This window comes from Mesobacillus sp. ABV4_180 (assembly GCF_056158485.1).
This window is the reverse complement of sequence record NZ_JBSWTJ010000001.1, coordinates 1,416,339-1,647,024: the sequence shown is the minus strand read 5'-3', so window position 1 is coordinate 1,647,024 and position 230,686 is coordinate 1,416,339. Positions and strand designations below refer to the sequence as shown.

237 protein-coding genes, 1 tRNA gene, 1 other RNA gene, 1 riboswitch and 5 other annotated features (1 of these 245 running past the window's edge) are annotated in these 230,686 nt (G+C 42.9%); of the genes, 37 read left to right on the top strand and 202 right to left on the bottom strand.

Annotation, left to right across the window (positions count from 1 at the left end):
- Both gcvPA and gcvT read right to left on the bottom strand, forming a co-directional pair.
- Nucleotides 1–42: the beginning of an aminomethyl-transferring glycine dehydrogenase subunit GcvPA gene (gcvPA, locus tag ACXAEA_RS08225; RefSeq protein ID WP_475095411.1), read on the bottom strand. Its footprint begins 1,305 nt before the window's first position; the window shows 42 of its 1,347 coding nt (coding positions 1–42); its start codon is at nucleotides 40–42; the stop codon falls past the left edge of the window.
- A 22-nt stretch (nucleotides 43–64) separates the two neighbouring features.
- On the bottom strand, nucleotides 65–1,171 hold the full coding sequence (gene gcvT, locus ACXAEA_RS08220; protein ID WP_475095410.1) for a glycine cleavage system aminomethyltransferase GcvT: 1,107 nt from the start codon (nucleotides 1,169–1,171) through the stop codon (nucleotides 65–67).
- A gap of 217 nt (nucleotides 1,172–1,388) precedes the next feature.
- A riboswitch (glycine riboswitch) is annotated at nucleotides 1,389–1,477 on the bottom strand.
- Nucleotides 1,478–1,650: 173 nt separating this feature from the next.
- On the opposite strand from gcvT, the gene ACXAEA_RS08215 reads away from it, so the two are divergent.
- Nucleotides 1,651–3,339 (top strand): DEAD/DEAH box helicase, encoded by a 1,689-nt coding sequence (locus ACXAEA_RS08215; RefSeq protein ID WP_475095409.1) that lies wholly within the window; start codon nucleotides 1,651–1,653, stop codon nucleotides 3,337–3,339.
- Nucleotides 3,317–4,105, top strand: a complete 789-nt coding sequence (locus ACXAEA_RS08210) for a YqhG family protein (RefSeq protein WP_475095408.1) — start codon at nucleotides 3,317–3,319, stop codon at nucleotides 4,103–4,105. Before ACXAEA_RS08215 ends, ACXAEA_RS08210 begins: the two co-directional genes overlap by 23 nt.
- 43 nt (nucleotides 4,106–4,148) lie before the next feature.
- Here the strand turns inward: ACXAEA_RS08210 and ACXAEA_RS08205 are convergent, their stop codons facing one another.
- From ACXAEA_RS08205 to comGA, 9 genes are read right to left on the bottom strand one after another with little or no spacing between them, the layout of a single operon-like run.
- The gene (locus ACXAEA_RS08205; protein ID WP_475095407.1) at nucleotides 4,149–4,328 is read right to left on the bottom strand and encodes a YqzE family protein; all 180 of its coding nucleotides are present in this window, start codon (nucleotides 4,326–4,328) and stop codon (nucleotides 4,149–4,151) included.
- Between the two features lie 44 nt (nucleotides 4,329–4,372).
- A complete protein-coding gene (locus ACXAEA_RS08200; protein ID WP_475095406.1) occupies nucleotides 4,373–4,870 on the bottom strand; it encodes a shikimate kinase in 498 nt (165 codons plus the stop codon).
- 16 nt (nucleotides 4,871–4,886) lie between these two features.
- Nucleotides 4,887–5,198: a competence type IV pilus minor pilin ComGG gene (comGG, locus tag ACXAEA_RS08195; RefSeq protein ID WP_475095405.1), complete on the bottom strand. Its 312-nt coding sequence runs from the start codon at nucleotides 5,196–5,198 to the stop codon at nucleotides 4,887–4,889.
- Between the two features lie 59 nt (nucleotides 5,199–5,257).
- Nucleotides 5,258–5,734, bottom strand: coding sequence for a competence type IV pilus minor pilin ComGF (comGF, locus tag ACXAEA_RS08190; protein ID WP_475095404.1), 477 nt, complete (start codon nucleotides 5,732–5,734; stop codon nucleotides 5,258–5,260).
- Complete coding sequence (locus tag ACXAEA_RS08185) at nucleotides 5,685–6,020, bottom strand: hypothetical protein (protein WP_475095403.1); 336 nt, start codon at nucleotides 6,018–6,020, stop codon at nucleotides 5,685–5,687. The genes comGF and ACXAEA_RS08185 overlap by 50 nt, the downstream gene beginning before the upstream one ends.
- Entirely contained in the window at nucleotides 6,004–6,447 is a 444-nt protein-coding gene (gene comGD / locus ACXAEA_RS08180; protein WP_475095402.1) for a competence type IV pilus minor pilin ComGD, read from the bottom strand. Before comGD ends, ACXAEA_RS08185 begins: the two co-directional genes overlap by 17 nt.
- 1 nt (nucleotide 6,448) lies before the next feature.
- Nucleotides 6,449–6,760, bottom strand: coding sequence for a competence type IV pilus major pilin ComGC (comGC, locus tag ACXAEA_RS08175; RefSeq protein ID WP_475098080.1), 312 nt, complete (start codon nucleotides 6,758–6,760; stop codon nucleotides 6,449–6,451).
- An 18-nt stretch (nucleotides 6,761–6,778) separates the two neighbouring features.
- A complete protein-coding gene (comGB, locus tag ACXAEA_RS08170; protein ID WP_475095401.1) occupies nucleotides 6,779–7,810 on the bottom strand; it encodes a competence type IV pilus assembly protein ComGB in 1,032 nt (343 codons plus the stop codon).
- Nucleotides 7,797–8,867, bottom strand: a complete 1,071-nt coding sequence (comGA, locus tag ACXAEA_RS08165) for a competence type IV pilus ATPase ComGA (protein WP_475098079.1) — start codon at nucleotides 8,865–8,867, stop codon at nucleotides 7,797–7,799. The genes comGB and comGA overlap by 14 nt, the downstream gene beginning before the upstream one ends.
- A 137-nt stretch (nucleotides 8,868–9,004) precedes the next feature.
- Between comGA and ACXAEA_RS08160 the strand changes: the two genes are divergently transcribed.
- Nucleotides 9,005–9,076 (top strand) — tRNA-Gln (locus ACXAEA_RS08160).
- 87 nt (nucleotides 9,077–9,163) lie between these two features.
- Here the strand turns inward: ACXAEA_RS08160 and ACXAEA_RS08155 are convergent.
- Nucleotides 9,164–9,517, bottom strand: coding sequence for a Spx/MgsR family RNA polymerase-binding regulatory protein (locus ACXAEA_RS08155; RefSeq protein ID WP_475095400.1), 354 nt, complete (start codon nucleotides 9,515–9,517; stop codon nucleotides 9,164–9,166).
- A gap of 194 nt (nucleotides 9,518–9,711) precedes the next feature.
- Between ACXAEA_RS08155 and ACXAEA_RS08150 the strand changes: the two genes are divergently transcribed.
- Nucleotides 9,712–10,413, top strand: a complete 702-nt coding sequence (locus ACXAEA_RS08150; RefSeq protein WP_475095399.1) for a helix-turn-helix transcriptional regulator — start codon at nucleotides 9,712–9,714, stop codon at nucleotides 10,411–10,413.
- A gap of 79 nt (nucleotides 10,414–10,492) precedes the next feature.
- Entirely contained in the window at nucleotides 10,493–10,741 is a 249-nt protein-coding gene (locus tag ACXAEA_RS08145; protein ID WP_475095398.1) for a DUF2626 domain-containing protein, read from the top strand.
- Nucleotides 10,742–10,800: 59 nt separating this feature from the next.
- Here ACXAEA_RS08145 and ACXAEA_RS08140 read toward each other — a convergent pair whose 3' ends face one another.
- Both ACXAEA_RS08140 and ACXAEA_RS08135 read right to left on the bottom strand, forming a co-directional pair.
- Nucleotides 10,801–11,892 (bottom strand): class I SAM-dependent methyltransferase, encoded by a 1,092-nt coding sequence (locus ACXAEA_RS08140; protein ID WP_475095397.1) that lies wholly within the window; start codon nucleotides 11,890–11,892, stop codon nucleotides 10,801–10,803.
- A gap of 163 nt (nucleotides 11,893–12,055) precedes the next feature.
- Nucleotides 12,056–12,691 carry an MBL fold metallo-hydrolase gene (locus ACXAEA_RS08135; protein ID WP_475095396.1) on the bottom strand — a complete coding sequence of 212 codons (636 nt, stop codon included), beginning with the start codon at nucleotides 12,689–12,691 and terminating at the stop codon, nucleotides 12,056–12,058.
- Between the two features lie 105 nt (nucleotides 12,692–12,796).
- Between ACXAEA_RS08135 and ACXAEA_RS08130 the strand changes: the two genes are divergently transcribed.
- A complete protein-coding gene (locus ACXAEA_RS08130) occupies nucleotides 12,797–13,261 on the top strand; it encodes a hypothetical protein (RefSeq protein WP_475095395.1) in 465 nt (154 codons plus the stop codon).
- 117 nt (nucleotides 13,262–13,378) lie between these two features.
- A complete protein-coding gene (locus tag ACXAEA_RS08125) occupies nucleotides 13,379–13,552 on the top strand; it encodes a DUF2759 domain-containing protein (protein ID WP_475095394.1) in 174 nt (57 codons plus the stop codon).
- A 79-nt stretch (nucleotides 13,553–13,631) separates the two neighbouring features.
- Here the strand turns inward: ACXAEA_RS08125 and ACXAEA_RS08120 are convergent, their stop codons facing one another.
- The 6 genes from ACXAEA_RS08120 to ACXAEA_RS08095 form a co-directional block, all read right to left on the bottom strand.
- Nucleotides 13,632–13,946 (bottom strand): MTH1187 family thiamine-binding protein, encoded by a 315-nt coding sequence (locus ACXAEA_RS08120; RefSeq protein WP_475095393.1) that lies wholly within the window; start codon nucleotides 13,944–13,946, stop codon nucleotides 13,632–13,634.
- Between the two features lie 103 nt (nucleotides 13,947–14,049).
- Nucleotides 14,050–15,207, bottom strand: a complete 1,158-nt coding sequence (locus tag ACXAEA_RS08115; RefSeq protein WP_475095392.1) for a YqgU-like beta propeller domain-containing protein — start codon at nucleotides 15,205–15,207, stop codon at nucleotides 14,050–14,052.
- A 233-nt stretch (nucleotides 15,208–15,440) separates the two neighbouring features.
- The gene (locus ACXAEA_RS08110; protein WP_475095391.1) at nucleotides 15,441–17,327 is read right to left on the bottom strand and encodes an LTA synthase family protein; all 1,887 of its coding nucleotides are present in this window, start codon (nucleotides 17,325–17,327) and stop codon (nucleotides 15,441–15,443) included.
- Between the two features lie 288 nt (nucleotides 17,328–17,615).
- Complete coding sequence (locus ACXAEA_RS08105) at nucleotides 17,616–18,593, bottom strand: ROK family glucokinase (protein WP_475095390.1); 978 nt, start codon at nucleotides 18,591–18,593, stop codon at nucleotides 17,616–17,618.
- A gap of 6 nt (nucleotides 18,594–18,599) precedes the next feature.
- Nucleotides 18,600–18,815: a YqgQ family protein gene (locus tag ACXAEA_RS08100; protein WP_475095389.1), complete on the bottom strand. Its 216-nt coding sequence runs from the start codon at nucleotides 18,813–18,815 to the stop codon at nucleotides 18,600–18,602.
- A 179-nt stretch (nucleotides 18,816–18,994) separates the two neighbouring features.
- The gene (locus ACXAEA_RS08095; RefSeq protein ID WP_475095388.1) at nucleotides 18,995–20,455 is read right to left on the bottom strand and encodes a spore germination protein; all 1,461 of its coding nucleotides are present in this window, start codon (nucleotides 20,453–20,455) and stop codon (nucleotides 18,995–18,997) included.
- A 167-nt stretch (nucleotides 20,456–20,622) separates the two neighbouring features.
- Between ACXAEA_RS08095 and ACXAEA_RS08090 the strand changes: the two genes are divergently transcribed.
- The gene (locus ACXAEA_RS08090) at nucleotides 20,623–21,504 is read left to right on the top strand and encodes a hypothetical protein (protein ID WP_475095387.1); all 882 of its coding nucleotides are present in this window, start codon (nucleotides 20,623–20,625) and stop codon (nucleotides 21,502–21,504) included.
- On the opposite strand, the gene ACXAEA_RS08085 is transcribed toward ACXAEA_RS08090, so the two are convergent.
- The 9 genes from ACXAEA_RS08085 to ACXAEA_RS08045 all read right to left on the bottom strand — a co-directional run bounded on the left by ACXAEA_RS08085 (nucleotide 21,470) and on the right by ACXAEA_RS08045 (nucleotide 28,548).
- The gene (locus tag ACXAEA_RS08085; RefSeq protein WP_475095386.1) at nucleotides 21,470–23,026 is read right to left on the bottom strand and encodes a rhomboid family intramembrane serine protease; all 1,557 of its coding nucleotides are present in this window, start codon (nucleotides 23,024–23,026) and stop codon (nucleotides 21,470–21,472) included. The two genes, ACXAEA_RS08090 and ACXAEA_RS08085, sit on opposite strands and share 35 nt — an antisense overlap.
- 153 nt (nucleotides 23,027–23,179) lie before the next feature.
- Entirely contained in the window at nucleotides 23,180–23,377 is a 198-nt protein-coding gene (locus ACXAEA_RS08080) for a hypothetical protein (RefSeq protein WP_475095385.1), read from the bottom strand.
- Between the two features lie 150 nt (nucleotides 23,378–23,527).
- Nucleotides 23,528–24,478 (bottom strand): L-lactate dehydrogenase, encoded by a 951-nt coding sequence (locus tag ACXAEA_RS08075; protein ID WP_475095384.1) that lies wholly within the window; start codon nucleotides 24,476–24,478, stop codon nucleotides 23,528–23,530.
- Between the two features lie 88 nt (nucleotides 24,479–24,566).
- Nucleotides 24,567–25,355, bottom strand: coding sequence for a DUF92 domain-containing protein (locus tag ACXAEA_RS08070; protein ID WP_475095383.1), 789 nt, complete (start codon nucleotides 25,353–25,355; stop codon nucleotides 24,567–24,569).
- Complete coding sequence (locus ACXAEA_RS08065) at nucleotides 25,345–25,914, bottom strand: 5-formyltetrahydrofolate cyclo-ligase (RefSeq protein ID WP_475095382.1); 570 nt, start codon at nucleotides 25,912–25,914, stop codon at nucleotides 25,345–25,347. Before ACXAEA_RS08065 ends, ACXAEA_RS08070 begins: the two co-directional genes overlap by 11 nt.
- 126 nt (nucleotides 25,915–26,040) lie before the next feature.
- Nucleotides 26,041–26,190 carry a 50S ribosomal protein L33 gene (rpmG, locus tag ACXAEA_RS08060; RefSeq protein ID WP_082686875.1) on the bottom strand — a complete coding sequence of 50 codons (150 nt, stop codon included), beginning with the start codon at nucleotides 26,188–26,190 and terminating at the stop codon, nucleotides 26,041–26,043.
- 56 nt (nucleotides 26,191–26,246) lie between these two features.
- A complete protein-coding gene (locus ACXAEA_RS08055; RefSeq protein ID WP_475095381.1) occupies nucleotides 26,247–26,879 on the bottom strand; it encodes a hypothetical protein in 633 nt (210 codons plus the stop codon).
- Nucleotides 26,876–28,090: a glycosyltransferase family 4 protein gene (locus ACXAEA_RS08050; protein WP_475095380.1), complete on the bottom strand. Its 1,215-nt coding sequence runs from the start codon at nucleotides 28,088–28,090 to the stop codon at nucleotides 26,876–26,878. Before ACXAEA_RS08050 ends, ACXAEA_RS08055 begins: the two co-directional genes overlap by 4 nt.
- Nucleotides 28,087–28,548: a DUF4912 domain-containing protein gene (locus ACXAEA_RS08045; RefSeq protein ID WP_475095379.1), complete on the bottom strand. Its 462-nt coding sequence runs from the start codon at nucleotides 28,546–28,548 to the stop codon at nucleotides 28,087–28,089. Before ACXAEA_RS08045 ends, ACXAEA_RS08050 begins: the two co-directional genes overlap by 4 nt.
- 328 nt (nucleotides 28,549–28,876) lie before the next feature.
- On the opposite strand from ACXAEA_RS08045, the gene ACXAEA_RS08040 reads away from it, so the two are divergent.
- Together ACXAEA_RS08040 and ACXAEA_RS08035 are read left to right on the top strand one after the other, a co-directional pair.
- Complete coding sequence (locus tag ACXAEA_RS08040) at nucleotides 28,877–29,251, top strand: hypothetical protein (protein ID WP_475095378.1); 375 nt, start codon at nucleotides 28,877–28,879, stop codon at nucleotides 29,249–29,251.
- Nucleotides 29,248–29,733: a hypothetical protein gene (locus tag ACXAEA_RS08035; protein WP_475095377.1), complete on the top strand. Its 486-nt coding sequence runs from the start codon at nucleotides 29,248–29,250 to the stop codon at nucleotides 29,731–29,733. The genes ACXAEA_RS08040 and ACXAEA_RS08035 overlap by 4 nt, the downstream gene beginning before the upstream one ends.
- A gap of 418 nt (nucleotides 29,734–30,151) precedes the next feature.
- On the opposite strand, the gene phoU is transcribed toward ACXAEA_RS08035, so the two are convergent.
- The 8 genes from phoU to ACXAEA_RS07995 all read right to left on the bottom strand — a co-directional run bounded on the left by phoU (nucleotide 30,152) and on the right by ACXAEA_RS07995 (nucleotide 39,166).
- Complete coding sequence (gene phoU, locus ACXAEA_RS08030) at nucleotides 30,152–30,811, bottom strand: phosphate signaling complex protein PhoU (RefSeq protein WP_475095376.1); 660 nt, start codon at nucleotides 30,809–30,811, stop codon at nucleotides 30,152–30,154.
- A gap of 36 nt (nucleotides 30,812–30,847) precedes the next feature.
- Complete coding sequence (gene pstB / locus ACXAEA_RS08025; RefSeq protein ID WP_475095375.1) at nucleotides 30,848–31,675, bottom strand: phosphate ABC transporter ATP-binding protein PstB; 828 nt, start codon at nucleotides 31,673–31,675, stop codon at nucleotides 30,848–30,850.
- 18 nt (nucleotides 31,676–31,693) lie between these two features.
- The gene (gene pstA, locus ACXAEA_RS08020; RefSeq protein ID WP_475095374.1) at nucleotides 31,694–32,578 is read right to left on the bottom strand and encodes a phosphate ABC transporter permease PstA; all 885 of its coding nucleotides are present in this window, start codon (nucleotides 32,576–32,578) and stop codon (nucleotides 31,694–31,696) included.
- A gap of 1 nt (nucleotide 32,579) precedes the next feature.
- A complete protein-coding gene (gene pstC, locus ACXAEA_RS08015) occupies nucleotides 32,580–33,554 on the bottom strand; it encodes a phosphate ABC transporter permease subunit PstC (RefSeq protein WP_475095373.1) in 975 nt (324 codons plus the stop codon).
- A 113-nt stretch (nucleotides 33,555–33,667) separates the two neighbouring features.
- Nucleotides 33,668–34,621 (bottom strand): PstS family phosphate ABC transporter substrate-binding protein, encoded by a 954-nt coding sequence (locus ACXAEA_RS08010; protein WP_475095372.1) that lies wholly within the window; start codon nucleotides 34,619–34,621, stop codon nucleotides 33,668–33,670.
- 230 nt (nucleotides 34,622–34,851) lie between these two features.
- Nucleotides 34,852–37,032 carry a peptidoglycan D,D-transpeptidase FtsI family protein gene (locus tag ACXAEA_RS08005; RefSeq protein ID WP_475095371.1) on the bottom strand — a complete coding sequence of 727 codons (2,181 nt, stop codon included), beginning with the start codon at nucleotides 37,030–37,032 and terminating at the stop codon, nucleotides 34,852–34,854.
- 163 nt (nucleotides 37,033–37,195) lie between these two features.
- On the bottom strand, nucleotides 37,196–38,416 hold the full coding sequence (locus tag ACXAEA_RS08000) for an MFS transporter (RefSeq protein ID WP_475095370.1): 1,221 nt from the start codon (nucleotides 38,414–38,416) through the stop codon (nucleotides 37,196–37,198).
- Nucleotides 38,417–38,557: 141 nt separating this feature from the next.
- Nucleotides 38,558–39,166, bottom strand: coding sequence for a superoxide dismutase (locus ACXAEA_RS07995; RefSeq protein ID WP_475095369.1), 609 nt, complete (start codon nucleotides 39,164–39,166; stop codon nucleotides 38,558–38,560).
- Nucleotides 39,167–39,586: 420 nt separating this feature from the next.
- On the opposite strand from ACXAEA_RS07995, the gene ACXAEA_RS07990 reads away from it, so the two are divergent.
- Complete coding sequence (locus ACXAEA_RS07990) at nucleotides 39,587–40,279, top strand: Crp/Fnr family transcriptional regulator (RefSeq protein WP_475095368.1); 693 nt, start codon at nucleotides 39,587–39,589, stop codon at nucleotides 40,277–40,279.
- Nucleotides 40,280–40,319: 40 nt separating this feature from the next.
- On the opposite strand, the gene ACXAEA_RS07985 is transcribed toward ACXAEA_RS07990, so the two are convergent.
- Nucleotides 40,320–40,802 carry a DUF456 domain-containing protein gene (locus tag ACXAEA_RS07985; RefSeq protein ID WP_475095367.1) on the bottom strand — a complete coding sequence of 161 codons (483 nt, stop codon included), beginning with the start codon at nucleotides 40,800–40,802 and terminating at the stop codon, nucleotides 40,320–40,322.
- A gap of 66 nt (nucleotides 40,803–40,868) precedes the next feature.
- Nucleotides 40,869–42,500: a Na/Pi cotransporter family protein gene (locus ACXAEA_RS07980; protein ID WP_475095366.1), complete on the bottom strand. Its 1,632-nt coding sequence runs from the start codon at nucleotides 42,498–42,500 to the stop codon at nucleotides 40,869–40,871.
- 365 nt (nucleotides 42,501–42,865) lie between these two features.
- Here ACXAEA_RS07980 and ACXAEA_RS07975 point away from each other — a divergent pair, with 365 nt between their 5' ends.
- Entirely contained in the window at nucleotides 42,866–43,213 is a 348-nt protein-coding gene (locus ACXAEA_RS07975; protein WP_475095365.1) for a LysM peptidoglycan-binding domain-containing protein, read from the top strand.
- A gap of 126 nt (nucleotides 43,214–43,339) precedes the next feature.
- Nucleotides 43,340–44,428: a flavodoxin-dependent (E)-4-hydroxy-3-methylbut-2-enyl-diphosphate synthase gene (ispG, locus tag ACXAEA_RS07970; RefSeq protein WP_475098078.1), complete on the top strand. Its 1,089-nt coding sequence runs from the start codon at nucleotides 43,340–43,342 to the stop codon at nucleotides 44,426–44,428.
- A gap of 60 nt (nucleotides 44,429–44,488) precedes the next feature.
- Here ispG and ACXAEA_RS07965 read toward each other — a convergent pair whose 3' ends face one another.
- The gene (locus ACXAEA_RS07965; RefSeq protein WP_475098077.1) at nucleotides 44,489–44,842 is read right to left on the bottom strand and encodes a hypothetical protein; all 354 of its coding nucleotides are present in this window, start codon (nucleotides 44,840–44,842) and stop codon (nucleotides 44,489–44,491) included.
- A 430-nt stretch (nucleotides 44,843–45,272) separates the two neighbouring features.
- Between ACXAEA_RS07965 and ACXAEA_RS07960 the strand changes: the two genes are divergently transcribed.
- Nucleotides 45,273–45,857: a hypothetical protein gene (locus tag ACXAEA_RS07960; protein ID WP_475095364.1), complete on the top strand. Its 585-nt coding sequence runs from the start codon at nucleotides 45,273–45,275 to the stop codon at nucleotides 45,855–45,857.
- Nucleotides 45,858–45,950: 93 nt separating this feature from the next.
- Here the strand turns inward: ACXAEA_RS07960 and zur are convergent, their stop codons facing one another.
- The 3 genes from zur to ACXAEA_RS07945 are packed head-to-tail and all read right to left on the bottom strand — an operon-like array spanning nucleotide 45,951 to nucleotide 48,010.
- The gene (zur, locus tag ACXAEA_RS07955) at nucleotides 45,951–46,364 is read right to left on the bottom strand and encodes a zinc uptake transcriptional repressor Zur (protein ID WP_475095363.1); all 414 of its coding nucleotides are present in this window, start codon (nucleotides 46,362–46,364) and stop codon (nucleotides 45,951–45,953) included.
- A gap of 13 nt (nucleotides 46,365–46,377) precedes the next feature.
- Nucleotides 46,378–47,220, bottom strand: a complete 843-nt coding sequence (locus ACXAEA_RS07950) for a metal ABC transporter permease (protein WP_475095362.1) — start codon at nucleotides 47,218–47,220, stop codon at nucleotides 46,378–46,380.
- Nucleotides 47,213–48,010, bottom strand: a complete 798-nt coding sequence (locus ACXAEA_RS07945) for a metal ABC transporter ATP-binding protein (RefSeq protein ID WP_475095361.1) — start codon at nucleotides 48,008–48,010, stop codon at nucleotides 47,213–47,215. The genes ACXAEA_RS07950 and ACXAEA_RS07945 overlap by 8 nt, the downstream gene beginning before the upstream one ends.
- 152 nt (nucleotides 48,011–48,162) lie before the next feature.
- On the opposite strand from ACXAEA_RS07945, the gene ACXAEA_RS07940 reads away from it, so the two are divergent.
- Entirely contained in the window at nucleotides 48,163–48,417 is a 255-nt protein-coding gene (locus ACXAEA_RS07940) for a DUF2624 domain-containing protein (protein WP_475095360.1), read from the top strand.
- A gap of 65 nt (nucleotides 48,418–48,482) precedes the next feature.
- Here the strand turns inward: ACXAEA_RS07940 and ACXAEA_RS07935 are convergent, their stop codons facing one another.
- Complete coding sequence (locus ACXAEA_RS07935) at nucleotides 48,483–49,373, bottom strand: deoxyribonuclease IV (RefSeq protein WP_475095359.1); 891 nt, start codon at nucleotides 49,371–49,373, stop codon at nucleotides 48,483–48,485.
- Nucleotides 49,374–49,395: 22 nt separating this feature from the next.
- Nucleotides 49,396–50,712 (bottom strand): DEAD/DEAH box helicase, encoded by a 1,317-nt coding sequence (locus ACXAEA_RS07930; RefSeq protein WP_475095358.1) that lies wholly within the window; start codon nucleotides 50,710–50,712, stop codon nucleotides 49,396–49,398.
- 244 nt (nucleotides 50,713–50,956) lie between these two features.
- On the opposite strand from ACXAEA_RS07930, the gene vrrA reads away from it, so the two are divergent.
- Both vrrA and ACXAEA_RS07920 read left to right on the top strand, forming a co-directional pair.
- Nucleotides 50,957–51,577 (top strand): VrrA/YqfQ family protein, encoded by a 621-nt coding sequence (gene vrrA / locus ACXAEA_RS07925; protein WP_475095357.1) that lies wholly within the window; start codon nucleotides 50,957–50,959, stop codon nucleotides 51,575–51,577.
- 108 nt (nucleotides 51,578–51,685) lie between these two features.
- Nucleotides 51,686–52,639, top strand: coding sequence for a 4-hydroxy-3-methylbut-2-enyl diphosphate reductase (locus tag ACXAEA_RS07920; RefSeq protein ID WP_475095356.1), 954 nt, complete (start codon nucleotides 51,686–51,688; stop codon nucleotides 52,637–52,639).
- Nucleotides 52,640–52,688: 49 nt separating this feature from the next.
- Here ACXAEA_RS07920 and ACXAEA_RS07915 read toward each other — a convergent pair whose 3' ends face one another.
- The 26 genes from ACXAEA_RS07915 to rpsU form a co-directional block, all read right to left on the bottom strand.
- Nucleotides 52,689–53,804 (bottom strand): Nif3-like dinuclear metal center hexameric protein, encoded by a 1,116-nt coding sequence (locus ACXAEA_RS07915; protein ID WP_475095355.1) that lies wholly within the window; start codon nucleotides 53,802–53,804, stop codon nucleotides 52,689–52,691.
- On the bottom strand, nucleotides 53,801–54,511 hold the full coding sequence (locus tag ACXAEA_RS07910; RefSeq protein ID WP_475095354.1) for a tRNA (adenine(22)-N(1))-methyltransferase: 711 nt from the start codon (nucleotides 54,509–54,511) through the stop codon (nucleotides 53,801–53,803). The genes ACXAEA_RS07915 and ACXAEA_RS07910 overlap by 4 nt, the downstream gene beginning before the upstream one ends.
- A 125-nt stretch (nucleotides 54,512–54,636) precedes the next feature.
- Nucleotides 54,637–54,999: a cytochrome c550 gene (gene cccA, locus ACXAEA_RS07905; RefSeq protein WP_475095353.1), complete on the bottom strand. Its 363-nt coding sequence runs from the start codon at nucleotides 54,997–54,999 to the stop codon at nucleotides 54,637–54,639.
- A 187-nt stretch (nucleotides 55,000–55,186) separates the two neighbouring features.
- Nucleotides 55,187–56,326, bottom strand: a complete 1,140-nt coding sequence (locus tag ACXAEA_RS07900; RefSeq protein ID WP_475095352.1) for an acyl-CoA dehydrogenase — start codon at nucleotides 56,324–56,326, stop codon at nucleotides 55,187–55,189.
- Nucleotides 56,327–56,424: 98 nt separating this feature from the next.
- Nucleotides 56,425–56,961, bottom strand: coding sequence for a hypothetical protein (locus ACXAEA_RS07895; RefSeq protein ID WP_475095351.1), 537 nt, complete (start codon nucleotides 56,959–56,961; stop codon nucleotides 56,425–56,427).
- 137 nt (nucleotides 56,962–57,098) lie between these two features.
- Nucleotides 57,099–58,229, bottom strand: a complete 1,131-nt coding sequence (rpoD, locus tag ACXAEA_RS07890; RefSeq protein ID WP_475095350.1) for an RNA polymerase sigma factor RpoD — start codon at nucleotides 58,227–58,229, stop codon at nucleotides 57,099–57,101.
- A gap of 44 nt (nucleotides 58,230–58,273) precedes the next feature.
- On the bottom strand, nucleotides 58,274–60,079 hold the full coding sequence (gene dnaG, locus ACXAEA_RS07885) for a DNA primase (RefSeq protein ID WP_475095349.1): 1,806 nt from the start codon (nucleotides 60,077–60,079) through the stop codon (nucleotides 58,274–58,276).
- 15 nt (nucleotides 60,080–60,094) lie between these two features.
- Nucleotides 60,095–60,520, bottom strand: coding sequence for a DUF188 domain-containing protein (locus ACXAEA_RS07880; protein ID WP_475098076.1), 426 nt, complete (start codon nucleotides 60,518–60,520; stop codon nucleotides 60,095–60,097).
- Nucleotides 60,521–60,846: 326 nt separating this feature from the next.
- Complete coding sequence (locus ACXAEA_RS07875) at nucleotides 60,847–61,665, bottom strand: pyruvate, water dikinase regulatory protein (RefSeq protein ID WP_475095348.1); 819 nt, start codon at nucleotides 61,663–61,665, stop codon at nucleotides 60,847–60,849.
- Between the two features lie 30 nt (nucleotides 61,666–61,695).
- The gene (gene ccpN, locus ACXAEA_RS07870) at nucleotides 61,696–62,328 is read right to left on the bottom strand and encodes a transcriptional regulator CcpN (protein ID WP_475095347.1); all 633 of its coding nucleotides are present in this window, start codon (nucleotides 62,326–62,328) and stop codon (nucleotides 61,696–61,698) included.
- A 119-nt stretch (nucleotides 62,329–62,447) separates the two neighbouring features.
- The gene (gene glyS / locus ACXAEA_RS07865; RefSeq protein ID WP_475095346.1) at nucleotides 62,448–64,523 is read right to left on the bottom strand and encodes a glycine--tRNA ligase subunit beta; all 2,076 of its coding nucleotides are present in this window, start codon (nucleotides 64,521–64,523) and stop codon (nucleotides 62,448–62,450) included.
- Nucleotides 64,516–65,406: a glycine--tRNA ligase subunit alpha gene (glyQ, locus tag ACXAEA_RS07860; protein ID WP_475095345.1), complete on the bottom strand. Its 891-nt coding sequence runs from the start codon at nucleotides 65,404–65,406 to the stop codon at nucleotides 64,516–64,518. Before glyQ ends, glyS begins: the two co-directional genes overlap by 8 nt.
- Before the next feature lie 89 nt (nucleotides 65,407–65,495).
- Nucleotides 65,496–65,668: a binding site (T-box leader), on the bottom strand.
- A gap of 47 nt (nucleotides 65,669–65,715) precedes the next feature.
- Nucleotides 65,716–66,468 carry a DNA repair protein RecO gene (gene recO / locus ACXAEA_RS07855; RefSeq protein WP_475095344.1) on the bottom strand — a complete coding sequence of 251 codons (753 nt, stop codon included), beginning with the start codon at nucleotides 66,466–66,468 and terminating at the stop codon, nucleotides 65,716–65,718.
- A 31-nt stretch (nucleotides 66,469–66,499) separates the two neighbouring features.
- Nucleotides 66,500–66,643 carry a YqzL family protein gene (locus ACXAEA_RS07850; RefSeq protein ID WP_335431107.1) on the bottom strand — a complete coding sequence of 48 codons (144 nt, stop codon included), beginning with the start codon at nucleotides 66,641–66,643 and terminating at the stop codon, nucleotides 66,500–66,502.
- Between the two features lie 170 nt (nucleotides 66,644–66,813).
- Complete coding sequence (gene era, locus ACXAEA_RS07845; RefSeq protein WP_475095343.1) at nucleotides 66,814–67,737, bottom strand: GTPase Era; 924 nt, start codon at nucleotides 67,735–67,737, stop codon at nucleotides 66,814–66,816.
- A 227-nt stretch (nucleotides 67,738–67,964) separates the two neighbouring features.
- A complete protein-coding gene (locus tag ACXAEA_RS07840) occupies nucleotides 67,965–68,351 on the bottom strand; it encodes a diacylglycerol kinase family protein (protein WP_475098075.1) in 387 nt (128 codons plus the stop codon).
- On the bottom strand, nucleotides 68,335–68,805 hold the full coding sequence (ybeY, locus tag ACXAEA_RS07835; RefSeq protein ID WP_475095342.1) for an rRNA maturation RNase YbeY: 471 nt from the start codon (nucleotides 68,803–68,805) through the stop codon (nucleotides 68,335–68,337). The genes ACXAEA_RS07840 and ybeY overlap by 17 nt, the downstream gene beginning before the upstream one ends.
- Nucleotides 68,802–70,985, bottom strand: a complete 2,184-nt coding sequence (locus ACXAEA_RS07830) for an HD family phosphohydrolase (protein WP_475095341.1) — start codon at nucleotides 70,983–70,985, stop codon at nucleotides 68,802–68,804. Before ACXAEA_RS07830 ends, ybeY begins: the two co-directional genes overlap by 4 nt.
- Nucleotides 70,986–71,169: 184 nt before the next feature.
- On the bottom strand, nucleotides 71,170–72,129 hold the full coding sequence (locus tag ACXAEA_RS07825; protein WP_475095340.1) for a PhoH family protein: 960 nt from the start codon (nucleotides 72,127–72,129) through the stop codon (nucleotides 71,170–71,172).
- A 2-nt stretch (nucleotides 72,130–72,131) separates the two neighbouring features.
- Complete coding sequence (yqfD, locus tag ACXAEA_RS07820; RefSeq protein ID WP_475095339.1) at nucleotides 72,132–73,319, bottom strand: sporulation protein YqfD; 1,188 nt, start codon at nucleotides 73,317–73,319, stop codon at nucleotides 72,132–72,134.
- Nucleotides 73,320–73,335: 16 nt separating this feature from the next.
- Nucleotides 73,336–73,620 carry a sporulation protein YqfC gene (yqfC, locus tag ACXAEA_RS07815; RefSeq protein WP_079509795.1) on the bottom strand — a complete coding sequence of 95 codons (285 nt, stop codon included), beginning with the start codon at nucleotides 73,618–73,620 and terminating at the stop codon, nucleotides 73,336–73,338.
- Between the two features lie 114 nt (nucleotides 73,621–73,734).
- Complete coding sequence (locus ACXAEA_RS07810; RefSeq protein ID WP_475095338.1) at nucleotides 73,735–74,250, bottom strand: hypothetical protein; 516 nt, start codon at nucleotides 74,248–74,250, stop codon at nucleotides 73,735–73,737.
- A gap of 34 nt (nucleotides 74,251–74,284) precedes the next feature.
- Nucleotides 74,285–75,283 (bottom strand): flotillin-like protein FloA, encoded by a 999-nt coding sequence (floA, locus tag ACXAEA_RS07805; protein WP_475095337.1) that lies wholly within the window; start codon nucleotides 75,281–75,283, stop codon nucleotides 74,285–74,287.
- Between the two features lie 93 nt (nucleotides 75,284–75,376).
- Complete coding sequence (locus ACXAEA_RS07800; protein WP_475098074.1) at nucleotides 75,377–76,690, bottom strand: NfeD family protein; 1,314 nt, start codon at nucleotides 76,688–76,690, stop codon at nucleotides 75,377–75,379.
- 192 nt (nucleotides 76,691–76,882) lie between these two features.
- Nucleotides 76,883–77,329, bottom strand: coding sequence for a GatB/YqeY domain-containing protein (locus ACXAEA_RS07795; protein WP_475095336.1), 447 nt, complete (start codon nucleotides 77,327–77,329; stop codon nucleotides 76,883–76,885).
- A gap of 17 nt (nucleotides 77,330–77,346) precedes the next feature.
- On the bottom strand, nucleotides 77,347–77,520 hold the full coding sequence (gene rpsU / locus ACXAEA_RS07790; RefSeq protein WP_015595024.1) for a 30S ribosomal protein S21: 174 nt from the start codon (nucleotides 77,518–77,520) through the stop codon (nucleotides 77,347–77,349).
- 208 nt (nucleotides 77,521–77,728) lie between these two features.
- Between rpsU and ACXAEA_RS07785 the strand changes: the two genes are divergently transcribed.
- Complete coding sequence (locus ACXAEA_RS07785; RefSeq protein ID WP_475095335.1) at nucleotides 77,729–78,667, top strand: Na/Pi symporter; 939 nt, start codon at nucleotides 77,729–77,731, stop codon at nucleotides 78,665–78,667.
- Between the two features lie 109 nt (nucleotides 78,668–78,776).
- Here the strand turns inward: ACXAEA_RS07785 and mtaB are convergent, their stop codons facing one another.
- From mtaB to lepA, 9 genes are all read right to left on the bottom strand, one after another.
- A complete protein-coding gene (gene mtaB / locus ACXAEA_RS07780; protein WP_475095334.1) occupies nucleotides 78,777–80,129 on the bottom strand; it encodes a tRNA (N(6)-L-threonylcarbamoyladenosine(37)-C(2))-methylthiotransferase MtaB in 1,353 nt (450 codons plus the stop codon).
- 5 nt (nucleotides 80,130–80,134) lie between these two features.
- Nucleotides 80,135–80,884, bottom strand: coding sequence for a 16S rRNA (uracil(1498)-N(3))-methyltransferase (locus tag ACXAEA_RS07775; RefSeq protein ID WP_475095333.1), 750 nt, complete (start codon nucleotides 80,882–80,884; stop codon nucleotides 80,135–80,137).
- Between the two features lie 80 nt (nucleotides 80,885–80,964).
- Entirely contained in the window at nucleotides 80,965–81,903 is a 939-nt protein-coding gene (prmA, locus tag ACXAEA_RS07770; RefSeq protein WP_475095332.1) for a 50S ribosomal protein L11 methyltransferase, read from the bottom strand.
- Between the two features lie 19 nt (nucleotides 81,904–81,922).
- Nucleotides 81,923–83,047, bottom strand: a complete 1,125-nt coding sequence (gene dnaJ / locus ACXAEA_RS07765) for a molecular chaperone DnaJ (RefSeq protein ID WP_475095331.1) — start codon at nucleotides 83,045–83,047, stop codon at nucleotides 81,923–81,925.
- A 187-nt stretch (nucleotides 83,048–83,234) separates the two neighbouring features.
- Nucleotides 83,235–85,067 carry a molecular chaperone DnaK gene (gene dnaK, locus ACXAEA_RS07760; RefSeq protein WP_475095330.1) on the bottom strand — a complete coding sequence of 611 codons (1,833 nt, stop codon included), beginning with the start codon at nucleotides 85,065–85,067 and terminating at the stop codon, nucleotides 83,235–83,237.
- A gap of 36 nt (nucleotides 85,068–85,103) precedes the next feature.
- On the bottom strand, nucleotides 85,104–85,688 hold the full coding sequence (gene grpE, locus ACXAEA_RS07755; RefSeq protein WP_475095329.1) for a nucleotide exchange factor GrpE: 585 nt from the start codon (nucleotides 85,686–85,688) through the stop codon (nucleotides 85,104–85,106).
- A gap of 162 nt (nucleotides 85,689–85,850) precedes the next feature.
- Complete coding sequence (gene hrcA, locus ACXAEA_RS07750; RefSeq protein ID WP_475095328.1) at nucleotides 85,851–86,882, bottom strand: heat-inducible transcriptional repressor HrcA; 1,032 nt, start codon at nucleotides 86,880–86,882, stop codon at nucleotides 85,851–85,853.
- A gap of 76 nt (nucleotides 86,883–86,958) precedes the next feature.
- Nucleotides 86,959–88,098: a radical SAM family heme chaperone HemW gene (gene hemW, locus ACXAEA_RS07745; RefSeq protein ID WP_475095327.1), complete on the bottom strand. Its 1,140-nt coding sequence runs from the start codon at nucleotides 88,096–88,098 to the stop codon at nucleotides 86,959–86,961.
- 127 nt (nucleotides 88,099–88,225) lie between these two features.
- Nucleotides 88,226–90,061 (bottom strand): translation elongation factor 4, encoded by a 1,836-nt coding sequence (gene lepA, locus ACXAEA_RS07740; RefSeq protein ID WP_475095326.1) that lies wholly within the window; start codon nucleotides 90,059–90,061, stop codon nucleotides 88,226–88,228.
- Nucleotides 90,062–90,251: 190 nt separating this feature from the next.
- Between lepA and ACXAEA_RS07735 the strand changes: the two genes are divergently transcribed.
- Complete coding sequence (locus ACXAEA_RS07735) at nucleotides 90,252–91,157, top strand: nuclease-related domain-containing protein (RefSeq protein ID WP_475095325.1); 906 nt, start codon at nucleotides 90,252–90,254, stop codon at nucleotides 91,155–91,157.
- A 984-nt stretch (nucleotides 91,158–92,141) separates the two neighbouring features.
- On the opposite strand, the gene ACXAEA_RS07730 is transcribed toward ACXAEA_RS07735, so the two are convergent.
- The 3 genes from ACXAEA_RS07730 to gpr form a co-directional block, all read right to left on the bottom strand.
- Nucleotides 92,142–92,474 carry a YqxA family protein gene (locus ACXAEA_RS07730; RefSeq protein ID WP_475095324.1) on the bottom strand — a complete coding sequence of 111 codons (333 nt, stop codon included), beginning with the start codon at nucleotides 92,472–92,474 and terminating at the stop codon, nucleotides 92,142–92,144.
- A 21-nt stretch (nucleotides 92,475–92,495) separates the two neighbouring features.
- The gene (gene spoIIP / locus ACXAEA_RS07725; RefSeq protein WP_475095323.1) at nucleotides 92,496–93,701 is read right to left on the bottom strand and encodes a stage II sporulation protein P; all 1,206 of its coding nucleotides are present in this window, start codon (nucleotides 93,699–93,701) and stop codon (nucleotides 92,496–92,498) included.
- 117 nt (nucleotides 93,702–93,818) lie between these two features.
- Entirely contained in the window at nucleotides 93,819–94,943 is a 1,125-nt protein-coding gene (gene gpr, locus ACXAEA_RS07720; RefSeq protein ID WP_475095322.1) for a GPR endopeptidase, read from the bottom strand.
- 224 nt (nucleotides 94,944–95,167) lie between these two features.
- On the opposite strand from gpr, the gene rpsT reads away from it, so the two are divergent.
- Nucleotides 95,168–95,428: a 30S ribosomal protein S20 gene (gene rpsT, locus ACXAEA_RS07715; protein ID WP_475095321.1), complete on the top strand. Its 261-nt coding sequence runs from the start codon at nucleotides 95,168–95,170 to the stop codon at nucleotides 95,426–95,428.
- Nucleotides 95,429–95,475: 47 nt separating this feature from the next.
- Here the strand turns inward: rpsT and holA are convergent, their stop codons facing one another.
- Nucleotides 95,476–96,498 (bottom strand): DNA polymerase III subunit delta, encoded by a 1,023-nt coding sequence (gene holA / locus ACXAEA_RS07710; protein ID WP_475095320.1) that lies wholly within the window; start codon nucleotides 96,496–96,498, stop codon nucleotides 95,476–95,478.
- A gap of 351 nt (nucleotides 96,499–96,849) precedes the next feature.
- Between holA and ACXAEA_RS07705 the strand changes: the two genes are divergently transcribed.
- Nucleotides 96,850–96,984 carry a YqzM family protein gene (locus tag ACXAEA_RS07705; RefSeq protein ID WP_023627242.1) on the top strand — a complete coding sequence of 45 codons (135 nt, stop codon included), beginning with the start codon at nucleotides 96,850–96,852 and terminating at the stop codon, nucleotides 96,982–96,984.
- Nucleotides 96,985–97,094: 110 nt separating this feature from the next.
- On the opposite strand, the gene ACXAEA_RS07700 is transcribed toward ACXAEA_RS07705, so the two are convergent.
- The 3 genes from ACXAEA_RS07700 to ACXAEA_RS07690 form a co-directional block, all read right to left on the bottom strand.
- Nucleotides 97,095–99,446: a DNA internalization-related competence protein ComEC/Rec2 gene (locus tag ACXAEA_RS07700; protein ID WP_475095319.1), complete on the bottom strand. Its 2,352-nt coding sequence runs from the start codon at nucleotides 99,444–99,446 to the stop codon at nucleotides 97,095–97,097.
- Nucleotides 99,447–99,464: 18 nt separating this feature from the next.
- Nucleotides 99,465–99,878 carry a deoxycytidylate deaminase gene (locus ACXAEA_RS07695; RefSeq protein ID WP_475095318.1) on the bottom strand — a complete coding sequence of 138 codons (414 nt, stop codon included), beginning with the start codon at nucleotides 99,876–99,878 and terminating at the stop codon, nucleotides 99,465–99,467.
- A gap of 83 nt (nucleotides 99,879–99,961) precedes the next feature.
- Nucleotides 99,962–100,585 (bottom strand): helix-hairpin-helix domain-containing protein, encoded by a 624-nt coding sequence (locus tag ACXAEA_RS07690; RefSeq protein WP_475095317.1) that lies wholly within the window; start codon nucleotides 100,583–100,585, stop codon nucleotides 99,962–99,964.
- A gap of 88 nt (nucleotides 100,586–100,673) precedes the next feature.
- Between ACXAEA_RS07690 and comER the strand changes: the two genes are divergently transcribed.
- Nucleotides 100,674–101,495 (top strand): late competence protein ComER, encoded by an 822-nt coding sequence (gene comER, locus ACXAEA_RS07685; RefSeq protein WP_475095316.1) that lies wholly within the window; start codon nucleotides 100,674–100,676, stop codon nucleotides 101,493–101,495.
- Between the two features lie 98 nt (nucleotides 101,496–101,593).
- Here the strand turns inward: comER and ACXAEA_RS07680 are convergent, their stop codons facing one another.
- Genes ACXAEA_RS07680 through ACXAEA_RS07645 form a run of 8 tightly spaced genes read right to left on the bottom strand, consistent with a single transcriptional unit; the run spans nucleotide 101,594 to nucleotide 106,619 of the window.
- Nucleotides 101,594–102,340: a class I SAM-dependent DNA methyltransferase gene (locus ACXAEA_RS07680; protein ID WP_475095315.1), complete on the bottom strand. Its 747-nt coding sequence runs from the start codon at nucleotides 102,338–102,340 to the stop codon at nucleotides 101,594–101,596.
- Nucleotides 102,340–102,693 (bottom strand): ribosome silencing factor, encoded by a 354-nt coding sequence (gene rsfS / locus ACXAEA_RS07675; RefSeq protein ID WP_475095314.1) that lies wholly within the window; start codon nucleotides 102,691–102,693, stop codon nucleotides 102,340–102,342. Before rsfS ends, ACXAEA_RS07680 begins: the two co-directional genes overlap by 1 nt.
- A gap of 4 nt (nucleotides 102,694–102,697) precedes the next feature.
- Nucleotides 102,698–103,264: a bis(5'-nucleosyl)-tetraphosphatase (symmetrical) YqeK gene (gene yqeK, locus ACXAEA_RS07670; protein WP_475095313.1), complete on the bottom strand. Its 567-nt coding sequence runs from the start codon at nucleotides 103,262–103,264 to the stop codon at nucleotides 102,698–102,700.
- Nucleotides 103,254–103,823 (bottom strand): nicotinate-nucleotide adenylyltransferase, encoded by a 570-nt coding sequence (locus ACXAEA_RS07665; RefSeq protein ID WP_475095312.1) that lies wholly within the window; start codon nucleotides 103,821–103,823, stop codon nucleotides 103,254–103,256. Before ACXAEA_RS07665 ends, yqeK begins: the two co-directional genes overlap by 11 nt.
- Before the next feature lie 18 nt (nucleotides 103,824–103,841).
- A complete protein-coding gene (gene yhbY / locus ACXAEA_RS07660; RefSeq protein ID WP_475095311.1) occupies nucleotides 103,842–104,135 on the bottom strand; it encodes a ribosome assembly RNA-binding protein YhbY in 294 nt (97 codons plus the stop codon).
- Nucleotides 104,129–104,968, bottom strand: a complete 840-nt coding sequence (gene aroE, locus ACXAEA_RS07655) for a shikimate dehydrogenase (RefSeq protein WP_475095310.1) — start codon at nucleotides 104,966–104,968, stop codon at nucleotides 104,129–104,131. The genes yhbY and aroE overlap by 7 nt, the downstream gene beginning before the upstream one ends.
- 28 nt (nucleotides 104,969–104,996) lie before the next feature.
- The gene (gene yqeH / locus ACXAEA_RS07650) at nucleotides 104,997–106,100 is read right to left on the bottom strand and encodes a ribosome biogenesis GTPase YqeH (protein ID WP_475095309.1); all 1,104 of its coding nucleotides are present in this window, start codon (nucleotides 106,098–106,100) and stop codon (nucleotides 104,997–104,999) included.
- 3 nt (nucleotides 106,101–106,103) lie between these two features.
- A complete protein-coding gene (locus tag ACXAEA_RS07645) occupies nucleotides 106,104–106,619 on the bottom strand; it encodes a YqeG family HAD IIIA-type phosphatase (RefSeq protein ID WP_475095308.1) in 516 nt (171 codons plus the stop codon).
- A 436-nt stretch (nucleotides 106,620–107,055) separates the two neighbouring features.
- Between ACXAEA_RS07645 and ACXAEA_RS07640 the strand changes: the two genes are divergently transcribed.
- The gene (locus ACXAEA_RS07640) at nucleotides 107,056–107,196 is read left to right on the top strand and encodes a sporulation histidine kinase inhibitor Sda (RefSeq protein ID WP_079510333.1); all 141 of its coding nucleotides are present in this window, start codon (nucleotides 107,056–107,058) and stop codon (nucleotides 107,194–107,196) included.
- 75 nt (nucleotides 107,197–107,271) lie between these two features.
- Here ACXAEA_RS07640 and ACXAEA_RS07635 read toward each other — a convergent pair whose 3' ends face one another.
- Nucleotides 107,272–108,060 carry a phosphatidylserine decarboxylase gene (locus tag ACXAEA_RS07635; protein WP_475095307.1) on the bottom strand — a complete coding sequence of 263 codons (789 nt, stop codon included), beginning with the start codon at nucleotides 108,058–108,060 and terminating at the stop codon, nucleotides 107,272–107,274.
- Nucleotides 108,061–108,291: 231 nt separating this feature from the next.
- Between ACXAEA_RS07635 and pssA the strand changes: the two genes are divergently transcribed.
- Entirely contained in the window at nucleotides 108,292–108,831 is a 540-nt protein-coding gene (pssA, locus tag ACXAEA_RS07630) for a CDP-diacylglycerol--serine O-phosphatidyltransferase (RefSeq protein ID WP_475095306.1), read from the top strand.
- Nucleotides 108,832–108,900: 69 nt separating this feature from the next.
- Here the strand turns inward: pssA and ACXAEA_RS07625 are convergent, their stop codons facing one another.
- Nucleotides 108,901–110,679 (bottom strand): M3 family oligoendopeptidase, encoded by a 1,779-nt coding sequence (locus tag ACXAEA_RS07625; RefSeq protein ID WP_475095305.1) that lies wholly within the window; start codon nucleotides 110,677–110,679, stop codon nucleotides 108,901–108,903.
- Nucleotides 110,680–110,820: 141 nt separating this feature from the next.
- Entirely contained in the window at nucleotides 110,821–110,964 is a 144-nt protein-coding gene (locus ACXAEA_RS07620) for a hypothetical protein (RefSeq protein ID WP_475095304.1), read from the bottom strand.
- 186 nt (nucleotides 110,965–111,150) lie between these two features.
- Here ACXAEA_RS07620 and ACXAEA_RS07615 point away from each other — a divergent pair, with 186 nt between their 5' ends.
- Both ACXAEA_RS07615 and ACXAEA_RS07610 read left to right on the top strand, forming a co-directional pair.
- The gene (locus tag ACXAEA_RS07615; protein ID WP_475095303.1) at nucleotides 111,151–111,834 is read left to right on the top strand and encodes a response regulator transcription factor; all 684 of its coding nucleotides are present in this window, start codon (nucleotides 111,151–111,153) and stop codon (nucleotides 111,832–111,834) included.
- Nucleotides 111,835–111,914: 80 nt separating this feature from the next.
- Nucleotides 111,915–112,271, top strand: a complete 357-nt coding sequence (locus ACXAEA_RS07610) for a group I truncated hemoglobin (RefSeq protein WP_475095302.1) — start codon at nucleotides 111,915–111,917, stop codon at nucleotides 112,269–112,271.
- 41 nt (nucleotides 112,272–112,312) lie between these two features.
- On the opposite strand, the gene ACXAEA_RS07605 is transcribed toward ACXAEA_RS07610, so the two are convergent.
- The 4 genes from ACXAEA_RS07605 to ACXAEA_RS07590 form a co-directional block, all read right to left on the bottom strand.
- Nucleotides 112,313–112,870 carry a helical membrane plugin domain-containing protein gene (locus ACXAEA_RS07605; RefSeq protein WP_475095301.1) on the bottom strand — a complete coding sequence of 186 codons (558 nt, stop codon included), beginning with the start codon at nucleotides 112,868–112,870 and terminating at the stop codon, nucleotides 112,313–112,315.
- Nucleotides 112,871–112,884: 14 nt separating this feature from the next.
- Entirely contained in the window at nucleotides 112,885–114,021 is a 1,137-nt protein-coding gene (locus ACXAEA_RS07600) for an NAD(P)/FAD-dependent oxidoreductase (protein WP_475095300.1), read from the bottom strand.
- 65 nt (nucleotides 114,022–114,086) lie between these two features.
- A complete protein-coding gene (locus ACXAEA_RS07595; protein ID WP_475095299.1) occupies nucleotides 114,087–114,323 on the bottom strand; it encodes a sulfurtransferase TusA family protein in 237 nt (78 codons plus the stop codon).
- A gap of 119 nt (nucleotides 114,324–114,442) precedes the next feature.
- Entirely contained in the window at nucleotides 114,443–114,844 is a 402-nt protein-coding gene (locus tag ACXAEA_RS07590; protein WP_475095298.1) for a DsrE/DsrF/DrsH-like family protein, read from the bottom strand.
- 267 nt (nucleotides 114,845–115,111) lie between these two features.
- On the opposite strand from ACXAEA_RS07590, the gene sigK reads away from it, so the two are divergent.
- The gene (sigK, locus tag ACXAEA_RS07585; protein WP_475095297.1) at nucleotides 115,112–115,837 is read left to right on the top strand and encodes an RNA polymerase sporulation sigma factor SigK; all 726 of its coding nucleotides are present in this window, start codon (nucleotides 115,112–115,114) and stop codon (nucleotides 115,835–115,837) included.
- 391 nt (nucleotides 115,838–116,228) lie between these two features.
- On the opposite strand, the gene ACXAEA_RS07580 is transcribed toward sigK, so the two are convergent.
- The 4 genes from ACXAEA_RS07580 to ACXAEA_RS07565 form a co-directional block, all read right to left on the bottom strand.
- Complete coding sequence (locus tag ACXAEA_RS07580) at nucleotides 116,229–116,366, bottom strand: YrzI family small protein (protein ID WP_475095296.1); 138 nt, start codon at nucleotides 116,364–116,366, stop codon at nucleotides 116,229–116,231.
- A gap of 616 nt (nucleotides 116,367–116,982) precedes the next feature.
- Nucleotides 116,983–117,237 (bottom strand): YrhC family protein, encoded by a 255-nt coding sequence (locus ACXAEA_RS07575; protein ID WP_475095295.1) that lies wholly within the window; start codon nucleotides 117,235–117,237, stop codon nucleotides 116,983–116,985.
- A 118-nt stretch (nucleotides 117,238–117,355) separates the two neighbouring features.
- The gene (locus ACXAEA_RS07570; protein ID WP_475095294.1) at nucleotides 117,356–118,063 is read right to left on the bottom strand and encodes a 5'-methylthioadenosine/adenosylhomocysteine nucleosidase; all 708 of its coding nucleotides are present in this window, start codon (nucleotides 118,061–118,063) and stop codon (nucleotides 117,356–117,358) included.
- A 19-nt stretch (nucleotides 118,064–118,082) separates the two neighbouring features.
- The gene (locus tag ACXAEA_RS07565) at nucleotides 118,083–119,381 is read right to left on the bottom strand and encodes an amidohydrolase family protein (RefSeq protein WP_475095293.1); all 1,299 of its coding nucleotides are present in this window, start codon (nucleotides 119,379–119,381) and stop codon (nucleotides 118,083–118,085) included.
- A 200-nt stretch (nucleotides 119,382–119,581) separates the two neighbouring features.
- On the opposite strand from ACXAEA_RS07565, the gene ACXAEA_RS07560 reads away from it, so the two are divergent.
- Entirely contained in the window at nucleotides 119,582–119,785 is a 204-nt protein-coding gene (locus ACXAEA_RS07560) for a YrzA family protein (RefSeq protein WP_475095292.1), read from the top strand.
- A gap of 191 nt (nucleotides 119,786–119,976) precedes the next feature.
- On the opposite strand, the gene ACXAEA_RS07555 is transcribed toward ACXAEA_RS07560, so the two are convergent.
- The 16 genes from ACXAEA_RS07555 to ACXAEA_RS07480 all read right to left on the bottom strand — a co-directional run bounded on the left by ACXAEA_RS07555 (nucleotide 119,977) and on the right by ACXAEA_RS07480 (nucleotide 134,570).
- A complete protein-coding gene (locus tag ACXAEA_RS07555) occupies nucleotides 119,977–120,669 on the bottom strand; it encodes a YrrS family protein (protein WP_475095291.1) in 693 nt (230 codons plus the stop codon).
- Between the two features lie 83 nt (nucleotides 120,670–120,752).
- On the bottom strand, nucleotides 120,753–122,525 hold the full coding sequence (locus ACXAEA_RS07550) for a peptidoglycan D,D-transpeptidase FtsI family protein (protein ID WP_475095290.1): 1,773 nt from the start codon (nucleotides 122,523–122,525) through the stop codon (nucleotides 120,753–120,755).
- A 57-nt stretch (nucleotides 122,526–122,582) separates the two neighbouring features.
- Entirely contained in the window at nucleotides 122,583–123,059 is a 477-nt protein-coding gene (gene greA / locus ACXAEA_RS07545; protein ID WP_475095289.1) for a transcription elongation factor GreA, read from the bottom strand.
- A 204-nt stretch (nucleotides 123,060–123,263) separates the two neighbouring features.
- The gene (udk, locus tag ACXAEA_RS07540) at nucleotides 123,264–123,899 is read right to left on the bottom strand and encodes a uridine kinase (protein WP_475095288.1); all 636 of its coding nucleotides are present in this window, start codon (nucleotides 123,897–123,899) and stop codon (nucleotides 123,264–123,266) included.
- Nucleotides 123,900–123,902: 3 nt separating this feature from the next.
- The gene (locus ACXAEA_RS07535; RefSeq protein ID WP_475095287.1) at nucleotides 123,903–125,171 is read right to left on the bottom strand and encodes a peptidase U32 family protein; all 1,269 of its coding nucleotides are present in this window, start codon (nucleotides 125,169–125,171) and stop codon (nucleotides 123,903–123,905) included.
- Nucleotides 125,172–125,198: 27 nt separating this feature from the next.
- Nucleotides 125,199–126,128, bottom strand: a complete 930-nt coding sequence (locus tag ACXAEA_RS07530; protein ID WP_475095286.1) for a peptidase U32 family protein — start codon at nucleotides 126,126–126,128, stop codon at nucleotides 125,199–125,201.
- Between the two features lie 5 nt (nucleotides 126,129–126,133).
- Entirely contained in the window at nucleotides 126,134–126,772 is a 639-nt protein-coding gene (locus ACXAEA_RS07525; RefSeq protein WP_475095285.1) for an O-methyltransferase, read from the bottom strand.
- A gap of 286 nt (nucleotides 126,773–127,058) precedes the next feature.
- Complete coding sequence (gene mltG / locus ACXAEA_RS07520) at nucleotides 127,059–128,210, bottom strand: endolytic transglycosylase MltG (RefSeq protein ID WP_475095284.1); 1,152 nt, start codon at nucleotides 128,208–128,210, stop codon at nucleotides 127,059–127,061.
- 209 nt (nucleotides 128,211–128,419) lie between these two features.
- The gene (locus ACXAEA_RS07515; RefSeq protein ID WP_475095283.1) at nucleotides 128,420–128,707 is read right to left on the bottom strand and encodes a DUF1292 domain-containing protein; all 288 of its coding nucleotides are present in this window, start codon (nucleotides 128,705–128,707) and stop codon (nucleotides 128,420–128,422) included.
- 14 nt (nucleotides 128,708–128,721) lie between these two features.
- The gene (gene ruvX, locus ACXAEA_RS07510) at nucleotides 128,722–129,138 is read right to left on the bottom strand and encodes a Holliday junction resolvase RuvX (RefSeq protein WP_475095282.1); all 417 of its coding nucleotides are present in this window, start codon (nucleotides 129,136–129,138) and stop codon (nucleotides 128,722–128,724) included.
- Nucleotides 129,139–129,408, bottom strand: a complete 270-nt coding sequence (locus ACXAEA_RS07505) for an IreB family regulatory phosphoprotein (RefSeq protein WP_023627198.1) — start codon at nucleotides 129,406–129,408, stop codon at nucleotides 129,139–129,141. It lies immediately after the preceding gene.
- Between the two features lie 78 nt (nucleotides 129,409–129,486).
- A complete protein-coding gene (gene alaS / locus ACXAEA_RS07500; RefSeq protein ID WP_475095281.1) occupies nucleotides 129,487–132,120 on the bottom strand; it encodes an alanine--tRNA ligase in 2,634 nt (877 codons plus the stop codon).
- A gap of 74 nt (nucleotides 132,121–132,194) precedes the next feature.
- Nucleotides 132,195–132,408 (bottom strand) — a binding site (T-box leader).
- 67 nt (nucleotides 132,409–132,475) lie between these two features.
- Nucleotides 132,476–133,555 (bottom strand): AI-2E family transporter, encoded by a 1,080-nt coding sequence (locus ACXAEA_RS07495; RefSeq protein WP_475095280.1) that lies wholly within the window; start codon nucleotides 133,553–133,555, stop codon nucleotides 132,476–132,478.
- Nucleotides 133,556–133,734: 179 nt separating this feature from the next.
- On the bottom strand, nucleotides 133,735–133,869 hold the full coding sequence (locus ACXAEA_RS07490) for a YrzQ family protein (RefSeq protein ID WP_475095279.1): 135 nt from the start codon (nucleotides 133,867–133,869) through the stop codon (nucleotides 133,735–133,737).
- Nucleotides 133,870–133,892: 23 nt separating this feature from the next.
- The gene (locus ACXAEA_RS07485; RefSeq protein ID WP_144476106.1) at nucleotides 133,893–134,084 is read right to left on the bottom strand and encodes a hypothetical protein; all 192 of its coding nucleotides are present in this window, start codon (nucleotides 134,082–134,084) and stop codon (nucleotides 133,893–133,895) included.
- Nucleotides 134,085–134,093: 9 nt separating this feature from the next.
- The gene (locus ACXAEA_RS07480; RefSeq protein ID WP_475095278.1) at nucleotides 134,094–134,570 is read right to left on the bottom strand and encodes a PRC-barrel domain-containing protein; all 477 of its coding nucleotides are present in this window, start codon (nucleotides 134,568–134,570) and stop codon (nucleotides 134,094–134,096) included.
- Nucleotides 134,571–134,761: 191 nt separating this feature from the next.
- Here ACXAEA_RS07480 and ACXAEA_RS07475 point away from each other — a divergent pair, with 191 nt between their 5' ends.
- Nucleotides 134,762–135,772: a peptidoglycan recognition protein family protein gene (locus ACXAEA_RS07475; RefSeq protein ID WP_475095277.1), complete on the top strand. Its 1,011-nt coding sequence runs from the start codon at nucleotides 134,762–134,764 to the stop codon at nucleotides 135,770–135,772.
- 47 nt (nucleotides 135,773–135,819) lie between these two features.
- Here the strand turns inward: ACXAEA_RS07475 and recD2 are convergent, their stop codons facing one another.
- The 5 genes from recD2 to cymR all read right to left on the bottom strand — a co-directional run bounded on the left by recD2 (nucleotide 135,820) and on the right by cymR (nucleotide 141,847).
- Entirely contained in the window at nucleotides 135,820–138,282 is a 2,463-nt protein-coding gene (gene recD2 / locus ACXAEA_RS07470) for an SF1B family DNA helicase RecD2 (RefSeq protein ID WP_475095276.1), read from the bottom strand.
- 34 nt (nucleotides 138,283–138,316) lie between these two features.
- A complete protein-coding gene (locus ACXAEA_RS07465) occupies nucleotides 138,317–138,976 on the bottom strand; it encodes a tetratricopeptide repeat protein (protein ID WP_475095275.1) in 660 nt (219 codons plus the stop codon).
- 102 nt (nucleotides 138,977–139,078) lie between these two features.
- The gene (mnmA, locus tag ACXAEA_RS07460; RefSeq protein WP_475095274.1) at nucleotides 139,079–140,194 is read right to left on the bottom strand and encodes a tRNA 2-thiouridine(34) synthase MnmA; all 1,116 of its coding nucleotides are present in this window, start codon (nucleotides 140,192–140,194) and stop codon (nucleotides 139,079–139,081) included.
- Between the two features lie 44 nt (nucleotides 140,195–140,238).
- Nucleotides 140,239–141,381 (bottom strand): cysteine desulfurase family protein, encoded by a 1,143-nt coding sequence (locus ACXAEA_RS07455; RefSeq protein WP_475095273.1) that lies wholly within the window; start codon nucleotides 141,379–141,381, stop codon nucleotides 140,239–140,241.
- 43 nt (nucleotides 141,382–141,424) lie between these two features.
- A complete protein-coding gene (gene cymR / locus ACXAEA_RS07450; RefSeq protein WP_475095272.1) occupies nucleotides 141,425–141,847 on the bottom strand; it encodes a cysteine metabolism transcriptional regulator CymR in 423 nt (140 codons plus the stop codon).
- A gap of 210 nt (nucleotides 141,848–142,057) precedes the next feature.
- On the opposite strand from cymR, the gene ACXAEA_RS07445 reads away from it, so the two are divergent.
- Complete coding sequence (locus tag ACXAEA_RS07445) at nucleotides 142,058–143,332, top strand: replication-associated recombination protein A (RefSeq protein ID WP_475095271.1); 1,275 nt, start codon at nucleotides 142,058–142,060, stop codon at nucleotides 143,330–143,332.
- A 35-nt stretch (nucleotides 143,333–143,367) separates the two neighbouring features.
- Here the strand turns inward: ACXAEA_RS07445 and ACXAEA_RS07440 are convergent, their stop codons facing one another.
- The 5 genes from ACXAEA_RS07440 to ACXAEA_RS07420 form a co-directional block, all read right to left on the bottom strand.
- Nucleotides 143,368–144,129 carry a tRNA threonylcarbamoyladenosine dehydratase gene (locus ACXAEA_RS07440; RefSeq protein WP_475095270.1) on the bottom strand — a complete coding sequence of 254 codons (762 nt, stop codon included), beginning with the start codon at nucleotides 144,127–144,129 and terminating at the stop codon, nucleotides 143,368–143,370.
- A gap of 725 nt (nucleotides 144,130–144,854) precedes the next feature.
- Nucleotides 144,855–145,042, bottom strand: a non-coding RNA gene (gene ssrS, locus ACXAEA_RS07435) — 6S RNA.
- Nucleotides 145,043–145,104: 62 nt separating this feature from the next.
- Nucleotides 145,105–146,880: an aspartate--tRNA ligase gene (aspS, locus tag ACXAEA_RS07430; protein ID WP_475095269.1), complete on the bottom strand. Its 1,776-nt coding sequence runs from the start codon at nucleotides 146,878–146,880 to the stop codon at nucleotides 145,105–145,107.
- A gap of 13 nt (nucleotides 146,881–146,893) precedes the next feature.
- Nucleotides 146,894–148,171: a histidine--tRNA ligase gene (hisS, locus tag ACXAEA_RS07425; protein ID WP_475095268.1), complete on the bottom strand. Its 1,278-nt coding sequence runs from the start codon at nucleotides 148,169–148,171 to the stop codon at nucleotides 146,894–146,896.
- A gap of 88 nt (nucleotides 148,172–148,259) precedes the next feature.
- Nucleotides 148,260–148,496: a binding site (T-box leader), on the bottom strand.
- Between the two features lie 60 nt (nucleotides 148,497–148,556).
- Nucleotides 148,557–148,733, bottom strand: a complete 177-nt coding sequence (locus ACXAEA_RS07420) for a hypothetical protein (RefSeq protein ID WP_475095267.1) — start codon at nucleotides 148,731–148,733, stop codon at nucleotides 148,557–148,559.
- Between the two features lie 176 nt (nucleotides 148,734–148,909).
- Between ACXAEA_RS07420 and ACXAEA_RS07415 the strand changes: the two genes are divergently transcribed.
- Nucleotides 148,910–150,667, top strand: a complete 1,758-nt coding sequence (locus ACXAEA_RS07415; RefSeq protein ID WP_475095266.1) for an SH3 domain-containing protein — start codon at nucleotides 148,910–148,912, stop codon at nucleotides 150,665–150,667.
- Nucleotides 150,668–150,715: 48 nt separating this feature from the next.
- Here ACXAEA_RS07415 and dtd read toward each other — a convergent pair whose 3' ends face one another.
- The 8 genes from dtd to ACXAEA_RS07375 all read right to left on the bottom strand — a co-directional run bounded on the left by dtd (nucleotide 150,716) and on the right by ACXAEA_RS07375 (nucleotide 160,891).
- Complete coding sequence (dtd, locus tag ACXAEA_RS07410) at nucleotides 150,716–151,156, bottom strand: D-aminoacyl-tRNA deacylase (RefSeq protein ID WP_475095265.1); 441 nt, start codon at nucleotides 151,154–151,156, stop codon at nucleotides 150,716–150,718.
- 52 nt (nucleotides 151,157–151,208) lie between these two features.
- Nucleotides 151,209–153,401: a RelA/SpoT family protein gene (locus tag ACXAEA_RS07405; RefSeq protein ID WP_475095264.1), complete on the bottom strand. Its 2,193-nt coding sequence runs from the start codon at nucleotides 153,399–153,401 to the stop codon at nucleotides 151,209–151,211.
- Nucleotides 153,402–153,713: 312 nt separating this feature from the next.
- Nucleotides 153,714–154,226, bottom strand: a complete 513-nt coding sequence (locus ACXAEA_RS07400; RefSeq protein ID WP_475095263.1) for an adenine phosphoribosyltransferase — start codon at nucleotides 154,224–154,226, stop codon at nucleotides 153,714–153,716.
- Complete coding sequence (recJ, locus tag ACXAEA_RS07395; protein ID WP_475095262.1) at nucleotides 154,217–156,583, bottom strand: single-stranded-DNA-specific exonuclease RecJ; 2,367 nt, start codon at nucleotides 156,581–156,583, stop codon at nucleotides 154,217–154,219. Before recJ ends, ACXAEA_RS07400 begins: the two co-directional genes overlap by 10 nt.
- A 122-nt stretch (nucleotides 156,584–156,705) precedes the next feature.
- Complete coding sequence (locus ACXAEA_RS07390; protein WP_475095261.1) at nucleotides 156,706–157,017, bottom strand: LapA family protein; 312 nt, start codon at nucleotides 157,015–157,017, stop codon at nucleotides 156,706–156,708.
- A 21-nt stretch (nucleotides 157,018–157,038) separates the two neighbouring features.
- A complete protein-coding gene (locus ACXAEA_RS07385) occupies nucleotides 157,039–157,962 on the bottom strand; it encodes a cation diffusion facilitator family transporter (RefSeq protein WP_475095260.1) in 924 nt (307 codons plus the stop codon).
- A 155-nt stretch (nucleotides 157,963–158,117) separates the two neighbouring features.
- A complete protein-coding gene (gene secDF, locus ACXAEA_RS07380; RefSeq protein ID WP_475095259.1) occupies nucleotides 158,118–160,382 on the bottom strand; it encodes a protein translocase subunit SecDF in 2,265 nt (754 codons plus the stop codon).
- Nucleotides 160,383–160,594: 212 nt separating this feature from the next.
- Entirely contained in the window at nucleotides 160,595–160,891 is a 297-nt protein-coding gene (locus ACXAEA_RS07375) for a post-transcriptional regulator (protein WP_475095258.1), read from the bottom strand.
- Between the two features lie 122 nt (nucleotides 160,892–161,013).
- Here ACXAEA_RS07375 and spoVB point away from each other — a divergent pair, with 122 nt between their 5' ends.
- Nucleotides 161,014–162,576 (top strand): stage V sporulation protein B, encoded by a 1,563-nt coding sequence (gene spoVB / locus ACXAEA_RS07370; RefSeq protein WP_475095257.1) that lies wholly within the window; start codon nucleotides 161,014–161,016, stop codon nucleotides 162,574–162,576.
- A 25-nt stretch (nucleotides 162,577–162,601) separates the two neighbouring features.
- On the opposite strand, the gene ACXAEA_RS07365 is transcribed toward spoVB, so the two are convergent.
- Nucleotides 162,602–163,264 (bottom strand): DUF421 domain-containing protein, encoded by a 663-nt coding sequence (locus tag ACXAEA_RS07365; protein WP_475095256.1) that lies wholly within the window; start codon nucleotides 163,262–163,264, stop codon nucleotides 162,602–162,604.
- Nucleotides 163,265–163,450: 186 nt separating this feature from the next.
- Between ACXAEA_RS07365 and ACXAEA_RS07360 the strand changes: the two genes are divergently transcribed.
- Nucleotides 163,451–163,837: a TIGR04086 family membrane protein gene (locus tag ACXAEA_RS07360; RefSeq protein WP_475095255.1), complete on the top strand. Its 387-nt coding sequence runs from the start codon at nucleotides 163,451–163,453 to the stop codon at nucleotides 163,835–163,837.
- 66 nt (nucleotides 163,838–163,903) lie between these two features.
- Here the strand turns inward: ACXAEA_RS07360 and yajC are convergent, their stop codons facing one another.
- The 13 genes from yajC to nadB form a co-directional block, all read right to left on the bottom strand.
- Nucleotides 163,904–164,188 carry a preprotein translocase subunit YajC gene (gene yajC, locus ACXAEA_RS07355; RefSeq protein ID WP_475095254.1) on the bottom strand — a complete coding sequence of 95 codons (285 nt, stop codon included), beginning with the start codon at nucleotides 164,186–164,188 and terminating at the stop codon, nucleotides 163,904–163,906.
- Between the two features lie 71 nt (nucleotides 164,189–164,259).
- A complete protein-coding gene (gene tgt / locus ACXAEA_RS07350; RefSeq protein WP_475095253.1) occupies nucleotides 164,260–165,399 on the bottom strand; it encodes a tRNA guanosine(34) transglycosylase Tgt in 1,140 nt (379 codons plus the stop codon).
- Nucleotides 165,400–165,453: 54 nt separating this feature from the next.
- Complete coding sequence (queA, locus tag ACXAEA_RS07345) at nucleotides 165,454–166,482, bottom strand: tRNA preQ1(34) S-adenosylmethionine ribosyltransferase-isomerase QueA (RefSeq protein WP_475095252.1); 1,029 nt, start codon at nucleotides 166,480–166,482, stop codon at nucleotides 165,454–165,456.
- 54 nt (nucleotides 166,483–166,536) lie between these two features.
- Nucleotides 166,537–166,743 (bottom strand): DUF2905 domain-containing protein, encoded by a 207-nt coding sequence (locus ACXAEA_RS07340; RefSeq protein WP_475095251.1) that lies wholly within the window; start codon nucleotides 166,741–166,743, stop codon nucleotides 166,537–166,539.
- Nucleotides 166,740–167,741: a Holliday junction branch migration DNA helicase RuvB gene (gene ruvB / locus ACXAEA_RS07335; protein WP_475095250.1), complete on the bottom strand. Its 1,002-nt coding sequence runs from the start codon at nucleotides 167,739–167,741 to the stop codon at nucleotides 166,740–166,742. The genes ACXAEA_RS07340 and ruvB overlap by 4 nt, the downstream gene beginning before the upstream one ends.
- Before the next feature lie 284 nt (nucleotides 167,742–168,025).
- Entirely contained in the window at nucleotides 168,026–168,634 is a 609-nt protein-coding gene (gene ruvA, locus ACXAEA_RS07330) for a Holliday junction branch migration protein RuvA (protein WP_475095249.1), read from the bottom strand.
- 156 nt (nucleotides 168,635–168,790) lie between these two features.
- Nucleotides 168,791–169,345: a BofC C-terminal domain-containing protein gene (locus ACXAEA_RS07325; protein ID WP_475095248.1), complete on the bottom strand. Its 555-nt coding sequence runs from the start codon at nucleotides 169,343–169,345 to the stop codon at nucleotides 168,791–168,793.
- A gap of 167 nt (nucleotides 169,346–169,512) precedes the next feature.
- A complete protein-coding gene (locus tag ACXAEA_RS07320) occupies nucleotides 169,513–170,223 on the bottom strand; it encodes a YhcN/YlaJ family sporulation lipoprotein (RefSeq protein WP_475095247.1) in 711 nt (236 codons plus the stop codon).
- 112 nt (nucleotides 170,224–170,335) lie between these two features.
- Nucleotides 170,336–171,349, bottom strand: coding sequence for a phosphotransferase (locus ACXAEA_RS07315; protein WP_475095246.1), 1,014 nt, complete (start codon nucleotides 171,347–171,349; stop codon nucleotides 170,336–170,338).
- Nucleotides 171,303–173,387 carry a SafA/ExsA family spore coat assembly protein gene (gene safA, locus ACXAEA_RS07310; protein WP_475095245.1) on the bottom strand — a complete coding sequence of 695 codons (2,085 nt, stop codon included), beginning with the start codon at nucleotides 173,385–173,387 and terminating at the stop codon, nucleotides 171,303–171,305. Before safA ends, ACXAEA_RS07315 begins: the two co-directional genes overlap by 47 nt.
- Before the next feature lie 167 nt (nucleotides 173,388–173,554).
- Complete coding sequence (gene nadA / locus ACXAEA_RS07305; protein ID WP_475095244.1) at nucleotides 173,555–174,661, bottom strand: quinolinate synthase NadA; 1,107 nt, start codon at nucleotides 174,659–174,661, stop codon at nucleotides 173,555–173,557.
- A complete protein-coding gene (nadC, locus tag ACXAEA_RS07300) occupies nucleotides 174,627–175,514 on the bottom strand; it encodes a carboxylating nicotinate-nucleotide diphosphorylase (RefSeq protein WP_475095243.1) in 888 nt (295 codons plus the stop codon). The genes nadA and nadC overlap by 35 nt, the downstream gene beginning before the upstream one ends.
- Nucleotides 175,483–177,066: an L-aspartate oxidase gene (nadB, locus tag ACXAEA_RS07295; RefSeq protein ID WP_475095242.1), complete on the bottom strand. Its 1,584-nt coding sequence runs from the start codon at nucleotides 177,064–177,066 to the stop codon at nucleotides 175,483–175,485. The genes nadC and nadB overlap by 32 nt, the downstream gene beginning before the upstream one ends.
- A gap of 101 nt (nucleotides 177,067–177,167) precedes the next feature.
- On the opposite strand from nadB, the gene ACXAEA_RS07290 reads away from it, so the two are divergent.
- Both ACXAEA_RS07290 and ACXAEA_RS07285 read left to right on the top strand, forming a co-directional pair.
- Complete coding sequence (locus ACXAEA_RS07290) at nucleotides 177,168–178,307, top strand: IscS subfamily cysteine desulfurase (protein WP_475095241.1); 1,140 nt, start codon at nucleotides 177,168–177,170, stop codon at nucleotides 178,305–178,307.
- 59 nt (nucleotides 178,308–178,366) lie between these two features.
- On the top strand, nucleotides 178,367–178,906 hold the full coding sequence (locus ACXAEA_RS07285) for a 3H domain-containing protein (RefSeq protein WP_475095240.1): 540 nt from the start codon (nucleotides 178,367–178,369) through the stop codon (nucleotides 178,904–178,906).
- An 80-nt stretch (nucleotides 178,907–178,986) separates the two neighbouring features.
- On the opposite strand, the gene pheA is transcribed toward ACXAEA_RS07285, so the two are convergent.
- The 34 genes from pheA to ACXAEA_RS07115 all read right to left on the bottom strand — a co-directional run bounded on the left by pheA (nucleotide 178,987) and on the right by ACXAEA_RS07115 (nucleotide 211,408).
- Nucleotides 178,987–179,829: a prephenate dehydratase gene (gene pheA / locus ACXAEA_RS07280; protein ID WP_475095239.1), complete on the bottom strand. Its 843-nt coding sequence runs from the start codon at nucleotides 179,827–179,829 to the stop codon at nucleotides 178,987–178,989.
- Between the two features lie 40 nt (nucleotides 179,830–179,869).
- Nucleotides 179,870–180,322, bottom strand: a complete 453-nt coding sequence (locus ACXAEA_RS07275; protein WP_475095238.1) for an ACT domain-containing protein — start codon at nucleotides 180,320–180,322, stop codon at nucleotides 179,870–179,872.
- Between the two features lie 103 nt (nucleotides 180,323–180,425).
- Nucleotides 180,426–181,718: a GTPase ObgE gene (obgE, locus tag ACXAEA_RS07270; RefSeq protein ID WP_475095237.1), complete on the bottom strand. Its 1,293-nt coding sequence runs from the start codon at nucleotides 181,716–181,718 to the stop codon at nucleotides 180,426–180,428.
- A gap of 35 nt (nucleotides 181,719–181,753) precedes the next feature.
- Nucleotides 181,754–182,308, bottom strand: coding sequence for a Spo0B C-terminal domain-containing protein (locus tag ACXAEA_RS07265; protein ID WP_475095236.1), 555 nt, complete (start codon nucleotides 182,306–182,308; stop codon nucleotides 181,754–181,756).
- 149 nt (nucleotides 182,309–182,457) lie between these two features.
- Nucleotides 182,458–182,748 carry a 50S ribosomal protein L27 gene (gene rpmA / locus ACXAEA_RS07260; protein ID WP_079509900.1) on the bottom strand — a complete coding sequence of 97 codons (291 nt, stop codon included), beginning with the start codon at nucleotides 182,746–182,748 and terminating at the stop codon, nucleotides 182,458–182,460.
- Nucleotides 182,749–182,760: 12 nt separating this feature from the next.
- Nucleotides 182,761–183,093 carry a ribosomal-processing cysteine protease Prp gene (locus tag ACXAEA_RS07255; protein ID WP_475095235.1) on the bottom strand — a complete coding sequence of 111 codons (333 nt, stop codon included), beginning with the start codon at nucleotides 183,091–183,093 and terminating at the stop codon, nucleotides 182,761–182,763.
- Between the two features lie 16 nt (nucleotides 183,094–183,109).
- The gene (gene rplU, locus ACXAEA_RS07250; RefSeq protein WP_144477733.1) at nucleotides 183,110–183,418 is read right to left on the bottom strand and encodes a 50S ribosomal protein L21; all 309 of its coding nucleotides are present in this window, start codon (nucleotides 183,416–183,418) and stop codon (nucleotides 183,110–183,112) included.
- A gap of 15 nt (nucleotides 183,419–183,433) precedes the next feature.
- Nucleotides 183,434–183,513: a sequence feature (ribosomal protein L21 leader region), on the bottom strand.
- Between the two features lie 88 nt (nucleotides 183,514–183,601).
- Nucleotides 183,602–185,056, bottom strand: a complete 1,455-nt coding sequence (locus ACXAEA_RS07245) for an Rne/Rng family ribonuclease (protein ID WP_475095234.1) — start codon at nucleotides 185,054–185,056, stop codon at nucleotides 183,602–183,604.
- A gap of 66 nt (nucleotides 185,057–185,122) precedes the next feature.
- Nucleotides 185,123–185,989: a M50 family metallopeptidase gene (locus tag ACXAEA_RS07240; protein ID WP_475095233.1), complete on the bottom strand. Its 867-nt coding sequence runs from the start codon at nucleotides 185,987–185,989 to the stop codon at nucleotides 185,123–185,125.
- On the bottom strand, nucleotides 185,982–186,755 hold the full coding sequence (locus ACXAEA_RS07235; protein ID WP_475095232.1) for a peptidoglycan DD-metalloendopeptidase family protein: 774 nt from the start codon (nucleotides 186,753–186,755) through the stop codon (nucleotides 185,982–185,984). The genes ACXAEA_RS07240 and ACXAEA_RS07235 overlap by 8 nt, the downstream gene beginning before the upstream one ends.
- A gap of 152 nt (nucleotides 186,756–186,907) precedes the next feature.
- Nucleotides 186,908–187,711, bottom strand: coding sequence for a septum site-determining protein MinD (gene minD / locus ACXAEA_RS07230; RefSeq protein WP_475095231.1), 804 nt, complete (start codon nucleotides 187,709–187,711; stop codon nucleotides 186,908–186,910).
- Between the two features lies 1 nt (nucleotide 187,712).
- Nucleotides 187,713–188,393, bottom strand: a complete 681-nt coding sequence (gene minC, locus ACXAEA_RS07225; protein WP_475095230.1) for a septum site-determining protein MinC — start codon at nucleotides 188,391–188,393, stop codon at nucleotides 187,713–187,715.
- Between the two features lie 241 nt (nucleotides 188,394–188,634).
- Nucleotides 188,635–189,153: a rod shape-determining protein MreD gene (mreD, locus tag ACXAEA_RS07220; RefSeq protein ID WP_475095229.1), complete on the bottom strand. Its 519-nt coding sequence runs from the start codon at nucleotides 189,151–189,153 to the stop codon at nucleotides 188,635–188,637.
- Nucleotides 189,150–190,043, bottom strand: a complete 894-nt coding sequence (mreC, locus tag ACXAEA_RS07215; RefSeq protein WP_475095228.1) for a rod shape-determining protein MreC — start codon at nucleotides 190,041–190,043, stop codon at nucleotides 189,150–189,152. The genes mreD and mreC overlap by 4 nt, the downstream gene beginning before the upstream one ends.
- A gap of 78 nt (nucleotides 190,044–190,121) precedes the next feature.
- On the bottom strand, nucleotides 190,122–191,144 hold the full coding sequence (locus ACXAEA_RS07210) for a rod shape-determining protein (protein WP_475095227.1): 1,023 nt from the start codon (nucleotides 191,142–191,144) through the stop codon (nucleotides 190,122–190,124).
- A 160-nt stretch (nucleotides 191,145–191,304) separates the two neighbouring features.
- On the bottom strand, nucleotides 191,305–191,976 hold the full coding sequence (gene radC, locus ACXAEA_RS07205; protein ID WP_475098073.1) for a RadC family protein: 672 nt from the start codon (nucleotides 191,974–191,976) through the stop codon (nucleotides 191,305–191,307).
- An 84-nt stretch (nucleotides 191,977–192,060) separates the two neighbouring features.
- Nucleotides 192,061–192,633 carry a Maf family protein gene (locus tag ACXAEA_RS07200; RefSeq protein WP_475095226.1) on the bottom strand — a complete coding sequence of 191 codons (573 nt, stop codon included), beginning with the start codon at nucleotides 192,631–192,633 and terminating at the stop codon, nucleotides 192,061–192,063.
- Between the two features lie 186 nt (nucleotides 192,634–192,819).
- A complete protein-coding gene (locus tag ACXAEA_RS07195) occupies nucleotides 192,820–193,911 on the bottom strand; it encodes an SPOR domain-containing protein (protein WP_475095225.1) in 1,092 nt (363 codons plus the stop codon).
- Between the two features lie 117 nt (nucleotides 193,912–194,028).
- The gene (locus ACXAEA_RS07190; RefSeq protein ID WP_475095224.1) at nucleotides 194,029–194,832 is read right to left on the bottom strand and encodes a hypothetical protein; all 804 of its coding nucleotides are present in this window, start codon (nucleotides 194,830–194,832) and stop codon (nucleotides 194,029–194,031) included.
- The gene (locus ACXAEA_RS07185) at nucleotides 194,829–195,455 is read right to left on the bottom strand and encodes a PilN domain-containing protein (RefSeq protein ID WP_475095223.1); all 627 of its coding nucleotides are present in this window, start codon (nucleotides 195,453–195,455) and stop codon (nucleotides 194,829–194,831) included. The genes ACXAEA_RS07190 and ACXAEA_RS07185 overlap by 4 nt, the downstream gene beginning before the upstream one ends.
- Nucleotides 195,456–195,457: 2 nt before the next feature.
- A complete protein-coding gene (gene pilM / locus ACXAEA_RS07180) occupies nucleotides 195,458–196,441 on the bottom strand; it encodes a type IV pilus biogenesis protein PilM (RefSeq protein WP_475095222.1) in 984 nt (327 codons plus the stop codon).
- 17 nt (nucleotides 196,442–196,458) lie between these two features.
- Complete coding sequence (locus ACXAEA_RS07175; protein ID WP_475095221.1) at nucleotides 196,459–197,214, bottom strand: prepilin peptidase; 756 nt, start codon at nucleotides 197,212–197,214, stop codon at nucleotides 196,459–196,461.
- The gene (locus ACXAEA_RS07170; RefSeq protein WP_475095220.1) at nucleotides 197,211–197,621 is read right to left on the bottom strand and encodes a type II secretion system protein; all 411 of its coding nucleotides are present in this window, start codon (nucleotides 197,619–197,621) and stop codon (nucleotides 197,211–197,213) included. The genes ACXAEA_RS07175 and ACXAEA_RS07170 overlap by 4 nt, the downstream gene beginning before the upstream one ends.
- 124 nt (nucleotides 197,622–197,745) lie before the next feature.
- A complete protein-coding gene (locus ACXAEA_RS07165; protein WP_475095219.1) occupies nucleotides 197,746–198,951 on the bottom strand; it encodes a type II secretion system F family protein in 1,206 nt (401 codons plus the stop codon).
- A 3-nt stretch (nucleotides 198,952–198,954) separates the two neighbouring features.
- Nucleotides 198,955–199,995: a type IV pilus twitching motility protein PilT gene (locus ACXAEA_RS07160; RefSeq protein ID WP_475095218.1), complete on the bottom strand. Its 1,041-nt coding sequence runs from the start codon at nucleotides 199,993–199,995 to the stop codon at nucleotides 198,955–198,957.
- Nucleotides 199,996–200,007: 12 nt separating this feature from the next.
- Nucleotides 200,008–201,669 carry a GspE/PulE family protein gene (locus tag ACXAEA_RS07155; protein WP_475095217.1) on the bottom strand — a complete coding sequence of 554 codons (1,662 nt, stop codon included), beginning with the start codon at nucleotides 201,667–201,669 and terminating at the stop codon, nucleotides 200,008–200,010.
- 15 nt (nucleotides 201,670–201,684) lie between these two features.
- Nucleotides 201,685–203,025, bottom strand: coding sequence for a hypothetical protein (locus tag ACXAEA_RS07150; protein ID WP_475095216.1), 1,341 nt, complete (start codon nucleotides 203,023–203,025; stop codon nucleotides 201,685–201,687).
- Nucleotides 203,026–203,042: 17 nt separating this feature from the next.
- Nucleotides 203,043–203,594, bottom strand: a complete 552-nt coding sequence (locus tag ACXAEA_RS07145) for a hypothetical protein (protein WP_475095215.1) — start codon at nucleotides 203,592–203,594, stop codon at nucleotides 203,043–203,045.
- Between the two features lie 19 nt (nucleotides 203,595–203,613).
- Nucleotides 203,614–204,582 carry a hypothetical protein gene (locus ACXAEA_RS07140; RefSeq protein ID WP_475095214.1) on the bottom strand — a complete coding sequence of 323 codons (969 nt, stop codon included), beginning with the start codon at nucleotides 204,580–204,582 and terminating at the stop codon, nucleotides 203,614–203,616.
- Nucleotides 204,569–204,991, bottom strand: coding sequence for a prepilin-type N-terminal cleavage/methylation domain-containing protein (locus ACXAEA_RS07135; protein WP_475095213.1), 423 nt, complete (start codon nucleotides 204,989–204,991; stop codon nucleotides 204,569–204,571). Before ACXAEA_RS07135 ends, ACXAEA_RS07140 begins: the two co-directional genes overlap by 14 nt.
- A gap of 8 nt (nucleotides 204,992–204,999) precedes the next feature.
- Nucleotides 205,000–205,431 (bottom strand): type IV pilus modification PilV family protein, encoded by a 432-nt coding sequence (locus tag ACXAEA_RS07130; protein ID WP_475095212.1) that lies wholly within the window; start codon nucleotides 205,429–205,431, stop codon nucleotides 205,000–205,002.
- 151 nt (nucleotides 205,432–205,582) lie between these two features.
- Complete coding sequence (locus tag ACXAEA_RS07125) at nucleotides 205,583–207,304, bottom strand: sensor domain-containing diguanylate cyclase (RefSeq protein ID WP_475095211.1); 1,722 nt, start codon at nucleotides 207,302–207,304, stop codon at nucleotides 205,583–205,585.
- Nucleotides 207,305–207,389: 85 nt separating this feature from the next.
- On the bottom strand, nucleotides 207,390–208,697 hold the full coding sequence (locus ACXAEA_RS07120) for a bifunctional folylpolyglutamate synthase/dihydrofolate synthase (RefSeq protein WP_475095210.1): 1,308 nt from the start codon (nucleotides 208,695–208,697) through the stop codon (nucleotides 207,390–207,392).
- A gap of 68 nt (nucleotides 208,698–208,765) precedes the next feature.
- A complete protein-coding gene (locus ACXAEA_RS07115) occupies nucleotides 208,766–211,408 on the bottom strand; it encodes a valine--tRNA ligase (protein WP_475095209.1) in 2,643 nt (880 codons plus the stop codon).
- Nucleotides 211,409–211,463: 55 nt separating this feature from the next.
- Nucleotides 211,464–211,703, bottom strand: a binding site (T-box leader).
- Between the two features lie 178 nt (nucleotides 211,704–211,881).
- On the opposite strand from ACXAEA_RS07115, the gene ACXAEA_RS07110 reads away from it, so the two are divergent.
- Nucleotides 211,882–212,076, top strand: coding sequence for a hypothetical protein (locus tag ACXAEA_RS07110; protein WP_475095208.1), 195 nt, complete (start codon nucleotides 211,882–211,884; stop codon nucleotides 212,074–212,076).
- Nucleotides 212,077–212,093: 17 nt separating this feature from the next.
- Here the strand turns inward: ACXAEA_RS07110 and ysxE are convergent, their stop codons facing one another.
- The 8 genes from ysxE to hemA all read right to left on the bottom strand — a co-directional run bounded on the left by ysxE (nucleotide 212,094) and on the right by hemA (nucleotide 220,810).
- Nucleotides 212,094–213,131 carry a spore coat protein YsxE gene (gene ysxE / locus ACXAEA_RS07105; protein ID WP_475095207.1) on the bottom strand — a complete coding sequence of 346 codons (1,038 nt, stop codon included), beginning with the start codon at nucleotides 213,129–213,131 and terminating at the stop codon, nucleotides 212,094–212,096.
- Between the two features lie 153 nt (nucleotides 213,132–213,284).
- On the bottom strand, nucleotides 213,285–214,433 hold the full coding sequence (gene spoVID / locus ACXAEA_RS07100) for a stage VI sporulation protein D (RefSeq protein ID WP_475095206.1): 1,149 nt from the start codon (nucleotides 214,431–214,433) through the stop codon (nucleotides 213,285–213,287).
- Nucleotides 214,434–214,568: 135 nt separating this feature from the next.
- A complete protein-coding gene (gene hemL, locus ACXAEA_RS07095; RefSeq protein WP_475095205.1) occupies nucleotides 214,569–215,861 on the bottom strand; it encodes a glutamate-1-semialdehyde 2,1-aminomutase in 1,293 nt (430 codons plus the stop codon).
- 48 nt (nucleotides 215,862–215,909) lie between these two features.
- On the bottom strand, nucleotides 215,910–216,890 hold the full coding sequence (hemB, locus tag ACXAEA_RS07090) for a porphobilinogen synthase (RefSeq protein WP_475095204.1): 981 nt from the start codon (nucleotides 216,888–216,890) through the stop codon (nucleotides 215,910–215,912).
- A 3-nt stretch (nucleotides 216,891–216,893) separates the two neighbouring features.
- Complete coding sequence (locus ACXAEA_RS07085; protein ID WP_475098072.1) at nucleotides 216,894–217,634, bottom strand: uroporphyrinogen-III synthase; 741 nt, start codon at nucleotides 217,632–217,634, stop codon at nucleotides 216,894–216,896.
- Nucleotides 217,635–217,666: 32 nt separating this feature from the next.
- Nucleotides 217,667–218,602 carry a hydroxymethylbilane synthase gene (gene hemC, locus ACXAEA_RS07080; protein WP_475095203.1) on the bottom strand — a complete coding sequence of 312 codons (936 nt, stop codon included), beginning with the start codon at nucleotides 218,600–218,602 and terminating at the stop codon, nucleotides 217,667–217,669.
- A gap of 13 nt (nucleotides 218,603–218,615) precedes the next feature.
- Complete coding sequence (locus ACXAEA_RS07075; protein ID WP_475095202.1) at nucleotides 218,616–219,449, bottom strand: cytochrome C assembly family protein; 834 nt, start codon at nucleotides 219,447–219,449, stop codon at nucleotides 218,616–218,618.
- Between the two features lie 14 nt (nucleotides 219,450–219,463).
- Nucleotides 219,464–220,810, bottom strand: a complete 1,347-nt coding sequence (hemA, locus tag ACXAEA_RS07070; protein ID WP_475095201.1) for a glutamyl-tRNA reductase — start codon at nucleotides 220,808–220,810, stop codon at nucleotides 219,464–219,466.
- 238 nt (nucleotides 220,811–221,048) lie between these two features.
- Here hemA and ACXAEA_RS07065 point away from each other — a divergent pair, with 238 nt between their 5' ends.
- Nucleotides 221,049–221,534: a LiaI-LiaF-like domain-containing protein gene (locus tag ACXAEA_RS07065; protein WP_475095200.1), complete on the top strand. Its 486-nt coding sequence runs from the start codon at nucleotides 221,049–221,051 to the stop codon at nucleotides 221,532–221,534.
- An 89-nt stretch (nucleotides 221,535–221,623) separates the two neighbouring features.
- On the opposite strand, the gene yihA is transcribed toward ACXAEA_RS07065, so the two are convergent.
- The 6 genes from yihA to ACXAEA_RS07035 all read right to left on the bottom strand — a co-directional run bounded on the left by yihA (nucleotide 221,624) and on the right by ACXAEA_RS07035 (nucleotide 230,670).
- A complete protein-coding gene (gene yihA / locus ACXAEA_RS07060) occupies nucleotides 221,624–222,208 on the bottom strand; it encodes a ribosome biogenesis GTP-binding protein YihA/YsxC (RefSeq protein WP_475095199.1) in 585 nt (194 codons plus the stop codon).
- Entirely contained in the window at nucleotides 222,205–224,532 is a 2,328-nt protein-coding gene (gene lon / locus ACXAEA_RS07055; RefSeq protein WP_475095198.1) for an endopeptidase La, read from the bottom strand. The genes yihA and lon overlap by 4 nt, the downstream gene beginning before the upstream one ends.
- Before the next feature lie 214 nt (nucleotides 224,533–224,746).
- Nucleotides 224,747–226,414 carry an ATP-dependent protease LonB gene (gene lonB, locus ACXAEA_RS07050; RefSeq protein ID WP_475095197.1) on the bottom strand — a complete coding sequence of 556 codons (1,668 nt, stop codon included), beginning with the start codon at nucleotides 226,412–226,414 and terminating at the stop codon, nucleotides 224,747–224,749.
- Nucleotides 226,415–226,578: 164 nt separating this feature from the next.
- Complete coding sequence (clpX, locus tag ACXAEA_RS07045; RefSeq protein ID WP_475095196.1) at nucleotides 226,579–227,841, bottom strand: ATP-dependent protease ATP-binding subunit ClpX; 1,263 nt, start codon at nucleotides 227,839–227,841, stop codon at nucleotides 226,579–226,581.
- Between the two features lie 346 nt (nucleotides 227,842–228,187).
- Nucleotides 228,188–229,477, bottom strand: a complete 1,290-nt coding sequence (gene tig, locus ACXAEA_RS07040) for a trigger factor (protein WP_475095195.1) — start codon at nucleotides 229,475–229,477, stop codon at nucleotides 228,188–228,190.
- Nucleotides 229,478–229,635: 158 nt separating this feature from the next.
- Nucleotides 229,636–230,670: a tetratricopeptide repeat protein gene (locus tag ACXAEA_RS07035; RefSeq protein WP_475095194.1), complete on the bottom strand. Its 1,035-nt coding sequence runs from the start codon at nucleotides 230,668–230,670 to the stop codon at nucleotides 229,636–229,638.
- Nucleotides 230,671–230,686 lie beyond the last annotated feature (16 nt).

Below are 230,686 nucleotides of genomic sequence, written 5' to 3'. Positions count from 1 at the left end.
GTTTTTATCACTTTCCGTCAGCGGTAAATAGCGATGCTTCATAACATTTTCCCCTCTCCGGCTTTTACTTTTTATCTCTTTTATAAAAAGGTGTAGCTGAAACAGCAGCTTTTAGACGTTTACCGCGGATTTCAACTTCCACTTCATTACCCAACTCAGTTTCCTTGGCATCAATGAGTGCAAGCCCGATGTTTTTCTTAAGTGTCGGGGATTGCGTTCCAGTTGTCACCTCTCCAATCCTGACATCTCCTTTGTAAACAGGATAGCCATGGCGCGGGATGCCGCGGTCAATCATTTCAATGCCAACAAGCTTTCTAGGCAGCCCATTTTCTTTTTGCTGCTTAAGTGCTTCTTTTCCGATAAAATCCGCCTCTTTATTCAGCTTAACTGCAAAGCCAATTCCAGCTTCAAGCGGGCTGATTTCAGGTGACAGCTCCTGTCCGTACAATGCCAGATTCGCCTCAAAGCGCAGTGTATCCCTTGAACCAAGACCGCATGGGATGACACCATCTTGTTTGCCGGCTTCAAGGATTTCTTTCCAGAGGCTTGCGGCATCTTCTGCATTGCAGTAAATTTCGAAACCGTCTTCACCGGTATACCCTGTTCTTGAGATAAGTGCTTTCTTGCCATTCAGGTCAACTTCCTCACTGAACTTGAAAAATCCGATTGAACTTAGGTCATGGTCTTTCACAAGCTTTTGAAGCAATTCTTCAGCAATGGGGCCTTGCAGGGCAAGCTGGGCCATTCCTTCAGACAGATTCTCGATTTTCACGTCTCCTTCAAGATGGTCATGCAGCCAATCAAAGTCTTTCTCAATATTGGATGCATTGACAACAAGAAGGTAATGTTCCTCTTCAAGCTTATAAACTAGTAAATCATCGACTGTGCCGCCATTTTCATAACACATTGCTGTGTATTGGGCACCGCCGTTCTTAAGTTTTGATATATCATTTGTCATCATTTTTTGCAAATAGGCCAGACTATCGGGACCTTTCACTTCGATTTCACCCATATGGGAAACATCGAATAGGCCTGCCTTTGTCCTTACTGCTTCGTGTTCTTCTTTGATGCTGGAAAACTGGACAGGAAGCTCCCAGCCTCCAAAATCAATCGTTTTTCCACCATATTCCCTGTACACTTCGAAAAGCGGTGTTCTTTTTAACTCAGTCATTATGTATCCCCCTTCGTCCTGTGCCTAATGATCCGATACAGCTGTGCAACCCCTAATCAAAGAAAAATCATTACTGGGTAATCCCTCGTAAGCATCAAAAAAGGACAGAGCACCCCCTCTGAATCTGAGAAGGTCTCTGTCCTTTCACCTGAAAGTTTACCTTTGAAGGCTTTCCCCTTTGGTGGCTCCCTTTTTAAGGAAGCGCTCTCCAGAGATGCGTCAAACAAGAGTTCTTTTGCCTGAGAGATTCACAATGATTGCTTGCTCCTTCGGCGCTACTAAAGTAGTCTCTCCCCTTGTTGTCATCCGCGTTTATATATTTTTCCAGATTGGGCATGCTAAACGGTATTACACATGGCTGCAATCAGACATTTTAAAACTATAAAGTGACAAATTTCAAAACATTCAAAGCTATCTTCATCCTACCATTAGACAGCCGGTTTCGGCAATATATTTATACATTAAAAGAGGTGAGCTTAATGACCGTGCAAATTAACTTTGATTCTGCCTGGCAGGACGAAATGGCAGAGCGAATCGAGAAGGATGGACCCTGGGGGAATTGGGAGCTTTACAAGCTTGCAGTCGAAATTGAAAAGCATACGATCATTCCAGAATTTGAAGGACTTCAGGCACCAGTCCATCTGCCTGAGTTGACTCCGCTGCCACACCAGCTAGAAGTCGCAAGGCAAGTTGTCGAAAACATGAACGGGAAAGCGATTCTTGCTGATGAGGTAGGATTGGGCAAGACAATCGAGGCAGGTTTGATTTTGAAAGAATATATGATCAGGGGGCTAGTTAAAAAGGTCCTCATTTTAGTTCCGGCTTCGCTGGTTTCCCAATGGGCAATGGAGCTGAACACTAAATTCCATATCCCGGCGATTGCACAAAAGAAAAGTTATGTATGGGAGCAGTGCGATGTCGTCGTTTCTTCAATAGACACAGCCAAGCGGGCTCCGCACCGGGACATCATCAATAATTTAAATTATGACCTTATCATTATTGACGAAGCTCACAAGCTGAAAAATAACAAAACAAAAAACTATGAATTTGTCCAAAACCTGAAAAAAAGATTTTGCCTGCTCCTTACAGCAACACCGATCCAAAATCGGATTGAAGAAATTTTCAATCTTGTTTCTTTATTGAAACCGGGCCATTTAGGAAGTGAATCTGCTTTTTTTGACAAATATAAAAAAGACTCAAGATCAGTTAATGATGATGAACACCTCCGGGAGCTGGTTAATAAAGTGATGATCCGCAACAGGCGTGCGGATACTGGAATCGAATGGACGAAGAGGCATGTAGAAACGATTGCAATCGAATTTTCACCAGAAGAACGTGCATTATACGATTCGATACAGGCTTTAAGAAGCTCAGAGGGCGGCCTCGCATCCAGCCAGTTCTCTTTAATGACCCTCCAGCGTGAGGCTTGCAGCAGCAGGGAAGCTGTATTTTATACGCTCAAAAACATGCTGCAAAGGCAGGAAAATCCATCTGCTGGATTTCAGAATACAATTGCCCAACTCATCAAAAGAGTCGAGGCCGTTACGAAGAATTCCAAAGCAGAAAAAGCATTGGAATTAATTAAACAGATCAATGACAAGGTCATCATATTCACCGAATACCGGGCAACCCAGCTTTATCTTCAATGGTTCCTGAAGCAGAATGGGATTACTTCTGTACCTTTCCGCGGCGGCTTCAAGCGCGGAAAAAAGGATTGGATGAGAGAATTATTCCAAAAGAACGTTCAGGTGCTCATTGCCACTGAAGCTGGCGGTGAAGGAATCAATCTGCAATTTTGCAGCCATATCATCAATTTTGACCTTCCGTGGAACCCTATGAGGCTTGAACAAAGAATCGGCAGGATCCACCGCCTGGGGCAGGAAAAGGACGTGAAAATTTATAGTTTCGCGACGAAAGATACAGTCGAAGAGCATGTACTGAAGCTTCTTTACGAGAAAATCAACCTGTTCGAAAAAGTCATTGGTGAGCTGGATGATATTTTAACAAAATTGGAATTCGGCAATATTGAAGATCATTTAATTGATATATTCGGAAAATCCTCTTCAGAGGGTGAAATGAAGATCAAGATGGAGAATCTGACATCAATGATCCAGTTCGCTGAAGAAATGAAGGAGGGAAAACAGCGTGCAGCAACAGGAAATCCATAACTTTCTGGAAAGTTTTTTCACAGCCAATAACTGCGAAATGTTAGAGAACAACCAGGGATACATGTCTGTACAGCTAACGGTTGATTTGGACAAGGAACTGATGAACCGCCCGTTTTATTGGCATTATCTCGAGAAAACAGGCGGAATTCCTAATCCAATGAAGCTGACCTTCATCACTAATAAACAAAAAGCACCTGATCACATTAAGGGTGAAGTCATCCACTTCGGTTCACCCCGCCTTCATCAGATTTTCCAATCGACAAAAAATCTTGCAGGCTTTATCAGGCTATATGAAAATAATCAATTTCGAATGCAAACTCCATTGATTCCCTGGATTGGCCTGAACATGAAGATTTCTTACCAATGTGACAGAAAACGAGATGTGTTCCATTCGATCGGCTTGCAGCTGATCAACGGAAGGATGGTGGAAGATTTCCACGACAAGATTTTACAACTGCCAATGAATTCGAAGATTCCAGACTATGCCTATACACTGTCACCCCTGATCAAGCCAAAAAGCGGCGTGAACAGGATTCAGTCCATTTTAACGACGAGGATTGAACAGGAGGATCATTCATGGGCAGATGAAGCAAGAAAGCGCTGGAAGAAGGACCTTGACCTGCTACACCATTTCTATGAAGATGATGAAGAAAAAGCAGAAAGCTTTGAAACTGAAAAATCCGCATTAAAGGAACAATATGAGCCTAAAATCAATGTATCAATCGTGAATGGAGGTTTGTTTTATTTGACTGAAAGAGCGTTATAGAAACAAAACGGACCAGGCCGGTAATGCCGCCTGGTCCATTTTTTTATTTTTTCTTTTTCACACTCGACATTAACAGAAACGGCAGGATTCCGAACCACCTGAATAAAAAGGTCGCCTCTGCTTCTTTTTTAGCCTGTTTCAATTTCCTTCGTTCTTCTTTTGGCTGGTCAATGTATTTTACAACGGTCTGCGTAAGGTATTTGACATAATCATTTGTCTTCATGGTTACACCTTCCTTCATACGTTATCAAGTATAACCACGCCTGATTATTTCATACGCTCTATAATTTCATCAACGATCATGGAAATGGACTTAGGTGAAGTATCAATCTCCATATTGGCTATCATACGGTACAACGGGAGCCTGCTTTTGTATAACGATTCTGCTGCAGCAAGTTTGTCTTTATGCAGCAGCGGCCTCGTTTCGTCCCCTTCGAGCCTTTTCATAACTTCACTGAAGTCTGTATATAAAAATACCGTATTGGTTTTATCCATAAAATAGTCCCTATTTTCTTCCGAAACAACGATTCCTCCACCTGTTGCGACAACTGCATCCTCTGCAGGCATTGCACGCAAAACATCAGATTCCATTTGCCGGAACCTGGCCTCCCCATCTGCTGCGAAGATCTCATTGATGGACTTACCACTCGCTTTTACGATTTCTTTGTCAGTGTCGTACACAGTGAGTGATAATTTCTGGGCAAGCTGCCGGGAAATGGTCGTTTTCCCTGCACCCATGAATCCGATTAAATAGATAGTTTCCATCTTCCTTGATCACCTGTCAATTCTTTTCTATCCATTTTATCATTGTTTCCTTTTCCTTGTCATATTGTGCACTTCCGGTAATTTCCTCTCCACTGTCCAGCTTTATCAAGAACGTGACCACTTCAAGATTTGGCGATAAACTCTCTCTTTGAAATGAGACTTCACCTTTCTTAAAGCTTATTATTCCTGTTCCTGGCAACTCATCTTTCCTCAGCATTGTCTCTGCTTGTTTGACTGAACATAACATATAGTATTCTTCCAGCCTGATTTTTTCTGTTTCTCTGACGAACTTTTTCTCAGTAATATACTGTCCTGTCAAGATCAGCAAAAAGGAAGACATCAACAATAAAAACATAAAAGATAGTGGATAAATAAAACCTTGTTCATCTATGGCGTTACCCCTCCTTTATAAAAATAGTAGTGTGCTCTCGCGGAAAGATGCATCCCATTCTGCCCTGTTGCTATTACCTCGACTCCGTCTGCGATTTTTATAAAACTAAAGCTTGAAAGGTTTTGGACCAAAATCTCATGTCCAACATAATTCACCCGCCTGCGTATACTCGCAGCATACCTTTCATATATGATTACATTGCCGTCCACTTTTAACAGAAGTTTATCGGGCTGGACTGTGATTTGGTCTGCAGATCGAATCTCTTTTTTCACCTGGCTGCTGAACACTTCCCACTCCATCCTCCAGATTCCCGCTTCTCCCACACTGTTATTTAAAACCGTTTTCATTCCTAATGGAAACATAGAGACAATCAGCACAAACACTGTTATGGCCAGTAGCATTTCAAGCATCGTGAAGCCCTGATTATTCAGATAAACTGCATTTTTTGTAAGTTTGCTGTTGCATCCCCTCATAATAAATACAAACCTCCCATGATGACATTCCGTCACCCTGATACACGTCCAATCGATAACTTGTCCCGTTTTGAGAAATAGTTGCCCTTCCTGAATCTGTCCCCATAATCTTTATATACATTAGTTCATCAAACAAAATATGGTCCGCTTCAGCCGCCCTTCTCAGCTCAATCGTCTGGCTGATGACATGTATTGCGATCGGCAGCATAATGGTGACGGCCATGATAAAGGCCGCAAGCGAAAGCAGCATTTCTGCAAGGAAGTACCCTTCACACCTCCGTAACATAGAACCTTCCCTTTCCGATTTGGATCATGAATTTATAAGTCCGGCTTCCAACAGTGACAAAAATCGACCCAAAACTGTTGATATTGCCATCAGGCATATAATGAAACATCAAATCCATCGTTCCTTTTTTCACTTTGATATCGGGAGAGTAATGCCTTTTGACCAAAAAGGTTCCTGATGCATAATCATATGCGCGGATATAATAATAGTTATTTTCCGGCATGATATGAACGGTAATCTGTTCCTGGTGGGAGATTGCATATAGCTGGCTGTAGAGGAGGTCTGATTGGAGCTGGGAAAAAAACAGGTCTTTCTCTAATTTTTCATTTTGGGGAGTATACAGGAAAGCGGCAATGAGGGAAAGCATGAAAAAGGCTGAAAGTACAATCAGCATTTCGACCATTGTAAAACCGTCAGAACCATTCATTTCAGCTTCCAGAAGCCGACTTCTGGACTTCACCTTCAGTCGTAATTTCAATCGGTGTTCCGTCAGGACATTTTTCTTCAGCAGACTTCAAATAGCCGCCATCATAAAGCTGAGTAAAAGTCGGGAAAATATTTTTATCGATTTTGTATGCCTGTACCTGTGCCTCCACCATCTGCATATATGCCTGGCAGCCCTTAGAATTGATGCTCGAATTATGGGTGGATATATTCGGAATGGTAATGATCAATAATACAGAAATCACTAATAACACAATCATCATCTCGATCAGGGTAAATCCTTTTTCATTTTTCATCATAAGAGTCTCCTTTAATTAGATTCCTTTCATCATTCGGAACATCGGCAGAAGGATGGCGAGATATAATGACACGATCAGAAGACCAATAAAGCTGTATAGGAGCGGCTGAATCGTCTTCATTGCCTTATCGGTTCTTTCTTCCAGCTGCTTCAGGCAATGTCTGCTGTAAAAATACAATTCCTGATCCAGCTTTGCGTTCTTTTGCCCATGCTTGATAATCCCTGGCAATTCGTCATCCAAAAAAGGATATGAAGCAACTGCCCTGTCTAAGTCCAGTCCTGCAACAAGCTTCAAAATCATTTCTTTACCTATCTCCATATAAAATGGCTGATGGCGATTATGTTCAAATACCTTCAAAGCATCAAGTACCGATAATCCTCCTGAGAATAAATAGCTCAACTGAATTGAAAAAAAATGTGAGTAAAGCAGCTTAATCAGTTTTCCTGCAACAGGGATTTTCACAAGCATATTTTTTTGCTGAATCGGTGTGAGATGCCTGAATCTGAATACATAGTAGAGAATAAGCATAGAAGCAATGCTCAGCAGAATATAAAAAAGGATTGGAAGGAAATTTCCGGCTGAACTGATGATTTTCATGAAAAGATTAGGCTGTAGGTTCATGTCATCAAAAAGCGAAGTGAATTTCGGGAGCAGGATTCTGTTGACGAAGAAAAATAATATAAATGTAAGCATCATAAGGAAAATTGGATATGACATCAGCTTCCTGAGCCGCAGGTAATCAGCCTCCCGTTTCAGGACCATCTCGCTGCCTTCCGAAACTGCACGCGCCAGGCCACCATGCTGCTCGGCAAAATATACATAGCTGACCAAATCCTTATTAAATTTAAGGTCTGCAAGAATCAAGTATAAGGGAAAACCCTCACGCAACTGATTAAGGCTCCTTCTGATATCTTCCTTTCTCTTTTTTTCGAGATAAAAGCTGACTGACTCAATGGCTTCGGCCAGTGGGTATCCTTGTGACAATAATTCCCCAGCTCTTTTCATGAATCGTGCCTGTTCAGCGACTGGCCATTTACTGTCCATCATTGAGAATCCACCTCTGATATTCGGATTCCTTAATATAGCCAAGTGCAATCCCTTTCTTGATGGCATCTTTCAAAGTCTTGTAGTGATAGGATTGATGCTCTCCTCTCGATTCCTTAAGAACTGCTGAAAGATCCTTTCCAGTGAGGATTTCAAAAACATTCCCCCGCTTGCCGCTTCCAGATGAATAACAGAACGGAGAGCACCCCCCGTCACAGTAAGGGCAAGTCAATTCGACCAGCCTTTGAGCTGTCACTGCAATCAGTGTCTGTTCGATTTCCAGCCAATTGACTCCAAATTCAATCAGCCTGTAAATCGCTCCTCTTGCATCCCTTGTATGCATTGTAGTCAGCACCAAATGTCCCGTTAAGGCAGCTCTGACCGCCGTTTCAGCCGTTTCCTTATCCCTTATTTCCCCCACCATGATAATGTCCGGGTCATGTCTTAGAATAGCCTTCAAACCGGCAGCATAGGAGATTCCTGCCCTTTCATTTACCTGGACCTGGAGTACAGCGTCACTCGGTTTCTCAATTGGATCCTCAAGAGTAATGACGTTTCGACTGATCATTTCCGCTGATTCTGACAGCATCGAATAAAGGGTAGTCGTTTTACCGCTGCCTGTCGGTCCCGTAAAAATGATTAATCCGTGCGCATGTTTTAAAAGGGATATCAGTTTTTTGGAAGTGGAAGGAAAAAGTGAAATCTGATAGGAAGGAATCTGGTTTTGTTCGGGAAGGAGCCGAATGACCATGCTCTCGCTCTGATAGGCAGGAAGCGTGGAAATCCTCAAGCCAATTTTCATGCCATTATACAGGTAGGTGAATGCACCGCTTTGCGGCCGTCTCTTTTCACCTATATCCATTGAAGCCATAAATTTGAAATGGGATATCAGCCTGTCACAATCTTCTTGTTCAAGCGTATAACGAGGAAGCAGTTGGTTGCCAAGCCTGAACTTAATCAGTGTGTCTTTTTCACGGGGAATGATATGGATATCAGATGACCCGCTTCTCAATGCATCTTTAAGTACATTCTCTGCCAGCTGTTCAATTGACTTTACAATAGAAATACACCACCCTTTTTTGTTATAAAAAATATTTCGCTAACTACATCTCATATCCTGCGAGATTTTTTAATCAAATGTGTATAAAAAATGACAAATCTATTTATACTAACTATCGTTGACATCAAGTTATATTTTGGGCTATAGCCAAGCGGTAAGGCAACGGACTTTGACTCCGTCATGCGTTGGTTCGAATCCAGCTAGCCCAGTAAGAAAAGCGCAAGCGCCCTGGCCCGCGCGCTGGAACTGGACAATTACCAAAGAAAGAAGGAAGCGAAGCTGCTTCCTTCTTTCTTTTATTTAGCAATGCCTTTTAGGGCATCCGGGTTAAAACCAACTATAAGTTTTTGTCCATCTGTCAAAATTGGCCTCCTGAGCAATTTCGGTTCATTGATCATGAGATTTATGACTTCCGACAGCGTGAGGTCATCTACATCCATGCCCAGCTTTTTATATGTTTCTCCTCTTGTCGCGAGCAGCTCATCAAGACCGTCAGTCGTCAATGATAAAATTTGCATCAGTTCCGTTTTTGTTGGAGTATCTTTGAACAAATGACGTTCATTGAATTTCACGCTGTTTGTAACAAGCCATTTTTTTGTCTTCCGGCATGAAGTACAGCTTGGATAGGAATAAAACATCAATTCTTTCATTTTTGTATACCTCCTGGCAAATAAATATCTCCTCAGAAACCATTGTATAACTTTTGTATAACTTTTGTACAGTGTATTGTCATCAATTCGCCATTTAGTTGTGAACATTTTCTAAACATATAGTGTAAACAGTGTAAACCTTATTTTCTTCTGTATTATAATGAAGGCAAATTCGTGGCCTGAGGTGAAATAAGGTGGAACAAACATTAAAAATTACAAGTGTATTGTCTGACCCAACTCGTTATTATATTTATCAATACATTACAAAAAGGCATAAAGATGTAACTGTCCAGGAAATCGCCGACAATTTCGATATCCATCCAAACGTGGCAAGGCTGCACTTATCCAAGCTCGAAGATGTGAACATGCTGATCTCCGAAACAAAAAAGACCGGCAAGGGAGGCCGTCCAAGCAGATTGTACCGTTTATCGGATGATGTAATTCAGCTGCATTTCCCATTCCGCGATTATCAGCTTCTGTCGAAGATCGCGATGTCAACGATGATGTCTCTTGGAGAAACAGGAAAGAAAGCTTTGTATATGACAGGCAAACGTTTTGGCGCTGAGCTGATTGACCAGGAAGTTTCACGCCATCCACACATTGCAGAGGAAATGACTTTTGATCAAAAGTTAAACGCGATAAAAAATGCAGCGACTTTGGCTGGCTTTTATCCAGAGTTTGAGCCCAACAGTGAACGGACAAAAATTTACTTTCAAATTTACAACTGTCCCTTCAAAGAGGTTGCGATGGAGCATACTGAAACGGTTTGTAATATGCATTACGAATTCCTGAGGGGGATGTTCGAATCACTATTCGATGATATGGAGTTAATTGAGAAGGAAAATATGTTTAACGGCTGCGACTCATGTGCATATCAGGCTATTATTGCACAATAATCAATCCTTGTTTACTTTTCACTCCACTTTACTTTATAATATGATAGTGATGGACTTGTAGGGTAAAGGAGGGATATCTTTGGATCGTATGTACAGAGTTTTAGGATTCTGGACGGGAATCTTTGCTGTGATGTTTTTCTTAGGTCACATGTATACGACGTCCTTGATTTTCTTTGGTCAAACTGGATTTTTCTTGCTTTTAAGTTATTTGAAACTTTCCGAGCGCATGTATATTTACGTCTTCGGAGCATACTTAACGATTTTCTTTGCAGGATTTACTTATTGGTCAACTTTCATGATGCCATTAGGTGGCGGAGCTGGACATTAATATCTGGCCAAGGAAAAAAGCGATGGATTCCATCGCTTTTTTTTATGTTTTCAAATATTTTATAATAATTTTTTCGCTGATCCTTCCAACCCTTTCCCCTGAATGATTACATCAAAGGACTGGCTTATGCTTCCTGGCATGATCAGGCTCCGGATTGCCCGATTCCGTTTGCTCGCTTCAGAAAAAGGATTTGGATCATGGTGTTCTGCCAGCTCTTCCAATATCCCAATGGACATCAGAAATTCATCCTGTCTCTTTTTTTGGAGCAATTGCAAGCCATACTTTTCTCCTTGAAAAATAAGCGCATCGAAATGCACATGGCTGGTAATATCCATTTCACCTGGATGCTCCAGTACGTTATGATGCAATTTATGCTGATAATAGCCTCTTAAGCTTCCTTTTTTTCGTGATGGCTGCATCCAGTCCTCCTTTGTATATCCATAATCAACAGTCACAATAATGCCCCGGGACAAGTTCTCAGAAATGGACTTGATGAAAGGATCCATCTCCAGAGGGATTTCAATTCGTTGCCCCTCGGCAAGTTCAAGTTTCTGATGTTCTAAAAATGAACTAATATGTTCATTTTTTAACGGGTGCATAATCTCATAAAATTGATCCATCTCATAGCCTATAAAAACTTCTTTAACTACACCCTCGTTTTTTTCAACTACATGTACCGGAAATGCATCAAATAATTCATTCGAAAAAACTAGTCCTTGTTTCATGCCTGAATCAGCAAACGAACTTGCATACTCCAACTGGACATTAGCGAGACCGCTTAGCTCCTTTGCCTGGATACCTCTATGATATGGACTTGCTTCAACGATATAGTATGTAAGCAAATCATTCTTCAATTCATTCCAGCCCTTTATGAAAGCACTGGCAAAACGGCCATTCCCGGCACCTATCTCACAAATGGAAGGCAAAAGGCCCAGATCTTCAAAGTTTCTTGCAAACCATTTCCCGATCAATTTGCCATATACGTCTGAGACATTGCTCGATGTATAGAAATCTCCCTCTTTCCCAATCTTCTGGCGTTCCTTTATGTAATATCCTTCTTCGGGATGGTAGAGGGCCAACTTCATAAATTCAGCATATGAAATCATTTTCTCTGGTGAAGCCTCAATATACTGGCTGATTATCTCTTTCATAATTACTCCTTGATAACAGTTTTCACTATTGACATAGTGTTTTCTTTATTATATTGTTTAAATAGTAGCTTAACTATATCCCCTCCCATGATATGAATAGAACATCCCCCAGAAAAGCCCTTCTCTTAGAGAAGGGCTTTTCTAGTTTCCCGGAAATCTTTAGTTAAAATCCATTCAAATAAGGATTAGAATCCATCTCCAGCCCAATTGTTGTTGCAGGACCATGTCCAGGCAAAACCTCAGTTTCTTCAGGCAATACCAATAGCTTTTCATGGATGCTTCTGATCAGTTGATTATGGTTGCCGCCCGGCAAATCCGTCCTGCCAATGCTTCCATTAAACAAAGCATCACCTGCGATCACAAAATGGTCGTCTGAAAAATAAATGGATATACTTCCTGGTGAATGCCCAGGTGTTTCAAACACTTCGAATACAAAACTTCCGATTGACATTTTGCCCTCATCTTTGATGAAATGATCAGCAGCCCTTGCTGTAATCGGGGCACTAAGCATAAAGTGTTTTGACCCATTCAATGCCGGGTCTTTGAGCCAATCTTTTTCTTTTTCATGGATATATACTTGTATCCCATACTTATCCCTGATCCGATCTACAGCTCCGATGTGGTCAAAATGAGCATGCGTCAGTAAAATTGCAGCTGGCTTCAATTCCAGCTGTTCAATCACTGATGCCAATTTTTTAGGATTATCACCAGGGTCAACGATCAGGCAAGATAGATCGTCATTATATACGATATAGCAATTAGTCTGCAAAGGACCAAGTGGAACTTGTTTCCATTTCATAACAAATGCCTCCAGATTTTATTGGTATTATGGATACATTTATTCTACACTATTGTCATGCATGTTTTAAGAATTTACACATAAGAATTCAAAGGAGCAAGTATAGTGCATAATGCTTTCGGAATTGAGGCCAAACCAATACTGTCAGAAATTCAGGACTTCAGGACTTTTTTACTTTCCATAGTCCCACCGCTGATCATCGAAGACCACATTTTCATTTATGAGAACAGAGAAGAAGCTGAAGAAGCTGCCGATCTATTAAACGAGGCTAAGCTGCTTGAAGAAACACACAGATTAATTAAAACAACTGGCTCAGAAGGAGATATATTTTTCGACTATGGCTTTCATGCTGGAAACTCTACTTTTTTATTTGCCCATGAGCTTGCAGCATTTAGTATTATTGATGGAAATAAGACTCAGATAGAAATGGCTATGATTCAGCTTGAAGAACACCTCGTTTTTAAAGCAGCAGATGAAATTTATTTTACAATCAATCATTATATTGAACTAATAAAGGGTATAGTAAGAGCATATGAAGTGAAAGTTGAGTTTTTAGACCTCGACAAATGATGTAAAAAAATATAAAATAAAAAACGAGTGTATGCTTGTCATTACATAACAGGCTGCCGCCTAAATTTTTTATCCAACAGGCTGATTGTCTGCCTAATATTATAAGGGGGCTTTTCCATGGGTTTTGCTATTATTTGCGCTTTAATTACATTGCTTGCCGGCTATGCAACATTTTCGGCACTTAAAAACAAAAACGTTCTTGGAATCGTATTTGGTGGGGGAACATTCGTAGTCCTTGGCTGGTTCACAATTATGACGATCCTTAACCACGGATTCCCAGTAGCTCATTAATCTTAAATACAAAAAAACCACCTCAGAGGGTGGTTTTTTTGCATTTTCCTTTATGAATCTTTGAGATACCAGTGCAAACTTATTCTTCGAGAAGCTGCTTTACACGGTTTACTTTATCCTCCATTTTCCTTTTTACATCCCGTCTGTCATCGATGCGTATATTTGTCGCAACCCGCTGAATGCCTGCATTAAAAGGTGCTTCATGTATCGCATGAATCACCTCGAATAAAACTGGCAAATCACCTTCAATCAATGTATTCATGGGTGTAAGCTGAAACTGGATTTTCCCCTGTTTTTCATACTCTTTCAGAATCTTTTGGATATCAGCTACATATGCGCTTACGCTTGGGGTCTGTGTTCCGATTGGTATGACTGTTACATCCACTATTGCCACATAAAACATCTCCTATTTCAATGAAATTAATTAATGGTACACAAACGAATTCCTGAATGCTTTAAGAATGAAGATATGCCCTTTCAGCCTATCATTCCTTCATTCATTGAACAAGTTCGACAATTTCCTTCGTCTTTAAATTTAGAACCTTTTCAAACTGGAAGCCATAAAGGCACAGTTCACCAGACGGAGCACAGGAAAGAGGCTCATTTGACAAACCTGAAAAAATTAAATCCTCGGTAAGGGAATCAAGATTTGTTTTAATCAGGTCAAAACCCTCCTCGTAGAGATCTGCTTCTCCCTGATGGACAGCACGCAAGTATAAGAATTCTTTGCCTCCGTCAATTAAATCATAGAAAGGAACCATCCATCCAGAGTAAGAAGTTAACAACTGAGCATCAATACTGGCTGCAGGAGTACGGGCATCCTTAAACAATTTATATTGTCCCAGTCCTGGATTAGCCTCCTCATCAATACCAACAGTCAAAAGATATTTACCAAAGGAATCAAATTGAAACACTTCGTTCATCAATGCAGAGGTTTTGCCATCTTGAATCGAAACCGAGTACAAAGGGGCCTGTAGCGAGATTCCTTCTTCATCCCACTTTTGGTATACAAGTTCATCTTTGGAAATCCAGCGTAAGAATGGTTCTGGCATGGTAAGCTTCTTCAGGTCATTTTTCTGTAAATCCCATAAAAAAGTAGTGAAATCCCATTCCTCAGTAAAGGTTGAAATCACAAGCAGATCTTCATTGAAAGGATTCCATTGAAATGTCAGCTCATATGATTGGATATTTGTTGAAAATAATTCTTTACCTTTAGTATCAATTATTGTTAGCTGACCTTCATTTGAAGCGGAAGTATGAACCAATATCATATTTTTACCGGGACTAGCATCAGCAGATATAATTGGCACATCACTTTCGAACAGGATGTCCGACTTTCCCGATGTGAGGTTATAGGAATAAAGTAAGGAGCGGCCGTCGTTCTTATTTGCGATATAGAGCATTGAAGAATCATTCAGCCAGCTGCTTGCCTTGTAGAATTCCTCACCTGCTGAATATTGAATTGGTAAGATTTCTCCACCAAGGAACCCGATGCCTGGTGATTTTTTCGCAAGATTCAAGCTGTGCTTTGCTTCTCCATGGAAAGACGCTTCAAGGTTAGAGGAGCAGCCTGGAAGGAATAATGCAGAAGTGATGATGAGGAATAACAAAATGGAGTAAAACGCACGATATGTATGTTCTGTTCTATTTTTCATTCCTTCACCCCCTCTATACACTGTATATATCTGTACGTTAAAAACGCCTAAATGTTTCAATCAATTTAGAATAATCCATATTTATTTTAAATACTGTTCAGATATTGATAACATACACCCCTGAATTTAAAAATTCAATTAAAAAATCAGCGTACCAGCCAATTCTTGTATTTTCAAGAGTTTTCAGACCAAATAGAAAAACCCGCGCCATTAAGGCGCAGGTTTTAGCTGCTTTACTCTCCAGATTGCGGATAGGCTTCTTTGCTTCCGTTCGGCTGGCCATAGAATCTCAGCAAGTCTCCATAAATGATTTTATCGGAATATTCGAGTTCATTCTTCGATTTTTCCATGAATGGTTCACATGCAGTTTTGTCAGTTGGCTTGCCTGTAGATTTATCATAGCAAGTATCACGAGTATAGACATAATCTTTGGTGATAAAGCTTCCGTCACGAAGAACAGCATAGTCAAGTCTGTCTTTCGAGAATAAATCTGATCCAAAATTAATGTTATTCTTTGTATCAATACCTAACAAGTGTAGAATTGTCGGCTTAATATCAATTTGTCCGCCAACTGTTGAAATTGTCTTTCCTTCTTCTCCAGGAATGTGGACAATCAATGGCACTCGCTGCAGCTGTGTGCTCTCGAATGGCGTGATTTCTTTACCGAGATATTCACTCATCGCTTTATTATGGTTCTCTGAGATACCGTAATGGTCACCGTATAAAATGATGATTGAGTCTTCGTATAGGCCTTCATCTTTTAATTTTTGTACAAACAGCTTTAATGCTTCATCCTGATAACGAACAGTAGGGAAATAATTATTCACTGTTTTATCGTTTGAAGTATATGGCTGAATATAGCTGTCTTCCTCGCCCAATTCGAATGGGAAGTGGTTTGTCAGCGTAATGAACTTAGAGTAGAAAGGTTTTGGCATAGCCTTCAAGTGATCCACTGACTGCTGGAAGAACTCAATATCCTTCATGCCCCAACCTACTGAGTTTTCTTCTTCAACCTTATAATCAGGAAGGGAGTAGAAACGTTCGTACCCTAATGATTGATACATGATATCACGGTTCCAGAAGCTTTTGTTATTAGCATGCAATGATGCTGTAAAGTATCCTTTTTCATTCAGGATTTCTGGTGTAGCTTTATATTCATTCCCAGAGTGCGTAAAGAAAACAGCACCGCGGCTCAATGGGTATAGTGAGTTTTCCACAAGGAATTCGGAATCCGAAGTTTTCCCCTGGCCGGTCTGGTGATAGAAATTATCAAAGTAATAACTTTCCTTAATGAAATCATTCAGGAATGGTGTGATTTCCTGTCCATTCACAGTTTGATTGATGACAAAGTTCTGCGTAGATTCCATCGAGATGAGGATTATGTTCTTACCTTTGGCAATTCCAAACATCTCATCATTCGGAGGCAAATAATTTGCCCGGACATAGTTGTCAATATCAGCTAACTCGCTGCCATCAGCCATTGCACGCTGTGCGGATGACTTTGACTGTAAGAAGGCATCATATAGATGGTAGTTGTACGTTCCGATATTCTTGACTAGCATTTCTCTGTCAAATGTTCTTGTAAGGAGCTGTGGACGCTCAGTTTCAGCCATTCCCAGGTTGAAGAAAGCAATCGCAATCGCTACAAGGAAAAATGCTCTGCGATCGACCTTTGAGTATTCCCGATATCCCATGAACTTAGGTTTAACTTTTACAAGAATGGCTAAGATGATAAAATCAGCGAAATAAAATAGGTCACTGAAGTTAATCAATTCGGTAACACTGCTTCCCAAATCACTCATATTGCTCGTTTGGAACAGGACTGGAATCGTCAGGAAGTCATTGAAGAAACGGTAGAACACTACATTCGCAAACAGGATTGCTGAAACTATGAAACTTGTAATAAGAACATAGCGTTTTTGATTCCTTTCCTTCATGAACAAACTGATTCCAAATATGAACATCAGGAAGCTTAAAGGATTAATGAACAGGATAATTTCCTGTCTCCAGTTTTCAATTTTAATATCAAAGCTAGTTTTATAGGCAATATACGTTTTCAGCCAAAGCAGGATCGTTGCAATGGCAACAATGGACGCTTTTGACCATTTATTGTTTTTCATTCGATTGCTACCTCCCTGTTATAAAGAAACAGATATGGGAATTTTCAGGTAAAAAGATCAATCCCTCAAGAATCAAACATAATCTTAATACTTTTTTTACGAAAAAGCAAACGTAAATTAACTGCGAAGAAGTATACTTGACAATTGACCTATCACATTGATTTTCCACCATTATAGACGATTGAAACCTTAAAAAGTTTCAGGAATGTCCAAATTCGGAAAATTGAAACTTTAACATGAAATAAAAATAGGGAGTTTTTCTTCTCAGAAAAACTCCCTGCCTTATAACTACGCTTGTGCAATTTTATTTTTCACGAGCCACGCAGCACCAATCACCCCTGCATCATTTCCCAATGTTGCAATGCTGATTTCTGTAGACTGTGCCACACGAGGGAAAGAATTGCGCAAAAATTGCTCTTTTACCGGGTTAAGGAGAACATCGCCTGCTTTTGATACACCTCCGCCCAGAACAATCTTTTCCGGGTTCAATGTGTTGGCAATGTTTGCGAGAGCGATCCCAAGATGCAGCGCCACTGTTTCAATTACTTTCAATGCAGTATCATCTTTTAGTCTGGCAGCATCAAAGACATCCTTTGCCGATACCATTCCTGTTTCCTTATAAATTGATGCTAGTTCTCCTTCAGCTGTGCCATTGTTCAATAAGTCAGCAGCTATTCTGACAATGCCGGTAGCTGAGGCAATTGTTTCGAGGCAGCCTGTTTTGCCGCAGTTACATGGAGCTCCGCCTTCAGCCAAAGAGGTGATATGGCCAATCTCTCCTGCAGCCCCGCTTACTCCATGGACGATATCGCCATTGGTGATTACTCCTCCGCCAACACCAGTTCCGAGGGTTACACATACCAGATCCTTTGCTCCATTTCCTGCGCCCTTCCACATTTCGCCCAGCGCAGCGCAGTTAGCATCGTTATCAACTACTGCAGGCAATGAGGTTTCAACTTCCAGCAGGTCTTTTAACGGGTAAGGCTCCCGCCAACCAAGATTCACTGCCTCGAAAATCACGCCAGTAGCCAGGTCAACTGGACCGGGAGCACCCATTCCAATTCCGATGAGTTCTTTTTTGGAATGCCCTAATTCCTCTAGCTTTGCATCTATCGCTTTTGCAATGTTAAGGGTAATGTTCTTTCCTTCGTTTGATACATCCGTGGGAATTTCCCATTTGTGATGGATTTCTCCATATACATTTATGAATGCCAGTTTAGTTGTTGTTCCCCCTAAATCTACACCAACGAGCCATTTATCAGCCATCTTGCGTCACCTTTTCTTGTTAGCATTTTTGTCTTTTTCCATCCGGATTTCCTGCCTCAACAGCAAAATCGCAGTTTGGTAATCCTTAGTCTCAATCAATTGGGAATTGTTCAGTTCCTTCAGCTCGGATTCCATGAGCTCTAAATCGGCTACCCTGTCACCTATGTAAATAAATGTCCCAAATTTTTTTAGGAACTGCTGGATGTCATATATTGTTTTCAACGTAATCCCCTCAATGTATGTGAAAATAAGAACATGTTTACATTACATAAGTATAATGGATACTTAATGCCTCCTCAAGAGTACTGGACAAGATTTTATATGAAAAAGGAAGCGTTTTTATAAATTCAGCTTTTAATATGCAAAAAAGCAGCAAAGGCTGCTTTTTCGAAATGTTATCCTTACCGGTCTGGATCCTGCGGATGCAGAATTCGCGGCCGGCGGTTTTTTAGTGGTATTGGTGAACGGACGAGCACATCCCGGAAAGCTCTAAGGTTAAATGGAATAAATGGCCATAAGTATGGCACTCCAAAGGATTTCATCCTGGCAAGCATGATAATAAACAAGACAATTCCGATCAGGAATCCGTAAAGCTGGAATGCTGCTGTCATGACAAGCAGGAACAGCCGTACAAGGCGGTTAGCCAGGCTCAGCTCATAACTTGGGGTTGCGAATGTCCCGATTGCTGCGACAGCAAGATAGAGAATGACTTCATTTGTCAGGAGTCCCACCTCAACGGCAACCTGACCGATCATCAATGCGGCAACGAGCCCCAGCGCCGTCGCCAGCGAGGTCGGTGTATGGATCGCTGCCATCCGCAGGACATCTATTCCAATTTCAATGATGAAAAACTGTAAGAACAGCGGGATTTTTCCCGGGTCGTTCGGACCGATATAAGAAAGCTGATCCGGCAGAAGTTCTGGTTTTACCGCAAATAAGTACCAGAGCGGAAGCAGGAACAAGGAAGACCACACCGCGAGGAATCTTACCATTCGCAAATAAGCACCTACAACCGGCTTATTCCTGTACTCTTCTGCATGCTGCAAATGATGCCAGAATGTTGTTGGAGTGATAAGTACGCTTGGAGATCCGTCAACAATTATGCAAACATGACCCTCGTACAAGTGTGTTGCAGCTGTGTCCGGCCTCTCAGTATACCTGACTGTAGGAAATGGATTCCAATGGCGGCCCGAAATAAATTCTTCAATCGTCTTTTCTCCCATCGGAAGACCATCCGTGTCAATTTTATTAATCGAGTCTTTTACCATCTTTACCATATCAGGATCAGCTATATCCTCAATATAGCAGATGACAATATCAGTCTGAGACCTTCTGCCAGCTTGCATGTACTCCATCCTTAAAGTACGGTCCCGGATTCTTCTTCTTGTAAGTGCAGTGTTGAAGACCAAGGTCTCCACGAACCCATCTCTCGATCCCCTGACAACCCTCTCGGTATCTGGTTCCTGTGGACCGCGGACCGGATAAGTCCTTGCATCAATCAGGATAATTTCTGAAACCCCGTCAACCGCAAGTGCTGTCGGACCGGCAAGAACCATATCCACTACCTTGTCAAGATTGTCTGTCGTTTCTACTTCGACGTAAGGTATGTATGTCTTGACCATCTTCTTAAGTGTATCAACATCCAATGTTCCAGGCTCAAGCTTGGCCAGTAATTGCATGATATAGAGCAGGATATCATCCTTCACAAATCCATCAACCAGAAACAGAGCCATATCTCTTCCAGCGTACTCAACATCGAGCTGGATGACATCAAAACTCTTGCCGATCCCTAGTTCTTCTCTTAAAAACTCAATGTTTTCCTTCAGGTTTTCATGTACGGGGTGCTTCTTTTTTTCTTCCATATCCTATTCAAACACCTTTCATTCCAGCGCTGCCCAATTTTTTCCTGTCTTTTTCTTCACCATCATTGCCAAAGAATTGAAAAAAAATACTTCAATGCATTACGCGGGGACAAGACTCATATAGTGTTATATCAAACAACATATGATCGTAAAAAAGGATGGACAAAATGAAAAAATATTTATTTTTAGGAATCAGTGTTCTTGCCATCGCAGTATCCGCATTGATGATTCAACTCCAATTCATAAACACATCGGAGGAAACCATCACATTCTTCCCATTGAGTGATGCAGTCCAATATAAAAGTGCGAACACGACTTTGACATTGCAAAAAGACAAAAAAAATAATCAGCACCAGGTTGATTGGAAGGTAAACTCGATTCTTGACAGCGAAGCTTATTTAAGACAGGATATGGGCCTGATGTTTGTCAACGGGCTTTTAAAAGGGAAAGTTGCAAAGTGGGAACAGGACACAGCCGATTTGTCCCAGGAAGAGATCATTTCAAATGGCGAGAGCGCCCGGTATGATGCAATAACGTTTCATTACTCTGAGCTCCATGGAAATGGGGATGAAATAACTAGTGCACAGAGAATGTCAGATGACCTTCTCTATGTAATTGACTCTCGTTTCAGTCCGCTTCGTTCCTTCAGGGCTGCAAAAAGCAATCAGGAGAAAGAATGGAAGCAAGTTCTTGACCAGAGTACTCTTAACAGGCTGAATAAAACCCTCAATAAGGCTGTAAGGACTTACGGATTCAATGCTGCAGATTATATTGCCATTCCACTGTACGAAATCAGGAAGTATGAAGACCAGCCAATCAATGGTTTTACGCAAGCCGAAACTGCTAATATTCTCGGCAGGCTGTGGGAAGGTTTATATAAAAATTACTATCTAGGCATTAAAAAAAGCAATGGCACTGTCGCAGATCCAGCGGACAGTACCATGCCTTTGATTTTAATATCCAGGGATAAAAGCCATCTACTCGTGGCTACCCAGACGAAAGACGGAGAAAGCATTATCCTGAAGCAGCTTCTTCAAGGTAGTAATTAATTTGTTCCAGTGTTTTTCGATAGCTTTCCTGTCCGGGTTTCAGCTCTACAGCTTTTTCAGCATATCCTTTTGCTTCCTTGAAATTCTTTAGTTCAAAATAAATTAATGCGAGATTATAATATGCTTCATGGAAACCAGGGTCCAGTTCGATCACCTGATGAAGATGTTTTTTCGCATCCTCCAGGCGTCCTTGCTTGATTTCAGTAAAAGATAGCAGGAATAGAGTTTCAGCTGATGGCTGACCTTCAACGGCATAATCGGAAAGTAAATCATAAGCCTGATCATATTCCTCAGCTTTGACATGCTGCTGCGCGAGTACAAGGATGGATCGCTCGTCAACCAGTTCAGCCTTGCCGCTGAACCCATACTGGAGAGAAAAGAAGATCAGTGCACTGGAAGCAGCAAGAAAAACAAGTTGAAGCAGTGGGCGTTTTTTCTTCGGGAGATGGAGAATTCCAGCTGCCGCAAAACCGCCGACAAGTCCACCCAAATGTCCGGCGTTATCAATGCCAGGGACCGTAAAGCCAAAAGCAAGGTTGATGCCCAGAACAATGAAAATATTAAGGCCCAATGTCCTCCAAAAAAGCCTTGGATTGGCTACACCAAAATAAAGCAATGCTCCAAAACAGCCAAAGATCGCTCCGCTCGCACCTGCAGAAAGATTTGGACTGAAGATAAAACTGGCGAGCACACCAATAAATCCTGCCACTATATAAATAAATAAAAATCTCAAGTTGCCATATAGACGCTCGACCATCGTCCCTAAATAGAACAAAGCAAGAGTATTCATGAATAAATGCAGCAATCCGATGTGGAGAAAGATCGGTGTGAAAAATCGCCACCATTCTCCTTCGAGTATAAGCGGGTTGAATTTAGCGCCAAATTTTATCAATGTAGAAGTATCCGTGCTCCCTCCTGCCGCTTCAAGGACGAGAAAGACCAAAATCTGCACTGCGATGAATATATAAGTAAAAAAAGGTTTTCCATAATTAAACACAGATTGTTCAGCTTTTGCCCTGTCTGTTGCCACTGAGAGGGCATTTTTCCTGATGGAATCGATATCCTCAACCGAAACGTCATCTGGAATATTCAATTCTGGCTGGCCTCCAAATTTAGTTGCGATATCCTTAATGGCAACAATCGCATTTGCCCGGTGCACCACTAATGATTCTACCGTCACCTTGCTCTGGTCCGCAGATTGAAATGGCTCAGAAATCCTGAATTCATAATCATCAACAGGTGGATAAGCACTAAAGTACAGATTTAATATCCGCAATTCTCTCTTAGCTAATTTCTTCCGGATTCTCTCACCGTTTTCCGCAGTCAGTTCTATATCGCGCTGCAGCCAGTTGCTCCAGTCAATATTATAATGAAGCAGGCGAACAACCTGCACATGTTTGTTCTCTGTTTTTTCCAGCCAAAGCTCTCCCTGATCCCTTGATAATTGCAGGATCCTGTATTCCTTTTTGACGATCAAATATTCGGTTACCTTCCAAAACAAATACTCTTCCAAAAAAGCCAACTTCTCCCCTACTTTCTTGCCTGATTGCCTTGCCTAAAAAATTCATGAAGGATTATCCTTTATTTTTTCCTCTATAAAAATATTATAAACGAAAGATACTCAAGCAAGATATCAAGAGCCCTCACAAACAGAAAAAGACCCGATAAGGTCTTTTTACTGGAAATCTGAAGGTCCTGAGAATACAGATTGCATCATCCTGTTTCTTATCCCAGGCAGTCCCATGATCGAACCCACAGCTACTCGACGTAAAAACCTGTTTCCCAGCAGCATATTCATGACACGGTACCTGTTTTCAAAAACAAAGTATCCTGCAAGGCCCAGCATGAAAATTGAAACCAGTTTCCTTACCATATATATCCCTCCCTTTTTATTTTGGGAAAAAGCAGATATTTTTATCCACTTCAGTAAAAAAAAACATCCATAAAAGTGGTATATATAATAGAAGAAAACGGTTTCATTTTATGCAAAAAGCGAACTGCCTCATCGGCAGCCCGCGCTTTCTTACCCTTTAAGGACTGGCTCCATCACTTTTCTTAATACGTCCACAGAATGGTCAAATTTCTTTTGTTCATCTTCGTTAAGTGACAACTCGACGATTTCCCTGATTCCGCCACGGTTGACAACAGCAGGAACTCCGATATAGATATCCTGATGCCCATATTCACCGTTCAAGTGCGCTGATATCGTAAGGATGGAGTTTTCATCATGGAGGATGGCTTTCGTCAAACGTACCAGCCCCATCGCGATTCCATAATAAGTGGCCCCTTTACGCTGGATGATGTGATAGGCTGCGTCACGGACATTCGTGAAGATCTCCTCCAGGTCATCCTGTTTATAGTGTGCCTGGTCCTTCATCATCATGGAAATCGGCTTTCCTCCGATATCCGCATGGCTCCATACAGGCAATTCAGTGTCGCCGTGTTCGCCGATAATATACGCATGTACATTGCGAGTATCCACTTTGAAATAATCACCCAGAAGGAAACGGAATCTTGCAGTATCCAAAATGGTCCCTGATCCTATAACCCTTTCTTTTGGCAGTCCTGAGAATTTCCAGACTGCATATGTCAGGATATCAACAGGATTTGTTGCAACAAGGAAAATTCCGTCAAAACCGCTAGCCATGATTTCGTCCACAATGCTTTTAAAAATCTTTGCATTTTTCTCCACGAGATCCAATCTGGTCTCACCTGGTTTTTGATTCGCACCTGCACAAAGGACGACAAGGTCTGCATGCTCGCAATCTGCATAAGACCCAAACCAGATTTTAGTCTGGGAAGGAGCAAATGCCATGCCATGGTTTAAATCCATTGCATCTCCTTCTGATTTTTCCTTATTCAAATCCACAAGCACTAATTCTTCTGCTACTCCCTGGTTGACCATCGCGAATGCATAACTTGATCCTACAAAACCTGTTCCTACCAGCACTACACGGTTTACACGATTTTTCATACTTCAGCTCCTCCAATTTGACTGATATCATTCCAAATAATTGCCTCAAATAGTATGTATTCTTTTCAAGACAGATAATGTTCGTTTATCATAATGCCATATATAAAATCATTCCCAATATTGCTGCTATAAAACACGATATAAAATTTACAGCATCATTATTGATGATTTTGTATCCTGATATCTTTTCCGTTGGCCTGGAACAGTGCCTGGTCTTTTCTGTGCACAATCCACATTCGGGGCACTTATAGCCTGCCTGGAGGTACGCGCCTAAAAATGTGTCCAGCATTGCACCGGCAACACCCAATACAATAATGGCCACCCCCCATCCTGAGCTTAAGTCAAAAAGGAGATAGGAGGATAATGCAATTAGGCATGCCCCTGCGGCAGAGGCAGCCGTTCCGAACCCTGAGACTGCTCCTGAAGTCCCACGAGGCACTCTTTTTAAGTTTCGTATAGAAACAGGCTGCTGTTTACTTAATACACCCAGTTCAGATGCCCAAGTATCCGCATTGGCACTTGCAAGGGAAGTTGAAAATACAATTAGCCAGACTGGATCTGGATTCAAGAGATTTGCCAAACCAGCCAGTGCAGCTGTACCTCCATTTGCAGCCACCTGGATCCAGTCCCTGGCAGACCCTTTTTCATGTATTTCTCCTAAGATTGCTTTACGTTTCTTTTTATATTTTGACAACATGCTGGATGTAAGGAAAAACACTCCCATAAGGCCGAGCCCTTTAAAACCAAAACCAGACCAAACCAATATACCTGTCAAAACTGCAGCTCCTGCCCCGGACTTGCTTAAAAAGCGGAGATAGCTGGCTGATGCAGCAACGATCACTATGAAACTAATGGCAAAATAAGTTTCAGTCGCCAATCATGATAACTCCTTCATCTGTGATGATTTTGCTTACTGGGATATCATGGGTTTCAACCGGGATATCAGAGACGATTTGATTCCCGAAAGCCAATGAAACCGTACTACCTTGGTAGTTGGCCAGAAAACGGTCGTAGTATCCTCCACCAAAACCAAGTCTAAATCCATTTCTCGAAAAAGCGAGACCAGGAACGATTACCAGATCAATTTCTTCCGGCGATACGCTATTTGTTTCCGTTACAATTGGTTCGAACAGACCATAATAAACACTTTCAAGCTGTGAGAATCTAGTCAACTCCCTGAAATCCAATCCTCTGGACACTGGTTCGCATTTGGGAATGACGATTCTTTTCCCCTCTTCCCATGCTTTCCTGATTAATTGAAAAGTATCCACTTCTGGAGCCTTAGAAATCGTTATAGCAATCGATGAAGCATTTTCCCAGTACTCATCCTGAAAAAGCCGCAGTGCAATCTGGTAGGATAGATCTTCATATTGAGGCATTGTTAAATTCGCTAAATCCGACCTTATCGAGTTTCGAAGTGATTTTTTTGCTTCCATCCTGCTCTCCCCCAAACATCACAAAAATTAATCTATGTATAAACTTTATCATTATTTTGCATCGGCCGGCATTTTTAAATCTCGTTTTTGGGCAAAGAAAAAAGCAGCTGGGAAAATTCCCGCTGCTTATTTTGTTTCGCGATGTACAGTAGAACGCTTTTCTCTTGAGCAATATTTCTTAAGTTCAAGACGATCTGGGTTGTTACGCTTATTTTTTTTAGAAATATAGTTGCGCTCTCCGCATTCTGTGCAAGCTAATGTAATATTTACACGCATGTAATTTCCCTCCAAACTATTCAAGCTAGGTTCGTGCATACGACTTTTCTATAATATCATTTTTTGTCGGGAAATGCTAGTGTGTTTTTTAAAAGCATCTGGTTCAGGTTTATTACGCTGTTTTTTTCTGTTCCTTCTATGATCCAGCAGCTGCTCTTTTGTGTTTCCCGTGCACCCAGTATTAGATCTAGTGAGAAAAGACTTGCCGCAGCCCCTTTTGCCATTGGCTGGTAATTAAGTTTTCCCGTTTCCCGGCAATTCCATAAACGCTCCGTACTGACATTCCAGATAGGCTGGACTGTACTCTGTTTCATCTTCCCACAACTGTTCATGCCGTTCACAAGATAAATCCTTTTGTCTGCAAAATGGAAAATGACATCTTCTGTTGGTGACACAAAACTGAATTGCTCATGTGCACTTTCAGCATGCTGCTGCATCAGGATTAACTTCGCGTCCTTAGTCGCTTTTGAATGGTTCGTTACATAAATATCAAAAAATTCCACCTTAGAATGAACATTTCCCTGTTTGATTTTAATCGATAGTTCATCGAATGGGAGGAGCTTCTCATTAACATTGCCCAGCCAGAATAGTTTGCCGTTAATCCATAAGCCTGGACTAAAGGTCAAAGGTTTTCTGCTGTATTCATAAACGTGTTCATTTTCTGCCTGAAGATAAGCATTTGACTTCATTCCATAACCCCCTTTTGACAAAATTTCATTAATGAACTTTTATAAAGTTGATCTGTTAACTGCGCATTTCTTGTCCAGCTGAATGTTTCTTTGAATAACAATTCACCGGTTTTTGCAATTTGATTTGCGGATGCTTCATGATCGAGAATCCATTCGATCGTCCTAGCCAGGCTGATGCCGTCCCCGGGCTTCATATGGAAACCTGTTCTTAAATGTTCTACGAGTTTTTGCATTCCGCCGATTTCCGAGACAATCGTTGGTATGCCTGAGGAAATTGCCTCTGCTGCCGCAAGTCCGAAGGGTTCGTATATGCTGGGGAATACGGCAACATCCGCTCTATGCATTAAACCTTTTCGGATCTCTTCGTTCACAAATCCGATAAAATAAACATTATCCATTAATGCCTGCTTCTCTACTTTTTGCCTGTATGTATCCAATAACGGACCATTTCCTGCTATCACAAAGCACAACTCCGAGCGATAACGCTTTAACAAAGCCGCGGCATCAATCAACGTTTCAAATCCTTTTTCCTTTACAATCCTTCCTATCGAAAAGACCACTTTCTTATCTTTTAGATAAGGATATATTTCCTCAACATTGAATTCTGGCTGGCCAGCGACCAGAATCTCTGCACCATTTGGGATCACTGTAATCTTTTCTCTCGGTACTTGAAATACAGAGATTACTTCATTCTCCATATAATCACTGCAAACAATTACTTCGTCTGCCGATTGAGCAAGATCTGTTTCCTTTGAAAATACAAATTGCTGAAGTTCTGTATAAATCCCATTATTCCTGCCATATTCCGTCCCATGAATCGTGGCAATTAACGGAATGCCTACAGATTTGCTAATAAATTCAGCAGCAGGCCCTGTAAGCCAATCATGAGTATGGACAACATCCACTTGAATTTCGTTAGAAATAGCAATTGCTTGATTAACTATTGCTAAATTCAAACCGCCTATCCAGGCAAGGAAATCAGGATCCTCGTCATTCAGAGGGGCTACCCTGTGAATATGAATCCCTTCCTTTTTTTCATAGTCTTGTGAGTCAAACACTTTTGCAGTTATGACATGGACTTCATAGTTGTTTTTTACAAGCTCAATCGAGAGAGCGTGAACATGTCTGGCAAGTCCCCCGACTATATGCGGCGGATATTCCCAGGAGAGCATCAGGATGGTTTTCCTTGGGGTTTGTTGTTTCCTGGTCACTTCCTGTTGCTCCCTTCAAGATTTTCGTAATAGGTGTAGGTGCTTACCTGCCCTGTCCAACCAGGAGCTCCCCTGGAACGAAGTTGACTATAAGATCCTGGTGAGTTAACCTTTGTTTTCAATTCATTTGACCTAAGGAGTGGAAAAATACTATTGCCATTCCGCAGGATTCCTATTTCTAAAACATAATCTTGGTCTGGATCAATCCCTTTGAATAACCAGCTTGATACACCTTGGGGCAGAACCACTTCCTGGAGATAAGTTTCACTTGTATAAGGACCATGTTTATAGAGCCGCAAGGTTTTAATGACATGCTCATCCGAATCATTGAAATACTGGCTAATGAACTGCACTTTTTCTTCATGAAGCTCCCAAAAGACAAAAAGCTTTCCGGATGGGAGGACTCGCGCAACCAGATGATCGTGAATCTTGATTTTGCTTATTCTATTGTTCGTCACGCTGTACCCCCAAATTAGTAAATATATTATCGAAATGAGCAATTATTCTATAAATTTATGTTAGCATGTTACCTGCCTTGCCACAATAAACGCAAATTGTCGCAATTTGCACCATGCTGAATAGCCTGTTTGGAAGCGATGAATTATTTTATCATAGTCTATTTGTACGACAATTTTAGTAAGTTTCCGACATCGTTTACAACGTCTGGAAATCACAATAAGACAAAACTATCATTTTTTTTCAGGAAAAAAATATGAATCGAATTTTCTATTTTTGAATGGTAAACTAGTTCTATGTGTACTAATTACAGCTCGGGAGGAATAACAGATGGGCTTTATCATTTCAAGCTTGGTTATTCTTGCCGCACTCCTTTTCGGATTTTCTTTCCTAATGAAAGATCCATACAAGGAATTGCGGGAGGAAATTGATCAGCTGACGATCCAACAAATCCAGGATCTTTATCAGATTAAGAAGAAAATGAAGGTACTTGAGGAAGAATTGCTGGTGAGTGATTCAATCCTGGACAAGCAGACTTCATTTAATACTGGAAAAAAGCAAATTCATGATATCATTAAAAACCAGGTATGGTCTCTTGCTCAGCAGGGGATGGATATTAATCAGATTGCGAAACAATCCTCGCTTACACCACAGGAAGTGCAGGAAATCATTAACGAATTCGTTGATAAAGGACAGATTGTATGAATAAACGAACAGCACAGGCATTCGCATTAGGACTCCTTTTTTCGGCCATTTTCCTATGGGCAGGCAGCAATGTAATCGCTAAAAAAGAACCGGAACAAAAAGTAGCAGTTTCAGATGCCAAGAAAATCCTTGAAACTAAAGGATATAAGGTGTTGAGCAGCAGCGAGTTTGCTGAACTTAACGAGAAGACGCCGGAAACCGTGAAAACAGAACAGCCAAAAGAAGAAGCTCCTGCAAAGGAAGAGCAAGTCAAAGAAGAAGTTAAAGAAGAGAAGAAGTTCACCCTTGTCATTGCAGGAGGCATGTCTCCTGGTGATGTTGCAGTCATGCTGAAAAGCCAGGGAATCATTGATGATGAAAGTAAGTTCGAACGGTTCCTGATTGACCAGGGCTATCATACTAAAGTACAGATTGGTCAATATGAGCTTACTAGCGGACTGGATTACCACCAAATCGCAAAAATCATCACAAAAAATAGATAGAATCTTGAACTGACCCTCATCTGGAGGGTCTTTTTTTATAGTATTGTGTAAAAAAAGGGGGTCACCACAAAGTTTAAAACTTTTGTGCACCCTCTTTTTTTAGGACGGCCTGAAAAAATGGTCCGTTGATTTCCGTTCCAGGCGCTTCGCTTTCCGCGGGGCCGGCGCTGAGCCTCCTCGCCGCCGTTGGCGTCTGCGGGGGTCTCACGTCTCCAGCTGATCCCGCAGGACATTGATTTTGCGTCCTCGAACCTGCCCATGCACGATGGAAATGCGTTAGCATTTTCGGATGAGTCTTTGCGCCTTCCACTCCAATCAACTCAGGTTTCTAAATTCATTTTTATCGCAAAAAAAAACAAGAAAAGAGGCGACTCTCAGATCGAATTTCTTCAACCTTTTTAGTCAGCCTCTTCTTTTACTATTGATTTAGGTCGTATCTCTTTCCTTTTACAAGATAAAATACATTTTCAGCGATATTTGTTACATGGTCAGCAGCTCTTTCGAGGTAACGGCTGATGAATGACAGTTGCGTAATTTGAGCCAGCTGCTCAGGCTTTGATTGTGCAAGGCTTAGCAGTTCCTTGATGGTCTGGCCGTAAAGGTCATCGACCTGATCGTCCATCTGGGCAACCTGCTTGGCTTTGTTCAAATCCTCTTCATTATATGCTTCTAATGATAGCTTGAGCATTTCGACAGATAGCTGGTGCATTTGTTTAATGTGCTCAATTGGTTTTACAAGTGGTTCATTTCCGATTCTGATAGTCGACTTCGCAATATTCACTGCGAAATCAGCCATTCTCTCGATATCTGTTGCAATCTTGATTGCAACAATCAATCTTCTTAAATCGACTGCTACTGGCTGCTGTTTGGCAATCAGTAATATCGCAAAATCATTGATTTCTTCCTCGAGTATGTTCGCTTCAGCGTCATCTTCAAGGATTTTAAGAGCTAGCTCTATATCTTTGTTTTCAAGAGCTGCAAGAGATTGATCAAGTGCATCTACCGCAAAGTTTCCAAGCTCCAGAAGTTTCTCATGCAATGTTTTCAGGTCTTCCTCAAATTTCCCTCTGACTACCATGAATTATCATCCTTCCAATGAATTTATTAGAAAAAATCAACCGAAACGTCCGGTAATATAATCTTCTGTCCTCTTGTCTGATGGATTGGAGAAAATTTTATCCGTCTCAGCAAATTCAATGACTTCTCCATTCAGGAAGAATGCAGTCTTGTCAGAGATACGGGCAGCCTGCTGCATGTTGTGCGTAACGATTATGATACTGAAATCCTTTTTCAATTCCTGGACAAGTTCCTCAACCTTCAATGTTGAAATAGGGTCAAGGGCAGACGTTGGTTCATCCATCAGGATGACATCTGGTTCAATCGCAAGAGCACGGGCAATACAGATACGCTGCTGCTGTCCGCCAGACAGGCCATAGGCATTCTGATTCAAACGGTCTTTGACTTCATCCCAGATTGCCGCTCCCCTTAAACTTTTTTCAACAATTTCATCAAGGATTTTCTTATCGCGGATACCATGGATTTTAGGACCGTAAGCTATATTCTCATATATCGATTTCGGGAATGGATTTGGTTTTTGGAACACCATTCCTACACTTGTTCTTAAATCTTCAACCTGATAGGACTTTTCAAGGATATTTCTTCCCCTGTATAAAATTTCACCAGAAATCTTAACAGTCGGCACCAATTCAACCATCCGGTTCAATGTCTTGATATAAGTGGATTTACCGCAGCCGGATGGCCCGATGATCGCCGTTACTTCATTTTCGTTGATCGCAAGGTTGATATTTTTTAAAGCATGCCCTTCCCCATACCATAGGTTAAGGTCTTTCGTATCATAAACAACCTTTTTAGAGTCTTTTGGAACTGAGTTCTTTGCATTTATATTTACAGTTGCATTTGTTTTATCTGTCACTACTGACATAAGTTAAAACCTCCCAGACTAATATCTTTTTTGGAATTTATTACGAATCAAAATGGCAATTGAGTTCATCACAAACAATACGAGTAAGAGTATCACAATTGTTGCAGCCGCCAGGTTGGCATATTCAGCAACAAGTGCTGAGTCAATTGTCCAGTAATAAATTTGCACTGGCAAAATCGTGAATTTATCAAAAATTCCATCTGGGACAGGGATTAACAATGCAGGAATGCCGATTACTACAAGCGGCGCGGTTTCACCAATCGCACGTGATAGAGCTAGAATGACACCAGTAAGGATTCCGGGCAATGCAGCCGGCAAAACAACATTTTTGATCGTCTGCCATTTTGTAGCACCCATCCCGTAAGAAGCTTCCCGCAGAAATTGCGGCACTGCGCGAATTGCTTCCTGGCTCGCCACTACTACAACCGGAAGAACAAGCAAGGCCATGGTCAAACCACCGGCAAGCACGACAGAACCTAAATCCAGAGCTCTTGCGAACACTGTCAAGCCTAATATACCAAATACTACAGAAGGTACACCTGCAAGATTCGAGATATTTGTTTTTATAAAGGTGGAAATGCGCCCCTTTGTTGCATATTCTTCTAGATATATTGCAGTACCAATCCCCAGGATCATCGTTACTGGTGCGACAACGAGCATCAGCCAGAGGGTACCCATTATCGCTCCCCAGATACCTGCTCTACCTGGATCAGTTGAAAGGCGGTTTGTCAGGAAATCTATGTTGATCCACGGTAATCCGTCCTTTAATACTCGGTAAATCAAAACAACTAATACGATCAGGCCGAAAAGTGTTGCCAGTAAGAAAAGTCCTTTTGCCAGATTGTTTGCAAATAATCTGGAACCCATCTTCTTCTGGACTTGTGTCGAATCTACATATTTCATCTTAATATTCCTCCCTGAACTTGCGAGAGATATACTGAGCTACAAGGTTCATGATCAGTGTGAACACAAACAAAGTCATCGCTACAGCATAAAGACTGTAATATAATGTTGTGCCGGCAGCCGCTTCGCCGCCTGTTACTTCAACAATATAAGCCGTCATTGTCTGCATGGATTGTGTAACATCGAAAGTGAAGTTCTTTGAACTTCCACTGGCAATCGCAACAATCATTGTTTCGCCAATCGCCCTTGAAATTCCAAGTACGAATGACGCGATGATCCCTGAAATCGCAGCAGGAATAACGACCTTCCAAGTTACTTCAAGCTTTGTTGCACCAAGTGCCAATGCACCTTCCCTCATGGCATTCGGCACAGAACTCATCGCATCCTCCGATAATGATGCGACCATCGGAATGATCATGATCCCCATTACAATACCGGGGCTCAAGATATTTGTCGGTTCAAGGCCAGGAATAAAAGATCTCAATAATGGTGTTACAAAAGTAAAAGCAAAGAAACCATATACAATAGTAGGAATGCCCGCCAGAATCTCCAGAATTGGCTTTAACATTCTGCGTGTTTTCTCAGTAGCATATTCGCTCAGGAAAATCGCTGTCATTAACCCAATCGGTATGGCAACAAGCATTGCGATCACTGTAGAAATTAAAGTTCCTGTCAGAAGGGGCAATACGCCAAAGACTGCATTTTCTCCCAATGGCTTTAATTGAGTTCCAGTGAAGAAATCTATGAATGGAACAGCTTTAAAAAAAGAGATTGTTTCTGTTAATAAAGTAAGTACAATACCAATTGTCGTAAAAACTGAGATCGCTGCAATTCCAAATAATATTTTTGGTATTAATTTTTCAGTTGTATTGTTGATGCTTTTCGTCTTTTTCTTTTCCTGTATGATTTCACGTACATTCAACTTTTTGCTGTGATCTTGAACAACGCTTTTTGCCACGCGAAAAACCCCTTTCATCCTTCTCATCCAAGGAAGAACTTTTCCTTATATTACCCAAGGAAACAAAAAATAACATATTCACACGCAAGAAGATGAGAAGGTTAGACCTCTCATCTCCTCGTGGTAAAGGTTTACTTCTTTAAGCCATTTAAGGCATCAAGAGCAGCTTTTACATCCTCGTCAGATAATGGTGCGAAACCAGTCTCTTTCGCAACATCCTGCGCATTGTTCATTGTGTAAATAGCATAATCCAGTACTTGTGGCTTTTCTTTTGCATTATTTACATTCAAATATGTGAACACAGGGCGAGTGAATGGTGCATAATCGCCATCTTCTTTAATTGTGTCCAGTGACGGCTCAACAGGGCCTTTGCCGAAATCAACTTTCACTGCAGAAAGCTTGTCTTTGTTGCTTTCGTAATAACCATAACCGAAGAATCCAATTGCGTTCTTATCTTTAGAAACAAGATCTACTAGAGTTGAGTAGTCTTGCTGCAAATTAATGTCCTCAGGAAGATCTTGCTCTTCAAGGATTGTTTCAAACATGAATTCGTAAGTTCCGTGATTTTCATTAGGGCCGTAAGTCTTGATTTCTTCATCCGGGAAATCAGCACGGACATCAGACCATTTTTTCTTTTCTGCGCTAGCAAGGAAAATATCTTTCACTTCTTGTTCAGTCAGCTCTGAAGCCCAATCATTATCTTTATTAATGACGATTGTGATACCGTCAAGTGCAACCTTCATTTCCTGTACTTCGATGCCAAGCTCTTCTGCTTTGGCTTTTTCCTCGTCCTTGATTGAACGTGAAGCATCGTTGTAGTCAGTACCGTCTTTAGCAAGGAATTTCTTGAAGCCTGCTGAAGTTCCGGAGCGGCTAACTTCTACAGATACATTTTCTTGTTCACCCATATAGTTTTCAGCCATGCGTGCCATGAATGGATAAACTGTACCAGAACCGTCGATGACTACACTGCCTTCCAGTTCTTCACCGTTTCCGCCTTCGTTATCTCCGCCTCCACAAGCTGCAGTGAATACCATGACAGCTGCGAGCATTAAAAACAGACTCATTTTTTTAAGACTCTTCATTCCTTAATTCCCCCTACGAGATGTGGTTGTTTGGTTGTTTTGTCCTACAGTCCAAGAATAAAGCTTTTCTTTTAACGTTGTTTTAACTGAATGTAAAGGTTTTGTAAATTCGGATGCTTCATGTGTAAATATGCAGAGAAATGGTAATACAAACAGGATTGTCGGTTGAAGATAGTATACCCAGCCAAATCAAAAAAAAACTGCCCCAAAAGGGACAGTTCAACTAATTCTTATTGTTCGATTTCTTCTTCAATCTCGTCAAGAAGTTCAGTTCCTTCTTCTTTTCTCTCAATTTCCTGGACGGGCTGTTCGGGATTCATATTCCCTTCCATTCGCTTTTTCTTCAGTTCAAAATAGGTATCCAGTACCCTGCGTCCGATATCGTTATTGGCATGGTGTCCCTGGTTGCCTTCATATGCCCATGGAACCATTACTGCCATGGCAATCTCAGGATTCTCATTAGGAGCATATGCAACCAGGCTCAAGTTCATCACTTCAGGAGGCTTATCATATTTACTTCTTTGAGGCCCATCGTAAAAAGCCTGTGCAGTACCGGTCTTACCTGCGGGTTTATAATCAGCAGTGTAAAATGTTCCATAAGCAGTACCGCCTCTTTCCTGCATCACCCTTCTGAAGCCTTCCTGCACGCGTTCAAACCAACCAGGTTCAGCGTCGACTTTATTAAGGATCACAGGTTCGATTTCACTCATCACTGGGCCAACTTCATTATTCTTCATGACAGGCTCGCGGATTTCTCTGACAATCCTTGGCTGAAGCCTGTTGCCGCCATTGGCGATCGTTGAAACATACTGTGCAAGCTGTAATGGTGTATAAGTATCGTACTGACCAATCGCAAAGTCAAGCAAAAGACCAGGCCGTCTTTCTGAGCCTTTGAATCCAACCATTTCGTTAGGAAGATCGATTCCTGTCCGTGTTCCAAGACCAAATTGGCTAAAGTAATTCCTCATTGTATCAAATGCTTCAGGTTCCAGGTATAACGGCTGATCATACTTATAATTTCCTTTACCGATGTTTATGGCAGTCCTGAACATATAGACGTTTGAGGACACTTTCAGGGCATTGCGGTCATCAAGTGTTCCCAATCCAGCCTTCCAGGATTTTTTCGGATTTGTTCCTTTGATTTTTATCGGTGTATCATAAAACTGAGTTCCTGGACTGATCGCACCTGTTTTGAAGCCAGTCAGGATGGTAGCCCCCTTTACAGCGGAGCCAACGTTATAGGATGTCGTGAAGTTGCCGCTCGCAAAATCCTGCATGACTGCTTTGCCTGTGTCTTCATCTCTTACGATTTGCTTTCCTGCAAGCGTAAGGACTTCACCGGTGTTTGGGTCCATCAGTACAACGAATGCCCTGTCCAGCAAGCCTGTCCTTGGCTGCTGCTTCGCGTTAGATAATTCTTCTTCAATAATTTTCTCAACAGCCAACTGAAGATCCATGTCAATGGTAAGCACAAGATCTTTGCCGCGCTGACCTTCAGTTATTACATTCGTATCAAGAACATTGCCTGCTTTGTCGGTGATGTTTTTCACCTTAGCCTTTTGGCCATGGAGTACATCTTCATATTGCTGCTCAATATAACTTAAGCCTACTCTGTCATTTCGGCTGTACCCACGTGAAAGGTAATACTCAAGTTTTTCTTTCGGCAAACCTTTTTCAGAATCACTTACCTTGCCCAAAATCGATTTAAGCGTTTTGTCAAATGCGTAGTGGCGCTCCCAGTCTGTCGTGGTATCTACACCAGGAAGCATTTCCAGATTTTCACTGACAATCGCGAACTCTTCAGGCGTTACGTCTTTCTTAACAATTTGCGGCGACAACGCATATCCGCTGATCAATTCACGGAATATTGCAAGAATCTCCATATCTTCTTTAGAGAGTTCATCGAGTTCGTTTTTAGTGATACGGTCGAGCTGGAGGTTATAAATTGCTTTGTCGTCCAGCTTTTTTTCGTCATAAAGGGCCCATTCCTCTTCTTTGATTTTTAGTTTGGCGCGCTCTTCGTTTCGTAAGATCCAGTAATCCTTTTTATCACGCTCTCGTACTTTCTTTAAATCTTCCTCTGAATCCTTTGATATCAATTTTGCAAGGCGTTCAGCGATCATCAGCATTTCCTTCGTTTCAGTACTCTGGCTCTTTGTATAAGTAATCGCCTTGCTTGGTGTATTATCAACGATGGTTTTCATATTCCGGTCATACATTTTTCCTCTGGGTACCGGATTATTGACGGTTATATCCTCCGTCCGTTCAATTTCCCTCTTAAAATCCTCACCATATACGATTTGAACAATGCCCAGTCTTAAAATCAGCATTGAGAATAACAAAAACACTGCAAAAAATACCATATTCAGCCTGAATGGCACATGCGTCTTCTTTTTCTTCTTATTATTCAAGCCTCTCCCACCTCTTCAGTCTGTGTCCATGTATAAGCACTAACTTTTATTTTAACGAAATCAGGCACCTTTTTCTATCAATAAAAACTGGCAGAAAATTTTTCCATTATTCTCATTTTAATCACTCTAATTTTCCCCATAGAAAAACCGGGAATGCTCCCGGTCAGGCTGGAACTTTTAATTGAATCTGCCTTATGCAAAAATAAATAAGCGTATGCCCGCTGCCAAGGACTACAAGAAGAATCGGAATAACTCTTTCTTCATTAAATACAGTGATTGAGCCAAGGAACAACAAGATTGAAAAGATCCTTCCGAGATTCAGGAAGATCTCTCTTACTACAATATATTCGATTCTCATTTCAGCAGCTTTCCATCCTCTCCCAATCACATCGTAGGTCATTGAAGCATAAGGGACGAGGAGCAGTGGATAAGCAACTGCGATCAGAGCCGCATATAACAGCAGACGGAAGTAGCTTAGCTCAAAAACAAGCAGGAAGATGGCAAAAAAGAGGATTAATCCACCTGCAAAAATAGCTTTTTTCCTGTTTTCTTTTTTTAGCATGCGTGAAACAAAAAAGTAAGCAAGAAATGAGATTCCCGAGTTGATCAGTCCGTAAGTGCCCAGGGCCATTTCACTGTCAGTGGCGATAAAAACAAAGACAGAAACGATAAAAACAAAAACACCTTCCCTAAGCCCCTGAAAGAAATGAGCATTCGTAATCATCCGCCAATTTTTATCATGCTTTCTTTCGGTAATGATCCTCTGAAACCAGTACCTTCCGTGCGCTGGCCTCCGCTTCAAGAAAAAACTCAGGAAAACAGCCATGGTAAACAATCCTAATGAAAGTCCGAATACAACAGTGTAGCCTGTGAATTTTTCAAGTTTAGATATGATGAATCCTGCTGCAACAGGCCCAATCATCCCTCCTACTGACCCGAGTATCCCTAAAAAACCATTAAAAAAATCACGCGTTTCAGGCTCAGTGATCTCAAATGTAAGGACGTTGAAGGCAAGCCAGTAAAAGCCATATCCAATTCCCAGCAGTCCCCCAAGGATAAACAGGTAATCAGATGCTTTAGTGCCGACCAGCAAGACAGTTACATAAAAGAAAGCCAAAAAAATCACGCCTATGCGAAGCACGATGACTCTATCGACTTTTTTTGCCCATCTTCCTGCAAGGATGAATGTTAATGGCTGGGCAATGACAATTGACAGATTATACATACCCAGGTCTGCCAATTCGCCAGATTGCTTCCATAAATAAATATTGACGAAGGTGTTAGAAAGGGCAATGCTCAATGAGTATAGTCCCCCAATAATCAATAGGAGCATTAAATCCTTTGTCAGCTCGATGTCTCCTAATAATTTCTTTACTTTGCTCATGATCTACTCCCCTTTTCTCTAGGGTAGTTTCTGACAAAGTAAAGGGGGTTATTCAGTTTTCGGTGTGCCATTTCGGATACAGGAGATTCGAACATAAAAAAGAGGCTGCAATCAATTGCAGCCTCAGGCATTTCATCTGGATTATTTTGCAGAAGTATAACGCTTGTTAACTTCATCCCAGTTAACAACGTTCCAGAAAGCACCGATGTATTCTGGTCTTCTGTTCTGGTAATTCAAGTAGTATGCATGCTCCCAAACATCAAGTCCAAGAATCGGTGTCTTGCCTTCCATTAGTGGAGAGTCCTGGTTAGGAGTGCTTGTTACTTCCAGCTCACCGTTGTTGACGACAAGCCATGCCCAGCCTGAACCGAAACGAGTAGTTGCAGCTTTTGAGAACTCTTCTTTGAAGCCTTCGAATCCGCCAAATTTAGAGTTGATTGCTTCTGCCAGTTCTCCAGCAGGCTCACCGCCACCATTTGGAGAAATCACTTCCCAGAATAGTGTGTGGTTAGCATGACCGCCACCATTGTTGCGAACTGCAGTACGCACTGCTTCAGGAACCGCATCAAGGTTTGACACAACTTCCTCTACAGATTTAGAAAGAAGCTCTTCGTTTCCTTCCAAAGCGTTGTTCAGGTTTGTTACGTAAGTGTTGTGATGCTTAGTGTGGTGAATATTCATTGTTTCCTTGTCGATGTGTGGCTCAAGTGCATCATATGCATAAGGTAATTGTGGTAATTCAAATCCCATTTTAACATCCTCCTATGTATCGTGTTTCACTCAAGAACAAATCTATCTAACAATTCAGATATTAGAATCGTTCTAAAAGTGCTTCATGATTAGATTACCAAAGTCCGGTAATCGTTTCAAATAAAATGCTCGTTCCAACGCATTTAAAATTCCCAAATCATTTTAAATATATTCACATGGCATTGCAAATTAGCTATTTCCTATTTTAGCCTGCCTGTTTTTTTGTCCCCCATAAAAAATATCGACTAGCCCTTAATCAAAGTTTCATTAAATCGTCAATATTGCAAGAATGCTTTTCTGTCAACGATTTAAGTCGCATCAACTCGAAACGCCTTCCATTTAATACCAAAACATCATTGACATGGTAACAACAATTCTTTTAAATCAAAGTGTAGAGAGGCATATAAGGAGACGATCCTGATGGACAAAAATATATCATTATATAGTTTATTTTTACAAAATTTCATTGATAAAGAAACGATTCAAAAAATCAAAGCTGACTCTTTGCTTTTTCAGGAAGATGATATTGTGCAGAATGTTTACCTCATCCTGAGCGGCAGTGTATCTGTCGGCAGGGTCCATATGAAGGGAAAGGAATTCATTCTAAAAATCCTGAATGGAGAAGAAATGATCATTGAATATGAACTGTTCAAGCACGCACCGCGCTATCATTTTTCTGCGAAGACACTCACAGATTGTGAAATCCTGATGATTAAGAGGGAGCAATTCGAAGAGTTCATTTTAAATGAAGAGTATGCAATGAATGCTCTTGTCAATTGGCTGAGCACGAGGTACCTGAAAGCTCAGATGAAGTGTCAGGATTTAATCATGAACGGAAAAAAAGGCGGTTTGTATTCAATTCTCATTCGCCTTTGCAACAGTTATGGCGTCATGACAGATGAGGGAATCCTGATTGACCTTCCGCTCACCCACCAGGAGCTTGCCAATCTCACTTACGGCACCCGTGAGGTCATTCAAAGAATGTTAAAAGAATTGCGGGAAAAAGACATTATCGCCTACGACCAGCTAAAATTCACCGTAAAGAACCTCGCATACTTAAAAAGAGAAGTCGACTGCCAGAACTGTTCATTTGAAATTTGCGGATTGAATTAAACAGATAAAAAAATCGTGCCGTATAGCACGATTTTTTTCATTAGAATACAAGCAACAAGAAGTATCCGAGCATAATCGCCATGATGAGCCCTTTCGTCACGACGCTGCTGACAAAGCCAACCACCGAACCAAAGCCAATTTTCATCGAATCATTCAAGCTCTTTTTATTGACCATCAATTCTGCCAGTGCCGCCCCCAGGAATGGGCCTACAAGAATCCCAAAGATCGGAATGACAAAAGGACCTACTAGTAATCCTATCGTACTTCCCCATACGCCAGCCTTACTGCCTCCATATTTTTTGACTCCGATGATGTTGGCGATATAATCCGCTCCAAACAGCAAAGCAACAAACAAACCTTGTACTGTCCAAAATAGCCAGTTAAATGGTTCAAATGTAAAAAATACACCATATAGAATGAATCCTCCTGCTAAAAAAAGCACCCCTGGCAATATCGGAATGACCAAGCTTGCAAACGCACCAAGAAAAAGCACGCCAATAATCGTCCAATAAATGTATTCCATATCATCATCCTTCTTATTCAAGAAATAAAAAATGAAGCAAAGGTTTCCCCTTGCTTCATTTTACCACTATTGTTGATCTCCTAAAACGTATTCCGCGATGTTCACTGCATGGTCACCGATTCGCTCTAGGTTGCTGATGATGTCAACAAAGACGATGCCTGCTTGTCCAGAGCACTCCCCTTCATTCATACGAAGGATATGCTGTTTTCTTAGCGTACGTTCCATGCTGTCAATTTCAGCTTCTTTCTTTACAACAGCTCTTGCAGCATCTAGATTCTTCTGATCCAATGCCTGTAAGGCTTCATCTACTGTGCTGACAGTCAGGTTGAACATTGTTTCCAGATCTTCCATTGCATTATCAGTTATCTTCACTTTATTTGCCTGCTGATATTCAATCAATTCAATGATATTTTCAAAGTGATCGCCAATTCTTTCAATATCACGAACAGTGTCCATTAGCATACTGTGCTCTTCAGACTCATGCTCTGAAAGTGAGCTTGTCGCTAAATCAACTAGATAATCCGTAATTTTACGATCAAGATTATTGATTGCTTCCTCAAGCTGGTAGGCATTCGAAGAATGCTTTGTATTTTTTGTCTTCAAGAATTCATTTGTTTCTTCTAAACCTTTTAATGCAAACTTACCCATGCGAAGAACTTCTTCCTTGGCCTGGCCAAGTGCAATTGATGGTGACTGTTCGATGAAAACTGGATCAAGGTGCTGAGCCTTGTAATCAACGATAGAATCTTCACCAGGAATCAGTTTTGTTACAATCAATGCCAAAACAGCTATAAACGGCAATTGGATCAGTGTATTTGTTGAGTTAAAGATACCGTGTGCAAAAGCAATCGTCATTTCCGGATTCAGTGAAAGATTGTCTCTTAGAATCTCAATAACAGCGGTAAACGGCTTTAATAATATCAAAAAGATTGTTGTACCAATCAAATTGAACAATACATGAGTGGCAGCCGCTCTTTTCGCCGCAACTGAAGTACCGATTGCTGCTAGTACTGCAGTGATGGTTGTGCCAATGTTATCCCCAAACAATACTGGCAAAGCGCCATTGAGGTTAATCAAGTTTTCTGCATGCAAGCCTTGAAGAATTCCAATTGTCGCACTTGAACTTTGAACGATTACAGTAAAGAGTGTCCCAATGGCAACCCCAAGTAACGGATTCGAGCTAAGCTCAATTGTTAATTCATGGAACGATTCAAGATTGCGAAGCGGCTTCATTCCTCCGCTCATCAATTCAAGTCCATAGAATAAGGCACCAAAACCGAACACGATTTGTCCAATATTATGTACCTTTTTATTTTTAAAGAAGAATAAAAGAATAGAACCTAAAGCTATTATTGGCAGAGCATATTCACCAACATCAATACCGATAATAAATGCTGTAATTGTTGTACCGATGTTTGCGCCCATGATAACCCCGATAGCCTGGCGCAGCGTCATGAATCCTGCACTAACAAGTCCTACAGTAATAACAGTGGTAGCAGAACTGCTCTGCACCAATACAGTAACGATCAGACCAGCCAGAACCCCCATTACCGGATTGGTCGTAAATCGATCTAGTACATCACGGAGTCGATCCCCTGCTGACTTCTGAAGACCATCACCCATGAATTTAATGCCGTATAAAAAGATCCCAAGGCCACCAAAGAACTCAAACAGCATTTCTTGTAAATTCAATTCCATTTTTTCAACCCCTAGATTTATTTCGACAATCTTTTACAAACATTGATTATTATGAAGTAAACATTAATGAAAAGTAAACTCTTTACGCTCTAAATTTACAATACCTTAACAATCCCCAGTAATGTTACAGAAATGTTACAAAGAATTATAAATTCCACGTTCCTTCTTTAACTGTTAAATAGAGAATGAACATAATTCTATCAAAGAGCCTGTATATAATAATATCCTTGGCAATTGATAAGTACCATGATTACTGTCCATTCCGAAAACTCTATACTAAATTTCATTTTATCTATTAAATAGGTTCTTAACTCTATTTCTCCTGCATAAATAATGATATAAAGCTGTTTGAGGAGGAAGATCCTATGAAAAAACTGGCAGGTTTGTTCATACTATTGATTGTAGGCTATGCAATATATAATGATATGAGCATTGGGACTCTTCCGGCAGTGACTCAACCAAAGGCTGAAACAGTAGAAATAGAAAAGGTAGAGAAGAAAACGAAAGTAAAAGTTGATATCCCTTATTTTGAGCACGAAGTTAAGCCTGGCGATACCGTCCTTTCGGTACTGGACAGAAATTCAGACAGCCCTATGGACGTACCCGTCTCAAAGGCGGTAGAGGACTTTAAAAAGTTAAACAGCGGGACAGATCCCCAGAACATCAAGTTTGGCAAGACCTATAAATTCCCGGACTATAGCAATCAAAATTAGCAAAGGCTAACAAATGAAGTCTTTCCTTGTCAATATGAACAAAAGATTGATAAAATGGGGTTGTGCATCTTTAGGAACATTTACATGAATTCCATTTTTTAAAGGAGCGAATCACCGTTGAGTGAAATTATACATCGTACTAAAACCCGGCCAATAAAGGTGGGGAACTTAACAATCGGAGGCAACAATGAAGTTGTCATCCAGAGCATGACGACAACCAAGACGCATGATGTGGAAGCGACTGTTGCTGAAATCAAGCGACTTGAAGAAGCGGGATGCCAGATTGTCCGTGTTGCTTGCCCGGATGAAAGAGCAGCAAACGCAATCCCGGAAATAAAGAAGCAAATCAATATTCCGCTGGTTGTTGATATCCATTTTGATTACCGCCTGGCACTTAAGGCAATCGAGGGCGGAGCTGACAAAATCAGGATCAATCCAGGAAATATCGGCAAGCGCGAAAAGGTGGAGGCTGTAGTAAAAGCCGCTAAAGAACGCGGGATTCCAATCAGGATTGGCGTAAATGCTGGTTCCTTGGAAAGACGAATTCTAGAGAAATACGGATACCCAACAGCTGATGGAATGGTAGAAAGCGCGTTGCACCATATTAAGATTCTTGAGGACCTGGATTTCCACAATATTATTGTTTCAATGAAAGCTTCTGATGTAAACCTGGCAATTGAAGCATATGAAAAAGCAGCGAAAGCTTTTGATTATCCGCTTCACCTTGGAATTACAGAATCAGGAACTTTATTTGCAGGCACAGTCAAAAGTGCAGCTGGACTTGGAGCAATTCTTAGCAAAGGAATCGGCAACACAGTCAGGATTTCTCTAAGCGCAGACCCAGTTGAAGAAGTGAAAGTTGCAAGAGAGCTGTTAAAATCATTTGGCCTTGCTGCCAATGCAGCAACGTTAATTTCATGTCCGACATGCGGAAGGATCGAAATTGACTTGATCAGCATTGCCAACGAGGTTGAGGAATACATCTCAAAGATTAAGGCTCCTATCAAGGTTGCCGTACTTGGGTGTGCCGTGAACGGACCGGGCGAAGCACGCGAAGCTGATATCGGCATTGCCGGAGCAAGAGGGGAAGGGCTCCTATTCCGTAAAGGAGAAATTGTCCGCAAGGTTCCTGAGGAAACAATGGTAGAGGAACTTAAAAAAGAAATTGATAAAATTGCTGAGGAAAAGCTTCGTGAAGCTGCACTCCAAAAATAAACAGGAATGCCCGGGAATAAATCCCGGGCATTTTTTTTGGCTTCTTTTTTTTAACGGCCGTTAAAAAAACGGCAGTATGAAGATGCCAACTAGAATGGAAATTACCCCGATTCCAATAGCCCAGCTTCCAAGTGCGGAACCTCGTCGGCGGGCCATGAAGCCAAGCACAATTCCAGCTGCTCCGAAAAGAACTGGTAAAATAAACAGCGACAAGATCGAAAGGGCAAGAGCTGAATATGCAAGCCCTCTTCCTCCAGTTGTACTTTCTTCATCTGACCTTCTTCTTATAGCAGGCACAGGGGCTGCAATTTCGGCCGCCGTTTCCTCACGATAGCGTTCTTCATGAGAAGGTCTGGCAATAGCCGTCATTTCCTGATAGTGATCTTCGCGCCCAGAATCGGCGATCGCCGTCATATTCTGGTAATGATCTTCACGTCCAGCCTCTGCAATGGCAGTCATTTCCTGGTAGTGTTCATCACGCACAGGCGCATAAATTTCCGCTGCCGTTTCTTCCTGATAGATTTCATCACGAGCATCTCGCAACGTAATCACATCCTGCTTAGGTTCAGTAATATATTCGGTACCAATCTGTTTTCGTTCTTGGTCTGCCACTATAATCCCTCGCTTTCTTTAGTGGAGCATTTATTATTGTTTACGACCTTGAGATATTTCATCATGGCAATGTTTGACTAATGAGAAAAAGCGCAAGCGCATTGGCAAGCTGAAACTGGACAATTCTCGAAGTGATATTTTTACTTCCTTATATCATAAAAAAGTTAACCTTTTGCCTGCTTTGAACATTTGGTAAGATTAAGGATAGATACTTTGTTAAGGAGCAGACTGAATGAAAAAACGTTTTGGCATAGATATTGATGGAACAGTCACATGTCCAACTACATTTGTACCCTATCTAAATGAAGCATTTAATCTGAATATTACACTTGAAGACATTAAGCAATACGACTTCATGCCCCTGGTCACCGTTTCTGAAAAAGAATTTGCTGCCTGGTTCAGGAAGATGGAGCCGGTGATTTACTCAAATTCACCTTTGGCTCAAGGAGCAAAGGATGTATTAAAAAAATGGGAAAAAGAACATGAACTATTCTTCATCAGCGCCAGAGGATCGCATTTGCTCGATTTAACAAAAGAATGGTTCACAACAAATGAACTTATCTATAATGATATCCATTTGATTGGGTCGCATGATAAAATCGAAGCCGCAAGGAGATATGGCGTAGATATTTTCTTTGAGGATAAACATGATAATGCTGTCAATCTGCACGAGGAACTAAGCATCCCAGTCATCCTCTTCAATACTCCATATAACCAGGAACCGATTCCTGATGGTGTCATTCGCGTGAATAGCTGGACAGAAGCCAGGAATTGGGTGCAAAATTGGATAAAAAATGATTTAAAACGGCCGTCTTAATGGCCGTTTTTTTTGTTAATCCATCTCAAGGTTGCCAGTTAATATTCCTACTATATAAAAAAAAGACCGGATTAAATTCCGGTCTCGGCAATCTTATTGAACACAATCAGGGCAGCGTCCGTAAATTTCGAATTTATGTCCAGAGATATCGTAGCCTTTGAAGCTTGCTTCAATGTTTCTCATTGGGCAAGTATCAATTTCTTTCGTCTTTCCGCAGTCAAGGCAGATGAAATGATGATGATGCTCTTTGTGAGAGCATGTAAAGCGAAAATGCTTTTCCCCAGACAATTCTGTCATCTCTAGGATACCTAGCTCGACAAACACGCTTAGATTACGATAAATCGTATCAAAACTTAGGCCTGGGTAGTTACCCTTCATCTGTTCCAGCACTTCACGCGCAGTCAAATATTTATCATGTTCAGCAAACAGCTGAAGCATGTCTTCCCGTTTATCGGTATGCTTGTAACCCTGTTCCTTCAAAAGGGTCATCGCTTCATTCACATTCATGGTCTTCACCCCATCAAATAGATCTTGTTGTCGCTCGTTTTTTTAGCCAGATTGTCAGAACAAGAATGAGTACTGCAATCATGACAATCGTTCCACCTGGCGCCAGATCTAAATAGTAAGATAAAAACAAACCACCTAAAACAGAAATCTCTCCGAACAGGATGGAATAGAAAATGGTTTGCTTAAATCCTTTAGCAAATCGAATGCTTGCCGCAACAGGGAGAGTCATCAATGAAGATACAAGCAGGATTCCAACAATCCGCATTGATGCGGCAATCACAAGTGCAACCATGACAATGAAAATGAAATGCAGCGTCTTTGCCGCAATTCCCGTTGCCCTCGCGTATTCTTCATCAAATGACAATAAAAATAGTTCCTTATATAATAAAACAACAATCGCAATCACCAATATACTGATGACAAGGATTGTCCAGAGATCTGCCCGGCTCACAGCACTGACGCTGCCGAACAAATAACTGAAAAGATCTGTATTGAAGCCGTCAGCTAGTGAGATAAAGATCACTCCGAGCCCGATTCCCCCAGATAGAATAATCGGAATCGCCAATTCCTGATAATGCTTATAAACTGTCCGCAGCTTTTCAATAAACAAGGATCCACCAACAGAAAAAGCCATCCCCATATATAGCGGATTCAGTCCGCTGAATAACATGAATTTCTTTTCCAGCAGGAGACTTGCTGCAATACCCGCCAATGTGACATGGCTAAGGGCATCTGCAATGAGAGAAAGGCGCCTGACGACGATAAAAACGCCAAGCAATGGAGCGATCACTCCGATGATCACACCCGTCAGGAAAGCATTCTGCAGGAATTCATACTGCATGAGTCCGCTAATCATGACTGTGTGCCTCCTCATGATGATGATGATGATGATCATGTGTCAATACATGTACATCATGTCCGTAAATTTCGGATACCTCATTTATTTTCAACTGTTCAAACTCCTCAGTGCTGCCGTGGAAATGCATGTTTTTATTTAAACATGCAACATCCGTCACCTTATCAGAAATTGTGCCAATGTCGTGCGTCACAAGAAGCAAGGTAATCCCATTATTTTTATTCAGAGAATCAAGCATCTCATAGAAAGAGTTGACATTCTTGGCGTCAACACCAACGGTTGGTTCATCCAGGATCAGCAGCTCCGGATCGCTTACAAGTGCTCTTGCAATGAATACTCTTTGCTGCTGCCCGCCAGAAAGCTCACCTATATTTCTGTCGAGGAAATCACCCATCCCAACGGATTCAATTGCTTCCTTGATTTTATCGTGGTCGCTCTTCTTTAAAAACTTGAACAGACCAAGCTTCTTTGTCAGGCCGCTGGCAACTACCTCAAAAACTGTTGCCGGAAAGCCTGTATTAAATGAGTTGGCCTTTTGCGACACAAACCCGATTTTATGCTGGTCCCTGAATTTGCTTATATCCTCGCCAAAAAGACGTATCAATCCTTTTTGCGGCTTAATCAGCCCCAGCATTAGCTTAAGCAGAGTTGACTTGCCTGAGCCATTGGGGCCGACAATCGCTAAAAAGCTCCCTTTTTGGATAGACAAATTTATATCTTCTAGTACATTTTCTTTATCGTATCGATAAAATAAATCCTGCACCTCAACGATGCATAAACTCGTGGTCATTTCCATCACCTGCAAAAAATAAGAATCATTCCGATTTACATTTAGTAGTATATCGCTTACCGGGGATATTGTAAATAAAAGAACTCACCTGCCAGAATTTTGTCACGAAATCCAAACCGGGCTCATACCTTACTATGGAGGAGTGATGATCTTTGGCTATTTTTGAAAATATCATTAACCATAAAATAAGTAATATTACGGCTGATGAACTGCTGAAATATGCCTCTCAATTCAACATTGCAATCACCCATTCACAGGCGCAGAAAATCGCCGGGTACTTACGCGGAAAAAAAGTAAACATCTTTAATGATTCAGAGAGAACCGCACTGATCAAGGAAATTGCCAGAATCACCAGCCCTGAAACAGCCAGGGAAGTAAACAAACTGTTCATCAAATTTACGAAATAAGCCTAATTTGAAATTGAAAAGCTGTGGATCCCCATGTCCACAGCTTTTTCATTATGCTATTTAGTCTAGCCATTCATGATGAAATCAAGCAGGTTCTCTTCGAATTTTCTGCTTTTCAACATGTCAATTTCATGCTTATACGGAGCTTTTTTATTGTTCTTATCTTCTCCGACAAAGGGTGTTTCAAGGATTTTAGGTACATGAGTCAATTGTGGATGATGGACAATATAGCTCATTGCCTCAAAACCGATGTGGCCGAAACCGATGTTTTCATGACGGTCCTTCCTCATGCCGACCGCATTTTTGCTGTCATTGATGTGAAGCACCTTCAGCCTGTCCAGACCGATGATTTTATCGAATTCATTCAGTACGCCGTCAAAATCCTCAACGATAGGGTAACCGGCATCATGCGTATGGCAAGTATCAAAGCACACGGATAGCTTGTCATTGTGGATGACACCATCGATGATCATTGCAAGTTCTTCAAAAGACTTGCCGCATTCCGACCCTTTACCTGCCATCGTCTCGAGCGCGATTTGGACATTTTCGTTGCCTGTCAGAACCTCGTTGATTCCCTCAACGATTTTTTCGATGCCTTTTTCCGTTCCAGCTCCGACATGCGCTCCAGGATGAAGAACAATTTGTTTTGCTCCCAGCGCTTCTGTCCTGTCTATTTCGCTTCTTAAAAAGCGTACTCCCAAATCAAATGTGTCTGGATTCTGTGAGTTCCCGATATTGATGATATACGGGGCATGTACCACGATTTCTGTTATTCCATGCTGTTCCATATGCAGGCGCCCTGCCTCAATATTCAGGTCCTCTATTTTTTTTCTTCTTGTATTCTGCGGTGCCCCTGTATAGATCATAAAAGTATTTGCTCCATATGAGACGGCTTCTTCACTAGCTGCCAGCAGCATTTTTTTGCCGCTCATGGAAACATGCGAGCCAATTAACATTGTGATCTCTCCCTGAATGCCTTTATTTATTTTTCTTTTGCAGGCGATTTTGACGCTTTTTGATTTTATCCATTTCTGACTTCATTTTCTTCTTATAGCCAGGCTTTACCTTTTTAGGTTTAGAAACAAGTGATTTTGCTACCGCTTCGCCAGGAGTTTCCTTTTTCTTTCTGTTCTGGCGTCTGTTCCGCTCTTCAATTTCGGTGAATTCTCCTTTTTTCAGATCAATATTTTTAAAGGAGATTCCCATTTTCTCGAGTCTGATCAGTGCATCTTCATCACTTTGCTCATATATGGTAAGCGCTACTCCCGATGATCCGGCACGAGCCGTTCGACCTACCCTGTGGATATAAAAATCAAGGTCAGTTGGCAGCTCATAGTTGATGACATGGCTGATTCCCTGGATATCGATTCCTCTTGCAGCAAGGTCAGTAGCAACAAGATACTGGAATTCGAGGTCCTTAATCTGCTTCATTACGCGTTTGCGTTCTCGTGGGCTCAAGTCCCCATGGATGCGCCCTACCTTCATCCCTTTTTGGATCAGGCCATCAGCAACCTCATCTGCTTTTTTCTTCGTATTCGCAAACACAATCCCGAGGTACGGATTAAAAGCGAGCAAAGCGGAATGGACGAGGCCGATCTTATCCCTGTGTCTAGCCGGAAGCAGAATATGTTCAATCTTCTCTGCGGTAGCTTGTTTTGGATCAACTTGTACATATTTAGGATTTTCCATGTACTTTTTCAGGAACGGCTTGAGCTTCTCTGGAATCGTTGCCGAAAATACAAGCATCTGGAGCTTCTCTGGCATACGGGATGCGAACTGGTCAATATCCTCAATGAAACCCATATCGAGCATCAAGTCGGCTTCATCGACAACCAGCATATTCGCTGTATGCACAAACAGCGCGTTTTCCTGGACAAGATCATTGATCCTGCCTGGCGTTCCGATAACGATTTGCGGCTGAGTCTTGAGTTTTTCAATCGTTCTCTGCTTGTCCGTTCCGCCAATGTAGCAACGGGCTGTTATCTTTTCAGCATCTGGTGCGTTCTCGGCAATTTTAAGAACCTCATGGTAAATCTGGTTGGCTAACTCCCTTGTTGGCGCAGTGATGATAGCTTGTACCTCATTGCGTGAAGCATCCAGCTTGTTCATGATTGGCAGGACATAAGCGTGCGTTTTGCCGGTTCCTGTCTGGGATTGGCCAATTGCGCTATCTCCCTTAAGGATCGTCGGAATCAGACGTTCCTGAATTTCAGTCGGCTCAAAAAAGCCAAGTTTTTTTACAGCATCTATAATAAATGGCTTCAAATCGTATCTTTCAAATTTTGTTTCAGTCATAGTAAATCTCCTTTTTTTCACCCTACTCCCCAGTCAATCGGGGATTTCAGCCTGTTCCGTAAGCTGTTCATTTCAGGTTCATCCTGTAATTATAATAAAGATTGCCCAAAATCTCCAATAGTACTATCTTAACCTTTCCTCATAAAAAAACAAACAAGATTCGGCGATTTCCCTTTTTCTTAACCATTCCTCTGCAAATGCATACTCTAATAGGAAATGATTTATCTAGAAAGGAGGGGTCACGATGCTACAAGGACCCCGTATGAACCCGCGCGGGATGCAATACCCTTACATGGGGCCTGGATATATGGTCAGGCCTATGATGGGACAGCATCAGATGTACTCCCATCCATACGGACAAATGCAGAGGATGCCTCAGGGACAAATCCCGCGAATGATGCGAAGAGGACAACAGTCGTCGAAACAGGGCGGAGGGTTGCTCGCAAAAATTCTTGGAAAAAACAATCGCAGCCAGGGAGGCTTATTAACCGGAGGAACCGGAGGAACCGCCGGGCCAGCGCGTGCTGCCAGTTCAGGAGGAGGAATCCTGAAAACCCTCACTGATCCAGCCGCACTCAATGGCTTCCTGACCAATACACAAAAAGTGTTGAGCACGGCCCAGCAATTTGGACCGATGATTCAGCAATACGGCCCGCTCGTCCGTAATCTGCCATCGATGTGGAAGCTGTATAGAGGGCTTAAAAATATGCCAGATGCTGATGAGCAAAACGAACAAGAATCACAGGAAGTTGAAGAAAAAACGCAAAAAAAAACAAAAAAATCCGTTAATGCTAAACCAGCCGCAAAAAAAAGGGTGAATAGGCAAAGCATGAAAGGATCATCTTCGCCAAAGTTATTTATTTAGATTTCAGTAAGGGTAAATCATTCCTTCTCGGAAGTCGCTTTTGTATTCTTTCTATAAGTCTTATATAATAAAAGAGAGAATTAGAGGTATTCGCAGGAGGATGACTCAATGAATGTAATCAAAATATCACCGCGCGGCTATTGTTACGGCGTTGTTGACGCCATGGTCATTGCGCGCAACGCTGCCCTGGATAAAAGCTTGCCGCGGCCTATATATATACTTGGTATGATTGTTCATAACAAACATGTTACAGATGCGTTTGAAGAAGAAGGGATCATTACACTTGACGGAAATAACCGCAAGGAAATCCTTGAAAAGGTCGAAGGCGGTACCGTTATTTTCACAGCCCACGGAATTTCGCCAGAGGTCAGGGAACTGGCGAAGCAAAAAGGACTTGTTTCAATTGATGCTACGTGCCCGGATGTAACAAACACACATAACTTGATCCGTGCTAAGGAAAAAGAAGGCTTTGATGTCATTTATATTGGAAAGAAAGGCCATCCTGAGCCTGAAGGAGCAGTAGGTGTCGCTCCGGGAATCGTCCATCTTGTGGAGACCGCAGCAGATGTAGAGGCGCTTGATTTACCAGCGAAAAAACTGATCGTTACAAACCAGACAACGATGAGCCAGTGGGATGTAGCAGAAATCATGAAAAAAGTGAAGGAAAAATATCCGCACGCTGAAGTTCATAAAGAAATCTGCATGGCGACACAGGTACGCCAGGAAGCAGTTGCCGAGCAGGCACAAGAAGCCGATGTTCTCATTGTCGTTGGAGATCCAAAGAGCAATAACTCAAACCGTCTTGCACAGGTTTCCGAGGAAATCGCCGGAACAAAAGCATACAGGATCGCAGACATCAGTGAACTGGAAATCGACTGGATCAAGACTGCAAACACAGTCGCTGTCACATCTGGAGCATCAACACCAACTCCTATCACTAAAGAGGTCATCACCTTCCTCGAACAGTTTGATCCAGAAAACGAAGCAACCTGGGTAAAAGTGAAAAAGGTACCACTAAACAAAATACTGCCAAAAGTAAAAAAGACCGAGGCAAATGTATAAACAAAAAGCAGCCATGAATGGCTGCTTTTTTGGTTATTCCCCACCAAACCTAAATAAACGTAAAAGGATCTGTACCTATTTCTGATGGAATAAACTTCACTTCAAATCCTTTATCACCACAGAGCCCTTCCATGACAGCCGCGACTCCTGTTTTCATGATCTTCTCGACATTATGTCCCGGATCAATCATGTTCAGGCCGGCCGTGATGGCGTCATGAGCCGTGTGGTAATAGATATCTCCTGTAATATAAACATCTGCACCGCGGAATTTCGCCTGTGAGTAGTACTTGTTTCCATCGCCACCGAGGACTGCCACTTTTCTGATTTTCGCATTCAAGTTACCGACGACACGCACCTGATCAACTCCAAGGGCTTCTTTTACAAAATGAGCAAATTCCGCAAGCGTCGTTTCTTTGACTTGACCAATCCGTCCCAGGCCAAGCTGTTCACCAGTGTTATCAAGTCTGTACAAATCGTAGGCGACTTCTTCGTAAGGATGAGCTTTGATCATTGCCTGAATGACCTTTTTTTCAATGCTTTGCGGAAAAATTGTTTCTATGCGTACTTCTTTGACTGCTTCAAGTTTACCTTGATGCCCGATATGCGGGGTTGTATTTTCTCCTGGGAGAAAACGTCCCTCTCCCGTGCCTGTAAAAGAACAATGGCTGTAGTTGCCTATTGATCCTGCTCCTGCATTCCCCAATGCTTCACGAAGCCGCTCAGCATCTTCTTCCGGGACGAAAACGACGAGTTTCTTCAGCTGGTCCTCATACGTCGGGACCAGTACTTGAGGGTTATTCAGGCCAAGTGCAGCGGCAAGAAGGTCATTCACGCCACCTTTGGCGACATCAAGGTTCGTGTGGGCTGCATATACAGCAATGTCATGCTTGATCAGTTTTGCAATCATTCTTCCCCCAGGAGTGTCGGTAGCGATTTTTTGCAGCGGACGGAAGATTGGCGGGTGATGGGCAATGATTAATTGAACATTTTTGGAGATTGCCTCTTCCACCACTTCCTCAGTAACATCCAGAGCAACAAGCACATTTTTGACAGTGTGGTTCAACGATCCGATTTGCAGTCCTATCTTGTCGCCTTCCATTGCATATGCTTTTGGTGAAAATTGTTCAAATAGCTGAATCACTTCATGGCCATTCACTTTTTTCACTTCAGCGCCTCCTCTGCCATCTTGATTTTCTCTTTTAGTTCCAGTCTCTTGCGCTCTGTATCGTCATTCTCCATAGCGGCATCCAGTTGTTTTAGGACACGCTCCCAATTCTTCATTTCAGCATTCCACTTTTCCATGAATACTTCGGACTTTTCTTTTAATAAAAATGGCCCGAACAAAATTCCTTCTTCTAGATTTTCCTGTTGATATGGTGTAATAGGTTCACCTTTTTCAGCAACAAGGATTTCATATATTTTCCCATCTTCTTTGAGAATTTCTTCAGCTACCAACTCCCAGCCATTGTCAATCAGCCATTTGCGTACGGCAAAGCTGCCAACATTCGGCTGGAGTACTAGCCTGCTGACTCCTTCGAGTTTCGCTCTACCTTTCTCAAGTATCATAGAAATGAGTGTCCCGCCCATTCCTGCTATAGTAATGCAATCAACCTCTCCAGGTTCAATGACCTCAAGACCGTCACCTTTGCGGACTGAAATCTTATCTGAAAGATTCTCAGACAGAACCTGCTCAAGCGCAGATTGGAATGGGCCTTCGGCAACTTCACCTGCGATGGCTGAAGGTACATTCCCTTTCTTAACAACATTGCATGGAAGGTATGCATGGTCGGATCCGATATCCGCCAGACGCGCTCCTGCAGGAATATTATTCGCAACGGCCTCAAGCCGGTTTGATAGCTTCTCAGCATTCATTCAAGTCACCTACTAAATCTTATTTTGCTTTTATAAGTATATGAAAACCGCCTGCCCCTTGTCCAATCATGGAGAGGGAAAAATAGAAAAGGCTCTCTGCAAAAGCAAAGAGCCCCAAAAAAAGTTTACTTCAATTCATTTACGATCCATTCAGCCATTTGTTCTTCTTTGCCTGCAGCCATTCCAGGAGGCATATTGCCCTTACCGTTAGTCAATATATCCTTGATTTCGTCTTTGGAATACTTGCTTCCAACACCTTTAAGTGCAGGTCCAGAAACACCCTCATACTGGTTTCCATGGCAGCCTGCGCAGGATTGCTGATAGAATTCCTCAGGATTCACTTCAGCAGTTTCCTCTGTTTTTTCTCCGCCTTCTTTTTCCTTGGCAAGATCCTTGGAATCCCCAATACCTTTGAAAGAAAGCAGGAACATCAAGCCGATTCCCATCACCATAATCAATACGAACGGAATAATTGGATTGCGATTCATCATTTACCCTCCTTTATGTATAACATCACACACTTTAAATAATAATTTCACACAGCTATTATTTTACTTGAAAAACGTTTACAGGGAAAGTAAAAAAGCAAACTTTGTCACACTTGTTCACAATTTAGACAAAAAACTTCATCTTTTGATGAAGTTTTTGATTTATAACCATATATAGGTTGCCCTGTTAGCAGCCAATTAATCTCGCAATCACCATTCTTTGTACTTCCGAGGTTCCTTCGCCAATTTCCAGGAGCTTCGCATCTCTCATATAACGCTCTACTTCATATTCACGCATATAGCCATAACCCCCGTGAATCTGGACAGCCTGGTCAGCTACCTCCATTGCAATTTCTGAGGCATACAGCTTGCACATTGACGCTTCCTTTGAAAACGGGCGTCCCTGGTCCTTCAACCAGGCAGCTTTGTAGACCATATTCCGTGCAAGCTCAATCTTCATCGCCATATCAGCAAGTTTAAATTGGATTGCCTGGAATTTGGAAAGTGATTTACCGAATTGGTGTCTTTCCTGGGCGTACTGCAGTGCCTTCTCGTAAGCAGCCTGGGCAACCCCTACCGCCATAGCTCCGATTCCAATCCTGCCCCCGTCCAGCGTAATCAGGAACTGTTTGAACCCCTCACCCTTCTTGCCAAGCAGGTTCTCAACAGGGACGCGGACATTTTCCATTACAAGTTCGGTTGTATTGGAAGCGTTCAAGCCCATTTTCTCATAGTTATCAATGACGGTGAATCCTGGTGCATCAGTAGGTACGATGATTGCACTGATTTCCTTTACACCATTGTTTTCACCAGTGATCGCTGTCATGGCAAGGTGTTTGGCATAACTTGCGTTGGTGATGAAGCATTTACTGCCATTGATGACATATTCGCCATCAACTTCCTTAGCAGTTGTCTGCGTGCCGCCTGCATCCGACCCGGCATTCGGTTCTGTTAATCCAAATGCCCCCATTGATTCACCTGTACATATCGGCGTCAAATATTGCTGCTTCTGCTCTTCGGTACCGAAAAGATTGATTGGGGCACCACCAAGCGAAATATGTGCAGAATAGGTGATTCCTGTTGATGCACAGCCCCTGCTGAGTTCCTCCGTCACAATTGCGAAACTTACCGTATCAGCGCCAGCCCCACCATATTCTTCGGGAAAAGGCAAACCTAGCATGCCCAAATCTCCAAGTTTTTTGAAAATTTCTGTCGGAAACTGTTTTGTTTTATCTCTCTCTATCGCTCCAGGAGCGACTTCTTCTTCCGCGAATTCTCTAATCGTCCTTTTTATCATAGCTTGTTCAGATGTTAAATCAAAGTTCATTTCCATCCCCCTCAAAACATTGAATGCGTTTACATTCTTCATTATAAGGGTGAACAAACAATTTTCTCAACATTTAAAAACTTTAAAATTTTTAATTATTATATGAAAATAGTAATAATCAGGACAATTAATCCTGTAACACCTGATATTTTGAAGGGTACCATTGTCCACTTCATACCAGCGGCAATCCATAATAAGCAGTTTACTGCCGTGACAATGTATAACATGGCTGGCTGATCAGGAAATACTATTTCCGCTGCCTGAACAGAAGTTATTAAAAAAATGAGTGCCGAAGAAAGCAAAGGAATCAATTCAAAAAAGGAATTTTTTATAAGATATGCTCCTGAAACTACTGAACATATTCCAAAAAATGTTATAAGAGCCATTTGCAAAAAGAGAGACAATTCAGTAAAATAAAATAAAAATGCTGCAAGCGTTAACAGCCCAATTAGTATGATGCTTATTAACCCTGTTCTAGATGTCCGCCCTCTACTATTTTCGGGTTCGGATCTGGAGTCTGAACTCCCTTCAGTATATAGATTTAGCAGGTAATCACAATAATGTTCGGGCAGCATCCGGTTTTGTTTCCAATATTTTATTTCATTGGTGATCGTTTTCCTGCGCTGTTCATCCAATTCACTCGCACATCCTGTCTATTTTAAAATAGGCTTGATTTTATAACATATTGTTGTAAACCTTATAGAGGCAAAAAGAGCCTAAAAAAAGGAATAATTTACTTTTATTTTAAAAAGTAAATTATTCCTTGGCAATCCTATTCTAAAAAGTCTTTCAATCGTTTGCTTCTGCTTGGATGCCTTAGCTTGCGAAGGGCCTTTGCTTCGATTTGGCGGATACGTTCACGCGTAACCCCAAATACCTTGCCGACTTCCTCAAGAGTGCGGGTACGTCCATCATCAAGGCCAAAACGCAGTCTCAGGACATTCTCTTCACGGTCTGTAAGAGTATCGAGGACATCTTCGAGCTGTTCCTTCAATAGCTCATATGCAGCATGTTCTGAAGGAGAGGTAGCGTCCTGGTCTTCAATGAAATCTCCTAAGTGCGAGTCGTCTTCTTCACCGATAGGGGTTTCAAGAGAAACCGGTTCCTGTGCAATCTTAAGGATTTCACGTACCTTTTCAGGTGACAGATCCATATCTTCTCCGATTTCTTCAGGTGTTGGTTCGCGGCCTAAATCCTGAAGGAGCTGTCTCTGGACACGGATCAATTTGTTGATGGTTTCGACCATATGAACAGGGATTCGGATGGTACGTGCCTGGTCAGCAATAGCACGTGTAATTGCCTGGCGAATCCACCATGTAGCATAAGTACTGAATTTGAATCCTTTACGGTAATCAAATTTTTCGACGGCCTTAATGAGGCCCATATTTCCTTCCTGGATTAAATCAAGGAAGAGCATGCCACGGCCAACGTAGCGTTTCGCAATGCTTACTACAAGTCGAAGGTTTGCTTCTGCAAGACGCCGCTTAGCTTCTTCATCGCCTTGTTCGATTCTTTCCGCCAGATTGATTTCTTCTTCAGCAGAAAGCAAATCCACCCGGCCGATTTCCTTCAGGTACATTCTAACTGGGTCGTTGATTTTAACTCCCGGAGGTACACTTAAATCATTTAAATCAAACTCTTCATCGTCTTTGGCAAGCTGCTTAAGATCAGGGTCTTCAGCTTCATCGCTTTCCCCAACCAGTTCAATTCCCTGTTCACCAAGGAACTCATAATATTCATCCATTTGATCGGAATCAAGATCAAAGCTTGATAACCTCTCTGCAATATCATCATAAGCTAGGACGCCTGTTTTTTTTCCCAGTGCAGTTAACTGGTCTTTCACTTGTTCAACTGTCACTTCATTTTCTGTGACCTCTTTAGAACGGGCTGACTTTTCAGCCATATGTCCCCCTCCTTCCAAAAATCAAAAACAATCAGCATTAGGATTTATAAGGTCTTGCGCAGTTGGATGATTTCCGAAGCGATTGCCGCTGCACGCAAGAAGTCGTTTTGTCGTTCTGCCTGTTTTTGTTCCGCCATTTTTTCCTTTATTTTTAACATTTTTTGATAATTCAACACCTGCTTGATATAATCAGATAATTCCTGATCGCTGACCTCTTCGTTAAGAGGCATCATTTCTATATCAGCAACGACCCTTTTTAGCTTATTATCCTGAAGATAATTTAAGAACGCACTTGGATCAGGGTCATGTCCTTTTTCATAGTATGCAAATAAGTAAGTAATAATAGCCTGGTGTTCATCAATATTTAATACATTGCCTTCGAGCAAACCCTGAACCTTATAAGCGGTGTCGGCATCTCTCATCATATGATAGATCAACCGTCTTTCCGCGGTATGGTATGCAGGCTTGAGTTCTGCTTTTCTCGTGTACGGAACCGGCTTATGTTCAACTCTTGGCTGATTTTGCTTTTTGGGCTCCGCTGATTGTGCCAATTGGTTCTGTTGCTGCACTAATGCATCGAGTGAAAGCGAGAATTCATTCGCCAGCTGCCTTAAGTACAGATCTTTTTCTACAGCTTTATCAAGAGCACTGATTTCTTTAAGTACTTCTTCGATATACTGGAGGCGATCTCCTTCATGCTGAAGGTTTTTCCCGCGGCGATAATATATTAATTTAAAAGCCATCAAGGTGGAGCTTGAACCGATGATCTCATGTTTGAATCTATCTTCGCCGTGGGTCTTTATGAAATCGTCCGGGTCCATCCCGTCAGGCATTGTGGCTACCCTGACAGTAAAACCAGCTTTCGAGAGCATGCTTGATGCGCGGAAAGCTGCTTCTATCCCTGCTTTATCCGAATCATAACAAATCGTAACGGCCTGCACATTTCTCTTCAGTAAGGAAATATGCTCTTCTGTCAGCAATGTACCCATTGTGGCAACGCCATTTTCCACGCCGGCTCGATTAGCCGAGATCACATCCGCAAAGCCTTCAAAAAGGACAGCTTGCTGCTGTTTGCGGATTGGCCCCCGCGCAAGATGGAAATTATACAATACCTTGCTCTTGTTAAAGATTTGCGTTTCAGGGCTGTTCAGGTATTTGGGTTCGTCGCCCCCTCTTGCTCTCCCTGAGAACGCAATGGTATTCCCTTGATGATCCAGTATCGGGAACATGATTCTGTCCCTGAATCTGTCAAAGAATGTTCCATCCTTTTCCCTTTGGATGACTAAGCCTGCTTTTTCAATGAGGTCCAGCGTAAAGCCTCTTTTTTCGAGCAGTTTAACAGCGAAATCCCACGAAGGCAGTGCATAACCAATTTGAAATCTGTCAATCGATTCCATGGTAAATCCTCTGTTAATGAGGTACTCAAGGGCATCCTGGCCCTCTTTTGTGTTTACAAGCAAATGATGATAAAATTTACGCAATAGTTCATGAGCTTCCATCATTTGCTTTGAGCCTTCGGGCAATCGCTGAGTTTTGCTGGCAGACAGTGCTTCCAGCTTCAATTCAACATTTGCCCTTTCAGCAAGCTTCACTGCTGCTTCCTGGAAAGACAGCCCATCAATATCCATGAGAAATGAAAAAACATTTCCGCCGGCACCACAACCGAAGCAATGATAAATCTGCTTGTCGGGGGACACAGAAAAAGATGGAGAATTCTCCCCATGGAAAGGGCAAAGCCCAAAGTAATTCCGTCCCTGTTTTTTCAATTGGACATAATCACTAATGACATCGACAATTTCAACACTCTGCCGAATCTCATTTACTTTTTCCTCGGCAATCCTCTCTGCCATAAGCATGACCTCTAATTAGTTGTGATTACTTGAACATATCTTAAAATTCGACAAAAGCATGCTCAATTCCTTTATAAATTTCTCCCTGTCTCGTTCGGTAAAGGGTTTTGGCCCTTTTCCAAAGGATCCCTGCCTTCTTGCCTTTGCAGAAAGATGCCTTAGTTCGAGAGCAGTTTGCATCCCTTTTTCTTCATATAAATTTCCCCTTGGAGAGATGGCATAAACCCCTTTCGCCAGAAGGGTAGAAGCAAGACCTATATCTTGCGTAACTGCAAAATCACCTTTCTTAACGTGATTCATTAAATAAAGGTCTACAGCCTCCTTATAAGAATCGACAAACACCCAGTTCTGCCCTTGAAGATCATTCTTCATATGGGCATATGAAGCCACAAAAACAGCCTCGATGGAAAACTTCGAAGCAATTTCGACAATTTCCTTTATGACCGGGCAAGAGTCTGCATCAACAAAAAGAGTCTGACTGTTGATTTTACTAGTATTAATTCTACATCACTCCGCATATTCCTTCTTCAGGACTGTTTTTTTTCAAAGGGAATTTTGTCGAATTTTTTCATGGCCATTATCTTGACAACTGATAATAAATAGTTTATTCGTAATCTGTCAAGTCTAAACCTAAACAGATACATTTTTATCACAATTTTTTATTATAGTATAAGAGTGGCTATTTTTCCATTATTTTTTCTCGGCCAATCTTTCATATATTTAAGAATATTACTTTCAAAAAGAAAAGCACATATAAGCAATATGTGCTATATTTCCATCTTTTTGTTTCGGACCATATTAAGAATGACATTGGCGGTTTCTTCAACCGCTTTATTTGTAACGTCTATGACCGGGCACCCGATCCTCTCGACAATCCCATCGAAAAATTCGATTTCTTCTTTGATCCTCTCGATGTTTGCATAAATTGCCTTGTCGTTCAAACCAAGTGAGATTAATCGCTCCCGTCTGATTTGATTCAACTTATCAGGGGAAATCCTCAAACCAATGCACTTTTCCTTCGGAACGAGGAGTAACTCCTCTGGTGGATCTACCTCTGGTACGATTGGGACATTTGCCACTTTATAGCGTTTATGAGCAAGATATTGTGATAAAGGTGTTTTGGAAGTTCTCGAAACTCCGATCAAAACGATATCAGCCTTTAGAATTCCTCTTGGATCGCGTCCGTCATCATATTTTACAGCGAATTCGATTGCTTCTACTTTCTTAAAGTAATCTTCATCAAGCTTCCGGACCAACCCTGGCTCATATAACGGTGTTTCACCAGTAAGAACCTTAATTTGCTGCATCAGCGGACCTATGATATCACAGGCATAGATGCCTTCTTGCTCAGCAGTTTCTTTTAGGTATTCGCTGATTTCAGGCTTTACCAGTGTGTAGGCGATCATTCCGCCATCATGCTTGGCCATCGCTACCACTTCATCGATATGTACCTTATCCTCGACATACGGAAACCTTTTCAGGGAAACATCCACATGTTCGAATTGGCTGATGGCAGCCTTCGTAACGAGCTCTGCAGTCTCGCCGACAGAGTCAGAAACCACATAAATAATTGGTGTTTTACTCATTCCATTACCAATCCCTTCTCTATTCGCTTCTTATTCCTCTGCCAAGGCCACAAAAGCCTTTGTAATGTTGGTCTTTGTCAATCTTCCTACTATTTCATATCCGCCATCTGTATCTTTGATGATTGGAAGGGCATCAATCTGTTTTTCTATTAATTCCTTTGCGGCATCAATGAGCAGATCTTCCCTGCGGCACACGGTTATATTCGGCATTCTTGTCATAATGATATTGACAGGCAATGTAGCCAACTCCTGTTTGCCTATGCTTGCCCTCAGTAAATCCTTACGCGACAAGACTCCTACCAGTTTTGAACCCTTATCGACTACAAACAAAGTGCCTACATCTTCAAGGAACATCGTAACGATTGCATCGTACACAGATACATTTTCCGGAACTACTACCGGGATAGACTGATAATCTCTGACCAGGATTTTTTTCAGGTTTTCAGAAAGAAGCTGGTTTCCGGATTTTCCTGTATAGAAATAACCAACTCGAGGCCTTGCATCGAGATATCCCGCCATCGTCAGGATGGCAAGATCCGGCCTTAGCGTTGCCCTTGTCAGGTTAAGTTTCTCGGCAATATGCTCCCCAGTGATCGGTCCATTATCTTTTACGATTTGCAGGATCTGCTCCTGCCTTTTATTCAGTTCGATTGTCCTCACCACCCATCGGGAGATTTATTATATAAATATTATATACTACAGGAGGTAAATACAAGGAAGATTTTTCATACCCATTAAAGTGCCCCCCAGCTCAGGAGGCACTGGCCATGAATATGAGTAGTTTACTTTACTACAATATCATTTACTTTTGCCAGTTTCATGATTAAAACGGCCAGTGCAGCCATCTGGTTTAGACGGTTTTCCCGGACTTCTGGTTTATCGGACATGACCATTGTATGTTCGAAATAGTCATTGATTTCAGGCTTCATATCAACAAGCAGCTGATAATAAGAAGCGGCGTCCATTCTGTCCTCCGTCTTCCTTCCAAGCCCCAGATATTTTTCATATAGCTTTTGTTCTTGTTCGTTTTCGAATAGCGCTGGGTCGATGTCGCCCAATACGTCCTTTTTGCTTGCGATGTTCAGCACCCTGCTCAACGCTTCCATACTTTCTTTAAAGCCTTCATCGTTGCTTGCAGCCTGAAGTGCATCTGCTTTCTCGATCAATTCAGATACATTACCAATCTCACCGCCAAGAACCGCATCAATTATATCATAGCGGATTCCTCTTTCCTGCAGCAGATGCTTTACCCGTAATTTAAAGAATTGTATAAGGTCGTGGTAGATTTCCTCGTCAGAACGCTTTGGAATTCCTGCCTGGGAAACAAGATTCAAAGAAAGTCCAGCGAGGTTTTCCACGGAAACATTCCACTTCTTCTCAATCAGCGTTTGGACAATTCCTGTAGCCTGCCTCCTGAGTGCATATGGATCCTGAGAGCCACTTGGTATGATACCAAGGGAGAAGAACGAGATGATTGTATCAAGCTTGTCAGCAATTGCAACTAAAGCGCCTGCTTGTGAAGCTGGAACTGAGTCATCGGCATTCCTTGGCATATAATGTTCATTGATTGCTGCAGCTACTTCAGGACTTTCGCCTTTCTGCAGAGCATATTTTTCACCCATGATACCCTGAAGCTCCGGAAACTCATAAACCATCTGCGATACAAGATCAAATTTGCTGATTTGTGCAGCTCTGTCTGCCGCTTTTATAATATCAGGACCAAATTCCATCCGTTCCGAAATCGAATTGACAAGCTTTCGTACTCGTTCGGATTTATCGGCAATTGTGCCGATTTCTTCGTGATATACAATGGATTTCAGCTTAGCAAGTGCTGTATCGATCTGCTGTTTTTGATCTTCTTTGTAGAAGAATGCAGCATCAGCCAGTCTTGCTCTTAGTACTTTCTCGTTGCCCCGGGCAACTTTTTCGATATGAAGATGGTCACCGTTCCTGACTGTAATGAAATGAGGAAGCAGCTGGCCATCTTTTGACTTTACAGGGAAATACCTCTGGTGTTCCTTCATGGACGTAATCAGGACCTCACCTGGTATTTCCAGAAATTCATCTTCGAATCGTCCGTACAAAGCAGTCGGATATTCAACAAGATTATTAACCTCTTCCAGGAGTTCTTCATCAACAGGTATTACCCAGCCATTCTCTTCTTCAATTTTTTCAAGCTGTGAAATAATTGCATCTTTTCGCTTCTGGGAATCGGCAACTACATATTGTCCTAACATTACTTCTTCATAGTCCTCAGGTGCTGAAATTTTGACTTCATCTGCACCAAGGAATCGATGGCCTCTGGTAACATTGCCTGATTGGACACCGGCAATTTCGAATGGGATGATTTCATTTCCGAACATGGCAACGAGCCACTTGACCGGACGTACATAACGCAGCTCAAGGTCTGCCCAGCGCATGTTTTTCGGGAATGTCAAACCAGTGATGATTGTTTTCAATTCAGTAAGAAGGTCAGATGTTTCCTGTCCTTTTATGAATTTCCTGACGTGAGCATACTCAACGCCATTGATTTCTTTGAAGAAAATATCTTCTACTGTCATTCCCTGGCCGCGAGTAAATCCTATTGCCGCCTTGGACCACTCTCCGTCTGCACCTTGGGCAATTTTTTTGGCAGGGCCTTTTGCTTCTTCCTCACTGTCTTCCTGACGCTCATCGACATTCATGACAAGTAAAGCAAGCCTGCGAGGTGTTGAATAAAGGTTAATGCCCTCAAATCCAATATTGTTACTTTTAAGCCAGTTCTCCACTTTGGAAGCAAGCTGGTTGATGGAGTCAGTAATAAATCTTGCAGGCATTTCTTCCAATCCGATTTCAAGCAATAAATTCCGTTTAGTCATTTTCCACATGCTCCTTCCGTTTAATGATAGGGAAACCTAGTTTTTCTCTTTCATCATAGAACGTTTTCGCTACTTTCTTTGCTAAATTGCGGCATCGCGCAATATATCCAGTTCTCTCTGTAACGGAGATCGCTCCGCGTGCATCAAGAATATTAAAAACATGAGAACACTTAAGGACATAATCATAAGCAGGGTGAACAAGGCCCTCTTCCATTTGGCGGTGCGCTTCCTTTTCATAGATATTGAAAAGATTGAAGAGCATATCCTGGTCAGATGTTTCAAAAGTATATTTAGAGTGCTCATACTCTGGCTGGCCGAAGATATCTCTGACAGTAAATCCGTTCGTCCATTCCAGATCAAAGACATTTTCCATGTCCTGGATGTATGATGCCAGCCTTTCAATGCCGTATGTGATTTCGACTGATACCGGTTTGCAGTCAAGACCGCCTACTTGCTGGAAGTATGTGAACTGAGTGATTTCCATGCCATCAAGCCATACCTCCCACCCAAGGCCGGCACAGCCAAGGGATGGATTCTCCCAGTTATCTTCTACAAAACGAATATCGTGTTCCAGTGGATCGATTCCCAAAGCTTTTAATGACTCCAGATAAATCTCCTGGATATTGTCAGGAGATGGCTTCATGATGACTTGGAACTGATGGTGCTGGTAAAGCCTGTTTGGATTTTCTCCGTATCGTCCATCAGCCGGCCTGCGGGATGGTTCTACATAAGCGACATTCCATGGCTCCGGGCCAATCGCTCTTAAAAATGTGTAAGGGCTCATTGTTCCGGCACCCTTCTCGACATCATAAGCCTGCATAAGAATGCAGCCTTGCTCAGACCAATGTTTTTGCAAAGTTAAAATCATATTTTGGATATTCATCTGTACACCTCCGAATTTTTTAGATCGAGTTTAAAACCAAAATTTTTAAAATCAAAAAACTCCCGCCTCCTATGCATTGATTTCTCATGCATAGGGACGAGAGTTACCCGCGGTTCCACCCTATTTGCCGCTAAACACGGCCTCTTTAAATGTTTGATGTTGCTCCGGAATGCCTTCCTTAATTTCTGCAATCCGGCTCACACCAACCCGGACTCGCTTAATGCAGAGGGACTTAAGTACTCTTTTCCTTCACCGCAACATTATGTAATTAATTTGAATGATAGCGAAAAGGAACAGCAATGTCAATAGCTACAGCCGGTCCCTGAATGAGTCCATTTGATCAAGGAATTTCCTTGTTTTAAGATAGAGGCCAGAGTATTCATCGTAATAGGCAGAAATGACTTTTTTCAACTCAGCTTTTGTTTCCTTCTTTACGGATATATTGCCGAGCCTATTCAGATCCAGCAAATAAAATAAACGAAGCAGCCTGACTGTGCCAGATGAAGTTTTGATCCGGTATGGGTCGATTTCAAAACAGCGGTGGCAAAGCAATCCGCCTTCTTTTATGGAAAAATTGAAATCCCCTTCAGTCCTGCCACAATTTGTGCACTTGTCCAAAACAGGATAAAGCCCCTGTACATTAAGCATCTTCATTTCATAAATATTCGTCAGAATTTCCAGGTCATAGCCTTCGTTCATATAATTGAGCGTCTGTAACAGCAACTCAAATAAGAATGGGTTAGGTTTCCGATCCTCGGTCACTTTATCGGTCAGATCAACGATATAGCTGGCATGGGCTGTCAGGAATATATCCTCGCGAATGGACCTCATCGAAGAGATCATCTCCCCTTGCTGCAGCCCCCCCAGCCCTGAACTGGCCTGGAAAAGATACTGTCCATACGTAAAAAGCTGGGTGACGGCAGAAAGCCTGCTATTCGGCTTTTTTGCTCCTCTTGCCATCACACCAACTTTTCCGAATTCCCTGGTATATAAAGTAACTATTTTATTTGTTTCTCCATAATCTGTCGTTCTAATGACAATGCCTTCACATTTCTGCAGCATCTGCTGTCACCATCCATTACTACAGACAAACCTATGAGATTGGAAAATCCATTTCTGCTAGTTCTTCCTCCTGATAACCGGGTATTTCTTGATTGTCCTTCTCAAGTTCCTTAAAGAGAAGATATGTGTCAATGTTACCTGTTTGCGAGAACACCTTCCAGGTAAAATCCAACATCGAAAACCCCACCTTTCAATTTTTCACTAGCACTTTGTTTATCCCAAATCCTTATGATTATCATAGCCTGTCAATCAGATTTTCATGTTACGAAAAATTTGTAAATCCTGTTCATGAATAAAAGTTGCGAACTGTTAATATGTTAATGTTGGAGCATTTACCCCACATGCTTAATACTCATCTTCCCGGAAACCATAATCACGCAGCTGGGATGCCTTATTTCTCCAGTCTTTCTGAACCTTCACCCATAATTCCAGAAATACCTTTGACCCAAGAAGGTTCTCGATATCATGGCGCGCCCTTTTGCCGATTTCCTTCAGCATGCCACCTTGTTTTCCAATGATGATGCCCTTTTGAGAATCCCTTTCGACAATGACCGTAGCCATGACATGCACTATATCCTTTTCAGGCTGGCGTTCCATTTTTTCGATTACTACAGCAAGCGAATGAGGAATTTCTTCTCTTGTAAGATGAAGCGCTTTTTCCCTGATCAATTCTGAGACAATGAACCTTTCCGGATGATCCGTTACCTGGTCTGCCGGATAAAACTGCGGTCCCTCTGGCATGTTTTCCTTGATCTGTTCAAGCAGCTTTTCAATATTGTTGCCTTCAAGCGCTGATATAGGGACGATTTCTGCAAAACTAAACTTCTCATTGTAAGACTCAATTAATTCTAAAAGCTGGTCCGGGTGGATCAGGTCAATCTTATTGATCACGAGAAAGACTGGAGTTTTTACATTTTGCAGCTTCTCAATGATAAACTCTTCTCCACGTCCATACCCTTCCTGCGCATTAACCATAAAAAGGATTAAGTCTACTCCTTTTAATGTATTTTGTGCTACCTTCATCATGAAATCGCCAAGTCGATGTTTCGGTTTATGAATTCCAGGAGTATCAATAAAAATCAACTGTGAATCCTCAAGAGTTAAGACGCCCTGGACCTTATTTCGAGTCGTTTGCGGCTTATCACTCATAATTGCAATTTTTTGTCCAATTACCCTGTTAAGAAAGGTTGATTTTCCTACATTCGGTCTTCCAATGATTGATATAAAACCAGATTTGTGAGCCTTGTTATCTTGATTGTTAATATTCATACTGTAATTCCCTTCTCCACTTAATTTTACCTTATTTTCACCGAAAATTCATCGTTTGTAGCGAAAATGAAATAAAAATTTTAAATTTTCTAAAAACATCCAGGCACTGTTTGTACACTGTTATGATATTTTACTTAAGTTTGTTCCTGTTTTCAAATTGATTCAAACAAAGATTGTGAATCGAACTATTCATACTGCCAAAAAGAAAAGTTGCCCTTATTGGACAACTAACTAAACCACGCGAATATTCTAGGCAGGAAAATCATCAAACCGAGCGCTACACTGGCAATAGCAAAAAACAGCACAGCGCCAGCAGCGATATCTTTGGCCTGCTTGGCAAGCGGATGGAATTCTTTTGTATACATATCGACTGTGCGTTCGATTGCCGTATTCATCATTTCGAGTGAAATCATCCCTCCAATGGCGAGGATAACCGCAAACCACTCATACTTTGTAATGGAAAAAAAGAAGCCTGCAATGATGACAATAACAGAAATGATTATATGGATCTGTAAATTCCGTTCTCTTGCCGCAGCAAATACTATTCCCTGAAAACCAAACTTGAAGGAGGAAGCCAATGGATGCTTCCTCCGTTTATCAGCGTCCAAGCCCATATTCATCCAAAATTTCTTTCTGCCTGTTGAACATCTTCTTTTCATCCTCTTCATTCATATGGTCGTAGCCTAATAAATGCAGGAATCCATGGACAGCCAGAAAACCCAGTTCCCTCATGAAGGAATGTTCGTATTCTTCTGCCTGCTCTCTGGCCATAGGAACTGAAATGATAATATCCCCCAATAACCGTGGAATATCTCCACCCACTATTTCGAGTTCCCCTTCACCCATCTCTTCCATTGCAAAAGAGATGACATCCGTCGAGCGGTCCTTGTCACGGTATTCACGATTGATTTCCTGAATCCGCTCATTTGAGACGAATGTGATCGATAGCTCGCTCCCAGCCTGGACATTTTCCTTTTCTGCCGCAAAGTTAAGGAGCTTTTCGACTTCGTCTATTTCTTGTGTTGATAATTCGTTGATTTCATCCAAAAAATCGATTTCTAAAATCATGCCTGCTTCACCTTCTGTTTATTCATTTCGGGATATTCAATCCTGGAGTGGAAGATTCCTTTTAAAGTTTCACACAATGTTTCTGCAACAGTTTCAAGTTCTTTCAATGTTATGTCGCATTCACTCAATTGTCCATCCTGTAAACGGTCGTTAATGATATTATGAACAAGATTCTCGATTTGTTCATGTGTTGGATGAGCCATGGAACGTACAGCCGCCTCGACACTGTCGGCAATTCCTATTACGGCAGACTCCTTTGTTTGCGGCTTAGGTCCCGGGTAGCGGAAATCTTCCTCGTTTACCTCATGGCCGTTTTGTTTTGCTTTATAGTAAAAGAATTTCAGAAGTGTAGTTCCGTGATGCTGCTCCGCGATATCGATGATTTCTTTAGGCATCCGATACTTGCGCAGCATCTCAGCTCCATCAGTCGCATGGGCTATGATGATATTCTTGCTTGTTAATGCCGGGAGTTTATCATGCGGATTATCCATATTGATCTGATTTTCAATGAAAAATTGAGGGCGTTTCGTTTTTCCAATATCGTGATAATAACAGCCCACCCTTGCAAGCAGCCCATTTGCACCTATCGCCTCGCATGCCGCTTCAGACAAATTGGCGACCATTACACTATGGTGATATGTGCCTGGTGCCTCCGTAAGGATTTTTCTTAACAATGGATGATTCGGATTCGAAAGCTCGATCAGCCTCAATGTCGACAGAATCCCGAAGCCCGCTTCAAAAAATGGCAGCAAACCAATCGTCAGTACCGCTGACGTGATTCCAGAACCAAATGCGGCAATAACATAAAAACCATATTCCATCCCTGAATATTGACTGTTCCTTAAAAATAACATTGCAAGAATGACAATCAGGTTAATCATTGATACAAATAACCCTGCTTGAAGTATTTTAGATCGCCTGTTTTGTTTTTGCAAAAACAGAATGGCTGCCAGCCCGCTCATCAAAATATAGAGACCGATTGAAACATTCAAGGTGCCTGTAATTCCTTCATTGAAGATAATAGTTCCGCAAATGGCGAGGATTGCCGTCTGGATTAATGCAAGGCGTTCATAAATCAGGATTTTGATGAGCATGGCTCCCATGGCCGCCGGGAATATATAACCAATTTCCGAGTATTCAAACTCATCAAATAGGCTGACCAATTTCATGAGCAGGATGGATGTAATAAAGATAATACTGAAGATTAGAAAATTCTTTTGCTTTTTGTCCGCACTTTCCATTTCATTGAAAATGGTGTATAGCGCAAACAGAATTAATATAACCATCATGGCCAGGCCAATAAACGGCATATATGAATTTTCACTTTCCAGCAAGCCAACCAATTGAAGTTTTTCATAGATATTCCTGCTGATCAGCTGACCTTCATCAACCAGGATTTGCCCCTCAAGAATCCTGACTGGTTCAACACTGTCCATAGCCTGCTGTCGCAATAGCTCTGTAGCTTCAGGATCGTAGAATTCATTCTGGACAATTGCATACCTGCCGATTTCAACAACTGCATCCTTTAGGCTGCCGTTCAGACTGGAATAATTCAATTCTTCCTCTACAATCTTTTTAGCGTTCTCCACTTCATCAGCTGGAATCCTTTTTCCCATCACTTTATTGATGGCTGTTATCGTTAAGTCCTTTGCAATCAATAACTCCTCTTTGGGAGCCTGCAATAATGCTGTGAACACCGGGTCACCCAGATTTCTAGTTTCATTTTCGGTTAATTTTGTTTTCAATGCTGCCAATTTCTCTTCAATTGTTTGTCCTGAGGAAGCAGCAGCTTCTTCATCACTTGCACTTTCTCCCTCATCATTCTTCTGATCAGCCTCTTCTTCCGCATCCTCATTCACATCGGAAACGGATCCGAAAATCGAAGTTACTAAATCCACCCTGTTTTGGGTATACTCTTTCTTTACGTTGTAAACATCTTTTACTTGTTCAACTGCATCCCTGCGGCTTGCCTCCGTGCTTTTTTTATCTTCGATCGTTATAGGAGACCTAATGGTTTGCTCCGCCACAGAAAACAGCTCCAGATTGAGCTTTTCAGGTTTGACATTACTGTACATAGCAAGATACATCACAATGCCGATCAGCAAAAACAATAAAATCCTGAAGATTTTAATATTCAATAAGTTCAAAATGGCAGTTAACTGGACCTGCAGCTTCTCCATTTTCAGTCCCCCTATATGGCAAGATACCGCCAGTTGAGAATTAATGGTAAATACGCCTGACTTTATGTACCATCATATCAGTTTTTCGATTAAGTTTCACCTTCAAATGAAAAAAGCATGTCAGCTTCATTATTTGGGCAAAACAATAGCCCGCCCCGGGATATGCATGAGCGGACTATGATGTCTATTCTATTTTCCCGTATGCCGCGATGATTTTGCCCACCAGCGGATGGCGGACAACATCAGCCTGTTCAAGATGCACAAAGGAAATCCCGGATACATTGGTCAACACATTTTCAGCCTCAACCAGCCCTGACTTTGCCCCCTTCGGCAAATCGACCTGCGAAGTATCTCCGGTTATGACCATTTTCGAACCGAAACCAAGTCGTGTCAGGAACATTTTCATCTGGGCCTGTGTCGTATTTTGTGCTTCATCAAGGATGACGAAAGCATCGTCAAGCGTTCTTCCCCTCATGTACGCAAGCGGTGCGATTTCAATCGTGCCTCTTTCGATCAGGCGCAATGTATGTTCCGCACCAAGGATATCATGGAGGGCATCATATAGTGGTCGAAGGTATGGATCTACCTTTTCCTTTAAGTCTCCTGGCAGGAAACCAAGACTTTCACCCGCTTCAACAGCTGGCCTCGTAAGGATGATTTTTGACACAGTACCGTTCTTAAGGGCAGTGACTGCCATTACAACAGCGAGATATGTTTTACCAGTTCCCGCGGGCCCGATGCCGAACACGAGATCCCGGCTTTTGATTGCATTTATATAATGCCTTTGGCCAAGAGTCTTGACTCTGATCGACTTGCCCTTAACGTTTTTAGCGATTTCTTCTTCGTATAAATCCTTAAAGTATTCCAGTGTACCTTTTTCGGCCATCTGGATGGCATAAACCGCTTCTCTCTGGCTAATGCTTATACCCTTGCGGATGACGGCAAGCAGGTTATTCAGAACAGCTTGTGCAAGCTGAGCTTTGTCTTCTGGACCGGAAATGGCAACTGATTCCCCCCTTGAAACGATCGAAACTCCAAGCTCCTGTTCGATCAGTTTCAGGTTCATATCAGCATTGCCGAATAATGAAATGGCTTCATTTGGATTCGCTAGTTGTATTTCCATCGTTTTCAAATCTTCTGTCATTCTCAGTCTCCTTGGATAATTGGTTGTCCTACTGCTATATCTTCAATGATTGTAAAATGAGTGATTAGTTTTACTTTATCATTCTCGATTGACTGATGTAAAATTTTTTCCCCTTTAATGATAGCATTTTCAGGAAGGTAGTTTTTTATATCCTTTCTTGCCAATTCTTTTGCGCTATCCACTGCTTCTTCCCTTGAATAGATGCGTGTGACCTGTTCACGCTCCCTTAATGTCTTTTTCTCCACGAGCACCGGAAGTTCCCATTTGAAGAATTTCACTGCCTGCTCATTCACTTCCGTTTCGTACTCAGTAAACTCCTGTCTGCCAAATCCCCATACCGGGATCGTCTTCCCTGCTATTTTCAAAGCGTACTTTCTTTTCTCATTTCCATTGAATACCTGGAATGTGCTTTTCAAAGGCAGCTCCACTTTGGTTGAGTACCATGTCTCCCCTAGAATTTCGCCGGACGCAGCCACCGATTTTAAATCGTCTTCTTTACCGTATACCCCAGAAACAAGGAGCTGCCCCGGCATGACGAAATCATTCACTTTAACAACAGGCTCTCCTTTTTCCACGAATATCTTGACTACCGCAGCTTTCCTCTTCGCTACCAAATGCCTTGGACCGACCACATCCGGCTTCTTTGGTTCACTTTTTTCGACTGCCTGGAAATGATAGGTGGTTCCTTTCAATTCAACCCCGATCCAGGTCAGTGCACCGATTTTGTCTGTCAATTCCTTTTGAATCCGCTCAACATTATCAAGCGAAAACTGCAATTTCCCCACATTGATGCCCATCTTGTCCAATTCTTTGCGGATCTGGTGTTCAGTTGCAGGGCTCGCACCTTTAATCTCGATTCCCCAAACCATGTTGGAAAGAAGCACAATCAATCCCATAAACAAGCAAGCACCAAGGAAAAAACCACTGTTTGTCCATAATTTCCTTAAAAAGAAAGGGCCTCCAGCCCTTTCAAGAAACCTGATTTTGCAGTTACTTTCCCTCGCAGGGATTCTCAGCTTCTTTACATCCTGGAGATTGACGTAAAAGGTTACTGCCTCAGAGCCATGCTTTCTCACATTCCATATTGAAACGCCATTTCGTGTCAACTGGTTTAAAAATCTTTCTATTCCCTTTCCAGTCAATTTTACCTTTACCGTTCCCGAAAAGGTGTGAATCCATTGGTTTTTCATCGGTCTCCCCCTCATATCAATCATTTATATATAGAACCTGATCAATTTTCCCTTCAAGTAAAATTTCCTCGGGCAATATCGTCTTGATGACAAACGCCTTGCCCTTTACAAGAAGCTGGCCGCCTTTTATCATCAGCCGCACTTCACCATCGGAAAAGGCAAGAAGCCCTCGGTGATTTTCTATATAAATATGGACTTGCCCAATCATCGTGATTCTAGGGAGATCCATCATGACATCTTGAGGAAGATCCATTTTTTGTGTCATCCATTTACGAACATACTGGCCCCATTTTTTTGCCATAAAAAAAAGAACCCCCTTTCATCTCATATGTATGAGAAAAAAGAAGGTTCTAGCACTATTTTTAACTTTATAGATATGCATTCTTCCTGCACATACTATAAAACTTGTTACTGACTAATCTCTCTTGAACGGGTGGTGTGGCTTTTTTGCCCGTGGCTTACTGAGTACCTCAGCCCAGATCAATCCCTCAACCAGCCGGTCTTTTTCGGGCTTGAAGGCCAGTTCAGGTTCCTGTGATTCTCTTGGCTGCCTCATACGGCCAGCAGACTCTCCTGAAGTCATCCTGCTTCTCTCGGCTGTCCTCTCAGAGGGACCGGATTTTACCGTCTGTTCCTTTCTTTCCTGATACCTCTTTTGAATGTCAGAAAGATTGCCTGTAAGTACCTCGGTTTGTTTTGCCTGTGGTTCAATGGGAACTGTTTTTTGCCTAGGAATCGGCTGTGGACGGCGATTTGAATCGACTGGTATTGCTTCCGCCTCACTTAATCCTCCTGATGGCCTCGCAGGCCTCACAGGGCGCCTCTGCTGTTGCTGGGCATTTCCTTTAGCTTTATTGAAAAGGCTGGAAATCACCCCGATCAGGATGAACAGGGCAATCGGATTGCTGAATAACTCAAATAAGAGTTCCATGATGAGCCCCCCTTTCTTTTAACGGGTTCTCGCATCAGTTATTATTGTTATCATCTTTTTTTCCATTTGAAAGCTTGCCGATTGATCCTCTCATATCGGTATCAGCTGATATGTTCTGGATGTTCATATAATCCATAACACCGATATTGCCTTCACGCAGCGCTTCGGCCATTGCGAGCGGTACAGTCGCTTCCGCTTCGACAACCTTCGCTCTCATTTCCTGTACGCGCGCTTTCATTTCCTGCTCCTGGGCGACAGCCATCGCGCGTCGCTCTTCTGCTTTAGCCTGGGCAATTTTCTTATCCGCTTCTGCCTGCTCAGTTTGAAGCTCGGCACCGATATTTTTGCCGATATCCACGTCAGCAATGTCAATGGATAAGATTTCAAACGCTGTACCCGCATCCAAACCTTTGGAGAGTACCGTTTGAGAAATCATGTCAGGGTTTTCCAAAACTTTTTTATGGTTATCTGACGAACCAATCGTTGAGACAATCCCTTCACCTACACGAGCAACGATTGTCTCTTCGCCAGCACCGCCGACGAGCCTGTCGATATTAGCTCTTACAGTAATCCTTGCCTTAGCTTTGACTTCGATGCCGTCCATTGCAACACCAGCAATGAATGGCGTTTCAATTACCTTAGGATTAACACTCATTTGCACTGCTTCCAAAACGTCACGGCCAGCAAGATCGATTGCTGCCGCCCGCTCAAATGAAAGCTCGATATTGGCACGGTGGGCTGCAATAAGGGCATTTACCACCCTGTCAACATTCCCCCCGGCAAGATAGTGGCTTTCAAGCTGGTTTGTTGTTACATTCAAGCCTGCTTTATGTGCCTTGATCATCGGGTTGATGACCCTGCTTGGTATAACCCTTCTCAATCTCATCCCGACCAGTGTGAAAATGCTAACTCTGACACCTGCCGCCAAAGCGGAAATCCAGAGCATGACCGGAACGAATGTCAACAGCACACCAAGTAATATAATCCCAAGCGCGACTGCGATTAAAACAAATGCGGTTCCTGCTTCAATCATTTAACTGCCTCCTAAAATATATTCCATTCTTTTGATCCTTCACAAGTATCTCTGGCAATTTCCCAGCTGACAGAAAAGGACAAATAGACTTGGTTAATGGTTCGTAATTTCTCTTACTACAATCCTTGATCCTTCTGTTTTTACAATTCTTACTTTTTTATCTTTCTGGATAAAAGCACCCTCACTGACGACATCGATGCGTTCGTCATCAACGATGATCGTTCCTGAAGGACGCAGCGGTGTCAGTGTTATTCCCTCAACACCAATCAGCTCCAGGCGATTCTTGTTGGATACATAACCCTTTTCAGTGCTTGTTGAATCTGTCAAAATGATTCTCTTGAATAGTTTCATCCTTTTTCCAAACACCCTTATCATCAAGATAGATAACAGGATAGACGCAGTCAAGGCGATCAATAGTGAAATCCCCATATGAACCACATTATCCGATGCAACAAAGAAGCTTGCGAATATAGCTATGAAGCCAATGCCACCAGCAATTCCGCCTGGAACGAATAATTCCAGCAGAATCAGCCCGATACCGAGAGCGAACAAAATGAGTGCTTCGAATCCAGCCAGGCCAGCAACCATATGTCCGTAGAAGAATAATAACAACGAAGTAAGTCCAGCAAAACCAGGCAAGCCAAATCCTGGAGAATACAGCTCAAGAACTAGCCCCAGGCTGCCGATTGTCAATAAAATCGGAATGACAACTGGATGAGTCAGGAACCTCGCCAATTTTTCAGCAAATGTCTCATTTACATTCCTGATTTCGGCATTCTCATAGCCTAGCTTTTTTAATAAATCGTCGAGGTTCTTTACTGTTCCCTCGGAATACCCCACCTCGAGTGCCTGCTCATCAGTAAGGGTAAGCAATTTCCCCTTGCCTGCGCCAAGCTCTGGCAGATCAATGCTTTCATCAGCCATCGCCTGAGCATAAATCGGGTCGCGCCCGCTTTCTACCGCAGCGCTCTTCATAGCAGCAAACCAATAGGACTCCGCTTTCTTACCAGCTGTATTTCCCTGCTGGTCAATGATGGCAGCAGATCCCATCGTCGAACCGGGAACCATATAGATTTCATCTGTATTCAGCGAAATATATGCACCTGCCGATAGAGCCTGCTTGTTCACGAAGGCTATCGTTTTGAGCTCTGTTCCTGTCAACAGCTTGCCTATACCGCCAGCAGCATCGACGGCCCCGCCAGGCGTATTAACATCGAATATGATTGCCTCTGCATTTGCTTCCTCCGCTTCCTCCACTGCTCTTTCGAGGAAGGCAAGCAATCCCTTCTCTACCGTTTCCTCGATAGGAACCACAAAGACAATTTTTCCATCCGCATCAGCGGTGAAGGGATTAATCAAAGTGGCAAGGGACAGAATGAGGATCAGGCTGGCAACCACTGATCTTATTTTCAATTCAGCACCTCCATTCAAAAAATCAGGCCATAGTGGTAATACGAAATCAATATTGAAAAGTTTCATTATTTTCTAATTGATTTTTTAAAGAGGTTTTTACCTGCATGTCTACTTAAAAGAATATGTATAACATCATTTAGTATTCGCTAAAAAGGCCGCAAGAATATCCTGCGGCCTTCGAGCTTTTTATGAAAGGTGTTGTTGTACAAGTTTATTAACGAGAGATCCGTCTGCTTTACCTTTTACTTTAGGCATAATGACAGCCATTACTCTACCCATATCGGCTTTCGATGCCGCGCCTGTCTCTGCGATAGCTTCTTTGACGATTGCCGCCACTTCTTCTTCGCTAAGCTGCTGTGGCATGTAAATCTCGACATGCTTTAATTCTGTTTGTATCTTTTCAACGAGGTCTTCACGACCAGCTTTTTCAAATTCCTGGAGGGAATCTTTGCGTTGTTTCACTTCACGAGAAAGTACAGTTAACTCTTCTTCTTCGGATAGCTCCTGCTTGCCGAACTTGATAGCTTCGTTTTGCAGGGATGACTTGATCATCCGAATTGTCGTGAGTCTGTCCTTTTCTTTGTTCTTCATCGCTTGTTTCATATCATTATTTAAACGCTCGAGCAGGCTCAATCTGATTCCACCCTCTCTTAGAACTTGCGTTTTCTAGCAGCTTCAGACTTTTTCTTACGCTTTACACTAGGTTTTTCGTAGAATTCGCGCTTTCTAGCTTCTTGGATAGTACCTGATTTAGATACAGTACGTTTGAAGCGTCGAAGAGCATCTTCAAGCGATTCGTTTTTACGAACGACAGTTTTAGACATTCTCTTTCCCTCCCTCCGAGCACAACACACTAACACCAAAACACATGGAAACCATGTACCTTGCAATTATAATATAACACCGGCATGAGGTCAACTGTAATTAGCCCTTGTTTTAAATTATGTGTTTTTGCCCGATACCATACGCTGATTAATTTAGTATGCATGTCCCACTTCCCTTTTCATACATTTAAATGAAAGGGTGAAAACAATGATCTATCTATTATTTTTTTTATTATTCCTTGCTGTTTTCATCGGCGGCATGACATTGCTCAGGAAAGGATTATTCGAACTGTCCGCCACCAGGATGAAAAATTGGCTTGCAGTCATGACGGATACACCATTGAAAGGCCTGATTGCCGGAACAATAGTGACTGCGCTATTACACAGCAGTTCAGCTGTAATGGTCATTACAATTGGATTAATTTCTGCAGGCTTGCTGAAATTCTCGCAATCGATCGGCATCATACTCGGTTCAAATATCGGGACAACATTCACGCTCGAAATCATCACCTTCAACATCGATGCCTTCATCGTGCCGTTTGCTGTAGTTGGCGCGATATTCATGGTTTCCAGGAATAAGACCTGGCAAAACATTGGCGCGATTTCATTTGGTATTGCGGCCGTTTTTGCTGCGATGAGGGGTTTTTCCTTCCTTGCTGACCCTGTGACAAATATGCCTGCAGTGGAAGCTGCACTTGCAAACTTGAATGGCAGCCATTTGATCAGTATAGCTACAGGGACCATCTTAACGGCTTTAGTTCAATCAAGCACCGCAATGACGGGCATCATTATGGGTTTCCTGTCGGAAGGGACTTTGCGAATGGATTCAGCAGTCGCCGCCATGCTTGGAGCTAATATTGGCACTTGCATCACGGCACTCCTTGCTTCAATTGGTGCGGGGAAAGAAGCGAGGCTGACAGCGTATGCCCATGTGTGGCTCAATGTCGCCGGGGCAGCAGCCTTCTATCCTTTCATAGACCAAATAGCCTCAATCGCTCCACTGACAGCTTCCCGTCCTGAAGTACAGCTAGCGCATATCAGTGTCGTTTACAATATTACCGCTTCTTTATTCGTGCTGCCTTTAGCTGAGAGATTTGGGAGGATGATCGAGCTCCTACATGGAAGGGACATCCGTAGCGGCCGATAAAGCTTGTAGTGTGGTTGATATAGTTAACCGGCTGCGTAAAAGAGCGTTATGTAGCTGAAAACATAAAAAAAAGAGCTGGCTAATTCCGCCAGCTCTTACATTCATTTAGTTAAATTACCGCTTCTTCAATAACAGCTTCGTCTTCAAGCACGCGGACGAATTGACCTTCATTGAACGGGTAACCGGCTTTTTCGATTTTGACCTTAACAATTTTGCCGACCATTTCTTCTGAAGCAGGAAATACGACTTTCAGGTAGTTATCTGTATAACCTACATAAAGTCCGCTTTCTGGTGCTTCTTTATAGATTTCTTCCGGGATTACTTCAAGTACTTCATTTTCGAACTGGGAAGCATATTCTTTTGCAAGCTGGTCTGAAAGTTGGATCAATCTGTGAACACGTTCATTTTTAACGTCTTCCTCCACCTGGTCTTCCATTCTCGCCGCAGGCGTTCCTGTTCGTTTTGAATACGGGAAAACATGAAGCTCAGAGAATTGATGCTTCTTGATGAAATTATAAGTTTCCATGAATTCTTCTTCTGTTTCACCAGGGAAACCGACGATAATATCTGACGTTACTGCAAGTCCTGGCAAAACTTCCTTCAAACGGTCCAGACGCTCTCCGAAAAATTCCATCGTATACTTGCGGCGCATTCTCTTCAATACAGTATCAGAGCCTGATTGAAGCGGAATGTGCAGGTGACGGACGATAATATTTGACTGGTCAATGACTTCAATGACTTCATCCGTAATCTGGCTGGCTTCAATAGAAGAAATACGAAGACGCTTAATGCCCTTGACTTGAGCTTCTAGATCCCTTAGCAGAGCCGCAAGATTGTAATCCTTCATATCTTCGCCATATCCGCCTGTGTGGATGCCTGTAAGGACAATTTCCTTATAGCCGGCATCGACAAGCTGCTGTGCCTGACGGATGACTTCCTGTGGATCACGGGATCTCATAAGGCCACGTGCCCATGGAATGATACAGAATGTACAGAAATTGTTGCAGCCTTCCTGAATCTTTAATGAAGCCCTCGTCCTGTCTGTAAACGCAGGAACGTCAAGTTCTTCATACACACGGTTCTTCATGATATTCCCAACCGCATTGATGGGCTGGCGCTCCTGCTTGTACTGTTCAATGTAATCAAGCATTTTCACACGGTCCTGGGTTCCTACAACAATATCAACGCCAGGGATTGCCATGATTTCTGCAGGAGACGTTTGGGCGTAGCATCCAGTAACACAAATAACACCGTCCGGGTTTTTACGGACAGCACGGCGGATGACCTGCCGGCTCTTTTTATCACCTGTATTCGTCACTGTACATGTATTGATCACATATACATCAGAAGTAGATTCAAACTCTACTCTCTCATATCCTTGCTCTTTAAATAACTGCCAAATGGCTTCTGTTTCGTAATGGTTCACCTTACAACCCAATGTATGAAACGCAACTGTAGGCATTATTTTCACCTCAATAATTCAAAATGATAGGAAACAGCAGACAATGCATATAGGGGAGCTGTTTCAGTACGCAAAATGCGCGGTCCAAGACCACATGCTAAAAATCCATTGTCAGTTAAAAGGGCAACTTCTTCAGAAGTCAGGCCCCCTTCAGGTCCAAATACAATCAGGAGACTGTCACCCTCCTGCAATTTCGAGAGAATAGAAGACAGGGCAGATGCTTCTCCCTCCCTTGCTTGTTCCTCATAGGCAACAAGTTTAAAAGTATACTCACAGCTCACTTTAATAAGTTCTTTAAAGCTGATCGGTTCTTTCACTTCCGGAACCCAGCTGCGATGGGACTGTTCAGCAGCTTCCTTGGCAATCTTCTGCCATCGTTCAACCTTTTTGGCAGCTTTCTTGCCGTCCCATTTAACAATTGAGCGGGATGCAGTAAAAGGGACAAATTCATATGCACCGAGTTCAGTACCCTTCTGAATAATCAATTCGAGCTTATCCCCTTTGGGCAGACCGCTCGCAATCACGACATGGACCGGAAGCTCCGTCGTCCCTTCCTCCCATTTTACAACGTTTGCCACAACGATTTCATTGGTAATTTCTGCAATCTGGCAAACCGCGCTTTTTCCAGTGGGCGTGACACAGATGATTTCTTCCCCAGCCTTCATTCTCATTACACGTACAATGTGATGATAATCATCGCCGTTAATATTGAACTGCTCCACATTCACTTGTTCATCAATAAAATAACGCTGCACCACAGCACCCACTTTCGAATTAAGCTGTTTTTTAAAAAAAGACAGAAAAAAGGGGTTAAGCTGTTCCCCCTTTTTTCACATTATTTCTTTTTGCTGATGATCGCAACCCAGTCTTCCATCGAAATAATCTCTTCTATTTCAAAACCTGCGTTGATCATCGCATCCTTGACGACTTCTTTCTTTTGCTGAATGATACCTGAAGTAATAAAATAACCGCCATTTTTCACAATTTTGCCTGCATCATCTGCGAAACGCACGATCACTTCAGCGAGGATATTCGCGACTACGATATCTGCGCCATCAGCGACGCCATCCAAAAGATTGTTTTGGGTTACTGTCGAGACATCCTGGACTTTATTCAGCTTGATGTTGAGCTTGGCCACCTGGACTGCCACATCATCAAGATCCATTGCTTCGACTTTAGCAGCACCGAGTTTCGCTGCTGCGATGCTGAGCACCCCGGAACCTGTACCGACATCAACAACACGGTCTCCTGGCTTAACAGTTCTTTCAAGGGCCTGAATGCACATCACAGTTGTCGGATGGGTGCCTGTTCCAAAAGCCATCCCTGGATCAAGTTCGATGATCAATTCATCCGTGTTGACTGGTGTGTAATCTTCCCAGGTTGGCACAATTGTGAACTTCTCTGAAATTTTCACTGGGTTATAGTACTTTTTCCAGGCAGTTGCCCATTCTTCCTCATTCACTTCGCTGATCGATACTTTGTTCAAACCGATATCGATATTGTAAATGATCAGGTTATTGATTGCTTCCTTTATTTCATCAACCGTCTCCCCCAGGAAGCTGTTTACAGGGAGATAGGCTTTTATGATGACGCCTTCTTCTGGATAATCGTCTGGATTAAGTTGGTATATTTCTCCGAACTGGTCCTCTCTTTCCTTCTCAAGCTCAAGCGGATCCTCGATGACGACGCCGCTTGCGCCTGCTTCGTGCAAGATATTTGAAATCGGCTCAACCGCTTCATTTGTTGTTAAAATGCTGATTTCAGACCATTTCATTTATACCAACTCCATTCAATTAATCACCTTTAAAGGCACGTTTTACTTTTGAAAAAAAGCTTTCTTCCTGCTCCCCAAGCGGTGATTGCCCACTTACTTCAGCAAATTCGCGCAGCAGCTGCTTTTGTTTTTCAGACAGCTTTGTTGGGGTTACAATCTTTACAATGACATGCTGGTCCCCTGTACCATAACCACGGACATTTGGTACGCCTTTGCCTTTTAAGCGGAATTTCGTTCCTGTTTGCGTTCCGGCAGGGACTTTCAATTTCACCTTGCCGTGAATTGTAGGGACTTCCACTTCATCTCCAAGGGCTGCCTGAACGAATGTGATTGGCATTTCACAATAAATATCATCGCCATCACGCTCGAAAAATTCATGCGACCTTATGTGGAACACAATATAAAGGTCCCCAGAAGGTCCACCATTGATTCCAGGTTCGCCTTTTCCTGCCACTCTTAATTGCTGGCCATCATCAACCCCAGCAGGAATTTTAACATGAATTTTGTTCCTTCTGGTAACTTTCCCTGTTCCGGAACATGTTGTACATTTTTCTTTAATTTCTTTGCCCGTTCCATTACAGTAATGGCAGACACGGCGATTTACAATCCGGCCAAAAGGCGTGTTTTGTTCAACGTTCAGCTGGCCGCTTCCATGGCAGTGTTTACATGTATCCACTTTGGTACCAGGTTTTGCACCTGTTCCGTCACAAGTATCACATTCTTCTTCACGCGGAATTTCAATATCTGTTTCCTTGCCAAATACCGCTTCCTCGAACTTCAGTGTCATTGTATATTGAAGATCGGCACCCTGTCTTGGCGCATTAGGGTCACGACGTCTGCCGCCGCCTCCGCCAAAGAAGGAATTGAAAATATCTTCAAACCCTCCAAAACCGCCTCCGAAGTCTCCTCCGCCAAAACCCTGGTTTGGATCGACATGACCGAACTGGTCATATTGAGCGCGCTTTTGATCATCGCTTAGTACTTCATACGCTTCTTTTACTTCTTTGAACTTTTCATCTGCTCCCGGCTCTTTGTTGATGTCCGGATGGAATTGTTTAGAAAGCTTGCGGTAAGCTTTCTTTAATTCATCCTTCGAAGCCGACTTACTGACTCCGAGGACTTCATAGTAATCCCGTTTACTCATGATTACCACTCCCGAATCTTTTCACATAAAGATAATTTTAACATTCCCGTACATTCATACGCAATATTTAAAACATCTGGATATGCGGTATTTTTTCTCTCTTTTTGATTCATTCCTTTTTAACACTTACAAACAAAAAGCCAAAGCCAAGTATGACCTGACTTTGACTTTTTGGTGTTATGACGATTTATTTATCGTCATTTACTTCTTCGAATTCTGCGTCAACGACATTATCGTCTTTTGCATTTCCTTCTTGTCCGTCTGCGCCTTGCTGTGCCTGTTGTTGCTTGGCAGCTTCTTCATATAGCTTGACGCTCAGGTTTGTAACGATCTCTTGAAGAGCGTCTTTCTTAGCACGGATTTCTTCGATTTCGTTCTTCTCGATTGCAGCCTTCAGCTCATCTTTAGCTTCGGTTGCTTTCTTGACTTCTTCTTCGTCCACTTTGCCTTCAAGATCTTTTAAAGTCTTTTCAGCAGTGAAGACAAGCTGGTCAGCTTCATTTCGAAGTTCCACTTCTTCTTTAAGCTTCTTATCCGCTTCAGCGTTTTCTTCCGCTTCTCTTACCATGCGTTCGATTTCTTCATCAGACAGGCCAGTAGATGACTTGATTGTGATCTGCTGTTCCTTGTTTGTGCCAAGATCCTTCGCGCGAACATTAACAATACCGTTCTTATCGATGTCAAAAGTAACTTCGATTTGTGGAATTCCGCGTGGAGCTGGCGGGATATCAGTCAATTGGAAACGGCCAAGAGTCTTGTTGGCAGCAGCCATTGGACGTTCACCTTGAAGTACGTGGATATCAACAGCAGTCTGGCTGTCTGCAGCTGTTGAGAACACCTGGGATTTAGATGTCGGGATTGTTGTGTTGCGGTCAATAAGCTTAGTGAATACACCGCCCATTGTTTCAATACCAAGTGAAAGCGGAGTGACATCAAGCAGGACTACATCCTTAACATCTCCAGAAATTACGCCGCCCTGGATTGCTGCACCCATGGCAACTACTTCATCAGGGTTAACACCTCGGTGAGGCTCTTTTCCTGTTTCTTTCTTGATTGCTTCCTGTACAGCAGGAATACGAGTAGATCCGCCGACAAGGATTACTTTATCAAGTTCAGAAGGATTTAAGCCAGCATCCTTAAGAGCCTGGCGAGTTGGTCCCATTGTACGCTCTACCAATCCTGCAGAAAGCTCTTCGAATTTAGCACGAGTCATGTTGACTTCAAGGTGAAGCGGTCCTGCTTCTCCTGCTGTGATGAACGGAAGAGAAATCTGTGTGGAAGTTACACCAGAAAGATCCTTCTTTGCTTTCTCTGCAGCATCCTTCAAGCGCTGAAGAGCCATTTTATCTTTTGAAAGGTCAATGCCATTCTCTTTTTTGAATTGATCTACCAAATAGTCAATGATTACCTGGTCGAAGTCATCTCCACCAAGACGGTTATCACCTGCAGTAGCTTTAACTTCGAATACGCCATCGCCAAGTTCAAGGATGGAAACGTCGAAAGTACCGCCGCCAAGGTCATAAACAAGGATCGTCTGGTCTTCATCCATTTTGTCAAGGCCGTAAGCAAGTGCAGCTGCTGTTGGCTCGTTGATGATACGCTCAACTTCAAGGCCAGCAATTCTTCCTGCATCTTTGGTTGCCTGACGCTCAGCATCATTGAAATATGCTGGTACAGTGATGACTGCCTTTGTAACCGGTTCGCCAAGATAGTCTTCTGCGTAAGACTTCAAGTATTGAAGGATGACAGCTGACAATTCCTGCGGAGAATACTCTTTACCCTCTGCCTCTACCTTATGGTCAGTACCCATGTGGCGTTTGATTGAAATGATTGTATTAGGGTTTGTGATTGCCTGGCGCTTTGCTACCTCACCAACCTGGCGTTCGCCGTTTTTGAACGCGATAACAGAAGGAGTTGTTCTGTTTCCTTCCGGATTCGGGATTACCTTTGGTTCGCCGCCTTCAAGCACGGCAACACAAGAATTAGTTGTTCCTAAGTCAATACCAATGATTTTACTCATTTTCAATTACCTCCTGGTTCATTTATGTAACCACTGTTATTGGTTCACTTTTACCATTGCCGGACGAATGATACGGTCCTTTAGCATATAGCCTTTTTGGAATTCTTCAACAACAATGTTAGGTCCGTAATTTTCATCTTCAGCCTGCATGACGGCTTGATGAAGATGCGGGTCAAATTCCTTGCCAACCGCTTCAATCACTTCAACACCCTCATTTTTCAGGGCATCAAGCAAACTGCGATACACCATTTCTACACCCTGCATAAGGGATTTTGCCTGTTCATTATCCACTTCCATTTTCATGGCGCGCTCGAAATTATCGATGGCCGGAAGCAGGTCTGTAATAATGCTTTGTGCTCTATATTTAGCGCTCGCATCAAGTTCAATTCTTGAACGGCGTCTGAAGTTATCAAAGTCAGCCTGCAGGCGCAAGTAACGGTTGTCGGCTTCCTCAAGCTTCCCTTCCAATTCAGCGATTTTTTGCTGCAGTGGATTTTGGTCTTCCTCTTGAGCTGGAATTTCTTCCGTTTCAGAAGCTTCGCTTTCCGCAAAAACTTCTTCAACCGTTTCTTCTTCCAATTGGCTGTTCAATTCTTGCTCAGTGTTTTTCTCTTCTGTCACGTTAACTCACCTCCCTCAAAGTATGGCGGCACCGTTATGAGCCGCGTAGCCAGTGAAAACCTGGTTTATGTTTATATTTCAACGAAGCAGATGCTTCAGTAGAAAACACATGACGATTCGGGATGGAACAGGCTGTTCCACCCTTAATCAATATTTCCATGCCTATTTATTTTGATACAGCTCTGTCAATACCTTTGACAAATCTGTGCTGATCAGCTGCAGCAAGCTAATGACACGCGAATATTCCATTCTTGTGGGGCCTAAAACAGCAATGGTACCCAGTTTTTCAGCACCCATGGAATAAGTCGCGGTTATCAGACTGCAGTTTTCCATAGCCGAGTTATCATTTTCGGTACCTATTTTCACATTGATGCCGGCCGGATTCTTCCTGATCAGCTGATAGAGTCCATCTTCCTGCTCAATCATGTTCATCAGGCTGCGGATTTTATCCACATCGTTGAACTCAGGCTGGCTGAGGATATTTGTCTTTCCGCCAAAAAACACTTTATCATGCGCAGGCATGTTCAGGGTATCCGTAATGGTATTCAGGAGTGTATCATAGCTGCTTATATGGTTGCGCAAGAGCTCAGCAATCTCCTTATAAATCTTAGAATTAAGATTCATTAGCGGTACGCCAGCCAAACGTTCATTCAGGATATTGACCATTTTTTCAACATCAGATGGATCGACGCTGGTCGGAAAATGGAACATCCTGTTTTCCACATGGCCTGTATCCGTAACGATGATGGCAATCGCTGTGTCCTTGTTCAACGGAACAATCTGCAGCCTTTTCAATTTATTGTCCTTTACGGCAGGCCCTAAAACAATCGATGTATAGTTGGTCATTTCAGACAGGATTTTGGCTGATTTTTGTACAATTTTTTCAAGTTCATAAATTCTTTCAGCAAAAATGGACTTAATCGCTGCCATATCTGAATGATTAACTTTTTGCGGCAAAAGCAGATTATCGACATAAAAGCGATAGCCTTTTTCGGAAGGGATTCTTCCGGATGAGGTATGGGTTTTCTCAATGAACCCCATGTCCTCCAGATCTGCCATTTCATTTCGGATTGTCGCCGAACTGAATGTAATTTCCTCTTTTTTCGACAAGCTCCTTGAACCTATCGGCTGAGCTGAACGAATAAAGTCATCAACAATCACCTGCAATATAAGCACCTGACGATCTGTTAACAACATCATCACCTCTGTTAGCACTCTATAATAACGAGTGCTAATTCTAAAAATAATTTATCAATAAAAGCTGAGGATGTCAATGATTTGATACCCCAATAAAAGACTGAAAAACTTCATTTCCGAGCAGCCTTCCTTCCCGGGTAAGAAAGACTCGAACACCATCCGTTTTCAATAGTCCTTTTGCGGTCCAATCTTTGATTTGTTCACCAAAAATTACAGTTGGATCCTGATTGAATTTTTCCTGGAAATGTCGAATCGAGACACCTTCCGTCTTTCTTAGGCCAAGGAACATTTCTTCTTCCATCTGTTCCTCAGGAGTCACTTTATGGGAATCCATGATTGGCAGTTCCCCTTTTGAGATTGGCTCGATGTATTTCTTAAGCGGGCCGTAATTCGACTGTCTCATGCCGTTCACATATCCATGTGCTCCGGCTCCGAATCCATAATATTCCTCATTGTTCCAGTAGGTGATATTATGCCTGCTTTCATATCCGGGAACAGCAAAATTGCTGATCTCATACTGTCTTAAACCATGCTTCTCCATTTGCTCCATGAGAGTCTCGTACATTTCAGCCTCTGCATCCTCACCTGGGAGTGGCAGCTTCCCTTTTTGCATGAGGTTATAGAATACTGTCTTCGGTTCGATGATCAGCGAATACCCCGAATAATGGACAAGCTCCAATGCCAGAGCCGTTCGGATTGATTCGATGAAATCCTTCTTTGTCTGGCCAGGGAGGCTGTAAATAAGATCAATACTTATATTCTCGAAGCCTGCTGCTTTTGCGTTCTCGATGGATTCAAAAACATCCATTGCCCGGTGGCTCCTGCCAATCCTTTTTAGAAGGTCATCGTTGAAGGTCTGGACGCCAAAACTCAGGCGATTGACTCCAGCATTTTTCAGTATGGCCAGCTTCTCTTTTGAAAGATCCCCTGGATTTGCTTCGAATGTATATTCCGTGCTGCTGTCGATTTTCAACTGCCTGTTTATACCCAAAACAAGCTTCTCGAGCTGTTTTTCATTTAGTGCAGTAGGCGTGCCGCCACCGACAAAAACCGTTTCAAGCACATCTTTTTTTCCTTTTACCGTTAGTTCCATTTCCTTCTCGAGCGACTCGAGATATTCATCAACAGGCTGCCCTTTCATGAACACTTTGTTGAAATCACAATAATGGCAAATATGATGGCAAAACGGAATATGGATGTATGCTGCTTTCATATTGGATCACTTCCTAGTGACTTATTCAGACATGATATAGGCTCATTCCGCCAGCGCGAAAACACCTATTGAAAAAAGAGGCCAGAAACACTTGCCTTAACAAGCACATCCAGCCTCCCCTGATATTTTATTTCTTCGTATTAGTGTCGTCCATTTTTAGGACTGCCATGAAGGCTTCCTGCGGCACTTCAACAGAACCAACCTGCTTCATGCGCTTCTTACCTTCTTTTTGTTTCTCAAGGAGCTTACGCTTACGTGAGATGTCCCCACCGTAACATTTAGCCAATACGTTTTTACGCATCGCCTTGATCGTGGAGCGGGCAACGATTTTTTGTCCGATTGCCGCCTGGATAGGCACCTCGAATTGCTGTCGTGGAATAAGGTCTCTCAGCTTATCTACGATGATCTTCCCGCGTTCATAAGCAAAGTCCTTGTGAACGATGAAGCTTAATGCGTCAACTTTTTCAGCGTTTAGCAAGATATCCATCTTTACAAGCTTGGAAGGCTTGTAGCCGATTAATTCATAATCGAACGAAGCATAGCCTTTTGTGCTTGATTTAAGCTGGTCGAAGAAATCATAAACGATTTCAGATAATGGAATTTCATACACGATGCTGACACGCGTTTCATCCATATATTGCATATCGATAAAGATACCGCGCTTTTCCTGGCAAAGCTCCATGATTGCTCCAACATAGTCATTTGGCGCCATCATTGTTGCTTTTACATAAGGCTCTTCAACACGGTCAATTTTCTGTGGATCAGGCATGTTGGATGGGTTATCGACTTTAATTTGAGTTCCATCCGTCATGATGACATCATAAATTACGCTTGGCGCCGTTGTGATCAAATCAATCTTGAATTCACGCTCGATGCGCTCCTGGATGATCTCCATATGAAGAAGTCCCAGGAATCCACAGCGGAAACCGAAGCCTAACGCCTGTGAAGTTTCCGGTTCGAATTGAAGCGCTGAATCGTTCAGCTCCAATTTTTCAAGTGCTTCCCTTAAATCATTGAATTTAGCTGAATCGATTGGATACAGACCGCAATATACCATTGGGTTCAAGCGGCGGTAACCTGGAAGCGGTTCAACAGCGCCGTTTTTCGCATTCGTGATTGTATCACCAACACGTGTGTCGCCAACGTTCTTGATCGCAGCAGTCAGGAATCCTACATCACCGACAGTTAATTCAGGTGCAGGGGTTGCCTTCGGTGTGAATACTCCCACTTCCGTCACTTCAAATTCTTTACCCGTCGCCATCATTTTGATTTTGTCGCCAACCTTTACCGTGCCATCGACGACACGGATATAAGCGACTACGCCGCGGTATGCGTCATACAAAGAGTCGAAGATCAATGCTTTTAAAGGAGCTTCAGGGTCTCCCTCTGGAGCAGGAACCTTCTCGACGATTTGCTCTAAGATGTCTTCAATCCCGATTCCTGCTTTTGCAGATGCAAGAACAGCTTCCGAGGCATCCAGGCCGATCACTTCTTCAATTTCATTTCTTACACGTTCAGGATCTGCACTTGGCAAATCGATTTTATTGATGACTGGTACGATTTCCAGATCATTGTCGATTGCCAGGTAAACGTTCGCAAGCGTCTGTGCCTCGATTCCCTGTGCCGCGTCGACAACAAGAACTGCTCCTTCACATGCAGCAAGGCTTCGGGAAACTTCGTATGTGAAGTCTACGTGTCCCGGCGTATCGATTAGATGGAAGGTGTAGATTTCTCCATCCTTCGCCTGATACTTTAATTGTACTGAATTCAGTTTTATCGTAATTCCGCGTTCACGCTCAAGATCCATTGAATCCAGCAGCTGATCCTTCATTTCACGGGCAGTCAATGCATTCGTCTTTTCAAGGATACGGTCAGCCAGCGTAGACTTACCATGGTCTATATGGGCGATGATCGAAAAATTTCGTATTTTGCTTTGTCTATTAAGTCTATCTTCTCTGTTCATTGCGTTCACTCCTACTATACTCGCGCATGTACACTATTGTTGATTATATCAGCAGGAATATCAAGATTCAATAAATAAAAGAGGAAGTACGCTGGATGATTGATAGAAGCCATGCTGGGCAGCGTCCTCAAAATGTTCACAGAATATTAGGAACTCATTTGTTAAAATGAATGTAGAAAGGATGTGGAATATGTTTTTAAAGAATCGTACTGAGTCAGAGGAATTAAGGATTCTCAGGGTATTGAACACGCGAATGGAACTGGCAGAAAAAGAGAGGAACTATTACTTAAATCTTCAAAAAGGATATGAAGGCGAGATTATGTTTGATGGATACCTGCAGAGATTAAAAAACGAATGTTATGTGCTTAGCGACCTGCTGTTAGAATGGAGTCACTCACACTTCCAGATTGACTCCCTGGTGATTTTGCAAAACTTTGGCTATCTATTTGAGGTTAAGAACTTTGAAGGAGAATATTATTTTGATGATGGCAAATTCAAAAAGATTAACGGAAGTGAAGTGAAAAATCCAATACTACAGCTGGAAAGGAACGTCTCTCTATTAAGACAATTATTGTATAGCATTGGTGTGAAAATCCACATTGAAGCTTATCTCGTTTTTGTCAATCCCGAATTCACCTTATATCAGGCCCCTCTCGACAAGCGGATCATCCTCCCAACCAAGCTTAACCGTTTTATCCACCAGATGGACAATCAGAACTCAACTTTGACTAACTACCATGAAAGACTATCGGAAAAATTACTCTCATTTCATTTAACCAAATCCCCATTCACAAAGATACCCAAGTACGAATATGAACAACTGCGAAAAGGTGTGTTTTGCAAATCCTGTGGTTCGGTTATAGAAGAATATCATACTTTAATTTTAACCTGCAAAAAATGCGGAAAGCATGAGAATACGAAAAACGCTCTATTAAGGAGTATAGAGGACTATCAGATCTTATATCCAACTAATAGGATCTCTACTGGTGCAATCCATGAGTGGAATGCTGGTGTTTTTCCGCAGAAGGCAATCAGGCAAATATTAAAGGAGTCTTTTAAAGTTACAGGATATGGTCAATGGTCATATTATGAATAGATAAAAAATCAGGTCATCACTGGTAAAGTCTTCGGTGACCTGATTCTTTTTATTTTCGTTTCTTAATGCCATTAGCTGAATTGGGGGCAAGACATTTTATCTTCTAGATTTATTAGGTGCAAATCGATCTTATTGGTGACTCACTTTTCCATATTGTGGATTTATCGGATTCCAATTGCTCTTATTAGTGACCTGTTTTTCCATCTTATGGATTTCACGGGTATCAATCACTCTTATTGGTGACCCGTTTATCCATCTTATGGATTTCACGGGTATCAATCACTCTTATTGGTGACCTGTTTTTCCATCTTATGTATTTCACGGGTATCAATCACTCTTATTGATGATTCATTTTCCCATTTTATGGATTAATCAGGCGCCAATCAATCTTATTGGAAACCTGTTTTTCCATATTATGGATTTCACGGGTATTAATCACTCTTATTGATGATCCATTTTCCCATTTTATGGATTTATCGGGCGCCAATCAATCTTATTGGGAACCTGTTTTTCCATCTTATGGATTTCACGGGTATCAATCACTCTTATTGGTGACCCGTTTATCCATCTTATGGATTTCACGGGTATCAATCACTCTTATTGGTGACCCGTTTTTCCATCTTATGGATTTCACGGGTATCAATCACTCTTATTGATGATCCATTTTCCCATTTTATGGATTTATCGGGCACCAATCAACCTTATTGATGACTTATTTTTCTATATTCTGGATTTTGCAGACAGCAATCACTCTCATTTGTGACCGATTTTTCCAAATTCTAGATTTATCGGTCACCAATCACTTTTATTAGCGACCTATTTTTTCATCTTATTTATTTCACGGACCCATTCACTCTTCTGTTTTCCAACATCTGAATTTATCGTGCGCTAATCATCATCACTAGTGACTGTCCTAACCAAGTCAACCATATTTACGCCTATTATATTGATAAAAAACGAAAACAGCGGGACTAAAGCCCGCTGCTACTTTCCAGTGATCAATTTTACGGTTTTCTCGATGACAGTGGAGACGGCTTCTGCCAGGGTTTTGCCGAGTGATGAGAAGAGATTGAATGCTTTCATTTCTTCTAGTTTTTTTCGCTTTTGTTCGAGGTCATGGCTGGAGACATCGTTGCCGAGGATTGCGCTCTTGTAGGAGCCGTCTTCCTCTTCTTTGATGCTGAAAGCACTTTTGAATTCCGGGTCGTCATACCCCTTCATTTTATGGATGCCCTGGTTAGCCTGCTGCATGCCGAACAATACGGATATGAACATAAGAGAAACAAGCACGAAGCTTTTTAGCATGAACATTTTCATCTCAATCACCTTGCCAATTTTTTATTTCTTGTCAGGAGGCTGCTGTTCAGGGGCCCCTACTTTTTCTGCCTGCCAGTACAATTCGCTGAATACATCAGCTAATGCATCGGCTGATCTGTTTAACTCTTCAAATGTATTATCAACACCACCGAACTCTATCAACAACGCATTGCCTGATAGGTCCTGATTGAACTTCCCGTTCGTTGATGCTCCTTTTTTCTCGATGACTCCCCTGCTTAACCCCTTACCGTACTTTTTATCAAGGAGGCTATGCAGTTTTTTCGCCAGTGCGAGGTTTTTCTCGTAATTTGCGTTTTCTCCACCAATGACAAATGCCAGTTTCGCATAGGATTTGCCATTAATTTGGATTGTTGTCTTGTCCTTACGATAACCGTCCCGATGGATATCGATAAAATACTGCAGATTCCTGTCACCGGCCATTGCGGTTTCCACTACCGGGCGTGACTCCTGGTAGGCATCACCAAAACCAAGACCTTTCTTATTCAGAGTAGCCATTACGTCTGTTTTATCGACGGTTGTGCCGATTCCTCGCTTTTCCAGTCCTGCTTTTAAATGGTCACCGACTTTTGTTACGTTCATCTGCGAGTGATAGGCTTTATTGGGATCGGTTACACCCTTCAGGTAAGGAAGATAGGATTCCCGTGTATGCGTAAAATAAATATATACTGCTTTCCGGTCACCGGTGGACAACGGCGGTGCTGCCGTATCGCCCTCTGCAGTACCCGGCAGGTTCTCTGTATTTTGCAGGGCTGCTTCCTGCTCCGCTCTTAATACATCGATGGGTGGAGCTGATTCCATCGGCATATTTGTATAATTCGTTCCTTCTCCGGCCACAAGGATCTTTCCGTCAAATAACGAGAACCCCGGGAGTTCTCTTCCCAGCAAGCTTCTCGGGTCATCCAGATTGATATTTGTAGAAAGCTTGAACATGACATTGGTCAGCTTTGGTGTTTCATACTCTTTAGGCAAAGCCTGCAGAAATTGATGATTTTCCCAACCCATCAAAGAGAACAGCAGCTGGCCGTTCAGATTTGTGGCGGCCTGATTAACAGAATCAGAAGTGATCCGATATTCAGGCCTCAGTGAGGTCAGTGCCCCGCTAATTGAAAAAATCCCAATGAGAAAGAACACAAATGCTAGTGCGGCTTTTACAACCTGAGTCCCCTGGATAGCTACAATAATTCCGGATCGTTTATTAAGTCTCATTGTTCCACCTCTCTCATGCAAGTCTAGTAAATGTTATGACTTTGCTAGAGAAGATAGAACCTGGAATCCATCCGTAATCTATTTGAAATAAAAGCTAATTTGCATACAAAATAAATCCTAATGTGTGTACATGCCAGTATTGCCCTGATCAACATTCGAATGCAGGGCAGAATTGAGGCCGCTGGCAATCAGGTTTGCCATGTCTTCAATAAATACATCTACTTCTTTAGGAGTTACCATAAGATTATGTCCTATTGGCGACAGTACTTCATAAATGAGCTTGCGCTTTTCTTCATCTTCAAGAGTACCGACCATCCCAAGGAAGGTTTGGCGATGCTGATTTTCTGGAAGGTCTTCTTCGGTAAGTTTCTTTCTTTTTCCGAAACTCATCCCCGCTGGAACAAGAGACCTGGAAGGCTTATTGCCTTCTCTCATTTCCTTGCCGAAATGCTTAAGGATAAAATCGATAGTATCGCTCGTGATGGAGACAGCGTCGACTACCGTAGGAACCCCTATTGCGATTACCGGAATACCCAGTGTTTCTTTACTTATCTCTTTCCTTTTATTCCCTACACCTGATCCGGGATGGATGCCTGTATCTGAGATTTGGATTGTCGCATTGACTCTTTCAATCGAGCGGGATGCCAGAGCATCAATCGCAATGACAAAGTCAGGCTTTGTTTTTTCTACGACTCCAAAAATAATGTCAGAGGTTTCGATTCCGGTTAAACCCATAACCCCAGGGGAAAGCGCACTTACCGGACGGTACCCATCATCGACATACTCAGGCTGAAGCTCGAATAAATGCCTTGTCACAAGAAGGTTTTCACATACGAGCGGGCCGAGTGCATCAGGGGTCACATTCCAGTTTCCCAAACCTACGACGAGACAGGATGCATCTTCCTTGATGCCAGCCTGTCTTAAAAAATGGGCGAATTCGTGGGCGAATACATTTTCTACTTTTCCTTGCAGCTCGCTGTCCTGCTGGCGAATGCCGACAACTTCGATTGTCAAATATTGCCCCTGTTTCTTGCCCAGGTTCTTTTCCCCCTCAGCTGTTACCTCAACCAGGGAAATTTTTATATCATTTTCTTCTTTTTCCTTTATGATGACACCCTCAATTTGTGAAAGGTTTTCCTGGCCCTGGACAGTTCCCGCCTGGTCTGCAAGCACCATTTCCCTTGCTTCGACAGCCAGGTCAGTCCTGATTGAATACATGCTCAAGTCTACGGATTCATTCATTGTCGCACTCCTCCAAATACAGTTTGGCTGCTAAACAGCATACTATTGCCTATCTTTTCCTTTTACAGTAAAAAACATTCACGCTCGTCCCGACTTAAATTAAAGCAGAGTATTGCATTATTAACCCCTGTTTGATAAAATATCATTTGTTCTTAATAAATAAGAAATGTACTGGAAATGTCGAGTTCCATAAAATCTCGATGCTTTTTTAGGAGGTGAACGGAATGCCAAACATTAAATCTGCAATCAAACGTGTAAAAACTAGTGAAGCGAGCAAAGCTCAAAACATGACTGTTAAATCTTCTATGCGTACAGCAGTTAAGAAAGCTGAATCAGCAATCGTGAACAACGATACTGAAGCAAAAGCTTCTTTCGCTCAAGCAGCTAGCAAGCTTGATAAAGCAGCAGCTAAAGGTCTTATCCACAAAAACGCAGCTGCCCGCAAAAAAGCCCGTTTAATGAAAAAATTAAATGCTAATGGCTAATTTGCCAAAATAAAAAAACGACCTCGAGGGGTCGTTTTTTTATTTGTTTATTTCCTTCCATTAATCTGGAATAGGATCATCTCGATCAGCATCTCTTTTTTCATGCCGCCTGTTTTCATTTGATAATCAGCATCGGCGAGGAGTTTAATAATTCTCGTCAATTCTTCATCTGAAAATGACCCTGCCTGTCCTGCAGCAAGTTTTACCCTGAACGGATGGATCTTCAAGGTCCCGGCAATCTGCTGCTGGCCGTATCCTTTGCGGGCAAGTTCCTTCACCTGATAGATCAGCCTGAACTGGCCTGTAATGACCGAGAGGATTTTGATAGGTTCTTCATTCTGTTTTAATAAATCATAATAAATCCTTAATGCTGCTTCGACATTCCTGTGCACTACTTTGTCTACCAGTGAGAAAATGTTCTGTTCAAGCGACCGGGCTGTCAGGCGGTCGACGATTTCTTTGCTGATTTTCTGGTTTTCGCCGGCATAGAGCGCCAGTTTGTCAATTTCGGAAGTTAACATGAATAGATTCGTTCCAGCGAGTGACAGCAGCAATTCTATCGCATCCTGTTCAATTACCGCTCCATTTGCCTCGGCTCGTTCTTTTACCCAGGATTTAATTTCAGCTTCAGACAGCTTTTTCGCCTCTACGACTGTTGCTTTCCTTTTCAATTCTTTGGTTACTTTTTTTCGTTCATCCAGTTTTTCATAAGGTGCTGAAAATACTACAATTGAATAGGGTGCAGGCTGTGCGAGATATTCCTCCAGCTTTGCAAGATTATGTTCAACTTTACCTTTTGATTTTTCAGAAGTGAGAAAAACAGGGTTCTGCAGGATGACAAGCCTTTTCTCCCCCATGAAAGGAAACGTTTCCGCATCTTCCAGTGCGGCTTCTATCGGTGTTTCCTCGAGATCATAAACCGAAAAATTAAAATCTTTTTCTTCTTCATCCAATACATGGTCAACCAATAATTGCTTCGTTTCATTTATTAAGAAGGCTTCTGTTCCAAATAATAAATAGACAGGATCAACCTGTTTCTTGCTGATTTTCTTCCAAATGTCCAATACCACTTTCTACCGCTCCGTTCAATCCAGTTTTGCCATAATCCTATCGTAAAGAAGCTTGGACATTTTGACAAGCATTCTAAGGGAATTAGCACCGTCTATACGGGCCAATTCCCCTATTTATATTGAACGCTGTCATATAAGGCCTAGGATACTTATATGGCAGCGGTGCATCGAAGTTAAGATTATTTTTGCCTCAAGAGGGAAAAGTATTTGTGTCAACTCTTGGTACATTGACGCACACATGAAATTACAAGCAAGAAACAGTATTTGCCTAAAACAGAGCTGTGCAGAGAACACTGGATTTTTTATATTGAATCGCTTATACTATTAAAGAAATTATAGGGGGGATTGACTGTGAATCAATTCGAAGAGAATGTCCAAAGCAATCGCAATGACGCTGTTGACTCAGGTGTTGGATTCATCGTTTCTTTTGGATTCTTTGCAACAATGTTCATTATTGCGACAGTCGTGCAGCTAATCGGAAGTTAATCACGACTACATAGGATAAAGTTATGGAGACTGCATTATAATGCAGTCTCTTTTCGTTTTTTAGAAGTTTTTTCATTTCGGGGAGAGACTCGGTTGCTCTTTGCTATATACTATGGAACCTGGGTAGAAAATGTTCCTTTATTGCCTTTAAATCTGTAGATCACAGCACCATGAATATCGGTCCTGTAGATTTGGATAGAACTCGATTCAAGTCTTTCGATTACCTCCTTACCCGGGTGGCCATACCTGTTCTTTGCTCCGACTGAAATTACCGCATACTCAGCATGCATATTTTCTATAAACAATTCTGAGCTTGAGTATTTACTGCCATGATGGCCTACCTTGAGTACGTCTATATCGAATGCCCCATATTTCTTTAACAGATCCCTTTCACCTTCCATACCAAGGTCTCCCGTGAAAAGCCACTTCTTTCCACCCAAAATAACATGTAGGACGATGGACTGTTCGTTTCTGTCATCTTTATTTTCGATTGGGTTAAGTACTGTGAACTCCCCACCATCTGTTTTCCACCTTGTTCCCGCACCAGCGTAGTAAACATCCGTCCTCCCCATAAGCGCTTTTTTGACAATTTCCTTCTCTAATGTAGATCTGTTAGCTCCCTTCGGCAGAATGAGCTGTTTGACATTAATCTCACTTAACAGTGCATCTGCTCCACCGATATGATCTGCATCACCATGGGTCAGTATCAATTTGTCCAGGGTGCCAATTCCTTCACTTTTTAAGAACGGGACAACAATATCCTTACCAGGATCGAATTTTCCATGACTTCGCTGCCAATCATCTTCTTCAAATGGTATGACACCGCCTGTATCAATCAGGTAATTTCCTTTGTTAAATGGCAGTTTGATAAAAACACTGTCACCCTGTCCCACATCCAGAAAGATGATTTTTCCATTGGGATCAAAATTCGGAAGCAGGATTTGGATTACCAGGAGCAGGAATGGCATCATAAGGAACCATGCAGGCAGCTTGGTCTGATTTGCAATAAAACGTTCCCAAAGGATAAAAAACAAAGGAATGATAAAAATTTGCACTAATAATATTGTGATTCCGGGTTTTCCAATAGTCATCGATGAAAACTCGATCTCCGCAAGGTAATTTGCAAGACGATTTATTGTATGCACCAGATTTTCCATGAAACTTAAATAAACGTCGGGCAAACCTCCAGACAAGGTAAAAAGGATATAACTGAAAAGCAAAAAGGGAAGTAAAATAAAGGAGAAAAGCGGTACGAACAGTAAGTTAGCAAAAAGAGAAATGATGGACACTTCATAAAAAACTGAAAGAATGACCGGAAGGCTTGTGAACTGGGCAATAAAGGAAGCAGCCGCTGTTTGTTTAATAAAGGATGAATAGTGTGTGAGAATTTTTGGAGCGGAAATCACAAGGGAGAAGCTGACTGTAAAGGATAGCTGGAAACCAATATCATAAATGATAGAGGGCTGGACCCCAGCCATGGACAGAAACGCAATCGAGACAGCGTCAAGCGGAGTAAGCTTAAGATTTAAGCTTCGCGAGCCAATTAATAACATAAGCATTGCCACAGACCTCATTACCGGCGGGGACAGGCCAGTCAAAACAGCGTATAACGGCAGGAAAATCAATAGTATTCTTTTGCTCATTTCCTTTGTAATGCCAGCCCTTATACTAAGATAAAAAATCATCCCTGCAAGCAAGGCTACATGTAAACCGGATATAGCCAGTAAGTGGACTATCCCGATTTTCTGATAAGAACGTTCTGTTTCAGGATTAAACAGGCTTCGCTCCCCAAAGATCAGCGCTGCAGTTAGCGCTGCAGCCTCACTTGGAAAGCTTGATTCCAGTTTGGTTACTTCCTCCTTCCTGAAGCTTTTTAGTGCAGTAATAACCCATTTGGATTCGTAATGGCATGTGTGCGTCATCAGCTTATCGATTCTGATAATCCAGGTGATTTGCTTTCGTTGAAGGTAGCTTTGGTAGTTGAATGCGTTCGGATTTCTTGCTGGTGAGGGTTTTTCGAGGATGCCGGAAGTTTTACAGGCAGCTCCTGGTTTAAAAAGGGTTTGAAGGAATTTTTTCTCCTTTTCAGTCTTGATTCTGTAACTGACGGCCATTTTTTCATTTGAAGGCAATGTTTTAGCGTAAGCAAAAAGAGAATCTCCATCAATTTGCACTCCATCATCAAATAAGATCAAGAAGTCCTTCTCGCTTCCTTCATAGCGTGTAGTAAAATTCACCTTCTCATAATATCCTGCTGCTATAAAGAGCAAATAACAGCCCGTTAAAAGCACCAGCAAACGTACAGGGAAATGCTTAAATTTTTTTAACAGGAGGATTGCAGCCAGGAACAATCCTCCGTAAACCAGATAATTTTCCATAACGCTAAGCAGTGCCAATAAAGAGACAGCCGCATAGTAGAACAGCTGTCCATTGATGCGCAGTCCTGAATGCTCTGGTAACATATTGATTTTCCTTTGTTTTTATTTTGCCAGGTGAACAACCTCTACATCCCTTAAGAACGTATCGTTATATTTATTTGGATAGGCACTACGATAAACGATCCGCTTAATTCCCGATTGAGCGAGTGTTTTGGAGCATTTTTCACACGGTTCATGGGTAACAAATGCTGTTGCTCCTTTCAATAACCCTCTGTCAGCGTGAAGGACGGCATTTTCTTCGGCATGCAGCGTCCGGATGCATCTTCCCTGTTCATTGATCAGGCACCCTACATCTTCACAATGGTCATGGCCATGGATTGAACCATTATAACCTGTAGAAACAATATGCTTGTCCTTAACGATCACACATCCTACATGCAATCTTGGGCATGTTGAGCGTGTCCCTACCTCGTCTGCTATATCCAAAAAATACTCGTCCCAACTCTTTCTCCCCATGCTGCATCCCCCTTAAGTAAGCATTTTTTTGTCTTATGATATTAATTTTAATGGTTAAAACTTAAGAGTTCAATTTGTTGCTGTTATTTAACCGAAATTAGCTCCTTCAATTTTTCAAAGGTTTTATCTCCAATACCGCTGATCGATTTTAAATCCTCAATTGACTTGAATGGCCCGTTTTCCTCACGATAGGCGATAATTGCCTCGGCCTTCGATGGCCCGATTCCCGGCAGAGCTTCCAAATCGCTTGCTTCGGCCTTATTGAGGTTAACCATTTCTTTTCCTGATTCATGCCCATTATCAATTTGTGCAACAGCTGCAGCTGTCTGATCAACCTGCTCGCCTGCTCTTGGCACATAGATGACCATTTCATCTTCCACATGCATGGCAAAATTGATTGACGCAGCATCAGCGTCTTTAGCAAGACCTCCTGCAAGCTCAATCAGGTCAATTACACGATTCCCCTCCTGGATTTTATAAACACCAGGGCGAGCCACTGCTCCTTTTATATCTGCCATCATCACGACCGGTTCTTCGGCATCTGCTGGCTCCTCCTTACTTTCCGAAAATTCGTCTCCATTCATTGCGGATACTTGCATATTCCCTTCAGCCAACTCATTTTCTTTTGCAGAAGTTGAATAAAGAAAAAACAATGAAGCTGCAATGGCGGCTATGATATAAAACTTGTGTTCCTTGATCCATTCCACGGATAGTCATCACCTTTCAACATGTCATAATCTAAAAATTAATATCATATGGATATAGGAGAATAAATGTATGAAGGAGGGAAGGGTTATGAAAATAGGGATTATTGGCACAGGGAATATGGGGAGAATTCTCGCCGAAGCTCTCATTGATGGGAATGCCGTTTCCCCTTCTTCAATGATCATTACAAATAGAACATTGACAAAAGCTATAGAGATTCAAAAAATATATCCCGAGCTAAAAATTGGAAAGACTGCCTGCGAAGTGGCCAAAGAATCTGATGCCATTTTTATTTGTGTGAAGCCACATAATGTATTGGGAGTACTTGAATACATCAATCCTATTCTTACAAAAGATAAATGCGTCATCTCGATCACAAGTCCGATCAGTGTCGACCAGCTTGAACGGAAAGTGGATTGTTCCGTCATGAGGATCATTCCAAGCATTACGAATCGTGCCCTCGCTGGTATTTCACTTTTCACATATGGCGAAAGCTGTACAGCTGAGTGGAAAAATTCATTAACTGCCCTTTTCAAAAAGGTTTCAGTACCGCTTGAAATAGAAGAAAACATCACTAGAGTGGCTTCGGATATAGTCAGCTGCGGGCCCGCTTTTTTCAGCCATCTGGTACAAAGCTTCATCACAGCTGCTGTAAAAGAAACGGAAATCGACAAGGAAACTGCTACAAAACTTGCAAGCGAAATGCTGATCGGCTTAGGCGAGCTTTTAAATAAAAACCATTATACCTTGCCGACATTACAAGAGAAGGTTTGCGTAAAAGGCGGAATCACCGGGGAAGGAATCAAGGTTTTGGAAAGTGAAACTGGAGACATGTTCGAAAAGATATTTCAGGCAACACATAAAAAATTCGAAGAAGAATTGGAGAAAGTACGAGAACAATTCGGTCCCTAATTAAATTCGCTATTACTCCTGAATTCCCTTCCTGTAAATTGTGACAATCTGAAGAACAAAAAATGAGGCTCCCAACATCAAATTGGGAGCCTTTCCTCTTATGCTTTTATCATTGCGAAAAATAACCGTTCAGCATTTGGTTCTGGTGACTTCATTGAGAAATCACCGGTAAGTTCGATTTCGTTGAAACCGGCTTGCTCAAGCAGTTGTTGATAAACCCCTTCAGGATATGTACGCTGAAGGTGCAATTCATCGACCCTGTCATACTTACCTGCAGGTTCATCAAGAACAAAGAAGGTCAGCTCATGCTCAACGCTAAAAGGTACCTCACCTTTGAAACTGTTCCAAATATAGGTGATTTCTTCATCATCCCAAGTAAAGGTCGCATCTGCAAAAACATGTTCCATTTTATAAACAGAATGGACATCGAACAGGAACAAACCTCCCTTTTTCAATAGGCGATGAACTCCTTCGAATGTCTGCCTGACTGCCTGTTCATCCTCTAAATAATTCAGAGAATCACAAAAGATCCCAACTACGTCAAACTGGCCTAAATCATTAAGATCAGTCATATCCTGCTGGAAAAATTGGATTGGCAGTGCAAGCCCGTCTGCCTTTGCTTTTGCGACTGCTAGCATATCTGAAGATAAATCTGCCCCGATTACTTCATAGCCTTCTTGTGCAAACCGTACAGAAAGTTCGCCTGTACCGCATGCCAAATCAAGCAGTTTCATGCCTTCAATATTATATTTCTTTTTATAAGCCTCTACAAACTCTACCCACTTGTCATACGGTACATCCTGCATGAGCTGGTCATACAAATATGCAAATCGTTCGTAGGACATTAATTGAGCTCACTCTGCACGTTTTCGATTGGTGCATCTCCCCAAAGGCGTTCAAGGTTATAATAGCTTCTTTCTTCTTTGTGGAAGACGTGGACAACCACATCGCCAATATCGATTAAAACCCATCTGGCTTCGTCAAAGCCTTCCATCCTCTTAAGGTCATAGCCCATCTCTAGTGCTTTTTCCCTTATTTCACGGGCAATGGCCTGTACTTGCTTATCCGAATTCCCGTGGCAGATAACAAAGTAATCTGCAATCAGCGAGATTCCCTTCATATTTAAAACCATAATATCTTCTGCCCTTTTATCATCAGCAGCCTTTACTGCTGTCATCAATAATTCGCGTTCACTCATTTAATCATCCTCCTGAATTTTTAACGATGCTGTTGTATGCATTGAATGTATCTGGAAAAACCGGCTGGTTCTTTTTCATTAGGAATTGGATCGTATTTTTCATCGACTGGATCAAAGCTTTGTCCAAATCCTCTTCTGCCATTGCCCTGACATCATCTACTCCGGGAAAATTCCGGCCAGGCTCGATATAGTCAGCCAGGTAAATGATTTTGTCCAGAAGCGTCATCCCTATTCTTCCCGAGGTATGGAAGCGAATTGCGTCAAGGACTTCATTGTCGGTTATTCCCGCTTCTTTTTCGGCAAGATAGGCACCAACTGGGGCATGCCATAGCTCACTGTTATACTCAAGCAAAATGGCAGGCATTTTTTGCTCCTCGATGATTGTCTTCATTTCATCCTTTGGACGAAATTTTGCATAATCATGGAAAATAGCTGCCAGTTCAGCTTTTTTTGTGTCAGCCCCATACTTCTCAGCAAGCTTAATCGCCGTCTCCATTACACCTAAAGTATGTTGATAACGGTGCTCTGTCAGCTGGGGTTTGACTGTCTGAAGTGCTTGTTTACGATCCATATAAACCATGCTCCTCAATATATTCCCTTATTGATTCAGGCAGCAAATAACGAATGCTTTTGCCAGCCTTCACTCTATCCCTGATCATACTGGATGAGATATCCATTTGTGGTGTTTCCGCATAAAGAATACCATAGGGAGATTCGTCTTTGTATGATGGCCTGCTTACACCTATGAATTTGACCATCATCAGCAGCTCATCAATTTTATGCCATTTTGGCAAGTATTCAACCATGTCTCCGCCGATGATAAAGTAAAAATCGTGATCTTTATACATAGCTTTTAATATTTTCATCGTTTCATACGTATAAGATGGACCGGTCCTCTCAAGTTCGGCCTTCTCAACCCTGAAATTGGGGTTATCCGTAATTGCGAGCTCTAGCATGGCGAGCCTGTCTGAATTGCTGATTGGCTCGTCAACCCTTTTGTGCGGCGGAACCTGGTTTGGCATGAACCAAACCTCATCAAGTTCATAAGCATGAAGAACTTCATTCGCTATCACTAAATGTCCGATATGCGGCGGGTTGAACGTACCGCCCAAAATGCCAACTTTTTTCAAACAGGCACCTCCCAGGTTTTATCTTGGAAGAACGATTTGCTTATTTTCTCGAGACTCTTTATATAAAACGATTGTGTTGCCAATTACCTGAACAAGCTCGGCCTTAGCACCTCGGGACAGCTGCTCAGATACTGTATCGCGGTCATCCTCGCAATTCTGGAGGATGCTTACCTTGATCAATTCTCTAGCTTCAAGTACATCTCCTATTTGCTTGACCATATTTTCATTTACCCCGCCTTTTCCGACTTGAAAAATTGGAGTAAGATGGTGGGCCTTCGACCTTAAAAAACGTTTTTGCTTTCCTGTTAACATGTGTATCCTCCTAAATGTCTTAAAACATGAGCTCTCATTCGTTCGGTATCAGGAAAAATTCCTGTCCATTTTTCAAAGGCAAGTGCCCCCTGATACACAAACATATCAATCCCATTTTGTATAGACGCCCCCATTTCGGAAGCTTGTTTTAAAAATTTCGTTTCGAGCGGATTATAGATAATATCGCTGACAAAGGTATCTGGACTTAAGGCTGATACTGACAAAGGAGTTAGATCCGTCTCAGGCAGCATCCCAATTGAAGTTGTCTGGATGATCAACTGATAATCGGCAAGTTTGTTTTCAGCAGCTTCCTCATCAAGGACATTCGACATAACCTTGAATGGACATGAACTGATTAACTCTTTTGCCTTATTTTCCGTCCGATTGTATAGATCAATCTGTTTGATACCTGCCTGTGCCATCGAAAAGTAGATTGCCCGTGCGGCACCGCCTGCGCCAATAATCAAAGCTGATCTTGATTCAAGATCAGCAGCCTTCGATTCAAGCCCCTTCACAAAACCCGGGCCATCGGTATTATAGCCTTTCAGAAGGCCATTTTCATTTTTGACAGTATTGACAGCGCCAATTGACAATGCCAATGGATCGATTTCATCGAGGCAGGACATGATTGCCGTTTTATGCGGGATCGTTACATTGAAACCGCTGGCGCCCAAAGCTTTCAGACCCTTCACAGCAGCCTCCAGATTATCACTGGTTACATGGAACGGAACATAAATGGCATCAATTCCATATAAATCAAATAAATCATTGTGCATGGCAGGAGACATTGAATGTGCGATAGGGTCGCCAATGACACCGAACAATTTTTTCATTTCTCTCCCGCCCTTCTATACCGATTAATTATATTAGAGACCTTCGCAACATCACATGCACACCTTTTGGAACATGTGCAGCAATTTTTGTGCCTGCTTCATTCACTGTCACCCAGCCTAGCCCGGAAAAAACGACATCCGTTTTTGCTTCCTTAATCGTAAACTCATGGCGGACAAGTTCAGGAAACTCGTCCATTTGTTCACGTCGAGGAGGGGTTAGCATTTCACCGGCATGGTTTTTATATAACTCATCAGCATTTTCCAGTTTCGTTCTGTGGATATTGATTTCATTTGGGACGTAGCAGGCAAAGGACCTTCTGCCGCCAGAAATATAATCAAACCTGGCAAGTCCTCCAAAGAACAGAGTCTGGCTTTCATTCAGCTGATAAACCTTAGGTTTGATTTCTTTTTTTGGCGTTATGAACTTCAAATCTCGTTTATCAACATAATGAGCCATCTGATGGTGGTTGATAATACCCGGTGTGTCAACAATCGCCTTGCCGTCTTCCAGAGGTATTTCAATCATATCAAGCGTCGTTCCCGGGAAATGTGAAGTCGTGATGACATCCCCTTCTCCGGTCACTTCTTTGATGATCCTGTTGATAAAAGTTGATTTTCCAACATTAGTACATCCTACAATATATACATCCTTGCCTTTGCGGTATTCATCGATCGCTGCCGCAGCCTCTTTAATATTGAAGCCTTTTGAAGCACTTACCAGGAATACATCGATTGGATTAAGTCCAAGCTCCCTGGATTCTTTTTTCATCCAGTCAATCAGTTTTCGCTGCTTGACTGATTTAGGGACTAGATCCGCCTTGTTTCCAATCAGCAGCACCGGGTTTTTCCCGGCAAAACGATGGATGCCCGGCAGCCAGCTGCCATTGAAGTCAAAGATATCGACGATCTTGACGATCAGGGCATCTCTTTTGCCAAGCTCATTCAAGATTTTCAAGAAGTCATCATCTGTAAGACTTACATCCTGGATTTCATTATAATTCTTTAAACGGAAACATCTTTGGCAGACGACAACCTCTTTTTCCAATGATGAAGGCGGTGCATACCCCAGCTGCTCCTGATGCTCTGTCTGTATTTTCACTCCACAGCCTGTGCAGATATATTGTTCACTCAAATCTTAGTCCTCCCAATTCAGCTTACCTTGTTTCCTGAACCAATCTAAAATCCTTCTTTCTACTTTCCTGTTGAACTTTGTCACGAAACCATCTGTTTTAGCCACTGGCACAACGAGAATCGTATGGAAACCGCTTCTGTTCCCGCCAAGGACATCTGTCAGCAGCTGATCACCGATTACAACCGTTTCTTCCCTGCGGAGCCCCATTTGCTTCAAGGCTTTGTTGAATGCGCGGGTCATAGGCTTTCTCGCCTGGAAAATAAATGGTATCTGCAAAGGGTCGGAAAAAGACTTGACCCTTTTTTCATTATTATTAGAAACAATCGTAACAAGTATTTCATTTCTTCTCATATCGTCAAACCACTCAATCAGTTTTGGGGTCGCGTTTGGACGGTCCCATTCGACGAGTGTATTGTCAAGATCCGTAATAATACCCTTTATGCCTTTTTCTTTCAAGCTTTCCGGATGGATATCAAATATACTTTTTACATGCTGATCAGGCAAAAAATGCTTTAGCAATTTCATTACACCTCATTAATTTAATTCCTGCATACCGTTAACATCATACCCAATTTTATCAACGTATTCAAAACAAACATTTAAATGATGGATAAAAACAGTGAATTATAATGTTTAGATGCGACAAATAACAATAAAAACGGGCTAATTTCGATAAATACTAAAAATTTTTCAGAAAAAGAAAAAAACTTTTCGACAAAATCCAACGATTTCCATATCTGTGGATAACATTATACACAAAATACACATTGATTCTATTACTAATTTCCCATTTATAAACAAATTAATCACAGGTTATCCACCGGTAATTGTGGATAATTAGAACAGTTGTTCTTAAAGTTTCATCATGATAGAGTAGGGGTAGAACAAATTAACTTACAATTATATGCAATTCACAACTGATTTAGAAGTATCCTTTTGGGGGTGAATGACTGGTATGCGTAAACTTTCGGACGAACTATTGATTGAGTCTTATTTCAAAGCAAGAGAATTAAATTTAAGCTATGAGTTTATTCGGTTGATTGAAACGGAAATCCATCGGCGGTCATTATCTAACCGAATTAAAGTTTCCTCCTGAGAGCCCATGAAAAGGGCTTTTTTTTTGCACTTTTTTAAGTTAAAAAGGCACAGATTCAGCCTGTGCCCATGGTTGTTAGTCCTTTTCTTTCAACATGCCGATCTTTTCTCCGTATTTTATGTGATATGGAGTTTTGATTTCTGGCAACAGACTGAAAGTACCTTTCTCAAAAAGCATTACTATTGTTGATCCAAAAGTGAAATAAGCCATTTGTTCACCTTTGGAAAGCATTTCACCATTATGGGTTGTCTCAATTGAGTTGACAAACATCGCCCCGACTTTGACTACTGCAGTCATTCCCGCATTATGCCTGATTTCAGTGATTTTCCGGTAGTTTTTCGAAAGCGGATAATTGCCGTAAGATAATCCCATTTTATTGACCGGATACGACTTCTTCCCCAAAGTCCATTGATTCACTACTTCGCCAGTAACAGGACTGTGGATTTGATGATAGTGACTGGGGCTCAGGTAAAAGATCATATATGTTCCCTCGTCATATTTGGCCATCGATTCATCATTTCCAAGCATTTCGGCGATGGAATATACTTTCCCTTTGACGGTAATCATCCTGTCAGCATCAATATTGCCAATTTCTTCGATGACGGAATCTACAGGGCTCACAACGGAAAGAGGATCCTGATCGATTGTCCTGGCACCTGCCTTTAGGTTCCTGATAAAGAATTCATGGAGGCTGTTATATTCATTAATCGGCTTCTCCATTTCTTCCTGATTGATTTTATACGTTTTTGCAAATGAAGGAATAATCCTCTTACTGCTTTTTGATTGTGCAAATTTATGCAGAATGGCTGAGGTCCATCTTCCATTCGTCAATTCAATCAGCACTCTATAAATACTTTGAAACAATGACAATACCTCCGATATCTATTATAGCTCAAGCTCCATACAGGTTGATTTCGATGCCATTTTCACACGTCCAGAATAATATGCTAAAAGTGTTTTTCCTGAAATGTGCAAACATTTCGAAAAGTATTCAAAAGTAATCTTTACGAAAAAGCATAATCAGCTTAGAATTATATATTATTATATAATAACCCAAGGTGCTAGTTCCCTTTCCTACTATGAGGAGTGAAATGCATGTTTTTACATGATGTACTTGACTCGACTGTCAAGAAATTAAAAGCCCAGACCGCCAATGTCCTGACTCTGGCCAATCTATCATTAGGCGGATTTGCGATCATTGTCGGCATGAACGGCAATCTGAACCTGAGCCTTTTGTTGATTTTCATCGCAGCACTGGCAGACCGATTTGATGGAATGGTCGCCCGTAAGTTCAATATTGAATCCGAGCTCGGTAAACAATTAGATTCCATGAGTGATATTATATCATTCGGCGTTGCACCTGCACTATTATTATATCAGGGAATTTTATTCGAATTTGGCGCGCCTGGCTCATTCTTCGCGGTGTTTTACATTGGCTGCGGTGCTTTCCGTCTGGCAAGATTCAATATCACCGAGAGCAATGGATACTTCACTGGCCTGCCGATCACCGCTGCCGGAGTTCTAGCTACGTTAAGTTTCCTGGCCATTCCATATCTTCCTGCACAAATCTTCTTATTTATCATGATGATCCTCAGCTTCCTGATGGTCAGTCCATTTAAGCTGAAAAAAATATAAATAAACCCCAGCCTGAGGCTGGGGTTTTACTTATTTATTACAGGAATCTTTTTTTAACGTCATTATGGTCTACTCAGTCAAAGCCAAAAATTCCTCTACATCTTCCACGCACATCCGGACTGCCTTTTCCCAGAATTCCTTTTTGGTCAGATCCACGTCAAGATGCTTCATAGCCAGCTCTTCGACTGTCATTGAAGAGGAGTCCTTTAACAAAGCAATATACTTCTCTTCGTAACCTTTTCCTTCTTCCTGGGCCATTGCGTAAATGCCTAGTGAGAACAAATACCCAAATGTGTAAGGGAAGTTATAGAATGGTACTCCAGTAATATAGAAATGTAGTTTTGAAGCCCAGAATAATGGATGGTATTCATCAAGCGCACCTCCATATGCTTTCTCTTGTGCATCCTTCATCATTTGGTTCAGTCTTTCCGCGTTCACGACGCCTTGTTTGCGTTCTTCGTAGAAGTTTGTTTCAAACAGGAATCGCGCATGGATATTCATCAGCAGGGCTACAGATCGCTGGATTTTATCCTCCAGCAAGCTAAGTTTTTCCTCATTGGATGTAGATTTTTTCAAAGATGCATCAGAAACGATCATCTCTGCAAAAGTGGATGCGGTTTCCGCTACATTCATCGCATAATTTCGGTTCAGGAGGTGAAGATCTCTCATCGCATATGTGTGGAAACCATGCCCCAGCTCATGTGCAAGTGTCGAAACATTGGACGGTGTACCTGAGTACGTCATGAAAATACGCGATTGGCTGCTTTCCGGGAAGAAAGTGTGGAATCCTCCCGGGGCCTTACCGGGACGATCTTCAGCTTCAATCCAATTATTTTCAAACGCCATACTGGCAAAATCAGCCATTTCCTTGCCGAATTGAGCAAAGTTCTCGACGATGAAATCCGCGCCTTCCTGGTAGGACATCTTTGATTCTGTGCTGCCGATCGGTGCATCAAGATCGTACCAGCTAAGCTTTTTCAGCCCAAGCAGCTTTGCCTTCCGGTTCAGGAACTGGACAAAAGGCTCCTTGTGATCAGAAATGACCTGCCACATTGCATCTAGAGTTTCCTTCTGCATCCTGTTAATATCAAGCGGCTCTTTTAACACGTCTTCCCATCCGCGCAGCTTGTAGACATTCAAACGGAATCCTGCCAGGTGGTTAAGGGTCTTCGCATAGAAATCTTCTTTCTCACCCCAGGCTTTTTCCCACTCTGTAAAAATTTCCTTACGGACAGAACGATCAGCATCTGAAAGCTTATTGGCTGCCTGGCCGACAGACAGGCTTCCATCTTGATACTTTACTTTCGTACCGCTTACAAGCAGGTCGTACATTTGTCCCCATCCGTGATAACCATCGACACTCAATGCATTGATTGCCGATTCTTCTTTTTCAGAAAGCTTTTCTGCTGCACGCTCACGCCTTTCTGTCAGGACAAAACGCAGTTCATTGAGCAGCCCATCTTGGACCAGCTCCTCCCATACACTTTGAGAAAATCCAGCCAGCTTCTGGTCAAAAACCGTCAAAGCTGTCTGCAGTGATGCACTCAATTGCGTAACTGCCCCTCTTAGTTGGCCAGCTTTTTTATCCTCAGTATTCTGGGCTTGCAAACAGCTTACAAAAGCTCCTGCCTGTCTAACCTTCCTTGCAGCACCGTCGAACAATTCAATAAGGGCTGCAAGATTGGTCCCCTCACTTGATTGATCAGTTGCCTGCCAGCTATCTACTTGCTCTTTAAAGCGGCTGATTTCCTCTTCTGCTGCTTTGAGATGAGCTGCAAATTCCGGCGATTCACTTCCGCCTTCAAAGAACACTTCCAGAGTCCAGACATCAGAGTATGTATTTGACATGATTGGATTCCCCCTTTTTATCTCTATTTATTATTATAATGTTATTTTTTGAAAATTTCTATTTTTTAAAAACACCTTATGAATCTATAAGCCAAAAAGAAAAGCATATCCTTATTTAAAGGGATATGCCTTTCTTTCTTCTTATGAGTTAAAATACCACCATCCGCCAAAGATGAGGACAATGACAAGCAGGATGATGAACAGCGCAAACCATGCACCATTTCCGCCATAGTAACCTGGATAAACTCCATAAGGCGGGTATGGTGGGCAGTACCCGTAAGGCATACTTTCACACTCCTTTTTTTTATCCTATTATCAGGTTATGGGATTCTGTCCATTTTGGTTTGGGCAGAAAGAGAATTTTCTGGGTTATTTTAAAGGAAACCGGGATTAAAATAGCGAAAATGCACAGTTTTTTCAAACTTGTAGTGTAAACTAAACTCAGGTTATTAAACTGTAAGGAGTTCAATAATGGCTACCATTTTATTAGTGGATGATGAAACACGCATGCTGGATTTGCTTTCTCTTTATCTTGCACCATTAGGATATAAGTGTGTAAAGAAAAATTCTGCCCTGGATGCCCTCAGTTTCCTTGAAGAAAATCCGGCAGATTTGGTTTTGCTGGACGTCATGATGCCTGAGATGGATGGATGGGAAACGTGCCAGGAAATACGGAAGCACTGGGATATACCGATCATCATGCTTACGGCGAGAAGCGAAAAGACCGATATTGTGAAAGGCTTGAAATACGGAGCCGATGATTATGTCACCAAGCCTTTTGACGAAGCGGAATTAATTGCGCGCATTGAAGCTGTCCTGAGGCGGACACCAGGAAAAGGTCCACTCCTTTCGTTTAAAGGGCTGAACCTGAATTTGGATTCACATGAATTGCAGTTTAATGGGACATTGATTCCACTGACTCCAAAGGAATTTTCTCTGCTTCATCTCTTCCTGCAGAATCGAAATAAAGTGTTTACGAGAGAACATCTTATTTCAGTTATCTGGGGATATGGAGTGTCGACAGAAGACCGAACGATCGACTCACATGTCAGGAATCTGAGGGATAAATTAAGGAAGGCAGGATTTTCTGCTGATGATTATTTAACCACAGTATGGGGAGTAGGTTATAAGTGGATTGATAAAATGGAAGATTAATGTCTTAAAAAAGTTTCATTCATATTTCCCTGGATATAAAGAAATAATAGTGACGTTACTTTCAGACAGGAGGAATATGGATGGGAAATTTATATGATCGCCTTGGAGGCCAAGGTGCAATCTCAAAAGTGGTAGATGTTTTTTATGATAAGGTTTTGTCTGATGAATCGGTAAATCACTTCTTCAAAGAAACAGACATGGAAAAGCAGCGCCGGCATCAATCATTGTTCATCAGCTGGGCATTGGGGGGGCCGAACCAATATTCCGGACGAAGCATGGAACTTGCCCATAAAGGCATGAACCTGAACGAAGAACACTTTGGCGCGATCGCCAATCACCTTGCAGCCAGCCTTAGGGAGTTCGATGTTTCGGATGAGGACATCAATGAAGTGCTTGAGAAACTATCAGGCATGAAAAATGACATTCTTTATAAGTAATTAGAACTTTATAAAAAGGAGAGGGCGTGCCCTCTCCTTTTCTATTTCAATTGTTTTGACAGGTTTTGCAGGAATGCAATCATTAAGGTCATTCCTTCTCTTGTTTCTTTTTGTGTGACTGCCTTCATCAGCTGCATGGATGATAGCGGAACTTTGTCCTTTGTGTCTTCCTGAGCATTATGGAATGCAGTCAGCATGCCATCGACAAGGTCAATTGCCCCCAGCTGTACAAAGGAATCAGCAAGTTCAACGCCTTTAATTGCCTTTTCTACCATATCGGTCACCATCGGGCCGGTCATGGCACCCTTCATGGCGGCAACCATATCAGCGAGCTGCATTAATGACTTGAGGACGCCCGTTTCTTCCATGCGCTTTACTTCCATTAAAGTCCGTTCCAGATTTTCGGCCACTTCCGGCAAAGCCTTCAGCAGAGAAAGTGTTTCTGGCTGGAGCAGATCATCTGCCATCTCCACCATTTTCACGCCAGTTTCAGCAATCGCAGAAACCATTTCACCTGTCACCGCGTTCATCGCTGCATCGGTGAAGCCTGCGAGTTTATTTTGTTCAGTTTTTTGTGCTTGAGGTGTATCTGTAGCCATCTCAACCAACCCTTCTATAAAATTCCTTTGGCATTTAACCAGTAAAGCTCATTATATACAGCTTTGAACCAGTGCAGCAGGTCAGATGTCTCAGCAGGCTGCGGTGGATTATTGTAATCAAACGTAATCATGCTGGCATCCTCAAGGCTGTTTTCCAGGAAACATGCCACTTTTCCATTATAAACAGCGGTTTCCGGACGGCCTGTCAATCTGCTGATGATATTGGCTACAAGAGATTCGGATTGGTAGTGTGCTGTTGAACCAGCCTTGCTGATTGGCAGATTTGTCGCGTCGCCAATGACATATACATCTTCCTGGCCGATCATCTTCAATGTTGTTCGGTTTGTTGGGATGAAACCTGATTCGTCTCCAATTCCTGAATTGATCATTGCCTTTGCACCCGTATGTGCAGGAATCGTAATCAGCATGTCATATTCATGCTCTGATCCGTCCATTGTGATCGCCACTTTGCGCTTTGGATCCACTTCTTCGAGGTTGAAAAATGTTTCGTATTTAATATCTCTCTTCTCGAATTGCGGAAGCCCCCATTCTGCCACAGGCACTAATGAATGGATCCTGCCAATCGGGTACGTATATTTGATTTCGATATCCTTGCGTTTTCCGTTCTTACGGAAGTAATCATCAAGCATCAACGCAAGCTCAAGCGGTGCAGCAGGACATTTGTGCGGGACATCGATTGTAATTAAAATTTTCCCCTTTTCCATAGATGCCAGGTCATCACGAAGGCGTTCTGCACCCTCTAGTGTATAGAAGTTGTGGGCACCTTCCCGTAAACCGGGAATGCTGTCAAAGTCCGGATGGGAGCCGGTCGCAATTACAAGATAATCATACTGGTATTGCTTTTTGCCATTAATGGTCTTTTTCTCGACATCAATCTTTTCGACATCATCATAAACCAGGTTTACATGTCTGTGAACTAGAGTTTCCTGCTTTCGGATAAAATGCTCCGATGGTTTTTCATTGAAAGCAATAAATAAGTACCCAGGCTGGTAAATATGCTTTTCTGTATTTGAAATCAGGGTGACTTCGACTTCACGCTTTTTTATCTCTTCTCCAAGCTGGCGGGCAAGCTTGTTTGCAACCATTGTGCCAGCACTTCCTGCGCCAAGGACCACAATTCTCTTTGTCATTTGATCCACACCTCTTTACTAGATTCTTTGTTGAAGGCTGTAGTGATTTTTTGTGTTTGCTTAATTTACTTTACTTTTTTGACCGCAATCCTGAATTCATCGCCTTCATTTTCCTGGAAAGCAATTTCGTGGCCCATTTTGTTTACCCATTCAGGGATATCCACTGCTGAACCTTTATCAGTTGAAAGCACTTCAACAATGTCACCGATCTGCGCTGTTTTGATTCCCTTTACCAGCTCCATTAACGGTCCTGGGCAATATGCTCCTCTTGCATCGATTGATTTAGTTACTTGTACGCTCATGATTTTTTCCTCCAGGTAGATATATTTATGTTAAAATATGGTCAGATTTTATTTTTTGCTTGAAGGGGAAAGAAGCTAAAAGGCCTGCACGCCAAATCTCTCTTTCCTCCTTCTGCAGCTTACATTGTTATGACAGTTGCTCCTTGAGTCATTCCAAGGAATTTAGTTACCCCGATCACGCCATCAAATACATCCAGCATGTCTTCTTCTTTCCAATCCATGATGTCCATCGCCAAAGCACAGCCATAAATGTTCAGTTCACCCATATCCTTACCTTCCTGCAGCAATGCATCGAATAACGGGATTTTCTTTGCCAGCATTTCCTTGCCGATTGTACCTGTAATGAAATCTTCCTTTTCAAAGCTTTCTTTACGGAAAGATTTTAATGCGTTCATTGTTACAAAGACATTAACCGTCATTCCAGACATAGAAGCTACTGAACCTACCAGCGCCCCAGCATGAAGCTTTTCAAGATCTTCAGATAATAAAATAACCGCTAAAGATGGTGCATGCTGTTCCATAATTTATTTCCTCCTAAGAAATCGAATGATTGATCTTACACTTAAATTATACATATACCCCCACTCCTATGTCTGTTTCTGTTATGTGAACGTTATTAGTCTAAAAAGTGACAAAACAAGCTGTTCACAGAGATAACTATTGCATTTCACAATATTCTTTTGGTTTAATTTTCCAAAACAAAATATTTACTCGGACAGACACAATATTGGACCTAAAGACATAGGAATTTATTATAGGCGAAAGCCTTATTAAGCGGGGGTGGAAACATGTCTGGCATTCTAACAGCGCTCGGCTATTTAGTTAAAGAAGTGATCCTTCTTGTCTCGTATGTTAAAAACAATGCATTTCCTCAACCGTTATCAGCTTCTGATGAAAGAAAGTATTTAAGGTTGATGGCAAATGGCGATCCACACGCAAGAAACATGCTCATCGAACACAACCTTAGGCTTGTGGCCCATATCGTCAAGAAATTTGAAAATACCGGCGAGGATTCAGAGGATTTGATTTCAATTGGAACCATCGGCCTGATCAAGGCAATTGAGAGCTATTCAGAGGGGAAAGGCACAAAACTGGCAACATATGCGGCCCGCTGTATCGAAAATGAAATCCTTATGCATTTACGTGCCCTGAAAAAGACAAAAAAGGACGTTTCCTTGCACGACCCAATCGGCCAGGACAAAGAAGGCAACGAAATTTCTCTGATTGACGTGCTCAAGTCTGAATCTGAGGATGTAATTGATACGATCCAGCTCAATATGGAGCTTGAGAAAGTAAAGGAATATATCGATGTTCTAGATGAACGAGAGAAAGAAGTCATTGTTGGCCGTTTTGGCCTTGATCTGAAAAAGGAAAAGACACAGCGCGAAATCGCAAAAGAACTCGGCATCTCCAGGAGCTATGTATCAAGGATTGAAAAAAGAGCACTGATGAAGATGTTCCATGAGTTCTACCGTGCAGAGAAGGAAAAGAAAAAGAACAAGGGCAATAATTAAAAAAAGGTATCAGCCTTTGCTTGAAGGCTGATACCTTTTTTTCTATTCTACACTCACTTCAGCAGCTACTATCAGACCAACTGCGCCGCAGATGATCAATCCCATGACGATCATGAACATGCCCATCACCCCTTTAGCATTCACCCATGTTTACACCAAATTTATCATATATTCACGTTGCTAAAAGGGTGGGTATGTGAACATTTTGTTAACGATGAGATTTCTTTTTCCTGAAAACAAGTGTTAAAAGCAAGACATGTAATGACATACTGATTTCCTCCCAACTCAGGTCGTTAGGTGGTGTCCTTCTCCACCCATAAGCTAGCCAGTCTTCTTTGAATTAAGTAAATCATTTTCTTTCCACCTTTCTTTGGTTAATTATTCAAATGAATTAAAACGGGCGCAGCATTGATTGACGATTTCGGTTTTCTTCAACCATTTTTTCTACCATTTCATTATGGCGGATTTCTTCTAGAGACATTTGGCGTTTGTTAATCGTAATCGTGAAAAACAAAATATTTAGGGTCATGATCGATTCACCTCCTTCTAATAATTCTTTTTTAAAGGCTGTGTTAAATTAGACTGTTGATTTCCGTTCCAGGCGCTTCGCTTTCCGCGGGGCTGGCGCTGAGCCTCCTCGTCGCAAGCTCCTGCGGGGTCTCACCTGTCCAGCTGTTCCCGCTGGAGTCTGCGCGCCTTACACTACAATCAACAGGACTTAAAAACAACATTTAGTTTTAACACAGCCATTAATAAAATCGAGCATTTCCCAACTGCTTCTTTTGGATTCCCACCCCAAAAAGCCGCAAGGATACCTCCCCAGCGGCATAAATAGGCATAGAAAAGCCGCAGGGCACGATTCTCCCTGCGGCCATGGATGTATTAGTTAAAAGAGCAGCTTAAACAATCCAGTCCGATCCGGTCGAATGCGTTTTTTGATATGAAGTTTTTGAGTTATTCCAGTATGCAATCATGATCATTTCACTCGACCTCCTTCTGAATTATTCACTCACATTGGTAAGTATATCCACATTGATTTGTTTTGTAAACCTTTTTTGGCCTATTTTTCCAAAAAAACATTCGCCAAGAATCAACATAATCTGCAACTGTTGTGGAACGAGCAAAAAAAAAACGCCCGTGGGCGTTTATTTCTTCATCAGCAATTCCTGGCCTTCATCTGACTGGATTAACTGATTTCTGTATTTTTTTGCAATGGAGAAGAACAAGATTGAACCAGTCAGGAATCCGGTTGATGCTGCCGCTGCAATATATATATCTGTCATCACTTTTGTTTCTGACGGAATGATCGTTCCAAGGTAAAAGAAAACTCCAACAGTAAGCATGACTGTTGCAAACTGTTTATAATCAATCATTTTTTCATAGAGTTGCTTTGCGTTCATTTCTATCACCTGTAATAATTTGACTTAACCACATCCCTACTTTAACATTTTTTAAACCTTAAGACGGGATGTAAATAATGGGAAAAATAAAAGCCCCAATAAGGGGCTAACGTAAAAATTAGTTAATATTCCAGTTCTTGATCATTTCGTTCACGATTTCAAAGGAATTCTTTGATGCCAGTTTCGTAAATTCCAGAAAGTTAACATCTGCCGATCCATCTGCCTGGTCTGACATTGACCTGATGATGACAAACGGGATGCTGTTCATGCTGCATACCTGTCCTACAGCTGCTCCTTCCATTTCAGTACAAAAGCCCTGAAGCTCTTCATGCAGGAATTTGACTTTCTCTCTGTCGGCGATGAATTGGTCACCGGATAGAATTCGTCCGCTGACTATTTTTTTGTCCTGGACGATTTCTTTACTAGCTGAGATGGCAAGGTCGATCAAGCGTGAGTCAGCATTAAATACAGATATTTCTGTGTAAGGGATTTCCCCTAGCTTAAAGCCCAATGCTCGGACATCCATATCATGCTGAACACAGTCTGTCGAAATGACGATATCCCCTATTTTCAATTCGGGATTCACAGCTCCTGCTACCCCGGTAAACACGATATTGGCAGCAGCAAACTCATCAATCAAAATTTGTGTGCAGACACTCGCATTGACTTTCCCTACTCCAGATTTGCAGAGCACGACGTCATAGCCATTGAAAGTGCCGACATAAAAAGTGATTCCGGCTTTATTTTTTTCTTCATAATCCCTCATGGCGTCCAGGATATGCTGGATTTCCTCATCCATTGCACCAATAATACCAATTCTGCTCATTATTTTCCCTCCGAGTATCTTATTGTGATAACAGTTTTGACATTCTATTTGCTTCAAAGAGTATTCTCTCTTCATCGATTGTTACGAACTCGCGGTTATCCAGGATTTGTTTCCCCTGAACATACACATCCCTGACATCCCTTCCAGAGCCAGAATAGACAAGATGGGATATCGGGTTATTTCTTGGATAATAGAATGCCTGATTCGCATCAACAACGATCATATCTGCATCCTTGCCAACTTCAAGTGAGCCGGTTCGATCATCAAGCCATACGGAGGACGCTCCATCAATTGTTGCCATCCTCAATGCCTGTTGGGCAGTAATGGCTGTCGCATCATGGGCGATTCCTTTATGGATGGTCGCCACAGCCTTTAATTCCTCAAACAAATCCAGATTATTATTTGAAGCTGAGCTATCCGTTCCAAGACTGACAGTTACTCCACTTGCCACCATTTTGCTGACAGGAGCGATCCCGCTTCCCAGTTTAAGATTGCTGATGATGTTATGTGAGACTTTTACAGACTTCCTTGCAAGGATTTCTATATCAGCGTCGTTCACATGGACAGCATGGGCAACTAGAGCAGGACGGTCAAAAAAGCCAAGCTTGTCCAGATGTGCTGCAGGTGTTGCACCAAATTCCTCGATATTTTTTTCTACTTCATATTTCGTTTCTGACATATGTGTGTGAAGCGGTACATTCAGTTCCACCGATTTGTCGATGATCTGGGAAATATAATCTGGTGAACAAGTGTAAGGAGAATGCGGAGACAGCATAGTGGTAATCCGTCCGTTGGCTGCATTGTTCCACTCCTTCGCAAATCCTGCAGCTTCTTTAAGCTTGCTCTGGCGAAGTTCTTCAGACCCAAACCCAATCACTCCCCGGCAAAGCACGCCGCGAACGCCGGCTTCCTCAACGGCTTTTGCGACTTCATCCATATTGTCATACATATCTACAAAAGTGGTCGTTCCTGTGCGGATCATTTCAAGGATGGATAATCTTGCACCCCATTTGGCATGATCTACTGTATATTTAGCCTCAAGCGGCCAGATTTTGTCTTCCAGCCATGTTTGCAGATGCAAATCATCAGCAATCCCTCTTAGCAGTGACATCGGTGTGTGTCCATGGGTATTGACCAAACCTGGAAGGACATAATTTCCCTTCAAATCTATTGATTCATCGTATGCAGAAATATCTTCAGGAACATTGCCCACAAAGATGATTTTTCCTTCCTCAAAGCCAATAGCTCCGTTTTCAATCACTTCATCATTCGCGTTACTAGTAATAATGGTCCCATTAAATAATAACTTTCTTGCCATATTAATCTCTCCTATGTAAAAACACTAAGGTTGTATGTACAATACTAGAATTCGGTGAAAGCATTCGAAATATGCCCATCGTTTTAATTTATCAAAAAATGTTTTATTTTTATATAGATTTTGCTATTTTTATTTGGAAAGCATTTCTGTTTATATAAAAAAAATATGAAGCCATTTAATAGAAAATAAGGAGTGGGATCATGGATTTTCAGTTTGATTTGATCGAGGATAAGGTGGAGTTTTTTGAAGCGCTTGATTTAAAAACACTTGAACAGAAAATAAGCAAGCAGATTGAAATCAATAAAGCGATCATGCTGGCTGTCCACCACGTATCACATCAGATGCACATGGATGATAAAGGCCGTTTATTTTATTCAGCGGTTGTTCATTTTAAAGCAAAATAAGAAAAGCGCAAGCGCCTTGGTCAGCCCCGACAAGCGCAGGAGGGCCTGACAGTGAAGTCGTTCTTTGACTTCATTGGCAGGACTGAAGCGTCTCGAGGGGCTAGGCGCTGGAGCTGGACAATTCTCGAAGTGAAATTTACACTTCCCTATCGAAAACAAAGGGGCCCTGTATAAGAGCCCCTGCTTTACCACTATCGTTTATCGTTTTGAATCAATTCTTCGACTTTAACAGGCTTCCAGCCCTCTCCATCTACCCATTGAATGGCTACCCTGTATGCCTGGTCGCTGCCTTTTTCGGAAACTGTCCCTACAGCTGTATTAGGCGCACCGCCATTTTCATTCCACCAGACCGTCATATTGTCCTTGGGGATTCCTGTTGCATACGAGTACGCAAGAACCATCTCCTGCCAATCGGCAGAATTCTCGTCGAACACAGTAGCATGTTCTCCTGATTGTGTAGTACCAACTGGCTTCCACTCAGGATTTTCAATCGTTTGTTTTACATTTGCGTCGCTGCCGCCTTCGGTGACGACTGGCTCGCCTAATTCTTCGCTGTCTTCGGATTCCTCATCTGCATCTGCAGAATCTTCTTCAGCTTGGTCCTTATTTTCCTCTGCTGAACTGCCATTATCATCAGTTCCTTCATTGCCGCCATCTTTGCTGTCATTCTTGCCTGGAGAGGCTGCGGAATCTTCATTCTCTGCTGCAATATCGCTATTATCCGCTGCCCCTTCATCATTGCTGAAAAAAATGTTAAATGATACGATACCAATCAACAAAATAACGACAACAATCAAGCTATTTAAAATAAGGTTTGTCTTTCTTCTCTTTGCCCTCGTTCTAGTGCGGGCCCCCTCATCTAGGTTGTCATAATCGTGCTTCAAGATCTTTCCCTCCCTTATAAGGTTGTCAACATTCTACCATGACTTAAGGCAAACTTGAAGGATTTTATATTTATCTAATTATCTTAAGGACTTTCTGCCGGTGTTCCGTGGTTATATTCATAGACCTCTTTTACCAGATCAGCAAAAAGGAGGTTGACTCCGCCTTCATCCTCCGGAACACCCAGATTGACGGCCACGAGTGCATATTTCGGGTTTTCATATGGAAAATATCCTGCAAACCATTTATTGTGCAATTGTTTTTCCCCATTAAATAACCCAGTTTCAGCCGTTCCGGATTTACCGGCAACTGCATATGGCAAGTCTTTGAACCATCGGCCAGTACCATGTTCATTTACAACCACTTCCCGTAGTAGCTTTTGGAGCTTCATTGCTGTAATAGAAGAGATTTCAGGCCCTGGCAGCTTCTCTTCAGGGAACTCCGTCATTTCCGTTCCGTTTTGATAGCGGATCGACATGACTGCCCTTACCATTTCCTTTTCTCCTCCTCTCGCGATCGTTGCCATCATGTTCGCGACTGAGAGAGGTGAAACCCTTACTTCATGCTGCCCTATTCCTGACAACGCAGAAAAATTGCGATCCTTCCTGGCGTCTTCCGAAAGGAACACACGTCCTTTTTCCTCATCCTGAAGCTGGCTGAAATCCTCAAGATGGAATATATCTCCGCTCCAGCCTACACCGCCTGTTATCGATAACATTTCAGCATATTTTTCCAGCATCAGCGGATCCTTCTCCTGCAGCTCCTTCGCCACTTCTCCAAAAGTACGGTTGCAGCTGCGGGCAAAACTCTCACTGAAATTAAGCATTCCATGGTCATATTTCAGATCAGGTTCACCATTCAACTTTTTGCTGCAGTCAAACATGCGATCCGGGTCATCAAGTCCATTATCGATAGCTGCTGCGGCTACTACAGTCTTAAAGACAGAGCCTGGGATATGCTGCTTGACCATCATATTATCTATGCCATTACCCCCAAACGGGTCCGCTTTATTGATATTAGGCCTTGAAACCATTGAGAGGACGGTATTTGTATCAATATCGAGCAATACGACACCGCCCTTATTAATCTTGTGCTTGTCTACGGCATTCTCGATGATTGTTTGCAGGTCTCTATCAATCGAGGTCTGCAGATTGATAGGATAAAAAGGATTTGCTGGTTCGATATATTTCACGTTGATCCCAAAGAGCGGAGCCCCTTCACCATCCACGTGGTAGACGAGCCTGGATTTTCCTTCTGCTACCAGGAACTCATCGAAGCTTTTTTCCAAACCGGAGAGACCGATCAGAGTCCTTGGCAAAAAATCTTTCTCCCCATACCTTGCTTTCAATTCATTCTCGTTTTCACCTATGATGCCAAGCAGCTGGGCTGCTGGAACCTTTTCAAGCGGATACTTGCGCTCAACAGCGAACACACCAGGGATTTCCATCTCATTGATGGCAGCCATCTGGCTCTTCGTTAAAATCACTGGGTCAGGATCGCCAAAGGCAAATGGTTCCTTTGATTCCTCTACTGCTTGAAGCAAAGAGTAGGATGATACACCAATTACCCTGGCTATTTTCTCAACCTGCCAATCCATTTTCTTTAAAAAGGGAAACAACACTAATACCGACGCAGTTTCATAGGATAAAGGCTCACCAGACCGGTCAAGGAAATTTCCCCTGCCGTTGTCTACGACCATTTCCTGCGAGCGCTGCTTGACGCTCGCTTCAATCAGATTAATTTTATGTTTTGAGAAAGATTCTGTATCCAGAAGCTGCAATTGTGCCAGCCTGAACATCAACAATCCTAATCCCAAAATGCATATACCGATCCAAACCACCATTCTTTTTTTGCGCATAAAAAACACCTCGTCAAAAGTGTTGACGAGGTGCAGAGGTTTCAAACATATGGGTATTTATTTGATTGTCGTGATGCGGACGTTCATTTCACCGCCAGGAGTCTGGACAGTCACTTCATCGCCCACTTTTTTGCCCATTAGGCTTTTCGCAATTGGAGAGTCATTTGAAATTTTCCCTTCAAATGGATCTGCTTCTGCACTTCCCACAATTGTATAGGATTCTTCATCACCATCAGGCAGCTCGACAAATGTCACTGTGCGGCCAAGGCTGACTGAATCTGTGCTCAACTCATCTTCCTGGATGATTTTTGCATTGCGGATCATATTTTCAAGAGTAGTGATACGGCCTTCAACAAAAGCTTGTTCCTCTTTTGCAGAATCGTACTCAGAGTTCTCTGAAAGGTCGCCAAAGCTGCGGGCGATCTTGATTCTCTCAACCACTTCTTTACGTTTAACCGTTTTCAACATTTCCAATTCTTGTTCCAGCTTTTCTTTCCCAGCCAATGTCATAGGAAAAACTTTTTCTGTAGCCAAAATCCTTCACTCCTTCTAGTCTTCACAATTCCCCAAAAATAGATTGTGTAATATTATATTATGTAACCTGAAAAATATACAGGAGCGCGTCCTTTAACAGGGCGCGCATTTTTAATAGGTCCAAATTGGGCCATTTACTTATCTTTGGAAAATGGAAGCACTTTATTCAAGTACTTCCATGTCCACTTTATCTATGCTATTGTGTCACAAAAATGATTTTTGTTCAAGAATTGTTTGAATTTTTGTTACCATCAAGTCAATCGCCACATGATTATGGCCACCTTCTGGGATGATGATATCAGCGTAACGTTTTGTCGGTTCGATGAATTGATTATGCATCGGCCTGACGACACTGACGTATTGTTCAATAACTGAATCCATTGAACGTCCGCGCTCTTTAATATCGCGGAGCAATCTGCGAATGATGCGCAAATCTGCGTCTGTATCCACATAAAGCTTCATGTCCATCAAATCGCGTAATCTCTCATCTTCGAGGATCAGGATCCCTTCCAAAATAATAACATCCTTAGGCTCGACATGAATGATTTCACTGGACCTTGTATGAACGGCATAATCGTAAACTGGCTTATCGATTGATTCATAACGAAGCAGTTGTTCAATGTGTTCGATCAATAGATCATTATCAAACGCCAGCGGATGGTCGTAATTTGTCTTCAAACGTTCTTCCATTGGCAGATGGCTTTGATCTTTGTAATAGTAGTCTTGTTCAATCATCAGGATTGAGTGGCCTTTGAAGCTTTCGTAGATTGCTTTCGTAACACTGGTCTTTCCAGAGCCGGATCCACCGGCTACGCCAATAACAACAGGCTTGCGGTTCATCAATTATTTCTCCTTCCGCATCATGTTATTTGGGTAGACGGGCTTGTCCATCTTGAACTTCACGATTTGCAGAGGATGACGAGCAACATCCAGCTCGTTTCCATCTTCATCCCAAATCTTTTCAATCACATGTGTGAAGTTCTCGATTTCTGGTCCAAAGAATTCAACCTCGTCTCCAGGCTTGAAATAGTTTCTTTGCTGAAGTGTAACCATTTGTGACTCAGCATCGTAATCAAGCACAAGGCCTGCAAAATCGAAAGTTGTCTTTTTGCTATGGTTTCCAAACATTTGCTCTTTATACCCAGGAACTCCTTCAAAGAAGGCAGTAGCGGTTTCGCGGTTCGCACATTTATCAAGCTCTTCCAGCCATTCCTGCTTGATGACAAAGTTTTCTGGATCGGCGCAATAAGCGTCAATCACTTTACGGTACACACTGACTACTGTAGCGATATAGTGGATTGACTTCATGCGGCCTTCAATTTTCAAGCTGTCAATTCCAAGCTCGATCATACGAGGAATTGATTCAATCAATTTCAGATCCTTGGGACTCATAGCAAAAGGAGAATCGCCTTCAGCAAATAACGGGTTTTCTTCTTTTCCTTCAAGTGTATACAAATCATAATCCCAACGGCAAGACTGGCAGCAGCCGCCTCGGTTTGAATCCCGTGCCGTCATGTGATTGCTCAGCGTACAGCGGCCTGAGTATGCAATACACATTGCTCCGTGGATGAAGGTTTCAATTTCGATATCGACCTTTTCTTTCATTTCCTTGATTTCTTCCGCGCTTGTTTCACGCGCAAGAACCACACGCTCCAGCCCTTCTTCCTTCCAGAACTGGACAGCTTTCCAGTTGGAAAGGGATTGCTGAGTGCTCAAGTGAACTTCAATCTCTGGAGCAACCCTGCGGCACGTTTCAATGATCAGTGGATCAGCGACGATGATACCGTGGACGCCAGCTTCCTTCAATCCCAACAGATAGTCTTCAAGACCATCGATGTTTTCGTTATGAGCAAAGATGTTTGTTGTAACATATATTTTTGCGCCGTAATTCCTTGCGAACTCGACGCCTTCCTTCATTTCCTCGAAAGTAAAATTATCTGCGTTTGAACGCAAACCATACTCCTGTCCGCCAATAAAGACGGCATCTGCACCATAATGGACGGCAATCTTAAGTTTTTCAAGATTTCCGGCTGGCGCAAGCAGTTCTGGTTTTTTCACAATGACACGTTTTCCGTCAACAATTTGTGAGATATGATCTGTTACTGCTGTCATAACGCAACCTCCTTATAGTTTGTACTCTTAATAAACCGTCTCTTTGAAAAAGAATCCTGTATCCAGCGGGCGATTAGGCGGCTGCAGCGCTTCAGCAGCTTCAAGAAGGCCATCCTTTTCTTCCTCATACTGGTCAGGGTCTTCAACAGCCAAGTCGATGGCTTTACGGTAAAGCTTCGTGACTTCAAGAATATACTCAGGGCTTTTCAGAATCCCGTCAATTTTAAAAGAATCAATTCCTGCTTCCACAAGCTCTGTAAGCTCATCGATAATGCAAATATCATTAGGACTCATGATATGTGTACCGTTTTCGTCTTCAAAAATCGGGTACTTATTTTCACGTTCTTTATCATGAAGGAACATATTGCGTTCCTGTTTACGATTCTCAACTTCCATCGCTTTACCCTGATATTCAAAATAATGGCCAAGGAGCGGGCGCTTCGATTGAAACATATTCATCATGCCGTGGACTTGTACCTCGATTTCAACCTCAGCATTTTCTTTCGTTTCGACAATTGCATCCATATTGATTTCTCTTGCAAGGACAGCTCGTTTGGAACCCTTTCTGCCCCAATAGTTGCAAGTATACCAGTTTGTTCCGGTCGTTTCAGTGCTCCAGTGCAGCTTCATTTCAGGAGTATATTCCTTTGCAGCCATCAGTACTGCCGGATCGCCGAAGGTTACTGCATCAACTTTCACATCCTGCAGGAATGTCAGATACTCACCGAGCTGGTCCACTTTTTCATTGTGGAACAGTGCATTCATTGCTACATATACTTTCTTCCCTTTTGAGTGTGCCAATTCAACTGCCTTTTTGACGTCTTCACGTGAAAATTCGCCAGCAAGACGAAGGCCGAATTTCTGCTCGCCAATAAGGAAAGCATCTGCACCTGCTTCCGTTAATGGAATAATTTCTTCTACACTTGTTGGAGTTACCAATAATTCAGGTTTTTTCATTCCGTTCACCTCTTCTTACTAACCGCTACGCCATCGCCAATCGGGAGAATGATTGTGTCATATTCCTGGTGGGATGTGAGCCAGCGGTTGAATTCATCAATTTTTTTTACCAGACTGCGGACATTTTTGCTTTCTGCTTCCTGATTATATACAAGTCCCTTGAAAAGGACATTATCGGTAATGATCATTCCGCCAGGTTTTAAATACCTGGAGTATATCTCGAAAAATCTCTTATACTGGCCCTTGGCAGCATCAATGAATACTGCATCAAATGGAGCATGACCAGCAACTTCATCCTCAAGCTCAAGCGCATCGCCTTTAATCTGGACGATTTGTTCCTGCATTCCTGCCTTTTTAATAAAATCAACGGCAAGCACATATCGTTCCTCATCGCGCTCCAGAGTGATGATTCTGGCATCTGGGAGAGCATAGGCCATCCTCAGCGCTGAGTAGCCAATAGCAGTTCCTACCTCAAGAATTATCTCAGGTTTTTGGATCCGCAAAAGCTGAAGCATCGTTTCGATCCCTGCAGGCTCCATGATTGGGACATTGTTGACCATCGCGAACTCTTCCATTTCAGCAAGCAGTCCCTGCCTTGGCTGTATGAGTGAATCTATATATTCCTGCAGCTTTTCACTTAGCAAGCTGCCTCACCTCTATTCAAAGGCTAAAAATAGCCATGGTAGATATTAATAACTGTTCAGGCATGAAAAAAATAGCGTTCACAGGATAAGAGAAGAATGCTTATAGGAAAAAAATCCCCACAGTTTCCTTCAGCCAAAAAGCCATACCTCTTACATCTGTAATGCACGCTATCAGTAAAGCAAAATGCTGCTAAACAGTTTTTAGTACAAGAAAAAAACACTTGAATTATTTTACCACAATAAGAAGGGAAATGCTAATCTTTCTGCATTTCCCTGTATTTTACTGCTAGTTTTTGTTCGTGATATGTTTTGCTACTTCCCGGTTATGTTCAGCCAATGTCCGTGTGAAGATTACATCTCCAGTCGAAGTGGCAAGGAAGAAGTAGTAGTCTGTATCAGCTGGTGCCAATGTTGCTTCTATCGACATGACCCCTGGATTGGCAATCGGTCCTGGCGGAAGGCCTAAATTTTTGTAGGTATTATACGGATCATCGATCTCAAGGTCCTTGAATAACACACGATCCTTATGTTCTCCATGCGCGTAAAGGACAGTCGGGTCTGTTTGCAGCATCATGCCCTCTTCTATACGGTTATAGAAAACACTCGCTATCTTATCACGATCCACTTTTTCTGTAGCCTCTTCTTCAATAAGAGACGCCATTGTCATCAATTGATGTGTTGTCATTTCCTTTTCTTCCATTTGCCCCCTGAATTCACCGAGTACTTTCTTTGTTTGTGTTAACATGACGGTGACAATTTCTTCTACAGTCGGTTTTTCAGAATAGAATGGATATGTTGCCGGGAATAGGTACCCCTCAAGCGGATACTTTACATTTTCTTTTAAGATCTCTTCAGAAAGCACATCTGGATATTTAGCCATCATTTTTGTAATAAATTCTTTGTCATTCAGCTGTTTGAAAATTTCTTCCTGGTCCTGCTGGGTCTTTTCAGCGATGATCCCAGCAATCTGTTTTAATTGCTTGCCTTCCGGAATCGTGATTTTCATGACCACTTCCTGCATGACTTTTCCTGTTTTCAAGCTTGTAATGATCTCCGGTAGCGTCATGGATGGCTTCATTTTATAGTCTCCAGCCATGAAACCAGCTTCGTTTTTAAACTTCACATAGTATTTGAAGACTCGAGCGTCTCTGATGACACCTTCATCCTCAAGGATCTTTCCTATTCCTGTAGTTGATGAGCCAATTGGAATATTGACATCGATTGTTTTTTTACTGTTTTCGTCTACCGGCTTCAAGGCTTCTTTGATGTAATAGTAACCGCCGCCGCCGATTGCGCCTATGAGAAGGAGTGCCGCAATTGCCGTAATGAAGACTATTTTCCTGACAATTCTCGCTTCCTTTTGCTGCTCGATCAACTTTTCAGCGATCATTTGCTTTTTTTCATTTTTAGTGCCATTTATATTTTTCTCGTCAGACATAAGTTCCCCCTCCAGTCAACACGCTAATCACCTGGATCATCTCTATTTTCACATCTCGCACCATTATACTATATTTTTTATTTATATTTGCAAATAATTACGAAAAAATACCACAAGCGACAAATAAACAGAATTTGCGACAAAGTATTCCTGCTTTGATTAAAACCAAATGAAAAGACCAGGCTTTTTGGCCTGGTCTTTTTTACGTATTATTCTTCGTCCTGCTCTGCTAGGAACGTTTCTAGCATTTCTTCGATCATGTCCCATTCTTCGTCAGTCTCGATTGGCATAAGCTCGCCATCCTGATTGTCTTCAGTTGGTACAAAAGAAGAAGCGTGGATTTCGATTTCCTCATCGTCGCTTTCGTCTGCTCCGATTGGATAATATAGAACATACGACTTTCCAAATTCTTCAGAGTCAAATGTGAAAAGTACTTCGCATAATTGTTCGTTGCCGTTTTCGTCTACTACTGTAATGTTGTTTTCTCCGTGATCCATTAAAGTCACCTCATTTAATTTTGGCTATTTAGATAGCCTTGTAGAATCATCACTGCTGCCATTTTATCAATGACTTTTTTCCTTTTTTTTCGGCTGACATCCGCCTCAAGCAAAACCCGTTCGGCAGCGACTGTTGTCAGGCGCTCGTCCCAAAGGACGACCGGAATGCCGAACCTTTCCTCCAATTCACGTGCATAGAATTGGCTGGCTTCGCCCCGGGGGCCGATTGTGCCGTTCATGTTCTTCGGCAATCCGACGACGACTTTGCCGACCTCGTGCTCTTTTATTATTTTACCTAATTCATCGAAACCAAACACATTTTCTTCTTCGTTGATTTTCAATGTTTCAAGTCCCTGAGCCGTCCATCCCAGTTCATCGCTCAGCGCTATGCCGACTGTTTTCGAGCCGACATCCAGTCCCATCGTACGCATTTATTTCCCCTCTCGGTGGTTCCTTAAATAGGATTTAACCAGTTCCTCGATAATTTCATCCCTCTCAAGCTTGCGGATGATATTGCGGGCATCCCGATGGCGGGGAATATAAGCCGGGTCGCCAGAGAGCAAATATCCGACAATCTGGTTGATCGGGTTATACCCTTTTTCCTGCAATGCCTCATATACCTGCAGCAGGACTTCATTGGCATCATGCTCAAAAGGCTCTTCGGGGAAATTAAATCTCATCGTTTTATCAAAAGAGCTCATCGAATGCACCTCACTTTTAAAAATGACAGGCAAATTTTTCTTCTAATTACCTTCATTCTACACTACTTTACCTTTATATCAAATTGATTTAACCCATTCTTCAGCAAATTGCAGCGCATTGTCGAGTTTTGATGGGTCTTTTCCGCCAGCCTGAGCCATATCAGGACGGCCGCCGCCGCCACCGCCGCAAATTGAAGCTGCTTCTTTGATCAATTTTCCAGCCTGGTAGCCTTTCTTGATCAAATCATCTGTTACAGCTGCAATCAGGTTCACTTTGCTGCCATCAGTTGATCCAAGAAGGATCACTGCTGAACCAAGCTTCTGCTTCAGATCATCAGCCATGTTTCTCAGTCCGTTCATGTCTGCAGCCTGGACACGTGCAGCAAGCAATTGAACACCATTTACTTCCTTCACCTTCGATGCAAGGCTTCCTGCTTCAATATTACCCAATTTGGCAGCAAGCGATTCATTTTCTCGCTGAAGCTGTTTCATTTCAACAAGGACTGAATCAATTCTGTTCGCTACTTCCTTTGGTGAAGTCTTAAGTTTTGCAGCTGCATCCTTCAGGATACTGATCTGATCGTTCAGTACCTTGTATGCAGCTTCACCAGTCACAGCTTCGATTCTTCGAGTTCCAGCACCAATCCCGCTCTCGGATACAATCTTGAACAACCCGATTACTGAGGTGTTAGGAACATGGCATCCGCCGCAAAGCTCAAGGCTATAGTCGCCAACTTTTACAACACGGACAATATCACCATATTTTTCGCCGAACAATGCCATAGCTCCCATTGCCTTAGCTTCAGCGATTGGTTTGAAGCTTGTATCAACCTCGATGCTCTTCCAAATCTTCTCATTGACGATTGCTTCTACTTTTTCCAGTTCCTCAGCAGTCACCTGGCCGAAGTGAGAGAAGTCAAAACGAAGTCTGTCAGGTTCTACAAGGGAGCCTGCCTGGTTGACATGTGTGCCGAGTATATCCTTTAAAGCCTGGTGCAGCAAGTGTGTTGCCGTATGGTTTTTGATTATTCTTGCACGGTTGCTATTGTCAACTTTAGCGGTTACTTCAAGACCTTTCGTTACTGTCCCTTCCTCAACAACTGCATTATGGAGGTTCTGTCCATTCGGAGCTTTCTTGACATCCTTGACCGACAGCCTGACTTCATTTGCAACAATCGTTCCTTTATCAGCAATTTGACCGCCGCTTTCTGCATAGAAAGGCGTTACATCGAGGATTATTTGAACCTCTTCACCATCGCGTGCTTCGTCAATAAGCTCGCCGTCTTTCACCAGGGCGACAATCCTGCTGTTCGTTTCGAACGTATCATAGCCGACGAACTCACTGCTTTCTTTAATGTCACCAAGGACTCCGCCCTGAACCTGCATGGAACCTACATCCTGACGTGCAGCACGAGCTCTTTCACGCTGGAGCTCCATCTCTTTTTCAAAGCCGTCATGATCAGCCTTCAATCCTTCCTCTTCAGCATACTCCTCAGTCAGTTCCACAGGGAATCCGTATGTGTCGTATAGACGGAAGACATCCTTACCCTGGATCATGCCACTGCCTTTTTCCTTTTCCTTCTTAATTAGTTCTGATAGGATTGCTAGACCTTCGTGAAGGGTTTCATGGAAGCGGTCTTCTTCATTCTTGATTACCTTCTGGATGAAGTCTGTTTTTTCTTTTACCTCAGGATAGAAGTCATGCATGATTTCTCCAACAACTGGCACCAATTCGAACATGAAAGGACGCTCGATATTCAGCTTTTTCGCATAACGGACAGCACGGCGAAGCAATCTGCGTAAAACGTATCCTCGGCCTTCGTTTGATGGAAGTGCGCCATCTCCAACTGCAAATGCTACCGTACGAATATGGTCTGCAATAACCTTGAATGCCTCATCCTTTTCTTTGGATACTCCGTATTTTTCACCTGAAATCTCTTCTGTCGCATTGATGGTCGGCATGAACAAATCCGTATCAAAGTTCGTAGGGACGTCCTGGACAACAGATGCCATACGCTCAAGTCCCATGCCTGTATCAATATTTTTCTTAGGCAGCGGAGTATATGTTCCATCCGGATTATGGTTGAATTCAGAGAATACAAGGTTCCAGACTTCAAGATAACGGTCATTTTCGCCGCCAGGGTATAATTCAGGATCTTCCGGATCATTTCCGTATTCAGGTCCTCTGTCATAGAAGATTTCTGTGTTTGGTCCGCTTGGTCCTTCACCGATATCCCAGAAGTTCCCCTCAAGGCGAATGATGCGCTCTTCAGGGACGCCGATTTTTTCTCTCCAGATGTTAAAAGCTTCGTCATCTTCAGGATGGATCGTCACGGATAATTTTTCAGGATCAAAACCGATCCACTTTTCGTCCGTAAGGAATTCCCATGCAAATTCAATCGCTTCCACTTTGAAATAGTCGCCGATTGAGAAGTTGCCAAGCATTTCAAAGAATGTATGGTGGCGAGCTGTTTTGCCCACGTTTTCGATATCATTCGTGCGGATTGACTTTTGCGCGTTCGTGATCCGTGGATTCTCCGGAACAACACGGCCGTCAAAATACTTTTTCAAAGTCGCTACGCCGCTGTTGATCCATAGCAGGGACGGGTCATCATGCGGTACAAGTGATGCGCTAGGCTCGATGGCATGGCCCTTTTCCTTAAAAAATTCAAGATACATTCTTCTGATTTCAGAACCTGTAAGTTTCTTCATCTACCCAACCTCCTAAATTCAAGAAAATATAAGCATTCAGGGAATTTAGGCAACAAAAAAAGCCCTCATCCCTGGACAGGGACGAGAGCTTGCTCGCGGTACCACCCTGATTATGGACGCGCAAAACTTGCGCCCATCTCTCAATAACGCTTTAACGCAGCTGCTACGGCAGGTTTTGGCCTGCACTCCGGAATAGCCTTCTGTTATCCTTCACCGGGAATTCTTCCAGCCCTGGAATTCCTCTCTGTACGATGGTCTATAACATACTCGTTCCTTCTACATTTTGCTAATTATTATTCTTATAGCCGAATTATATATAGCTACATGCTGTTTGTCAAACAACCTGGAAAAAAAATTAAGTCGGGTGCTCCTTTTTTCTTTCGAGGATGATATGATCTTTTGCATGGATGATCGCTGCTCGCAGCACAACCAATACCGGGACGGCGAGAATCAGTCCAAGGATACCGCCAATCTCTCCTCCGGCAAGCAGGGCAAACATGATCATCAACGGATGCATATGCAGGCTTTTTCCGACTATCAAAGGCGACAATATATTTCCTTCAAGGAATTGCAGTGAAAAAACGATTACCAGAGAAATAAGCACCATTTTTACCGACATCGTCGCAGCAATGATGACAGCAGGAATCGCACCGATGATTGGTCCAAAATATGGAATGACGTTCGTGATGCCGACAATCGCTCCGAGCAGCAGCGAATACTTGATGCCGGCTATCCAGAAGAAAAGCCAGGACAGCACACCAATGACGAGACAAACTAGCAGCTGGCCGCGGATATAGCTCCCCAGCGACTTGTCGACATCGTGCAGGAATCTGGTACCCGGCTGTCTCCACTGCCGTGGTGTCAGATACCATGCCGCTTTTTTCATCACATCAAAATCCTTAAGCATGTAAAAAGCAATGAAAGGAATGACTGCAATGGTCAGTATCGAATTGATAATATCCATCAGGAAGGTCATTGTACCTGCGAGAACTCCGTCCAGCCATTGCTCCATGCGATTAATGCCATCCTCAATCCTTTCATGAATGCCAGCCGGCCATGTGGAGGTTTGATCGATAATATTATTGACCATTTGTTTATATTGATCAGCAAAATATGGCGCATTCTCCGCAAGGTCGCGAAGCTGGTGGATAAGCGCTGGTATCCCTTTGTAAAATGCAAAGCCCATTCCTCCGAAAAATAGAATGTAGATGATGAGGATTGAAATGCCCCTATGCAGACCTCTTTGATGTAAAGCTTCCACAATCGGATGCAGCAAATATGTAATGAACGCCGCCACGGAAAAAGGAATAAAGAGCGTAACCAGCACTTCCAAAACGGGAACCCAGAGTGCCTGCAGCTTTATAAAAATATAAATGACAATAAACAAAAGGAGAAGAAACCCAAGCCGGTAATACCATTTCATCTGGATATTCATCCATTTCCAACCTCCTTTCTTTCTAGTCTTGAAAGAAAGGCAGGGGATTATACATTTGGATAAGAAAAGCGCAAGCGCCTTGGTCAGCCTCGACAAGCGCTGGAGCTGGACAATTCTCGAAGTGGAATTTATCTCATAAAAAAATCCCCTGCAAAAATAGACAGGGGATTACATTTATTTTAGAATAGAGCTCTTGTCATTTTCTTGCCGAGCTTCTTCATTTTTCTTCCGGACATCATATTGTTGTTGGAAGCATAGTTGTAAGCTGCCATACCAGCGCCAAAAGCGATTACGGAGGTTAACATTTTATTCATGTGTTTCACCTCTTAATTTTATTTTACATGCCGTATTGACGTTGATCTTCATCAAATAAGTCATCTAGGGAGCTTAATGTTCCATCTTCCTCTACTTGATGGGTATGGATCAGGCCTTTATTCAGTGACAGTTCTATGAAGCAATTCCAGCAGTAATATTGGTTGATGCCAATTTTCCCTATATCCTTGCTTCTGCAATTGGGACAACTTAACATAAGGACACCTCATCTCGATTTTACAGTGACGATGATGGCATCCTTTCCGATTGCAGGGGGACCAGTGGTTTTGATCACACGCTTTCCATTCGTGATATCCGAAAAAAAGCCATCAGTTAATTCGTACCCTACAATCGTGCCCAATTCTTCCAAAAAATATACGTCTTCCAAAAGACCAAGCTGTTCGCCATCTTTGGAAAGCAGCCTTTTGCCAGCAAGGCTTTGGTTATGCTCAAACGTATATTCAGGCTCTGTCTCCAAATGCTCCAAAGCTGATTTGTCCTTCACCATAACGCCATCCCAGCCAAAAGATGCAACATTGCCAACCCTGATCTGAAATGTTTTCTTGATGAACGCACCCTTTTTCACAAGTAAGCCTAGTACGCTTCCATTGCTTGAAATGCTCACATCACAAACTTCGCCCAGTTTTTGTCCACTCGCCAATTCATAGACAGGCAATCCCTTTAAGTGTGAAAATGTCCGCAAAAGTTTGTCCCGCCTTTCCCGAACAATATTAGTTTCCACAGCTTTGCTGGATTCATGTGGTGAAAGGATTTCCATTCTTCAGGCTGATAAAACTTCAAAAAATCCGTGTAATTATTCAGTGGTTTTGCAAACTAATTACAGGTAAGCTTTTCAAGCCTGGGTGAAAATCTTAATGAAAGGAAATAAACTTTATGAAAAAACGGGCATCGGTAATTTTATTCTGTTTGTTTTTATTGTCAATGAATTTACCTGCTGCATATGCAGCTAATCACCCGAGGAATACGTATGAGGTAAAGACTGGGGATTACTTATGGAAAATTGCCTCTACTTATCGGACATCGGTCGAAGACTTAAAACTCATAAACGGTTTGCAATCAGATTTGATTTTAGTGGGGCAGAAGCTTAGGGTACCGATCATGTATGAAGTCGTACCTGGAGACACTCTTTGGAAGCTTTCTGTTTCTTTCAATTCTACTGTACAGTCCATTAAAACAGCTAATAAATTGAACTCGAATGTGATTTATGTGGGTCAAATACTGAGGATTCCTCCAAAAAGGCTGTCCATGCAGGGCCAATACGTGCTAATGACAAGAGAGGAATTTAAGGACTGGCTATTCAATCACCTTTTCACTCGCAAAATCGGCAAGATCCAGCAGCATCATACCTATCAGCCATCTTATCAGCAATTCAATGGCTCGAATCATTTCACCTTATTAAAAGGAATGGAAGACTATCATGTCAATTCCATGAAGTGGAGCACAATCAGCCAGCAGTTGACGACTTTTCCGGATGGGAAAGTAGCTGTCGGGAGGTCTTTCAACACTCCTCCAGAAGGCTCATTTGGACTCCTGAATGAATCAGTGATGCGTGAGATTGAAGCAGACGCATTGGCAATCGAGAATGTTGGGAATTTCGATGCCGGAAATAACCAGATGACAGATGCGCAAAGGGAGACAATCCTTACAGTCACAGCGCTGCTTATGATGAAATTCGGCCTTGCTCCTTCTATTGACACAATCACATATCATCATTGGTGGGATATTAACTCAGGGGAAAGAGTTCTTGATGAAGGCGAAGGCCATGCAGTCAAAACCTGCCCAGGAACCGGCTTTTTCGGCGGAAATTCCACAACTGATGCGAAAAATCAGTTTTATCCTTTAGTGAACAAAAAAATGCATGAAATCTCCGCTTCTTTGAGATAGCGATGAACAAACAAGAACCCGCCATTATGCGGGTTCTTGTCTGTTTACTAGCTTCCTTCTTCCATAAAATCATAAGGAGTCAGGTCTTCCATCCCAATCATAGGATCTGCATTCCTGATTTCTTCCAAATAGTCGACTTCATTTTGGTCCTTTTTCACTTTTGCTGGTGGGGCTTGATCTCGGGCTTCTTGATGGACTTCAACCTTTCCATCATGGTCATCATTGAGTTCAGGAAGCATCTGGATCAGTTTCTCAACTAGTGTCGTGTTCCGCTCGGTATCATCACCACGTTCAATGCCCATTTTTAAAGCATCCTCTTCTCCGACGAGAATCAGGAATTGTTTGCTTCTTGTAATCGCAGTGTAAATCAAATTCCTTCGCAGCATCCGGTAATAGCTTTTTACTACTGGCAACACGACAATGGGGAATTCGCTCCCCTGTGATTTGTGGACTGAACAACAGTAAGCATGGGTAATTTGTGACAAGTCAGGCCTGTTATAGGTAACTTCGATCCCATCGAAGGAAACGATTAGCTGGTCCTGCTTTTCGGTATTTTCTTTTGCATAGAAAATGGCTACAACCTCACCCATATCCCCATTGAAGACATTCGCCTCAGGCTGATTGACAAGCTGAAGGACCTTATCGCCAATCCGATATTTTATATCTCCGAACGCAAGCTCCTTACGGGTTCCATCACCATTAGGATTGAATAAATCCTGGAGCAGTTCGTTCAAGCGGTCAATGCCGGCGGGTCCCCTATACATCGGGGCAAGCACCTGGATATTCTTCGGTGAGTATCCCTTCTTCTTCGCATTGGCGACGACCTTTTCGACGACCTGCGGAATCTGGTTTGTACTGCATTTTATAAAAGAGCGATCTGGCTGCTGGACGGATATGTCACTTGGCAGTACTCCCTTTTTAATCTGGTGGGCAAGATCGATAATGGATGAGCCTTCAGCCTGTCTGTAAATATCCGTCAGCCTTACTGTTGGAACCCTGCCGGAATCGAGCAAATCCTTCAGTACCTGGCCGGGGCCAACGGATGGAAGCTGGTCCTCGTCTCCTACCACAATGACCTGTATATTGTCAGGTAGGGACTTGAACAATTGGTGTCCCAGCCATGTATCGACCATCGAAGTTTCATCAATGATGAGGATTTTCCCTTCAAGCGGCTGATCCTCATTATGTTCAAATCCTTCTGCACCATTCCAACGGAGCAGACGGTGAATCGTCACGGCTGGAAGTCCTGTAGATTCTGTCATACGTTTGGCTGCACGCCCAGTTGGTGCAGCAAGCAGGAATGGATATGGCTCTTCTTTTTTGTAATCCTTCGGATCAAGGGAACAGCCGTGCAGCTCGGCATATAATTCAACAATTCCTTTAATAACGGTCGTTTTTCCTGTACCCGGTCCACCAGTCAGAATCATCATCGGGGACATCAGCGCCGTCTGGATTGCTTCCTTCTGGCTCGGCCCATATTGAACGCCAAGTCGCTCCTCGAGCTCTCCAAGCGCAAGGAGGAATTCTGATTCAGGAAATTGGTTTTCATACTCCGATTGCTCAAGAATTCTTTTGATATTCGCAACAAGCCCTTTTTCTGAATAATAAAGTGATGGCAGATAGATCCGTTGTTCCTCGGCAACCAGTTTACCTTCTTCGCCAAGACTGATGATTTCCTTCGAGATATCAGTGTATTCAATTTCAATATTCTGATTGTCTTCAAGCAGCTTTTTGACATCTACAAGCAGTGCCTCAGCTTCCATAAAGACATGGCCGCCCTGGATGCTTGAACTCTCCAGCGTATATAGTGCTGCTGCCTTAATACGGTCAGGATGATTGCCGGTAAGGCCAAGCTGGCCCCCAAGTTCATCTGCCCTTCCAAAACCGATCCCTTCGATGTCTTCAACCAGCTTATAAGGATTACTCTGGATCACTTCAATTGCCTGCTCTTTATACACCTGATAAATTTTCATTGATAGCTGCGGTCCAAAACCATATTGGTTCAGGGCAACCATGACCTGCTCCAATCCCTGATGCTCCATCAATGTATCATACAAGTCTTTCGCTTTTTCAGGGGGCAGTTTCGGTATTTGTTCAAGAACAGAGGGGTTTTCGATAATCCTCGTGATTGCTTTTTCGCCCAGTGTCTCAACGATTTTTTCTGCTGTTTTCTTACCGATTCCCTTGAAAAGGTCACTCGACAGGTAGCTGACGATACCTTGTTTTGATTGGGGAAGGTCTTTGCGGAAGTGAGTGGCCTGGAATTGTGTCCCGAATTTTGGGTGCTCCTTCACTTCACCAAAGAATATATACGTTTCCTGCTCGTGGATCCGGGGGAAGTATCCTGTGATGACAGCTTCCTTATCTTCATACTGCTCATTTGTTTCCTCTACCCTTATTCTCAGGACTGTATAGAGATTTTGTTCATTATGAAAAATGGTGACAAGATGCTTTCCTTTCATGAACTTTCCCTGCTCAGAAAACAAATCAAGTGTGTCCTGCTTTTCCAAAGGTATCTTCCCCCTTTCCATACATTCGATTTATTTAGTGGAGATCCTGTCCCTCAATCAGTTTTTTGCCGTGGCCTGCAAGCAAGTGGTCTGGCTGGACCTCCAAAGCCCGGTTAAACAATTCAAGCGCTTTTTCTCCATTTTCTTTAAAGCCATATGCGACGCCAAGATTATAAAGGGCGTCAGCATGCTCAGGATCAAGCTTGGTCGCCTGTTCAAGGGTTTGGATCGCTTCATCGATGAATCCTTCCCTTGCCAGGCATAGTCCATATTGGAAATAAGCTTCTGCGTCCATGTCGAGAAGTTCCGTGCTCCGCTGCAAATATGGCAGCGCAAGCTTGCTGTTCCCCATCTGTACAAGGCTCATTCCCAGCATAAAAAAGTTATCGCCAGTTTCAAGTCCTTTTTTCAAGGCTAGTTCAAACATATTTTTTGCTTCTTCAAAATTTTGGGCATCATAAAAAAACCCGCCCTTGCTATAATAAGCTGCCGTTGCATTTTCATCGAGGCTGATTGCCTTGTTGTAAAAATTCATTGCTCTTTCAGTATCACCCACTGCTGTGAGGACATTGCCAAAGTTTATGTATGCAACAGGATCTTCCGGCAGGGCTTCGATTGCTTCCATGAAAGCCTGTGCCGCCTCTTCCCATTTGCCTTCCTTCATAAATTCAATGCCTGTCTGGTTTTTATCCAATTTGAACACTCCAATCTCCAAGCAAGTATATCATATATATAGTGTATTCCATTAAATAAAACAATCCCCGGCGAAGCATGGCCGCCGGGGATATGATCAGCATTAACCGACATATGTCAATTTGCCTCCGTCTTTGAAAATCTCATCAATCGTGCCTCCGCCAAGACATTCTTCGCCGTCATAGAAAACAACAGCTTGTCCCGGGGTTACTGCCCTGATTGGCTCTTTAAAAAGGACTTTCGCGCTTCCATCTTCCTGTAGTTCCACAGTCACAGCGTTATCAGGCTGACGGTATCGGAATTTCGCCGTGCATTCGAAGGTCTTTTCCTTTGGAAGGTCGGATACAAAGCTGACATTAACGGCTGTGATACAATCTGAGTACAGTAGTTCATTGTGGAAGCCTTGTTCAACAAGCAGGACATTGCGTTCCAAATCCTTGCCGACAACGAACCAGGGTTCCCCGGAGCCACCGATGCCAAGTCCCTGGCGCTGGCCAATCGTGTAGTACATAAGCCCGTCATGCTTGCCTTTTACTTCACCTTCCATTGTTTCCATATTTCCTGGTTGTGCAGGAAGGTAATTGCCAAGAAATTCTTTGAAATTCCGTTCGCCTATGAAGCAAATGCCGGTACTGTCTTTTTTAGAAGCCGTCGCAAGGTTCGCTTCCTTTGCCAGCTCCCTTACCCTGGCTTTTTCCAGGTTGCCGATTGGGAAGAGGACTTTTTCCAGCTGACTTTGACTCAATTGGTTCAAGAAATATGTCTGGTCCTTATTTTCATCAAGTCCGCGGAGCATTTTCCGTTCACCGTCGCGATCTTCTACTCTTGCATAATGGCCAGTTGCCAAATAGTCAGCCCCAAGATTGATTGCATGTTCAAGGAATGCCTTGAATTTGATTTCCTTATTGCACATGACATCCGGGTTTGGCGTCCTGCCTGCTTTATATTCATCCAGGAAATAGGTAAAAACCTTATCCCAATATTGTTTTTCAAAATTAACCGCATAATATGGAATGCCGATCTGGTTGCAGACACGGATTACATCCTCATAATCCTCCGTCGCTGTACAAACGCCGTTTTCGTCAGTATCGTCCCAGTTCTTCATGAAGATGCCGATTACATCATAGCCCTGCTCTTTCAATAGCAGCGCTGCAACTGATGAGTCAACCCCCCCGGACATTCCGACCACCACTCTAGTATCCTTTGGTGATTTATCCATTATGCCACACCTCTTTTCTATTAAAACTTATTCTACCCTTCCGGTTATTTCGCCAGCCTCTTGACAATTTTCGCGGTTTCTTCAGCCGCTTTTTCAATCTGCTCCCGCGAATTATTTAAACCGAAACTGAATCGAATTGAATTTGTGAGTCTATCTGAATCTTTGCCGAACATCGCGACAAGCACATGAGAAGGGTCTATCGAGCCTGCTGTGCATGCTGAACCGCTGGATGCTGCGATTCCAGCCAGATCTAGATTGACTAGCATCGCTTCGACATTTGTCCCAGGAAAACTTAAGTTTAAAATATGTGGCAGTGACTTATCAAGTAATCCGTTCTGCTGGAAGGAGATTCCGCCCGTTTCGATTCTATCAATGAAAAGATTCCTGAAATCCTGATAGATGCTGCGCTTGCTTTCAAGCTCCTTTAAGGAAAGCTCGACTGCTTTACGAAAACCGGCGATGGCCGCCACATTCTCTGTTCCTGCCCGTCGTTTCCGTTCCTGCTCGCCTCCAAAAAGCTGGCGTGCAAGTTTAATTCCATCCCGTATATATAAAAAACCGATTCCTTTAGGACCGTTGATTTTATGTGCAGAGACAGAAAGAAGGTCTACCTTCAGGTCATTCACATCCAGCTTTTCGATTCCATATGCTTGAACCGCATCACTATGGAATACGGCTTGATGGTCAGAGAGGATTTGGCCAATTTCTTTTATTGGCTGGATGGCTCCTACTTCATTATTGCCGTACATGACCGTCACGAGAATCGTATCATCTCTCAATGCCTCTTTAAATGCTGCAACCGAAACCAAACCGTCTTCATCCACTGGAAGATATGTGACCTCAAAGCCTCGCTTCTCCAATTCTCCACAGCTGTGGAGCACGGCATGGTGCTCAACCTGTGTCGTGATGATATGCTTCCCTTTTGAGCGATTATTCTCGGCATATCCGATGATAGCCAGGTTATCCGCTTCCGTTCCGCCGCTGGTGAAAATGATATTGTTTGCTTTTGCCCCTATACTTCCCGCAAGTTCATGGCGGGTATCGTCAAGGATTTTCCTGGCTTCACGTCCAAAATGATGGATGCTCGACGGATTTCCGAACTCAGCTTCCATTACCTTTACCATCGCTGCGAGGACCTGGGGATGGACTGGAGTAGTAGCCGCATGGTCCAAATAGATTCTTTCCAAAGTCTTACCCTCTCTTCAGAAGATTTTTGTAGAACAGTGTTAATTAGATATAAAACATATAAGCATCAGATTCGCCGAAATTGTCGGTATGGTTGGCGAGATCTTCGATTGTCGTATTGTCGAGTACATCTTTTACCGCGTCTCGAATGCGTGTCCAGAGTTCACGCTTGGCAGGTTCTTCATCCTCAATGCCTTCAACGATGCTGATTGGCCCCTCGAGGACACGGATGATGTCGCCAGCTGAGATTTTTGATGGTTCAGAGCCTAGTTTATACCCTCCATATGCTCCCCTGATGCTTTTCACCAGGCCTGCATTCCTTAGTGGAGCAACGAGCTGCTCTAAATAATGCTCCGATAAATCATTAGTTTGCGCAATGGACTTCAGAGATATCGGTCCTTCACCATAATTCTTGGCAAGCTCAATCATGATGGTGAGTCCATAGCGTCCCTTCGTCGATATTTTCATATTGCACCTCTATCCCATATTCTTAAAGGTTATTTTTTCCAATCATATATTAATGCCCCACGAGGCATTCTCTCAATTTAAATTTTACCAAAATCCTAAGTCAATAGGTAGGCTTTTGACATTATAGCACAAATTGCATGTTCAATGCGCAAGACCGCCGTTCATGGTATTGTATATATACGAAATACGCGATTTATTGGAGCGATGAGCATGAACCTTAAACCTCTGGCTTTCAGGATGAGGCCGCGGACAATTGATGAAGTGATTGGCCAATCACATCTTGTTTCCGAAGGAAAAATCATAAACAGAATGGTGAAGGCACGGCAATTATCTTCAATGATTCTTTACGGTCCGCCTGGAATTGGTAAAACCTCGATTGCCAGTGCAATTGCCGGAAGCACGAATTTTGCATTCAGGACACTGAATGCTGTGACTAATAATAAAAAAGATATGGAAGTGGTTGCAGCCGAAGCGAAGATGTCAGGAAAAGTCATCCTGCTCCTTGATGAGGTGCATCGCCTCGACAAAGCGAAACAAGACTTCCTGCTCCCTTATCTTGAAAATGGAATGATGGTCCTGATTGGTGCTACTACCAGCAATCCATATCATGCAATCAATCCTGCAATCAGGTCCAGATGCCAGATCTTCGAATTGAAGCCGCTTGAACCCGAGGATATAAAAGCTGCGTTAATAAGGGCGATTTCAGACGAAGAAAGAGGCCTGGGAAAATTAAAGATTGAGATCACCGATGAAGCCCTTACCCATTTTGCCACTGCTTCTGGCGGGGATGTGAGAAGTTCATTGAATGCACTAGAACTTGCTGTACTTTCTACTGAAACTGATGAAGACGGAGTGATCCACATCGGGGAAAGTGCTGCAGAAGAGTGCATGCAGAAGAAAAGCCTCGCACATGACAAAGACGGTGATGCCCACTATGATGTGCTCTCAGGTTTCCAGAAATCCATCAGGGGAAGCGACGTGAATGCTGCCCTCCACTACCTTGGCAGATTGATTGAAGCAGGTGATCTTGTCAGTATCAACCGCAGGCTTCTGGTAATAGCCTATGAAGATATCGGACTGGCGAGCCCGCAGGCTGGCCAAAGGACGCTTGCAGCAATCGAAGCTGCGGAAAGGGTTGGTTTTCCGGAGGCGAGAATTCCGCTGGCTAACGCTGTCATAGAGTTATGCCTGTCGCCAAAGTCCAATTCTGCTTATGTAGCGATTGATTCTGCCCTTTCAGATATCCGTTCAGGCATCAGCGGCGAAGTACCTGACCATTTGAAGGATGCCCATTATAAAGGGGCCAAAGATCTTGGAAGAGGTGTAGATTATCTTTACCCACATGACTATGAAGGCGGTTGGGTCAAGCAGCAGTATCTTCCTGACAGGATTAAGAACAAGGTGTATTACAAGCCTAAGAGGACAGGAAAATTTGAACAGGCAATAGCAGCAATCTATGAAAAAATAACAGGACATAAAAAATAAGCGGAAGGGCCACCGTGGACCCTTCCGCTTATTTTTTAGCTATTCACACGGTTAATTTCAATATCTTTTAACAGTTCTCTTACGACATAGCTTGCCATGATGAGCCCTGCCACTGATGGAACAAATGCATTGGAAGATGGAGGCATTTTTGCTTTGCGGATTTCCGCATTGTCATTGCCCACCTCTTTGCGGACATCTTCACGAATCACGATTGGACTTTCATCAGAGAAAACAACCGGAATGCCCTTTTTGATTCCTTCTTTCCGCAGGCGGGTACGAATCACTTTCGCAAGCGGATCGGTATGTGTCTTGAAGATATCTGCAATCATGAATCTCGTTGGATCCATCTTGTTCGCTGCACCCATGCTTGAAATCATAGGAATGTTACGCTTAAGGGATTCCTTGATCAAATGGATTTTATAAGAAATCGTATCAGAAGCATCGACGATGAAATCAAGGTTGTAGCCGAAAATCTCTTCATATGTTTCTTCTGTATAGAACATCTTTAACGCAATGACCTCACAGTCAGGATTGATATCTCTGATTCTGTCGCGCATCACTTCTACTTTCTGTTTTCCTACTGTCGAAAGAAGCGCGATCAGCTGGCGGTTGACATTCGTGATATCGACATCATCCTTGTCAATCAATATAAGCTTGCCCACACCAGACCTCGCCAGAGCTTCTGCAGCGAAGGAACCAACACCACCGATTCCGAGAACTGCAACAGTACTATTTTTCATTATATCAAGGCCCTCTTTTCCGATGGCCAATTCATTTCTTGAAAATTGATGAAGCATGCAAACTCACTCCAAATTATAAGATTGATGTTACTATCTATACCCGCTTTTGAATATAACATACCCGCCGTTAAATTCAAGTATTTTTATAGGAATTAATGAGTTTATAAGGAGGTTTATTTTGGCAGGGTTGAGTGTGGTTAATAAAACAAGCATTAATTGATGGTTTATGTGGTTTGGCTTACGGACACTGCGATGGCGGTTCCTCCGAGTTTTATCCGTTAGAGCCTCTCGTACGGACTGTTTGATTATAATGTCTAAGAAACAAGTTTTAATGGACATTTCAGAAAGGTGAGGATGCCGAAGTGTCTAAGAAAGAGAGTTTTATGGACATTTAAGAACGAAGAGGCAGTCAAAATGTCTAAAAAACAATGTTTTATGGACATTTCAGGATTTAGAAACAGTCAAAATGGCTAAGAAACAGGGTTTTATGGACATTCCAGAATGAAGTGGCAGTCAAAATGTCTAGGAACAGGTTTTAATAGACATTTCCTTCGAGTTTAATCCGTTATAGCCCTGCCAAATGACACTTACACTGCGGTTCCTCCGAGTTTTATCCGTCATAGCCCCTCTTACGGACAATTCGATGACGATTCCTCCAGTTTCTGTCCGTCACAGCCCCTCTTACGGACAATTCGATAACAATTCTTCCAGTTTCTGTCCGTTAAAAGTTCATAACATCAAAAAAACCATGCAAATGCATGGTTTTTGAGTTCGTATGTAGGAAGAGTCCCAATCGTGCCGTCGTGTTGGTTGCCTTCGTCTTGAACCCGCTCTCAGCAGGTGGGTGCCCTGTTCCGGATTTCTGTAAGTCCTCTAGCCAGAGGCATTTACGCGGCCCGAAAACACGGACTCCCGAAGGATAGATGTTAGGTCAAAACTTCAGGTTAAACAACGAACACATCAGGACTCTTCTTTTGTTGTTATTATATTACCACACGTCCGTATGAACTTCAAGAATATGGCCGTTGGATATTACTGGTCTTTCTTGACATTTAATGACAAATGCAACTCATCCAGCTGGGCTCCGCTTACCTCGCCCGGGGCATCAGTTAGCAGGTCGCTTGCGCTCGCTGTTTTCGGGAACGCGATTGTATCACGCAGGTTGGATCTGCCAGCAAGAAGCATGACCATTCTGTCCAGTCCAAGGGCGATTCCGCCATGTGGAGGAGTTCCATATTCGAATGCCTCAAGCAGGAATCCGAATTGCTCATTAGCCTGTTCTTTAGTGAAACCAAGAACTGAGAACATTTTTTCCTGGACTGTTCTTTCAAAGATCCTCAATGATCCGCCGCCCAGCTCATAGCCATTTAGGACAAGGTCATATGCCTGTGCTTTTACCTTGGCTGGATCGCTGTCAAGCATTGCAAGATCTTCGCGGACCGGCATTGTGAATGGATGGTGTGCTGCGAAGTAACGATCTGCATCCTCATCGAATTCCAAAAGCGGCCAGTCTGTGATCCACAGGAAGTTGAATTTGTTCTGGTCAATCAGGCCAAGCTCTTTTCCTAGTTTCAAGCGCAATGCGCCAAGAGCGTCTGCCACTACATTTTTCTTATCTGCCACGAACAGCAGGAGGTCACCAGCAGTTACATCAAGCTTGGATTGAAGGGTTTGCTGTTCTTCTTCTGCAAAGAACTTGGAGATTGGCCCTTTTAGGCCATCCTCTTCTGCTTTCAGCCAGGCAAGACCTTTTGCACCATATACTGAAACAAACTCAGTCAAGGCGTCAATATCCTTACGGGAGTAGTTTGCTGCTGCACCTTTAACATTGATTGCTTTAACCTGGCCTCCAGTAGCAACTGCCGAAGCAAACACTTTGAATCCGGAATCCTTAACTTCTTCAGAAAGGTCAACGAGTTCCATTTCAAAACGAGTGTCTGGCTTATCAGAACCATAACGGCTCATAGCTTCTTCATAGCTCATGCGCGGGAATGGTGATGGAACTTCCAGGCCCTTAACATCTGCCATAACCTTTTGCATCATCTTTTCAGTAAGACCCATGATGTCTTCCTGGCTCATGAAGCTCGTTTCGATATCGACTTGCGTGAACTCCGGCTGACGGTCAGCGCGGAGGTCCTCATCACGGAAACAGCGTGCAATTTGGTAATAACGTTCGAATCCGCCAACCATCATCAGCTGTTTGAAAAGCTGCGGTGATTGTGGCAGTGCGTAGAATTCACCTGGATGTACTCGGCTTGGAACTAGATAGTCCCTTGCTCCTTCAGGTGTGCTCTTTGTTAGGATTGGAGTTTCAACATCCAGGAAGCCTTCGCCATCTAGAAAATCACGAATCGCCTTGGTTACCTGATGCCTCATCTTGAAGGTTTCAAACATGACTGGACGGCGAAGATCCAAATAACGATATTTTAAACGCACATCTTCTGATACGTCCGTTTTATCCGCGATCACAAAAGGTGTAGTTTTCGCTTCATTTATTATAGTAAGTTCCTCAACCTGAACTTCAATTTTTCCCGTTTCGAGATTAGGATTGACACTTCCTTCACTGCGGGCAATGACTGACCCTTTCACGTCCAGAACGTATTCAGTCCGGACTTTTTCAGCCAGTGCAAGTGCTTCAGGTGAAACATCAGGATTAAAGACAATCTGCACTATTCCAGTCCTGTCTCTAAGGTCGATGAAAATCAGGCCTCCTAGGTCACGGCGCTTCTGTACCCAGCCTTTAAGCGTTACCTTTTTTCCAATTGCCTCTTCTGTTACTTCACCGCAAAAATATGTTCTCCCAAACATCTAATCTCCCCCTCTAGTTGCAGATCTCCTTGAATTTTTCAATAAAACTCTCAAGCGGCAATTCGACCTGGTCACCGTCCGCCATTGATTTTAAATTGATTTTATTCTCTTTTAATTCGTCATCACCAAGAACTGCTACATATTTCGCATTCACTCTGTCCGCAGCCTTGAATTGAGCTTTGATTTTGCGGTCCTGGTAATCCCGTTCAGCAGAAAAGCCTGCTGCTCTTAACTTGTGGAGCAATCCTACGGTATAATCCTTAGCTTCTTCCCCAAGTGAAACGAGATAGCAGTCGATTCCTTCTTTCACTGGAAGTTCCACACCCTCAGCATCAAGCGCAGCAAGCAATCTTTCAATACTTAATGCAAAACCGATTCCCGGTGTTTCCGGTCCGCCGATTTCTTCTACAAGTCCATTGTATCTGCCGCCGCCGCATAGGGTCGTGATTGCTCCGAATCCTTCTGCATTGCTCATGATTTCGAAGGCAGTGTGGTTATAATAGTCCAAACCGCGAACCAGATTTGCGTCCACTTCGAATTGTATTCCCAAATCAGACAGATACTTTTGGACCTTATTAAAGTATTGAGCAGATTCCTCAGTTAGATAGTCAATAATTGATGGAGCGCTCTTCATCAGCTGGTGGTCGCGGTCCGTTTTGCAATCAAGGATTCGCATCGGATTTTTTTCAAGACGGTTCTGGCAATCGCTGCAGAATTCTTCGATCCGAGGTTTAAAGTGATTTACCAGAGCCTCTCTGTGCGCTGTACGGCTCTCTTTGTCTCCAAGGCTATTAACCACTAACTTAAGCTTCTTCAGTCCAAGCTCCTGATAGATTCCCATCGCCAATGAAATCACTTCAGCATCAATGGCCGGGTCTGCGCTTCCCATTGCCTCTACACCAAACTGGACGAATTGGCGGAAGCGCCCAGCCTGAGGGCGTTCATATCGGAACATTGGACCCATGTAATAAAGCTTTACTGGCTGGTTCGGATTGCCGAACAATTTGTTTTCGACGAAAGAGCGGACAGCAGCTGCTGTTCCTTCAGGTCTGAGTGTGAGGCTGCGGTCCCCTCTGTCGGTAAATGTGTACATTTCTTTTTGGACGATATCCGTTGTATCACCAACGCCTCGCTGGAATAATTCAGTATGCTCAAAAATCGGTGTCCTGATTTCCCGATATTGGTATCTTTCGCAAAGTTCTCTTGCTTTCGCCTCAATAAGCTGCCATTTTTCAGACTGTCCCGGCAAAATGTCCTGTGTTCCGCGTGGGATTTTGATTTGATTCGACACAGTTCATCCTCCTCCATTCATTAAATCTTTATTTATGTAAAAAATAGGTAAATAAATACAAAAAAGCCCCCAATCCCTTGCTATAATAACAAGGGACGAGAGCTTTGATTCCCGTGGTGCCACCCTAATTGAAGCGCCAATCGGCACTTCCACTTTAACAGTTAACGCCTGCTTACGTCTTCTCCTATTTACGGTGTTGCCCATGTTCAGAGAAAATCCTACGGAGTGTTCATTCACCAAGTCATCATGCAGAAATGCTCTCAGCCGCGGCATTCCCTCTCTGATCACGTGTTTCCTGGCTACTGTGCTCCATCAACGGTATGTTTTCGGTATGACATTTTATTTATATTATAATACGGAGTACACTTTTGAAAGTCAAGCACATTTACGAACGTTCTAGCTGTTTTTTCAATTTTCTTACGTCACGGAGAGAGAGCCCAAATTCTGAGGCCAATTCCACTACGTGAGAGCTTTGTTCTTTTTGGATGAAATCATGGAAATCCACCCCAAACAATTGATTCTCCCCGAATGAAGCAGACATTCCTTTATCGCTGAACCGCATGGTATCACCTTCCATTATTTATTCCTACTATTCTTCCCACCCTTTTAAAATTTTATATAAACTTTTTTCACTTGAATTTTTCTTTATTGATTCCGATATAAGAAAAAAGTCTTCGTGATTTTACCGGTAAATTCCGGTAAAATATTTTAATAAAGACTGAAATGGGAGGGAGATCATTGTCCAAAAATAAAATGGTTCCTGTCATCCTTTGCTTGATGCTTATTATTGGGAACCTGCCAGCCCTGAAAACAGCAAGCGCGGATAATGGAAGCATCACAATTACCGCAACGAGCCTGAATGTCAGGTCGGGCCCGGGCTTAAGCTACCCGGTTGCGGGATCAGTGAAAAAGGGAGAAAGGTACTCAATTGTCAAGGAGGACGGCGATTGGATCCAGATAAGCCTTAGCGGAAGCAAAAAGGGGTGGGTTGCCGAATGGTTTACATCCAGGGAAACTGTAAAAACAGCAGTGTCTGAAAAGGCAACAGGAAGCACTGGCACCATCACAACAAACGGCCTTAGAGTCCGGAAAGGTGCAGGGACCAATTATCAGGTCATAGGATCGTTGAATAGCGGACAAGCAGTAGAAATCATCAGTTCAAACGGCAATTGGGCCGAAGTCAAGACTTCAGGGATTCGTGGATGGGTTGCCAAGGAATACATTAAATATAAAAACACTATAAGTCAGCCGGCTGCCGGAAATAAGAAAGCCAGCGGCACAGTCACTGCTACTTCTTTGAACGTCCGGGAGAAGCCTTCATTAAATGCAGGGTCACTTGGACAATTGAAAAAGGGTGCGGTCGTCACAGTCCTATCTCAGTCAAGCGGATGGGCCGAGATTACTTATTCCGGAAAAAGTGCATGGGTGAGTTCCCAATTCTTGAAAATTACCGGAACGCCTGCACCGGCAAGCGGAAAACCTTCCGAACCCGCTGATCAGTATACTGGTACGGTTACAGCGTCACAGCTGAACGTACGTGATCGAAATTCCCTTGATGGAAAGGTCGTCGGTTCTGTATCCAAGGGGCAGAAGTTTCAAATTCTAGAGGAACAAAACAACTGGGTGAAAATCGAGTTCCAGTCCGGCAAAACAGGCTGGGCTGCAGGCTGGTTTTTCGACAAGACGAAAAATGGACCAGCAGTGACTCCTAATCAATCTGTAAAAAACAGCAGTGTTTCCATGCTTCACAATGGGACAAACATCCGCAAGGGACCAGGCACTGGCACATCGGTCATATACAGGGCCAATCAGGGAGATAGCTTTGAAATCATCAGTGTGGAAAAAGACTGGTATAAAATTTCGCTCCCAAATGGTTCGACTGGTTTCGTTGCAGGCTGGATTGTCACGGTTCAAGGAAATGCACCGCAAATCGAAAAGCCAGGAGCGGAAAAACACACGAAGAACAAAACGATTGTGATTGATCCCGGCCATGGTGGCAGGGATAACGGTACAACTGGTGTTAGGGGTACATTGGAAAAAAACCTCACATTGAAAACTGCGCAGCTTTTATATGACAAGCTAAGGGCTGCTGGCACAAATGCAATCCTGACAAGGAATAACGATTCTTATATCTCATTGGCCTCGAGGGTAAGCAGCTCACATTACCATAATGCCGATGCTTTCATCAGCATCCATTATGACAGCATCAATGACCGAAGCGTAAGAGGAATGACAACATACTATTTCAATTCAAAACAAAAGCCTTTAGCAGAGCAAATCCATTCATCAGTTGTCAGCAAGACAATGCTGAAGAATCGGGGTGCCCGTTCGGGGGATTATCATGTCATCAGGGAAAACAGGCAAGAAGCCGTACTCCTGGAATTAGGTTATTTAAGCAATCCAGCCGAAGAAATGCTGATAAATACCGCCCAATATCAGCAGACAGTAGCCAATGGCATTTTTGAAGGACTCGCGCGCCATTTTAAAAATAATTAACAGAAAAGAAGGTATCCCGATCGCGGGATACCTTCTTTTCTGTCTATCCTATTTACTGTCAACAATCAATGTAACCGGGCCATCATTCGTGAGCTGGACATCCATCATTGCGCCGAAAACTCCAGTCTCTACTTTTAACCCTTTTTCCTTAAGGAAATGATTGAATGCCTCATACAGTGAGTTTGCATGGTCTGGCCTGGCAGCATCCATGAAGTTCGGACGGCGTCCCTTGCGGCAATCTCCATACAAAGTGAATTGTGAAACGGAGAGAATTTCCCCGCCTACATCCAAAAGGGAGAGATTCATTTTTCCAGCTTCATCTTCAAAGACCCTCAGATTGGCAGCTTTCTCTGCAAGAAATGCGGCATCCTTTTCGGTGTCATCATGAGTAACCCCCACTAGAATGACGAATCCTTTTGTGATGGAGCCGGTTACTTCGCCATCAACAGTTACTTTTGCTTCTTTGCTTCTCTGTATTACTAAACGCATGACAAATCCCCTTACCCCATTGCTATTGTCTCATCATTTCTGCGAAAAGAGCTTAGCTCATCATCCTTCTGACAGCGTAGATATCCGGAATCTGTTTGATCCGGTCCACCACCTTTTGCAAATGGCTGACATTATGGATCGCAATAGACATGTTGATCGTCGCCATTTTATTCTTGTCGGATTTTCCAGAAACGGCTGTAATATTTGTCTTTGTTTCATTTACAGCCTGAAGGACTTCGTTCAGCAGTCCTCTGCGGTCATAGCCGCTGATTTCAATATCAACATTGTACTCTTTTCGGTCATTAAGCCCTGTTTCCCATTCGACGGGAATGAGCCTTGCCTGTGCATCTTCAGTATGGATGTTCGTACAATCTGAACGATGGACGGACACGCCTCTTCCTTTTGTGATGAATCCGACGATTTCATCTCCAGGCACCGGGTTGCAGCAGCGAGAAAGCCTGATGAGCAGATTATCGATGCCTGAAACCCTTACACCAGATTCACGTTTCTTCACTGGTGAAAAAGACTTGAGTTCGGAAACAGCATTAGAGATATCTTTTTCCTGTTCAAGGTCACGCTTCTTGCGGAGCTTTTCAGTCAGCCTGTTCGCGACCTGAAGCGCCGTAATCCCATTGTAACCAATGGAAGCATATAAATCTTCCTCATGCGTAAAATTGAATTTGTCAGCAACCTTCTTGAGATTTTCAGAGGTCAGAATTTCTTTCACATCAAAATCCATGTTTCGGATTTCTTTTTCTAAAAGTTCCCGGCCCTTTTCAACATTTTCATCCTTCTGCTGCTTCTTGAAGAATTGGCGGATTTTATTTTTCGCCTGGGAAGTTTGAGCAAGCTTGAGCCAGTCTTTGCTTGGTCCGTAAGAATGCTTGGAAGTAAGGATTTCTATGATATCCCCTGTCTTCAGCTGATAATCGAGCGTGACCATCTTGCCATTAACCTTGGCACCGATTGTTTTGTTGCCGATTTCAGAGTGGATCCGGTAGGCAAAATCGATTGGCACAGAGCCAGATGGCAGTTCGATGACATCACCTTTTGGGGTGAATATAAATACCATATCCGAGAAAAGATCAATTTTAAGAGATTCCATGAATTCTTCTGCATTCGCAGTGTCATTCTGGAATTCAAGGATTTCCCTGAACCACGAAAGCTTCGTTTCAAGGTTAGAGCCTTCCGCTGGTTTTCCCTCTTTATATGCCCAGTGGGCAGCTACCCCGAATTCAGCAATCCTGTGCATTTCATCCGTCCTGATCTGGACTTCCAGCGGATCGCCTTTCGGCCCAATTACCGTCGTATGAAGCGACTGGTACATATTCGGCTTTGGCATGGCGATATAATCTTTAAAACGACCAGGCATCGGTTTCCAGCATGTGTGGATGATGCCAAGGATGGCATAGCAATCCTTGATGCTGTCCACGACGATCCTGACAGCCAGCAAATCATAGATTTCATTGAATTGTTTGTTCTGAAGGACCATTTTACGATAAATGCTGTAAATATGTTTCGGCCTTCCGGAGATCTCTGCCTTGATGGAAACCTCGGCAAGGCGGTCCTTCACTTCATCAATGACTTCATCAAGATACTGTTCGCGTTCGGCACGTTTCTTCTTCATCAGGTTAACAATCCTGTAGTATTGCTGTGGATTCAGATAGCGCAATGCCGTGTCTTCAAGTTCCCATTTAATTTTAGAAATACCGAGCCTGTGAGCAAGCGGCGCGAAAATCTCAAGCGTCTCATTGGAAATCCTGCGCTGCTTTTCGAGCGGCAAATGTTTCAGGGTTCTCATGTTATGAAGACGGTCAGCAAGCTTGATCAAGATTACCCGGATGTCCTGAGCCATCGCGACAAACATTTTCCTGTGGTTTTCAGCCTGTTGTTCTTCATGGGACTTGTACTTGATTTTACCAAGCTTTGTCACACCATCTACAAGCATTGCCACTTCATCGGTGAAAGCTGCCCTGATGTCATCAAGCGTTACATCTGTATCCTCTACTACATCATGAAGAAAACCAGCAGCAACTGTCGCGGGATCCATCTCTAGATCTGCGAGAATACCAGCTACCTGGATAGGATGGATAATATATGGTTCACCGGATTTCCGGAATTGGTCATGATGAGCCTGTCTGGCGAATTCATAAGCTTTCCTTACCAATTCCACATGCTCATCGTTAAGATATGATTTAGTACAGTCAATGACTTGTTCTGCTGTCATTACCTGGTCATTCGCCATAGGATCACCTAATTTTTAATTCATTATATTAAATCCGCACATTTAAGCGGAATCCATTGAATAAAATCGACAATTAACTAAAAAATCCTTTTATATACAATAATTATTCTTATAAAGGATTGTTACTATTATCAAAGAAAAATTCGAAGATGTAAAGAGAAAGGAAGAGATTTTACAGTAGAAAATAAAAAAAATGTCGAAAGATGTTTTTTTGCTTAAAATAAATAAATTTTTCATTAAAAAGTGTTTAAGTGGCCGTTCGAAGATTTTCTATAAGAAAAGGGCACTTCGCAAATGAAGCGCCCGGTCTCATTAATACTGCATCAACGTTAAAATATCGTAGCCATCAAGCTTATTTCGGCCATCAAGATAAGTCAGTTCAATCAGGAACGCAATCCCTGCAACGACTCCGCCCAGTTCTTCAACCAGCTTGATTGTTGCTTCAATTGTTCCTCCTGTTGCAAGCAGGTCATCTGTAATCAGGACTCTCTGGCCTGGTTTGATTGCATCCTTATGGATTGTCAACACATCACTGCCGTATTCAAGACCGTAGTTGACCTTAATTGTTTCGCGCGGAAGCTTTCCTTCCTTCCTTACCGGAGCGAAACCTACTCCATGCGCATAAGCTACCGGGCAGCCAATGATGAAGCCACGTGCCTCAGGTCCGACTACCAGGTCAATGTGCTTTTCACGGGCATAAGCCACGATTTGGTCAGTTGCATATCTATATGCCTCGCCATTGTCCATTAAAGTTGTGATGTCCTTAAACTTAATGCCTGGCTTCGGCCAATCGGGAACGATTGTTACGAATTGTTTCAAATCCATTGAATAATTGCCTCCTCATTTTCCACCGACTCTTGGATGAATTGGTCAAACCAATTCTTCAATTGCTCATAAGATGAATAGAGCAATTCATTTTCAAGAGTGAATGCTTGCACCTTGTGCTGATATGTTTTGGATTCCGAAAGATCCCTTTTGGGGACATTTTCTTCCAGTGAAATAAACCCATTGTTTATTTTAACAAAATCTAGTTCAAAAAACACCTGCGACATGAAATCTATTGTTTCTTTTGTCCAGCCTCTATGCCTGGCCAAATCATCACCATAGCGTTTCAGGTCGAATGGTCCTTTATTGGCCAGAAAAGCATAGAACCATTTGAAATGCTCCCTTGTCGGCAGAGTAGTGAAGAAATCACTGTTTTCTTTATAAAAATGGACATAGATTCTTCCAGGTTTTTTACCGGACAGCGTTTTCCCCAGAATCTCCTTGGATGGCGGAAGATCAAGCAAAACGACATAATCCTGATTCATTACTATTTTTTCAGCTTCCTCCTCGCTGCTGATTTGCAGCAAAGAATCTCCCAATATCGCAGAAAACTTTTCTTTCAACTCATGGTTGAAGATGACCCATTTAATCTTTTCTCCCGAAATCATCTCCGGCAGCTTCTCAATTCTCTTAAGGCCGCGGAAGTCAAAAAGCTGCCATGACTTCACTGCCACATCCTTCAGGAAGATTTGCGGTTTTTTGATATTGTTCCATTCATTGATGGATAATTCCCCGATGACGGACAACCTGGAACTCGGCGAGATATGCTCATGGAGATGGCCAAAACCGAAGCCAATGCCATCTATCACTTTTCCTTCTTCTTCAAGGGCAAGTTTTAAATGGGACTGGTCTGCGCCTATCTTTTTTAAAGTTGAGATATTAGCGCCGTCAATAAGGACCTTTGGCTTTGGATTGCTGACACCATAAGGAGAAAGTAAACCAAGCTCGTTGATCGTATCTATATTTATATCGATGATGTCGATTTTCGTATCGATATTTGATACAGGAATTAAATCTTCCTCGGTCAATTGTTCTTTCGCAAGGGTATTAAGCCTTGTTCTTAGTGCATCAACATCGCTCAACTCAAGTGTCATCCCTGCTGCCATTGGATGTCCGCCAAAATGAGGAAGGATATCTCGGCAGGTAGACAGGTTTTTGAATAGATCAAAACCAGCAATACTTCTTGCAGAACCTTTTGCAAGTCCTTTTTCTTTGTCAAAACTAAGAACGATTGCCGGCCGGTAAAATCTTTCTACGAGCTTGGAGGCGACAATCCCGATCACTCCTGCGTTCCAGCCTTCCTTGCCGATGACAAGAACAGGATTATCTTCGACAGGAAAATTCTTCTCCACTTCTTCAATTGCTTCCTGAGCAATTTCAGCGACGATATTTTGCCGTTCTTTATTGATTGAATCAATCTCTTCAGCGAGCATCATTGCCTCTTCACGATCAGAGGTCATCATCAGCTGGACTGCTGGATTCGCACTGCCGAGTCGTCCGGCTGCATTTACCCTTGGTCCGATCAGAAAGCCGATTGTTTCTTCATCGATGGCTGTCCTATCTGTTTTTGCAATTTTCAACAATGCATGCAAACCTGGAGTTTGACTTGTCTTCATTTGCGCAATTCCACTGAGCGCAATCAGCCTGTTCTCGCCTAACAAGGGAACCAAATCGGCAATCGTTCCAATCGCGGCAAATTCCAGCAAATGTTCCGGAAGCCTTCCAAGCAAGGCATGGGCAACCTTGAGGGCCACGCCAACCCCAGCCAGGTCCTTGAAAGGATAAACACTGTCCTCAAGCTTCGGATGGATGATTGCATAGGCATCAGGAAGGACAGGGCCTGGTTCATGGTGATCCGTAATAATCAGATCTATGCCAAGATCCCTTGCCACATTTGCTTCATGAAGCGCTGAAATACCTGTATCTACCGTAATGATTAATCCTATGCCCCTGTCTGCAGCTTTTCGGAATGCCGCTTCATTCGGACCGTATCCTTCTGTAAAACGGTTTGGTATGTAGTAGTCGGCATTCGCACCTATTTCCTGCAGGGCTTTCATCATCACCGTGGTGCTGCTTACACCGTCTGCATCATAATCGCCAAATACCCATATTGGTTCCTGGGTTTCAACGGCCTGATTGATCCGAGCAACAGCCTTGTCCATATCTTTTAACAAAAAAGGATCATGGAATTGGTTGTTTTGTGCAAATAAAAAATACCGAGCATCTTCCACGGTATCCAATCCGCGATTGACTAGCAAAGAAGCTGTCAAATAATTTATGTTCAAATTTTTTGCGAGTAATTCTGTTTTTTCCGGGTCAGATTTTTTTACAATCCACCTTGATTTTGGCTTTAACATACGTTCACCTCTCAGCTTTTTTATTATACAAAAGCAAGATGAGCGTTTCAATGACAATGAATGCTAATATCCGGTGGAATGTAAAATGGCAACATCATGATGATGCTGCCACTGCTAACTGCTTAATGGATATCCTCGATTTGGTGCACAGGCTCTTCCGAGATTGATTCTTTTTCTGCCAGCTGCTCTTCTAAAGCCTTGTTCTGCTTTCTTAATGCTTTTACTTCGCGCTGAAGAACAAACATCCTGAATAAGCCCACCGAACCGACAATGATGCCTCCCATGAGAACAGAGCCAATAATTACAAGGATCAATGGCCATTGAGATTCCCCAAATAAGTAGTTCACTGAAACAGGATCGACATTGATTACTGCGAATAGAGCTACAATCAACGCGAACGCAAATGCCAGCAGCAACGTCCATTGAAACTTCATGCTTTCTCCCCTCCCTACTTTCTATTGTATTTCCACCGTATCATCGAATTTTCCATCTTCACTGAATGGATTGATATGGACCAGGACATTTTGAACATTCTTATTTTCCATCAACCGCTTTTTCACACACTTCCCAATACGGTGTCCTTGTTCAACCGTAATGCCGGGATCAACAGAAATCTTCAGATCGATAATTACATAGTGGCCATGCTCTCTCGCATGCAATTCATCCAATTTCTTTACTTCAGGAATCGATTGGACAACAGTCTTGAATTCTTCTGTATCCTCATCATGGAGCACATGATCCAGAGTATTATGGATCGATTCCCTCCCGAGTTTCCATGCCATCCTGATAACCATCAGCGCAACAAGCAGCCCTGTCACCGGATCGGCATACTCCAGCCAGCCAATCCCGAATTTACCGCCTAAAACCGCTGCGCTGATTCCTATCAATGCAGCAATGGAAGAATACACATCAGACCTATGTTCATATGCATTTACAATGAGTGCATCACTATTCAGCTGTTTTCCCAGCTTGTATTTATACCTGAACATTCCCTCTTTTACAACGATTGAAACGACTACAGCAACAATAGCAATCGATTTTGGAGGCTCTATCGGCTCAAAGAATGCCTCAATAGACGACCGGCCAATTTCAACACCTACAAGCATCAGCAAAACAGCCACAATGATTGCGGCTATTGATTCTGCCTTCCCATGTCCGTATGGATGATCTTCATCAGGCGGGGCTTTTGCTGCTTTTAGTCCAATATATACTGCAAGTGAACCAGCAACATCTGATGCCGAATGGACAGCATCTGCTACCAGCGCTTTACTGTTCGCGTAAATGCCGATAATCCATTTCAACGCCGCAAGAATAATATTTCCAACAACGCCAACCATTGCTGCGAACTCTGCTTTTTTAAATCGAACATCCTTTTCCAATGGCTGAAATCCTCCCTGAAAGAAGCTTGCTGTTATTTTCATATCACAAATCATGCTTCCTTTAGTCTGTCGGCATTGCTTTATTTTTATCCTGAAAGATCGATGCACGAACAAAATGAAAAAATACCACGGAAATCCGTGGTATTTTTTCAACGTTATACTTGAGGCTCGTCGGAGTAAACTTTCTTTTCTTTGTACGTATTGATCGTGCCTTTTTTCTTCAGCTCTTTATTTTTCCATACATACCATAGCTGTGCTGCCAGGAAGACGGAAGAGTAAGTTCCTGCAATTAAGCCGATAAGCAGTGCAAAGGAGAAATTCCAGATCGAAGAACTTCCGAATAAAAGCAGGGCAACTACAGTAATAACTACTGTGAGGACAGTATTTACTGAACGGCCCAGTGTCTGGCGCAGTGAAGTGTTCACTACTTCAGCAATTTCTTCAGATGTCTTCAGGCGTTTCTTTTTCACCATATTTTCGCGCATCCTGTCAAAAGTTACGATCGTATCATTAATTGAATAACCAACGATCGTCAGAATTGCGGCGATAAAGGTGATATCTACTTCAAGTCTTGTGATACTGAAAATTACGATAACGAAGAAAGCGTCATGCAGCAAAGCAATGATCGCTGCGAGTGCCATGTAAATTTCAAATCGGACAGTAACATATATGATTATTCCAATTGATGCGATAACAAGAGCAATCATCGCATTCTTAGCCAGTTCTTTACCGACCGTTGGTGATACTGTGCCAATGTTCGGCTCTGACCCAAATTCATCTTTGAGCTGTGTTTTAAGCTCTGCAATTTCAGTCTTGCTTAATACACCTTTTAATCTGGCAACGCCTATTTCACCTTGATCTCCAGAAATTACGATATCATCGGTTTCAATGCCAGCCTTTTTTAGCTCTTCTTTGACCTGTTCGGTTGTTAATTTATCGTCAGACATGATTTCAACTCTAGTACCGCTTGAAAAATCGATCGCAAGGTTCAGACGGAATATAAGCAAAGTTACAAGCCCAACCCCAATCAAAATTGCAGTAGCTGTAAAGAATTTCTTTCTATTTTGGACAAAGTCAAATCGATCGAATTTTGTCTTTAAATCGAGAGTATCAAGACCTTCCGAAATGTCATGGATATCCGAATTTTTAACTCCGAACCACCAAGGCTTGTTTTTGAACAGACCGCTGTTTACCCAAAGACTTAGGAATAGGCGGGCACCGAAAACTGCTGTAATAAAGCTCGCAAGGATACTGATTATAAGCATCGTTGCAAAACCCTTCACCGAGCTTGTACCATACGCGAACAGAACAATTGCAGCAAGAATTGTCGTCAAGTTAGCATCGAGGATCGTTGACAATGACCCTTTACTTCCTGCATCAAATGCAGCTTTGATATTCCGGCCAACTTTAAGTTCTTCTTTAATCCGTTCATAGGTAATGATATTGGCGTCAACCGCCATACCAACTCCAAGAATTAACGCAGCAATTCCTGGTAACGTAAGAACACCATTCATCCAATCAAATATCAGCAGAATGAGGTAAATATAGATCGATAAAGTCACGATCGCGACAACACCTGGTAAACGGTAGTATGCGAGCATGAAGATGAATATCGCTGCTACACCAATTATGCCAGCGAAGATTGTCTCATTTAATGCCTGCTCACCAAACTTTGCTCCAACTGATGTGGAATAGGTTTCATCCAGCTTAACTGGAAGGGAACCAGCGTTTAGCAGTGATGCAAGCTGCTGCGCTTCTTCGATAGTGAAATTACCTGTGATTTCAACGTTTTTCTGATTCAATACTTGGTCTACATTTGGATTGGAAAGGAATTTAGGATTCGGTTTCATCCTTTCTTCCTTATAAGAATCCTTCCCCTCCTCAAAATCCAGCCAGATGATCAATTGGTTTTCGGGTGCCATGTCGCGGATTTCCTTGGTGATTTCACCAAATTGATCGCCATCTTTTAACGTAATCGAAATGCTCGGCTTGTTTTGCTGGTCAAAGCTTTGCTTCGCACCATTCTCAGCCAAATCTCCGCCATCCATCATAATCCGGTCGTTAACATCCCGGAAAGTAAGATTGGCTTCAGTGGAAAGAATTTCACGAGCTTTATTCTGGTCTTTGACACCTGCCAGCTGAACACGAATCCTATTGTCACCCTCAATTTGGATATTCGGTTCACTTACACCAAGAACATTGACCCTTCGTTCCAGCGCCTCTGCTGTACTTTTCAAAGTTTCACGGTCAATTTCCTGTCCCTTTTCCAATGGAGTAACATCGTAAAGGACTTCGAAGCCCCCCTGAAGGTCCAGTCCGAGCTTGATATCTTTCAATATATTCTGGGTTGTTGCACCCATAGCGCTTCCAATTAGCAATACCAGCAAAAAGAAGGCCACGATGCGGCTGCGTTTTACCATTATGTAAAAATCCTCCTTATTCTTCGCACAAACATGCTGCAAGACAATAAAACTTTCAGACAAAAAATAAAACTGACAGTAACCAATTTATAGCATTCTAATTATGTAACAGTTTAAAAAAACTGTCAATTAAGCTTCTCGTTCTCCATATTGAGGAGTTTCTATCCAGAAAATATCGGCTTTTGAATTTTTATGTATTAAGAAAAATGAAACTATTTAAGCAATTCCCTGCGTTCGTCTTCATTATCTAGGGCAAAATCGCCAAGCTTGAATGCTTCCACAGTTGTGAAGTTCATCAAGTCGCCTATTTTTGCTGATAAGATATCCGCAACAATTTCATACATTTGAATCTCATCTTTCGGCTTCTTCCATTTTTTCTTTGTGAGATACTCCCATAATTCTTTTTCAGAGACCTTTTCATAACCGAATATTTTGAATTCTTCGATTTTACTTAACAATGCCGGCTTCACTTCGTTATAAAACCGTTCGTATTGATGGGTTTTACTCATGTACTTTCCTCCCAGTCCCATTTTCTAGTCTTTTATGTTTTAACCTTGTCATGCTTTGTCCACTTTCATGCATATAGTTAATTGTATATGAAATATGCATTTTTGAGAAGGCAGGGAGTGGAATGTCGAAGTTTTTAAAAGGAACATTTATTTTGTTACTGGCCGGGCTCGTAACCAGGGTTCTTGGTTTCATAAATCGGATTGTCATTGCCCGTTTCATTGGTGAAGAGGGTGTTGGTTTATATATGATGGCTTTCCCGACAATGATGCTGGTTGTAACCATTACACAGCTTGGCCTCCCTGTGGCGATTTCCAAAAATGTCGCGGAGGCAGAAGCAAAAGGCGACTTTCCCAAAATAAAGAAAATATTAGTCGTGTCACTTGCAACGACGATTTCCCTTTCAATCATCTTCACACCGGCACTCATTTTCCTTGCTCCTTATTTGTCAGAAACACTTTTTACAGATCCACGGACTCACTGGCCACTGCTGGCGATTGCACCGATTGTTCCGATCGTGGCTGTATCATCTGTCCTTCGAGGCTACTTCCAGGGAAGACAGAATATGCGGCCATCTGCAATTTCCCAGGTGATTGAACAACTAGTGCGCATTACCCTGATTGCTGTTCTCACGAAGAGCTTCATGCCATACGGGATTGAATATGCTGCTGCAGGAGCGATGATTGCATCCGTACTGGGTGAATTGATTTCATTAATTTACTTAATGACCACATTCAAGCTCAGGAAGAAATTCCGTTTAAGAAAAAACTTTTTTCAATACGTCCATTCAGGTAAATCGACTTTCAATGAATTGATGCGGATTGCTTTGCCTACTACAGGTTCAAGGATGATCGGGTCAGTTTCCTGGTTCTTCGAGCCGATTGTTGTGGCGCATAGCCTGGCAATTGCCGGAGTGGCAGCAGTTGCCGCAACGAAACAATACGGTGCACTCACCGGTTTCGCCATGCCATTGCTGCTGCTCCCATCCTTTATCACCTATTCTCTATCCACTTCCCTTGTTCCGGCGATAAGCGAGGCCAATTCGAAGAAAAATGGAAAAGTCATAGAGCATCTCCTTCAGCAGTCGCTGCGGTTCTCGCTCCTCACCGGCGGACTTGCAGTCGTTGTCCTTTATGTATTCGCAGACCCATTGATGACCTTAATGTATGGGACATCAAATGGATCGCAGTTCATCAAGCTTATGGCGCCATTCTTCCTGTTCTATTATTTCCAGGGACCACTGCAGGCAGCACTTCAGGCACTTGATTTGGCAAGAGCAGCGATGATCAATAGCTTGATTGGCAACCTTGCCAAGACAGCGGTAATCTTTTTGTTGGCCAGCCAGCCTGCCTTTGGCATCAATGGTGTGGCACTTGGAATGGTAATGGGCATCGTTTTGATCACGCTCCTCCATTTTGCCACCATGCTTAAAGCCATTTCGTTCACTTTCTATGTCATGGATTATATAAAAATGTTTACAGTCATCGCAGCATCAGGATTATTGGGCTTCCTTCTCTGGGACACAGTTTCTGACAGCATGGGGCTTGCTGCCGGGATTCTTGCAAGTACAGGGGTAATTAGTTCGATCTATATTTTCCTTTCGATAGTCCTTGGCTTGATAAGGAAACAGGAACTCCAGAGAATCAGCAAGATGTTCTATAATTTCTTAAAAAAAATAATATCGTAAAAAAACGTGGAGAAACTCCACGTTTTTACTGGTCTTTTAAATCAATATAGAACTCGCCATTCTGAAAGCTGCAGAAAGAAATATCCTCCGGATCAGAATATCCTTTATTCTTCAGCTGGTCTAGCAGCCATGGCTTCGACTTGTCCACCAGTTTAAGATTATCCTCCTGGATTGCCCCATCAATAATTAAAGGCAGGGCAAGGCTGCTGTTGTCTTGCTCACTGCCATCACCATCATGATTTTTTTGGAAAATGGAAAGAGTTCCTGACGGCTCCAAAATCGCATACTCAACATCTGCGATATTTCCGACATCCTTTTCTCTTAATTGCAGCAGTAAATCGTCAAAATTGTATCTTTGTGCCCGCATTGCCTTTTCATCAATTTTCCCATTATTAATGATGATCGTCGGCATCCCATCCACAATATCCCGGAACTTCTTGCTTTTCAGGGAAAAAACAGCAAGCGTGATTTGTACGATTACCAAAAGCATAATTGGCAATAAAGTGTTTATTATTGGGTCTTTTGTATTTTCGATTGCAACTGCTGCCATTTCAGCAATCATGATATAGACAACTAAATCTAGTATGCTCAGTTCACCGATTTCCCTTTTTCCCATCAGTCGGAAAATCAGGAGAATCAACAAATAAAGGAACAACGTTCTAAAAAGAATGACGACGTATTCTTCCACTTTTTTCCCGCCTTTCAAACAACATTCCTCTATAGTCTTTAACGGGGAAAATAAAAAATACCTATCGTTTCAATTTTTTAAGCTGCATTAACAGGAAAACTGATTCTATTTGTCCCTTTCCACGAATATGCTTGTACTAGACAATTCCCGTTTACAGGGGAATCAGATTAGAGAGGAGAGGGGTTAATGGAATCCAAGAATTTAGGCAAGGCCGTCCTTTACGGTGTGATTGCAATATTCCTATTGGCAATCGTCAGCAGTTTTATATTTTCTCTTCTTTTAAAATTCACTTCAATCCAAGAATCTTCACTTCAGTACGTTATGACTTCAATCTCATTTTTATCGATTTTCATCGGCGGCTTCATCACTGGCGGAAACGGGAAGGAGAAAGGCTGGCTGATTGGAGGAGCTACAGGGCTGGTTTATTCGGTGATTATTTTCCTGTTCCAGTTCCTCGGGTATGACAGCTTATTCACAGTTGAACAAATCATCTATCATGTTTGCTATATCACCACTGCGATGATGGGAGGAATCCTTGGAGTGAATATTGCCGGAGGACCTTCGAAAGCATAAAAAAGAAGCGGATTGAACCCAATCCGCTTCTTTTTTCCCTTCTGCACAGACAGAGGGCGATTTAAATTATTTCGCAAGCATGCCGCCTGCAGATTCTTTTACATCACGAATCGCAGCACGGTCATATGTAAGACGGCTTCCGTCACCGCATCTGATGACGACAGTTCCTTCTTCAATTGCATCTACAGTTCCATGCAAACCGCCGATTGTAACTACCTTATCACCTTTTTGAAGGTCACTCTGCATTTGCTGAACCGCTTTTTGCCTCTTCTGCTGAGGGCGGATCAGTAAAAAGTAGAACAATACAAACATAAGCAACAGCGGGAATACTGTACCTACTAATCCTTCCATTCATTTCCCCTCCTTTCATTGTTCAAGGCTGCTTTCGCATAAATACGAAATACCTTTGGTAAGCAGTTTATTTAGAAGTTTTTGGCATTTGGCTTATTGAAGCCATATTGCTCAAAGAACTCTTCTCTAAAATCCCCCAGACGGTCTTCACGAATCGCCTGTCTGACCTGCTCCATTAAGTTTATCAGAAAATAGAGATTATGATAAGAAGTAAGTCGAATTCCGAACGTTTCATCCGTCTTAATCAAGTGGCGTATATAAGCCCGGCTGTAATTACGGCAAGTATAGCAATCACAATTCGGATCCAATGGGCCAAAATCACGGGCGAACTTCGCGTTCTTCACTACCAGTCTTCCTTCACTTGTCATAAGTGTACCATTACGGGCAATCCTTGTTGGAAGGACACAGTCAAACATATCAATTCCGCGAATCGCTCCATCGATCAATGAATCGGGTGAACCTACACCCATCAAATAACGCGGCTTGTCAGACGGCAGCCAAGGTGTAGTGAAATCAAGCACTCTGTTCATAACATCCTTCGGTTCGCCCACTGACAGTCCCCCAACGGCATAGCCAGGGAAATCCATCGATACTAGATCTTTCGCGCTTTGTTTTCTTAATTCCTCATATTCCCCGCCCTGGACGATTCCGAACAATCCCTGGTCCTGCGGGCGCTTATGAGCTTTCAGGCAGCGCTCTGCCCAGCGTGACGTTCTTTCAACAGACTTTTTCATATAGTCAAATTCTGCAGGGTACGGGGGGCACTCATCAAATGCCATCATGATGTCAGAACCTAGGGCATTCTGGATTTCCATTGCCTTCTCTGGGGAAAGGAAAAGCTTGTCCCCATTTAAGTGATTGCGGAAATGGACACCTTCCTCTTCAATTTTCCTGAATTCACTTAATGAAAATACCTGGAAACCACCTGAATCTGTCAGGATGGCGCGATCCCAGTTCATGAATTTGTGCAGGCCGCCTGCTTCCTGGACAATTTCATGGCCAGGACGGAGCCATAGGTGGTAGGTGTTGCTCAGGATGATTCCTGCTCCCATTTCAACCAATTCTTCAGGTGCCATCGTTTTGACGGTTGCAAGTGTGCCTACCGGCATGAAAACAGGCGTTTCAAATGAGCCGTGGGGTGTATGCACACGCCCTAGCCTCGCGCCTGTTTGCTTACAGGTTTTAATTAATTCATAACGGATTGCTGACAATTGTTATACTCCTTCCAATGCATGAACTCTTTATGCAATTGTATATTTCTCTTGTTATAGTATCAGCATCGCATCGCCGAAGCTGAAGAAGCGATACTTTTCTGCGACTGCTGTGTTATATGCATTCAGGACGTGGTCCCGGCCAGCTAATGCGCTGACAAGCATGATAAGTGTTGATTTAGGCAAATGGAAATTGGTGATCATGCCATCGATTGCCTTGAATTCATATCCTGGATAAATGAAGATATTGGTCCAGCCATTTTCGGCCACGAATCTGCCATTGTTGGCGGAGGCAATCGTTTCAAGTGTCCTTGTTGATGTCGTGCCTACCGTAATGATCCTGCCGCCTTTTTCGCGTACAGAATTAAGCAGTGATGCTGTCCCTTCTGTCACCTGGTAAAACTCAGAGTGCATATCGTGCTCTTCTATAGAGTCAACGCTTACCGGCCTGAAGGTACCCAGCCCAACGTGTAGAGTGATGAAGGCAATGTGGATGCCCATTCCCTTGATTTCCTCAAGCAGCTCTTCGGTAAAATGCAATCCGGCCGTCGGCGCGGCTGCCGATCCTCTTTCCCGGGCAAACACAGTCTGGTACCGATCCTTATCCTCCAATTGCTCCTTGATATAAGGAGGAAGAGGCATTTCACCCAACTGCTCAAGCACCTCATAGAAAATGCCTTCATACGAGAACTTAAGGTTACGGCCGCCATGTTCGGCTTCCCCTGTGCATTCCGCTGTAAGAAGTCCATCACCAAATATAATCTTCGTGCCTTCCTTGACTCTCTTTGCAGGTTTGACAAGCGTTTCCCACTCATCTCCCTCAAGCTGTTTCAATAGAAGGACCTCAATCTTGGCTCCTGTATCCTCTTTCATTCCAAAAAGCCTTGCTGGCAGCACTTTTGTGTCATTGAGGACTAGGCAATCCCCAGGCTTAAGATAGTTTTTAATATTTTTGAAAACATCATGCTCTAATTTGCCTGTTTCTTTATCCAGAACCATCAGCCTGCTTTCAGCTCTTTGCTCCAGAGGGGTCTGGGCAATTAATTCTTCAGGCAGATGAAAATCAAACAAGTCTACTTTCATGTTGTCACCCTTACTTTTCAATTCGTCATTTAATTCATTTTGTTACTGCTGACTTCATCGGAAACGTCCGATAAAATAGAAAATCGCTGATAAGATGATGCTTGCTACGATGGACGTTACGATCGGGAAATAAAAGGTTGTACTCCCCTTTTTTATCACAATATCTCCCGGAAGTCTCCCCAAATTGATAAACTGCATGAGGAAACCAATAATGAAAATAACTGCACCCGCAATCATTACGAACTTCGCTGGCCCTGTCATCTTTCAGGCACCTCCAATTGGAAATGTCGGTATACGGATTCCGTTACAATTCTGCCTCGTGGCGTCCGTTGAAGGAACCCAATCTGCAGGAGATAAGGTTCGTACACATCTTCTATTGTCTGCGATTCTTCCCCGACGGTAGCGGCAATGGTCTCTAAACCGACCGGGCCGCCACGGAATTTTTCTATAATGCCTTTAAGCAGTTTATGGTCTATGTGGTCGAGGCCAAGCCTGTCTACCTGCATCAGTTCCAGAGCCTCATTGGCAAGTGCCTCCTCAATCGCTCCATTGCCGCGAACCTGCGCGAAATCCCTTACGCGTTTCAACAGGCGATTGGCAATCCTCGGAGTACCTCTAGATCTTCTTGCCAGTTCTTGAGCAGCAAGCCACTCAATCTCCGTTTCGAGGAGTTCGGCTGTTCTGACAACAATATCCGTCAGCTGTCTCTCATTATAGTATTCCAATCGGCTCAGGACTCCAAACCTGTCTCTTAATGGAGCAGACAATGAACCCGCACGCGTTGTCGCACCAACAAGCGTGAATGGCGGCAGATCAAGCCGGACAGAACGGGCACTAGGGCCTTTCCCAATGACGATATCCAGACAAAAATCTTCCATTGCAGGATAGAGCACCTCTTCAATTGTCCGTGGTAGTCTGTGGATTTCATCGATGAACAGGACATCACCTGGCTCCAAAGCCGTCAAAATTGCTGCAAGGTCCCCAGGCCTTTCGATCGCCGGCCCTGAAGTGGTCCTCAGATTCACTCCCATCTCATTGGCAATGATGGCTGCAAGCGTCGTCTTACCCAGTCCAGGCGGTCCATAAAGCAATACATGGTCAAGCGTTTCACGCCTCATTTTAGCCGCTTCAATAAACACCTCTAAATTGGCTTTAACTTTATCCTGTCCGATATATTGCCTGAGAGTCTGGGGACGCAGGCTCTGCTCAAATGAAACATCCTGGTCGCCCGCTTCACTGGAGATGATTCGTTCTTCCATCTGTTTCTCACCCTTCAATCATCTTTTTTATCTTAGGCTCAGTTAAATTTGGCTGTTGATTTTCGTTCCAGGCGCATCGCTTTCCGCGGGCAGTCTGAGAGCCTCCTCGGCGCTTAAGGCGCCTGCGGGGTCTCCCATGACTTGCTCATCCCGCAGGACGTTGATTGAACTTCCTCGAACCGGCCCACTCACGAGGAAAATGCGTTAGCATTTTCAGAGGAGTCTTCGCGCCTTCCACTACAATCAACAGGTAAAAAAATTCAACATGAGGCAATAACAGAGCCTTATCTTAAAAGCTTCTGCAATGCCATTTTAATGTATTGGTCCGTTGTCAACTGTTCCTTTTTCAAGTCTGGCATGATCTTGCGAATTTCTTTTTCAGAATAGCCAAGCGCCTTCAAGGCCAGGACAGCTTCGTCTAATTCGGTCGAATGGCTGACTGCTGCAGCTACTTCATCGGCATTGAAAAGGTTAGGGAAAAAGTCTGGAACGAGGTCATGCAGCTTTCCCTTCAGATCCAAAATCATTTGTCTCGCTGTCTTTTTCCCTACACCAGGGAATTTGACAAGGAAGGATTCATCTTCATTTTCAATGGCCTGTACCACTTGTTCAGGCTCACCGGATGCAAGGATGGCCAGTGCACCCTTTGGACCGATTCCGGATACATTAAGAAGCCTGGTAAAAAGTGCTTTTTCTTCTCGGTTCTTAAAACCGTAAAGGGCAATAAGATCTTCACGCACATAATGATATGTATAAATACGAATCTCTCTGCCTGCTTCTTTTGTAAAAACGAACGGGTTCGGCGTCATGATTTGATAGCCAATGCCGTTATTTTCAACAACTATATATTCAGGACCGACAAAATCGACGGTTCCTTTGATGAATTCAAACAATATTCTCGCCCCTCTGCTTTGCTGTACCTCATTTTAACATACAATTTTTAAAGGTATGAATAAAATTATGCTAAAAAGGCGAACGTATGTCCATTTTTCAATTCAGAGTTTATATTTTCTGGAGGGAAGCAGGCATCAGACACAAATAAGAGCCAGTCAGCCCGGCTCTTCAAGGTTTTTCGTATATGGTTTGAACGTTTCCAGCACTTCCTGATAGCATTGTTTACTTTTGATTGGAATTCCTTTTTTCAATTGATCGTGTTTGAAGCTTTCTAGCCTTCCAAGGTCAATCTGAAAGAATGATTGGATGATATTTGAACCTTCAGGCCTTCCATTGAAAATCGTCAGGACTCCTTCGTCCGACAGGCCAAAATAGCCATTGGCTTTCAGGAGAGGAGAGATATCATCAATGTCCTGCCTGAATACGGCCTTTTCCACTTCCATATCGACAAGCTGCCATTTATCGTACTTTGCCCAGAAATCTTCCATCGACCAAATGGTTTCCCTGACTTTTTCCTCGCTCATTTCCCCGTCAAGATAAACCCTTTGCAAAATGATCGTAACCTCAATAGGTTCTTCGGCTTCATTTTTTGATGCTTCAGGCTTCTCAGCAAAAGCAGGTTCTGACTGAAGTGCAAACCGGCAGCCAGTAAAACTGATCAGTAGCAATACAGCTATGCCGAACGCTTTTAACCTATTATTTGAACCCATTGCTGTCCACCTCTCTTTATTGTTCTTTTGAAATATAGGATGAATCCTTATTCAAACATAGTTTAGCCAAATTTATCTTGTTTATCCTTATTCCCCAGAACCATTTCGTAACGTTCTAAAAATGGACATAAAAAGAAGGCTAAGCGTTTGCCTGCCTTCCCTTTATACTAATTATTCAGGTTTATGCTTTCACGCGGATTTCCGTTCTTGCGGTCGTAATCGATATTTCTTGTCCTGCTGAATGTTCCTTCATCTTTCATGATGCGCAGCTGCCTGCCTTCGATGTATGGCATTACAGCTTTCCTGATTGCTTTCTTTGTTTGTTTTTCCAGCGAATCATCCTTATAGGTAACAGCAATTTCAACTTCCCTTCCGAACAAAATGGATCTGACTTTATCCACATTATCGACGGATTCAGCAGCAATCCCTACTTTTCGCGCCAGCTTATTATCTTGTTCGGAATTGCTGTAAATTCCTACTTTCCCACTGCCCCTATCTTCATTCAAGTGGCCATGATAATTCAGATCCCCGCGGCTGTAACGATTATCCCTTTGGAAAAAGTTGTGGTCATGGTCAGAACGCGGAACCGTCGGGTTGGGAGGATTTCCATTTGCGTCCCTGGACTGCATCATGATCCGCTTATTATCCCTCGTGACTCTGCCTTCCTTGCCGAAGTTATGGTCAAAGATTTCTGTCACTGCGCCCTCTCTGTCGTCCATCACATCGACTTCATTTCCTTTTTCATTCGAATAATAGCCGAATGGCTGTGCAGGATTGGCATTACGGTCCTGAATAGCGGTTTCATCATTTCCATTACAAGCTGTCATCCCCATCACAAGCAGGGATGCAAAAGGAACGAACAACATCCTCTTATTCAATCGAATAACCCCCATCCTTGCTATTCTGAGCATTTTTTTCATGCTCATTATTAGGGTGTGGATGGGGCTTGTTTTTCATTCTGTCAGATACGCCCAAAAAGGGGCACAAGCCTTATTTTAACCTGGACTTTACCTCTTCCTGGAATTGTTTTCTCTGTTCGAACTGGCTGACCGTCATGTCAACAATCGGAGCAGTCCGATAAGGGTTTTTATTTTCTCCTTCCCTCAGCAGCCTGTTCCATTCCCTCAAAAGATCAGCCGGATACAGTAATCCATATAAAAATGCATCATTATTGAGCCAGTTATTTATATGGTTTATTTTTGCCAGTGAATCAAACTTCCAATCCAAAAATGGCAGGATCCGATTAGCGTACTGGAGCATATCGTATGCCCTTGAACCTGTGCTGATCAAATCAAAATCAATGATATGAAGTTTCCCATCCTTAGATCTCAGGAAATTATGATGTGCTACATCTCCATGCAGGATGGCAGGATTTTCTGTTTCAAGATTCTTTTTTAAAGGACTAAAACCATTCAATGAGAAATCAGCCCACTCTAAAAATTCTTTTGTGAATTGCCTGCTTATAAAATAATGGATTGGCGCCAGATTATTTGCGAACTCACTTCTTCTCTGATGCCATTTTCTTGTTAAATCCGTTTTCGGTAGCAGACTTGCATAAGAACCCGCCAGTTCGCATGTTTTATCATGGAAGGCATTCAACAGAGTAACTCCTTCTTCCCTGTCATTCTTTCGGCCATAATGAAAATGTTCATCATGCGGAGGGATATATTCCAAACATCCATAATATACATTTTGGAAAAAAAGCGGATTGGTGCCAGGTGTATAAAAGGAATAAGACTGGTCAAAACCAGATTTCCGCAATGAAGAAGTAAAAGCTTCCTGTATCTTTAATTTCCTTAAGTCTTTATACCCTTTGAGAATGAATTTGGTTTTGTCTGTCTGGACCATGTAGACATTTCCTCTTAACTTTTTCATTCCATGGATCGTTTCCCCAAGTTCCCTGGATAAATAAGAGAAGAGACGATTGAAAAAGTAATCGTCTCCGGCTCTCCTGATGTTAATATTCATTGCTCTCTTCGTCAAAACGAGGCATTGGCATTCCATAGCCTCCGCCCATTGGTCCTTGAGCGTATGGATTCATCATGCCCTGAGGTCCCATGCCCATTGGGAATCCATGTTGAGGATATGGCTGCAGCCCTGGTGCTCCCGGATAGCCATGGTGAAATTGAGGGGGCATTCCCGCGCCCATTACTCCATACGGACTGCCCATCGGTCCACCACCACACCCGCAATCATACCCCATGCCTTGAACTCCCTGCTTTGGCATCATCGGCGGCTGCATAGCTCCACCGACTGGCGGCATTTGGTTATCCATCATCCCGCCTACCTGCGGCATTTTTGGCATATTGTTCTCCATCATTCCGCCTACCTGCGGCATCATTGGCATATTATTATCCATCATCCCGCCTACCTGTGGCATCATTGGCATGTTGTTGCCCATCATTCCGCCTACCTGTGGCATCATTGGCATGTTGTTATCCATCATTCCGCCTACCTGCGGCATCATTGGCATGTTGTTATTCATCATTCCGCCTACCTGTGGCATCATTGGCATGTTGTTGCCCATCATTCCGCCTACCTGCGGCATCATTGGCATGTTGTTATTCATCATTCCGCCTACCTGTGGCATCATTGGCAGGTTATTATCCATCATTCCGCCTACCTGCGGCATCATTGGCATGTTGTTATCCATCATTCCGCCTACCTGCGGCATCATTGGCATGTTGTTGCCCATCATCCCGCCTACCTGCGGCATTTGATTATTCATCATGCCAGCAACCTGAGAAGACATTTGATCTTGCATTCCGCCTACCTGTGGCATCTGTGGCATTGGCATTTCTGATGATTCATCATCCATCATTCCGCCTACTTGCGGCATCATCTGATTATCCATCATTCCGCCTACTTGCGGCATTTGGTTATCCATCATGCCACCTACTTGGGGCTGCATAGGCATCTGGTCATCCATCGCACCGGCAACCTGAGGCATATATGGCATTTGCTGAGGATAGCCGTATCCATAAGGCGGACAGTAGCCAGGGCCAGGCATGACTGGAGATGTCGGAACACCGTAGAATGTCGGACCGCTCATTTCCGGTGACACCTGCGAAGGCATATTATCACCCATTGGGTATGATGATGATTCCAAATCCTGGGCTGGCATGGCCATATTCGGCATCATTCCCGGATACTGGGCTCCAAGTACTTGCGGATATGGCATCATTTGTTGTTGTGAACCAGGATAGCCATAAGCAGGACCAGTCATGGAAGGTGCACCAGGGTAGCAATTATAAGGATATGGGATCATTGGCTGTTGGTAACCTCCTTGAACTAATGGCATCATAGAAGGTGCTTCATCCATGAAATCATTCTTTTCGATTTTAATTCCAGGTTTGATTTCAGATTTTAACCCACTTGGCTTTACCTCAGCCTTCGACTGAGGCAGAACTTGCGGTTTTACCTCTTGCTTAGCTTGAGGCTTTACCTCCTGCTTAACCTCTTGTTTTACTTGAGGCTTTACCTGAGGTTTTACTTCTGGTTTGATTTCCGGGAAGATATTATCTGGTTTAGGCGGGAGCTGCGGCTTTGGCTGCGGCTGAGGCGGGAGCTGCATGTTTGCCATATTCATCATATAGTAGTTGTTGATATCAATGTCTGGCTTGATTTGTTTTGGCATTTTTGGAGTATATGGTTTAACAGCTTCTTCCTTTTTAATCGGTTTAGGAGCTTCTTGTATAGGCATTTCTTTCTTTGGCTGTTCCTTTACAGGGAGTTCTTTTGGAACCTCCTTTACCGGAGCCTCCATTTTCACCTGCTCAGGAATTGGCATTGGTTTCTCTTTGGCAATCGGCATTTCCTTTTTGCTACCCATATTGATTTTTGCTTGAGGCGTTCCACCTGTGATAGGAGCTTCTTTCTTTACTGTCCCACCGACAGTTGGAACTTTTATTTTCATACCGGGCATAATCATATCAGGGTTGCTGAGCTGTGCATTCATCTTTTTCAGCTCTTCAAAGTTCACGCCGTACTTCTTGGCGATCTTCCAAAGAGTATCCCCTTTCTGTACGATATGGATCTTCATCCTGATTCCCTCCTATGGCATAAGTCCATATATTCTATGTTGGTGTGGGCAAATTGCTAACAATCTTCAAAAAAACTTATGCTTCTATCTAAATAAATATGTTTTTTCCAATGATATTAAGCTTATCCCAAAAAAAATTCCTTCCCTTATCCGGGAAGGAATTCTGGTCATGACTGCTCAAGCATACGGTTCAATGCAAGCTTTGCATTGTGTGCAGTTTCTTTGTCCACTTTTATAATATTTGTTTCATATCCCTGCATAACCGAATCAAGGCTCCATGCAAGATGCTGAAGGTCAATTCTGTTCATGGTCAGGCAAGGGCACATATGAGGGTTCAATGAGATAATCTGTTTATCAGGATGCTGTGCAATCAGGCGATTCACAAGGTTCATTTCAGTTCCGATTGCCCACGCAGAGCCCGCTGGTGAAGCTTCAATTGCTTCAATGATGTAATTTGTCGAACCTGCCATATCAGAAAGCTCCACAACTTCTCGTCGGCATTCAGGGTGGACAATGATCTTCATCTCCGGGTTGGCTTTGCGGACTTGAACGGTATTTTCAACGGTGAAATTCTCATGAACGGAGCAGTGCCCCTTCCAGAGAATCACTTTTACGCTCTCAAGCGGCCCGTCAAACTCCAGGATGTTTTCAATCGGATTGTAAACGGCCATCTCATCTAGTTGAATCCCAATGTTAAAAGCTGTGTTCCTTCCCAGGTGCTGATCCGGAAGAAAAAGCAATCTTTCCTTTTTGGAAAAAGCCCAGCGCACCATCTTCTCGGCGTTTGATGACGTCACGGTCGCCCCGCCATTCGCGCCAACGATTGATTTTATCGCTGCTGTTGAATTCACATAGGTCAACGGCAGGATTGTATCACCAAACAGTACCTGCAGGAATTCCCACGCTCTCTCGGTCTGGTAAATATCCGCCATATCCGCCATCGAGCACCCTGCCCTCATATCCGGAAGATACACTTTTTGATTTTCAGTTGTTAAAATGTCCGCTGTTTCCGCCATAAAATGAACACCGCAAAACACAATGTGTTCCGCCTCCCTGTTTTCTGCGGAAAGCTGGGCAAGCTTTAAAGAATCGCCTGTTGCATCAGCAAATTGAATTACTTCATCTTTTTGATAATGATGTCCGGGGATAAAGAGTTTTTCCCCCATTTTTTGCTTAATATCCTTGATCATGTCCTCCAGTTCCTGCACAGACATGTTCCTGTATTTCTCAGGCAGCAACCTAGATTTCGTTTCGAGCGCCTCCAGAATATTCATACGCTAAATCCCCTTTCGTTTCAGCCAATACTTTCGCGCTTATATCTAAAGACTTTACAGAGTGAGTGAGGAATCCGAGTGATATATAATTCACGCCGCAATCACCGTAGCCGTGAAGGTTGTCAAACGTAATTCCCCCTGATGCTTCTGTTAAAATCCCATCCGGAACCAAATCGATCCATTCCTTGATTTCTTCAGGTGTCCTGTTGTCAAACATGATGCAGTCTGCCTTTGCTTCTATTGCTTCGAGCAGCTGCTCCTTCGTCTCAATCTCCACCTCGACTTTAACCATATGGCCAAGGCTTGATTTTACCGTTTGAACTGCCTTGCTGATGGAACCTGCGAAGGATATATGATTGTCCTTGATCATGACAGCGTCATACAAACCATACCGGTGGTTGTACCCGCCCCCGCAGCGAACTGCATACTTCTCAAGCATCCGCAATCCTGGTGTCGTCTTGCGGGTATCACAAATCCTTGTCTTCCTGCTGTCCAATACAGCAACGGCTTCAGTTGTTTTTGTCGCAATACCGCTCATCCGCTGAATCAGGTTCAGAACGACTCTTTCAGCTTTCAGCAAGGCAGAAACCTTGCCGGATATCCTTGCAAGTTCCTGTCCCTTCACGACTTTTTCTCCATCTTTTACATTGATGTTGATTTCGCTATTTTCATCCATCAGCTGAAATCCAGTGGAGATGATTTCTTCACCGCAGAAAATCCCATCATCCTTTGCAATCAGCACCATTCTTCCCCTGTTTTCTTTTCCAAAAATCAACTCACTGGTCACATCTCGGTCACCGATATCTTCAATAAAAAATTGTTCAAGTAGCAAGCGCAGTTTGATTGAATTCATGCTTCCCATCCTTTACGATTTTTCGTTGATGGATGATCTGTTTTTTCATCCAGTTTCCATTATCCTCATTCGGAAAATCATCCCTGTAATGTCCTCCCCTGCTTTCCGTCCTTTCCAGTGCGGATTCCGTGATCAGCGTTGCGGTTATGAACATAAACAGCTTATTAATCTCATCTTCTGTCAAGTGGTCGAGCGGGACCTCCAGCCATTCATCAATGCCTGACTGTGCGAACCATTCCTTTTGTGCCGTCAGTGTTGCCTTTGTCCTGACAATACCTGTCAGGTCCATCATTGTTTTTTTAAGCTCTGTTATTTCAGGCAGAGGACTGAGGGAAAAGTTGAGTGAACTTTGGTAAGGGATATTTCCCACTTCATGCACGGCTGTTTGGCTGTTAATCCAATCAGCAAGCCTTCCGCCGACGAACATCCCTTCAAGCAAGGAATTGCTGGCGAGCCTGTTAGCTCCATGGATGCCTGTGCAAGCTACTTCACCAATCGCATACAAGCCAGGGATGCTCGTTCGTCCCAGCAAATCTGTTTTCACACCGCCCATGATAAAATGGCTTCCCGGCACTACCGGGATCAAGCCCTTTTCAATCTCGATTCCATTTTCTTTACATAGCTGGCTGATCGTGGGAAATCGCAGGTTGAAATCCTGGATAGAACGAATGTCTAAATATATTTGACTTCCTTTTCGCGAAAAATCATATATAGTTTGCGAGACGATATGCCGCGGCGCCAAGTCCTTTAAAGGGTGGATTCCCTCCATGATCTGCTTTCCTTCTTCTGTCACGAGGGTTGCCCCTTCCCCCCTGACAGCTTCTGAGACCAATCCTCTTGTTTTTCCATCCACGTATAGGAGAGTTGGGTGAAATTGAACAAATTCCATATCTGCCAGCTCAGCACCAGCCCTGTAAGCGAGCGCCAGGCCATCGCCTGTAGCAGTTTCAGCATTGGAGGTGAAGGAGTATATCTGTCCGCATCCCCCTGTCGCAAGAACGATATGAGGTGCAAAATAAATGACATTGCTTCCATCCTGATGCTTCGCTTTTACACCAATGCACCTGTTATCTTCTTCGTCTAAAATTAACTCATATACAAAAACGGATTGTTCGATGGCTATATTTGCACTGAGGTTTGCAAGCAAAAAATCGACCATATGCTTGCCAGTTGCATCACCTCCGCTATGGACAATCCTTTTCATGCTGTGAGCACCTTCCATCCCCAACAGAAGCCTTCCGTCTTCATCCTCATCAAATCTGCAGCCTGACTGCCATAAACTTTTGATTAGATTTGGAGCTTCTTTTGTCATCTCCAGGACCGCTTCCGCATTATTATGATGTGCACCCGCCTCCAGCGTGTCGAGATAGTGAAAATAAGGATCATCACTTGGAGCAACAGCTGCAGCAACACCACCCTGGGCCATATAGGAATTGCCCATCGTCATTTTCTTCTTTGTGAGAATTATCACATTTAAATCCTTCGATAACTTATTGGCCAATTGCAATGCAGCAATGCCACTGCCAATAATCAATATATCCGCTTGATTCATAGTTTGATAGCCTCCTGGATTAACAGGTGTCTTGACATATATATTTACACAGATTTACACTGTTGACAAGAACTTTTAATCTAAAAACAGGAGAATCACTGATGAAGTATTTCGATTATGCGGCTACTTGTCCGCTTGACTCTGATGCTGCAGATGTTTTTATTAAGGCTTCGACTGTCTACTTTGGGAACAGTCAGAGTCTTCATGAAGCTGGCGGCGCATCTGCCAACCTGCTGGAAAGCTGCCGACAGGAATTCGCCAGGCTGCTTCAAGTTGACAGCACGGGAATTTATTTTACCAGCGGTGGCTCTGAAGCGAATTTTCTCGGTGTAATGGCGCTTCTCTCTGCCAAACGAAAGAACGGCAATCATATTATCACAGGAGCAGCTGAACATTCTTCTGTCTTTAACCTTATGAAAAAGCTTGAAACCGAAGGCTGGGAAGTCACCTACCTGCCGTTGGACAGCTCTGGATCTATTACAATCGAGACAGTGGCAGCAGCCATCAAAGAAGGGACTGTTCTCGTTTCAATCCAGCATGGCAATCCTGAGGTAGGATCAATACAGCCGATAAAGGACATCGCTGATCTATGCCATAGCAAAGGGATACTAATCCACAGCGACTGTGTCCAGACCTTTGGAAAAATACCAACTAATGAAATTGCGATTTACGTTGATTCCCTTTCGATTTCCGGCCACAAATTTTATGGACCAAAAGGAACCGGGGCAGCTTATGTGAATCCGAGGCTTGCCTGGACACCTTACATTCAGGGAACTGTCCATGAAAAAGGCTTCAGGCCCGGGACGGTTAATGTACCTGGAATTGCTGCCATGACAACAGCTGCCCAGAAAGCCCATTCGCTCATGATAGCTGAAACTGAAAGAATTCGAAACCTTAGGTCCTGTCTGCTGGCTGCCTTAAAAGAAGCTGAAAACAGGTTTGTAGTTTTCGGCAATGAGGATGATGAACAGCTGGCTGGAATTCTGGGCATGGGCATCAAGGGGCTGGAGGGACAATTTGTCCTGCTGGAATGCAACCGCAATGGCTATGCGATATCCACCGGCACTGCCTGCCATACTGGAATGCTTTCTCCTGCAAAAACGATGACCGCAATGGGCATTGAAGGCAAAGCAGCCAAGGAATTTTTCCGGATTTCCTTAGGAAGAGATACGACTCAGCAGGATGCGGAAGGGCTTGGAAAAATACTGGCTGCCATTTCGATGCAAGTGTCTGCCGTTTAACTTTAAGTGGATGTATGGTAAAATTCTCTAATGAAGTAGCTGAAGGAGAGATCCGATTTATGAAGGAACCTACGAAAATCCTCGGGGATGAGCGCCGGGCATACATCCTAAAAAGGCTGCAGGATAGCAGTGAACCTATCACCGGAAGCGAACTTGCCGCCATCACGAATGTGAGCAGACAGGTCATCGTTGGCGACATTACCTTGCTGAAGGCTAGAAATGAGCCAATCATTGCGACCAGCCAGGGGTATCTTTATATGCACGCATCCCGTCCAACTGGAGCAGAACGGACAATTGCCTGCTCCCATGATCCTGAAAGGACAGAAGAAGAATTACTGCTTCTAGTCGATCATGGCGCAACTGTGAGGGATGTTAAAATCGAGCATCCTGTATATGGTGACTTGACTGCTTCGATCATGGTTTCGAACCGATATGAAGTGAAGCAATTCATGGAAAAAATAGGGACGACAAACGCATCCTATTTATCGGAACTGACAGATGGAATCCATCTTCACACGATTTCTGCTCCGACCGAAAGAGCGCTTGATGAAGCAGAAGAAGCGCTGCGGAAAGCAAATTTCCTTATAGATTTAGAATAAGCTAAACACAAAAAGATCCATCCTGATGTACTTTCTCCCAAGAAGCAATAACTTTTGGGGCCGTACACGGATGGATCTTTTTATATTTTATAACTAGGATAGCTCCCAAGAAGCTTGACGCCGCAGCCCAAGGCTTCCAGTTCCGCTATCGTGCCGGGAATCAATACTTTGTCCATTTTCATGCTGATATCAATGATGAAAAAGTATTTTCCAAGGCCTGTTTTCATCGGTCTTGATTCGATTTTTGAAAGATTGAGCTTCCGCCACGAAAAAGCCGACAGCACTTGATGGAGTGCTCCTGCCCGATCAGAAGGGAGTGTGATCATCAATGTTGTTTTAAACTCTTCAGTCGGCTCAAGGCTGACAGCATGCCCTTCTTTCGCCAGAATCGCGAAAACTGTATGATTGTAGCTGTAATCATGGATGTTTTCCCTGGCCATGAATAACTCATACTCATCAGCCGCCAGACTATTGGCAATCGCAGCGATATTCTGTTCAGGATGTTCTTTTACATATTGAGCGGCTGCTGCTGTTGAAGCCATGTGTTCCAGAGGAATTCCTTTATAATCCTGATGGAGGAATTTGTGGCATTGGGCAAGCGCGTGAGGATGGCTGCAAATGAGTGTTGCATCCCTCCACATTTCCCTGTTGGAAGGGTGGACAAGCAGGTGCTGCCTGATCGGGACAACTGCTTCTCCGACAATTTTAAGCTCTGATTCATGAACCAGATAATCAATGGTGATGTTGACAGAGCCCTCAATTGAGTTTTCAAGAGGAACGATGACAGCATCCATTTCACCTGCCGCAGCAGCGTCCATACACTCCGGGATGCTCACGAAAGGAATTTTTTCTGCATTCTTAAATAATTGCCTGGCCGCATAATCCGTAAATGTTGCTTTTGGACCGAGGTATCCGATTTTCAAGCTAATTCCTCCCCTTGCATCTACCAGTTTTCTTTCTATATTAAGCTCCTGAACCGAGCACTTCTACTTTTTCGACAAATTCCAGCCTCTTCAATTTCGCAAGCATCTCATCCAGCTCAACTTTCATCTCAGTGACATTCAAGCTAAGCGTAACATTGGCCCTGCCCTGCAGGGGGATGGTCTGATGGATGGTCAGCACATTGCAGCCTGTTGCAGCCACGGTTCCAAGCAGCTCAGATAATGTTCCTGACCTGTCCTCAAGCTGAAAAAAAAGAGTGATGATTCGCTCTTTTACAACGGTATGGAATGGAAAAACAGTATCCCGGTATTTATAAAAGGCACTCCTGCTCAAGTCGACACGCTGGACTGCATCCCAAACAGACTCTGCTTTACCCCGCTCAATCATCTCTTTTGCCTCAAGTGTCTTTTTCATAGCTTCCGGCAGGACATCCTCACGAACGAGGTAAAACTTTTTATCTTGATTTTGCTTCAATCTCCATCACCCCAACAGAAAGCTTTTAAAAAGGAAGGCCGATTAACCAGGGACTGGTTGATCGACCATCAGGTACTACGTTTGTCTCGGTGAACTTGTTTGTTTATTCCACGAACTCGAATTCGTACTCAAGAAGCTTGACAGTATCTCCGTCTTTCGCCCCTCTTTCGCGAAGAGCATCGTCAATGCCCATTCCGCGCATCTGGCGGGCGAACCTTTGGACTGATTCTTCCCTGGAGAAGTCGGTCATCTTAAACAGTCTTTCAATGCTGTCGCCTGAAATGACAAACGTGCCATCAGACTCGCGGCTAATCTGGAATTCCTGTTCCGCTTTTTCGTGTTTGTACATGACACGGTTTTCATCTTTTTCTAATTCCGCTTCATCGATAAGCGGGAACTCCGGTGTCTTTTCGATTAAATCAGCCACCGCAAATAACAGCTCACGCAGACCGACTCTCGTGAACGCCGAGATTGGGAAAATCGGATGTTCATCGCCGACCTTCTCTTTGAACACTTCCAGGTTTTCCTCTGCATCCGGCATGTCCATTTTATTGGCTACAATGACTTGCGGCCTTTCAGTCAGCCTTAAGTTGTATTCTTTTAACTCATTATTGATCGTTAAGTAATCCTCATAAGGATCACGGCCTTCCGTTGCGGCCATATCAATCACGTGAATGATGACGCGTGTCCGTTCAATATGACGCAGGAACTGATGTCCAAGGCCAACGCCAGAGTGTGCCCCTTCAATAAGTCCTGGCAAGTCGGCAAGTACAAAGCTTCTGCCGTCTTCCGTTTCGACCATCCCCAGATTCGGAGCGATCGTCGTGAAATGATATTCTGCAATTTTTGGCCTTGCAGCAGACACAACAGACAATAATGTGGATTTCCCTACACTCGGGAAACCTACCAGGCCGACATCAGCCAAAAGCTTTAATTCCATGATGATTTCTCTTTCCTGTCCCGGCTCTCCTTTTTCAGAAAGCTCTGGAGCAGGATTGGCAGGAGTTGCGAAGCGTGAATTCCCTCGACCTCCGCGTCCTCCTTTAGCAATGACAGCCTGCTGCCCGTGCTCTACCAAATCGGCAATAATAGCACCAGTAATGGCATCGGATACAATTGTCCCAGGAGGAACTTTTACGATCATATCCTTCGAATTTTTGCCGTGCTGGTTCTTTGACATCCCGTGCTCGCCGCGCGGTGCCTTGAAGTGGCGCTGATACCTGAAGTCCATCAGGGTGCGCAATCCTTCTTCAACCTGGAATACTACGTTTGCTCCATTGCCTCCGTCGCCGCCAGCCGGGCCGCCCTTAGGAACATACTTTTCTCGTCGGAACGCGACCATGCCATCGCCGCCGTCTCCGCCTTTTACGTAAATCTTTACCTGATCGACAAACATTATGTCATTACCACCTGTCTGATATTTGTTATCGCTTATATGTTTCCCTGGAGTGATTCCATAAAAACTTCTATTGTCAATTCCCCATCAATGACGCCATCTGAAATGACTTTCATATTTTCAACTGGCAGGCCATCAGCAAGGAAGCTTACCAAGCGATTTTTATCTTTTATTATTCCGCTAAAATCGAAAAAGAACCCAATGCCTTTTTCCTGAGGATCAATTGTAACTGAGAGATGATTTTCCTGATATTGTTCAATTGAAGAATCCAGTGTGTCGAAAAGCTGCAGTGTCCAGACTGTCAGCAGCTGATCATCTAATCTGTGGAAGTTCTGGGAGTCCATTACTTCAAATTCCAATTGAAAATGATGATTCTCCCAATTGCAGGTTAACAACGTAGAGGCAAACTGAGGAAGATTTAAATTAGATAGCTTTGCATCCTGCCTGGATTCCATGATAATTTCTTCAATGATTTCTTTAGCCCGATCCACTTTATTCAGCGAAAGATTGCCTTTAATTAATTGAAGCTGATTCATCCAATCATGACGCGCATGGCGCAAAACCTCGATTGTATCCCACTCTTTTTTCATAAACATACTCCTACTCATAAAACTGCTTGTTGTAAGTATAACAAAAAAGCGCTATGTCGTAAGCAAATTATGTATTCTTTATTAACCCAATATGATTTATTGTCCAAATAAGAAAACCCTAACCGCAGTGGTTAGGGCTTCTCTTTAGCTTACGCTTCTTGAGCTGCAGGATAAACACTTACTTGCTTGCGGTCACGGCCAAGACGTTCGAATTTAACGACGCCGTCAACTTTAGCGAATAGAGTGTCATCTCCACCTTTACCCACGTTTACACCTGGGTAGATTTTAGTTCCGCGCTGACGATAAAGGATAGAACCACCAGTTACGAATTGACCATCTGCACGCTTAGCGCCTAGACGCTTAGCGATAGAGTCACGTCCGTTCTTAGTTGAACCTACACCCTTCTTAGAAGCGAAGAATTGAAGATCTAATCTTAACATTTGTTCCACCTCCTACTTTTTGAAGGTTAATTTTATGTGCTTTCCGTACTCTTTTTCCATCGATTGCAATGTAATGACCATGCTTTCAAGGAGTAATTGTATTTTCTCCTGTGTATCCTCAGGCAAATTGTCTGGAATAGCACAGCGGAGAAAACCATCAGTACCCTGTTCAATGTCCGGTGTAATTCCCGTCAACCCAATGATGGAATTGACTGTACCAATTGATATGGTGGAAACCCCAGCACAGACAATGTCGCTGCCATGGGCAGCATATCCAGCGTGGCCGCTAATCGTAAACGATTGGATGCTTCCGGATTTTGTACGATTAATCGTTGCACGAATCATGCTAATCCGCCTTTAATTAAGCGTTGATCTTTTCGATAACAACTTTAGTGTAAGGCTGACGATGACCTTGCTTCTTACGATTGTTCTTTTTCGCTTTGTACTTGAAAACGATGATTTTCTTTTGACGGCCGTTCTTTTCAACTTTAGCAGTTACAGTTGCGCCTTCAACTACAGGGCTTCCAACTTTAACGTTTTCGCCACCTACAAAAAGAACCTTGTCAAAAGTTACAGTTTCGCCTTCAGCAGCGTTTAGCTTTTCAATGTAGATTGCTTGTCCTTCTTCTACCTTTACTTGCTTGCCGCCAGTTTCGATAATTGCGTACATTCCAGTGCACCTCCTCATTAGACTCAGACTCGCCATCAGCAGGCGTTTGCTCCAGGCAAAACTTAAATACCTGTTGTGTGCGGTTGTAGCACGGGTGCTACAAACAATAACATTAAAATACTATCATATGCCGAGCAAAAGTGTCAACATATAATCGATGTTCTTTTAATGGCCAGACATGGATTAACCTTGTTCTGTCGAAGCACTAACCTTAACGATTTCATAAAATGGCTTGGCCGCATCTGACAACGTGAATTTTATCGCAAAGCCAAGCGCCTTTTCAAGCCTCAATTTATGGATATCGCCTTCTCCGGAAAAATGGCTGATGACTTCGTTCGTGGCGGAAACATGAATGACTTCATGATCTGCATTCTTATATTCCCACAGTTCCCTCTCCAGTCTGGAAGCAATCGTTTCGGAACTGAGCACCTGCCCTGCTCCGCCGCATGTGCGGCATTTTTCAGTCAGCGTCTCTGCCAAAGACGGTTTTGTTTTCTTCCTGGTAAGTTGGAGGATTCCCAGGTCTGTAAATCCCGCAATCCGTGTCCTGCGATTATCCTGCAAAAGCTCTTTCTGTATGATTTTTAGAACTCTATCCTTGTCCTGTGAATCGTTCATGTCAATAAAATCAATAAGGATGATGCCTGCAATATCCCTTAGCCTGATTTGGCGGGCAGCTTCGACAGCAGCATTCAAATTTGTTTTGACCACGGTATCGCGAAGGTCGGTTTTTCCTGAGAACTTCCCTGTGTTTACATCGATTACCGTTAACGCCTCAGCTTCGTCGATGACCAGGTATGCTCCCTTATCCAGCCAAACGATTCTTTTAAGCAGCCGCTCGATTTCCTGTTCGATTTTATAAAAAGAAAAAACATTTTCCTTCCCATTATAAAATTCAACCGAATTAGCACCGGTGAGCAATGGCTCGAATTTATTTTTGAACTCGAGACTGTCTGAAATCACAGTTCCTGTTTCAAGTAATGGAATGGCTGCAAGTGCCTGTTCAAAAAAGTAATCCCGGCTGGATACAATCCCGGGCTTTTTCTTGCCTGTCGATGATTTTACGATTTCATCAAATTTTTCACGCTGCTGCTGGAGTTCAGCCACAATTACTTCTTCAGTCTGTTGAAGGCTCTCCGTCCTGAAAATAAGACCTTCTTCCGGAGTTTTCAGCTGTTTGGCCAGTTCCCTCCATCTTTCCCTGATTTCAGGAGTTTCTGCTTTTTTTGACACCGCTATGTATTTCCCATGAGGCATATAAACCAGATTTTCACCCTGAAGCTCAATGATTCCTGTCAGCCTTGCTCCTTTTGTGCCTGCTGCATCTTTTTCAACCTGGACAAACAGCTTTTCTCCTTGATGTACAAAAGAAGAAATAGGACGGTTCACTTTCTTTTCATCCTCTGACAAAACAAAAGAGGCAAGCTTCTCCCGCGAAAGGAAGCCGCTCATCTCTTCGCCAAAATTAACGAATGCTGCATTCATTCCTGGAATCACTCTCTCAACGATCCCAAGATAAATATTCCCCACCAGCGACTGCTGGCCGGGCTGTTCGATATATATTTTCTCAACATTGCCATTTTTGATTAACGCAAATCGTTTTTCTCTGGAAATTGTATTAATAATAAGCTTGTCCATTGTTTCTCCTTGTTCACAAAAAAAATGCAGCGTGAACTGGATTCACGCTGCATTTATTATCCTATTTTAATAGGTGTAAAGCAAATCTCCTATTTTAGCAGTCAACAATTTTTCAGTGAAGTAAGCGTGCAGCAACTCATTCTCATCCATCATCGACTCCTTGCCATTTTGCTTTTTTACGATGATCGGATGCTTGCAGCCTCGCTGAAACTTTTCAAGCACGTCCGCGACCATTTCTTCCTCTTCTGCGCTGATCGGCTTTAACTGCCTGAAATCCGCCTGTTTCCCGTAATGTCTTTCCATAAGAAAACGGAGGAAAACAAATCGCCGCTGCTTCCATTCAAAGTGCAATGAAAACGCCAGGAACCCAATGATGAACCAGACATTCAGGGTCAAAGGCGCCATAAACAAAAGGATCATCGAAAAAATAAACAATGCCCCACAAGAGAGATACAGTGTCCGATTATGTGCCTCCTGAAATGTTGCGTTCATTGATAACACGATAAAGACGAGTTTCCCTCCATCCAATGGCCAAATCGGCATTAAGTTGAACAATAAAACCATCAGATTGTATTCAATAAACAATGAATACCAATGCTCAGAAATGATGCCTCCCTGGAATAAAACAAAGGCGAGCGCGATCATCCAAATATGCTGCAATGGCCCAGCAAGCACGACGATCAGTTCTTCTTTCAGCGGCCTGTTCCCATGCTCATCCATTTCAGCTACCCCGCCAAAAGGCAGGAGGGCGATCTTCTTGATTCTCCACGAAAAAAAAGAGGCTGCAGCACCATGTCCCATTTCATGAACAAAAATAATCAGCAGCACCATCATCAGCTCTCTAAAATGCGCAGTCGCGACAGCAAGGGCGATGACCATCCACAGCAATGGATGGATCTGAATTTTCCGCAATAAATCAACGGCTTTATTCAAATTTGATCACCTGGACGGGATCAATGAAATCATCCCCTTTTTTAATTGCAAAGTAAAAGGAACCTTTTTCAGCATCCTCACTGTCCATCGCTGTCCCTACCTTCGTGCCTTTCGAGATGTATTCGTACAGATTCACATCAATACCTTCAAGATTCCCGTACCATGTTTCACTCTTATCCGCATGCTGGATAATGACCGTTTTGCCGAAGCCTTCTTTCATGCCGACAAAATGGACAAGTCCTTCGTTCATCGCCTCCACACCTGCACCCTTGCCTGTTTCGATCGTGATTCTCTGCCCATTGTCCCCAAAATCCTCAAGAATTTTTCCCGACGCAGGCAGGGCATACTGATTTTCATCTGATACATCCTGTTTATCTTCTTCTGCAACTTTTGTCGGCAACAGTGCCAATGGCTTTCCAAATTGTTCTTCATACCAGTCAGCAACTGCGGCAAACTGGAATTCCTGATCCATCGTCTGCTTTACATAATTTTGAATCGATTCGGCTTTTTCCGAAGGGCTCCGGAAAACAATCGCGACAATCAGCACTAGGCAGGCAGATGCCAGGACCTTGAATAAAAAGACTTCCTTTTTAAATAAGGGATGTCCGCCTTCATCCGGCCCAATATCATAGGAAGGAAACCTGTCAAAACCATGCCGTTCCTCTACGGTAGCGAAAAAACGATTGTGGTTCATCTTCTCCATTCTTTCCCGCTCTTTCTTCCTCTTCATCATCCTCTTGCGCACGTCATCCGTTCTCGAGCTCATCCAATCCCCACCAATCCCCTTGTACTCTAAATTAGTACAAGTTTATGACCTGTCCAACGAGAGTATGACTAGAAAGAGAAGACACAGAGAAACAAAAAAAGCACATGTCCAGCGATGCAGAATAACATCGTGAACACGCGCCATAAATTTTTTTATCGAACTCCGAAGAATTTCTTGATCTTCGAAAATACACCTTTATTGTCGTTATCAAGCTGCTGCAATGGAACAGACTCGCCAAGAATCCTTCTTGCGATGTTCCTGTAGGCGATCGATGCTTTGCTGTTCGGGTTCAGCGCAATCGGCTCACCATGGTTGGAAGCTTTGATGACTTCATCATCATCCGCCACAATTCCAATCAGATCGATGGAAAGGTGGGTCGTGATTTCATCCACATCAAGCATATCGCCATTTTTCATCATATGGCTGCGGATACGGTTGATGACCAGTTTCGGTGCTTCAACGTTTTCTTCTTTTTCCAGAAGACCAATAATCCGGTCAGCATCCCTTACCGCAGAAACTTCAGGAGTAGTAACAACGATTGCCTTGTCTGCGCCGGCAACAGCATTCTTGTACCCTTGCTCGATTCCTGCCGGGCAATCAATGACGATATAGTCATAGTCCTGCTTCAGTTCATTCACCAATTTTTTCATCTGCTCCGGCTGAACAGCTGTTTTATCGCTGGTCTGTGCAGCCGGCAGCAAATAAAGATGGTCGTCGAAGCGTTTATCTTTTACAAGGGCCTGATGAATCTTACATCTGCCTTCAATGACATCAACAAGATCATAAATAATGCGGTTTTCCAGCCCCATGACAACGTCTAAATTGCGCAAGCCGATATCAGTATCGATAAGGCAGACTCTTTTGCCTTGAAGTGCCAAAGCTGTACCAATATTAGCAGAAGTTGTCGTTTTGCCAACTCCGCCTTTTCCGGAAGTAACTACAATCGCTTCTCCCACTTTAGAGGCCTCCTTCGAATCTAGTTAAATTTGGTCTTTTTTTCATTAAAACTTGCAATCTATCAACAACAATCTGTTGACTGTCCGATATGTAAGCACATTCCATGACACGATTCTCATCCTCAGTAATCTGGTCAGGAGCACGGTTGATGCAATCACTGATGCGCAATTGTGCGGGCTTCATGACAGAAGCAGCAATAACTGCTTCCCGATTCCCGTCAGAACCTGCATGGGCAATACCTTTCAAAGCCCCCATGATAAAAATATTCCCTGTCGCCTTTACTGTCCCACCGGGATTCACATCCCCAATGAGCAGCAAATCCCCAATAATTTCAAGGACCTGGCCGGATCGGATCACACGGGCTACAGGTACGATTTCCGTTTCCTGCCGGAGCCGGTCCGCTTCATCCTTTGTGATCACATTGGTTTCAAGATCCTCGACGATCAAGTTTCTTTTCTGGCGAATCAGGTCTTTTAGCTCTTCCTCCTGCGCTTTGGTCAGGTACCTGTTGCCTACCTTCACCTTAACCGAGAGCAGCTGCTGTTCCTCCTGGACACGCGATGAATTGGAAAGCTTTCTGTCGAGCTCTTTCTTTAACTCATCGTAGGAGCAATTATCGTCCAAATGGAGTGTGAGTCCATCTTTTGTCCCTTTTATTGTCACATTTTGTGTTTTTTTCATACTGGATGTTCACCTCATAAGAAAAGCGCAAGCGCCTTGGTCAGCCCCGACAAGCGCTGGAGGGCCGCCCGGTGAAGTCGTTCTTTGACTTCACCTGAGCGGACCGAAGCGACTCGAGGGGCTAGGCGCTGGAGCTAGACAATAGTCTGCATCAAGAAAATAATATCTTATTTCACCTAAAAGAAATTCGACAAGCAAACGTCAAATTCCTTTATTTGAATAGGCGTGATCAAGAATTTTCTTAATCGTTCAGAAGCCTGTCAGCAGCATTCTCGAACTGTCTTTTAAACGGGAAGGCAGCCAAAACGATAAACGCCAGGTTCAGGATCAGTGTTGGGACTAGCCTTATTTTAACATAGGTCGAAAAGTCCAGGTCAGTAATATTTATCAAGTGCATCAGCTGATAAACACCGATCTCCAGGATAGCGATCCCGATCAGAGACAGGACGGAAACGATAAAAACATTGGTTTGCAATATCCTCATCATGTTCGCAAATAAATATGCAATGAATGGGAACATGAACAGATAGATGCCAATGATTTCTGTGTAAACGACATCAAAAAGCAATCCGAATATAAAACCGTATAGGATTCCATGTTTCGGGCTCAGGTACGCTGTCAAAAACAGGATCCCAACCATCAGGAAGTGGGGCGCAAGAATCCGGTCACTATTGAATAGCTCCGCAGGGAGAAGCTCGACGAACAAACTTTCAAGGATGAACAAAAAAACGAACAGTGCTGGAAGCAGGAAACGGATCAATTGCCTTCCTCCTTCCCTTCGCTATCTTCTTCAAGAGTTTCTTCAAGATCGACGGATACCATCGACTTTTTGACGACCATGACATGTTCCAGGTCATAAAGATTTGCTTCCGGCTTAATATAAGCCGTTTGATTTAGGCCGAATTCATCAGGTACAACCTTGACAACCTTACCGATTGGAAGATCTTTAGGGAAAATACCGCCCATTCCTGTGGTAACGACATTCTGGCCTTTTTCAATCTTCGCATCATATGGAAGCCCTTTTAATAAAAGAAGCTCCTTTTTCTTATCGTACCCTTCAATCGTGCCGTATAGCGGCTTTTCTGCCTGGAGTATTGCCGATATCCTGTTGGTCGGGTCAATTGAGCTGACCAGTTGGACGGTTGCTGAAAAAGGTGTCGTGCTTTTTACCTTGCCAATCAATCCTTTTGCGGTGATTACGGCCATGTTCTTTTCAACACCATTTGCTGTACCTTTATTGATAACAATTAATTCATTCCATCGTTCAGGGCTTCTTGCAATCCTGACTGCCTGGATCGGCTCATAGTCTGCAAGTGACTCTTTTTTATCTAAAATTTCCTGAAGCTCCTCGTTTTCTTGTTCAAGGGAGTATACCTTTGCTTCAAGTCGTGCCATATCGTCAACACGTTTCTTCAATTCTTTGTTTTCCTGATATGTATTTTGCAAGTCTTGAAGGTTTTCGATCAAACCGGCAGCATAATTCACAGGCCTTGACACTAGGGATTGAACCCAGCTGGTCGAGTCTTTGACAAACTGCTCGGGCCATGTCAATTCTTCTCTTTCCCTTAAAGAAAAACCAATCAATGCCACGAGGACTATAATGCTCACAAGCAGCATTATCAGGCGTTTATTAAAAAAGAACTGTGGCATGATTTACACCTCTAATCTGAAAATATGAATGACAGAAGAGCAGGGAAGTAGGATAGAATCCCGCTTCCCTTCTTCTGATTATCTTGATTCTTTTGCCTTGCTCTTGAATAAATCAATGTGATCCAATGCTTTGCCTGTCCCGATCGCTACACAATCAAGGGGATCTTCGGCAATCAATACCGGCATTTTTGTTTCTTCGCTGATGACCTTGTCCAAATTGCGCAGCAATGCGCCTCCGCCTGTCAGGACGATTCCTCGGTCCATGATATCAGAAGCAAGTTCTGGCGGAGTTTTTTCAAGTGTCAGCTTAACTGCATCAACAATGGCGTATACAGTGTCATGCAATGCTTTCGCGATTTCAGCTGCAGTGATTTCAATTGTCTTAGGCAGGCCAGTCAGCAGGTCACGGCCGCGGATTTCCATATTTTCAATTCCGTCAGGATCTCCCGCAGAACCGACTTCCATCTTGATTGTTTCTGCCGTTCTTTCACCAATCATCAGGTTATATGTTTTACGAATATAATTAATAATTGCGTCATCCATTTCATCACCGGCAATACGGACAGATTGAGAAGTAACGATTCCGCCAAGTGAGATGATTGCGACTTCAGTCGTTCCGCCACCGATATCAACAACCATGCTTCCCGTAGGTTCCCAAACTGGAAGGTTTGCGCCAATCGCCGCTGCAAACGGTTCCTCAATCGTAAATGCGTCCCTGGCACCAGCCTGGCGTGTTGCGTCGATGACAGCACGTTCCTCAACTGCAGTGATTCCAGATGGCACACATACCATGACGTAAGGCTTGCCAGCAAACCAGCCTTTGTTCTTCGTAGCCTGTTTGATGTAGTACTTCATCATAGTAGCCGTTGTTTCATAGTCCGCAATAACGCCATCCTTCATCGGCCTTAAAGCTACGACATTGCCTGGAGTACGTCCGATCATGTTTTTCGCGTCGTTACCGACAGCAACGATGCTTTTCGTATCCGTCTGAAGCGCCACTACTGATGGCTCTCGTAAAACAATTCCTTTTCCTTTTACATAAACAAGTGTATTAGCAGTACCCAGATCGATTCCCAGGTCTCTTGTTCCGATTCCAAACATATTTGTATCTCCCTTTCTCAACAAAAAATGCAATAAAAGAACAGGCAATCTATTTACAAAGTAGTTGATTGTTCATAAGCAGATTTTTTGACAAAATTTTAACTTTGTCCGCAAAAATCATAAATTATATTATATCGCATCGTCAATCAAAATCCTAGTATCATACATACCCTTTTTCCTTCAAACTAACATATTTATTTTCACCAATAATCAAATGGTCTAGCAATTCTATTCCGACAATTTTTCCTGACTCAGCGAGCCGCTTCGTCACTTCAATATCCTCGCGGCTTGGCGTCGGGTCTCCTGATGGGTGATTGTGGACGCAAATGACTGAAGCCGCCGACCTCCGAACTGCTTCCTTATAGACTTCACGAGGATGGACAATTGATGCATTCAAACTGCCGATAAAAATGGTCTGTTTGTGGATGACCTGGTTTTTCGTATTCAAATACAGGCAGACAAAATGCTCCTGCGTCAGGAAGCGCATATCGTTCATTAAATATTTTGCGCCGTCCTCCGGGGAGCGGATGACATAGCGTTCATCAAGGGTATGGTTGGCGATGCGCCTGCCGATCTCAACTGCAGCGAGGACATGGATGGCCTTTGCCTGGCCGATCCCTTTTATTTGGGTCAGTTCCTCAAGGGTGGCATCTTTTAGCAGGCGAAGACCCTCAAACTGGGAAAGCATCCGATTGGCAAGCTGGAGCACCGATTCCTCCCGCGAACCCGTACCAAGCAGCAAGGCAAGCAATTCATGATTCGAGAGGCTCTGAGGACCATTCTGCACAAACCGTTCCCTCGGCCGCTCGTTTTGCGGATAATCTCTGATCATTAATGAATTGGTAGACAATATATTTCCTCCCAGTCAAATGATTATGACGAGGAAAGTGTAGAAGAAGTTTCTGTGGCTTTTCTTTTAATAAGGAAGGATGTAACCGATTTTTCTAAGTTCCCTGATCAATCTTGATACAGGCAGTCCGACGACTGTGTAATAATCCCCACTGATTTCTCTGACAAGCATGCTGCCGAACCCCTGGATTCCGTAGCCGCCAGCCTTATCGAATGGTTCACCGCTCTTTATATAGGTGTCGATTTCTTCATCTGACAATTCCCAGAACGTCACATCTGTTTTTTCATAGAAACATGTTTCCTTCTCAGGGGAGATGATCGATACTCCTGTGTAGACTGAATGGGTGTTCCCAGACAGCTTCTTGAGCATATCATAGGCTTCTTGTCCGCTCTCTGGCTTTCCGAGGATCAATCCGTCATGGACGACGACCGTATCGGAGCCAATTACGAAACATCCTGGATAATTTTGCGCTACTGTCCTTGACTTTCTCGATGCAAGTTCCATGACTGCTTCAGACGGGCTCAGCGTTTCACTGAAACTTTCATCTGCATCACTGCTCGAGATTTCGAAATTCAGGCGGAGATTTTCAAGAAGTTCTTTTCGCCGTGGAGAAGAAGAGGCTAGAATGAGGCGTTGCATAAAATCACCTTTCTTTTCTTTTTGCATCTAAGGGAGATACAAGCTAATCGTATCAAAGTTCACCTTTTGTAACAATCTTTAGTCCCTGGTTTTGCAAAAAAAATCAGAGCCTGCCGCAAAATGGCGAAGGCTCTGTTAATTTGTACAATTTCCCGGAAAATATTCAATTAGCACTTCTATGGTCTTTTATTTGCCAATTGACTGATAGGCCGCCAAAAATGCAAGCAGGCCTTTTTCCACCTCTGCAAGCTGGTTCGCATCCTTTGACTTCTGGTAGCTTAAGAACGAAGCGCTTGCTTTCTCGATGCTTGACTTTGCCTTCAAAATGTTTTTATCCTTTACATTCTTGTCAGAGATTTTGCCTAGCAGCACCTGGTAATCTTCTACTTTTTTCACCGCTTCGGGGCTCGCCCCTGCTCCACTGATCAGGATAGAGTAGATGTCCGGAGCCTGCTGCAGGAATTTTGCTTCCTCACCTGTCAGGCCTGCAGCGGAACCGCCTGCTATCTCAAATGGTTTTGCGAAGACTTCCACTCCTTTTGCCTTAAGCGCCTCAGCCTGTTGTTTCGCAGCCTCAATGCTGCCACCCGTCCCTAAATAAACGGCGAATTGGCCATTTACAGGAAAAATCTCGGCAGCCACTCCTTGACCTGAAAGAAGATTCACCCTTTCCTTTGCTCCCTCTTCAGTAGTGAACACCCCGTTCTGTACAATAAATGCTGGAATAGCCTTCATTTCCAGTGACTCTTTTCCGGATGCCGGTTGTTCTGCTGCAGGAGGCGTTTTAGCAGGAGTCGAAACTGTCGTAACAGTTCCCGAATCTGCAGTCACAAATTTAAGGATTGTTACCCCAAAGGCCGAACCCAGCAGCACAGCAAAAAATACAGTAACGAAAATAGTCGTATAAAGACGGTTATTCCTTTTCGTCTTATTGTTCCACAAAGATATGCCTATGCTCTTTTTCTTTGGCTTCTTCGTCTGCATCGGGGCAATTTTGTATTCTTTTAGGCTTTCCTCTTTCACCTGATCTGGTTCAGGCAAAATCCAGTCAAAGCTTTCCTCCGCCTGTTCCTGGGCAGCAGCCGTTTCATGGAGTGCAGGATCCTCCACCAGCGGATAAACTCTGCTTCGTTCCTCATTTTTATAAGAAAAAACGGTGTCTTCCCGGTAACTATCCTGTTCTTTTCCTGAGTCTGCATCCTGAATGGTTTTCTGTTCATTAACCGGACGGTCCTTGCCATTAATCTTGATCGTAATCGTCTTTCCATGCTTGTCCAACGCTTGTACCTCCCCCTGCCCGTTCCTGTTTTGCTCCATCCTATCATACAGGCAAAAAAAAATAACAAGACTTTTGTCGTCTTGTTATAGAATGCTTTCGTCAATTTTTTTACTAGATTATGGTTCGTCGCTGCCTTCCCCATCCTCTTCATTAATGGAAGAATTCGTTTCCGTGACATTCTCTTCAGAATGATCGCCGAAGGTCGGGAAAGGGTTTCGCTTGTTGGCAGGTTCAGGGGTTTCGATGCGCATTGGATTATCATTGGAATCAATCATTTCAGGAAAGTAGTATGCAGAAAGAGTAACCGTGAACAAAATGAGTTCTTCTTCGCCTGCGTCATAACCGATCCCCTCTGGACCTTCAAATTCTATTGAATCAATGCTCATTTCTCTTTTCGATTCTTCGAGAACTTGTATGAATTTCTCTAATCCTTCATAACTGTTAGATTCAACTGATAGAGTAACCGAGGTTTTATTTAAACCTGCAGGCATCTTGTCCAGATTTTTAGAAATGCCATCAGCTGAATCTTTCTTTGAACCTTCTCCTGATTCAACTTCGGGGTCAGCAGTTTCCTGTTGTTCTGCAGAATCCCTTTCACCAAATTCCATGAGAATAATTGTGCTATTCGATACTACTTCAGCTTTTTCAAAGTTTAGGATTAATTCCTCGGTGAACGGTTGATTCGGAATTTTCTTATATAATTCGGAAACACTTTTCATTTCCCCTGAAGGGACCGTAAAAACCCTTTTTTCGTATGCTGCCTGAAGTTGTTTTTCAGTTTTAAGCTGCTGTTCTTTCTGAATGACACTTTCCTTCAATGGATTGAGATAGGAGAATGTCATGATCAAATACAAAATGAGGGCAAAGACAATGCCTGATATTAAAATGAAAATTTCTTTTTTTGAAAATTGGAGGTTCATGATTCATTTCCTCCTTTATTTTCATATTCCTGAGTAAAGAATTCCTTCTCAAAATCAACTTCAAATTCTGCTGAATAAGTTGGCAGAAGCGTTATATTCCCCATGTCTTCCGTGTTCGAATCGCTATCAGATTCCGATTCATCTTCTTTCACAGCCTCAACGGTAAGAATCGAAGCATTATTTACCCATTCGGAATGTTTGAGTGAACTTAAGAAATAAGCTGCATCTCTTGATGATTCGAATTCAACTCTTACATTGACTATGCCTACACCATCATAGCTCAACGTTTGAATAAAGCCTTGTTCAGGCAGCAATGCAATCAAGCTCCTGAGCAGCCTTACCGTTTCAGGAGTGTGTTTTTCAGCCCAAATGACAGCACTTTGCAAATCAGCAGCAGAATCGCTATTTTCTTGTTCCATTACTTTTGTTTGCAATGCGGTATTTAAACTTTGTACTTTTGCAATTTCCTCATTCAGCTTCTTTACAGAAGCTTCATTTGTTCTTGCCTGCCAAAGAAAGACACTGGAACCAAGAGCGAATATGCATAGCAAAATAAGTGTGACAGCAAGTAAGGACGTTGTTTTGTGTTCTTTTTTTGGAAGAAGATTAATCTCTACTAGCATCTTCACACCTCTTTCAATCCAAGTCCCAAAGCCAAATAATGAGCACGTGAAATCTCACTTACAGCTTCAGGAAGGATTTTATCAAGAGTTACTACCTGGATCTCAAAGCGTTCGCCCATTTCACCGATGACCTTTGACATCAAAGGATGATCACCATTTAATAAGATTTTTGTGATGGAGTTTTTGCCATGAGTAAGAGAGTATCGATAAAAGTCTAGCAATTTATTGATTTCCTTATAGATATCTTCAAATTGATACATAAATTCGTTCGCTTCACCTATATAGTTCAGCTCGTGCTCCCCGGATATGCCCAACTTCACTTCCCAATCCGATTGCAAATCTACTGGGATATGCCTCATAAAGATTGGTATAGTCCCCTCGAAAATACACATACTGACCAATCCTAAGTCAAACTGGATCGTCATTAGTTTTTCATTCTCTTCAGCCAAACCAAGAGAGTGATAAAGTCTATACGCGGCTAGCGGAGATATGTCTGCAGCCACCGGTTTCAGCTTTGTTTCCTTTAGGAGATTCGCATATTCAGATACATACTCTTCAGGTGCAGCGAACAAAAGGATTTCCCTTTTTTTGTTTTCTACACCCAGTGACACGGTATCAAAAACAGGCTCATCAAAAGGCAGATGAATGCTTGAACCTAACTCGAGATAAAGGTATGAATGAATCTCGTCATCTTCTACATCAGCAGGTATCGATACTTTACGAATGATCACCAGCGAATCAGGGACCAGGAACCTGACTTCCCTATTCTTAATTCCCCAATCAGCAATACATTCGTCAAGAATGATCGAAAGAGTTTCGACATCCTGAATTTTACCATCCGAAATAATGCCCGCAGGAAGAAACCGTTCTCCCTTAGCAGATACGACAATTGGATTTCGTTGTTTCAATTCAACGTATCGGATAGAGTGATCATTTATTACAAGATTGATCATCTTATTTCGCACGGAAAAGATGGATAAAACCATGAGAAAAACTCCTTCAATTAAAATCCTGATGTTAATAGATTAATATATAGTGCGACCAATCGATCGCCAAAGAAATAAGCTGCAAGGCTACCAACGGCAATAAATGGACCGAACGGAATAGCCTGTTTCCGTTTTAGAAAACCAAAAAGAAGGCCAATGACACCGAAGAACGCTCCGAACAATGTGGATAAAAAGAAGGAAAGAAGCAGCAGTCTGACACCCAGCACGAAGCCGATCACTGCAAAAAGCTTAATGTCGCCTCCACCCATGCCACCCTTGCTGACAACAGCGATCAATAACAGGAGAAAGAAGCCCACCGCAGCACCAGCGAGGGAATCCCACCACGGTGATAGAGGAAGAAAAATCCGTTCAATAAGAAAGATACCAGCAAAGAAAATCAGAACCTTGTCAGGAATGATCATATAAGCCAAATCCGAAACTGTAATGATGACAAACATTGATAGGAGAGTTAACGCAATCACAAGCTCAACATTCCAGCCAACGATTAAAGACGCAACCCCAAAAAGTAGGCCAGTCAACAACTCAAAAAAAGGATAAACGGGCGAAATGCGCGCCTTGCACTGGCGGCATTTCCCCCTCTGAAGAAAATATGATAGTACCGGAATCAGTTCCCAAGCTGTCAATTGATGACCGCACTTCGGACAAGACGAGCGCGGTGCAACAATTGACTTCCCTTCTGGGACACGCAGGGCTACTACGTTGTAGAAGGAGCCTAGGACTGTACCGTAAATAAAAATTATTAAATAAATCATTTATAATCTAATATTTCTTTTTCTGTAGCACTACCATCTTTTGTGCCTTGCTCAACTAGAGTTACTGCATCGTGTCCTGACAAAGTATATATATATTTACCAGTATCTGTTTTATCAATAGTAACAACAAAAGTATCATCTTTAACATTATCTAAATAGTCCGTTAGAGCAGCAAGATTAGTTAGAGTAGTATCTCCCGGATCTTCGGATGCAACATATAATCTTGCAGCGCTAATAATTTGTTTTGCCTCTGCAACTTTTGCGTCTTTTTCAGTATTACTAATAATTTTTCCAATACTAGGAACCGCAATCGCAGAAATAATCCCCAAAATCACAATTACAGCCAATAACTCAACTAATGTCAACCCTCTTTGATTCTTTAATCTTTTCTTTAATGTTTTGAACATTTTCTCCATCTCCTTTTAGTTATTTTTCCCTATGACTTTTGTCATATGTATCTATCAACCAGTATAAATGATTGATAGAAAAAATAGAATGAAAATTAGTATAATTTGTTTACTTTTGTCAGTGTTAATTTACGTGATTGAAGATTTCAAACATCGGTACCATTATGGCGACGACAATTGTGCCGACTAGTGCTGCAAGCAGGACGATCATTAACGGTTCGATTAATGATTTTAACTGGTCCGTGCTGTGTTCGACTTCTTTCTCGTAAAAGTCTGCCACTTTGCTTAACATGGCGTCCAATGATCCAGTTTCTTCGCCTATTGCAATCATTTGAGTAACGAGAGGTGGAAATGCCCAGTGCTTTCTCATTGGTCCTGTAAGTGACTGTCCTTTTTCCAATGAATCTCGTGAATCTCTCAGCACTTTGGCAAGCACCTCATTTTCGACTACTTTTTCAACAATTGAAAGTGCCTGCAGGATTGGTACGGAGCTTGCAAACAATGAACTTAAAGTCCTTGTGAATCTTGCAATTGCTCCTTTTTGAAGCAGCTTCCCGAAAACAGGGATTCGTAACAGAGCATAATCAAGATAATATTTTGTCTGGATATTTTTCTTCAATACCATGATTAGCAGTGAAACCCCCACAACAAACAATAATATGAGCCACCAAAAGGATTGCATAAATTCGCTGGCATTCAGAACAAATTTCGTAATCACCGGAAGTTCTCCGCCAAAGTCTGAGAACATATCGACAAATGTAGGGACGACAGCCACCAGCAGGAAAATGACTACTATGATCGCTAATGCCCCAATTACTGCAGGATAGCTTAATGCTGCGACAATTTTCTTCCTTGTATTATGCTGTTTTTCAAAGTGGTCTGCTAGTCTTTCCAATGTTTCATCCATGTTTCCGCCAGCTTCTCCGGCTTTAATCATATTGATATACATCGGTGAGAAAATTTTACTGTGTTTTGCTGAAGCTTGTGACAGCGGATTCCCTTCACGCAACTCTTGCTCAATATCAATCAGGGCTTTTTTTAACGCTTTACTGTCTGTTTGTGCCGCAAGGATTTTGGTCGAGTCAACAACAGATACACCTGCTTTTAAAAGCGTAGCAAATTGTCTCAGGTAAATGACAAGGTGCTGCAGTTTAACAGGATTGCCAATCGTTATTTCTTTCGTCAACAATGATTCCTGTATTTCTATGATTTCAGTTGTCCTGATTCCTTCTGAGCGCAGCTTCTCCAGAGCTTCCCTTTTGGTAGAAGCCGTAATCGTCCCTGAACGTTTTTTTGTCCGGTCTCTGCCGGTATATTTGAATCTAGCCATAATTTACACCATAGTTTCCTGTAAATATGGCTCTGCAGTTTCCTTGGAAATGATGCCTTTTTGGACAAGATCCTTAATATCCATTTCAAGAGTGTGCATGCCATAGGAGCGAGAGGTTTGCATGATGCTGATGATTTGATGGATTTTTTCATTTCGGATCAAGTTGGCTACTGCCGAATTATTGATTAAGATTTCTGTCGCTCCAATCCGCCCTTGTTTTTCGATCGTCGGAAATAATCGCTGGGATATAACAGAGACGAGCACGGATGCAAGCTGAATACGAATCTGAGCCTGCTGGGCTGGTGGAAAAACGTCGATAATTCGATTGATGGTAGCAGGGGCACTTGATGTATGCAATGTGCCAAAAACAAGATGACCAGTTTCAGCAGCTGTAATTGCAGTCTGAATTGTTTCCAGGTCACGCATCTCTCCTACCAGAATCACATCAGGGTCCTGGCGGAGTGCCGCCCTTAATCCGTTGGCAAAGTTATTCGTGTCAAATCCGACTTCGCGCTGGTCTATAATCGAACTGCCATGCTTGTGTAAATACTCAATTGGGTCTTCAAGAGTGATGACGTGTTTTCTCATTGTTTCATTCATATATTGAATCATCGCTGCTAGTGTTGTAGACTTCCCGCTTCCTGTGGGTCCCGTCACCAGGACCAATCCCTGAGGCTTCTCTGCAATTTTCTTCAATATTTCCGGGAGTTCAAGATCTTCAATTGTCGGGATGCTTGTTGGGACAATCCGTATCGCCATTGATACACAGCCTCTTTGATGATAGGTATTTACCCGGAAACGAGATACCCCGGGGAGTCCGTAGGAAAAGTCGAGTTCTCCCTGTTCTTTAAAACGTGACCACATTTTTTCTGGTATAATGGCTCTTGCCATGCCCTCGGTTTCCTCTGGAAGAATCAATTCCTTGCCATATTTTCTAAGCTCACCATTAATTCTCATAACCGGCGGCACGCCAACTGTTATATGTATATCGGAAGCTTTCAGCTCAAAACCAGCTTGAAGCAAACGGTCAATTTTTTCTTTCATCTTTTCTCCCCACTATTCTGTAATGGCAACACGGAGTACTTCCTCGGTGGTCGTCAATCCTTGCTTTACCTTTAATAAGCCATCATCGATCAGGAATATGGTTTTATTTTTCACGGCAATTTCACGCAGTTTGGTTACTGACTCTTCATTCATAATCGCCCGGCGCAACTCTTCATTTACCGATAAGACTTCATGGATCGCTAATCTGCCGCGATACCCTGTCATGTTGCAGGATGCGCAGCCTCTTCCTCTCCATACTGCAGAAATCTCAATCCCTCTTTTTGAAAAAATATCAAGTTCCCGTTTAGTAGGGGGATGGGATTCAGCACAATCACGGCATACTCTCCGAACAAGCCGCTGAGATACGACTCCGCTTAAAGAAGATGCAACCAGGAATGGTTCAACGCCCATATCTATCAGTCTTGAAACCGAGGTCAGCGCATCGTTTGTATGCAAAGTACTTAGTACCAGATGACCGGTTAATGAGGCTCTTATTGCTACCTCAGCTGTTTCCTTATCTCTTACCTCCCCGACCATGATAATATTAGGATCCTGCCGCAGAATGGACCTTAAACCGGCTGCGAATGTCATGCCGACATTCGGATTGACCTGGATTTGGTTGATTCCTTCAATTTGATATTCCACTGGGTCTTCTATCGTAATGATATTGACTTCATCACTGTTCAATTTATTTAAAGCAGCATATAAGGTGGAAGACTTACCTGATCCTGTTGGCCCTGTAATTAAAACAATCCCATTTGGCCTGGTAATCATATTGGAAAATCTGGTTAAATTAAGAGTATTGAACCCTAGCTTGTTGAGATCGTTCAATGTGCTGCCCATATCAAGCAAACGCAACACGATTTTTTCTCCATAGACTGTAGGAATTGTAGATACCCTCAAGTCGACAGGATGGAAATCAAGGTTTACTTTGAATCGCCCATCCTGCGGCACCCGATTTTCTGTAATATCCAAATTGGCCATTATTTTTATCCTTGCCGTCAGGACATTCTGCATATGTTTCGGAAGAACTCTTTCTACGCGCAGCATTCCATCGATCCTATAGCGCACCACGACTTTTGTTTCCTGAGGATCGATATGGATATCGCTCGCCTTGCTAGTCCCTGCATTGGTCAACAATTGATTGACCAGCCTGACGATTGGGGAATCTGCTTCGGTAACCTTATCTTCTTTCACAGGCTCGAGTATATATTCTTGCCCGATTAATTCTTCAAACTCTTCGTCGATTTCATAGTATTTATTGATTGCACGTATGATATCATCCTTGGTCGCAATCGCAGTCTCTATATGAAAACCTGTTGACAGCCGTAAATCATCTATCGTGTAAAAATCCATGGGATCAGACATAGCTACATAGAGTTTATCTCCCTCTTTTTTAAGCGGGATAACCAGATTCCGTTTGGCTGTTTCCTTCGAAATTAGTGTGAATAAGCTCGTATCAAAAGGATATCTGTATAAGCTTATATGCGGGATACCAAGCTGGAACTCCAGCACTTCAATTAATTGCTGCTCTGTTATATAACCTCTGTGAAGCAAAGCATCTCCCAGCTTTTGTTCAGCCGGTTTCTCCTGAAGGGTGGCCTTGAGCTGATCTGCAGTCAGCAATCCAGATTCAATCAATAAGTCTCCCAGTCTTCTACGAGTTTGTTTCATCTGTTCGCCTCCTGTCTATTTTGGCTCTTCATTTGGTTTGCCCCACAGCCTGTCCTCAATATTGTCTGTCATTTCTGGAGAATTTTTATGCTCTTCTGCTGCAGGCAGCTGTCCATCTGTGCTATCTATTTGGTTTGCATTCGTCGTACTGTTATTCAAATCTGTGTTGGGCAGTGATTCCGGATCCGTTTCTTCCTGTTGTCCCATTTGGACATTTGGATCGATTCCGTGGACTTCTACTCGATGAATTGGCTGATAGAAATCTTCAGCTATCAATTCCGATTCGATCAACTCACCTGAGGATGTAAAAGATTCGCGATATACTTTAATCAATAAACCTGGTTTCCCTTCCGCTTCAACCGACTTTTGGTTTGGCCCAAGAAGCGGGGTATACCGCTTGATCATCCTTGGTTTAAACTCTTGTTTTTCTGTAAGATTTAACCGGTAATCTGAGGAAAAGGGTACTCCTGATATAGAAATTTCTAATTGGCCCTTATTTATTGATAATTTAATTTCGTAACGAGTCTCGTTGGGATTGTAAAATGAAAAATCTATATCCTTTGTGAAATCAACTCTTGCTTCAAGGCCAGACTTTATATTTTCAGGCAGTTCACGGCCGATGTTTCTTTCGGTAATCGTGAAGTTAGTTGACATCAATACTTCAAAAAGACCGGATGAAACAATGCTTAACTGCTGAGAAGATAACTGATTCATTTCTTTCTCTTCAACTAACGCTTTTAAAGAAACGTTAGAAAGCGGATCCACTGGTATTTGAGCAAGTTCCTGTACGAATGTTTCAATGTCAGAAAACTCCTCAGATAACTCTCTTGTTGCTGAGGCAACGACCACAGGATCTTCTTTTGGCAAAAAGTCTTCTAACCTGATACTAATTGACAGTTCAAGTTCGGATGCTGCTGAGGATAAACCGTTCAGCAAACCAGCCATATCCAGTACATCTATTTCTATTGATGGAGCCACCTGGTTTAAAGCTTCTTCTATTTTCTTTTGATTCACTTCCACAATCAAAGGGTTTTCCTTACCATCCAATGCTGATTCAACAGATTCATTTACTAAGTATATAAAGCTGTTTGCATCAATCTTTTGGCTGTTCCCTTTATATGTAAGTTCAAATGATGCACTCTCTTGCCAACTCTTGATTTGTTCTTTCAGCAATAAATTGGCCTGTTCAATCGATTTTCCTGAAAGGCTGATCCTGCCGATCGAAGTTTGTTCATCATATGTATCCTTTTCGATAAATGAGCTATAAACAACTGTAGAAAACTGGGAGAAACCAAATATAAAGAGAGCGGCAATGGTCATAATTACTGTAAACCTGAAACTTTTAATCTTGTCCATCATCATACCCCTCCCGATTATTTGGCTTCTATAAAATCCCACAATTCTTGTTCTTCATCGTTTGATTTTTGTTGAAAATCCAGCATCTTCTCAATATCTTTTAGATATCCATGTTGGGGAACTGGGGAGTCTTCTATTACACTTTCTTGCTGACGTTCTAGAAATTCAAGATCATCCACTATTTTCGGTTTAATCAATCGGTGTTCAGGCAGATCAATTGTATGTTCATCATCATTCTTTTGTACAGAATCTGTGTTAATAGATTGTGATATTACTTCATCAAGCGCAGGAGCTCCGCTAACATTTTCATGATTGTTGATTACTTCAGCATACCCGTATATCCCGCTCTGTTTTTCAGCTAAGAACCCTGTTAAGATCGAGACAAGTAAAATCACAAAAACCGCTTGCCAGTAAACTAGCAATTCGCCTGCACCTACGCCAAGCACCCCTATTAATAAAGCGCCAATAGCTGCATTCCATTTTCCGCGTCTCGTTAATCCCAGTGGAAGAAAAATGATGAGTGGGATGACAATTACAGATGCGATCATTGAGAAGAAAAACTCTATCATTTCCACACCTCATTTATAGTTATTGATACGATGCATCAAGAAGCATACTATTAACATCCCATTCAGGCATCTGGGCCTCCTTAGGATAATAAATAACTTTCTTAGCATAAATTCCACTATAATGATTGGTTGACGATATTGCTCCACAACTTCTTGAGGTGGTAGTGACCGTCCCTTCTACATCTCCATAAACCTTTAAGGTGCCTTCAATACAAAGAAGCCCCTGGTTTCCGTTCTCTTGCTTATTCTGTTTTACATCAATGTTTTCGATATAAGCGTCTCCGTATACGATAACATCGCTATTACTTTCAATAAACGAATCACCTTTTAAAAAAAGATTGCTTTCAAATTTCAATACTGTGTTAGAATTCGCTGTGAATCCTTTCATAAAATAGGTGTCTTTTTTAAACACCGGATCATGGTTGGATGGTATTTTCACATGAGAAGTAAACAACAGAGAGGTATTAAAAGGTCCTCTGGAATCAATCGAATCATCATCCTTCACTGCCATTTCCTTGTCGGGGTCAGGGAATTTCCCGTCAAATTCTCCCCTTGAAACCTTTAACTCCGCGGATATCCTGCTCTCCTGTTGGTCTTCTGCAAAACCAATTGATGTAAAGGTAATCTTTATATCCTCTTGCCCCTGTAAGGTGGAAGAAGTAATTTCTACATCTTCTATTTTGTATAATGGGTAGGATTTATTCTTTTTCACATTGAAAGCGTTTTTGAGCGGCAGTTTATTTCGAAGCGCTTTATCGGTATCTGATAATGAAGCTTTTTTATTTTTCACAATTATTTTAGCTGCCTCCCGCTTCATATGGGTCACACCCATCTCCGCAAGATTAGTAGCTTTAATTCCACTTCCAGTATGAGCTATCTGTTTAGAGTTATTAGCTGCCATCCCAACAATGGCAATTCCGATGATGGAGAAAACCGTCATCATCAACAATACCACCAGCAGCACGGACCCATGTTCATTTTTCCTCATCAGAGATTCCCCTTGCAAATAGAGTTCTCAACGTATAGGAGTGTTCTCCCTTTTTTATCATCAATGTTAACTCCAGAGGCAATTTAGTATCGATTTGCAATCGTTCTCCTGCATATGTATGATTCTCATAGACTATTTCCGCTTTATAGATATAGCTCTTGGAAATGGCCTTGCCATCAACTATCACTTCATCCGTTTTTATTTCTAGTTGATAAGCAGGTTCTTTCAGGTGCTTATTCCGGATTGTTTTGGCAATTAGTTGCGCTTCCTGCTGAAGGAATGCATCCTTCTTGCTGCTTTCGCCCTGTTTGACACCTGTTTGAAAAACAGAAAATACTAGGACAATTATAATTCCTGTCAATGCCAGGGCTGCTAATAATTCAACAAGGGTAAAACCGTTCCTTTTCATTCAGGCGTTCACTCCTTGTAGCCAAATGTCTCATAGACATTTTTATATGTACCACTACTTTTTTCTTGTATTGAAACTACAACGATATTCAGATCTTCCGGCAAAGTATCATTGTATAAATCTGCTTGCATGATTTTGACAGCAGGAAAATACCTTTTTTCTCCAACTTCAATGTAGAATCGTTCGCTAGATGAGAAATCAGTACCATATAATTGATTCCAATCCTCAATTGTTAAATCTGTACTATAAGGGGACTTTTTCACTATATGCAAAATTTCCTGGCTTAGCTGCGCAGCAGAACTTCTTTCTTCATTATCCGAGTTAAAAATCTTTGCCTGCAAGAAAAAGCCCGTGAAGGAAAGGAGTACGATCGACAGCAGCGCAACTCCAAGGGTAATCTCAAGCAAATGATAACCTTGCTGATTTAGTCGTGTATGCATCGGCCGCTCCTTTCTAGCACTCAAGCACCCGTACTTTCTTCCTATTATACTAGCAAATAACAGTATATGACACTATGAATCTGCAGCAAAAAACATTAATTGCAAGATTATAGATAAGAAAAAATACCACCTTTAAAAAGTGGTATTTCGTTTATTTTACATATTCCGCAACTCGATTCCGTCCAGATCGCTTCGCACCTACATACAGTGCTCTGTCTGCATGCCTGATCAGGGCAAGTGAGTCATCTGCATCCTGTGGGGCGGTGGCTACGCCGATGGAGGCTGTTATATCGACGAATAGCAGCCTGCCTTCCTGGTCCATTGATTGGAGAAGGGTGAATGGTTCATTTGCGATGAGCTGCCTGATTTGTTCGGCTAGTTTCAACGCATTGCCCTTCATCATGTCCGGAAGGAGGATGACGAACTCTTCCCCTCCGTAACGGGCTACTGTTCCAATCTCACCGATTCTTTCATTAAGGCGGACTGCCAGTTCACATAAGATTTCGTTTCCACTTTGATGTCCGTATGTATCATTAACTGACTTGAAGTGATCGATGTCCAGAAGTATTAAGGAAAGTAAGTCTCTTTCGCCTTTCTGCAGTTTTTCGAATTCCGATGTCAGCATGTTTTCAAAGTAGCGATAATTGTATAGACCCGTCAATGCACAGCGTTCACTGTTTTCCTTCGTTTTTTCGTAATGCCTTGCGTTTTCAACAGCAATCGCAAAATGTGAGCAAAGGATGTCGACAATCATCAGCTGCGATTTTTCAAATGCCCTCTTCTTGTTTGCTGCAAGGACAAGGACACCGACTACCTGATTGTTCCTGACGATTGGCACACTCAGGATGCTTTCAGCGCTTGAAGGGATATAGCCCGAATTGATATGCTTCCACTCTTTTTTGGAATGGAAGAGCACTGGCTTTTTCGCAGACCAAACAAGTCCGCTTATTCCTTGGCCTTTTCCAAGCGTCTTCTCATCAGGTTCCATTATTTCCCCGAATTCCACTTTATGAATCAGCTTCAGTGCCTTTTCATCTATTACATCCAATATATAGGCATAATCCACCGGCAGCATTTCGATCAGCTTTTGGACAAAGAGATCAAGTACATCATTTGCTCTCTGCCTTTCTGCCAGCTGGTGCCCAATCTCAGCAGCACTTTGTAAAAATTGGTTCACCTTGCCGCTGGAATAATAGAGACTGAGAATGATAGATAGACTTGCAAAAGGAATCCCTACAAACAAAAGAGAATAGAGTCCCATTTCACTTTTATATAGTTCGTAAAGCACAAACCCGATCGGGAAGGTAATCAATGTCGTTACTGTTTCCCAGATGAAATCTTTCCCGAAATAAGGTCCCTTCAGTTTTAAAACGACTGCTTGCAATAATAAAAGGAAAATTGTATTGACTCCATAATTACTGATGCCATATACAGTTCCAAGTATATAAGTATATGGATCCTCTGCTAGATGATCGCCATGGGTCCCGCCCAAAGCATAAAACACTAGCCCACTCAGCAATGATACGATAAAAAACATTAAAGAGTTCAATGGAAATCTGTACAAATCAGACTTTTGCACGCGAAGCCTCATTAAAAGGATCAGCACCGAAATCTGCATCAGAACCATTTCTACAAAAATACCGTATGACAGGAATACAGCGAGTGAAACCCACTGAATCAGGAAGATCGGTGTATTATTGACGACCATTGGCATGGCAGCCACCACAGACATCAATATGAGGAAAGTGAACACTTCCCACACCGATATATTGCTTGAAGGTGGATAGACTTGATAGGTTACCCAGATTCCAATCGGTACAACCAGGAGCCAGGCAAACCAAATTGATTTTTTTATTAATGGAGATATCTTCATCTACCCACCTCCTTTCATTTAGGTAAAAAGTCATGGTTTTTTTAATAGTTTAGCAAACTTTTTGTCGAATGTCATAATTTTCTTATTAATTTTCCAGAAGGTTCACGAGTACGGGTTTTGCCTCTGAAAGAAAGTAAAGGGAACCTGTTACGATTAGTATTTCATCGCTTGTTAATCCATTTACTTTCCGATGAAGGAAGTCCTTGTAATCGACTGCAATGTTAAGGTTGCTGTTGTTTCCAACTTCCATTAGTTCTTCCGCAGATGCTGCCCGCGGAAAGTCGAATGTTGTGAAGGTCAGTTGATGTGCAACCTCTTCAAGGGTCGCGATCATCTTGTCCAATTTCTTGTCTTTAAGAGCTGCAAAAAGAATACTAATCTTTTTATCGGCAAATCGAGATTTTATTTCACTTGCCAGGGCATTTATTCCTTCTTCATTATGAGCGCCATCGATCAAAACAAAAGGGTCCTCACTCAGGAGCTCAAGCCTGCCCGGCCAGTACGCTTTAGTGAGTCCTTCCCGTATATGTGATTCATCAATTATGAAGGAATAGTAATTCGAAAGGACTTGAGCAGCCATGACAGCACATGCCGCATTATCAACCTGATGGGACCCAATCATTGATGTCTCCAGTTTCTCAAATTGACCAAACATGCTTGAAAAGTCAAATTGCTCCCCTTGCTTCAATGAAAGCCGGTAACCAGTTGTAAAATCTTTTTCCAGCTCGTATATCGGGGACTTCCCTTCAAAAGCTTTCTTTTTGATCACTTCAAGGGCAGCAGGCTGATTTACTCCAGTAATGACACTTACCCCATTCTTGATAATGCCTGCCTTTTCAAAAGCTATTTCTTCATAGCTCTCACCCAGAATCGCAGTGTGATCCAGACCAATGCTCGTGATGATCGAAAGCAGCGGATGGATGATATTCGTGGAATCGAATCGGCCGCCGAGCCCCACCTCATAAATGACGACATCAACAGGAGACATTTTCGCGAAGTAATAAATCGACATGGCTGTGATCACTTCAAATTCAGTCGGCCCACCGAGTTCCGTTTGATCCAATTCGTCTGCAAGCGGCTTGATTGCATTGGTCAAATGTATTAATTCCTGGTCGCTGATCGGCTGGCCATTGATGCTGATCCGTTCATTGAATTGCTCGAAGTACGGCGAGGTAAAGGTTCCAACCCTGTATCCGGCAGATTCAAGGATATTCCGAAGAAATGTGACTGTTGAGCCTTTTCCGTTCGTCCCGCCAACATGGATCGTTTTGATTCTACGTTCCGGATGATCCAGTTTTTCCAGCATCCATTCCATCCTTGCCAGGCCTGGCTTGATTCCAAGCCTTAGTCTTGCATGGATCCATTCAAGTGCCTGTTCATATGTCTCATACAATTCCAACACCCCAATTCATGCTGAAGACGAACCAATAATGGTTCGCCTTCAGATTTGTTATTCATTATTTAGCTTCTTAACTCATTGATGCGAGCTTCGACTGCTTCACGTTTTTCCAAGTAGTCTTTTTCCTTCGCGCGTTCTTCTTCAATGACTTTTTCAGGAGCCTTTTTCACAAAGCCTTCGTTTGCAAGTTTCTTCTGGACGCGCTCTACCTCTTTGTCCAGCTTCTCTTTTTCCTTTTGAAGGCGGGCGATTTCCTCATCGATATTGATCAGGCCTTCAAGCGGCATGATGATTTCTAGGCCGGTAGCGACAGCTGTCATCGCTTTTTCTGGCGCGTTCACTTCAATGCCGATCTCAAGGTTCTCTGGATTACAGAAACGGACGATATATCCGCGGTTGCTTTCAAGAGTGCGGAGAGTATTTTCATCCTTCGCCTTCAGGAACATATCAACCTTCTTGCTAAGAGGTGTATTCACCTCAGAGCGGATGTTCCTTACTGAGCGGATCACTTCAACGAGCAGTTTCATATCGTCCGCTGCTGCTTTATCAGTCAAAGCTGGGTCAACCTTCGGCCAGCTTGCAACTGTAATCGACTCACCCTGATGAGGCAGGTTCTGCCAGATTTCTTCTGTAATGAATGGCATGAATGGGTGAAGCAATCGCATCGTGTTATCAAGAACATATGCAAGGACTGATCTTGTTGTCTTCTTGGCAGCTTCGTCATCACCATAAAGCGGAAGCTTCGCCATTTCGATATACCAGTCGCAAAGGTCATCCCAGATGAAGTTATAAAGCGCTCTGCCAACTTCACCGAACTCATAGCGGTCTGACAGTCTTGTCACAGTCTCGATCGTTTCATTCAGCCTTGTTAAAATCCACTTGTCGGCAACTGACTTATCGCCGCTCAAATCGATTTCTTCATATTTCAGGCCGTTCATGTTCATAAGGGCAAAACGGGAAGCATTCCAAATTTTATTGGCAAAGTTCCATGTTGCTTCTACTTTCTCAGTGCTGTAGCGAAGATCCTGCCCCGGTGCGCTTCCTGTCGTCAGGAAGTAGCGAAGCGAGTCAGCACCGTACTGGTCGATGACATCCATCGGATCAACACCGTTGCCGAGTGACTTACTCATTTTCCGGCCGTCTTCTGCACGAACGAGACCGTGGATCAATACATCGTTGAATGGGCGCTTTCCAGTGAACTCAAGCCCCTGGAAAATCATCCGGGAAACCCAGAAGAAAATAATATCATACCCTGTTACAAGGGCATCGGTTGGATAGTATCTCTTATAATCTGCTGCATCTTCATTCGGCCAGCCCATTGTCGAGAATGGCCATAGTGCCGAGCTGAACCATGTATCAAGAACGTCATTGTCCTGCTCCCAGTTCTCGAGATCCGCTGGCGGTTCGTGGTCAACGTATACTTCTCCTGTTTCCTTATGGTACCAGGCCGGAATTCGGTGGCCCCACCAAAGCTGGCGTGAAATACACCAGTCGCGGATATTTTCCATCCAGCGCATATAAGTGTTTTCGAAGCGCTCAGGTACGAAGTTTACTTTTTCTTCCTTGCTCTGCAATGCGATTGCTTCATCAGCAAGCGGCTGCATTTTAACGAACCATTGAGTTGATAAGTACGGTTCTACTACAGCTCCGCTGCGCTCAGAGTGCCCTACTGAGTGCATGTGCTCTTCAATTTTGAATAGTACATCTTGCTCTTGAAGGTCCTTGACGATTTGCTTGCGGCATTCGAAACGGTCCATACCCTGGTACTTGCCAGCTCTGGCATTCATAGAACCATCTTCGTTCATGACAAGTACTCTTTCAAGATTGTGGCGGTTGCCAATTTCAAAGTCGTTAGGGTCATGGGCTGGCGTGATTTTTACTGCGCCAGAACCAAATTCCATATCAACATAATCGTCACCAACAATCGGGATTTCACGGCCCACGATTGGAAGGATGACCGTTTTGCCAATTAAATGCTTATAACGGTCATCTTCTGGGTGAACTGCAACCGCAGTATCGCCAAGCATCGTTTCCGGTCTTGTCGTTGCAACTTCGATGTGGCCGCTTCCGTCTGCCAGAGGATATTTCATATGGTAGAATGCGCCCTGGACATCTTTATGGATAACCTCGATATCGGAAAGGGCCGTTTTTGCTGCAGGGTCCCAGTTGATGATGTATTCTCCGCGGTAGATCAATCCTTTGCGGTATAAGGAAACGAATACTTCCTTAACAGCCTTTGAGAGACCTTCATCCAATGTGAAGCGCTCACGGCTGTAGTCAAGTCCAAGACCGAGTTTTGCCCATTGCTTGCGGATATGCTGTGCGTATTCTTCTTTCCATTTCCATGATTCCTCAAGGAATTTTTCACGGCCAAGTTCATAGCGGTTAATGCCCTGGCTGCGAAGTTTCTCGTCAACCTTCGCCTGTGTGGCGATTCCCGCATGGTCCATGCCCGGAAGCCAAAGAACATCGTAGCCCTGCATCCGCTTCATACGAGTAAGGATATCCTGGAGCGCTGTGTCCCACGCATGGCCAAGATGAAGCTTTCCTGTTACGTTTGGCGGCGGAATCACGATTGTGTAAGGTTTCTTCGTTTCATCGTCCTTTGCTTCGAAAAACTTCCCGTTGATCCACCATTCATAGCGTCCCTGCTCAATCGAAGACGGATCGTATTTAGTCGGCATTGACAAATTCTCTTCCATCATTTCTTCCTCCATTCAAGTACTTTCCTTTAGAAAAATAAAAAAACTCCATTCGCCATAAAAGGACGAATGGAGTATGTTCGCGGTACCACCTTTTTTCCCAGCAAGAATCAAACATTATGCTGGCTCAAATCTGGATAACGGCTCTTCACCGGTGCCTGTTACTGGGAGAAACAATCCGTTCCCAGGCGCTGCTCAAGGGCGACCTTCCATGGTTCAGCTTAGAAGTCCTCTCAGCTACTGGACTTCCTCTCTAAAAACTGGGTGCGCATGTACTCTTCCCTGTCAAAGCTTTGACTTTATTGTATTTTTGTATATTAGATATACTACCCAAAAAAGGGGAATGACGTCAATCATCATTTCCTATTTTTTATTATTTTATACTTTTTCGCCATGCTGTGCCAATAAATAGCACATTTTGGGCCGATTACTCATAGTATGAAAAAAGGGATATCTGATTGTTTGGAGGGATGGCAATGAAGAGACGAAGGTATAATCCATATGTACTCCCGAGGTGGGCGAGGACGGCACGGGCAATCTGTGTTCAGCTGATCATTCCTTTTTGCGTGTTCCAGGGCCTCCGCACCCTTTTCTTTCCGACGACATTTGATGTCTTCCTATTATCGATTTTCATCCTGATTGCACTGGCAATAAAATTTGAAATTATTTAAGGAGCCACGAGCGTCGTTTAGCTCTGGGCTCCTTCTTGTTTTGCCTGCTCTTTCTGTTTTACAATTTCATCAATTTTCATTACCACATAACCTGTATTGCTCAAAAGCCAATACTGCCGTTGCAGCTTTTGGACAAACTTTCGCTCATCCACTTCTTTCTTTCGCTGGTGATAGGTTTCTGCAACCCTTAATATACCGGATGGGAAAGCCAGATAGCTCATGAATAATTGCATTTCGTCATCCCTGAACGGAAAATACTTGAGGTACACATTGATCCAATCTATGATTTCATCTCCGTATTTTGGCTGTGTTTTCAATGATCTCGCCAAGAATGGCAGCAAATCCTGAATCGGTGAACCTTGACGGGCCTTCTCAAAATTGATGAAATAACCATAGCCTCTTTCATCGTAGAGGAAGTGCTCAGTAGATACTTTTCCATGCAGCGTAACTGTCCTCGTCTTCTTTTGTTCCTTCGTTTTTTCATTCCAGCTCTCAAGTTTTTGCTTTGCAAAAAGCATCGCCTGGCGAATCTGAGTGTAGTATAGGCAAAACAGCAGCTCAAAAGGAGACATATATACCCTGTTTTCACAGCTCTCAAGAAATCCGGTTACGAACTCCTCTTCCTTTTCCCATTCTTTTAAAGTCTGGTTATAATGCTCTTCCTTCACTTCTGCACTGGTTTCCACTTCCTTTGCCGACAATGTATGCATTCTTGCCAGTTCCCTGAACAGCTGTTGGTGTTTTTCCGACCGGTCTTCCTTTATTTCATTCGGCATCCACGGCATCAGGTAATAAAGAGATTTATTGTTCAGGACGGCGTATCGTCCATCATTTGATGGGTATACAGGCACGATCCGGTTATAGCCCCTCTGATATAAAGTCTGGATATGCCTGATAAAATCGGTACCCTCATACGGATGGATTTTCTTCAGTGCGAATGTTCCCGTTTTTGTATAAATCTTTTTTACTTTACCAAAATCCTCAGCAAAATAAGGCTCAATCGGATATTGCTTCAAAACGGCGGCTTCGTCTTTCAAAAAATTGCGATCATCCATAGGATCACTCGCCTACTTTCTGGACTTCATACACGAAATAGTGCTGGGCAGGTGTCAGACACCTGCCCATTCAAACAGTTGAAGCAAGCCAGCAACCAAGCCAGCCCTGACAACCAGCTTTTACTGGACAAGGCGTTGCTCCATTTAATTTATTTAATGATGAACAGCCACTCCAGGAACATATAGAACCTGGCCTTCATGGACTTCATGGTCAATGCTCAGATGGTTCACTTTCAGCAGCTGCTGAACCGGCACGGCATAACGCTCAGAAATGGATTGAAGCGAATCGCCCTGCTGGACAATGCAAACTCTAATCTTGGCAACTTCCGATTCCTCTTCTTTTCTGGCTAAAAATTCCGCAATGGAAATTCCCTTTTTCATATTTGGCTTTTTCTTTTTCATAGCTGGTGAAGAAGAGGAGCTCTCGACTTCGGCTTCTTCCACTTGAGGAGGCTGGTTTTCTGCCTGCGGTAACTCCACTGTCTCAAGCTCAACCTCTTCTGCTTCCGCTTCAACCTCCTCGACAGGACCCTGTTCGTTCCTAAAATCACTGTTGGAGTATTCCGTAGCTGCCTGCAGCTCTCTTGCTGCCTGGACAGCAGATGTTATAGTTTCTTCCGCCGCGCCTGTTTTCCTTGCTTCTGCCCTGAACGGCGCATATAATTCTTCTTCGAATGATTCTTGTTCTTCATGATTCAATGTTTCATTTTGCTGGACAAATGAGTAGGCCGGAGCTTCCGGGAAGTCTGCCTCCTCAGCATGTTCTTCGCTATTGTTCTCTGCCCCCGCTTCTTCTGCTGCATCTTCACGGTAGCTAATTTCCAGCTCTTCGGCTGCCTCTTGGTTATCTGCTCCCTGCTCGGCCTCATGCTGCTGCTCGCCATATAAACCAGTAATCGCCAGATCGGCATTAAGCTTCAGACGGTCTTTCTCGGGGAAGACATAATCAAATCCTTCAACCTGGATATCAATATCATAAATGCTTTCGATCCGGTTTTTCGGAATCGTGATATCCACCGGAAAACGGTGAAGGAATTCATATACCCCTGCTTCTCGCTCCATGACAGAATGCACGTACTTTAGAGCCGGAATTTGATCCTCCGCATTGTCCTGCTGTTCATAGCATGTATATTCCCCAGTTAACTCCAGCGATCCGCGAATGGATACATATTGCTCATTTTCCTGGATAGTAATATTCGGATCGAGTGAAATCGAGACTAGCTCCGCGACTTCCTGTCCTCTTTGAAACCACACAGACTCCTCTAATGAAAATCGCAGGCACGATTGATTTCCCTGAGACAAAGCGACTCCTCCTTTCATTCCTTAAACGTAAAATCACTATGTCATTAACACTTTATGAGTATGTATTTGCTTTTATGATAATTTAGAACATATAAAAAAAGACACTTCTCCAAAATAGAGAGTGTCTTGTTTGAATTATTTATTCTGCAGCTTTGAGAATGCTTTCTCGGCTGCTTCGATTGTTTTTTGCAGGTCTTCGTCTGTGTGGGCTGTTGACAGGAACAGTCCCTCAAACTGTGATGGCGGAAGGAATACACCTTCATTTGCCATTTCACGATAGTATTCAGCGAAGAATTCAAGGTTCGAAGATTTGGCAACTTCGTAGTTGATGACATTGTCATTTGTGAAGAAGATGCCGATCATCGATCCTGCACGGTTGATGGTGTGCGGAATGCCGTATTTTTCAGCTGCTGCTTTAAGACCGCCCTCAAGGATGTCCGCTTTGCGTTCAAATTCCTTGTATGTTTCAGGTGTCAGCTGCTTCAATGTTTCCAGCCCAGCTGTCATCGCAAGCGGATTACCGGAAAGAGTTCCTGCCTGGTAGATTGGGCCGCTTGGAGCGATTTGCTCCATGATTTCTCTTTTACCGCCGTAAGCTCCTACAGGTAGTCCTCCGCCGATTACTTTACCAAGGCAAGTAAGGTCAGGTGTGACATTATAATAGCCCTGGGCACAATTATATCCTACGCGGAAACCTGTCATGACTTCATCAAAAATCAGGACTGTTCCATATTGAGTCGTAATTTCGCGAAGTCCCTCAAGGAAACCTTCTACTGGTGGCACGACGCCCATGTTCCCGGCAACAGGCTCAACGATTACGCCAGCAATATCATCGCCGAACTGCTCGAATGCGTAACGGACGCTTTCAAGGTCATTGTAAGGCACTGTGATCGTATTTTTTGCCACACCCTCCGGAACACCTGGGCTGTCAGGCAAGCCAAGTGTAGCTACTCCAGAACCCGCTTTAATGAGCAATGAGTCGCCATGGCCATGGTAGCAGCCTTCGAATTTAAGGATCTTATTCCGGCCAGTATAGCCGCGGGCAAGGCGCAGAGCACTCATCGTTGCTTCAGTACCTGAAGATACCATTCTCACCATTTCAATGGACGGCACACGGTCGATGACCAACTGCGCAAGCTCATTTTCCACAACCGTAGGTGCACCAAAGCTTGTTCCAAGTTCAGCAACCTTTTTGATTCCCTCGACTACCTTGTCATTCGTATGTCCAAGGATCAGCGGTCCCCAAGACAGCACATAGTCGATATATTCATTGCCATCGATATCATAGATCTTTGAACCCTTTCCTTTTTCCATGAAGATTGGATCCATTTTAACTGATTTGAATGCACGGACAGGGCTGTTCACTCCGCCTGGCAGAAGTTCTTTCGCTTCTTTGAAAGCTTCAATCGATTTATCGTATGAGCGCATATATTAATCCCTCATTTCTTTTGGGTGTTTTTTGCCTTTGTAAAATTATTATTGCTCTAACAGCCAGCGCGCTGCGTCTTTTGCATGGTAAGTGATGATCAGGTCTGAGCCTGCACGCTTCATTCCAGTCAGCATTTCCATAACGATGCTTTTCTCGTCGATCCAGCCATTTTGCGCTGCTGCTTTGACCATTGAGTATTCACCGCTGACATTGTAGATTACGACTGGCAGGTTAAAATTGTTTTTTACATCACGGACGATATCCAGGTACGGCATTCCCGGCTTCACGATCAGGAAGTCAGCGCCTTCCATGACATCGGATTCTGCTTCACGCATCGCTTCAATCCTGTTTGCTGGATCCATCTGGTATGCTTTGCGGTCACCAAACTGCGGTGTACTTTCAGCTGCTTCACGGAATGGTCCATAAAATGCTGATGAGTATTTTACAGCGTAAGACATAATCGGCACATCGTGGAAACCGGCCTCATCCAATGCGAAACGAATAGCGGCAACAAAGCCATCCATCATGTTGGATGGCGCGATGATGTCTGCGCCCGCTTTTGCCTGGCTGACTGCAGTCTTCCCTAGCAACTCCAATGACGGGTCATTCAGGACTTTTCCATCTTCAATCACGCCGCAGTGTCCATGGCTTGTGTATTCGCATAGGCATGTATCTGCGATGACAACCATGTCAGGGAAATCCTTCTTAATGACGCGGATTGCTTCCTGGACGATTCCATGGTCATGGTATGCCTGGCAGCCTACTTCATCTTTCTCATCTGGTACTCCGAATAGCAGGACTGATTTGATCCCAAGTGATTCTATCTCGGCCATTTCTTCTTTCAGATTATCAAGTGACAAATGATAGACTCCTGGCATTGAAGATACTTCATTCTTGATTTTTTCACCTTCAACGATGAAAAGCGGATAGATTAAATCTTCTGTCCGCAGATAGTTTTCACGTACAAGTGCCCGCATATTCGCTGATTGGCGAAGGCGGCGGTGGCGGCTGAATTCAAGGTGTTTCATAGATTACCCTCCTATAATCAAATACTCAGAAATACTTTCGAGCATTTTTTCCACTGTGTATTTATCTGGCATGGCATGGACACGCAATCCCCATTCCTCTGCCTTTCTTCTTGATACCGGACCGATGCACGCTATGATGCATTCAGCCAGCTTGGCCCCTAAATCATTCTCTTCAACAATCTCCATAAAATGATCAATCGTAGATGGGCTTGTAAATGTAAGTATATCAAGACTTCCTTCATGAAGCATCTGAACCAGCTTGCCGCGGCTCTCTTCGGGCAGGAAAGTTTCATAGATGATTACTTCATCGACGAGCGCACCGTTGTCCCTCAAAGCGGTCGATATATAATCCCTTGCCAGGTTCCCCTTCGGAATCAGGATTTTGTCCCCCTGTTTGACAAAGGGCAAAAACTCTTCGACAAACCCTTCGGCAACATATTGCCCTGGAACGAAATCCGCGGTATGGCCATAGCTTTCCAGAATGGATTGCGTCTTTTCGCCGATGACGGCTATTTTAGGAAATTTTGTTTGGATTTTTTTTATAAAGGAAAAAAAGGTTTCGATCGTTACATTGCTTGTGAAAATAATCCAGTCATATGTATGTATATCGGCAAACATTTCTAGCAGTTTTTCGGTTGCTGCAACTGGTCTAAAGGCAATTAGAGGGATTTCCACGGGAATCCCTCCTTGACTCTTAACCATTTCGGAGAAAGACCTGGCATGGGCCTTTCCCCTTGGAATCATAACCGTTTTATTTTGCAGCGGCTGAAACGGTATCATTCAATCTCTAGCTCCTGTTTAACCTTATCAATAAGATCTTTTGCGCCCTGATTGATCATACTTTCTGCAGCTATCTGCCCAAGCTCCTCAGGGTTCGTTCCAGTAACCTGTTCCTTGATGATCGTTTTTCCATCAGGTGATCCGACTAAAGCGGTCAAAACGATTTCTTCCTGTTCATTTATGTAGGCAAATCCAGCGATTGGCACCTGGCATCCGCCTTCCATCTTATGAAGGAATGAACGCTCTGCCCTGACAGCCGCGTTAGTTTCAGCAGAAGTGAATTTTTCGAGCAGCTGGAGAAGCTCCTCATCGTCGCCGCGGCATTCAATCGAAAGAGCACCCTGGCCGACTGCAGGCACGCAAATATCTGGATCGATGAACTCAGTGACTGTCTCGCTTGCCCAGCCCATACGCTTCAGTCCGGCAGCAGCAAGGATGATCGCATCATAATCTTCTGTCTCAAGCTTAGATAATCTTGTGTCAATATTGCCCCTGATCCACTTCATTTCCAGGTCAGGCCGCTTTGCTAAAAGCTGTGCACTCCGGCGCAGGCTGCTTGTTCCAACGACTGCACCTGGCTTAAGTTCATCAAAAGGTATATGTTCTTTTGAAATCAGTACATCACGGTGATCTTCCCTATCAGGAATGCAGCCAATGACAAGACCTTCTGGAAGGACTGCTGGCATATCCTTCATGCTATGTACGGCCATATCAATTTCCTTGTCCAGCATTGCCTGTTCGATTTCCTTAACGAAAAGTCCTTTTCCGCCAACTTTTGAGAGAGTTACATCAAGAATTTTATCCCCTTTTGTGACAATCTCTTTTACTTCAAACTCAAAAGGAGCACCCAATTTTTTCAGCTGCTCGATTACCCAGTTTGTTTGTGTCAATGCTAGCTTACTCCGTCTGGAGCCAACGATTATTTTTCTCATGACAGCCTCCTATTTATTTATACCAGAAATGGAATGATGATAATTTTCCGAAAAGAAAGAAGTTAATTAAGACAATCAGGAACGATGCGATGTTCCAGAGTGCGAGCGATTTGCCATACATCTCCCTGCCAACCCTCAAATAGAGGTAGATGCTGTATACCGCCAGGACGACGAACGACCCGATCAGCTTAGCATCGTACCATGCAAGATCAGGCACCTTGATCCAGGCCCATTGCAGGCCAAGGATCAAGCTGAGGATCAGCATCGGCACTCCTATGACATTCAATATGTAAGACCAATAGTCAAGCCTGGTCAGATCCGAAATCCTCCGTAACAGCATACCCCACTTTTTCCGCTTTAATAGGTCATATTGGATCAGATAGAGCAAAGAAAAAACAAAAGAGATCGAAAATGCACCATACGAGAGGATAGCCATCGTGATATGGATGAGCAGCAGTTCGGAAATGAGCTGCTCTGATATGACATTGGAATCATATTGCACAGGCGCGAAGGTATGGATCGCCATTATGATGAATCCAAGCACATTTGTAAAAAAGACAATAAAATCTACTTTTAATAGTTTATTGATTGCAAGCGATAGTGTGACAAGCACCCATGCATAAAAGTACAGCCCTTCGAAGAGGGTCAGGACAGGGAATCGGCCAATATCAAACATATAATAGAATAGGAATATCGTCTGGAATCCCCATACAAATGCAAGTAACCAGAAGGCAATTTGGTTTACCCTCCGGTTACTGTTAAGAAAGTCGATGAAATATAAAAGCACGCTTGCTGCATAGATAACAATGGTTATCTCATGCAGGCGGGTAATATAAAGATCAACCATGTGCAAAACCTCTCTTACGGCTGCAAAGAAGCCTGAGGCGAAGGAACTCTGACCTGCTTTGATTCAGCTGTTTTCATTCCCTCTTGTTCAGCGACAAGCTGTTCGATATTGAAAATCTTCACAAAAAGGTCTAGCGCTTCATCTGCATCCGGTCCTGCTGCAAGCTCTTTTGCCTGAAGGATCGGATCTTTCAGAAGCTGGTTGATGATACTCTTTGTATGTTTGTTTAGGACTTTTTTATCCCTGTCTGAAAGATGCGGCATCTTGCGTTCGATGCTGTTCATCGTCTCTTCCTGTATGGCGAGCGCTTTTACCCGCAAAGCAGAAATGACCGGTACGACTCCTAAAGTGTTAAGCCATTGCTTAAACTGGACGATCTCACTTTCAATCATGATCAGGATTTTCTCAGCTGCCTTCTGGCGTTCCTGCAGATTAGCTTCGACTATTCCTTCTAGATCATCGATATCATAAAGGAAAATGTTCTCCAATGTCGCAATCTCAGGATCCAGGTCACGAGGTACAGCGATATCAACCATGAATAATGGTTTTCCTTTTCGCCTTTGCTCTACCTTCGCCATCATATCCTTTGTTACGACAAAATCCTTTGCTCCAGTTGAGCTGATCAGGATGTCAGCATCAGCCAGTGCACTTTGCAGTTCATCGAGTGTCCTTGCATTGCCAGAGAAACGGTTAGCCAGATCCTCGGCCTTTTGGTATGTCCTGTTGATGACTGTGACTTTCTTTGCCCCGTTTGCATGGAGGTTCTGGATTGCCAGCTCACCCATTTTCCCTGCTCCAAGGATCAGTACATGTTTCTGGTCAAGCGAACCGAAAATCTTCTTGGCAAGCTCCACAGCAGCGTAGCTGACTGAAACAGCATTCGCACCGATATCCGTTTCGGAGTGACCGCGTTTCGCAAGAGTGACCGCAAGTTTAAAAAGCTGATTGAAAACCGTTCCTGTTGTGTTGTTTTCTAGTCCGAGCATGAAACTTGCGCGCACTTGCCCAAGAATCTGGGTTTCTCCCAACACCATCGAGTTCAAGCCGCAGGAAACCTTGAATAAATGGTCGATGGCTCCATCCTGTTCATAAATGAACAGGAACGGCGTGAATTCTGACTGTGGAATACCGAACCATTCAGATAAGAACTCTTTAATATAATATCTGCCAGTGTGAAGCTGATCCACAACAGCATAAATTTCTGTTCGGTTGCAAGTAGATACGATGACATTCTCAAGGATGCTCTTTTTCTGCTGAAGCGCGTTCATTGCCCCGCCAAGAGTTGCCTCGTTGAATGTCAACCTTTCGCGGATTTCAACAGGGGCCGTTTTATAGTTAAGTCCTACTACGATAATGTGCATTTATTAATTGACACCCCCAAAGAGAAATTGCATAATTGGCTAAGGCAATTATACATTAGGTTTTCTTTCTTTTAACGTTGTAAATGTGAACAACTATTGAACTAAAATATATATATAAATACAAATTAATGTTTGTTTACTTTTAGACAATCTAAACAGCAAATAAACATACTCCCTAATGTACATTATCAAAGTTTGTCCTTTAATTCAAGTGAGCCTTTTTGGAAGTGGTGAAAGTATGAAAAATCAGAGAATTATCCCAGGAATGATTCTGATTGGATTCGGGATTTATTTTTATCTCCAGCAGCAAAATATCACCCTGTTCAGCCAATTTTACACGTGGCCGACACTTCTGATCATTGTCGGTGCCGCCTTTTTGGTACAGGGCTACTGGGGGAAAGATTATGAAGCCATTTTCCCAGGTGTGATCCTGGTGGGGTTCGGTGTGCATTTCCATGTTATCAATAAATTCGAATTATGGCCCGACCATCTTGGAGCATTTATCTTAATTATCGCCCTTGGATTTTTGCTGCGTTATCAGAAAACAGGAAATGGCTTGTTCCACGGAGTCCTCTTTCTTATTTTAGCGGGCCTGCTGCTGTTTTATGACCGAATTACAAGCTGGCTTGGACTTCTTGAGAATGGAGTTGCAACCGCCTGGAGATTTTGGCCGGCAGTGTTGATCTTAATCGGAGTATATTTATTATTTTTCAAGAAGAAATGAAGAAAATCCCTCACCAGATATTTCACGGTGAGGGATTTTTTATTTCATAGGCAAGAAAAAAGCGGTCTGAGAATAGACCGCTTCTGTCATTATTTCATAAAACTCCCTAATACGGACCAGGCTTTGTCCTTCCCTTCTCCTGTTTCTGATGAGAAAAGAATGATCGTGTCATCAGGGTCTAAATCAAGTGTTTCTTTGGTGATTTTCAGATGCTTTTGCCACTTGGACTTCGGAATTTTATCAGCCTTTGTCGCAATGATGATGACCGGGATATCATAATGCTTGAGAAAATCATACATCATCACATCGTCCTTTGAAGGCGGATGCCTCAGATCAACGATCAGCAGCATTGCTTTCAGCTGCTCACGGGAGGTGATATATGTCTCAATCATTTTCCCCCAGGCTTCACGTTCAGATTTTGAGACTTTTGCATACCCATAGCCTGGAACGTCAACAAAATGAAGCATTTCATTGATCAGGTAAAAATTCAGGGTCTGCGTTTTCCCTGGCTTTGAGGATGTCCTGGCCAGGCTTTTTCTGTTCAGCATTTTATTGATAAAAGAAGACTTGCCAACATTTGAACGGCCTGCAAGGGCGAACTCCGGAAGATGGCCTTCCGGATATTGATTCGGCCTTACAGCACTGATTACGATTTCTGCACTATTTACTTTCATTGAGCATCACCGCTGGCAAGCGCGTGCTTCAATACTTCATCTACATGGGAAACTAACACAAATTCAAGCTCCTTACGTACACTTTCAGGAATATCATCAATATCTTTCTCATTATCTTTTGGACAAATAACTTTTGTTAGACCGGCCCTGTGGGCACTCAGGGACTTTTCCTTGAGACCTCCAATGGGCAGGACGCGTCCTCTCAGTGTTATTTCTCCGGTCATTCCTACTTCCCTGCGAATCGGCTTTCCTGATAAAGCCGAAACGAGTGCAGTAGCAATCGTAATCCCTGCTGAAGGGCCATCCTTAGGGACAGCGCCTTCGGGAACATGGATATGAATATCATTTCTTTCATGGAAGTCTGGATCAATACCAAGCTCTTTGGCTTTTGAACGGACATAGCTGAATGCCGCTTGTGCCGATTCCTTCATGACGTCCCCGAGCTTACCTGTAAGGACCAGCTTGCCTTTTCCCGGTGACAAAGAAACCTCGATTTGAAGTGTATCTCCGCCTACCGTTGTATAGGCGAGCCCTGTCGCGACGCCGACCTGGTCTTCCAGCTCAGCCTGGCCATACCTGAATTTAGGTTTGCCAAGGAAATCTTCCACATTCTTTTCGCTCACAATCACACGCTTTTTCGTACCGGAAACAACGATTTTCGCCGTTTTCCTGCAGATCGACGCAAGCTGCCTTTCAAGAGAACGGACGCCAGATTCGCGTGTATAATAACGGATGACCTTCGTGATGGCCTCATCCTTCATCTGCAGTTGTGCTTTTGACAGACCATGATCCTTGATTTGCCTAGGAAGTAAATGATCCTTTGCAATATGCAGTTTTTCAAGCTCCGTATAACCTGCGATGTTGATGATTTCCATCCTGTCGAGCAATGGCCCTGGAACAGTGGACAGATTATTGGCTGTAGCGATGAACATTACTTTTGAAAGATCGTATGTCTCTTCAATGTAATGGTCGCTGAAATTATGGTTTTGTTCTGGATCTAGCACCTCAAGCATTGCTGCAGAAGGGTCACCGCGGAAATCACTGGACATTTTATCGATTTCGTCCAGAAGGAACACAGGATTGATCGTTCCTGCTTTTTTCATTCCCTGGATAACCCGTCCAGGCATCGCTCCTACATAGGTCCTTCTGTGGCCGCGAATTTCAGACTCATCACGGACACCGCCCAATGACACGCGGACAAAGTTGCGGTTCAGGGACTTTGCGATTGACCTGGCAAGACTCGTTTTTCCGACACCTGGAGGTCCTGCGAGGCAAAGAATCGGTCCTTTTAATGAGTTTGTCAGCTTTTGTACAGCCAGATACTCAAGAACTCTTTCCTTCACTTTTTCAAGGCCATAGTGGTCCTGATCAAGGATTTTTTCAGCCTTGTTTATATCGAGATCATCTTCGGTTGCCTTTGACCATGGCAGAGAAACAAGCCACTCGATATAGTTCCGGATCACAGCACTCTCTGCAGAGGTAGCAGGAACCTTCTCATAACGGTCGAGCTCCTTCAGCGCCGTTTCTTTCACATGGTCAGGCATGCCGGCAAGCTCGATTTTTTCGGTCAGCTCAGAAATCTCTCCTGTCTTGCCTTCTTTTTCTCCGAGTTCTTTCTGGATGGCCTTCATTTGTTCACGCAAGTAATATTCTTTTTGCGTCCGTTCCATTGAACGTTTTACGCGCTGGCCGATTTTCTTCTCGAGGCCCAGCACCTCTTTTTCATTATGGATGATTTCAATGACACGGTTCATACGTTCTTTAATATCAACCGTTTCAAGAATTTCCTGCTTTTCTTTTAGCTTGAGCGGAAGATGGGAGGCAATGATGTCAGCCATCCTTCCCGGCTCTTCGATGTCAGAAACCGATGCATACGTTTCAGCGGAGATTTTCTTGGACATTTTTATGTATTGTTCAAAATACTCAAGCATTGTCCTCATTAATGCTTCATCTTCGACATCCTTGGTTTCCTTGTCTTCAAAGGTTTTTACTTTACAGGAAAAATGGTCATTCTCGTCATAAAGTTCAATAATTTCAGCTCTAGCCAAACCTTCGACTAGCACGCGGATTGTCCCGTTCGGCAGCTTCAGCATCTGTTTCACGCGCGTCAGCGTCCCCATATGGTACAAATCCTCTTCGCCAGGTTCATCTATAGAAATATCCTTTTGGGTAGTAAGATAGATTAAATGGTCGTCCACCATTGCCTTCTCAAGCGCCTGTACTGACTTTTCACGTCCAACATCTAAATGGAGCACCATTGTCGGATATACAAGCAGACCTCGTAGCGGCAGGAGAGGGACAGTCAATTCTTTTTTGTTCGCCATGACTTTGCACCTCCAACATGCATAGTAGCATTATACTTTGTTGTTCAATTCTATCGTATTTATTTTCAAGTGTCTAATATCAAGAGCGGAAAGTCCTCTTTTATATCTACTGCTTAGTATCCTGATAACCAGTTAAAAATATGTCTGCTCCCGGACCGATTGTTTCTTCGCAGTGCAAAAAAAAGAACGCCAGCACGCGTCCTTTTTAAATGCATTAACTTGTTTCTTTTTTCGTCAGATCAGGGGCAACGGAAATAATTTGTTCCAGCGGCCGGTCTTTTACAAGAGCAATATCAAATACTTCATCCAGGTGGGTGACTGGGATGATTTCGATCCCGGTTATTTCGTTCAGGATGGTCTGAACATTTTCCTTTGGTATGATGACTTTCTTTGCTCCAGCTTTTTTCGCAGCTTTCACCTTCGGATACACGCCGCCAATTGGTTTTACATTCCCATGTATGCTGATTTCGCCTGTCATTGCGACAGTATTGTCCATCGGGATTTTATAAATGGCTGAGTAAATTCCGGTTGCCATCGCGATACCGGCAGATGGTCCATCGATTGGAGTCCCGCCGGGGAAATTGACATGGATATCGAATTCATCGGCTGGAACACCCATTGATCTTAGCACAGTGATGACATTTTCAATCGATCCCCTCGCCATACTCTTCCTGCGGATCGACTTGCCCTGTCCGCCGATGCTTTCTTCATCAACAATGCCGGTAATATTAATCGAACCTTTTTCCTTAGCTTTGATGACGGTTACTTCGATCTCGAGGAGCGCTCCGGTGTTAGGTCCATATACAGCAAGTCCGTTTACCAGACCGACTGCAGATTTTTCATTGATTCTACGTTCCATTCTTGGTGTCAACTGACTGGAATGGACGACCCACTCAATTTCATCTTCTTTGATATAGTTGCGTTCATCTGTAATCGCAAGCCCTGCGGCAATTTGAACCATGTTAACCGCTTCACGGCCGTTGCGCGCATAATTGGACAGGATTTCTATTGCCTTATCGCTCATCGCAAGCTCTACTTTTTCCGCTGCATTCCTTGCAACCTCCGATATTTCCTCCTGCGTTAACTCACGGAAAAATACCTCCATGCATCTCGACCTTATTGCTGGAGGGATTTCGCTTGGAGTTCTTGTCGTAGCGCCGACAAGACGGAAATCAGCTGGAAGCCCATTTTTAAAAATATCATGGATATGACTGGGAATTTGCATGTTTTCTTCATTATAATATGCACTTTCCAAAAATACTTTCCGGTCTTCAAGTACCTTCAGAAGCTTGTTCATTTGGATTGGATGGAGTTCCCCGATTTCATCAATAAATAAAACCCCGCCATGAGCGTTTGTTACAGCTCCCTGCTTTGGCTGCGGAATTCCAGCTTGTCCCATTGCACCAGCACCCTGATAAATCGGGTCATGAACAGATCCAATAAGCGGGTCGGCAATCCCTCTTTCGTCAAACCTTGCAGTCGTCGCATCAAGTTCAACGAATACTGATGACGTTTTAAAAGGAGATTTCGCGTTTTGCTTTGCTTCTTCTAAAACAAGCCTGGCAGCAGCCGTTTTTCCGACTCCAGGCGGTCCATAAATGATCACATGCTGCGGATTCGGCCCGCATAGTGCTGCTTTCAATGCCTTGATTCCATCTTCCTGGCCAACTATATCATTAAAACTGGAAGGCCGGACTTTTTCAGCGAGCGGTTCACTAAGAGAAACCGATCTCATCTTCCTTAACTGTTCCATTTCCTTTCTGGATTCACGATCAATCGAAACCTTCTGCGTCCGCTGATTCCTTAATAGATTCCAGAAATACAGCCCGATGATGATACCGAAAAACAGCTGTATAAATAAGGCGATCCCGGTCCAACTCAATTGACATTCCCTCCCATAAGTTGATACTGTTTGCTTTACCCTAGTATCCCCTTGACATGGTTGGAATAAACAATATTTTCAAGTGAAATTTCCCATTGCTGAGATGCGTACTAAATATTAAATAAGCGCAAAAAAGCCCGGTTAAAAATAACCGGGCTTTAGTATTAAGCTGAAGTTCTTTCATCTTCAAGAACTGTTCCGTCTTCGAGCACAAGCTTTGGAGGCATGTTGTTTTCGACTGTTTCCTTTGTGATGATACACTTTACGATATCTTCACGTGATGGAAGGTCGAACATGACTTCAAGCATGATGCCTTCGATGATTGAACGAAGTCCACGTGCGCCTGTCTTGCGCTCGATTGCTTTTTTGGCAATTTCAATCAACGCATCGTCTTCGAATTCCAGCTCGACATCATCAAGCTCAAGCATCTTTTGATATTGCTTAACAAGCGCGTTCTTCGGCTTAGTCAGGATTTCAACCAGCGCTTCTTCGTCAAGCGGAGTCAGGCTGGCAATTACCGGAAGACGGCCGATGAATTCAGGAATTAACCCGAACTTCAACAAGTCTTCAGGAAGTACTTTTGACAATAATTCCTTCTTGTGGATTTCTTCTTCTTTCTTATCCGATCCAAAGCCAATTACTTTTTGGCCAAGACGGCGTTTGATGATTTGTTCGATTCCGTCAAATGCCCCACCGCAAATGAACAGGATATTCGTCGTATCAATCTGAATGAATTCCTGATGAGGATGCTTTCGTCCACCCTGAGGCGGAACGCTCGCCACTGTTCCTTCAAGAATTTTCAAAAGCGCCTGCTGGACGCCTTCACCGGAAACGTCTCTTGTAATAGACGGGTTTTCGGATTTTCTGGCAATTTTATCGATTTCATCGATATAAATGATCCCTTTTTCAGCCTTTTCCACATCGTAGTCAGCAGACTGGATCAATTTCAGAAGGATGTTTTCAACATCTTCACCAACATAACCTGCTTCTGTCAGTGATGTAGCATCGGCAATCGCGAATGGTACATTCAGAATACGAGCCAGTGTTTGTGCAAGCAAAGTTTTACCGCTCCCTGTAGGCCCAATCATCGCAATATTACTCTTTGAAAGCTCGACATCATCGATCTTGCTGTTAGAGTTGATACGCTTATAGTGATTGTATACCGCTACAGACAGGTTCTTCTTCGCCTGATCCTGACCGATTACATACTCATTAAGGATATCGCGGATTTCCATTGGTTTTGGAACATCCTTGAATTCCACTTCTTCTTCAGTGCCCAGTTCTTCCTCAACGATTTCCGTGCACAATTCAATACACTCATCACAGATATAGACGCCTGGCCCTGCTACTAATTTGCGGACTTGATCCTGCGTCTTGCCGCAGAAAGAACATTTAAGCTGCCCTTTTTCATCATTAAATTTGAACAATGCCTTCACCCCTTGAGAACTTCTAAACAATATATAAAGCTGCGATTCATAAGCAAACGAAGTATTAAGTAACGATTTTTCTGCTGCTTTCGAGCAGGTATGTATTGCATTGTATCACAAATTGCCAGGGTACAGGAAATAATAAACCTTGACACAGACAGTTCGTGCTTATGAACCGATAAAAAAAATATGTACTAAATCATCTTAACCATAAATGAGCCCATTAAATCGGCATATGGCAAATTGCTAAAAAATTATGTATGTATATTGATATATGTATATGTGTTTTTATTGTAGAAAACAAGGCACGATGTACTCGCGCCTTGTTCTATATTACCTAATTCTATTATGCAACAGATTTACTGTTTTCCACAAGGAAATCAACTGCTTTTTTCAGCTGTAGATCGCCTTTGATTCCTTCAAGGCTTCCACCTAGTGCAGCTTTGATGTTTTCAACTGTCATGTTGTACATTTCAGCCATTTTTTCTAGCTCAGCATTTACTTCTTCATCAGATACTTCGATGTTTTCAGCTTTTGCAATAGCTTCAAGAGTCAGGTTAACACGTACGCGTGTAGCAGCTTCTTCTTTCATTTGTCCGCGAAGAGCAGCTTCGTCCTGGCCAGAGAACTGGAAGTAAAGTTCAAGGTTCATGCCTTGCATTTGAAGGCGCTGTTCGAATTCGTTGATCATGCGGTCAACTTCAGTGTCAACCATTGCATCAGGAACTTCGATTTCAGCGTTAGCTGCAGCTTTTTCCACTACAGTGTCACGTACGAAGTGTTCTTTCTGGTGACCTTTGTCGTGAGCCAGACGATCTTTGATCTTAGTTTTAAGCTCATCTAATGAACCTACTTCTTCGTCAGCATCTTTAGCGAACTCATCATCTAGAGCTGGAAGTTCTTTTCCTTTGATTTCGTGAATTTTCACTTTGAAAGTTGCAGGCTTTCCAGCAAGCTCAGCAGCGTGGTACTCTTCCGGGAAAGAAACTTCAACGTCTTTTTCTTCTCCAGTAGCTGTTCCAACTAGCTGATCTTCGAAACCAGGAATGAATGAACCTGATCCAAGTTCAAGTGAATAGTTCTCTGCTTTGCCGCCTTCGAAAGCTTCGCCATCAACGAATCCTTCGAAATCGATGACAACTGTGTCGCCATTTTCAGCAGTGCCTTCTTCTTTAACAACAAGCTCTGCCTGCTTCTCTTGCATTGATTTTAGTTCGTTTTCTACTTCTTCATCAGTTACGTTTGTGTCGAATGCTTCAACTTCAAGCCCTTTGTACTCGCCAAGCTTCACTTCTGGCTTAACTGTAACAGTAGCCTTGAAGATAAAGCTCTTGCCTTTTTCGATTTGCTCTACATCGATTTCTGGGCGGTCAACTGGCTCGATTCCAGTTTCTTCGATTGCATTTGAATATGCTTCCGGAAGAAGGATATCAATTGCATCTTGATATAAAGATTCTACGCCGAAACGCTTTTCGAACATTTGGCGAGGCATTTTCCCTTTACGGAATCCAGGTACGTTAACTTTAGTAACGACTTTCTTGAATGCAGCGTCAAGACCTTGATTGACCTTTTCTGCATCAACTTCGATTGTTAGAACCGCTTGGTTCTTTTCTAATTTTTCTACCTTTGCAGACATACAGTTTCCCTCCAACAATAATCTATTGTCATTTTCATTCGACGATGAATACTCTTGTTTACCAAGCAATATTCCAGATTAAATGTAAAATAGAATGATTTTTACATAATACAACCACTACATTATAACACAGGATTATTTCGTTTCAACAGCCTGGACTATATTATCGGATAAGAAATTTCTTCTAGGCTTCTGATAAAAGCGAGAACCTGGCTTGCTTCTTCACTTGAACAATCATACATTTCAGCAAAAGTCTCCAATGGATCCTCGAAACCAAAATATTCATTTGCCATATAGTGATAGGCTGCCGCCCAGGCTTCAGGGGGACCATTCGGCGGATCAAAAGGATAAATTAAAAAGAAATGTCTTTCAATCAGGCTCTGGATGTTTTCAAATAGAACAGGGTCTTCACTTTCTATTTGGGTTCTTAATAATTGATTGGCCTCATTCGAACCAATATAATCCTTCAGTTCCGGAAGCTTAACAGGAATGAATGACTTGTCCCAGCCAAATTTGCGCACGCTCATTTCTTCCGCATATTCCTGTTCCTTCAATATATTAAGAAGCATTGTTTTCTGGAATGGATGTCCTTCCTCAGCCGCCACATACTCTCTTATTTCATTTATATAAGGGCGGATGTTTTCCTTTGCGAGCCTTGCCGCTATCATGACCTGTTCATTCGGGTCTTTGTAATCGAACAGCTGCAGCTCCTGGTCTTCCATTCCATTCTCCGCTTCCTCTTCAAAAGCTTCAAATGTTGCCTTATCTGCTTCCCCATCCAGCATCCTTCTTCCAAATTCAAGCATTCTGATAAAATGTTCATGCTTGTCAGCAGGAATTTCCCGCTCTTCGAGAAGTGCTTCTATAGTAGAAACTATTACAGTGTATTCATTCAATTGGACAAGGATCATTAAGTATAGATCTATAACCTGTATATATTCACCCAGGCCGCTTCGCAGCATTTCAGCCGCTATCTCTTTTGCCTGTATCGCATTTCCAGCCTCATAATTCGCGAGCACGAGCCCTACATAAATATCGCTATTCTCAGGGTCATACTCTAAAGCCTGCTCAAGGAACTGAATCGCATCTCTGTATTTTTTCTGTTTTAAGTATTCCAGACCCTTTTCCAATAAGCGTTTTTCCAGACCGGGAAACAGGATCACATTGTCCTTTTTCGAATCCCGTTTTTTCATATAAACAACCGCCTTA

Bases quoted from the DNA above. Each gene is read 5' to 3' on its own strand.
- gcvT (WP_475095410.1), bottom strand. From the start codon at position 1,171: ATGACTGAGTTAAAAAGAACACCGCTTTTCGAAGTGTACAGGGAATAT.
- ACXAEA_RS08215 (WP_475095409.1), top strand. From the start codon at position 1,651: ATGACCGTGCAAATTAACTTTGATTCTGCCTGGCAGGACGAAATGGCA.
- ACXAEA_RS08205 (WP_475095407.1), bottom strand. From the start codon at position 4,328: ATGAAGACAAATGATTATGTCAAATACCTTACGCAGACCGTTGTAAAA.
- ACXAEA_RS08200 (WP_475095406.1), bottom strand. From the start codon at position 4,870: ATGGAAACTATCTATTTAATCGGATTCATGGGTGCAGGGAAAACGACC.
- comGF (WP_475095404.1), bottom strand. From the start codon at position 5,734: ATGAGGGGATGCAACAGCAAACTTACAAAAAATGCAGTTTATCTGAAT.
- ACXAEA_RS08185 (WP_475095403.1), bottom strand. From the start codon at position 6,020: ATGTTACGGAGGTGTGAAGGGTACTTCCTTGCAGAAATGCTGCTTTCG.
- comGD (WP_475095402.1), bottom strand. From the start codon at position 6,447: ATGAATGGTTCTGACGGTTTTACAATGGTCGAAATGCTGATTGTACTT.
- comGC (WP_475098080.1), bottom strand. From the start codon at position 6,760: ATGAAAAATGAAAAAGGATTTACCCTGATCGAGATGATGATTGTGTTA.
- comGB (WP_475095401.1), bottom strand. From the start codon at position 7,810: ATGATGGACAGTAAATGGCCAGTCGCTGAACAGGCACGATTCATGAAA.
- ACXAEA_RS08155 (WP_475095400.1), bottom strand. From the start codon at position 9,517: ATGAAAGAATTGATGTTTTATTCCTATCCAAGCTGTACTTCATGCCGG.
- ACXAEA_RS08140 (WP_475095397.1), bottom strand. From the start codon at position 11,892: ATGAAAGAGATAATCAGCCAGTATATTGAGGCTTCACCAGAGAAAATG.
- ACXAEA_RS08135 (WP_475095396.1), bottom strand. From the start codon at position 12,691: ATGAAATGGAAACAAGTTCCACTTGGTCCTTTGCAGACTAATTGCTAT.
- ACXAEA_RS08125 (WP_475095394.1), top strand. From the start codon at position 13,379: ATGGGTTTTGCTATTATTTGCGCTTTAATTACATTGCTTGCCGGCTAT.
- ACXAEA_RS08115 (WP_475095392.1), bottom strand. From the start codon at position 15,207: ATGAAAAATAGAACAGAACATACATATCGTGCGTTTTACTCCATTTTG.
- ACXAEA_RS08110 (WP_475095391.1), bottom strand. From the start codon at position 17,327: ATGAAAAACAATAAATGGTCAAAAGCGTCCATTGTTGCCATTGCAACG.
- ACXAEA_RS08105 (WP_475095390.1), bottom strand. From the start codon at position 18,593: ATGGCTGATAAATGGCTCGTTGGTGTAGATTTAGGGGGAACAACAACT.
- ACXAEA_RS08095 (WP_475095388.1), bottom strand. From the start codon at position 20,455: ATGGAAGAAAAAAAGAAGCACCCCGTACATGAAAACCTGAAGGAAAAC.
- ACXAEA_RS08090 (WP_475095387.1), top strand. From the start codon at position 20,623: ATGAAAAAATATTTATTTTTAGGAATCAGTGTTCTTGCCATCGCAGTA.
- ACXAEA_RS08080 (WP_475095385.1), bottom strand. From the start codon at position 23,377: ATGGTAAGGAAACTGGTTTCAATTTTCATGCTGGGCCTTGCAGGATAC.
- ACXAEA_RS08075 (WP_475095384.1), bottom strand. From the start codon at position 24,478: ATGAAAAATCGTGTAAACCGTGTAGTGCTGGTAGGAACAGGTTTTGTA.
- ACXAEA_RS08065 (WP_475095382.1), bottom strand. From the start codon at position 25,914: ATGGAAGCAAAAAAATCACTTCGAAACTCGATAAGGTCGGATTTAGCG.
- rpmG (WP_082686875.1), bottom strand. From the start codon at position 26,190: ATGCGTGTAAATATTACATTAGCTTGCACAGAATGCGGAGAGCGCAAC.
- ACXAEA_RS08055 (WP_475095381.1), bottom strand. From the start codon at position 26,879: ATGAAGTCAAATGCTTATCTTCAGGCAGAAAATGAACACGTTTATGAA.
- ACXAEA_RS08040 (WP_475095378.1), top strand. From the start codon at position 28,877: ATGGGCTTTATCATTTCAAGCTTGGTTATTCTTGCCGCACTCCTTTTC.
- ACXAEA_RS08035 (WP_475095377.1), top strand. From the start codon at position 29,248: ATGAATAAACGAACAGCACAGGCATTCGCATTAGGACTCCTTTTTTCG.
- phoU (WP_475095376.1), bottom strand. From the start codon at position 30,811: ATGGTAGTCAGAGGGAAATTTGAGGAAGACCTGAAAACATTGCATGAG.
- pstB (WP_475095375.1), bottom strand. From the start codon at position 31,675: ATGTCAGTAGTGACAGATAAAACAAATGCAACTGTAAATATAAATGCA.
- pstA (WP_475095374.1), bottom strand. From the start codon at position 32,578: ATGAAATATGTAGATTCGACACAAGTCCAGAAGAAGATGGGTTCCAGA.
- pstC (WP_475095373.1), bottom strand. From the start codon at position 33,554: ATGAAAGGGGTTTTTCGCGTGGCAAAAAGCGTTGTTCAAGATCACAGC.
- ACXAEA_RS08010 (WP_475095372.1), bottom strand. From the start codon at position 34,621: ATGAAGAGTCTTAAAAAAATGAGTCTGTTTTTAATGCTCGCAGCTGTC.
- ACXAEA_RS08000 (WP_475095370.1), bottom strand. From the start codon at position 38,416: ATGAGCAAAGTAAAGAAATTATTAGGAGACATCGAGCTGACAAAGGAT.
- ACXAEA_RS07995 (WP_475095369.1), bottom strand. From the start codon at position 39,166: ATGGGATTTGAATTACCACAATTACCTTATGCATATGATGCACTTGAG.
- ACXAEA_RS07990 (WP_475095368.1), top strand. From the start codon at position 39,587: ATGGACAAAAATATATCATTATATAGTTTATTTTTACAAAATTTCATT.
- ACXAEA_RS07985 (WP_475095367.1), bottom strand. From the start codon at position 40,802: ATGGAATACATTTATTGGACGATTATTGGCGTGCTTTTTCTTGGTGCG.
- ACXAEA_RS07980 (WP_475095366.1), bottom strand. From the start codon at position 42,500: ATGGAATTGAATTTACAAGAAATGCTGTTTGAGTTCTTTGGTGGCCTT.
- ACXAEA_RS07975 (WP_475095365.1), top strand. From the start codon at position 42,866: ATGAAAAAACTGGCAGGTTTGTTCATACTATTGATTGTAGGCTATGCA.
- ACXAEA_RS07965 (WP_475098077.1), bottom strand. From the start codon at position 44,842: ATGACGGCGATCGCCGATTCTGGGCGCGAAGATCACTATCAGGAAATG.
- ACXAEA_RS07960 (WP_475095364.1), top strand. From the start codon at position 45,273: ATGAAAAAACGTTTTGGCATAGATATTGATGGAACAGTCACATGTCCA.
- zur (WP_475095363.1), bottom strand. From the start codon at position 46,364: ATGAATGTGAATGAAGCGATGACCCTTTTGAAGGAACAGGGTTACAAG.
- ACXAEA_RS07950 (WP_475095362.1), bottom strand. From the start codon at position 47,220: ATGATTAGCGGACTCATGCAGTATGAATTCCTGCAGAATGCTTTCCTG.
- ACXAEA_RS07945 (WP_475095361.1), bottom strand. From the start codon at position 48,010: ATGACCACGAGTTTATGCATCGTTGAGGTGCAGGATTTATTTTATCGA.
- ACXAEA_RS07935 (WP_475095359.1), bottom strand. From the start codon at position 49,373: ATGTTAATTGGCTCGCATGTTTCCATGAGCGGCAAAAAAATGCTGCTG.
- ACXAEA_RS07930 (WP_475095358.1), bottom strand. From the start codon at position 50,712: ATGACTGAAACAAAATTTGAAAGATACGATTTGAAGCCATTTATTATA.
- vrrA (WP_475095357.1), top strand. From the start codon at position 50,957: ATGCTACAAGGACCCCGTATGAACCCGCGCGGGATGCAATACCCTTAC.
- ACXAEA_RS07920 (WP_475095356.1), top strand. From the start codon at position 51,686: ATGAATGTAATCAAAATATCACCGCGCGGCTATTGTTACGGCGTTGTT.
- ACXAEA_RS07910 (WP_475095354.1), bottom strand. From the start codon at position 54,511: ATGAATGCTGAGAAGCTATCAAACCGGCTTGAGGCCGTTGCGAATAAT.
- cccA (WP_475095353.1), bottom strand. From the start codon at position 54,999: ATGAATCGCAATCCAATTATTCCGTTCGTATTGATTATGGTGATGGGA.
- ACXAEA_RS07900 (WP_475095352.1), bottom strand. From the start codon at position 56,326: ATGAACTTTGATTTAACATCTGAACAAGCTATGATAAAAAGGACGATT.
- rpoD (WP_475095350.1), bottom strand. From the start codon at position 58,229: ATGGCTGAAAAGTCAGCCCGTTCTAAAGAGGTCACAGAAAATGAAGTG.
- dnaG (WP_475095349.1), bottom strand. From the start codon at position 60,079: ATGGCAGAGAGGATTGCCGAGGAAAAAGTAAATGAGATTCGGCAGAGT.
- ACXAEA_RS07875 (WP_475095348.1), bottom strand. From the start codon at position 61,665: ATGAGTAAAACACCAATTATTTATGTGGTTTCTGACTCTGTCGGCGAG.
- glyS (WP_475095346.1), bottom strand. From the start codon at position 64,523: ATGACTAAACGGAATTTATTGCTTGAAATCGGATTGGAAGAAATGCCT.
- glyQ (WP_475095345.1), bottom strand. From the start codon at position 65,406: ATGAATATCCAAAATATGATTTTAACTTTGCAAAAACATTGGTCTGAG.
- recO (WP_475095344.1), bottom strand. From the start codon at position 66,468: ATGCTGCAGAAATGTGAAGGCATTGTCATTAGAACGACAGATTATGGA.
- ACXAEA_RS07850 (WP_335431107.1), bottom strand. From the start codon at position 66,643: ATGTTGGATTTTACCTGGAAGGTGTTCTCGCAAACAGGTAACATTGAC.
- era (WP_475095343.1), bottom strand. From the start codon at position 67,737: ATGAATATTAACAATCAAGATAACAAGGCTCACAAATCTGGTTTTATA.
- ACXAEA_RS07840 (WP_475098075.1), bottom strand. From the start codon at position 68,351: ATGGGCTTGGACGCTGATAAACGGAGGAAGCATCCATTGGCTTCCTCC.
- ybeY (WP_475095342.1), bottom strand. From the start codon at position 68,805: ATGATTTTAGAAATCGATTTTTTGGATGAAATCAACGAATTATCAACA.
- ACXAEA_RS07830 (WP_475095341.1), bottom strand. From the start codon at position 70,985: ATGGAGAAGCTGCAGGTCCAGTTAACTGCCATTTTGAACTTATTGAAT.
- ACXAEA_RS07825 (WP_475095340.1), bottom strand. From the start codon at position 72,129: ATGACAGAAGATTTGAAAACGATGGAAATACAACTAGCGAATCCAAAT.
- yqfD (WP_475095339.1), bottom strand. From the start codon at position 73,319: ATGAAAAACCAATGGATTCACACCTTTTCGGGAACGGTAAAGGTAAAA.
- yqfC (WP_079509795.1), bottom strand. From the start codon at position 73,620: ATGGCAAAAAAATGGGGCCAGTATGTTCGTAAATGGATGACACAAAAA.
- ACXAEA_RS07810 (WP_475095338.1), bottom strand. From the start codon at position 74,250: ATGGAACTCTTATTTGAGTTATTCAGCAATCCGATTGCCCTGTTCATC.
- floA (WP_475095337.1), bottom strand. From the start codon at position 75,283: ATGATTGAAGCAGGAACCGCATTTGTTTTAATCGCAGTCGCGCTTGGG.
- rpsU (WP_015595024.1), bottom strand. From the start codon at position 77,520: ATGTCTAAAACTGTCGTTCGTAAAAACGAATCGCTTGAAGATGCTCTT.
- ACXAEA_RS07785 (WP_475095335.1), top strand. From the start codon at position 77,729: ATGATCTATCTATTATTTTTTTTATTATTCCTTGCTGTTTTCATCGGC.
- mtaB (WP_475095334.1), bottom strand. From the start codon at position 80,129: ATGCCTACAGTTGCGTTTCATACATTGGGTTGTAAGGTGAACCATTAC.
- prmA (WP_475095332.1), bottom strand. From the start codon at position 81,903: ATGAAATGGTCTGAAATCAGCATTTTAACAACAAATGAAGCGGTTGAG.
- dnaJ (WP_475095331.1), bottom strand. From the start codon at position 83,047: ATGAGTAAACGGGATTACTATGAAGTCCTCGGAGTCAGTAAGTCGGCT.
- dnaK (WP_475095330.1), bottom strand. From the start codon at position 85,067: ATGAGTAAAATCATTGGTATTGACTTAGGAACAACTAATTCTTGTGTT.
- hemW (WP_475095327.1), bottom strand. From the start codon at position 88,098: ATGAAAGCAGCATACATCCATATTCCGTTTTGCCATCATATTTGCCAT.
- lepA (WP_475095326.1), bottom strand. From the start codon at position 90,061: ATGAACAGAGAAGATAGACTTAATAGACAAAGCAAAATACGAAATTTT.
- ACXAEA_RS07735 (WP_475095325.1), top strand. From the start codon at position 90,252: ATGTTTTTAAAGAATCGTACTGAGTCAGAGGAATTAAGGATTCTCAGG.
- ACXAEA_RS07730 (WP_475095324.1), bottom strand. From the start codon at position 92,474: ATGAAAATGTTCATGCTAAAAAGCTTCGTGCTTGTTTCTCTTATGTTC.
- spoIIP (WP_475095323.1), bottom strand. From the start codon at position 93,701: ATGAGACTTAATAAACGATCCGGAATTATTGTAGCTATCCAGGGGACT.
- gpr (WP_475095322.1), bottom strand. From the start codon at position 94,943: ATGAATGAATCCGTAGACTTGAGCATGTATTCAATCAGGACTGACCTG.
- rpsT (WP_475095321.1), top strand. From the start codon at position 95,168: ATGCCAAACATTAAATCTGCAATCAAACGTGTAAAAACTAGTGAAGCG.
- ACXAEA_RS07700 (WP_475095319.1), bottom strand. From the start codon at position 99,446: ATGTTACCAGAGCATTCAGGACTGCGCATCAATGGACAGCTGTTCTAC.
- ACXAEA_RS07695 (WP_475095318.1), bottom strand. From the start codon at position 99,878: ATGGGGAGAAAGAGTTGGGACGAGTATTTTTTGGATATAGCAGACGAG.
- comER (WP_475095316.1), top strand. From the start codon at position 100,674: ATGAAAATAGGGATTATTGGCACAGGGAATATGGGGAGAATTCTCGCC.
- ACXAEA_RS07680 (WP_475095315.1), bottom strand. From the start codon at position 102,340: ATGTCCTACGAACGATTTGCATATTTGTATGACCAGCTCATGCAGGAT.
- rsfS (WP_475095314.1), bottom strand. From the start codon at position 102,693: ATGAGTGAACGCGAATTATTGATGACAGCAGTAAAGGCTGCTGATGAT.
- yqeK (WP_475095313.1), bottom strand. From the start codon at position 103,264: ATGGATCGTAAACAAGCACTTCAGACAGTCAAACCCCAGCTGACAGAG.
- yhbY (WP_475095311.1), bottom strand. From the start codon at position 104,135: ATGTTAACAGGAAAGCAAAAACGTTTTTTAAGGTCGAAGGCCCACCAT.
- aroE (WP_475095310.1), bottom strand. From the start codon at position 104,968: ATGAAAAAATTGTTCGGTGTCATTGGCGACCCTATCGCACATTCAATG.
- ACXAEA_RS07640 (WP_079510333.1), top strand. From the start codon at position 107,056: ATGCGTAAACTTTCGGACGAACTATTGATTGAGTCTTATTTCAAAGCA.
- pssA (WP_475095306.1), top strand. From the start codon at position 108,292: ATGTTTTTACATGATGTACTTGACTCGACTGTCAAGAAATTAAAAGCC.
- ACXAEA_RS07625 (WP_475095305.1), bottom strand. From the start codon at position 110,679: ATGTCAAATACATACTCTGATGTCTGGACTCTGGAAGTGTTCTTTGAA.
- ACXAEA_RS07620 (WP_475095304.1), bottom strand. From the start codon at position 110,964: ATGCCTTACGGGTACTGCCCACCATACCCGCCTTATGGAGTTTATCCA.
- ACXAEA_RS07615 (WP_475095303.1), top strand. From the start codon at position 111,151: ATGGCTACCATTTTATTAGTGGATGATGAAACACGCATGCTGGATTTG.
- ACXAEA_RS07610 (WP_475095302.1), top strand. From the start codon at position 111,915: ATGGGAAATTTATATGATCGCCTTGGAGGCCAAGGTGCAATCTCAAAA.
- ACXAEA_RS07605 (WP_475095301.1), bottom strand. From the start codon at position 112,870: ATGGCTACAGATACACCTCAAGCACAAAAAACTGAACAAAATAAACTC.
- ACXAEA_RS07600 (WP_475095300.1), bottom strand. From the start codon at position 114,021: ATGACAAAGAGAATTGTGGTCCTTGGCGCAGGAAGTGCTGGCACAATG.
- ACXAEA_RS07595 (WP_475095299.1), bottom strand. From the start codon at position 114,323: ATGAGCGTACAAGTAACTAAATCAATCGATGCAAGAGGAGCATATTGC.
- ACXAEA_RS07590 (WP_475095298.1), bottom strand. From the start codon at position 114,844: ATGGAACAGCATGCACCATCTTTAGCGGTTATTTTATTATCTGAAGAT.
- sigK (WP_475095297.1), top strand. From the start codon at position 115,112: ATGTCTGGCATTCTAACAGCGCTCGGCTATTTAGTTAAAGAAGTGATC.
- ACXAEA_RS07580 (WP_475095296.1), bottom strand. From the start codon at position 116,366: ATGACCCTAAATATTTTGTTTTTCACGATTACGATTAACAAACGCCAA.
- ACXAEA_RS07575 (WP_475095295.1), bottom strand. From the start codon at position 117,237: ATGAACGCAAAGCAACTCTATGAAAAAATGATTGATTATAAACAGTTT.
- ACXAEA_RS07570 (WP_475095294.1), bottom strand. From the start codon at position 118,063: ATGAGCAGAATTGGTATTATTGGTGCAATGGATGAGGAAATCCAGCAT.
- ACXAEA_RS07565 (WP_475095293.1), bottom strand. From the start codon at position 119,381: ATGGCAAGAAAGTTATTATTTAATGGGACCATTATTACTAGTAACGCG.
- ACXAEA_RS07560 (WP_475095292.1), top strand. From the start codon at position 119,582: ATGGATTTTCAGTTTGATTTGATCGAGGATAAGGTGGAGTTTTTTGAA.
- ACXAEA_RS07550 (WP_475095290.1), bottom strand. From the start codon at position 122,525: ATGCGCAAAAAAAGAATGGTGGTTTGGATCGGTATATGCATTTTGGGA.
- udk (WP_475095288.1), bottom strand. From the start codon at position 123,899: ATGAACCGCAAGCCTGTTGTTATTGGCGTAGCCGGTGGATCCGGCTCT.
- ACXAEA_RS07535 (WP_475095287.1), bottom strand. From the start codon at position 125,171: ATGACAGCAGTAACAGATCATATCTCACAAATTGTTGACGGAAAACGT.
- ACXAEA_RS07530 (WP_475095286.1), bottom strand. From the start codon at position 126,128: ATGAAAAAACCTGAATTATTGGTAACTCCAACAAGTGTAGAAGAAATT.
- mltG (WP_475095284.1), bottom strand. From the start codon at position 128,210: ATGTCTGACGAGAAAAATATAAATGGCACTAAAAATGAAAAAAAGCAA.
- ACXAEA_RS07515 (WP_475095283.1), bottom strand. From the start codon at position 128,707: ATGGATCACGGAGAAAACAACATTACAGTAGTAGACGAAAACGGCAAC.
- ruvX (WP_475095282.1), bottom strand. From the start codon at position 129,138: ATGCGTACGATGGGACTGGATGTCGGCTCGAAAACAGTCGGCATAGCG.
- ACXAEA_RS07505 (WP_023627198.1), bottom strand. From the start codon at position 129,408: ATGAGCTCTTTTGATAAAACGATGAGATTTAATTTCCCCGAAGAGCCT.
- alaS (WP_475095281.1), bottom strand. From the start codon at position 132,120: ATGAAGAAACTTACAGGTTCTGAAATCAGAAGAATGTATCTTGAATTT.
- ACXAEA_RS07495 (WP_475095280.1), bottom strand. From the start codon at position 133,555: ATGAATATCCAGATGAAATGGTATTACCGGCTTGGGTTTCTTCTCCTT.
- ACXAEA_RS07490 (WP_475095279.1), bottom strand. From the start codon at position 133,869: ATGAATAAAATGTTAACCTCCGTAATCGCTTTTGGCGCTGGTATGGCA.
- ACXAEA_RS07485 (WP_144476106.1), bottom strand. From the start codon at position 134,084: ATGTTAAGTTGTCCCAATTGCAGAAGCAAGGATATAGGGAAAATTGGC.
- ACXAEA_RS07475 (WP_475095277.1), top strand. From the start codon at position 134,762: ATGAAAAAACGGGCATCGGTAATTTTATTCTGTTTGTTTTTATTGTCA.
- mnmA (WP_475095274.1), bottom strand. From the start codon at position 140,194: ATGGATAAATCACCAAAGGATACTAGAGTGGTGGTCGGAATGTCCGGG.
- cymR (WP_475095272.1), bottom strand. From the start codon at position 141,847: ATGAAAATATCGACGAAGGGACGCTATGGACTCACCATCATGATTGAG.
- ACXAEA_RS07445 (WP_475095271.1), top strand. From the start codon at position 142,058: ATGAACCTTAAACCTCTGGCTTTCAGGATGAGGCCGCGGACAATTGAT.
- ACXAEA_RS07440 (WP_475095270.1), bottom strand. From the start codon at position 144,129: ATGCTTCATCAATTTTCAAGAAATGAATTGGCCATCGGAAAAGAGGGC.
- aspS (WP_475095269.1), bottom strand. From the start codon at position 146,880: ATGTTTGGGAGAACATATTTTTGCGGTGAAGTAACAGAAGAGGCAATT.
- ACXAEA_RS07420 (WP_475095267.1), bottom strand. From the start codon at position 148,733: ATGCGGTTCAGCGATAAAGGAATGTCTGCTTCATTCGGGGAGAATCAA.
- dtd (WP_475095265.1), bottom strand. From the start codon at position 151,156: ATGCGTTTAGTAATACAGAGAAGCAAAGAAGCAAAAGTAACTGTTGAT.
- ACXAEA_RS07405 (WP_475095264.1), bottom strand. From the start codon at position 153,401: ATGGCGAATGACCAGGTAATGACAGCAGAACAAGTCATTGACTGTACT.
- ACXAEA_RS07400 (WP_475095263.1), bottom strand. From the start codon at position 154,226: ATGGATTTGAAACAATTCGTAACAATCGTTCCCGATTGGCCGAAGCCA.
- recJ (WP_475095262.1), bottom strand. From the start codon at position 156,583: ATGTTAAAGCCAAAATCAAGGTGGATTGTAAAAAAATCTGACCCGGAA.
- ACXAEA_RS07390 (WP_475095261.1), bottom strand. From the start codon at position 157,017: ATGAAGTTTCAATGGACGTTGCTGCTGGCATTTGCGTTCGCGTTGATT.
- secDF (WP_475095259.1), bottom strand. From the start codon at position 160,382: ATGGTAAAACGCAGCCGCATCGTGGCCTTCTTTTTGCTGGTATTGCTA.
- ACXAEA_RS07375 (WP_475095258.1), bottom strand. From the start codon at position 160,891: ATGAGTAAAACCCATCAATACGAACGGTTTTATAACGAAGTGAAGCCG.
- spoVB (WP_475095257.1), top strand. From the start codon at position 161,014: ATGTCGAAGTTTTTAAAAGGAACATTTATTTTGTTACTGGCCGGGCTC.
- ACXAEA_RS07360 (WP_475095255.1), top strand. From the start codon at position 163,451: ATGGAATCCAAGAATTTAGGCAAGGCCGTCCTTTACGGTGTGATTGCA.
- yajC (WP_475095254.1), bottom strand. From the start codon at position 164,188: ATGGAAGGATTAGTAGGTACAGTATTCCCGCTGTTGCTTATGTTTGTA.
- queA (WP_475095252.1), bottom strand. From the start codon at position 166,482: ATGAAAGTAGACTTGTTTGATTTTCATCTGCCTGAAGAATTAATTGCC.
- ACXAEA_RS07340 (WP_475095251.1), bottom strand. From the start codon at position 166,743: ATGACAGGGCCAGCGAAGTTCGTAATGATTGCGGGTGCAGTTATTTTC.
- ruvB (WP_475095250.1), bottom strand. From the start codon at position 167,741: ATGGAAGAACGAATCATCTCCAGTGAAGCGGGCGACCAGGATGTTTCA.
- ACXAEA_RS07325 (WP_475095248.1), bottom strand. From the start codon at position 169,345: ATGGGTTCAAATAATAGGTTAAAAGCGTTCGGCATAGCTGTATTGCTA.
- ACXAEA_RS07315 (WP_475095246.1), bottom strand. From the start codon at position 171,349: ATGGAATGCCAATGCCTCGTTTTGACGAAGAGAGCAATGAATATTAAC.
- safA (WP_475095245.1), bottom strand. From the start codon at position 173,387: ATGAAGATCCATATCGTACAGAAAGGGGATACTCTTTGGAAGATCGCC.
- nadA (WP_475095244.1), bottom strand. From the start codon at position 174,661: ATGAATATTCTGGAGGCGCTCGAAACGAAATCTAGGTTGCTGCCTGAG.
- nadC (WP_475095243.1), bottom strand. From the start codon at position 175,514: ATGAATTCAATCAAACTGCGCTTGCTACTTGAACAATTTTTTATTGAA.
- nadB (WP_475095242.1), bottom strand. From the start codon at position 177,066: ATGAATCAAGCGGATATATTGATTATTGGCAGTGGCATTGCTGCATTG.
- ACXAEA_RS07290 (WP_475095241.1), top strand. From the start codon at position 177,168: ATGAAGTATTTCGATTATGCGGCTACTTGTCCGCTTGACTCTGATGCT.
- ACXAEA_RS07285 (WP_475095240.1), top strand. From the start codon at position 178,367: ATGAAGGAACCTACGAAAATCCTCGGGGATGAGCGCCGGGCATACATC.
- obgE (WP_475095237.1), bottom strand. From the start codon at position 181,718: ATGTTTGTCGATCAGGTAAAGATTTACGTAAAAGGCGGAGACGGCGGC.
- ACXAEA_RS07265 (WP_475095236.1), bottom strand. From the start codon at position 182,308: ATGAAAAAAGAGTGGGATACAATCGAGGTTTTGCGCCATGCGCGTCAT.
- rpmA (WP_079509900.1), bottom strand. From the start codon at position 182,748: ATGTTAAGATTAGATCTTCAATTCTTCGCTTCTAAGAAGGGTGTAGGT.
- ACXAEA_RS07255 (WP_475095235.1), bottom strand. From the start codon at position 183,093: ATGATTCGTGCAACGATTAATCGTACAAAATCCGGAAGCATCCAATCG.
- rplU (WP_144477733.1), bottom strand. From the start codon at position 183,418: ATGTACGCAATTATCGAAACTGGCGGCAAGCAAGTAAAGGTAGAAGAA.
- ACXAEA_RS07245 (WP_475095234.1), bottom strand. From the start codon at position 185,056: ATGGACAAGCTTATTATTAATACAATTTCCAGAGAAAAACGATTTGCG.
- ACXAEA_RS07235 (WP_475095232.1), bottom strand. From the start codon at position 186,755: ATGAGCTCGAGAACGGATGACGTGCGCAAGAGGATGATGAAGAGGAAG.
- minC (WP_475095230.1), bottom strand. From the start codon at position 188,393: ATGAAAAAAACACAAAATGTGACAATAAAAGGGACAAAAGATGGACTC.
- mreC (WP_475095228.1), bottom strand. From the start codon at position 190,043: ATGCCACAGTTCTTTTTTAATAAACGCCTGATAATGCTGCTTGTGAGC.
- ACXAEA_RS07210 (WP_475095227.1), bottom strand. From the start codon at position 191,144: ATGTTTGGAATCGGAACAAGAGACCTGGGAATCGATCTGGGTACTGCT.
- radC (WP_475098073.1), bottom strand. From the start codon at position 191,976: ATGATCAGAGATTATCCGCAAAACGAGCGGCCGAGGGAACGGTTTGTG.
- ACXAEA_RS07200 (WP_475095226.1), bottom strand. From the start codon at position 192,633: ATGCAACGCCTCATTCTAGCCTCTTCTTCTCCACGGCGAAAAGAACTT.
- ACXAEA_RS07190 (WP_475095224.1), bottom strand. From the start codon at position 194,832: ATGAACCTCCAATTTTCAAAAAAAGAAATTTTCATTTTAATATCAGGC.
- ACXAEA_RS07185 (WP_475095223.1), bottom strand. From the start codon at position 195,455: ATGCTAGTAGAGATTAATCTTCTTCCAAAAAAAGAACACAAAACAACG.
- pilM (WP_475095222.1), bottom strand. From the start codon at position 196,441: ATGGTTTTATCCATCTTTTCCGTGCGAAATAAGATGATCAATCTTGTA.
- ACXAEA_RS07175 (WP_475095221.1), bottom strand. From the start codon at position 197,214: ATGATTTATTTAATAATTTTTATTTACGGTACAGTCCTAGGCTCCTTC.
- ACXAEA_RS07170 (WP_475095220.1), bottom strand. From the start codon at position 197,621: ATGTTCAAAACATTAAAGAAAAGATTAAAGAATCAAAGAGGGTTGACA.
- ACXAEA_RS07165 (WP_475095219.1), bottom strand. From the start codon at position 198,951: ATGGCTAGATTCAAATATACCGGCAGAGACCGGACAAAAAAACGTTCA.
- ACXAEA_RS07160 (WP_475095218.1), bottom strand. From the start codon at position 199,995: ATGAAAGAAAAAATTGACCGTTTGCTTCAAGCTGGTTTTGAGCTGAAA.
- ACXAEA_RS07155 (WP_475095217.1), bottom strand. From the start codon at position 201,669: ATGAAACAAACTCGTAGAAGACTGGGAGACTTATTGATTGAATCTGGA.
- ACXAEA_RS07150 (WP_475095216.1), bottom strand. From the start codon at position 203,025: ATGGACAAGATTAAAAGTTTCAGGTTTACAGTAATTATGACCATTGCC.
- ACXAEA_RS07145 (WP_475095215.1), bottom strand. From the start codon at position 203,594: ATGATAGAGTTTTTCTTCTCAATGATCGCATCTGTAATTGTCATCCCA.
- ACXAEA_RS07140 (WP_475095214.1), bottom strand. From the start codon at position 204,582: ATGAGGAAAAATGAACATGGGTCCGTGCTGCTGGTGGTATTGTTGATG.
- ACXAEA_RS07135 (WP_475095213.1), bottom strand. From the start codon at position 204,991: ATGAAAAGGAACGGTTTTACCCTTGTTGAATTATTAGCAGCCCTGGCA.
- ACXAEA_RS07130 (WP_475095212.1), bottom strand. From the start codon at position 205,431: ATGCATACACGACTAAATCAGCAAGGTTATCATTTGCTTGAGATTACC.
- ACXAEA_RS07125 (WP_475095211.1), bottom strand. From the start codon at position 207,304: ATGAAGATATCTCCATTAATAAAAAAATCAATTTGGTTTGCCTGGCTC.
- ACXAEA_RS07115 (WP_475095209.1), bottom strand. From the start codon at position 211,408: ATGATGGAAGAGAATTTGTCAATGCCGACTAAATACGATCCGTCTTCG.
- ACXAEA_RS07110 (WP_475095208.1), top strand. From the start codon at position 211,882: ATGAAGAGACGAAGGTATAATCCATATGTACTCCCGAGGTGGGCGAGG.
- ysxE (WP_475095207.1), bottom strand. From the start codon at position 213,131: ATGGATGATCGCAATTTTTTGAAAGACGAAGCCGCCGTTTTGAAGCAA.
- hemL (WP_475095205.1), bottom strand. From the start codon at position 215,861: ATGCGCTCATACGATAAATCGATTGAAGCTTTCAAAGAAGCGAAAGAA.
- hemB (WP_475095204.1), bottom strand. From the start codon at position 216,890: ATGAAACACCTTGAATTCAGCCGCCACCGCCGCCTTCGCCAATCAGCG.
- ACXAEA_RS07085 (WP_475098072.1), bottom strand. From the start codon at position 217,634: ATGATTCCAAGGGGAAAGGCCCATGCCAGGTCTTTCTCCGAAATGGTT.
- hemC (WP_475095203.1), bottom strand. From the start codon at position 218,602: ATGAGAAAAATAATCGTTGGCTCCAGACGGAGTAAGCTAGCATTGACA.
- ACXAEA_RS07075 (WP_475095202.1), bottom strand. From the start codon at position 219,449: ATGGTTGATCTTTATATTACCCGCCTGCATGAGATAACCATTGTTATC.
- hemA (WP_475095201.1), bottom strand. From the start codon at position 220,810: ATGCACATTATCGTAGTAGGACTTAACTATAAAACGGCCCCTGTTGAA.
- ACXAEA_RS07065 (WP_475095200.1), top strand. From the start codon at position 221,049: ATGAAAAATCAGAGAATTATCCCAGGAATGATTCTGATTGGATTCGGG.
- yihA (WP_475095199.1), bottom strand. From the start codon at position 222,208: ATGAAAGTAAATAGTGCAGAAATCGTAATCAGTGCTGTAAGGCCGAAT.
- lon (WP_475095198.1), bottom strand. From the start codon at position 224,532: ATGGCGAACAAAAAAGAATTGACTGTCCCTCTCCTGCCGCTACGAGGT.
- tig (WP_475095195.1), bottom strand. From the start codon at position 229,477: ATGTCTGCAAAGGTAGAAAAATTAGAAAAGAACCAAGCGGTTCTAACA.
- ACXAEA_RS07035 (WP_475095194.1), bottom strand. From the start codon at position 230,670: ATGAAAAAACGGGATTCGAAAAAGGACAATGTGATCCTGTTTCCCGGT.